Source organism: Stenotrophomonas sp. GQ19 (assembly GCF_059758695.1).
This window is the reverse complement of sequence record NZ_JCAXES010000001.1, coordinates 228,210-458,895: the sequence shown is the minus strand read 5'-3', so window position 1 is coordinate 458,895 and position 230,686 is coordinate 228,210. Positions and strand designations below refer to the sequence as shown.

At 67.5% G+C, this 230,686-nt stretch carries 179 protein-coding genes and 1 pseudogene (2 of these 180 only partly in view); 114 read left to right on the top strand and 66 right to left on the bottom strand.

All coding sequences use genetic code 11. The features are described 5' to 3' along the window. The 5 genes and pseudogenes from AC6CHL_RS01880 to AC6CHL_RS01860 form a co-directional block, all read right to left on the bottom strand. Positions 1 to 1,260: pseudogene (locus tag AC6CHL_RS01880) on the bottom strand (MFS transporter) (its annotated part extends 207 nt beyond the left edge of the window); the annotation flags it as partial. Positions 1,261 to 1,270: 10 nt separating this feature from the next. After that, on the bottom strand, positions 1,271 to 3,931 hold the full coding sequence (locus tag AC6CHL_RS01875) for a glycoside hydrolase family 3 protein (RefSeq protein ID WP_498293494.1): 2,661 nt from the start codon (positions 3,929 to 3,931) through the stop codon (positions 1,271 to 1,273). Between the two features lie 8 nt (positions 3,932 to 3,939). Next, positions 3,940 to 5,631: a glycoside hydrolase family 43 protein gene (locus tag AC6CHL_RS01870; RefSeq protein ID WP_498293043.1), complete on the bottom strand. Its 1,692-nt coding sequence runs from the start codon at positions 5,629 to 5,631 to the stop codon at positions 3,940 to 3,942. Further along, on the bottom strand, positions 5,631 to 7,643 hold the full coding sequence (locus AC6CHL_RS01865) for a sialate O-acetylesterase (RefSeq protein ID WP_498293492.1): 2,013 nt from the start codon (positions 7,641 to 7,643) through the stop codon (positions 5,631 to 5,633). Before AC6CHL_RS01865 ends, AC6CHL_RS01870 begins: the two co-directional genes overlap by 1 nt. Continuing rightward, the gene (locus AC6CHL_RS01860; RefSeq protein ID WP_498293042.1) at positions 7,640 to 9,733 is read right to left on the bottom strand and encodes an alpha-glucuronidase family glycosyl hydrolase; all 2,094 of its coding nucleotides are present in this window, start codon (positions 9,731 to 9,733) and stop codon (positions 7,640 to 7,642) included. The genes AC6CHL_RS01865 and AC6CHL_RS01860 overlap by 4 nt, the downstream gene beginning before the upstream one ends. Before the next feature lie 126 nt (positions 9,734 to 9,859). Here AC6CHL_RS01860 and AC6CHL_RS01855 point away from each other — a divergent pair, with 126 nt between their 5' ends. Then, a complete protein-coding gene (locus tag AC6CHL_RS01855) occupies positions 9,860 to 10,915 on the top strand; it encodes a LacI family DNA-binding transcriptional regulator (protein WP_463602084.1) in 1,056 nt (351 codons plus the stop codon). 17 nt (positions 10,916 to 10,932) lie between these two features. Here the strand turns inward: AC6CHL_RS01855 and AC6CHL_RS01850 are convergent, their stop codons facing one another. The 8 genes from AC6CHL_RS01850 to AC6CHL_RS01815 all read right to left on the bottom strand — a co-directional run bounded on the left by AC6CHL_RS01850 (position 10,933) and on the right by AC6CHL_RS01815 (position 24,412). After that, the gene (locus AC6CHL_RS01850) at positions 10,933 to 13,497 is read right to left on the bottom strand and encodes a glycoside hydrolase family 3 protein (RefSeq protein WP_498293040.1); all 2,565 of its coding nucleotides are present in this window, start codon (positions 13,495 to 13,497) and stop codon (positions 10,933 to 10,935) included. Further along, complete coding sequence (locus AC6CHL_RS01845; protein ID WP_314402063.1) at positions 13,494 to 14,903, bottom strand: sugar porter family MFS transporter; 1,410 nt, start codon at positions 14,901 to 14,903, stop codon at positions 13,494 to 13,496. The genes AC6CHL_RS01850 and AC6CHL_RS01845 overlap by 4 nt, the downstream gene beginning before the upstream one ends. A 47-nt stretch (positions 14,904 to 14,950) precedes the next feature. Continuing rightward, on the bottom strand, positions 14,951 to 16,285 hold the full coding sequence (gene xylA, locus AC6CHL_RS01840; protein ID WP_498293039.1) for a xylose isomerase: 1,335 nt from the start codon (positions 16,283 to 16,285) through the stop codon (positions 14,951 to 14,953). Between the two features lie 46 nt (positions 16,286 to 16,331). Beyond that, a complete protein-coding gene (gene xylB, locus AC6CHL_RS01835) occupies positions 16,332 to 17,825 on the bottom strand; it encodes a xylulokinase (protein ID WP_498293037.1) in 1,494 nt (497 codons plus the stop codon). A 65-nt stretch (positions 17,826 to 17,890) separates the two neighbouring features. After that, entirely contained in the window at positions 17,891 to 19,420 is a 1,530-nt protein-coding gene (locus AC6CHL_RS01830) for a tryptophan halogenase family protein (RefSeq protein WP_498293036.1), read from the bottom strand. Positions 19,421 to 19,433: 13 nt separating this feature from the next. Then, positions 19,434 to 20,435 carry a cupin-like domain-containing protein gene (locus AC6CHL_RS01825; protein WP_498293035.1) on the bottom strand — a complete coding sequence of 334 codons (1,002 nt, stop codon included), beginning with the start codon at positions 20,433 to 20,435 and terminating at the stop codon, positions 19,434 to 19,436. A 21-nt stretch (positions 20,436 to 20,456) separates the two neighbouring features. Continuing rightward, positions 20,457 to 21,215, bottom strand: coding sequence for a SapC family protein (locus tag AC6CHL_RS01820; protein ID WP_498293033.1), 759 nt, complete (start codon positions 21,213 to 21,215; stop codon positions 20,457 to 20,459). Positions 21,216 to 21,280: 65 nt separating this feature from the next. After that, positions 21,281 to 24,412: a TonB-dependent receptor gene (locus tag AC6CHL_RS01815; protein WP_498293032.1), complete on the bottom strand. Its 3,132-nt coding sequence runs from the start codon at positions 24,410 to 24,412 to the stop codon at positions 21,281 to 21,283. Positions 24,413 to 24,708: 296 nt separating this feature from the next. Between AC6CHL_RS01815 and AC6CHL_RS01810 the strand changes: the two genes are divergently transcribed. Continuing rightward, positions 24,709 to 25,857, top strand: coding sequence for a LacI family DNA-binding transcriptional regulator (locus AC6CHL_RS01810; protein ID WP_498293031.1), 1,149 nt, complete (start codon positions 24,709 to 24,711; stop codon positions 25,855 to 25,857). 49 nt (positions 25,858 to 25,906) lie between these two features. Here the strand turns inward: AC6CHL_RS01810 and AC6CHL_RS01805 are convergent, their stop codons facing one another. Both AC6CHL_RS01805 and AC6CHL_RS01800 read right to left on the bottom strand, forming a co-directional pair. Continuing rightward, positions 25,907 to 26,254 carry an RcnB family protein gene (locus AC6CHL_RS01805; RefSeq protein WP_463600970.1) on the bottom strand — a complete coding sequence of 116 codons (348 nt, stop codon included), beginning with the start codon at positions 26,252 to 26,254 and terminating at the stop codon, positions 25,907 to 25,909. 326 nt (positions 26,255 to 26,580) lie between these two features. Then, positions 26,581 to 27,309 carry a hypothetical protein gene (locus AC6CHL_RS01800; protein WP_498293029.1) on the bottom strand — a complete coding sequence of 243 codons (729 nt, stop codon included), beginning with the start codon at positions 27,307 to 27,309 and terminating at the stop codon, positions 26,581 to 26,583. 171 nt (positions 27,310 to 27,480) lie between these two features. Here AC6CHL_RS01800 and AC6CHL_RS01795 point away from each other — a divergent pair, with 171 nt between their 5' ends. Further along, positions 27,481 to 27,759, top strand: a complete 279-nt coding sequence (locus tag AC6CHL_RS01795) for a hypothetical protein (protein ID WP_038688301.1) — start codon at positions 27,481 to 27,483, stop codon at positions 27,757 to 27,759. Between the two features lie 30 nt (positions 27,760 to 27,789). On the opposite strand, the gene AC6CHL_RS01790 is transcribed toward AC6CHL_RS01795, so the two are convergent. The 3 genes from AC6CHL_RS01790 to AC6CHL_RS01780 form a co-directional block, all read right to left on the bottom strand. Next, positions 27,790 to 28,914, bottom strand: coding sequence for a serine hydrolase domain-containing protein (locus AC6CHL_RS01790; RefSeq protein ID WP_498293027.1), 1,125 nt, complete (start codon positions 28,912 to 28,914; stop codon positions 27,790 to 27,792). Between the two features lie 260 nt (positions 28,915 to 29,174). Further along, positions 29,175 to 30,179, bottom strand: coding sequence for an extracellular catalytic domain type 1 short-chain-length polyhydroxyalkanoate depolymerase (locus AC6CHL_RS01785; RefSeq protein WP_498293025.1), 1,005 nt, complete (start codon positions 30,177 to 30,179; stop codon positions 29,175 to 29,177). Between the two features lie 87 nt (positions 30,180 to 30,266). Further along, positions 30,267 to 31,673, bottom strand: a complete 1,407-nt coding sequence (locus AC6CHL_RS01780; protein WP_498293024.1) for a GntP family permease — start codon at positions 31,671 to 31,673, stop codon at positions 30,267 to 30,269. A gap of 157 nt (positions 31,674 to 31,830) precedes the next feature. On the opposite strand from AC6CHL_RS01780, the gene AC6CHL_RS01775 reads away from it, so the two are divergent. The 4 genes from AC6CHL_RS01775 to AC6CHL_RS01760 all read left to right on the top strand — a co-directional run bounded on the left by AC6CHL_RS01775 (position 31,831) and on the right by AC6CHL_RS01760 (position 38,798). Further along, entirely contained in the window at positions 31,831 to 34,029 is a 2,199-nt protein-coding gene (locus tag AC6CHL_RS01775; RefSeq protein ID WP_498293023.1) for a TonB-dependent receptor, read from the top strand. An 11-nt stretch (positions 34,030 to 34,040) separates the two neighbouring features. Beyond that, positions 34,041 to 34,919, top strand: a complete 879-nt coding sequence (locus AC6CHL_RS01770; protein WP_498293021.1) for an alpha/beta fold hydrolase — start codon at positions 34,041 to 34,043, stop codon at positions 34,917 to 34,919. Beyond that, positions 34,916 to 35,401: a MaoC family dehydratase gene (locus AC6CHL_RS01765; RefSeq protein WP_498293020.1), complete on the top strand. Its 486-nt coding sequence runs from the start codon at positions 34,916 to 34,918 to the stop codon at positions 35,399 to 35,401. The genes AC6CHL_RS01770 and AC6CHL_RS01765 overlap by 4 nt, the downstream gene beginning before the upstream one ends. Positions 35,402 to 35,465: 64 nt before the next feature. Continuing rightward, on the top strand, positions 35,466 to 38,798 hold the full coding sequence (locus AC6CHL_RS01760; RefSeq protein WP_498293018.1) for a hybrid sensor histidine kinase/response regulator: 3,333 nt from the start codon (positions 35,466 to 35,468) through the stop codon (positions 38,796 to 38,798). A gap of 7 nt (positions 38,799 to 38,805) precedes the next feature. On the opposite strand, the gene AC6CHL_RS01755 is transcribed toward AC6CHL_RS01760, so the two are convergent. Further along, complete coding sequence (locus AC6CHL_RS01755) at positions 38,806 to 39,480, bottom strand: response regulator transcription factor (RefSeq protein ID WP_498293016.1); 675 nt, start codon at positions 39,478 to 39,480, stop codon at positions 38,806 to 38,808. Positions 39,481 to 39,568: 88 nt separating this feature from the next. Here AC6CHL_RS01755 and AC6CHL_RS01750 point away from each other — a divergent pair, with 88 nt between their 5' ends. The 5 genes from AC6CHL_RS01750 (at position 39,569) to AC6CHL_RS01730 (ending at position 48,718) form a co-directional block, all read left to right on the top strand. Then, a complete protein-coding gene (locus tag AC6CHL_RS01750) occupies positions 39,569 to 41,413 on the top strand; it encodes a 3-hydroxybutyrate oligomer hydrolase family protein (protein ID WP_498293015.1) in 1,845 nt (614 codons plus the stop codon). A gap of 24 nt (positions 41,414 to 41,437) precedes the next feature. Beyond that, positions 41,438 to 43,102, top strand: a complete 1,665-nt coding sequence (locus AC6CHL_RS01745) for a fatty acid--CoA ligase (RefSeq protein WP_498293014.1) — start codon at positions 41,438 to 41,440, stop codon at positions 43,100 to 43,102. A gap of 409 nt (positions 43,103 to 43,511) precedes the next feature. Then, positions 43,512 to 45,098: an SDR family NAD(P)-dependent oxidoreductase gene (locus tag AC6CHL_RS01740; protein WP_498293490.1), complete on the top strand. Its 1,587-nt coding sequence runs from the start codon at positions 43,512 to 43,514 to the stop codon at positions 45,096 to 45,098. A 435-nt stretch (positions 45,099 to 45,533) separates the two neighbouring features. Then, on the top strand, positions 45,534 to 45,740 hold the full coding sequence (locus tag AC6CHL_RS01735) for a DUF6229 family protein (RefSeq protein ID WP_038688320.1): 207 nt from the start codon (positions 45,534 to 45,536) through the stop codon (positions 45,738 to 45,740). A gap of 188 nt (positions 45,741 to 45,928) precedes the next feature. Continuing rightward, positions 45,929 to 48,718 (top strand): type 2 lanthipeptide synthetase LanM family protein, encoded by a 2,790-nt coding sequence (locus AC6CHL_RS01730; RefSeq protein WP_498293013.1) that lies wholly within the window; start codon positions 45,929 to 45,931, stop codon positions 48,716 to 48,718. Positions 48,719 to 48,725: 7 nt separating this feature from the next. On the opposite strand, the gene AC6CHL_RS01725 is transcribed toward AC6CHL_RS01730, so the two are convergent. After that, on the bottom strand, positions 48,726 to 50,084 hold the full coding sequence (locus tag AC6CHL_RS01725; protein ID WP_498293012.1) for an XAC2610-related protein: 1,359 nt from the start codon (positions 50,082 to 50,084) through the stop codon (positions 48,726 to 48,728). 212 nt (positions 50,085 to 50,296) lie between these two features. Between AC6CHL_RS01725 and AC6CHL_RS01720 the strand changes: the two genes are divergently transcribed. Together AC6CHL_RS01720 and AC6CHL_RS01715 are read left to right on the top strand one after the other, a co-directional pair. Continuing rightward, on the top strand, positions 50,297 to 51,520 hold the full coding sequence (locus AC6CHL_RS01720) for an MFS transporter (protein ID WP_498293011.1): 1,224 nt from the start codon (positions 50,297 to 50,299) through the stop codon (positions 51,518 to 51,520). Next, positions 51,517 to 52,170: a YcxB family protein gene (locus AC6CHL_RS01715; RefSeq protein WP_498293010.1), complete on the top strand. Its 654-nt coding sequence runs from the start codon at positions 51,517 to 51,519 to the stop codon at positions 52,168 to 52,170. Before AC6CHL_RS01720 ends, AC6CHL_RS01715 begins: the two co-directional genes overlap by 4 nt. A 34-nt stretch (positions 52,171 to 52,204) precedes the next feature. Here AC6CHL_RS01715 and AC6CHL_RS01710 read toward each other — a convergent pair whose 3' ends face one another. From AC6CHL_RS01710 to AC6CHL_RS01690, 5 genes are all read right to left on the bottom strand, one after another. Next, a complete protein-coding gene (locus AC6CHL_RS01710; protein ID WP_463600957.1) occupies positions 52,205 to 52,534 on the bottom strand; it encodes a thioredoxin family protein in 330 nt (109 codons plus the stop codon). Further along, entirely contained in the window at positions 52,531 to 52,953 is a 423-nt protein-coding gene (locus AC6CHL_RS01705; RefSeq protein ID WP_038692204.1) for a baeRF12 domain-containing protein, read from the bottom strand. The genes AC6CHL_RS01710 and AC6CHL_RS01705 overlap by 4 nt, the downstream gene beginning before the upstream one ends. Positions 52,954 to 53,072: 119 nt before the next feature. Continuing rightward, complete coding sequence (locus AC6CHL_RS01700) at positions 53,073 to 53,702, bottom strand: ATPase (protein WP_038688330.1); 630 nt, start codon at positions 53,700 to 53,702, stop codon at positions 53,073 to 53,075. Positions 53,703 to 53,705: 3 nt separating this feature from the next. Beyond that, positions 53,706 to 54,044 (bottom strand): type II toxin-antitoxin system prevent-host-death family antitoxin, encoded by a 339-nt coding sequence (locus AC6CHL_RS01695; RefSeq protein ID WP_038688332.1) that lies wholly within the window; start codon positions 54,042 to 54,044, stop codon positions 53,706 to 53,708. Between the two features lie 141 nt (positions 54,045 to 54,185). Further along, on the bottom strand, positions 54,186 to 56,537 hold the full coding sequence (locus AC6CHL_RS01690) for a GH92 family glycosyl hydrolase (RefSeq protein ID WP_463600955.1): 2,352 nt from the start codon (positions 56,535 to 56,537) through the stop codon (positions 54,186 to 54,188). Between the two features lie 928 nt (positions 56,538 to 57,465). Between AC6CHL_RS01690 and AC6CHL_RS01685 the strand changes: the two genes are divergently transcribed. Next, complete coding sequence (locus AC6CHL_RS01685; RefSeq protein WP_498293009.1) at positions 57,466 to 59,154, top strand: autotransporter family protein; 1,689 nt, start codon at positions 57,466 to 57,468, stop codon at positions 59,152 to 59,154. A gap of 221 nt (positions 59,155 to 59,375) precedes the next feature. On the opposite strand, the gene proP is transcribed toward AC6CHL_RS01685, so the two are convergent. Beyond that, complete coding sequence (gene proP, locus AC6CHL_RS01680; protein WP_038688338.1) at positions 59,376 to 60,863, bottom strand: glycine betaine/L-proline transporter ProP; 1,488 nt, start codon at positions 60,861 to 60,863, stop codon at positions 59,376 to 59,378. Positions 60,864 to 61,235: 372 nt separating this feature from the next. On the opposite strand from proP, the gene AC6CHL_RS01675 reads away from it, so the two are divergent. From AC6CHL_RS01675 to AC6CHL_RS01665, 3 genes are all read left to right on the top strand, one after another. Beyond that, complete coding sequence (locus tag AC6CHL_RS01675; protein WP_498293007.1) at positions 61,236 to 61,763, top strand: hypothetical protein; 528 nt, start codon at positions 61,236 to 61,238, stop codon at positions 61,761 to 61,763. Positions 61,764 to 61,973: 210 nt separating this feature from the next. After that, a complete protein-coding gene (locus tag AC6CHL_RS01670; protein ID WP_498293005.1) occupies positions 61,974 to 62,402 on the top strand; it encodes a PAS domain-containing protein in 429 nt (142 codons plus the stop codon). Beyond that, positions 62,402 to 63,943, top strand: a complete 1,542-nt coding sequence (locus AC6CHL_RS01665; RefSeq protein ID WP_498293003.1) for a diflavin oxidoreductase — start codon at positions 62,402 to 62,404, stop codon at positions 63,941 to 63,943. The genes AC6CHL_RS01670 and AC6CHL_RS01665 overlap by 1 nt, the downstream gene beginning before the upstream one ends. 48 nt (positions 63,944 to 63,991) lie before the next feature. On the opposite strand, the gene AC6CHL_RS01660 is transcribed toward AC6CHL_RS01665, so the two are convergent. Both AC6CHL_RS01660 and AC6CHL_RS01655 read right to left on the bottom strand, forming a co-directional pair. Further along, positions 63,992 to 64,747, bottom strand: coding sequence for a helix-turn-helix domain-containing protein (locus AC6CHL_RS01660; protein WP_448133638.1), 756 nt, complete (start codon positions 64,745 to 64,747; stop codon positions 63,992 to 63,994). 11 nt (positions 64,748 to 64,758) lie between these two features. Further along, complete coding sequence (locus AC6CHL_RS01655; RefSeq protein WP_498293001.1) at positions 64,759 to 65,679, bottom strand: M14 family metallopeptidase; 921 nt, start codon at positions 65,677 to 65,679, stop codon at positions 64,759 to 64,761. Positions 65,680 to 65,743: 64 nt separating this feature from the next. On the opposite strand from AC6CHL_RS01655, the gene AC6CHL_RS01650 reads away from it, so the two are divergent. Next, on the top strand, positions 65,744 to 66,265 hold the full coding sequence (locus AC6CHL_RS01650; protein WP_483005852.1) for a GNAT family N-acetyltransferase: 522 nt from the start codon (positions 65,744 to 65,746) through the stop codon (positions 66,263 to 66,265). Between the two features lie 388 nt (positions 66,266 to 66,653). On the opposite strand, the gene fusA is transcribed toward AC6CHL_RS01650, so the two are convergent. Next, positions 66,654 to 68,696, bottom strand: coding sequence for an elongation factor G (gene fusA, locus AC6CHL_RS01645; RefSeq protein WP_498292999.1), 2,043 nt, complete (start codon positions 68,694 to 68,696; stop codon positions 66,654 to 66,656). A 431-nt stretch (positions 68,697 to 69,127) separates the two neighbouring features. Then, positions 69,128 to 69,880: a hypothetical protein gene (locus AC6CHL_RS01640; RefSeq protein WP_498292998.1), complete on the bottom strand. Its 753-nt coding sequence runs from the start codon at positions 69,878 to 69,880 to the stop codon at positions 69,128 to 69,130. 258 nt (positions 69,881 to 70,138) lie between these two features. On the opposite strand from AC6CHL_RS01640, the gene AC6CHL_RS01635 reads away from it, so the two are divergent. Then, entirely contained in the window at positions 70,139 to 72,340 is a 2,202-nt protein-coding gene (locus AC6CHL_RS01635; protein WP_498292996.1) for a TonB-dependent siderophore receptor, read from the top strand. Positions 72,341 to 72,795: 455 nt separating this feature from the next. Here the strand turns inward: AC6CHL_RS01635 and AC6CHL_RS01630 are convergent, their stop codons facing one another. From AC6CHL_RS01630 to AC6CHL_RS01600, 7 genes are all read right to left on the bottom strand, one after another. Next, the gene (locus AC6CHL_RS01630) at positions 72,796 to 73,566 is read right to left on the bottom strand and encodes a heme ABC transporter ATP-binding protein (RefSeq protein ID WP_137189473.1); all 771 of its coding nucleotides are present in this window, start codon (positions 73,564 to 73,566) and stop codon (positions 72,796 to 72,798) included. Further along, a complete protein-coding gene (locus tag AC6CHL_RS01625) occupies positions 73,563 to 74,606 on the bottom strand; it encodes a FecCD family ABC transporter permease (protein ID WP_498292995.1) in 1,044 nt (347 codons plus the stop codon). The genes AC6CHL_RS01630 and AC6CHL_RS01625 overlap by 4 nt, the downstream gene beginning before the upstream one ends. Continuing rightward, positions 74,603 to 75,649: a heme/hemin ABC transporter substrate-binding protein gene (locus AC6CHL_RS01620; RefSeq protein ID WP_498292994.1), complete on the bottom strand. Its 1,047-nt coding sequence runs from the start codon at positions 75,647 to 75,649 to the stop codon at positions 74,603 to 74,605. The genes AC6CHL_RS01625 and AC6CHL_RS01620 overlap by 4 nt, the downstream gene beginning before the upstream one ends. 46 nt (positions 75,650 to 75,695) lie before the next feature. Further along, positions 75,696 to 77,072: a YncE family protein gene (locus AC6CHL_RS01615; RefSeq protein WP_498292993.1), complete on the bottom strand. Its 1,377-nt coding sequence runs from the start codon at positions 77,070 to 77,072 to the stop codon at positions 75,696 to 75,698. Positions 77,073 to 77,199: 127 nt separating this feature from the next. Next, on the bottom strand, positions 77,200 to 78,207 hold the full coding sequence (locus tag AC6CHL_RS01610) for an alpha/beta hydrolase (RefSeq protein ID WP_498292992.1): 1,008 nt from the start codon (positions 78,205 to 78,207) through the stop codon (positions 77,200 to 77,202). 187 nt (positions 78,208 to 78,394) lie between these two features. Then, a complete protein-coding gene (locus tag AC6CHL_RS01605; protein WP_038692209.1) occupies positions 78,395 to 78,583 on the bottom strand; it encodes a hypothetical protein in 189 nt (62 codons plus the stop codon). Between the two features lie 274 nt (positions 78,584 to 78,857). Then, positions 78,858 to 79,466 carry a TetR/AcrR family transcriptional regulator gene (locus tag AC6CHL_RS01600; RefSeq protein ID WP_498292990.1) on the bottom strand — a complete coding sequence of 203 codons (609 nt, stop codon included), beginning with the start codon at positions 79,464 to 79,466 and terminating at the stop codon, positions 78,858 to 78,860. A gap of 76 nt (positions 79,467 to 79,542) precedes the next feature. On the opposite strand from AC6CHL_RS01600, the gene AC6CHL_RS01595 reads away from it, so the two are divergent. Next, entirely contained in the window at positions 79,543 to 80,130 is a 588-nt protein-coding gene (locus AC6CHL_RS01595) for an NAD(P)H-dependent oxidoreductase (protein WP_498292988.1), read from the top strand. 39 nt (positions 80,131 to 80,169) lie between these two features. On the opposite strand, the gene AC6CHL_RS01590 is transcribed toward AC6CHL_RS01595, so the two are convergent. Beyond that, positions 80,170 to 81,615 (bottom strand): amidohydrolase family protein, encoded by a 1,446-nt coding sequence (locus AC6CHL_RS01590; protein ID WP_498292987.1) that lies wholly within the window; start codon positions 81,613 to 81,615, stop codon positions 80,170 to 80,172. Between the two features lie 138 nt (positions 81,616 to 81,753). Next, complete coding sequence (locus tag AC6CHL_RS01585) at positions 81,754 to 82,359, bottom strand: glutathione S-transferase family protein (protein ID WP_498292985.1); 606 nt, start codon at positions 82,357 to 82,359, stop codon at positions 81,754 to 81,756. Between the two features lie 121 nt (positions 82,360 to 82,480). Between AC6CHL_RS01585 and AC6CHL_RS01580 the strand changes: the two genes are divergently transcribed. From AC6CHL_RS01580 to AC6CHL_RS01565, 4 genes are all read left to right on the top strand, one after another. Then, positions 82,481 to 83,449 (top strand): helix-turn-helix transcriptional regulator, encoded by a 969-nt coding sequence (locus AC6CHL_RS01580; RefSeq protein ID WP_463600937.1) that lies wholly within the window; start codon positions 82,481 to 82,483, stop codon positions 83,447 to 83,449. 70 nt (positions 83,450 to 83,519) lie between these two features. Further along, a complete protein-coding gene (locus AC6CHL_RS01575) occupies positions 83,520 to 84,401 on the top strand; it encodes a LysR family transcriptional regulator (protein WP_498292983.1) in 882 nt (293 codons plus the stop codon). A 194-nt stretch (positions 84,402 to 84,595) separates the two neighbouring features. Then, complete coding sequence (locus AC6CHL_RS01570; protein WP_498292981.1) at positions 84,596 to 85,222, top strand: response regulator; 627 nt, start codon at positions 84,596 to 84,598, stop codon at positions 85,220 to 85,222. After that, entirely contained in the window at positions 85,219 to 87,513 is a 2,295-nt protein-coding gene (locus tag AC6CHL_RS01565; protein ID WP_498292979.1) for an ATP-binding protein, read from the top strand. The genes AC6CHL_RS01570 and AC6CHL_RS01565 overlap by 4 nt, the downstream gene beginning before the upstream one ends. On the opposite strand, the gene AC6CHL_RS01560 is transcribed toward AC6CHL_RS01565, so the two are convergent. From AC6CHL_RS01560 to AC6CHL_RS01535, 6 genes are all read right to left on the bottom strand, one after another. Further along, complete coding sequence (locus AC6CHL_RS01560; RefSeq protein ID WP_038688374.1) at positions 87,506 to 87,778, bottom strand: hypothetical protein; 273 nt, start codon at positions 87,776 to 87,778, stop codon at positions 87,506 to 87,508. The genes AC6CHL_RS01565 and AC6CHL_RS01560 overlap by 8 nt on opposite strands. An 88-nt stretch (positions 87,779 to 87,866) precedes the next feature. Beyond that, entirely contained in the window at positions 87,867 to 88,265 is a 399-nt protein-coding gene (gene crcB, locus AC6CHL_RS01555) for a fluoride efflux transporter CrcB (protein WP_498292977.1), read from the bottom strand. After that, positions 88,265 to 89,566, bottom strand: a complete 1,302-nt coding sequence (locus tag AC6CHL_RS01550; RefSeq protein WP_244880110.1) for a replication-associated recombination protein A — start codon at positions 89,564 to 89,566, stop codon at positions 88,265 to 88,267. The genes crcB and AC6CHL_RS01550 overlap by 1 nt, the downstream gene beginning before the upstream one ends. A gap of 221 nt (positions 89,567 to 89,787) precedes the next feature. Then, complete coding sequence (gene lolA, locus AC6CHL_RS01545; protein WP_463600935.1) at positions 89,788 to 90,426, bottom strand: outer membrane lipoprotein periplasmic chaperone LolA; 639 nt, start codon at positions 90,424 to 90,426, stop codon at positions 89,788 to 89,790. 115 nt (positions 90,427 to 90,541) lie between these two features. After that, entirely contained in the window at positions 90,542 to 92,497 is a 1,956-nt protein-coding gene (locus AC6CHL_RS01540) for a DUF3857 domain-containing protein (RefSeq protein WP_498292975.1), read from the bottom strand. Positions 92,498 to 92,616: 119 nt separating this feature from the next. After that, positions 92,617 to 94,983, bottom strand: coding sequence for a DNA translocase FtsK (locus tag AC6CHL_RS01535; protein WP_038688381.1), 2,367 nt, complete (start codon positions 94,981 to 94,983; stop codon positions 92,617 to 92,619). A 267-nt stretch (positions 94,984 to 95,250) separates the two neighbouring features. On the opposite strand from AC6CHL_RS01535, the gene trxB reads away from it, so the two are divergent. After that, a complete protein-coding gene (gene trxB / locus AC6CHL_RS01530; protein WP_141058072.1) occupies positions 95,251 to 96,222 on the top strand; it encodes a thioredoxin-disulfide reductase in 972 nt (323 codons plus the stop codon). 108 nt (positions 96,223 to 96,330) lie between these two features. Further along, entirely contained in the window at positions 96,331 to 97,455 is a 1,125-nt protein-coding gene (locus AC6CHL_RS01525) for a GNAT family N-acetyltransferase (RefSeq protein WP_498292972.1), read from the top strand. A 31-nt stretch (positions 97,456 to 97,486) separates the two neighbouring features. Here the strand turns inward: AC6CHL_RS01525 and AC6CHL_RS01520 are convergent, their stop codons facing one another. Continuing rightward, complete coding sequence (locus AC6CHL_RS01520; RefSeq protein WP_498292970.1) at positions 97,487 to 98,752, bottom strand: hypothetical protein; 1,266 nt, start codon at positions 98,750 to 98,752, stop codon at positions 97,487 to 97,489. Between the two features lie 143 nt (positions 98,753 to 98,895). Between AC6CHL_RS01520 and aat the strand changes: the two genes are divergently transcribed. The 3 genes from aat (at position 98,896) to AC6CHL_RS01505 (ending at position 100,701) form a co-directional block, all read left to right on the top strand. Then, positions 98,896 to 99,642 carry a leucyl/phenylalanyl-tRNA--protein transferase gene (gene aat / locus AC6CHL_RS01515; RefSeq protein ID WP_498292968.1) on the top strand — a complete coding sequence of 249 codons (747 nt, stop codon included), beginning with the start codon at positions 98,896 to 98,898 and terminating at the stop codon, positions 99,640 to 99,642. A 247-nt stretch (positions 99,643 to 99,889) separates the two neighbouring features. After that, entirely contained in the window at positions 99,890 to 100,108 is a 219-nt protein-coding gene (gene infA, locus AC6CHL_RS01510) for a translation initiation factor IF-1 (protein WP_005409596.1), read from the top strand. 221 nt (positions 100,109 to 100,329) lie between these two features. After that, on the top strand, positions 100,330 to 100,701 hold the full coding sequence (locus tag AC6CHL_RS01505; RefSeq protein WP_498292960.1) for a hypothetical protein: 372 nt from the start codon (positions 100,330 to 100,332) through the stop codon (positions 100,699 to 100,701). Between the two features lie 81 nt (positions 100,702 to 100,782). Here AC6CHL_RS01505 and clpA read toward each other — a convergent pair whose 3' ends face one another. After that, positions 100,783 to 103,062, bottom strand: a complete 2,280-nt coding sequence (clpA, locus tag AC6CHL_RS01500; protein WP_137189450.1) for an ATP-dependent Clp protease ATP-binding subunit ClpA — start codon at positions 103,060 to 103,062, stop codon at positions 100,783 to 100,785. Positions 103,063 to 103,201: 139 nt separating this feature from the next. Between clpA and AC6CHL_RS01495 the strand changes: the two genes are divergently transcribed. Beyond that, positions 103,202 to 104,023, top strand: a complete 822-nt coding sequence (locus AC6CHL_RS01495; RefSeq protein ID WP_498292958.1) for an APH(6)-I family aminoglycoside O-phosphotransferase — start codon at positions 103,202 to 103,204, stop codon at positions 104,021 to 104,023. Here the strand turns inward: AC6CHL_RS01495 and clpS are convergent. Then, on the bottom strand, positions 104,020 to 104,352 hold the full coding sequence (gene clpS / locus AC6CHL_RS01490) for an ATP-dependent Clp protease adapter ClpS (protein ID WP_038688394.1): 333 nt from the start codon (positions 104,350 to 104,352) through the stop codon (positions 104,020 to 104,022). The two genes, AC6CHL_RS01495 and clpS, sit on opposite strands and share 4 nt — an antisense overlap. An 82-nt stretch (positions 104,353 to 104,434) precedes the next feature. Between clpS and AC6CHL_RS01485 the strand changes: the two genes are divergently transcribed. The 8 genes from AC6CHL_RS01485 (at position 104,435) to AC6CHL_RS01450 (ending at position 110,726) form a co-directional block, all read left to right on the top strand. Next, the gene (locus AC6CHL_RS01485) at positions 104,435 to 104,899 is read left to right on the top strand and encodes a hypothetical protein (protein WP_038688395.1); all 465 of its coding nucleotides are present in this window, start codon (positions 104,435 to 104,437) and stop codon (positions 104,897 to 104,899) included. 1 nt (position 104,900) lies between these two features. Next, a complete protein-coding gene (locus AC6CHL_RS01480; protein WP_038688398.1) occupies positions 104,901 to 105,362 on the top strand; it encodes an NUDIX hydrolase in 462 nt (153 codons plus the stop codon). Further along, on the top strand, positions 105,359 to 106,498 hold the full coding sequence (gene mnmA, locus AC6CHL_RS01475; protein ID WP_498292956.1) for a tRNA 2-thiouridine(34) synthase MnmA: 1,140 nt from the start codon (positions 105,359 to 105,361) through the stop codon (positions 106,496 to 106,498). The genes AC6CHL_RS01480 and mnmA overlap by 4 nt, the downstream gene beginning before the upstream one ends. After that, the gene (gene hflD / locus AC6CHL_RS01470) at positions 106,495 to 107,109 is read left to right on the top strand and encodes a high frequency lysogenization protein HflD (RefSeq protein ID WP_137189445.1); all 615 of its coding nucleotides are present in this window, start codon (positions 106,495 to 106,497) and stop codon (positions 107,107 to 107,109) included. The genes mnmA and hflD overlap by 4 nt, the downstream gene beginning before the upstream one ends. A 211-nt stretch (positions 107,110 to 107,320) precedes the next feature. After that, complete coding sequence (locus AC6CHL_RS01465) at positions 107,321 to 108,511, top strand: methyl-accepting chemotaxis protein (protein ID WP_038688404.1); 1,191 nt, start codon at positions 107,321 to 107,323, stop codon at positions 108,509 to 108,511. A gap of 98 nt (positions 108,512 to 108,609) precedes the next feature. After that, a complete protein-coding gene (locus tag AC6CHL_RS01460; RefSeq protein WP_498292954.1) occupies positions 108,610 to 108,933 on the top strand; it encodes a hypothetical protein in 324 nt (107 codons plus the stop codon). Positions 108,934 to 108,950: 17 nt separating this feature from the next. Next, entirely contained in the window at positions 108,951 to 110,084 is a 1,134-nt protein-coding gene (locus tag AC6CHL_RS01455) for a winged helix-turn-helix domain-containing protein (protein ID WP_498292952.1), read from the top strand. 186 nt (positions 110,085 to 110,270) lie between these two features. Further along, on the top strand, positions 110,271 to 110,726 hold the full coding sequence (locus AC6CHL_RS01450) for a hypothetical protein (protein WP_498292950.1): 456 nt from the start codon (positions 110,271 to 110,273) through the stop codon (positions 110,724 to 110,726). A gap of 853 nt (positions 110,727 to 111,579) precedes the next feature. Here AC6CHL_RS01450 and AC6CHL_RS01445 read toward each other — a convergent pair. Then, a complete protein-coding gene (locus AC6CHL_RS01445) occupies positions 111,580 to 114,372 on the bottom strand; it encodes an EAL domain-containing protein (protein WP_498292948.1) in 2,793 nt (930 codons plus the stop codon). Between the two features lie 153 nt (positions 114,373 to 114,525). Here AC6CHL_RS01445 and AC6CHL_RS01440 point away from each other — a divergent pair, with 153 nt between their 5' ends. Both AC6CHL_RS01440 and AC6CHL_RS01435 read left to right on the top strand, forming a co-directional pair. Beyond that, positions 114,526 to 116,631, top strand: a complete 2,106-nt coding sequence (locus tag AC6CHL_RS01440; protein ID WP_463600921.1) for a sensor histidine kinase — start codon at positions 114,526 to 114,528, stop codon at positions 116,629 to 116,631. Positions 116,632 to 116,633: 2 nt separating this feature from the next. Next, complete coding sequence (locus tag AC6CHL_RS01435; RefSeq protein WP_038688418.1) at positions 116,634 to 118,391, top strand: EAL domain-containing protein; 1,758 nt, start codon at positions 116,634 to 116,636, stop codon at positions 118,389 to 118,391. A gap of 365 nt (positions 118,392 to 118,756) precedes the next feature. Here the strand turns inward: AC6CHL_RS01435 and AC6CHL_RS01430 are convergent, their stop codons facing one another. The 4 genes from AC6CHL_RS01430 to flgA all read right to left on the bottom strand — a co-directional run bounded on the left by AC6CHL_RS01430 (position 118,757) and on the right by flgA (position 121,471). Continuing rightward, the gene (locus tag AC6CHL_RS01430) at positions 118,757 to 119,896 is read right to left on the bottom strand and encodes an ATP-binding protein (protein ID WP_498293488.1); all 1,140 of its coding nucleotides are present in this window, start codon (positions 119,894 to 119,896) and stop codon (positions 118,757 to 118,759) included. 177 nt (positions 119,897 to 120,073) lie between these two features. Continuing rightward, positions 120,074 to 120,406 carry a flagellar protein FlgN gene (locus AC6CHL_RS01425; RefSeq protein ID WP_463272645.1) on the bottom strand — a complete coding sequence of 111 codons (333 nt, stop codon included), beginning with the start codon at positions 120,404 to 120,406 and terminating at the stop codon, positions 120,074 to 120,076. Positions 120,407 to 120,408: 2 nt separating this feature from the next. After that, positions 120,409 to 120,711 (bottom strand): flagellar biosynthesis anti-sigma factor FlgM, encoded by a 303-nt coding sequence (gene flgM / locus AC6CHL_RS01420; RefSeq protein WP_498292946.1) that lies wholly within the window; start codon positions 120,709 to 120,711, stop codon positions 120,409 to 120,411. 109 nt (positions 120,712 to 120,820) lie between these two features. After that, positions 120,821 to 121,471 carry a flagellar basal body P-ring formation chaperone FlgA gene (gene flgA / locus AC6CHL_RS01415; RefSeq protein WP_038688424.1) on the bottom strand — a complete coding sequence of 217 codons (651 nt, stop codon included), beginning with the start codon at positions 121,469 to 121,471 and terminating at the stop codon, positions 120,821 to 120,823. 105 nt (positions 121,472 to 121,576) lie between these two features. On the opposite strand from flgA, the gene AC6CHL_RS01410 reads away from it, so the two are divergent. From AC6CHL_RS01410 to AC6CHL_RS01095, 64 genes are all read left to right on the top strand, one after another. Then, complete coding sequence (locus AC6CHL_RS01410) at positions 121,577 to 122,527, top strand: chemotaxis protein (RefSeq protein WP_137189436.1); 951 nt, start codon at positions 121,577 to 121,579, stop codon at positions 122,525 to 122,527. Between the two features lie 622 nt (positions 122,528 to 123,149). Next, entirely contained in the window at positions 123,150 to 123,545 is a 396-nt protein-coding gene (flgB, locus tag AC6CHL_RS01405; RefSeq protein ID WP_038688427.1) for a flagellar basal body rod protein FlgB, read from the top strand. Positions 123,546 to 123,548: 3 nt separating this feature from the next. Beyond that, positions 123,549 to 123,956, top strand: coding sequence for a flagellar basal body rod protein FlgC (gene flgC / locus AC6CHL_RS01400; protein WP_038688429.1), 408 nt, complete (start codon positions 123,549 to 123,551; stop codon positions 123,954 to 123,956). Positions 123,957 to 123,982: 26 nt separating this feature from the next. Further along, positions 123,983 to 124,666: a flagellar hook assembly protein FlgD gene (locus tag AC6CHL_RS01395; RefSeq protein WP_038688431.1), complete on the top strand. Its 684-nt coding sequence runs from the start codon at positions 123,983 to 123,985 to the stop codon at positions 124,664 to 124,666. Positions 124,667 to 124,698: 32 nt separating this feature from the next. Continuing rightward, positions 124,699 to 125,922: a flagellar hook protein FlgE gene (gene flgE / locus AC6CHL_RS01390; RefSeq protein ID WP_038688432.1), complete on the top strand. Its 1,224-nt coding sequence runs from the start codon at positions 124,699 to 124,701 to the stop codon at positions 125,920 to 125,922. A 32-nt stretch (positions 125,923 to 125,954) separates the two neighbouring features. After that, the gene (locus AC6CHL_RS01385) at positions 125,955 to 126,707 is read left to right on the top strand and encodes a flagellar basal body rod protein FlgF (RefSeq protein WP_038688434.1); all 753 of its coding nucleotides are present in this window, start codon (positions 125,955 to 125,957) and stop codon (positions 126,705 to 126,707) included. A gap of 105 nt (positions 126,708 to 126,812) precedes the next feature. Beyond that, a complete protein-coding gene (gene flgG, locus AC6CHL_RS01380; RefSeq protein ID WP_038688435.1) occupies positions 126,813 to 127,598 on the top strand; it encodes a flagellar basal-body rod protein FlgG in 786 nt (261 codons plus the stop codon). Between the two features lie 23 nt (positions 127,599 to 127,621). Beyond that, positions 127,622 to 128,314, top strand: a complete 693-nt coding sequence (gene flgH / locus AC6CHL_RS01375; protein ID WP_498292943.1) for a flagellar basal body L-ring protein FlgH — start codon at positions 127,622 to 127,624, stop codon at positions 128,312 to 128,314. A 94-nt stretch (positions 128,315 to 128,408) separates the two neighbouring features. Further along, a complete protein-coding gene (locus AC6CHL_RS01370) occupies positions 128,409 to 129,506 on the top strand; it encodes a flagellar basal body P-ring protein FlgI (protein WP_051598989.1) in 1,098 nt (365 codons plus the stop codon). 1 nt (position 129,507) lies between these two features. Then, on the top strand, positions 129,508 to 130,731 hold the full coding sequence (flgJ, locus tag AC6CHL_RS01365) for a flagellar assembly peptidoglycan hydrolase FlgJ (protein WP_038688439.1): 1,224 nt from the start codon (positions 129,508 to 129,510) through the stop codon (positions 130,729 to 130,731). A gap of 8 nt (positions 130,732 to 130,739) precedes the next feature. Further along, on the top strand, positions 130,740 to 132,620 hold the full coding sequence (flgK, locus tag AC6CHL_RS01360) for a flagellar hook-associated protein FlgK (protein ID WP_038688441.1): 1,881 nt from the start codon (positions 130,740 to 130,742) through the stop codon (positions 132,618 to 132,620). Continuing rightward, complete coding sequence (flgL, locus tag AC6CHL_RS01355) at positions 132,617 to 133,819, top strand: flagellar hook-associated protein FlgL (protein WP_369968851.1); 1,203 nt, start codon at positions 132,617 to 132,619, stop codon at positions 133,817 to 133,819. Before flgK ends, flgL begins: the two co-directional genes overlap by 4 nt. 814 nt (positions 133,820 to 134,633) lie before the next feature. Continuing rightward, positions 134,634 to 135,800 (top strand): flagellin, encoded by a 1,167-nt coding sequence (locus tag AC6CHL_RS01350; RefSeq protein ID WP_137189429.1) that lies wholly within the window; start codon positions 134,634 to 134,636, stop codon positions 135,798 to 135,800. 72 nt (positions 135,801 to 135,872) lie between these two features. Next, on the top strand, positions 135,873 to 137,102 hold the full coding sequence (locus tag AC6CHL_RS01345; protein WP_498292940.1) for a flagellin: 1,230 nt from the start codon (positions 135,873 to 135,875) through the stop codon (positions 137,100 to 137,102). A gap of 81 nt (positions 137,103 to 137,183) precedes the next feature. Then, entirely contained in the window at positions 137,184 to 138,428 is a 1,245-nt protein-coding gene (locus tag AC6CHL_RS01340) for a flagellin (RefSeq protein ID WP_320490755.1), read from the top strand. A gap of 93 nt (positions 138,429 to 138,521) precedes the next feature. Continuing rightward, a complete protein-coding gene (locus AC6CHL_RS01335) occupies positions 138,522 to 139,679 on the top strand; it encodes a flagellin (RefSeq protein WP_498292938.1) in 1,158 nt (385 codons plus the stop codon). Positions 139,680 to 140,129: 450 nt separating this feature from the next. Then, entirely contained in the window at positions 140,130 to 141,512 is a 1,383-nt protein-coding gene (gene fliD, locus AC6CHL_RS01330) for a flagellar filament capping protein FliD (protein ID WP_478071631.1), read from the top strand. Between the two features lie 133 nt (positions 141,513 to 141,645). Then, the gene (gene fliS / locus AC6CHL_RS01325; protein WP_038688455.1) at positions 141,646 to 142,062 is read left to right on the top strand and encodes a flagellar export chaperone FliS; all 417 of its coding nucleotides are present in this window, start codon (positions 141,646 to 141,648) and stop codon (positions 142,060 to 142,062) included. Then, positions 142,062 to 142,370, top strand: coding sequence for a hypothetical protein (locus AC6CHL_RS01320; RefSeq protein WP_313244153.1), 309 nt, complete (start codon positions 142,062 to 142,064; stop codon positions 142,368 to 142,370). The genes fliS and AC6CHL_RS01320 overlap by 1 nt, the downstream gene beginning before the upstream one ends. Next, positions 142,367 to 142,957, top strand: coding sequence for a PilZ domain-containing protein (locus tag AC6CHL_RS01315; protein WP_137189423.1), 591 nt, complete (start codon positions 142,367 to 142,369; stop codon positions 142,955 to 142,957). The genes AC6CHL_RS01320 and AC6CHL_RS01315 overlap by 4 nt, the downstream gene beginning before the upstream one ends. Positions 142,958 to 143,075: 118 nt before the next feature. Continuing rightward, on the top strand, positions 143,076 to 143,708 hold the full coding sequence (locus AC6CHL_RS01310; RefSeq protein ID WP_498292935.1) for a response regulator: 633 nt from the start codon (positions 143,076 to 143,078) through the stop codon (positions 143,706 to 143,708). Positions 143,709 to 143,970: 262 nt separating this feature from the next. After that, positions 143,971 to 145,380 carry an RNA polymerase factor sigma-54 gene (rpoN, locus tag AC6CHL_RS01305; protein ID WP_141058094.1) on the top strand — a complete coding sequence of 470 codons (1,410 nt, stop codon included), beginning with the start codon at positions 143,971 to 143,973 and terminating at the stop codon, positions 145,378 to 145,380. A gap of 14 nt (positions 145,381 to 145,394) precedes the next feature. After that, a complete protein-coding gene (locus AC6CHL_RS01300; protein WP_038692225.1) occupies positions 145,395 to 145,772 on the top strand; it encodes a response regulator in 378 nt (125 codons plus the stop codon). After that, positions 145,769 to 147,259, top strand: coding sequence for a sigma-54 dependent transcriptional regulator (locus tag AC6CHL_RS01295; protein WP_141058095.1), 1,491 nt, complete (start codon positions 145,769 to 145,771; stop codon positions 147,257 to 147,259). The genes AC6CHL_RS01300 and AC6CHL_RS01295 overlap by 4 nt, the downstream gene beginning before the upstream one ends. Before the next feature lie 159 nt (positions 147,260 to 147,418). Further along, the gene (locus AC6CHL_RS01290; protein ID WP_498292932.1) at positions 147,419 to 147,841 is read left to right on the top strand and encodes a hypothetical protein; all 423 of its coding nucleotides are present in this window, start codon (positions 147,419 to 147,421) and stop codon (positions 147,839 to 147,841) included. A 352-nt stretch (positions 147,842 to 148,193) separates the two neighbouring features. Next, complete coding sequence (gene fliE / locus AC6CHL_RS01285) at positions 148,194 to 148,556, top strand: flagellar hook-basal body complex protein FliE (RefSeq protein ID WP_498292930.1); 363 nt, start codon at positions 148,194 to 148,196, stop codon at positions 148,554 to 148,556. Positions 148,557 to 148,568: 12 nt separating this feature from the next. Further along, positions 148,569 to 150,212 (top strand): flagellar basal-body MS-ring/collar protein FliF, encoded by a 1,644-nt coding sequence (fliF, locus tag AC6CHL_RS01280; protein WP_498292928.1) that lies wholly within the window; start codon positions 148,569 to 148,571, stop codon positions 150,210 to 150,212. Positions 150,213 to 150,228: 16 nt separating this feature from the next. Then, positions 150,229 to 151,215: a flagellar motor switch protein FliG gene (gene fliG, locus AC6CHL_RS01275; RefSeq protein WP_038692227.1), complete on the top strand. Its 987-nt coding sequence runs from the start codon at positions 150,229 to 150,231 to the stop codon at positions 151,213 to 151,215. Then, complete coding sequence (locus AC6CHL_RS01270) at positions 151,212 to 151,850, top strand: FliH/SctL family protein (protein WP_038688472.1); 639 nt, start codon at positions 151,212 to 151,214, stop codon at positions 151,848 to 151,850. The genes fliG and AC6CHL_RS01270 overlap by 4 nt, the downstream gene beginning before the upstream one ends. Beyond that, entirely contained in the window at positions 151,847 to 153,229 is a 1,383-nt protein-coding gene (locus AC6CHL_RS01265) for a FliI/YscN family ATPase (protein ID WP_038688474.1), read from the top strand. The genes AC6CHL_RS01270 and AC6CHL_RS01265 overlap by 4 nt, the downstream gene beginning before the upstream one ends. A 3-nt stretch (positions 153,230 to 153,232) precedes the next feature. Beyond that, the gene (gene fliJ / locus AC6CHL_RS01260; RefSeq protein WP_038688476.1) at positions 153,233 to 153,691 is read left to right on the top strand and encodes a flagellar export protein FliJ; all 459 of its coding nucleotides are present in this window, start codon (positions 153,233 to 153,235) and stop codon (positions 153,689 to 153,691) included. Then, positions 153,691 to 154,839 (top strand): flagellar hook-length control protein FliK, encoded by a 1,149-nt coding sequence (locus tag AC6CHL_RS01255; RefSeq protein WP_498292926.1) that lies wholly within the window; start codon positions 153,691 to 153,693, stop codon positions 154,837 to 154,839. Before fliJ ends, AC6CHL_RS01255 begins: the two co-directional genes overlap by 1 nt. Before the next feature lie 299 nt (positions 154,840 to 155,138). Further along, positions 155,139 to 155,672, top strand: coding sequence for a flagellar basal body-associated FliL family protein (locus AC6CHL_RS01250; protein WP_181393996.1), 534 nt, complete (start codon positions 155,139 to 155,141; stop codon positions 155,670 to 155,672). A 9-nt stretch (positions 155,673 to 155,681) separates the two neighbouring features. Continuing rightward, positions 155,682 to 156,689 carry a flagellar motor switch protein FliM gene (gene fliM, locus AC6CHL_RS01245; protein ID WP_038688480.1) on the top strand — a complete coding sequence of 336 codons (1,008 nt, stop codon included), beginning with the start codon at positions 155,682 to 155,684 and terminating at the stop codon, positions 156,687 to 156,689. Next, a complete protein-coding gene (gene fliN, locus AC6CHL_RS01240; RefSeq protein WP_038688482.1) occupies positions 156,686 to 157,021 on the top strand; it encodes a flagellar motor switch protein FliN in 336 nt (111 codons plus the stop codon). Before fliM ends, fliN begins: the two co-directional genes overlap by 4 nt. Beyond that, positions 157,021 to 157,437: a flagellar biosynthetic protein FliO gene (gene fliO / locus AC6CHL_RS01235; protein WP_038692232.1), complete on the top strand. Its 417-nt coding sequence runs from the start codon at positions 157,021 to 157,023 to the stop codon at positions 157,435 to 157,437. The genes fliN and fliO overlap by 1 nt, the downstream gene beginning before the upstream one ends. Before the next feature lie 2 nt (positions 157,438 to 157,439). After that, complete coding sequence (fliP, locus tag AC6CHL_RS01230) at positions 157,440 to 158,225, top strand: flagellar type III secretion system pore protein FliP (RefSeq protein ID WP_038688484.1); 786 nt, start codon at positions 157,440 to 157,442, stop codon at positions 158,223 to 158,225. A 1-nt stretch (position 158,226) separates the two neighbouring features. Then, a complete protein-coding gene (locus AC6CHL_RS01225) occupies positions 158,227 to 158,496 on the top strand; it encodes a flagellar biosynthetic protein FliQ (protein ID WP_038688486.1) in 270 nt (89 codons plus the stop codon). 6 nt (positions 158,497 to 158,502) lie between these two features. Next, complete coding sequence (gene fliR / locus AC6CHL_RS01220; protein WP_498292923.1) at positions 158,503 to 159,294, top strand: flagellar biosynthetic protein FliR; 792 nt, start codon at positions 158,503 to 158,505, stop codon at positions 159,292 to 159,294. Between the two features lie 176 nt (positions 159,295 to 159,470). Then, complete coding sequence (locus AC6CHL_RS01215) at positions 159,471 to 161,615, top strand: putative bifunctional diguanylate cyclase/phosphodiesterase (RefSeq protein ID WP_498292921.1); 2,145 nt, start codon at positions 159,471 to 159,473, stop codon at positions 161,613 to 161,615. Between the two features lie 69 nt (positions 161,616 to 161,684). Beyond that, the gene (locus tag AC6CHL_RS01210) at positions 161,685 to 163,517 is read left to right on the top strand and encodes an AAA family ATPase (RefSeq protein WP_498292919.1); all 1,833 of its coding nucleotides are present in this window, start codon (positions 161,685 to 161,687) and stop codon (positions 163,515 to 163,517) included. After that, positions 163,514 to 164,173 carry a 4Fe-4S cluster-binding domain-containing protein gene (locus tag AC6CHL_RS01205; RefSeq protein WP_498292917.1) on the top strand — a complete coding sequence of 220 codons (660 nt, stop codon included), beginning with the start codon at positions 163,514 to 163,516 and terminating at the stop codon, positions 164,171 to 164,173. The genes AC6CHL_RS01210 and AC6CHL_RS01205 overlap by 4 nt, the downstream gene beginning before the upstream one ends. Before the next feature lie 4 nt (positions 164,174 to 164,177). Continuing rightward, a complete protein-coding gene (locus AC6CHL_RS01200; protein ID WP_498292915.1) occupies positions 164,178 to 170,480 on the top strand; it encodes an AAA domain-containing protein in 6,303 nt (2,100 codons plus the stop codon). After that, entirely contained in the window at positions 170,477 to 171,838 is a 1,362-nt protein-coding gene (locus tag AC6CHL_RS01195; RefSeq protein WP_038688497.1) for a hypothetical protein, read from the top strand. Before AC6CHL_RS01200 ends, AC6CHL_RS01195 begins: the two co-directional genes overlap by 4 nt. 55 nt (positions 171,839 to 171,893) lie before the next feature. Beyond that, entirely contained in the window at positions 171,894 to 173,024 is a 1,131-nt protein-coding gene (gene flhB, locus AC6CHL_RS01190; RefSeq protein ID WP_038688499.1) for a flagellar biosynthesis protein FlhB, read from the top strand. Next, complete coding sequence (flhA, locus tag AC6CHL_RS01185) at positions 173,021 to 175,129, top strand: flagellar biosynthesis protein FlhA (protein WP_038688501.1); 2,109 nt, start codon at positions 173,021 to 173,023, stop codon at positions 175,127 to 175,129. The genes flhB and flhA overlap by 4 nt, the downstream gene beginning before the upstream one ends. A gap of 154 nt (positions 175,130 to 175,283) precedes the next feature. Next, a complete protein-coding gene (gene flhF, locus AC6CHL_RS01180; protein WP_498292912.1) occupies positions 175,284 to 177,026 on the top strand; it encodes a flagellar biosynthesis GTPase FlhF in 1,743 nt (580 codons plus the stop codon). Next, positions 177,013 to 177,900: a MinD/ParA family ATP-binding protein gene (locus AC6CHL_RS01175; RefSeq protein WP_038688502.1), complete on the top strand. Its 888-nt coding sequence runs from the start codon at positions 177,013 to 177,015 to the stop codon at positions 177,898 to 177,900. The genes flhF and AC6CHL_RS01175 overlap by 14 nt, the downstream gene beginning before the upstream one ends. Further along, positions 177,897 to 178,643: an RNA polymerase sigma factor FliA gene (locus tag AC6CHL_RS01170; protein ID WP_038688503.1), complete on the top strand. Its 747-nt coding sequence runs from the start codon at positions 177,897 to 177,899 to the stop codon at positions 178,641 to 178,643. Before AC6CHL_RS01175 ends, AC6CHL_RS01170 begins: the two co-directional genes overlap by 4 nt. A gap of 16 nt (positions 178,644 to 178,659) precedes the next feature. Continuing rightward, positions 178,660 to 179,052, top strand: coding sequence for a chemotaxis response regulator CheY (cheY, locus tag AC6CHL_RS01165; RefSeq protein WP_038688505.1), 393 nt, complete (start codon positions 178,660 to 178,662; stop codon positions 179,050 to 179,052). Beyond that, positions 179,052 to 179,666 (top strand): protein phosphatase CheZ, encoded by a 615-nt coding sequence (locus AC6CHL_RS01160; RefSeq protein WP_038688507.1) that lies wholly within the window; start codon positions 179,052 to 179,054, stop codon positions 179,664 to 179,666. The genes cheY and AC6CHL_RS01160 overlap by 1 nt, the downstream gene beginning before the upstream one ends. Before the next feature lie 4 nt (positions 179,667 to 179,670). Beyond that, the gene (locus tag AC6CHL_RS01155) at positions 179,671 to 181,470 is read left to right on the top strand and encodes a chemotaxis protein CheA (protein ID WP_498292909.1); all 1,800 of its coding nucleotides are present in this window, start codon (positions 179,671 to 179,673) and stop codon (positions 181,468 to 181,470) included. Between the two features lie 112 nt (positions 181,471 to 181,582). Next, a complete protein-coding gene (locus AC6CHL_RS01150) occupies positions 181,583 to 182,323 on the top strand; it encodes a flagellar motor protein (protein WP_038688511.1) in 741 nt (246 codons plus the stop codon). Position 182,324: 1 nt separating this feature from the next. Continuing rightward, positions 182,325 to 183,314, top strand: a complete 990-nt coding sequence (gene motD, locus AC6CHL_RS01145; RefSeq protein ID WP_498292907.1) for a flagellar motor protein MotD — start codon at positions 182,325 to 182,327, stop codon at positions 183,312 to 183,314. A 5-nt stretch (positions 183,315 to 183,319) separates the two neighbouring features. After that, positions 183,320 to 184,102 (top strand): ParA family protein, encoded by a 783-nt coding sequence (locus AC6CHL_RS01140; RefSeq protein WP_038688515.1) that lies wholly within the window; start codon positions 183,320 to 183,322, stop codon positions 184,100 to 184,102. Then, complete coding sequence (locus AC6CHL_RS01135) at positions 184,099 to 185,358, top strand: chemotaxis protein CheW (protein ID WP_498292905.1); 1,260 nt, start codon at positions 184,099 to 184,101, stop codon at positions 185,356 to 185,358. Before AC6CHL_RS01140 ends, AC6CHL_RS01135 begins: the two co-directional genes overlap by 4 nt. Before the next feature lie 212 nt (positions 185,359 to 185,570). Beyond that, positions 185,571 to 185,879, top strand: a complete 309-nt coding sequence (locus AC6CHL_RS01130; protein ID WP_038688519.1) for an STAS domain-containing protein — start codon at positions 185,571 to 185,573, stop codon at positions 185,877 to 185,879. Then, complete coding sequence (locus tag AC6CHL_RS01125; protein WP_038688521.1) at positions 185,876 to 186,241, top strand: response regulator; 366 nt, start codon at positions 185,876 to 185,878, stop codon at positions 186,239 to 186,241. Before AC6CHL_RS01130 ends, AC6CHL_RS01125 begins: the two co-directional genes overlap by 4 nt. 57 nt (positions 186,242 to 186,298) lie before the next feature. Continuing rightward, on the top strand, positions 186,299 to 188,275 hold the full coding sequence (locus tag AC6CHL_RS01120) for a chemotaxis protein CheA (RefSeq protein WP_498292902.1): 1,977 nt from the start codon (positions 186,299 to 186,301) through the stop codon (positions 188,273 to 188,275). Between the two features lie 657 nt (positions 188,276 to 188,932). Next, positions 188,933 to 191,173, top strand: a complete 2,241-nt coding sequence (locus AC6CHL_RS01115) for a methyl-accepting chemotaxis protein (protein WP_498292900.1) — start codon at positions 188,933 to 188,935, stop codon at positions 191,171 to 191,173. 176 nt (positions 191,174 to 191,349) lie between these two features. Beyond that, positions 191,350 to 192,129 carry a flagellar brake protein gene (locus tag AC6CHL_RS01110; RefSeq protein WP_038688526.1) on the top strand — a complete coding sequence of 260 codons (780 nt, stop codon included), beginning with the start codon at positions 191,350 to 191,352 and terminating at the stop codon, positions 192,127 to 192,129. Between the two features lie 546 nt (positions 192,130 to 192,675). Further along, positions 192,676 to 193,167, top strand: coding sequence for a chemotaxis protein CheW (locus AC6CHL_RS01105; RefSeq protein ID WP_038688527.1), 492 nt, complete (start codon positions 192,676 to 192,678; stop codon positions 193,165 to 193,167). Positions 193,168 to 193,319: 152 nt separating this feature from the next. Then, positions 193,320 to 193,703 carry a hypothetical protein gene (locus AC6CHL_RS01100; RefSeq protein ID WP_038688529.1) on the top strand — a complete coding sequence of 128 codons (384 nt, stop codon included), beginning with the start codon at positions 193,320 to 193,322 and terminating at the stop codon, positions 193,701 to 193,703. 96 nt (positions 193,704 to 193,799) lie between these two features. Further along, the gene (locus AC6CHL_RS01095) at positions 193,800 to 196,169 is read left to right on the top strand and encodes a methyl-accepting chemotaxis protein (protein WP_498292897.1); all 2,370 of its coding nucleotides are present in this window, start codon (positions 193,800 to 193,802) and stop codon (positions 196,167 to 196,169) included. A 270-nt stretch (positions 196,170 to 196,439) separates the two neighbouring features. Here AC6CHL_RS01095 and AC6CHL_RS01090 read toward each other — a convergent pair whose 3' ends face one another. Both AC6CHL_RS01090 and AC6CHL_RS01085 read right to left on the bottom strand, forming a co-directional pair. Next, a complete protein-coding gene (locus AC6CHL_RS01090) occupies positions 196,440 to 198,062 on the bottom strand; it encodes a hypothetical protein (RefSeq protein WP_498292895.1) in 1,623 nt (540 codons plus the stop codon). Continuing rightward, entirely contained in the window at positions 198,059 to 201,436 is a 3,378-nt protein-coding gene (locus AC6CHL_RS01085) for a phospholipase D-like domain-containing protein (RefSeq protein WP_498292893.1), read from the bottom strand. The genes AC6CHL_RS01090 and AC6CHL_RS01085 overlap by 4 nt, the downstream gene beginning before the upstream one ends. 592 nt (positions 201,437 to 202,028) lie before the next feature. Between AC6CHL_RS01085 and AC6CHL_RS01080 the strand changes: the two genes are divergently transcribed. Genes AC6CHL_RS01080 through AC6CHL_RS01065 form a run of 4 tightly spaced genes read left to right on the top strand, consistent with a single transcriptional unit; the run spans position 202,029 to position 206,877 of the window. Next, entirely contained in the window at positions 202,029 to 204,299 is a 2,271-nt protein-coding gene (locus AC6CHL_RS01080) for a methyl-accepting chemotaxis protein (protein ID WP_498292891.1), read from the top strand. 54 nt (positions 204,300 to 204,353) lie between these two features. Further along, complete coding sequence (locus AC6CHL_RS01075) at positions 204,354 to 205,217, top strand: CheR family methyltransferase (protein ID WP_038688533.1); 864 nt, start codon at positions 204,354 to 204,356, stop codon at positions 205,215 to 205,217. Then, positions 205,214 to 205,810: a chemoreceptor glutamine deamidase CheD gene (gene cheD / locus AC6CHL_RS01070; RefSeq protein ID WP_038688535.1), complete on the top strand. Its 597-nt coding sequence runs from the start codon at positions 205,214 to 205,216 to the stop codon at positions 205,808 to 205,810. The genes AC6CHL_RS01075 and cheD overlap by 4 nt, the downstream gene beginning before the upstream one ends. Next, positions 205,807 to 206,877, top strand: coding sequence for a protein-glutamate methylesterase/protein-glutamine glutaminase (locus AC6CHL_RS01065; RefSeq protein ID WP_038688537.1), 1,071 nt, complete (start codon positions 205,807 to 205,809; stop codon positions 206,875 to 206,877). Before cheD ends, AC6CHL_RS01065 begins: the two co-directional genes overlap by 4 nt. 243 nt (positions 206,878 to 207,120) lie before the next feature. On the opposite strand, the gene acnB is transcribed toward AC6CHL_RS01065, so the two are convergent. The 3 genes from acnB to AC6CHL_RS01050 form a co-directional block, all read right to left on the bottom strand. Next, on the bottom strand, positions 207,121 to 209,706 hold the full coding sequence (gene acnB, locus AC6CHL_RS01060) for a bifunctional aconitate hydratase 2/2-methylisocitrate dehydratase (protein WP_038688539.1): 2,586 nt from the start codon (positions 209,704 to 209,706) through the stop codon (positions 207,121 to 207,123). A 61-nt stretch (positions 209,707 to 209,767) separates the two neighbouring features. Further along, positions 209,768 to 210,166 carry a type II toxin-antitoxin system VapC family toxin gene (locus tag AC6CHL_RS01055; RefSeq protein ID WP_038688541.1) on the bottom strand — a complete coding sequence of 133 codons (399 nt, stop codon included), beginning with the start codon at positions 210,164 to 210,166 and terminating at the stop codon, positions 209,768 to 209,770. A gap of 7 nt (positions 210,167 to 210,173) precedes the next feature. Then, entirely contained in the window at positions 210,174 to 210,398 is a 225-nt protein-coding gene (locus AC6CHL_RS01050; protein WP_038688544.1) for an AbrB/MazE/SpoVT family DNA-binding domain-containing protein, read from the bottom strand. 287 nt (positions 210,399 to 210,685) lie between these two features. On the opposite strand from AC6CHL_RS01050, the gene acnA reads away from it, so the two are divergent. From acnA to rpfF, 3 genes are all read left to right on the top strand, one after another. After that, the gene (gene acnA / locus AC6CHL_RS01045; protein WP_498292887.1) at positions 210,686 to 213,442 is read left to right on the top strand and encodes an aconitate hydratase AcnA; all 2,757 of its coding nucleotides are present in this window, start codon (positions 210,686 to 210,688) and stop codon (positions 213,440 to 213,442) included. A 277-nt stretch (positions 213,443 to 213,719) separates the two neighbouring features. Further along, positions 213,720 to 215,396 (top strand): long-chain fatty acid--CoA ligase, encoded by a 1,677-nt coding sequence (locus tag AC6CHL_RS01040; protein ID WP_478071074.1) that lies wholly within the window; start codon positions 213,720 to 213,722, stop codon positions 215,394 to 215,396. Between the two features lie 738 nt (positions 215,397 to 216,134). Continuing rightward, entirely contained in the window at positions 216,135 to 217,004 is an 870-nt protein-coding gene (gene rpfF, locus AC6CHL_RS01035; RefSeq protein WP_447593418.1) for a diffusible signal factor synthase RpfF, read from the top strand. 12 nt (positions 217,005 to 217,016) lie between these two features. Here the strand turns inward: rpfF and AC6CHL_RS01030 are convergent, their stop codons facing one another. From AC6CHL_RS01030 to prfB, 4 genes are all read right to left on the bottom strand, one after another. Continuing rightward, a complete protein-coding gene (locus AC6CHL_RS01030) occupies positions 217,017 to 219,191 on the bottom strand; it encodes a response regulator (protein WP_498293485.1) in 2,175 nt (724 codons plus the stop codon). Positions 219,192 to 219,735: 544 nt separating this feature from the next. Further along, entirely contained in the window at positions 219,736 to 220,875 is a 1,140-nt protein-coding gene (gene rpfG, locus AC6CHL_RS01025) for a cyclic di-GMP phosphodiesterase response regulator RpfG (protein ID WP_137189399.1), read from the bottom strand. 197 nt (positions 220,876 to 221,072) lie between these two features. Further along, a complete protein-coding gene (lysS, locus tag AC6CHL_RS01020) occupies positions 221,073 to 222,590 on the bottom strand; it encodes a lysine--tRNA ligase (RefSeq protein ID WP_038688552.1) in 1,518 nt (505 codons plus the stop codon). A gap of 126 nt (positions 222,591 to 222,716) precedes the next feature. Further along, a protein-coding gene (gene prfB / locus AC6CHL_RS01015; RefSeq protein ID WP_102100629.1) for a peptide chain release factor 2 occupies positions 222,717 to 223,842 on the bottom strand; the annotation gives its coding sequence in 2 pieces (ribosomal slippage) (positions 222,717 to 223,766 and positions 223,768 to 223,842; 1,125 coding nt in all). Between the two features lie 204 nt (positions 223,843 to 224,046). On the opposite strand from prfB, the gene AC6CHL_RS01010 reads away from it, so the two are divergent. Further along, positions 224,047 to 224,793, top strand: coding sequence for a M48 family metallopeptidase (locus AC6CHL_RS01010; protein WP_038688555.1), 747 nt, complete (start codon positions 224,047 to 224,049; stop codon positions 224,791 to 224,793). Positions 224,794 to 224,851: 58 nt separating this feature from the next. On the opposite strand, the gene AC6CHL_RS01005 is transcribed toward AC6CHL_RS01010, so the two are convergent. Together AC6CHL_RS01005 and AC6CHL_RS01000 are read right to left on the bottom strand one after the other, a co-directional pair. Next, a complete protein-coding gene (locus AC6CHL_RS01005) occupies positions 224,852 to 225,727 on the bottom strand; it encodes a LytTR family DNA-binding domain-containing protein (RefSeq protein ID WP_038688557.1) in 876 nt (291 codons plus the stop codon). 128 nt (positions 225,728 to 225,855) lie between these two features. Further along, complete coding sequence (locus AC6CHL_RS01000) at positions 225,856 to 228,768, bottom strand: DUF2135 domain-containing protein (protein WP_498292885.1); 2,913 nt, start codon at positions 228,766 to 228,768, stop codon at positions 225,856 to 225,858. Between the two features lie 138 nt (positions 228,769 to 228,906). On the opposite strand from AC6CHL_RS01000, the gene AC6CHL_RS00995 reads away from it, so the two are divergent. Beyond that, positions 228,907 to 229,965, top strand: coding sequence for a DUF1176 domain-containing protein (locus AC6CHL_RS00995; protein ID WP_498292883.1), 1,059 nt, complete (start codon positions 228,907 to 228,909; stop codon positions 229,963 to 229,965). Between the two features lie 30 nt (positions 229,966 to 229,995). Here the strand turns inward: AC6CHL_RS00995 and AC6CHL_RS00990 are convergent, their stop codons facing one another. Together AC6CHL_RS00990 and recJ are read right to left on the bottom strand one after the other, a co-directional pair. Next, the gene (locus AC6CHL_RS00990; RefSeq protein ID WP_498292881.1) at positions 229,996 to 230,607 is read right to left on the bottom strand and encodes a hypothetical protein; all 612 of its coding nucleotides are present in this window, start codon (positions 230,605 to 230,607) and stop codon (positions 229,996 to 229,998) included. A 70-nt stretch (positions 230,608 to 230,677) separates the two neighbouring features. Continuing rightward, positions 230,678 to 230,686: the end of a single-stranded-DNA-specific exonuclease RecJ gene (recJ, locus tag AC6CHL_RS00985; RefSeq protein WP_498292879.1), read on the bottom strand. 1,764 nt of this gene lie beyond the right edge of the window; the window shows 9 of its 1,773 coding nt (coding positions 1,765-1,773); the start codon falls outside the window, past its right edge — the gene reads right to left on this strand; the stop codon is at positions 230,678 to 230,680.

Genomic DNA, 230,686 nt, shown 5'->3' with positions numbered 1-230,686 from the left:
GCCGCCGATGCTCAGGCCGATCTTCAGGCCACACAACATGGCCGAAAAGATGATCGCGGTGGCGCGCCGGTGGTTCTTCCATTCGGAGTAATCGGCGACGTCGGCGATCATCGCCCACAGCAACGGGATGGTGATGCCGTAGAAGAACCCGTGCAGCATGAAGGCCGCGAAGCCCACGGCAACCGCCGTGGGCGGAAGGAAGTAGAACGCAAGCAGAAACACGGTGGATACCAGCAGTGCGCCGCCAAAGACACTGCGCTTGCCGAAGCGATCGGCGAGATGGCGGGACACGCCAATGCCCAGGATCATGCAGAGGATGCCGCAGGCGTTGAACAGGCTGAACGCAGAGGTCGCCGGATCCTCCGGCCAGGTGAAGCCGGACAGACCCCATCCATTGAGCGTCGCGTTCAATCCCCCGATGAAGTGGTTGAAGCCAGACGTGTCGAGGAAGCCCGCCAATGCGGCTTCGCTCATGTAGTACTGGAAGTAGTAGATGTACGTGCCGCCCTTGAGGGCCAGGTTGATGAAGACCAGCACAGTGAGGGCCAGCATCACTTTCCACGGCCGGTTGTGCAGCAGGTCGGTCAGATCCTGCAGCACGCCACCCGTCTGTTCCTTGGCAGGCACGATGCGCTCGCGCGTGGTGGCGAAGGTGATCAGGAAGAACAGCGTTCCCACTACCGCGAAGACGGTCATCACCCGCTCGAAGCCCTGCACGCGATCGCCGTCGCCCAGGATCAATACCAGCGGCAACAGCAGCACCTGGATGATGAACTGCGCGATCATCACCGCCACGAAGCGGTAGGCCGACAGGCTGTTGCGCTGGGCCATGCTGCCGGTCAGGACGCCACTGAGCGCGGAATACGGCAGGTTGTTGGCCGCATACACCAGCATCAGCAGGCCATAGGTGGTCAGGGCGTAGACGACCTTGCCGTGCTCACCGAGGTCCGGCGTACTGAACGCCAGCAGCGACAACACGCCGAACGGGATCGCCGTCCACAGGATCCAGGGACGGAACTTTCCCCAGCGGGTGGCGGTGCGGTCGGCCGCGATGCCGATCAGCGGAGTAAACACAAACGCACCCAGCAGACCGATCACGAAAATGATCGTGGCCGCCGTGGCGGGCGGCAACCGGTACACATCGGTATAGAAGAAGGCCAGGTAGGTGATCAGCGTCTGGAAGATCAGGTTGGCCGCAAGGTCGCCCAGGCTGTAGCCCAGCTTCTCCCGGATCGACAGCGTGTGCTCGGGTGTCTCCATGGGGCGCGAATCAGTCACGATTCGCCTCCACGTTGAATCGGGCCTGCACGCGGGCATCGGCGCTTGAGCCGCCTATCCGCACCTCGTACGCCCCGGGCGGCACGACATAGGCGCCGCGCGCTTCGTCGTACCCGCGCAGCGCCTGGTGCGCGTCCAGGTTGAATGCCACGGTGCGCCGCTCGCCCGGGGCCAGGTGAACGCGCTGGAAGCCACGCAGGGTCTGCTGCGCGTCCCCTGCTCCGGCGGCCAGGCGTCGCACATACAGCTGCACCACTTCATCGCCCGCGCGCTTGCCGGTGTTGGTCACGTCCACCTGCACCTTGAGCGTTCCGTTGTCGACAATGCGGGGCGCATCGATGCGGAGCCTGCCGTAGTCGAACCGGGTATAGGACAGCCCGTAGCCGAAGGGATACAGCGGCGTGCCGCGGAAGTAGCGGTAGGTGCGACCTTCCATCGTGTAATCGTCGAACGCCGGCATCGCCTGGTCTGCGGTGTAGAACGTCACCGGCAGCCGACCACCCGGGTTGACGTCGCCGAACAGCGCGTTGCCCACGGCGGTGCCGCCGCGTTGCCCGGGATACCAGCTCATCAGGATGGCGGACAGATTCGCCTGGGCCCATTCCACCGCCAGCGCCGAACCCCCCGTCAGCACCATCACCACCGGTTTGCCGGTGGCATGCAGCGCTTCGAGCAGGGCGCGCTGCGTCGCGGGCAGGCGCAGGTCGGTGCGGTCGCCACCGGCAAAGCCGGGGTAGTTGACCGTCATCTCTTCGCCCTCCACGTCGCCGGTCAGGCCGCCGACGAACACCACCACATCCGCGCTGCGGGCGACATCGAGCGCCTCCTCGAACGGCGGCTTTGCGCCCGGCATGCGCCAGCCCAGGCGTACGCCGGCGTCGCGCTCGGCATCGTAGTACTCCAGCTTCAGGTCGTACGCACGGCCCGCCTGCAGATCCAGCGCCACGCCGTCGCTGCGCAGGCGGTCGCTGTTGGCCCAATGGTCCAGTACCCGCTTGCCGTCCACGTAGAGGCGGAAGCCGTCGTCGGCAGCGGCCTCGATCCGGTAGCGGCCCGACACTGGCGGCAGCAGCTGGCCACTCCAGCGGATGCTGAACCCGTCGCTGGGAATGCCCTGCCCCGGCGCCGCCTCGCCGCGGGCCAACAGATTGTCGGTCGGTGAACCCCGGTCCCAGCGGAAGCCGATCTGTGCATCGGTGCGGACCAGCGCCGGCGTCCCGGAAAGATCGGCCGTGCGGAAGTACTCACCGCGCAGGCCGCGTTCGGGGGAATCGGCCGAGGGGCGCAGGTAGGCCGCTTCAATCAACGGCGTTGCACCGGGATCGTCGCGCCCTTCGACCAGGTCCACGCCGCGCGCGTACTTCACCTCCACGCCCTGGGCCGCATCGCGGATGCCCTGCAGGATCGTCACCGGTGCTGCCGGCGTGCCGAAGTAGTTGCCGAGCAGTGCCATGGTGTCATCGGCAGTGGGACCGACCACGGCAATGCGCTTGAGGCTGCGTGACAGCGGCAGGACGCCATCGTTCTTCAGCAGCACCAGCGATTCCTGGGCGGCCTTCAAGGCCAGCGCATCGTGTGCCGGGGCTTGGTTCACCGACGCGGGAATCCGCGCCCAGCGCACGCGCTCGGGTGGATCGAACATGCCCAGCCGCATCCGCGCGGTAAACAGGCGCGTCACCGCATCGTCGATCTCCGCCTCGCTGATCAGGCCCTGCCGCACGGCCGCCGGCAGCGTCGCGTATTCCTGGCCGCACTCCAGCTCGGTGCCGTTCGTGACCGCCAGCGCCGCCGCAGCCTCGCGAGTGGGCACGATCTTGTGATGCTTCCAGATGTCGACAATGGCCCAGCAATCGGACACCACATAGCCCTTGAAGCCCCAGTCGCGGCGCAGCACGTCGCGCAGCAGGAACTGGCTGGCGCTGGCGGACTCGCCGTAGACCCGGTTGTAGGCGCCCATCACCGCATCTACCTGCCCCTCTTTCACCAGCGCCTCGAACGCCGGCAGGTAGGTGTCATACAGGTCGCGTCTGCTCGGGCGGGCGTCGAAGTGGTGGCGGTCGGCCTCGGGACCACTGTGCACGGCCAGGTGCTTGGCCGTGGCGTCGAGCTTGCGATACACCGGGTCGTCGCCCTGCAGGCCTTGCACGAAGGCGACGCCCATCCGCGCGGTGAGGTACGGGTCCTCACCGTAGGTCTCCTGGCCCCGCCCCCAGCGTGGGTCACGGAAGATGTTGATGTTCGGCGACCAGTAGGTCAGCCCCTGATAGCGGCCATGCGATCCTTCACGGACGAACTGGTGATGCTTGGCGCGCGCTTCGTCGCTGATGGTGGTCGCCACCTGCCCCATCAACGGCACATCGAACGTGGCCGCCAGCCCGATGGCCTGCGGAAACACCGTGGCCTGCCCTGCCCGCGCGACGCCGTGCAGGCCTTCGTTCCACCAATCGTAGGCCGGCACGCCGAGACGCTCGATGGCAGGCGCGGCATTCTGCATCTGCGCCGCCTTCTCTTCCAGGCTCATCTGCGCCACCAGCGCGGCCGCCCGGGTTTCGAAGCTGGCCGAGGTGTCGAGCCAGGGCTGGGGGGCGGCGGCGTAACCGGCGTTCGCCAGGGCAGCGGCGGCGCATAGCGCCAGCGTGCGGACGATGGGCATGCGCGTCATCATTTGCTCCTCAAGGCACGCTCATCGCGCGCGAATGGTCCCAGCAGGGCGCCGACAAAACCGCCGGCACGATCGGTACTCAATACAGTGCCGTCCACGTTGTCGGCGAGCGTCTGCCAGCCACGCCCGTCGGCGGTATCGAACGCGAAAGCATAGTGGCCTGCGTCACCTGCAATCCGCAGGCGCAGTGACGGGGTTGCGTCCAGCTCCCGGCTGGCCAGCGTCCTGGTCGCGCCGCCGCCGTCGCGTGCTTCGAGGAAGACCGCAACACGGTCACCGCCCAGGCTACGGACGCCGAGGAAATACCAGTACGCCTCGCTCTGGAATGCGGCCAGGCCGGCCGCCACCCCTGCCGCCGGGCGCGTCATCGCGGTGCTGGCCTCGAAGCGCAGATGCTGCTGGCGGCGCCCAAGGAAGGCCGGGTTGCGCAGCGTGTCCAGATCCTCCGGCAGCGGATGCACCGCCAAGCTGCCCGGCCGCCCGCGCAGGTCTGCCCAGGCTTGTTTGGGAACGCGCACGCGCAGCCATCCCGTGCCCAGCACCGGGGCATCGAACGCGTCGCGCTCGACGAAGTTGCCGGTGGAAGGCGCCTGCGACGCCTCGCCCTGCATCCACGACGGCGCCTTGACCGCATACGGGATGGCCTGGCCAGCCGGCAGGATCACCGGCCAGCCGTTCCGCCATTCCACCGGAAGCAGATACGTCTCCCTGCCCGTGTTGTAGTGACGTGTGTCGTAATTGCGACTGGCAAGGAACACCGCCCACCAGGAGCCGTCCGGCCCTTCTACCAGATCGGCATGCCCGGCATTGGTGATCGGCAGCGGCCGGTCATCGGGCAGGTCGCGCTGGGTGAGAATCGGATTGTCCGCGTACGGCACGTAGGGTCCCCAGACGTCGCGGCTGCGGAGCACCACCTGGGAATGCTGTGGCCCGGTGCCGCCCTCGGCGTCGGAGAGGTAGTACCAGCCGTCGCGCTTGTACAGGTGTGGCCCTTCGATCCAGATCGGGTTCTTCGCCGGCTCCACGCCGCCGTCGATCAGCACCTTGCGCGGCCCCACCGGCTGGAAGGTGGCCAGGTCGATCTGCTGCATCCATATCGCGCGGTGGCCTTCGTAGCGCTGCGGACCGGGCGGCTCATCATTGTTCAGCAGGTAAACGGTGCCGTCCTCGTCGAAAAACAGCGACGGATCGATGCCGCCGACGCCAGGCAGCCAGTGCGGGTCGGACCACGGGCCGGCAGGGTCCCGCGCGGTGGCGATGAAATTGCCACCGCTGTCCACCGCGGTGGTGACCACATAGAACATGCCGTCGTGGTACGCGATCGCCGGCGCGAAGATGCCGCGCGACACGCTCAGGCCATCGAAATCCAGCTGGCCCGGACGGTCGATCACGTTGCCGATCTGCTTCCAGTGCACCAGGTCGACGCTCTCGAACACCGGAATGCCCGGGAAGTAGGTGAAGCTGGAATTGACCAGGTAGAAGCGCCCGTTCGCGCTGACGATGCTCGGATCTGCATGGAAGCCGGCCAGGATCGGGTTGCGGTAGTGACCGGCTGGCAGGGGCGTTTCAAAGGCCGCGTCGTGACCCGAATACTCGAACCAATCGAAGTACACCGGCGGCGCAGGCGCAGCGCCCAGTGGCGACACCGTCGCCGACAACAGCAGAACGACCGTGGCCATCAGCAGACGCATCAGCGAACCTCCGCAGCGGTAAGAGAAAGCTCGAAGGGCCCAGCCGGCGCACCGCTGCTGTCGCGCAGCGTGCAGACCGGACCGTCGGCCCAGCAATAGCGCACAAGCAACGCAGCACCCCGGTAGTGCCGGCCGCTGGCCGGCTCCAGACAATCCATGCAATCCAACACAACCTCACGCCCCTCCAGCACCGCGTCGGCATAGCCACAGTGCCGTGCGTCGGCGTCACAGAGCTCGAACCCTATGGGGCCGTTCGCACCGGTCGTCACCAAACTGCCGGTGACACCATCAAACACCACCCGCACCTTGCCCTCCGCGAGCGACGCCGTGCGGGCCGTCGGGCCGGCGGGTGCCAGCGTCCGGTCGCCGTACACCACGTGGCGCGCCACCCGAGCCAGGCGCCGGCCCAACTCCTGTTTGTTGGGCGGGTGGATGTCGTACGCGTCGCCGATGTCGATGGCCACAGCAAGCCCGGTGCGCGGGTCTTCGGCCGCGACCCGCCGCTGCGCCTCGCGCACCTGCGCCCAGCCACTGTCCACCGGCGCCACGGGCGGCTGACCGTAGCCGGCCAGCTGCACCACCAGCAGCGGCATCTGCGCGCCGAACTGCCTGCGCCAGTCAGCGCGCAGGCCGCGCAGCCGTGCGGCGTAGGCAGGACCATCACCCGTGTTGGATTCGCCTTGGTACCACAGCATGCCGCGCAGACCATAGGCGCCCAGCGGCGCAATCATGGCGTTGTACACCGTCGACAGGCCGGTGGCGGCGTGCCACGGCGCGGACGGCGGTGCCTGCGCACTCGGCGCGGCACGGTACTGCCAAGGCGCATCCAGGGCGATCCGCGTGCCATCGTCGAGCGCCACGGCGTGGGCGTCCGAAGGGCCTGCCAGGCCACCGTCGCCGTACGTGTCCAGCACATTGATCACCACCGTGTTCGCACCGGCGGTCAGCACACCGGTGGGCAGCGCATACGACCGCGCCTCGCCCGGACCGTACTGGCTGCCCACGGCCACGCCGTTCACCCAGGTCATGTCCGTCTCATCGATGGGGCCCAGCGCAAGTCGTGCACCCTGCGCCGCCTGCGCGGCGGTCAGGGTCACCTGGCTGCGGTACCAGACCATGCCGTTGTAGCTGGACAGTGCCGGCACGCCCCAGCGCTCCCATGCCCCAAGCATGGCCGGCGCCGTTTGCCATCCCGTGGCGTCGGCGTCTGGCTGCCACGGCCGGTCGTCGGCGACAGCCCCCTCGCGCGTTGCCCACCAGTGCTGCCACTGCGTGCCCCAGCGTGCGTTTGCCGCGGCCGGATCGCGGGCATACAGCGCGAGCACGTCGAGCGCCGGGTCCATGCCGCCCTGTGCGCGCAGCGCATCGGCGCTGGTCCAGGCCTCGATCCGCGAGCCGCCCCACGCCGCCTGGATCAGCCCCATCGGAACGTTGACGGTTTTCTGCAGCTCGCGCGCAAAGTAGAAGCAGGCAGCAGAAAAGTCGCGCACCGTCTCCGGTGACGCGGGGTGCCATGCAACCGGCGCGCCGAACTGCTGTTGCGGCACGGTGGCCACCGCCTTGGGCACGGTGAACAGGCGAATCATCGGGTGTGTCGCCGAGGCGATCTCGCTGCCCGCGTCGAGTGCCCGCCACACCGGCAGTTCCATGTTCGACTGTCCGGAACACAACCAGACATCGCCCATCTGCACATCCTGCACCACCTGGCTGGCCTTCCCTGCCCGCACCGACAATACGTACGGACCGCCAGCGGCGAGCGGTGTGAGCCGTGCCTGCCAGCGACCGCTGGCCTCCGCGCGCGTGGTGACGGTTCGCCCTGCCAATGTGACAGACACCGTGGTGCCCGGTGCAGCGTTGCCCCAGACCGGAATCGGCTGGTCGCGCTGCAGCACGGCGTGATCCTGGAACAGCGGATGCAACAGCGTCGTCACCGGTTCCTGCGCCGTTGACGGCATGACGCAGCACGCCAACGCGATTGCCAGCAGCCAACCAATCCACGCCCTATGGCTCATTTCCCATCTCCCGGCGCGGAAGGAAACTGCAGGCGCTGGTACCAGCCCAGCGGGTGTGGCGGGGCGCTCTCGCCGGCAGGCAGGGGCCTGCTGCTCACCGACTGGAAATACGCCACGCTCGCATCCCGCCACCACTGTGCTTCGCGCAGCTGGATACGCAGGAACGCGGTGACCTGTGCATGCCGTTGCGGGTCCACCCTGCCCCCCAGGCTCGCCCAGGTCGCCTGCATGTCCTGGACCTGGCGCACGCCCTGCGAATAGCGCCCGACCAGCTCGTCCCACAACGTCTTGCCCGACGCCATGCGGTGCTCCCACGGCACGTGATGGAACCACAGCAGCAGCGGCTCCGGCACCCGCGCCAGGTCGCCGTACCGCGCGGCCACGTCAGGGGCGTACTGGCCCACCGCGTTGCTGCCACGGGCGGTCCGGTCGAAGCCGATGCCATCGCGGTCGGCGCGGTGGTAGTACACCGACGTCCAGTCCGCGCGCGGGCCGCCGTCCACCCACGGGCCGGGCCCGTAGTGGTGTCCGCGTGCCATCAGGTGGTGCAGGCCCAGCGGGGTCATGTAGTTCACGGCGGCCTCCCGCGAGGCCATCATCATCCCGACAATGGGCTGCACGACCGCGGGGTCTGGCGAGAAGGTCATCGCCGCCCAGTCCGCCGCGATGGCGCGGGCCGACTGCTGCGGATTCCATGCCAGCCTGCCGAAGGCATACCAGTTGGCGGGGTCGAAGTGCGAGCCACTCCAGGTGCGATCCGTGCCGATGTTGGCGACGCCGGCCATGCCGGTCAGCGCCTGCGCCACCGTGGCGCCCGGTCCACGGGTGTGGGACTGCAGCACCTCTTCGTACAGCGGCCCCAGGTACACCAGATGCGTGGCGAAGCCGAGGTATTCCTTGGTGATCTGCACTTCCATCATCAGCGGCGTACGCGGCATGGCCCCGAACAGCGGGTGGAACGGCTCGCGGGGCTGGAAGTCGATGGGCCCGTTCTTCACCTGCAGGATCACGTTCGGGCGGAAGGCGCCGTCCAGCCCCGCGAATTCGGTGTACGCCTGTGTGGCACGGTCGGCAGGAGCATCGTGCGCGTAGACGAACGCCCGCCACATCACCACGCCGCCATGCGGAGCCAGCGCATCGGCCAACAGGTTGGCGCCGTCGGCGTGCGAGCGGCCGTAGTCCTGCGGACCGGGCTGCCCTTCGGAATTGGCCTTCACCAGGAAGCCGCCGAAATCCGGAATGCGCGCGTAAATCTCGTCGGCCTTGTGCTGCCACCAGCGCTGTACGTCCGGATCGCGCGGATCGGCGGTTTTCAGGCCGCCTAGTTCGATGGGCGCGCTGAAACGCACGCTGAGGTACACGCGGATACCGTAGGGCCGGAACATGTCCGCCAGCGTCGCCGCTTTGGCGAGGTAGTCCGGCGCCAGGCTCTGCGCATTGGCGTTCACGTTGTTGAGCACGGTGCCGTTGATACCCACCGAGGCGTTGGCGCGTGCGTAGTCGGTGTAGCGCGGGTCGTGCCACTCCGGCAGCGTCTGCCAGTCCCACAGCGAGCGACCGGCGTAGCCGCGTTCGACATGGCCGTCCAGGTTGTCCCAGTGGTTGAGCACCCGCAGCTGCATCCGTGGCGATTCGCGCACCTCCAGCGCATCCAGTGAGGCGCCGGTCTGCAGCAGTCGCAGCAGATGGAACACGCCGTACAGCACGCCGATGTCCCGGGGCGCGGCCACCAGCAGCACGTTGCGTCCGTCGATGCGGGTCTGCCGGAGCAGATAGCCTTCGTCGCCCAGCGCGTCAATCTCCTGGCGTAGCGGCGCGATCAAGGTCGACGACTGCGGTGTGCCGATGACCAGTGACGCGTCGATGGCAGCCGCGATATGCATCCGCGGCGCGCTGCCTGTCAGGCCGGTGAGGCCACGTTCCAGCTCCTCGCGCGCGGCACGTTGCGTGGGTGTCTGGTCCGGGGCTACCACCTCCGCCAAGCGCGTGTGGTAGTCGGCCGCCAGCGCGGGTTCGAGGGGCGCGTAACGCATCCAGAGCGCGTAGCCATCCTCCGCGTGCACGGTGCCGGTGCACGCCAACAACGCCATCACCGCACCCACCATGCAATGACACCGCTCGACATCCCAGCGGAACCGCAGTGGGGACAGCAAACCTTGTAAGCTCCGGACGTGCCTTCGATGCGCCAGCGTCGCAACGAAAAACGGGAGCGCGTATTGGACAAGCCGAAGAAATCCGTCCGTCGCAAAACCAGTGGCGTGACGATCGACGAGGTGGCAGCCCTGGCCGGGGTGTCGCCGATGACGGTGTCGCGGGCGATCAACCAGGGCAAGGTGCGCGATGACACCCGCGAACGCGTGATGCGCGCGGTGCGCGAACTGGGCTATACGCCCAACCTGGCCGCCAGCACGCTGGCCGCCGCACAGCACACGCGCATTGCGCTGATCTACACCAATCCCAGCGGCGCTTACCTGCGCGAACTGCTGGTCGGCCTGCTGCGTGTGGCGTCCAACGCCGCCATCCAGCTGGTGGTCGACTACTGGGAGGATTTCGAGCCCGCCGCCGAGCGCAAGGCCGCGCGTGCCTTGGCCGGCCGTGTGGATGGCGTCATCCTGCCGCCCCCGCTGTGCGAGTCGCAGCCGGCGGTGACCGAGCTCATCAAGGCCGGCATCCAGGTGGTCGCGATCGCACCGGGCCACCTGGGCAACGGGATCTCCTGCGTGCGCATCGACGACTTCCAGGCCGGCAAGGAACTGGCCGAACACCTGATCCAGCACGGCCACAGCCGCATCGGCTTCATCTGTGGGCGCAAGGACCTCAGTGCCAGTGCACGGCGCTACGACGGCTTTGTGACGGCCTTGCACGCGGCCGGGCTGGAGGTTGATCCCGGCCTGGTGCAGCAGGGCGACTACACCTACCGCTCGGGGCTCGCCGCCGCCGAGAAGCTGCTGGCCCAGCGCCAGCCGCCCACCGCGATCTTCGCCAGCAACGACGATATGGGCGCGGCGGTGATCTCCGTCGCGCACCGGCGCGGCCTGGACGTGCCCCGCGACCTGTCGGTGGTGGGCTTCGATGACACCTCGGCCGCCACCACCGTCTGGCCCGAGCTGACCACCATCCACCAACCCATCGCCGCAATGGCCGACGCTGCCATCGATATTCTGTTGCGCACCATTCGCCGCAAGGGCGAGGACACGCGCGTGTTGACCGACCACGTCATGCCGCACCGGCTGGTGGTGCGCGACTCGGTCGCGCGCCCACCCAAGCGCTGATGTTGCACGACGCATCGTCACGCGCCCGGGCATGCGATGGTGGCCTCCGCCTCGTTCAAGGCACCCAGGGCGACGCGTGACACCGAGAGCGTCATCGCGCCCGCCGTCCCGATGGACCAGGGGCGATCCAGCTTGCCGACATCCGCGCCTGCCGCCGCCAGGCACTTCAAGGGCACGCCCACGCGGGTCCATTGACCCTTGGGCAGCTTGGCCAGCGTCGGTCCAAGCGCAACACGTGCCGAGCAGCCCGGACCGCAGCCTACCGACAACCACGCCTCGCCCTGGGGTGCGGCGTCAACGCGCAACGTGGTCAACAGCATCAGGTCGCCGTTGCTCTCGCGCTGCAGGTCCAGCGCCGTGTGCGACTGCAACGCGGCAATCGCCTCGCCCTTGCCCGTCCACGCAAGCCGACGACCGTCTTCCTGCGCCAGGTGATCCACGCCGGTGACCTGCAGCAGGTCCCCATCAAGGGACTCCGGCACCTTGGTGACGGTCACGCCCTGCCCCGTGCTGCCTTCCAGCCGCAGCGCCATGCCGGCGCCGGCATCACCGCGCGCGAAGAACACGCCGCCCGCGCCTTCATTGCCGGTAACGCCGGACACTTCCGGCAACGCGGCCAGATCGCCGTTATCGGCGTAAGTCAGGCCGAAACCGAAGGCGAACTGCGGGGCGTAGTCCTTCTGCCCCACATTGTTGACGTACTGCGTTGCCGTGCGCGGCCAGCTGAAGCTCAACTTGCCCTTGAAGTCGTGCTGCACATCGCCTCCCGGCCCACGCATCAGCACATCGGCAATGCCGGCGCCTTCCGAGCCGGGCAGCCAGGCCGCCACGAACGCGTCGGCGGCATTGATCTCCCGGTTCACCCACAGCGGGCGCCCGCTCAGGAACACCGCAACCACCGGAATGCCCTCGGCCTTCAGTCGCTTGATCAACGCAAGATCGGTGTCGTCCCCCGGCTTGTAGGCCAGTGTCGGCAGGTCTCCCTGGAACTCTGCATAGGGGTTCTCCCCGAACACCACCACGGCGACGTCCGGCTTGGTCGCATACTTCCCGTCCACCGCCAGCTCCGCCTGACCGCCAGCGGCCTTCGCCTGCTGCGCAATGCCCTCGAAGATGGTGTCTGCATTCGGGAAATCCTTGCGGGTGGTGCCGGTGCCCTGCCAGTTCAGCGTCCATCCGCCCGCCTGCTTGCCGACGTCGTTGGCACCGTCACCGGCGACGAGGATGCGTTGCTTCGGCGACAACGGCAGCACGCCGCCCTGGTTCTTCAGCAACACCAGCGATTCACGCACCGCCTGCCGTGCGACCTCACGATGCGCCGGGGCGCCGATGAGCGCGAACTGCCCACCGACCGCGCGCGACGATGGCGTGCCCGCCTCGAACAGGCCCAGCCGCATCTTGACCCGCAGGATCCGGCGCACCGCATCGTCCAGGCGTTGCGGGGCGATGGTGCCCGCCTTCACTGCGGCCAGCGTGGTGTCATAGAAGCCCTTCCAGCTGTCCGACGCCATGGCCATGTCCAGGCCGGCATTGAGGGTGGCCGGGCAATCGGTGGTGGTGCAGCCCTTGACCTGCCCGTGGCCGTTCCAGTCGCCCACCACGAACCCACCGAAATGCATGCGGCCCTTCAACGCATCGGTCAGGTACGGCTTGTGACCGTGCATCTTTTCACCGTTGACGCTGTTGAAGGACGCCATGACGGTCTGTGCGCCCGCGGCAATCGCCGGTGGATACCCGGCCGCGTGGATACGTACCAGCTCGGCGTCACTGATCCGGGTATCGCCCTGATCCTTGCCATCGGCCGTGCCGCCATCGCCCAGGAAGTGCTTTACCGACGCGATCACATGGCGACCGTCCAGGAAGGCAGGCGTGCCCACCTTGCCCTGCAGGCCCTCGACCATCGCACCGGCATAGCTGGCCACCACGTCGGGTGATTCGGAGTAGCCCTCATAGGTGCGCCCCCAGCGGTCATCCTGCGGGACGGCCACGGTGGGTGCGAACGCCCACTCCATGCCGGTGGCACGGGTCTCCAGCGCGGTGATTTCACCGATCCGGCGCAGCAGTTCCGGATTGCGGGTCGCACCCAGGCCGATGTTGTGCGGGAACAGGGTCGCGCCGATGATGTTGCTCTGCCCGTGCACGGCATCGATGCCGAACAGCACCGGAATCGCCTTGCCGCCCTGCGAAGTGTCCATCGATGCCGCATAGAAGGCGTCGGCCAGCGCCAGCCACTCGGCCGGCGAGGCATCGTAACGGCCGCCCGGGTCGGAGTTGCCGCCGGCCAGGATCGAGCCGAGCCGGTACTTGCGGAGATCATCCGGCGTGATGCTGGCAATATCCCCCTGCACCAGCTGGCCGACCTTTTCCTCTACCGTCATGCTCGCCATCAGGTCGGTGATGCGCTTTTCCAGCGCGGCGTCCTCGGCCAGCGGCCAGGTGACCTCCGGCCACGGATCGGGGGACGCCGTCGCAGACGCGGGCGCCTTGTCATCCTTCCCGCAGGCGGCCAGTACCAGCAGCAGCGCGGTCAGCAGCACGGTCTTCGGGGCGCGTGCAGCGCCTTGATGGGTCATCGCGTTCATCCTTCCATCTGCTCCAGTTCCTTGCCCTTGGTTTCGTGCACGTACCTGAGCACGAAGAAGATCGAGATGACGGCCGCCACCAGGTAGAGGCTGTACGTCGTGGCCAGCCCGGTCCCCGCCAGCAGAATGGGGAAGGTCACCGTGACGGCGAAATTCGCGGTCCACTGCGCCGCCCCCGCCACGGCCAGCCCTGAGCCACGGATCTGGTTGGGGAACATTTCGCCCAGCATCACCCACATCACCGGCCCCCAGGAGATGTTGAAGAACACCACGTAGGCATTGGCCGCCACCAGCGCCAGCGTGCCCATGCCCGGCGGCAGCTGCAGGTGTGTATCGACCAGGGAGCCGCTGGCGAAGGCCACCACCAACAGCGCCAACGACACCGCCATGCCGGCCGAGCCAGCCCAGAGCAACGGCTTGCGCCCGATGCGATCAATCAGCAGCACGGTGACGATGCAGGCGCCGATGCTGAGTGCGCCGGACAACACGTTGATCATCAGCGCGTCGTTCTCGGAGAAGCCGACCGCTTGCCAGAGCACGGCGCCGTAATAGAACACCACGTTGATGCCGACCAGCTGCTGGAAGGTGGCCAGGCCGATGCCGACCCAGACAATCGGGCGGACCCGGCCGGTCGCCTTGCTGAGGAGATCCGACAGCCGCGGGCGATGATGGTCGGTCGACAGCGAGGCGTCGATCTCGGCCAGCTTTGCCTGCGCCTCGGCAGCGCCGAACAGCCGCGTCAGCACCTGCAGCGCCTCGTCCTTGCGGCGCTTCACCGCCAGATAGCGCGGGCTTTCCGGAATGGTCAGCAACAGCGCCAGGAACAGCAGCGACGGCACCGCCTGCATCCAGAACATCCAGCGCCACGCCGCGTACCCGCCCCACAGCGCTTCGGTGGACGCACCCGCCGTGGCCGCCAGCAGGTAGTTGGAGAGGAACGCGACGGTGAGCCCGCTGATGATGGCGATCTGCTGCACCGTGGCCAGGCGGCCGCGGTAACGCGCCGGCGCCACTTCGGCGATGTAGGCCGGCGAGATCACACTCGCCGCGCCCACCGCAAAGCCGCCCATCACCCGCGCGACGATGAACATGGCCGAGGACGACGCCGCACCCGCGCCGATCGCCGACAGCAGGAACAGCACTGCCGAGACGATCAGCACGTTGCGGCGTCCCAGACGATCAGCCAGCCGGCCGGCGCTGAAGGCACCGACCGCGCAGCCCAACAGCATCGATGCGATCTCGAACCCCTGCATCCACTCGCCGGATTTGAAGGTCTGGTGCAGCCCGTCCTGGGTGCCGTTGATCACCCCGCTGTCGAACCCGAACAGGAATCCGCCAATCGTCGCCACCACGCTGATCACTACAATCAGGCGGGTGTTCTCGCCGCCCTTCATTGCCTGGTCCATTACCCTGCCCTTCTCCGGTCCGGTGTCATCAATGCGAGCTGATGCGCTCAGCGCAGCAGGTACTGGTTGATCAGGTTCTCGTAACGCTCCTGCTTGCCGCTGATCTGCGTGGGTTCACCGCCCTTGGCACCCAGTGCGGCCAAGTCGGCAAGGCTGAGCGCGCCGCGTGCGAACTGCTCGCCGGACCCACTGTCGAAGCTGGCATACCGCGCCTTGCGCCACTGCTCAAGGGGCGAATCGTTCAGCAGCGCATGGGCCACTTCCAGCCCGCGGGCGAACGCATCCATGCCGCCGATGTGGGCAATGAACAGGTCCTCCAGATCGGTGGATTCGCGCCGCACCTTGGCATCAAAGTTCAAGCCGCCTTCCAGCCCCCCCTGGCGCAGCACCACCAGCATCGCGCCCACGGTGTCGTACAGGTCGGTCGGGAACTGGTCGGTATCCCAGCCGTTCTGGGCATTGCCGCGGTTGGCGTCGATGCTGCCCAGCAGGCCGTGGTCCGAGGCCACCTGCAGGTCGTGTTCGAAAGTGTGACCGGACAGCGTGGCGTGGTTCGCCTCGATGTTGAGCTTGAAGTCCTTGTCCAGGCCATGCTCCTTCAGGAAGCCGACCACGGTGGCGCTGTCGAAGTCGTACTGGTGCTTCATCGGCTCCATCGGCTTGGGCTCGATCAGGAAGTTGCCCTTCAGGCCGATGCTGCGGCCATAGTCGCGCGCCATGGTGAGGAACCGCGCGAAGTGGTCGACCTCGCGCTTCATCAGCGTGTTGGCCAGGGAGCCGTAGCCTTCGCGGCCGCCCCAGAACACATAGTGCTCGCCACCCAGTTCAACCGTGGCGTCCAGCGCAGCCTTCACCTGTACGGCGGCACGCGCGACCACCGCGAAATCCGGATTCGTGGAGGCACCGTTCATGTAGCGGGGGTGCGAGAACAGGTTGGCCGTGCCCCACAGCAGCTTCATGCCGGTCGCGTCCTGGCGCTCTTTGGCCAGGCGCACCATGTGCTTCAGGTTCTTTTCGTACGCGCCGACATCCTCGGCATCCGGCGCCAGGTCGATATCGTGGAAGCACCAGTACGGCACGCCGAGCTTGGTGAAGAATTCGAACGCCGCGTCCACCTTCGCCTCGGCGGTGCCCATCGGCGTGCCGGTCTCCCACGGGAAGTGGCGCGTGCCCGGGCCGAACGGATCATGGCCGGCGTTGCAGAACGTGTGCCAGTAGCAGGCCGCAAAACGCAGGTGGTCCTGCATGGTTTTGCCGCCGATGACCTTGTTCGCGTCATAGACCTTGAACGCGAGCGGGTTGTCCGAGCCGCGGCCTTCGAAGGGGATGCGGCCGATGCCGGGGAAGTATTCCTTGCCGCCGATGAAGGGCTGATTGCTCATGGTGCGTCTTCCTGTCGTTGTGCGAGGTGTCGCGAAAAAGGGGATATCAGCCGCGATACAACGGCGTGATGGCATCGAGATGGCGCAGAAAACGGGCATACGCCGCGGCGTAGGCGGCCGTACGCGCCGGATCGGGCTGTGCGGACTGCAGCGGGTCGACCGCCACGTGCTGGTCGGCGATATCGGCGATGGACGCAGCGTCACCACGCGCCTGGCCCAAGGCCCACAGCGCCTGCAATGCCGCACCGAACGCCGCGCCTTCGGGCTGGGTCGGTACGTCCACCGGAAGGCCGAATACATCGGCCACCATCTGCCGCCACTGCGCACTGTTGCTGCCGCCACCGGTCAGCACGATGCGGTCGAACCGCATGCCCGCGCGGACAAAGGCGTCGTAGCCATACTTCAGGGTGTACGTTGCCCCTTCCATGGCCGCGCGGTAGAAGTGCGCCGGGGTCATGTTGGTCGTGTCCAGACCCGCCAATACCCCTTTGCCAAGCGGCAGGTCCGGCGTGCGCTCGCCATTGAGGAACGGCAGCATCACCAGGCCGTCGGCCCCGGGCGATGTGGCGCGCAGGTGTCCGTCGCCGTACCGGGTGCTGAAGCTGAAGGCGTCGGCAACCTGTTCGGTCACCACGGTGCAGTTCATCGTGCAGATCAGCGGCAGCCAGCCGCCGGTGGACGAACAGAACGCGGCCCACGCCCCGTCCGGGTCGACCACCGGGGTGTCGGAGTAGGCGAACAGGGTGCCCGAGGTGCCCAGGCTCACCGTCAGGCGGCCCGGTGCGACGCAGCCGGTCCCGATGGCGGCCATCATGTTGTCGCCACCGCCAACGGCCACCTTCACTGTCGCGGGCAGGCCCAGCGCCGCCGCGGTGGACGGATCGATGTCGAACACTTCCTCGGGCGCGGCGATGCGCGGCAGGCACGCGGCCAGGTCGCGGTCCGGATCGGTTGCGCGCAGCAGCTCGGCCGACCAGGTACGGGTCCGCACGTCCAGCCAGCCCGTCCCCGAGGCATCGCCGTACTCGCAGAAGCGCTGGCCGGTCAACACGAAATTGAGGTAGTCGTGCGGCAGCAGGATGCTGGCAAGACGCGCGTAGGCCTCGGGTCGGTGGGCCTTCGTCCACGGCAGTTTGGACGCGGTGTAACCGGTCAGGACAGGGTTGCCCGCCAGTGCGATGGTGCGCGCTGTTCCGCCCACCGCGTCCATGATCTGCACGCACTCCGCCGAGGTGCTGGTGTCGCACCACAGCTTGGCCGGTGCCAGCACCTCCCCTGCCGCGTCGACAGGAACGAACCCGTGCTGTTGGCCCGATACCGCCAGTGCAGCGATGCGGGACCGTATCTTGGGATCAACCGCACGGAAGCAGGCATGCAGTGCGGCGATCCAGTCGGCCGGGCGCTGTTCGCGGCTGCCATCGGCGTCCGACGCCAGGTCCAGGGGCGCGCTGGTGTTGGCAATGAGACGGCGCCCGGCAGGGTCGTAGACCACGACCTTCAGACTTTGCGTACCCGCGTCGATTCCAGCCACCAGATCCATCGTCTTCCGCCTCACCTGTAGTTGAAGGTAGCGCTACCATTTTCCTGCCGCAGCATGCGGCTCTGTTACGCCACGGCGGAGCGCCGTGGCCATACGTCCGCCGCTGCCTTGCAGTAGCGTTCAATGAAGGCCGCCTGCGACGGCATCGTCGCGACCGCCTGCTGCACCGGCTGCCGGATCCGCGCCAACAGCGTCCGCAGGTCTGCGTCGTTGATGGCCGCCGCCAGCGGGTGCGGCGGACCGGGCTGGATCCCCTGCCCCATCAACACGCTGGTCCAGGAATCCACGCGGAACAGCTCACCGGGGTCCTGCCAGGCATGGGCACGTTCGCGCCAGGCGCGCAGCCGGACCGCGAGCGACTCCGGCAGGGCCATCTCGCGGCAGGCCTTCCACATGGGTTCGTCGCGCTGGGTGGCGTGGTAATGCAGGATGATGAAGTCGCGCACATGCTCCATTTCCTGGCGGCTGACATCGTTGTACAGCGCCACCAGCGCCGGGCTGATGCCGTCGATCGGGAACAGCTGGATCAGGCGGACCACGGCACTGATGGTCAGGTGGATGCTGGTCGATTCCAGCGGCTCGATGAAGCCACTGGCAAGCCCGAGCGCCACCACATTCTTGTTCCACGCCTTCAGCCGGCGCCCGCTGCGGAACGGCACCAACCAGGGATCGCGCAGAGGCGGACCGTCAACATCACGCAGCAGCTTGGCCTGCGCCTCGTCATCGGACATGTGCCGGCTGGAGAACACCAGCCCGCATCCAACCCGGTGCTGAAGCGCGATATGCCAGCGCCAGCCGGCCTCGTGTGCAATGGCACGGGTGTACGGGACGGGCGGCGCGACCGCCTCGGTCTGCACCGCAACGGCGCGATCACTGGGCAACCATTCGTTCCAGTCCTCATAGCCGGTATGCAGGGTCTGCTCGGTCAACAGCCCGCGGAACCCGGTGCAGTCGATGAACAGGTCGCCCTCGATGACCTGCCCGTCTTCCAGCACCAAGGCCGCCACGGAGCCGTCGTGGGCATGCTGCCGGACCTCCCGGATCTTTCCCTCCACCCGTCGCAGGCCATGCCCTTCGGCCTTGCGTCGCAGGAACCTGGCATACAGCCCGGCGTCGAAGTGATACGCGTAGTTGAGCGCGGGTTGGGTCTCCAGCGAGAACTGGTCGCCGCGTGAGGCGACGCTCTCCAGGCAGAAGTCGCCCAGGTCCGACGGCATGCCGCGGCGCAGGCTGTCCAGCCAGAAATGGTGGAACGGCGTGGCCCAGGTGCCCTGCCCGATGGTGCCGAACGGGTGGATGAATCGGTCCCCGGGGCGACGCCAGTTCTCGAACGAGATCGAAAGCTTGAACGTGCCGGCGACGGCGCGCAGGAACTCCTGCTCGTCGATCTGCAGAAAGCGGTGGAAGGTACGGATGGGCGGCACCGTCGACTCGCCGACACCCACGGTGCCGATCTGCTCGGACTCCACCAGGGTGATGTCCAGCTGGTCGCGGAACTGGTGGGACAGCGCACAGCCGGCCAACCACCCTGCCGTACCGCCGCCCGCGATGACCACCTTGCGGATGCGCCCGTGTGTTGTGTCCGCCACGTTCAATGCAATGCTCCCATCAGCGGTTGAGTCGAGCCAGCAGTTGGGCGCGCGTGCGCCGTGCCTGTGTCTCGTCGAACGGCGCCAGCTCACCCCGGGCCACGTCCGGCAGGTGCTGACCTGCGCGTTCGCCGGGACCGAAAACGTAGTACGCGAAGATCTCAGACCACGCCTGTTTCTGGCGGGGCGGCAGATCGCGCAGCGCCCACATTGCATGCTGGAGCGCCGGCAGCGGCGAGGAAAGAAAGTGCGGCGAACTGCGCCACCAGTAGTTCACCAGCACGTTGAACGGCATCAGGCTGCGCACGTGGTGCCACCACATGCTCGGAATGAAGATCGCATCGCCGGGCTCCAGCACGGCCGTCTGCGCGCTTGCGAGCGCGTCACGGAACCGGGGATGGCGCGCGAAATCGGGGCGGTCCATATCCACCACGCTGACCACCTGGCCACCCGGCGTGGGCTCCAGCGGCCCCGGGTACAGATTGTCGATCTGCTCCGGCGGAAACAGGGTGAACCGGCGTTGGCCCACTACGCAGCACGCCAGGTTCTCGGGGGTGTCGAAATGGCAGGAAGCGGTCACGCGGTTGCCGATCCAGATGCTGGCCGACGCCTCGATGCCCTGCCCCGCCAAACCGGCGTCGTTGGACTGCGCAAACCCGGGAAGCGCCCGATCGATCAGCAGCGACGCCACGTAATAAGTGGGTGGCGTCGGGTCGTCCAAGGTGTCGGCAATCTCATCGAGCACCTGCGTCAGCAATCCACGCCGGACCTCCACGTTCAACCGGGTGAAATCGGCGTTGTAGAACGGACGTCCTTCGATCTCGGGGCCCCCGAAGGAATACGGAACGGGCACGCCGGCATCAAAGCCGCGCAGATAAGCCATCGCCTCCTGCGTGGAGCGCAGCCCGGCCTGCACCACCCCCCAGTTGCGCGCGATGCCTCGCAGTACCACCGGCACCCCCGCGGCCACCAACGCCTCCATCGGCAGTGCGGCCGGGTCCAGGCCTTCCAGAGTCTGCATGGCGGCGCCGTCCAGCACGGGTCAGTGTCCCCCGGCCGCAACGGCGGCATCGTGCATGCGCAGGCGTCGCTGCTTCTCGGCGATCAGCCGGCGCATGTTATGCAGGGACGCCAGCATCAGATACGCGCCCTCCAGATACCCGGCGCGATTGAGTTCAGCCAGCGCAGGACCGTCCAGCAGGGCCAGGCGGTCACGGTCGATCGCGTGCAGGCCATTGACGCCAATCCGATGCTGCGGATCGATCTGCACGTCCAGGGTAAGGGGTTGAATCAGGCCTTTCGCATCGAACATGGCATACATCTCCGCGCCAAAAGCATGACCATCATGTATGCCACGCAGCACGCCTGCGATATGGTCCAGGTAGGGGGTATTGCCGCCCTGCGGCAGGAACACGGGTTCGCCCTGCTGGGCGTTCACGCGCGGATGATCCAGGTCCACGTGCAGCACCGCGTCCTGGGTGAACGCACCGTCGACCTGGTGCTCCTGGAATCCGATGAGGAACGGCCCCTTGGCCGCCGCCCCGGGCAGATAGGACGCATTCCAGCGACCGTCCTGCAGAAACAGATTCTCGTGCTGCTCGAACCCCAGCAGAACGACCGACTGCCACTGGCCTGTTGCGGCGTCCTTGCGAAGGAAGATGGGGTACTCGCGCTGCAGCTCGGCAAACTCGCTCGGGTAGGCCGGGACCATGCCCACCGCGTCGCCAAATTCGGGCCCGAAGCCGGTCGCCACGCGCAGGTCGCGATGGGCGATGTTGTTGAGCATTTCGTAACGCGGCATGGTGCTGTCCAATCCCCTCAGGAGCCGTGAACAGGTGCCGCTGCGCGTGCAGCGGCACCCACCGTTCAGAACCTGTAACGAACGCCGAGCATGTAACGCGGACTCTGATCTGCGAGCTTCACGATCATCTCCGAGGTGCGTGAACGCCAGCGGACGTCTTCACCGGTCAGATTGATCGCTTCCAGGCCGAACGACCAGTGATCATCCAGGGTGTAGTTCACGCTGAGATCCCACTGTTCGTACGCTTCCACGTAGTACGGATTCCGGCTGGCCCCCTGGTTGGCCAGAATCAGGTACTGGTCACGCCAGTTCCATGCCAAGCGAACCGACCAACCGTACTTTTCGTACATTAGCATCGCATTGGCCGTGTCGCTCAGGCCCGTGAGCGAGAACTGGTCGATGCCCGGGTCGCCCGCATTGTTGTAGCCGACATCGCCGTCGACGATGGTGTAGTTGGCCAGGACGCCAAAGCCGGTGTCGCCGAAGAAGTACTGCCCGCCCAGCTCCCAGCCATGCAGCTTGGCCTTGTTCTGGTTGATGGGGCGGTTGACGTTGAACTGGTACAACGGGTCAGCGCCCGTGCCATACAGATCGTAGGCCGCTTCGGTGGCCAGCACCTGCGCGTCGGTACCGGTGTAGGCGCCCAACCCGGCCGGGTTGTTTCGCAGCAGGGCCAGCGCGGTGAACAGCGCGGTGTCATTGGCCGAGCATGCCGCCGCATTGGCTGCGCCCACCTGGGTGATGCAGGCGCCGCTGTTGAGGAATGCCAGGGCGGCCTGCGCATCCGGACCGGCGGTGGGATCCCGCAGGCCGTACAGGTTCTCCTGCACGATGGTGTTGCCGATGAAATTGTCGACCGACTTGTTCCAGTACGTCACCGACACGTAACTGGCCTCCGCGAAGTACCACTCCAGTGCCAGGTCGAGGTTGTCCGACTCCAGCGGCTTCAGCTGCGGGTTCTGGGCGGTGCCACTGGCCCGCGAGGACGGATCGATCAGCACCGAGCCAAACGGTTGCTGTGCGGTCGGGCCTGCGTAGAGGTTGCCGATCGGCGCACGCGCGATGCTCTTGCCGAACGAGACACGCCCCTTCAGGTCGTCCATGAGGTCGATGCTGAAGTCGAGGTTGGGCAGAATGTAGCTGTAGGTGTTTTTCTCGGTGAAGGGCTGCTGTTCGTCGGACAGGATCACGCGGAAGTCGTTGTTGGACTGCCATTCGATGGCTTCCGGGATGGCGATGACCGACGTGGACACCACATCGGTGGTTTCATAGCGCACGCCCAGACGGGTATTGGTGCGTCGGCCGCCCAGTTCGCCGTCCAACTCGACTTGGAAATAGGCCGATTTGGTCTTCTCCTCCACCAGGTTGTCGGCGGCGCGCTGCGGGCTCACGCCCAGATTGGCGCCATAGTTGTCCGCCGCCCACTGCGCCAGGCGGCCAGCATCGCCGCGCCAGGCCGTGAAGCTGTTGGCGTTGTAGTCGTTGAACAACCCGACGATGTTGACCGGTTGCAGCAGGTCCATCAGCCCGTTTGCAACATCCCCGTCAACGTTGGCCACGCCCCAGTCGCCCAGGGTGTTGTAATTCTCCGCGGCCTGGATGCGGTGGGTGGTCTGCTTGCTCGAATCCACGCCAAACTGGAAGCGCCCCTTGTCGAAGCTCCATTCACCGTCGACGCGACCCTGCTTGATCTCGCTGATCTGGCTCTGCGAATTGATCCGCAGCACCTGCGAACCAATCTCGCCCGGCACGAAGCCCGGGTTGACCACGCCGTTGGTCTTGGCGATGGCATCTGCCGTGCTCGGGTACCAGACCTGGGTGCCCACCGGCAGGCCGTTGTTGAAGTTCATTTCCTGCACCCATGACCCACCGCAGTGCGGTCCGGTGGTGCAGTTGTTGGTGCCGGCGATGCTGCTGAAGATGGAGCCGCCCCCGGTGAGCGGATCGTTCGGCCGACTTTCGTTCTTCGAATTGTGCGCGTCGAAGGTCAGCTTGAACCGGTCGGTGACGTTCCACAGTGCATTGAAGCCGAGCGATCCCAGCTTGTACTTCTGCATGCTGCGCTGCTGTTCAAGCCCGAAATCCTTGGTTCCCGCGATTTCGCGGATATAGATCGGCGTAGCGACCGCACCGCTGGTGTCGAAGGTTACATCGGTGTAGTTGCTGTTCTGCAGCCACATGCCCTGCTCGCCACGATTCTCGGTGATCTCGTTGGTCGAATAGGTGTAGTCCAGGGTCAGGGTCACCGCGTCGGTCGGCGCGAACTGCAGCACCGCCTGCCCATTGATGCGCTCACGCTCGAACTCGGAGAACGCATAGCGAAGGTCGTTCGGGCGACCGTACAGCGCGCCCACCGCCGGTGCATTGACCACGGTCGGGTTGCCCGGCATCGTGCCGGTCCACGGCTGGATGTTCCAGTAGTTGTTGGTGGCCTGCACCGAACCACCCTTGCGCTTCTGGTAGCTGGCACTCAGTCCGACGCCGAAGGTCTTGTCCGGATTGCTGTAGCTGAAAATGCCGGACAGTTCCGGTGTCAGATCGTCAGCGAACGGTTGGCTCTCGTCGTAGACGGCTTTGGCGCCGACACTGGCGACGGTGCCCTCATGGTCGAACGGCCGCGCGGTCAGGATGTTGATGGTGGCGCCAATACCCCCGCTGGGCACGTTGGCCTGGCTGGTCTTGTAGACCTCGATGCCATTGATGGCTTCAGCGGCCAGCTGGGCGAAGTTGAAGGCGCGGGTACCGCCGTCCACGCCGCCGATGGCCACCTGGCCCGACGCGCCGAACGCATCGGCGCCCGGCATCTGGCGGCCGTTGAGGGTCACCATGTTGAACTGGGGACCAAAGCCACGCGCTGTTACCTGCGCGCCCTCACCATCACGGCGTTCGATGGAGATGCCGGTGATACGCTGCAGGGACTCGGCCAGGTTGGTGTCGGGGAACTTGCCGATATCCTCGGCACTGATCGCATCCACCACACCGGCCGAGTCACGCTTGATATCCATCGCCTGGCTGAGGCTGTTGCGGATGCCGGTGACCTGCACGGTGTCCAGCTGTGTCGGGCTGGGCTGGGCCTGCGGCTGGGTAACCGGCGCAGGCGTCGATGCGTCCTGTGCGAATGCGGGATTGATGACCAGGACGCCACCTACAAAGGTGAACATGGCCCTGGATGTGAACTTCGCCAGCGTACGGCTCATGAACGAGCCCTCCGGCCTGCGGTACGACGGATCGAAAACGCGCTCATGACTCTCCCCTCTGACATACGATCGAATGGATGTACCGCCCCTCCAGGGGGCACGTACGGGCGATGCCCGTCTTCCACACCGAACATCGCAGCGCGCTGTGCGCTCGCTGCGACTCAACTCGCTTTCAGACTTGCCAGAACAGCCGCGTGGTAAAGGGGGGGGTACCCGCTGGCCTTACCCCGGCACAGTGGTAGCGCTACCATCACGTCACGGGCGCAGACTAATCACCCGGGATAACGCTTGTCATCATGCAGCGCAGCAAAGGAGCCGAGCCCTTGAAGAACAGCCCCAAAGCGGCCCGTCGGAAAGCGAGCGGCATCACCATCGACGACGTTGCGGCGCATGCCGGGGTGTCGGCCATGACCGTGTCGCGCGTCATCCACGGCCATGCCAGCGTGCGCGACGCCAACCGGGAACGGGTCATGCGCAGCGTGCGCGAACTGGACTACCGGCCCAACCTTGCGGCAAGCGCGCTGGCGGCGGCACAGCACACCTGCATCGCGCTGATCTACACCAATCCCAGTTCCAGCTACCTGCGCGAGTTGCTGGTGGGTGCGCTGCGCGGGTCCACCCGGGCGGCGGCGCAGCTGGTCATCGCCACCTGGGATGAACTGGATACCGAGGCACGCTGCGAAGCGGCACGGCAGCTGGCCAGCAGCGTGGCGGGCGTGATTCTTCCGCCGCCCCTGTGTGAATCGAAAGCGATCGTCGACCAGTTTGTCGGCGCCGGCATCCCGGTGGTCTCCATTGCGTCTAGCCATCTCAACGACAGGATTTCCTGCGTGCGCATCGATGATCGCCAGGCAAGCCACGACATGGTGTCGCATCTGATCGCCCACGGTCATACCCGCATCGGGTACATCAAGGGCGATCCGAACCAGACCGCGAGTGCGCACCGCTGGCAGGGCTACCGGGATGCGCTGGCTGACGCGGGCATCGGCTATGACCCCGCGCTGGTCCAACCCGGCTACTTCACCTACCGCTCCGGACTGGACGCGGCCGAACGGCTGCTGACCCTGCAGCCGCCTCCCAGCGCAATCTTCGCCAGCAACGATGACATGGCATCGGCGGTTGTTTCCGTGGCGCATCGGCGCGGCCTGGAGGTGCCGGGTGATCTGTCGGTGGTGGGCTTCGATGACACCTCCGCCTCGACCATGGTGTGGCCGGAACTGACCACCGTCCATCAGCCGGTGGCCGAGATGGCAGACAGTGCCGTCGACATCCTGTTGCGGGAGATTCGCCGCACGCCGTCCTCGGGACGCGTTACGGTCAACCATGTGCTTGCGCACCAGCTGATTACGCGCGATTCGGTATCGAGGCCTGGGCTGGCCTCAGGACGGCCGCCATCGCCGGAAGCGGCAAGCCGCTTCAGGGACATCGATGAGCAAGGTGGCTGACGCCGCTTGAACCTACAGCCCGAATCCCTGCGGTTCTGTGCAAGGACCGCTAGCGGCGCAGGGCGTCGATGATCACGCCTGTCGCGATCTCTACCAGCAGGTAGTCCGTATCCGACTGCCGAACCCACCGCTGCCCGCGACCGGGATCCCGCAGACGGTACTGCGCGTAGTCGTCCACCCAGTAGCGGCGATCAACCTCCGCCCAAGGCAAGCGGTCACCACGATGCCAAGCCTTCTTCTGCCAACCCGGCGGTGGTGCGTCACGATTGTGGGGGCCGCCTGCATGGGGCGGCGGGCCGTTGCCCCGTGCATGATGCGGAGGATCGGCCCAGACCGGGGCCGCAACCATCGCCACTACCACGCCCAAGGCGATGCCAACCAAACGACCGGCTTTCATGGAGAGCCTCCTGGTCCAGCCGCACTGCGCGGCGTCATGTCCGGAATATAGAGCAGGGCCTGTGAACGAATCGATGCGCCCGGCCGGTGCCAGTTGGGCGCTCCGCCACCCATCACTTCGGGGGCGCTGACGGCGACGGAGAATCCGGCTTCGCTGGCGAGGCCGTGTCGGCCGTTGCGTAGGCGCGCGCCTTCACTCGGAAGGGGGCAATGCATCCGGCGAGGGGGATGCAGATGGAGACAGCGAATGCGACAAACGCCAGTTTTTTCATCGAGGGGGCCATGCTGTGGAGGCTTCTATTTTCTGAGCGCTGGAGTCGGCGCCCGTCATCGTAGGTCAGTAATCGGTTCGGGCTCCTGGATGGAAGCTTCCAACAAGGCAACGTAGGTATCCAAACGTACACGCTGCCCGATCAGCACCCAGCCGAGTAGATACAAGAGCGCCAGACCAAAGATAAGCAGCGCCCCCGTCCAGCCTACATCGAACACAGCTCCCCACTCCCCCCACTTCCAGCCACGGAACTGCAGGTAAAGAGCAAGCAGCAACGGAAACGGCCCAAGACGCTGCAGCCCACCGTACATCAGGCCCATGCTATCAATCATGCTGGTTCGCAGGCTGCTGACATACCGCAGGCGCTGTTGGCGCTGGGCTCTAGGGAAGGCACGAAGATCGGCAATCACTTCTTGCCAATGGGCGAACTCCCCGTCCATTTCCATGGCATGCGACAGCCTGGGCTGGATGTACTGGCGAATTTCCCTACGCGCCGCGAGAATGCCGCCAAGGACGAAACCGGCGCACTCAACGACCAGGCAGGCCATGACTACGATCAGGGCCACATCCCCAGGAAGCCACCGGTCCGGGACAAGGCTGGTCAGCACGCCGATGCCCGCGGCCCCCACACCAACCCGGACAGACCATTTTTCCACCCTGCCCGGTTTGGGATAGATGCTGGTGTCCATCAGCCCCTGCACGCGTCGGTAGAGCCACTGGAAGGTCAGCTCCTCTGTGCTTCGTGGCCGCGGTGCATCCACCTCCGCCTGTACATGCATATCCATTGCTGTCCCTCTGGCACGTCGCCCTTGTACCGATCCAGGCATCCTAGCGTGAAGCACGCGCTTCCGCCCGCCCTGCTCCAGGCGCCCTCCCCGTCCCGAGCCTTCTGACCACGGCACCTTCACCGCGTCGCCCTATGCTGGAACCCCTTCGCGTCCACAAGGTAAAGCGCCATGACCAAACTGCACACGCTGATGATTGCCGGCTGCCTGATGGGTTTCAGCGCCGTGGCATCCGCTGAAACAGTCAACCTGACCAACAGCGCAGACGGCGCCAACCGCGATGCCGGCATCACGGCGGTAAAGAAGAAGCTGCAGGAGGCCTGCACCGAACGCAAGGGCTCGCCCGACGCCGATTCGTTCGAAGTGGTCTTCGAAAAGACCAGCGACAACCCGAATGTGCCCAAGCCTTACTACGTGGACGGCAAAATGAAGTGCGAGCTACCGGGCTGAGGTCAGCCGGCCAAGGCTCGGTCCGGTGCTTCAGGCCGAACCAGCAGCGTTCTCGCGCGCGGCGATTCTCTTGATCAGCGTGTCGATCGCCGCCTCCATGGCGTGCGCCGTATCGTCGCCGCTCTGGTTGGTGATCACGAATATGCCGAGGTCGTACCTGGGCACGATGTAGATGTAGCACTGCGACCGTGGCACGCCCCCATGATGCGCATAGTAGACGCCCTTCAAGGCGTCGCTGCTGACGAGGTTCCAGAAGTAGCCAACGCTGAATTCGGGATCGAATTTGACCAGGGCGCGATGCGATTCCGCCACGACCGGCCCAGCGGCCAGCTGGAACTTGAGGTACTTCACCATCTCGGGAACGGTCGCCTTCACGTTTCCGGAAGCGCCCCAAGGCAACTGCGGCATCGGCGTGGTCGGTATCGGGTTGTCGCTGTGGTACCCAACCGCAAGACGGGGCGCCTCGGCATCGCTCAGCCGGAGCCTGACGCCGGTCATGCCTGCAGAGTCCCCCAGGAAGTCGCGCAACAGCGTTTCGTAATCGCGCTTGTAGACCACTTCCAGGATGTGCGCCACCAGCTCCGTTCCGGCACTTGAGTAGGCGTACTCCTTTCCGGGCATGCCGCCGATCTCGACCGTGTGCAGATCCCTGAAGAAATCCGCCTGGCCGTAGCGCGCGTACACGGCATTGAGTTGGCCGGGCGTACGGTGATCGGTGAAGTCGGCCAGCACCGTATTCGCACGCGCCGGCAGCATGTTCGGCAGACCACTGGTATGTGAGAGCAGGTTGCGAACGCGTATGGGCTCGCCCTTGTACTGCAGGTTCGGGTAGTCCCCTTGGAGGTACTTCCGGATGTCGTCGTCCAGACCCACCTTGTGCTCCAGGACGGCGTTGGCCATCAGGGTGCCGGCCAGGGTCTTGCTCAACGAGCCGATTTCGTAGAGGGTCGCGTCGGTCGGAGGGCCTGGCTTCCCCGCTTCCATGTCGCCGCGGTGCCGGATGAACGCCTGGCCCCGGTACACCACGCCGATCGAGGTCGAGTGCAGCAAGGGTTGCTCGATGAGGGTTGCGGCGACCTCATCGATGTCCGTGGCCAGATCCGTCGCCGGGGCTTTTTCGCCGGCGCATCCGGCGGCCAGAAGCGCAGCGACCACTACGAGGCAACTCAACCAGTGCCTGTGTCGAACAACCATCGAAGTAGCTCGCATGCGTCGGCGCTTGGTGGGGAGGCGGAAAGGGCCCCTACGATAGCGGATACACGGCGCGCACGCCTGTCGCGGGAGGTTGGGCGGCTACCGGCCATTCCGCGGGCGGTAGCGGACCAACGGTCCGCTCTACCATGGTTCGTCCTGCCCCCGGTGGGAGCGGACCAACGGTCCGCTCTACCGTGTCCCCGGCCTTTCATTCCATCGGCTCAGCGCAGCTGATCCTTCAGGAACACCCACGTAATCAACGTGGCATCGGGCCCGTCGGGATCGGTGAACGGCAATCCCGTCTGGCTGCCACTCCACGCATGCCCCATCCCCTGCACCACGTAATGCTGGGCCAGCGTCCTGCCGCCGTAGCTATAGGTGTCAACCCGATATGCGCGCCCACCCGGCACCTGCCCGTTGTAGGTACTGGTCGGCACGTACTTCACCGAGTCGTTGTCCAGGCCATCGTCGGCCAGGTCATTGGTCTGCAGGAACTGGCGCACGGCCTGCTGGCCGTTCACCGGGTTCACCGTGCTGTCGGCGGTGCCATGGAACACCAGCACCGGGATCGGTCGCGGCGTCGGCGAGCCCGAGCACTGCCAGGCCAGCCGGCCGTTGCTGTCCGGCGAATAGATGCTGCCCGCCAAGAGCGCGTAGGCGCTGCCGGACACGGTGGTGGCCCCCTTGTACATGCCGCCGGAATGGATCGCACCGGCGGCGAATACATCCGAATAGCAGGCCAGCATGATCGAGGTCATCGCACCACCGGCCGAAATGCCGGTGACGTAGACCCGGCGCGGATCGACGCTGTAGCTGCCCTTCACCTGGTCCACGATCCCGGCCAGGATCGACGCCTCGCCGCTGCCGCGCGCCTGGTTGATCGGCAGCTGCCAGTTCCAGCAGCGTGCGGGGTTGGCGGTGACGTTCTGCCGGGGATAGACCACCAGGAAGCCTTCCGTATCGGCCACGTCGTTGAAGCCGGAGGCCTCGCCCATCAGGTTCGGCCCGGTCACGCATCCGTGCAGCACCAGCAGCACGGGCAGCGGCTGCGTGGCGTCGTAGCCCGCGGGCACCCACACCTGGTACTCGCGGGCGCCGAAGATGTTGCCGAACAGGCCTACATCCCAATGCCCGGCGGGCCCTGCAGCGAAGGCGCTTGCCGCCGTTACCAGCCAGGTGCACAGCACCAGTACGGCCGCCTTGATCGAATTGATTCCAGAGTTCATTGCCAGATCCTCATGCGTGAGTCGTGGATGAAGTGGTTCCGGGAATCCTCGTGGACCAGCCTTCCAGAGGGTGCTGCGACGCCGCTGTCAAACCCAGCCGGTGGCGTAATAGATGCCGATCACCACGAACACCGCGAGGGTCTTGATGACGGTCACCGCAAAAATGTCCTTGTAGGCCTGGCGATGGGTCAGCCCGGTCACCATCAGCAGCGTGATGACCGCCCCGTTGTGCGGCAGGCTGTCCATGCCACCGGACGCCATCGAGGCGACCCGATGCAGTACCTCCATCGGGATGCCGGCTGCCTGCGCGTTGGCGATGAAGGTCTCCGACATCGCGGCCAGGGCGATGCTCATGCCGCCGGATGCCGAGCCGGTGACGCCGGCCAGGCCGGTTACAGTGACCGCCTCATGCAGCAACGGATCCTTGATGGAGCCCAGCGCGTTGGCCACCACCATGAAACCCGGCAATGCAGCGATCACTGCACCGAAGCCGTACTCCGATGCGGTGTTCATGGCCGCCAGCACCGCACCGCTGATGGCCGCCCGGGTGCCTTCGGCAAACTGGGTGACCACCGGGCGCCAGGCCAGCGCCAGCACCGACAGGATGCCCACCAGCAGCGCCCCCACCACCGCCCAGATCGCCCCGATCTTCGCCACGTCCTGCACGACCGGCGCGGCGTTGCCCATGATCGAAGGCACGAAGCTGTGCTCGCCGCCGCCGTACCAGTGCGGCATGCCCAGGGTAAACAGCTTGTTGGAGACGAACACCAGTACCAGCGGCAGCACGGCAATGCCCGCGTGCGCCAGATGCGTGCCGATGAAGGGCGTCGGCTCGTTCACCAGGGTGGCCGGGTCGCCGTAGCCCTCGCCGTTGCGCTGCGCGACGCGCCGGCGCCACTCCAGGTACGCCATCCCCACCGCAAGCACGAAGATGCTGCCCAGCGTGCCCAGCACGGGCGCCGCCCAGGTATCGGTACCGAAGAACGTGGTCGGAATGATGTTCTGGATCTGCGGCGTGCCGGGCAACGCATCCATGGTGAAGCTGAAACCGCCCACCCCCAGCGTCGCCGGGATCAAGCGCTTGGGGATGTTGCTCTGGCGGAACATTTCGGCCGCGAACGGATAGACCGCAAACACCACCACGAACAGCGACACGCCACCATAGGTCAGCAGGCCCGACACCAGCACGATCGACAGCATCGCCCGCTGTGGGCCGAACAGCCGGATCGCGGCGCCTACGATGGAGCGGGAAAAGCCGGACAGTTCGATCAGCTTGCCGAACACGGCGCCCAGCAGGAACACGGGGAAGTAGAGCTTCAGGAAGCCCACCATCTTGTCCATGAACAAGCCGGTGAACATCGGGGCCACCAGCGAGGGGTCGGTCAGCAGCACGGCGCCAAGGGCGGCGATGGGCGCGAACAGGATCACGCTGTAGCCGCGGTAGGCCACCAGGATCAGGAACCCCAGCGCTGCAAGTACGATCAGTAACGACATACGGCGCTTCCAGGTGAGGACGCGCCCAGTATCCGGATCTGGCGGTCGCTGCCGACTGGACCTAGGTCCACTCGCCGGTGCACCGCAGCGCCGCTAGCCTAGGCTCCATGGGTGGCAATGGGCCATCCGCCACGTAGATGCCTTGGGGGAGGACCGCATGAAACGGAATTGCTTGAGCCTGATGATCGGCGCGCTGTTGGCCTCCGGGCCGGTACTGGCACAGGAGGCGCCACGCGCCGCACCGGCGGCAGGCAAGACCGCTTCGGCCACCAATCTGGACAGCATCACGGTAACCGCGCGCAAGCGTGAGGAAACCCTGCAGGAGGTGCCGGTGGCCGTCACCGCCTTTACCTCCGAGGCGCTGGACAAGATGAATGTCCAGGACATCAGCGACCTGGATGGCCAGGTGCCCAACCTGACCATCTACGCCGCGCGCGGCGCCAGCAGTACGGTCACCGCCTACATCCGCGGCATTGGCCAGTCCGATCCCACCTGGGGCGCGGACCCGGGCGTGGGCATCTACCTCGACGACGTGTACATCGCGCGCCCGCAGGGTGCGCTGCTGGACGTGTTCGACGTATCGCGCATCGAGGTGCTGCGTGGTCCGCAGGGCACGCTGTATGGCAAGAACACCATCGGCGGGGCAATCAAGTACATCTCGCGTGGCCTGCCCACCCAGAACGAAGGCTTCGCCCAGATCACCGTGGGCAACTACGGCCAGCTGGACGCCAAGGCCGCCATCGGCGGTCCGGTGGGCGGCGCCGACAGCGGCCTGCGGGCGCGCGTGGCGGTGGCCAGCATGAACCGCGACGGCTTCGGCGAGAACACGTTCAATGGCCAGCCGGTCAGTGACAAGCAGATCAACGCCGCCCGCCTCAACGTGGGTGCCTACGCGGGTGACGATTTCGACGTGCAGTTCGCCCTGGACTGGATCGACGACCAATCCGGCATGCGCGGGTCGAAGATGTTGGCACCCAACCCGTTCACCCCGGCCTACCCGCCGATGGATGACCGCTACGACATCCGGTCGGGCATGCCCAACCTCAACAGCGTCGAGACCAAGGGCGCGTCGGCAACGGTGAACTGGCGGCCCAACGACGACCTCGCACTGAAGTACGTGGTGGCCAAGCGCGAGTCGGACAGCGATGCCAACATCGACTTCGACAGCACGCCGGTCAAGCTGGCCGATGTGGGCGGGGCCTACACCGACAACCAGGTCAGCAACGAGGTCCAGCTCAACTATGATGCCGGTGGCAAGGTGCGCGGCGTGGTGGGCTTGTACCAGTTCAGCGGTGAAGCCGGGGGCCAGATCCGCAACAACTTCTTCAACCTTCAGTTCGGCGATACCCGCGGCAAGGTGCTGACCGACAGCATCGCGCTGTATGCCGATTGGACCTTCGACCTGACCAGCAAGCTGAAGCTGGACGTCGGCGCCCGCTACACCGACGAGGACAAGCGCGCGATCGTGTTGAACCGCTTCTACGCCGATGCGACCTTCAGCAGGCCGATTGCGGTGGCGGCGGATTTCGACAAGAAGACCAACTTCACGAACGTCTCGCCGAAGGTGTCGCTGGACTACCAGATCACCCCGGACATCATGGTCTACGGATTGGCGACGCGCGGCTTCAAGTCGGGCGGCTACAACATCCGCGCCAACGCCGTGGCCGTGCCGCGCTCGGCCGAGCCGTTCGACGACGAGACCGTCGACAGCATTGAGATCGGCAGCAAGATGGCTTTCCTCGACCAGCGCGTATTCCTGAACCTGTCGGCCTTCCACAACAAGTACAAGGATATCCAGCTGTCGGTGTTCACCGGCATTGATACCAATGGCGACGGCACCAATGATGCCTTCTTCGGCGACTTCACCAATGCCGGCGCCGGCACCATCAACGGGCTGGAAATCGAGTACCAGTACCTGCCCAGCCAGCATTGGCTGATCTCCGGCAACCTGGCCTGGCTGGACGCCAAGTACGATGAATACATGGACCGTGGCGTCAACGTGGCCGACCAGATGAAGTTCACCAACGCACCGGATTTCTCCGGCGCGTTGAACGTGGAGTACCGCACCGATCTGGCCAGCGGCGGCAACCTCTCGGCACGGGTGAGCTACAGCTACCAGAGCGAAGTGTGGCCGACCACCGACCTGAGCCCGGTGATCCGCCAGGACGGCTACGGGCTGGTCAATGCCGGTGTGATCTGGAAGCTGGACGATGCCTGGACCTTCTCGCTGCAGGGCACCAACCTGGCCGACAAGGAATACCGCACCACCGGTTACAACATTCCGGCGGTCGGCACGCTGATAGGCTTCTATGGCCCGCCGCGCCAATATAGCCTCAGCGTTCGTTACGATTTCTAGGAAGCTTGTGCATGACGCCGTCTTACGATGATCTGTACTGGAACAGCAACGACGGGTTGCGCCTGCATGCGCGCGACCATGCACCGGCCGCGGGGCAACCGCCTCGCGGCACGGTGATCTGCATTCCGGGGTTGACCCGCAATGCGGCCGACTTCGATGCCCTTGCACACACGCTGACCGCCGCCGGCTGGCGCGTACTTGCCGTTGACCTGCGCGGGCGGGCACGCTCGGCGCGGGCGCCGGACCCGGCCGGCTACAACCCGCGCGCGTATGCCGACGACATGGTGGCGCTGCTGCAGTCGCAGAACATCGACAAGGCGGTGTTCATCGGCACGTCGCTGGGCGTGCTGGTGACCATTACCCTCGCCTCCCGCGCGCCCGAGCGCATTGCCGCCGCGGTGCTCAACGATGCCGGCCCCAAGGTGCCGCGCGAAGCCCTGGCGCGGATCGGCAAATACGCCGGCAAGCCCGTACCCCCCATGGACCTGGCGCAGGCCACGGCCTATGTGGAATCCATCGGCAAGGCCTCGTTCCCGCGCTTCACTGCCGAGGACTGGCGGGTGATGGCCGCCAACACCTTCCGCCAGCGCGACGATGGGCTGCTGGAACTGGACTACGACCCGGCGGTGATCCGCACCACGCGGCCGTGGGTGCTGTGGCTGCTGCGCCCGGTGCTGTGGCGCGCGGTGCGTGGGCTGACGGCGCGCGTGCCGGTGCTGGTGGTGCGCGGGGCGTTGTCGGACATCCTGCCGGCCGATGTCGCACGCAGGATGGCCGCGACCTCCCCCACTGCCCGTCTGGTCGAGGTGCCCGAGGTGGGGCATGCGCCAACCTTGTCCGAGCCCGAAGCGCGTGAGGCGATCCTGGCCTTGCTGGAACGCGTGCGATGAGCGCCGCATCCTGGATTGATGAACTGCCGGCCACGCTGCAGCCGCTGGGGAAATGGGCCGCAACCGAGCGTTTGGGTGGCAGCACGCGCCTCACGCAATCACGGATCGACGCGTTCGCCGACGCCACCGGTGACCACAACTGGATCCACGTCGATCCGGCCCGCGCACAGGCGGGGTTGCCCGGCGGGCAGACCATCGCCCATGGATTTCTCCTGCTCTCCCTCACCGTCGAAGACGATGTGGCGGCGCTAACCGACTTCCCCGGCATCGCCCACGTACTCAACTACGGTTTGAACAAGGTCCGCTTTCTGGCGCCGGTGCCGAGCGGCTCCGAGGTCCGGGTGCGCTCGCGCCTGCTGGCACTGGAAGCACGCAACCCGGGGCAATGGCTGCTGACCCAGCACAAGGCCGTGGAGGTTGTCCCCGGTGGCGAAGTGGCGCTGGTGGCCGAGCAGCTGTCGCTGATCGTGCTCACCGCCTAGCACTGCCCTACCGCACCGTGCCGGCCTACTGCCCGGCGGCTGCGGTTCTCTCTACACTGGAGCGATGTTGACGCCCACCATCGTCCTGTTCGCCTGCATCGCATGGACCGTGCTGCTGTTTGGCGTTGCCCTGTGGGGGGAGCGTCAGGGGCACCGCCTGTCCAGGCTCTGGCCGGCCATCTACGCGCTGTCGCTCGGCGTGCACTGCACCGCATGGACGTACTACGGCGCCGCCTCGCAGGGCGTGCAATGGGGCTTCCCGATCCCACCGACACTGATCGGCATGGCGCTGATTTTCGCCTTCGGCCTGCCGTTCCTGGCGCGCCTCGGGCGCCTGGCCAAACAGCACAACAGCGCCACCATCGCCGACCTGGTGGTCGCGCGGCTGCGCACCGACCAAGGCCTGGGCGTCACCATCACCCTGGTCGCCTTGTTCGGCATCATTCCGTACATCGCGCTGCAGCTCAAAGCGGTCAGCCAGGGCCTCGGCGCGTTGCTGGGCGATCAGTTCGCGCCCGTCGGGTGGCAGCTGGACATCTCGTTCTGGTTCGCGCTGACCATGGCTGCGTTTACCCTGCTGTTTGGTGCACGCAAGGCATCGGCCACCGAGCACAACCGCGGCATCGTGGTCGCGCTGGGCCTGGAATCGCTGTTGAAGCTGACGGCGCTGCTGGCCATCGGCCTGTATGCCGGGCTGTCGGTGCACCAGGCCGGCACGCCCCTGCTGGAGAAGATGGCGCATCTGCCGCCGCCGGCCGTCATCCCGGATTTCCTGACCATGGTCGCGCTCGGTGCGATGGCCGCGTTCACCCTGCCCCATCAGTTCCATGTGGGCGTGGTCGAACTGCGCCAACCCTCCGACCTGAAAACGGCGCGCTGGCTGTTCCCGCTGTATCTGCTGCTGATCGGCCTGCCGTCGGTGCCGATGGCGCTGTCCGGTGCCGCGCAGCTGCCGGCGTCGATGTCGCCCGACCTGTACGTGCTGGCCCTGCCGCAGGCACGCGGCCACCACGTACTGGCGCTGCTGGCGTACCTGGGCAGCCTGAGCGCGGCCACCGGCATGATGATCCTGTCCGGGCTGACCCTGTCGATCATGCTCGGGAACCACGGCGTGGGGTCGCGCCTGCTGAGCGGCGTCACGGCCTTCAACACCGGCGCCGACCTGCGTCCGCGTGTGCTGGCGTTCCGGCGCGCCGGTATCGTTGCGGTGTTCCTGATGTCATGGCTGTACAGCCGCGCGATGAGCGGCACCGAAGCGCTCAGCGATTTCGGCCTGATGTCGTTCACCGCGCTCTCGCAACTGGCACCGGCCGTCCTGTTGGCGGTGTATCGTCCGCGCACGCCCTCCCCGGCCATCATTGCCGGCATCGTGCTGGGCTCACTGGTCTGGCTGTGGCTGGTGTTGCTGCCGATGGTGATCCCGGCCGCGCCGCCGTCTGCCAGCCCCGAGGGACTGCACTGGCTGGCGATGTTCTCGCTGCGCATGCAGCCGGGGCATATCGCGATCAGCATGGGTGCCAGCCTGGCGGTCAACCTGGCCACGGTTGTGCTGGTGTCGCGCGCCGTGCGCCCCTCGCTGCCACGGCAGCGGGACGCGGTGGCCGCCGCGTCGATGCGCAAGACCGCCGGTCGCTTCCTCGGCCCGGAACGGGCACGGCAGCTGATGGACGGCCACGCCGGGCAGATGCTGGATGACGACCGGGTCACCGCCATTGAGCGTGAGCTCACCGCCGTGGTGGGCGCCGGCATGGCGCGGCTGCTGGTGGAAGCCGCACGCGATGGCGGCGCCGCACCGCTGGACGCGGTCACCCGCGCCGTCGGCGAGGCCACCCAGGTGCTGCGCTTCAACCAGCGCCTGCTGGAAGCGGCCTTGGAGAATATGAGCCAGGGCATCAGCGTGGTCGATGCCCAGCTGCAGCTGGTGGCCTGGAACAGCCGCTATGCCGCGCTGTTCAAGTTCCCCCCGGAACTGCTGCAGGTGGGGCAGCCGGTGGTCAACCTCACGGCGTGGGCGTTGGGACAGCTGAAAATCGGCGACAGCCCCGGCGACACGCGCGACAAGGCGTTGCAGCGCCGTGTTGCCCACATGCGCCGCGCTACCCCGCACCTGTCCGAGCGGATATTCCCGGACAACACCATCGTGGAAATCCGCGGCAACCCGATGCCGGGGGGCGGCTACGTAGCCACCTTCACCGACGTCACCGCCTTCCGCCGCGCCGAGGATGCACTCAAGCGCAGTAACGAAACCCTGGAACGCCGCGTGCAGGACCGCACCGCAAGGCTGGAGCAGGCCGTGCACGAGGCCGAGCGGGCCAACGTGGCCAAGACCCGCTTCCTCACCGCCGTCGGCCACGACCTGATCCAGCCCCTGCACGCGGCGCAGCTGCTCACCGACGCCATGTCGCAGCACATTGAGTCCGAGTTCCTGGACAGCTTCCTGCGCCAGATCCGCGGCGCCCTGGATTCCACCGACGACCTGTTGTCGGGCCTGCTCGATATTTCGCGGCTGGAGGCCGGTGGACTGGTGGCCGATCCGCGCCCGTTCGCGCTGTCCACCGTGCTGGACCCGCTGGCGCAGGAGTTCGCCGTGCTGGCCGCGGCGCGCGGCCTGCAGTTCCGCCATGTCCGCACCCGCGCCTGGGTGCACAGCGACCCGCTGCTGCTGCGCCGCGTGCTGCAGAACTTCCTGGCCAATGCCATCCGCTATACGCGTAACGGCGGCGTGCTGCTGGGCGTGCGTCGCCGGGGCAATACGCTGTCGATCGGGGTGCATGACAGTGGTCCCGGCATCGCCGCGGAACAGCAGGCGGTGGTGTTCGAGGAGTTCCATCGCGGCGACCGCAGCAATGGCCAGGGCCTGGGCCTTGGCCTGACCATCGCCCACCGCATTGCCGACCTGCTGCACGCACCGCTGGAACTGCACAGCGTGCTCGATCGCGGCTCGGCCTTCTCCATCACCGTGGCACAAGCCACTGCGCCCGCGGCGCCGCGGATTGAAGCCACGGCCGGCAACAGCACCATAAAGGGCATCCGCGTGCTGGTGGTCGACAACGATCCGGACGCACTGGAGGCCATGCGGCAGATGCTGCTTGCGTGGGGCTGCGAGGTCGTCGCGGTGCGGGATGCCCGTGACGTGGGTGCAGCCGCCCACGAGGCCGCGCTGTGGCTGTTCGACTACCACCTTGACGAAGGCGATACCGGGGTTGCGCTGTGGACGCGCCTCGCCGCCGTGCATGGGGCGCGGCCAACGGTGATTCTCAGTGCCGATACCGGCAGCGACACCCGCGAAGCGGTGCGCGAGGTGGGGCTATCCCTGTTGAACAAGCCGTTCAAGCCGTTGGCGCTGCGCTGGGCGATCAATCACCTGCTGGCCACCCCGCGCCCGGCCACCGCCTGACGCAGGATCAGGCGTCCTGCGACTCTTCGATCTGCCGCGCGGGATCGGTCAACCCCATCTCGTGCAGCACGCGGATGGCCTGCGCGCGATTGCGTACGCCCAGCCGGCCCATGATGCGGGTCATGTGCGCTTTGACCGTGCGCAGTTGTACGCCCAGGCGGTCGGCGATCTGCTTGTTGAGCAGCCCTTCGGCCACCAGGCTCAGTACGCGGTACTGATGCGCCGACAAGCTGGACAGGCGTGCGGCAAGGTCGGCGTCCTTGCTGAAAGGCGCCACCCGCGCCACCGGCTCGCGCAGCAGCGCCGGAATCCAGCGTTCGCCCTCCAGCACGCTCAGCAGCGCCGACTGCAGGTCGGTCAGCCCCGAACTCTTGGGGAGATAGCCGGCAGCACCCAGGTCGATGGCACGGCGGATCACGTGCGGCTCTTCGTTGGCCGACACGATGATGATCGCCAGCCCGGGCTGCAACGCGCGGATGGTCGCCAGCCCGGCAAGCCCGTGATTGCCGGGCATATGCAGGTCCAGCAGCATCAGGTCGATCTGCTGGCTCTCGATCGCCTCGAGCACGCTGTGCAGCGAATCGGCCTCGCTGATCTGCAGATCGGCGACGGCCTCTTCGGCCGCGCGATGCAGCGCCGCGCGGAACAAGGGGTGATCGTCGGCGATGAGCAGGGTCGGCATGTCCAGCCGAGGTTAGCAAATCGCCCACCGCTCGGCACGGGTACCTAGGTACGCTGGCGCGGGCTGCCGGGCTTGCTAGGGTGGCGCAATGAACATCCATCGCTCCCTTGCTCCGTTGTGCGTCGCGCTGGCCCTGTTGCCGGGCGGTATCTCCGTCGCCGATGCCGCCGCGCCCCGCTCCACTGCCGCAGCCCCCGTGTTCGAGCAGTGGCGGGAAGCCCCGCACCGCGGCCACGATGAACTGCTGACCGCCGGGCTGGGACTGGACGCCCTGCGCGCGACCACCGCGCCAGCGTTCGCCAACCCGGCCCAACCAACAGCAGACGAGGCCCGGCGCCGCGCGATCTGGAGCAGCTGGCGCGGTATCGCCGACCTCACCCCCGGCGGCGGTTTCGGCGATGTCTACGGCCGCCTGCAGGCGGTACCCGGCCGCGAATTCTCCGCCTATGCACGCGTCCCCGGCGCGCGCCACCCGCACCGCGTACTGGTGCAGGTGCCCGACACCTTCGATGCCGCGCGACGCTGCCTGGTGGTCGCCGCCTCGTCGGGCTCGCGCGGCATCTATGGCGCCATCGCCGTGGCCGGCAGCTGGGGGCTGACCCACGGCTGTGCCGTGGCGTACACCGACAAGGGCACCGGCAGCGACTATTACGACCTGGACGCCAAGGTCGGCTTCCAGGCCGATGGCACCCCTGCCTCCCAAGGCGCGCTGGCATTCGCGCCCGTCACGCCAACCGCCGCGCACGGCATCGCCTTCAAGCACGCCCATTCGGGCGACAACCCCGAAGCAGACTGGGGCCAACATCTGCTGCAGGCGCTGCAGTTCGGCCTGCAGGCACTGGATCGCGCCTACCCCGAATCCGCCCCATTCACACCGTCCACTACGCGCACGCTGGGTGTGGGTGTCTCCAACGGCGGAGGCGCAGTGCTGCGTGCCGCGGAGATCGACGGCGACTGGTTCGATGCGATGGTGGCCGGCGAACCCAATGTCTCGGTGGCCGGCGCACCGCCGCTGTACGACTTCGTCACCCAGGCCGCGTTGCTGATGCCCTGCGCGCTGCTGGCGCTGGAGGATCTGCCACAACCGCCGCTGCAGGCACAGGCCGCGGCGGCCGGGAGCCAGCGGTGCGCCCTGCTGAAAACCGCCGGGCAGGTGCAAGGCGATGACACCGCAACACAGGCACGCTCCGCGCGGCAGCAGCTGGCCGACGCCGGCCTGAGCGACGGTGCGCTTCGTGCGGGGGCGTTCTCGACCGGGTTCGATCTGTGGCGTGCCATCGCGGTGACCTATGCGTCGGCCTATGGGCGCTACGGGGCGGACGAGCATCCCTGTGCATACCGCTTCTCGGCCGCGGCCGCTGACGGCACACCCGGCCCGGCCGCAGCCGCGCTGCGTGCCAGCTGGTGGAGTGAAGGCAGCGGCATCCCGCCGGGCAGCGGCGTGGTGCTGGTGGATGGCAATGCGGCGCGCTCGCCAGAGGACCCGCTGCAGGGCATGAACTGCCTGCGGGCGCTTGGCCGAGGCGACAGCGCCGATGCCCGACGGGTACGCACCGGTATCGCCGAGGCTACCGCCAAGGCGCCGCGTCGCGGCCTGCCGATCGTGGTCATTCACGGCATGGACGACGGGCTGGTGCCGATCAGCATGACCAGCGATCGCTACGTGCCCCTCGCACGCAAGGCGGGGGCGCAGATTGCGTACTGGCGCGTGGACAACGCACAGCACTTCGACGCGGTGCTGGCCTTCCCCGACTACCGCAGGCGCTATGTGCCGCTGCTGCCCTATATGTTCGCGGCGATGGACCAGGTGTGGGATCACCTTGAGGACTCTGCCCGCGCCCTGCCGCAGGACACTCGCATCCAGCCCACACCGCGCGCGGAAGCGCCGTTGCGGCGTGAGCAGCTGTCCATTCCCGCCGCGCCCGGCCGCTGACACGCGCCCCACCAGGAACTCCCCATGTCATTTGCCACCGCCGCAGACACGCCCGCCCCCGACGCCCATGCCTACCCGCTGCTGATCAAGCAGCTGCTGCTCACGCCGCTGGCGGTGCGTCCCGAGCAGGAGATCGTCTACGGCGACAACGTGCGCTTCGACTACCGCACACTGCAGGCGCGCATCGGCCAGCTGGCCGGACTGTTGACGTCCCTTGGGGTCAAACACGGCGATACCGTGGCGGTGATGGACTGGGACAGCAACCGCTATCTGGAGAGCTATTTCGCCGTGCCGATGCTCGGTGCGGTGTTGATGATGGTGAACATCCGCCTGGCGCCCGAGCAGATTGCCTACACCCTCAACCACAGCGGTGCGCGCGTGATCCTGGCCAACCGCGCGTTCCTGCCGGTGCTGGACGGCATCAACGACCAGCTGCCGGATGTACGCACGCGGATTCTGCTGGAGGACGAGGCCGATCAGCCGCTGCCGGCGGGTTTCGTGACCGAGTATGAGGCCGGGCTGCGTGCCGCCACGCCGGTCAGCCACTTCCCGGACTTCGACGAGAACACCCGCGCCACGATGTTCTACACCACCGGCACCACCGGCCTGCCCAAAGGGGTGTACTTCAGCCATCGGCAGCTGGTGCTGCACTCGCTGGCGGGGATGGCCGCGCTGGGCAGTGCGGCCAGCCAGGGCCGCCTGCACCGCGACGATGTGTACATGCCGATCACGCCGATGTTCCATGTCCACGCCTGGGGCCTGCCGTACGTGGCCACGCTGATGGGCATCAAGCAGGTCTACCCCGGTCGCTACCTGCCGGGGCAGCTGCTGGCGTTGATCGCCCGCGAGAAGGTGACCTTCTCGCACTGCGTGCCCACCATCCTGCACATGCTGCTGGGCCACCCCAGCGCGGCCGACACCGATCTGAGCGGCTGGAAAGTGGTCATCGGCGGCGCGGCCCTGCCCCGCGCACTGGCGCAGCAGGCGCTGGCCCGTGGCATCGACATCTTCGGCGGCTACGGCATGTCCGAGACCTGCCCCCTGCTTACCCTCGCCCAGATCGATGCCACCGCCCTGGGCGGGTCGGACGAGGCGCTCTCACTGCGCACCAAAGCCGGCATTCCGGTGCCCCTGGTCGACCTGCGCATCGTGGACGAAGACATGCACGATGTCGCCCACGATGGCGTGGCTACCGGCGAAGTGGTGGTGCGCGCGCCCTGGCTTACCCAGGGCTACCTGCACAACCCGGACGCGTCGGCGGCCTTGTGGGCCGGCGGTTACCTGCATACCGGGGACATCGGCAACATCGATGCCGCCGGCTACCTGCGCGTCGCCGATCGCATCAAGGACGTGATCAAGACCGGGGGCGAGTGGATCTCCTCGCTCGCCCTGGAGGACATCATCGCCCTGCATCCGGCGGTCAATGAAGTCGCCGTCATCGGTATCACCGACACGAAATGGGGCGAGCGACCGCTGCCGTTGGTGGTCAGGCATCCCGGCAGCGAGGTGACCGAAGCGGAGATCATTGAACTGGTCGCCGCGCGCAGCCGCTCGGGCGATATCTCCCGCTTCGCGATCCCGGACCGCGTGAGCTTCGTTGATGCGATCGAACGCACCAGCGTGGGCAAGATCAACAAGAAGAAACTGCGCAGCCTGCATGACCTGGGCGCCGCCGCCGACGCGGGATGATGCGGCGCATGCAGGGCAGACGTCAGCTCGGCATGCTGGAAGCAGCGACGCGTCGCATGCGCCTGCTCATGGCCGTGGAGACAGGCGGTGGGCACTGTATCCGGCCACCTTGGCGTGCAGTCCCGAAACGGTAGGCTCAGCCCCCTCGCCGCCGTCGTCACACAGCCACCATGACGCGAAACGGTCTCCACAGCCCCCCTGGCGCGATCCCTGCCGAGGCCGCACCAGCACGCCCCAGGCCCGGCGCCCCGGCCCGATCGACCCCGGCAGCGGCCCCCGAGCGCCCCCTCTGAACCCCTCGTTTGGGCAACCAGACGCAGGATCAGGGACAATGGCGCCCCCAATGCGCGCCCTGCGCGCCCGCCCTGCCGCCCGCACCACGCCAGCCTTCGCGCTATCCGGACCCGATTTGAACACCATCGCCCCACCCCTCGACGCCGACGACCTGCCCCTGACCGACCGCCTGCGCGCCGCGCTGGACCTGCTGGAGGCGATCGAGGCCGACCGCACCGTGCTCGACACGCTGCCCGAAGCCGACCGCGTGCGCCTGCACCAGGTGGTGGCCAAGGTCTACCACCCCGAACCCAAGGCGCGCCGGCAGAAGCTCAAGCAGCAGGCCAAGCAGCGCCACCAGGAAAAAGTGGCCAAGGCCGAGGCGCTGCTGGAGCAGACCGGTATCCGCGCCCTGCGCCGCAAGCCGGTGTTCAGCACGCCCAACTACTTCCCGCCGCACGCCGCCGGGCTGCATGACGCCCACAACGGCGAGAACGCCGCCGAGACGCCGGACCCGGTGCACTCGCCGGAGCTGCGCCATTGCTATGTGTGCAAGCAGAAGTTCACCCAGCTGCATCACTTCTACGACCAGATGTGCCCGGCCTGCGCCGAGCTCAACTTCATCAAGCGTACCGAAACCGCCGACCTGCACGGCCGCGTGGCGCTGCTGACCGGTGGCCGGGTCAAGATCGGCTACCAGGCCGGCCTGAAACTGCTGCGTGCCGGTGCCGAGCTGATTGTCACCACGCGCTTCCCGCGCGATTCGGCCGCCCGTTACGCCGAAGAGCCGGACTTCGCCGAGTGGGGCCACCGCCTGCAGGTCTATGGCCTGGACCTGCGCCACACGCCCAGCGTGGAGGCGTTCTGCAACGAACTGCTGGTCACGCGCACGCGCCTGGACTTCATCATCAACAACGCCTGCCAGACCGTCCGTCGCCCGCCGCAGTTCTATGCGCACATGATGGCCGGCGAAACCGCGGCGCTGCACGAGGTTCCGGAGACGCTGCGCAAGCTGATCGGCGACTACGAAGGCCTGCGCAGCGCCGAGCTGCTGGGCGCAACGTCGACCGCCGCGCTGCCGGTGGTGCAGGACCAGGGCTTCAACGGCGCCAACGGCCTCACCCGCGCCGCCGAGCTGTCGCAGGTGCCGCTGCTGGAGGATGAGCTGGTGGCCCAGCAGCACCTGTTCCCCGATGGCCGCCTGGACCAGGACCTGCAGCAGGTGGACCTGCGCGGGCGCAATTCCTGGCGCATGCTGATGGCCGAAGTGCCCTCGGTGGAACTGCTGGAAACGCAGCTGGTGAATGCCATCGCGCCGTTCATCATCAACGCGCGGTTGAAGCCGCTGATGCTGCGTACGCCGGGCCGCGACAAGCACATCGTCAACGTGTCGGCGATGGAGGGGCAGTTCTACCGCAACTTCAAGACCACCCGGCATCCGCATACCAACATGGCCAAGGCCGCGTTGAACATGATGACGCGCACCTCGGCGGCCGATTACCAGAACGACGGCATCCACATGAACAGCGTGGATACCGGCTGGGTAACCGACGAGGATCCGGCCGACATTGCGGCCAAGAAAGTGCAGGAAGAGCGCTTCCATCCGCCGCTGGACATCGTGGACGGGGCCGCGCGCATCGTGGACCCGATCATCCATGGCATCAACACTGGCGAGCACGTCTGGGGCCAGTTCCTGAAAGACTACGCGCCTACCGATTGGTAATGACGCGTTGAAACTCCCCGCAGCCCGGCATACCGGGTTGCGGGGGCATGCGCACCCGTTCCGGGTTTCTCGTTTCAGCAGTCTGCGTCACCGCAACCAGACCGCCCAGGCGTGTATCTTCCGCCGTCGATTCAATCCCGCAGGGTGATATTCGCCTCGCCCCTCCGTTAACACTTCGATGCTGCAGCACCGCATCGCTGAACGGTCGTAGGTATTTTCCTACACGGTAATGAGCGCAAATACGGAATGGTTCTGAGCACCATTTCTCAGTTTGACCTGACAAACAATTATGTGCACCCTAGAAATGCGGCCTGACCATCGTCACTCCGTATCGCCAGGCGTCCTCGCCTTGCCATGGAATGGCCGTATCCCAGAGGCGCCAGCTTCGTCCTGGCGCCTTGATCGCTTCATTGTTGATCAACAGGAGAAAGCGGAATGGAATTGAATGACAACGTCGTTGCAGGTTGGCTCAATGGCGCAGACAGCGTCGACGGCTGCGAGAATCCGGCGGGTTCGCTCTTCATCTACGGCCAGGACGCAACCGATGCCGCGCTGACCGCAATGGCGCCCACCATGGTGACCGGCGGCACCGGCAACTGCACCACCACCATGTCAGTGATCAACCACTGCATGTGTTGCTGATCTAGCCTGTACCGGCGCGCAGCCGAACGTGCTGCGCGCCGTCTCCAGCAATGCCGCATCCGGACACTATCGCAGGGAAGGCAATGGCGGGCACAACCGTAGTCGATTCGTTTGCTCTTGTTCTCAACCACATCACGGCAGACCAGCGCGACGCGCTGTCCAGGCGGCTGAACAGCCTGGCGCCCGGTTTGAGTACCGCGGAAATCGCGCTGATCAGCGCCCAGGCCCAGGCCGCACTGCTTGAAAACGCCCACCTGAAACTCAACCGGCTGTTGCTGCTGGAGCTGCACGCCGCCGTCCGCAGCGGCGCCATCACCGCCACCGATAACGCGGGGCAGTTCGCGCAGTTCGTGCAGCTTGCCACCCACCCCGATTTCAGCGCCCACCTGGACCAGCGCTACCCCGCCTTGCGCCCAAGGTTCCAGCAGATGCTGGCCGCGCAGTGCACTGCCGTCGAAGAACTGGCCACGCGCATCGTCGCCGACCGCGACGCCTTCCCTGCCCTGCTCGGTCGCCCGGCCGGCCAGCTGCTGTCGGTGTCGCTGGGCAAGGGCGACCTGCATTCGCAGGGGCATACCGTTGCCCGCCTTGCATTCGAAGGCGGCAATCTGATGTACAAGCCGCGCTCGCTGCGCATCGACGCCACGCTGGACGCCTTCCTTGGCGCCGTGTTCGGTGACGTGCCGGACCGGGTGCGGGTGCCACGCGTGATCGATCGGGGCAGCCACGGCTGGGCGGCATTTGCCGCGCACCGCTACTGTGACGGCAACCAGGAGCTGCAGACCTACTACCGCGGGTTGGGCCACTGGCTGGCAGTGCTGCGCCTGATCGGCGGTACCGACATCCATCTGGAAAACCTGATCGCGGTCGGGCCGGTACCGGTGGTGGTCGATGCCGAGAGCGTGTTCGCCCCGGTGATCGAAATCGAAACATCCGGCTACGGGCAGGCGTACGACATCGCCGTAAAGCTGATGATGAATTCGGTCCTGCGCACGGGCATCGTGCCGTTCCGCACCGCAGGCCTGGGCATGGCCGGCGTGGACCTCTCCGCCGCGGGCGCCCTGCCGGGCGAGCAGCCGCGCGTGCGCGTGCCGGTGATTGTCGAGGACCCCGCAGACGGGCCGCGCCTGGGCATGATCGACGCAGACTTCGCCGCGTCACAGAATCATCCATCCCCGCATCCGGACGTGTCGCGCTACTGGGACCAGATCAGCGAAGGCTTCATGCAGGCCAGCCAGCGGCTGCGCGAACTGGACGCGTCGGGGGCACTGATGCCGTTGCTGGCGCCCTTCGAAGGCTGCCAGGTCCGTGACGTGCGCCGCCCCACCATGGCCTATGCCGAAATCGGGCGGATGCTGTGGCACCCGGCGTCCCTGCATGACGAGCCCAAGGCCGTCGCACGCGCGATGGACCTGCTGGTGCGCAATGCGCAGGTGGTGCGCGCGGCGCCATCGGATCCGGCCGCCATCATGGGCGAGATCGACGACCTGCGGCATGGCGACATCCCGATCTTCGCCGCACCGGTTGCGTTGGAGCGGATCAACACCGTGATCGCCAACTGGCGCGACATGCGCATCGACCTGGAAGACGTCACGATCCGCAGCACGCTGGTGGCGACCGATCTGAACCAACATGCCCTGGCCCGGGCAGAGGCGCGCGAAGGCTACTCCTATGCCGCCCGCGATCCCCGTCCGGACAACCTGGACGCGCGCCGGCGTGCACTGGCCGCCGCCGCGGTGGAAAGCCTGCTGCGGTTGTCGGTGCGTGGCGACGATGGGTCGATGACCTGGATCACGCCGGAGATCACGCCCAACGGCTGGACGGTGCAGCCCGTGCGTCCGGACACCTACTTCGGGCTGGGCGGCATTGCCTTCGCGCTGGCCGGTTACTGGCTGGAAGTACAGGCGGGCCGTGCCGATGCGGTTGCCGGCCTGGAGGCGGCTCTGGAGGGAGCGATCCAGGTACTGGCCAGCATGTCGCGGCTGGACCACTCGGAAATGGACGGCGGCTTCGTCGGTGCCGGCTCGCGGATCTGGGCGTTGCTTGCGCTGGCAGACATGCTGGACCGCCCTGCGCTGCTCGACGACGCACGGCACTGCGCGGCGACGCTGGAGCGGCACAGTTTCGATGCGTCACCGAAGTTCGAAATACTGGACGGCGTCAGCGGCGCCATCCTGCCCCTGATCGGCCTGGCCGATGCCACCGGCGAAGCGCGCTGGCTGGCGCTGGCCACGCGTGTGGCGCGCGTCGTACAGGCGGCCGCCATCGTCGACCATGACGGGGCGCGATGGCCCAGCCCGCAGTTCGACGAACCCATCGGCGGCTTCGCCCATGGGGCGATGGGCATCGGCTGGTCGCTGGCGCGCCTGGCCGCAACCGACGCCGGTACCGCCGCCGAGCGCGACGGGTGGCGGCAGCTGGCCGCGGCGGCATTCGCCTTCCAGGAGGCGCTGTTCGAGCCCGCCACCGGGCGCTGGCGCGACATCCACCTGAAGGACGGCCAGAAGAACTTCCCGACCTGGTGCCACGGCAGCGTCGGCATCGGCCTGGCCCATGCCGACCTGTATGCGCGCACCGGCAGCGAGCAGCACCTGCGCGGACTGCGCCGGGCGGTCGCGGATGCATCCGGCAAATGGGGCTTCAGCCACACGCTCTGCCATGGCGACCTGTCCACCCGCGAACTGCTCCTGCGCGCGGCGGAACTGGACCCGGCCTGCCCGTACGATGTCGACGCGGCCGCCATCGAGGTCATCTCCTCCATCGAGGAGCACCACGGCATGGTGGGCGGCTTGACCCGCGCCGCGTTCACGCCGGGCCTGATGATCGGCCTGGCCGGCGCGATCTACGGTTTCTGCCGGATGCATCCGGCGTGCGTGATGCCGTCGCCCTTGTTGCTGGAGCGTGCACCCGGGGTGGTGCAGCGCAACCAGCAGGCCGCGCCATCAACCCGCGAGGCCGTTCCCGAATACGCCGGCTAGGCCGGCGTCACGGCCCGTCGGGCGTCGCGCGGGCCCGCGTGGTGCGGTACTGCATCCGCCCGTTGCGCCAGGTGCCGCGGGTGGTTTCAACATGCTCGCCGTCGGCAGACAGTGACTCTTCCCAACTGCCAACCAGCTGCAGCGTGCCGTCGCGGTAACGATAAGTTTCCGACGCATGCGAACAGCAGCCGCCCCGCGATGCGGAGGTGATGCTGCGATCCTGCGCATTGATCGACAACTGCGGCAGGTCCGACAACGTGGCGTCATGCACGAACGTACCGCTGGCCGGGTCGAACAGGAACACGTTGGTGGTGTTGTTCGGGCCGGCACCGCCAGACAGGCCCGGCGCGAGCAGATCCGGGTGGCCATCGAAGTTCACGTCCACCACCTGCAGCAGCGCATCGGCGTCGCCAACGGGATCGGCCTCGAAATCGCGCAGGACCTGGCGCCGCTGGCCGGTGCGGGCATCCAGCACTTCGATCGCCGTCAGCCTCACGCCGTCTTCGTCACGCTCAACGCCGACGCGGAACGTGGCCTCCGGCGTGGCGGCCGCCTGTGCCACCCAGGTAACGGTGGACACGGCATCGCGGTCGATCCAGCCACGCACCGCGCTGCCGTCCTGGCCGATCTGCTCGACCTGATACCACGCCGGGGTACGCTGCAGCACGGCCAGGTAGCTGCCGGCGGCAATCGTCGCAACGCTGCCCGCGTCGCTGGCCTGCGCGTGCAACGGCAGCGCCCGGTCCACGTGCAGCACATCCACATAGTCCCGCGGCTGCTGAAGCGCGAACCGGTCGCTGTAGTGCACCACCTCGTACTGGTTGATGTGGCGCCCGTAGGCGACCGCCGCACAGACATCGGCAATGGCGCAGGCGCCGGCCTCTTCGGCGGTGGGTGCGCGCTGCGGCGGCACCTGCACCGTGCCCTGCAGCTGCTTGCGGTCGGCCCAACGCACCGAGAATGCAGTGGCGGTCCAGTCCAGTGCCGCTTCCCGGTCGTTGGCGCCGATGTTGGTGCGGCAGTAGGGCTGCGCTTCGGAATGCGCATTCCAATCCGGGAAGGCGTACGCCGGGCACAGCAGGTTGGCGCTGTTGATGTCGTACCGGTAGGCCGCGTCGGTGACGAACACCAGTTTGTTGAGCTGCGCCTGCGGATCGCGCGAGACGAACGCATAGCGCACCCGGGCCGCCGCGGGAACGGCATGTTCGTAGCGCTGCTGGTAGGTTTCTCCCGCCGCAGGGGTCGCCGGGGTGGCCAGCAGGTGCGCGTCGGGCTGCAGCGCGTACAGCCCGGGCTGCAGCAGGTCGGGCGCGGCGAGGGTGCTGCCCGCCACGGCCAGGGCCAGTGCAGGCAAAAGGAACGCCATGGGGAATCTCGTTGGCAGTACAGAAGGCCGGCGCATGCTACCGCGCCGGCGCACGTGCTGCCCATATCACGGCCATTCGCCCGGTCCGGCACAGGACGGCGCCCTGCAACCGGCCTATCCTTGGCTACCCCTCCCCTACGGGCCAGGGACCAGGCGGCGCCCGGGTGCGCGCGCGTGGTGCCGCTGACCGTACTTCGCGTCCGATACCGTCCATGACTTCGCCTTCCCCCACGCAACCTGCGATTCCCGCCGCCGCCAGCGCCACCGCGCCCAACCAGGGCTTTGCGGTCCATATCGTCGGCGCGGCCGCCTTTGCGCACCTGCTCAACGACATGATCCAGGCGGTGCTGCCGGCGGTGTACCCGATGTTCAAGAGCGAGTTCCAGCTCAGCTTCGGGCAGATCGGCGTGATCGCGCTGGTCTACCAGATCACCGCCTCGCTGCTGCAGCCGTGGATCGGGATGTACACCGATAAGCGTCCGCTGCCCTACCTGTTGCCGTGCGGCATGATCGCCACGTGCATCGGCATCGCGATGATGGCCCTGGCCCGCAGTTACCCGATGCTGCTGGTGGCCGCCGCAGTGGTCGGCGTTGGCTCGGCCACCTTCCACCCGGAAGCCTCGCGCGTGGCGCGGATGGCCTCCGGCGGGCGTTTCGGCACCGCACAGTCCACCTTCCAGGTGGGCGGCAACACCGGCTCGGCGATCGGGCCGCTGCTGGCCGCCGCGGTGGTGATTCCGTATGGGCAGCGTTCGATTGCCTGGTTCATGCTGGCCGCCGCGCTGGCCGTTGGCGTGCTGTTCCTGCTCACCGGGTGGACCATCCGCCACGGGCAGGCAAAGATGAGCAGCCTGGCGCGCAACACCGGGGTCGGCCTGGCACGTGGCAAGGTGGTCCAGGCCATCGCGGTGATCGCGGTGTTGATGTTCGCCAAGTTCGTCTACATCGCGTCCTTCACCAACTACTTCACCTTCTACCTGATCGAGCGCTTCCATCTGAGCGTGCAGCAGAGCCAGATGTACCTCTTCATCTTCCTGGCCTCGATCGCGCTGGGCACTTTCATCGGTGGCCCGGTGGGCGACCGGATCGGGCGCAAGGCGGTGATCTGGATTTCCTTCCTGGGCGTGGCCCCGTTCGCGCTTGCCCTGCCCTACGCCAACCTGATGGGTACCGCGGTGCTGGCCGTGGCCATCGGCCTGGTGATGTCCTCGGCATTCGCCGCGCTGGTGGTCTACGCGCAGGAAGCCGTGCCGGGCCGCGTCGGCATGGTGTCGGGCCTGATGTTCGGCCTGATGTTCGGCATCGGCGGCCTCGGCGCCGCCGGGCTGGGCAAACTGGCCGACGTGCATGGCATCGTGTGGATCTACCACTTCACCTCGTACCTGCCGTTGCTGGGCCTGGCCACGGCATTCCTGCCCAGGACCCGCGCCCGGTGAGCGAGGCATGCGGCGAGCTGCGCTACACGATTACCGCCGCGCACACCCGCCACTGGGTGGATGCGGCACTGGAACGCGAGATGCGCCGGGACGACGCGCTGGCCGAGCGGCTCGGCGCAGCCCAGCAGCGTGCGGTCACACCGTTGCTGGTGCTGCTGCCGGTGTGCGGCGCTGCATGGTTGCTGCTCCATCGCGGCGCCACGCCGCAAACGTGGATGACGCTGGCACTGGCGGCGCTGCTGCTGGTGCCCGCCTGGCGATTTGCTCGCCCGTTCGCCGCGCGTCTGCGCAGCACGATGGCGCAACAGCAGACGGCCAGTACGGCAGGCGGGCGCCCGCTCAGCCGCGCCCTCGCCCGGCTCACCCTGGAAACTCGCTTCAAGCGGCTGCAGGGCGACTACCGCGTGCAGTTCGATGCCCAGGGCATGCAGGTGGCGCGGGCAGGACAGCGACCTGCGTTGCTGCGCTGGAGCGACGTTGTGCATGTCCGGGAGACCGATGCGTTCCTGGTCGTGGCCTGCGCCTCACTGCATCGTCGCGGGCAGGCGTACTGGATCCCGAAGCACAGCGATGCGATGGACCCGGAGGTCTACCGCGAGGGCATGCAGGGCTTGCTGGGTCATTGCAGAGCAGCCGCGGCGACGGCCTGACCCACCGAAGGGCCAAGCCACCGCGCCCTGCGCGTCAGGTCGTCGGCGTGGCCGCCGCCAATGCCGCCAGGTCCGCATCCGCACGCGGGCGTACAACCCGCGCCACTTCCTGTCCGTCATGCAGCAGCACCAGCGTCGGCCACAGCCGCACCTGGAAAGAGCGGCCCAGCGGCCGCCCCTTGCCGTCTTCGATCTTGAGGTGGGAGATATTGTCCCTCGCCTCCAGCCAGTCCTTCAAGGGCGCCTGCGCGGCACTGCAGTGCGGGCACCACGGCGCGCCGAATTCCAGCAGTTGCCAGCCGGGCGCCGCATCGACGGCGGCGCGGCTGGGTTCCTGCGCGGCATAGGCGCGCGCGTAGCTCATCGCGGTGACTCAAGCGCCCGCTGGATGTCTTCAAGCGGCGCGTTGGTGAGGTCCTTGGCAATATCGGTCAGCAGGCGGGCCTGGACTTCCTTGTGCAGCTGCGGGCGGATGCGCCCCAGGGTCTGCGGGTCGGCGATCAGCACCAGGTGCGCATAGCGGTTGTTGAGGGCGTCCTCGTTCAACTGTCCGGCAAGCTGCTTGGCGAAGGTGGCTTCGTTCATCTGCGCGATGCTGGTGTCCTGCGGCATTGAACCGGACGGACCCTGCCCCGAGACGCCCTGCGCACTGATGTCCTGCAGCTTCAGCGCGTCCTGCTGCTTGAGCTGCAGCGTATGGCCACTGCCGATGTTGGTGAACACGCGGGCCGAGCCGCCGTCTGCGACGACAATCAAGGTGCCTTCCGGGATCTGCTGCTGCATGGTGAACTCCTGTGGAAAAACGGGTGCCAGTGCACCCAGCTCCACCGTAGGCGGGCAGGTGTAAGGACCGCGCATACGAATGTGTTCGCCATGTGTGCAGCGCACGCTCTGCGCAGTGGTCAGGGCGCGCTGGCGTGCAGCTCCATCGCCCGCATCACGATCGGCTTGGCCCAGTCCGGGGTGTGCAGCAGCTCGGCCACCGACACCGGGTAGTGCAGCCCGCGGCGGTCCCAATGCAGCAGCGGCAGCGGGTTGGCGCAGCCCTGTGCATCCAGCGGAGCGCTGTTGTCGTAGACCTGCAATTCGGCCAGATAGGGCAGCAGCGCCAACAGGTTTTCACGCGATGCGTCGTAGCGGGCGTGAATCTTGTCCTGGGGAATATCGTGCCCCCCCTTGGCGACGCGCGCGGCCACCCGATCGATATGCAGCTGCACGCTGTCCAGGCCGCAGAACCAGATCGCCACGTCGTGGGTTTCGCACGCCTCGCGCAGCAGCCGCGCGATGGTGTTGCCGCCCAGGGTGGTCTCAAAGGCGAAATCGCTGCCCTCGGCCATGGCGCTGCGCAACCGCCGTGCGCCTTCGTGCCAGGCGGCGGAGTTGGCCTCTTCGGCCGCCCACCCCGCCTGGACCAGGGCGCGGGTAAAGGAATCCGGATTGAACCAGGTCAGGCCATCGGCCTCCAGCCAGGTTCCCAGCAGCGAACTCTTGCCGGCGCCATTGACGCCGGCAAGCACCAGTATCCGCCCCATCGGTCAGAGCGACTTGCCGGGGGTGATCCTGCCGCGCCGGATCGGCTGGCCCAGCACCTTGCCCAGCCCGCCGTCGCGGTTGAGGCTGGCCAACTGCACGTCGAACTGCGCGCGCAGCCGTTCCAGCTCGCCGCCGCGCTCGTCGGTGTCGGCCTCGGCGGCCTTGGCCAGCAGTTCCTGGTAGGCCTTGATGTCCACGATCACCGCTTCGGGGTGGTTGTGGTTGGTGATCACCAGGGCCTGCTTTTCGCGCACGGTGCGCATCAGGCTTGGCCAGCCACGGGTCTTTACCGACGATGCAGTGGCCTTTTCAAGGCCGGGCAGGTCCAGGGGCAGGGTCATGGCAGGCTCCAGCGCGGGATATGGCGCCATCATACGCCTTTTGGCCAAATTGGACATAAATCCCATTTTGGCCTATCCCGGGTGCCCCGACAAACCGCGAAAGCCCTTGCCATGCAAGGGCTGCACGGGTTTCCCCAAGGCTCAGCGCGACATCGAGTACGGCGCCTGGGCGCCCTCCCCCGGCCAGGCCTTGTTGGGCTCGGCCTGCAGGGTGAAGCGCAGCTCGCCGCCGGCCAGGATCTCGGCATGGCGCAGGAAGGTGCGCTGCAGGGGCTGCCCGTTGAGGGTAACCGAGCCCACGTACTGGTGGCCCTTGGCCATACCCTCGGTGACGATGCTGAAGCGCTTGCCGTTAGGCAGGTTCAACGTTGCCTTGGGCAGGAACGGGCGGCCGATGATGTACTCGCCACTGCCCGGTGCCACCGGGTAGAAGCCCAGCGCGGTGAACACGTACCAGGCCGACATCTGGCCCAGGTCGTCATTTCCGGCCAGACCATCGGGACGGTCGGCGTACTGGGTGTCCATGATCTGCTTCAGGCGCGCCTGGGTGCGCCACGGCTGGCCGGCATGAGCGTACAGGTAGGCCACGTGGTGGCTGGGTTCGTTGCCGTGCGCATACCAGCCGATCAGGCCGGTGATGTCTTCCATATGCTCGAAGATCGACGGGTCGACCTTGGCCTCGAACACCTGGTCCAGGCGGGCCAGCAGTTTGTCGCTGCCCCCGTGTGCGGCGGCCAGCCCGGCCACGTCCTGCGGCACGTACCAGGAATACTGCCAGGCATTGCCTTCGGTGTAGTCGGTGCCGTACCCGCTGGCCGACGGATCGAACGGGGTGCGGAAGCTGCCGTCACGCTTGCGCGCGCGCATGAAGCCGGTCTCGGCGTCGAACGCGTGGCGCCAGTTGCCGGCGCGGCCATCGAAGGTGGCCTGCACGTCCTTGCGGCCCATGGCCTCGGCCATGCGTGCGATGGTCCAGTCGTCGAAGGCGTACTCCAGCGTCTTGCTGGCCGCCTCGCCCTCTTCGTCGATCGGCACCCAGCCCAGTTCGCGGTACTGCGCGATGCCGTCATACGGGCCGTAGTTGGCGGTGGCCACCATCGCATCCAGCGCCTTGTCGGCATCGAAACCGCGGATGCCCTTGAGGTAGGCATCGGCGATCACCGGCACGGCGTGGTAGCCGATCATGCACCAGGTTTCCTGGCCGTGGAACGCCCACACCGGCAGCATGCCGTACGCACTGTGCTGCTGGTGGGCGATCAGCGAATTGATGAAGTCGCTGTTGCGCTTTTCCGGCTGCACCAGGGTCAGCAACGGATGCAGCGCACGATAGGTGTCCCACAGCGAGAACGTGGAGTAGTTGGTGTAGCCCTCGGCGCGGTGCACGGCATTGTCCGAACCGCGGTACTGGCCATCGGCATCCATGAAGAGGGTTGGGCCCAGCATGCTGTGGTACAGCGCGGTGTAGGCGCTGCGGCGATCATGCTCGGGGGCCTCGATGTCCACGGCGGACAACGCCTGGGTCCACTGCTGCTTCGCCTCGGCGCGCACGCGGTCGAAGTTCTGATCTTTCGCCTCGGCGTCCAGGTTGGCGATCGCGCCCTGCTCGCTCACCGACGAGATGGCCACGGTGACCACCAGCGGCGCATCCAGCGCACCAAAATCGAACGTACCCACCAGTTGCCGCCCTTCGATCTGCGGCCGCTGGGTGGGATCGTTCTGGCCCGGCGGTGGGAAGCCCTTGTAGGCAATGTCGGTTTCAGTGTTGTGCAATGCGTGGCCGGTCAGCGGGCGCGAGAAACGCATCGCGAAATACAGCTGCCGGCCCGGCGCCCAACCGCGGGTTTCGCGGAAGCCGGTGACCGTTCCATCGGGCTGCAGGCGCAGCCGCGACCACAGGATCTTGCCCGGATAGTCATACAGGCTGGTGCGCAGGTCGAGCAGGACCCGCGCCTGCTGGCCACGTGGATACGTGTAGCGGTGCACGCCGGTGCGGGCACTGGCGGTGAGCTCGGCACGCACCTTGTAGTCGTCCAGCGTTACCGCGTAGTAACCCGGCTCGGCCTTCTCGTTGTCGTGGTGGAAGCGCGAGGCATAGCCACTTTTGGGCTTGTCCGGGTCGCCGCGCTCCAGCCCGGGATCGCCGGTGAACGGCATCACCAGCACGTCGCCCAGGTCCGAATGGCCGCTGCCGGAGAAATGGGTATGCGAGAAGCCGACGATGCTGCTGTCGTCATAGCGGTACCCGGCAGCCCAGCCGTAGGCTTTTTCGCGCGGCTGGATGCGGGTGTCCGGACTGAGCTGGACCATGCCGAACGGCACCGTGGCGCCGGGATAGGTATGCCCTTCTCCACCGGTGCCGATGAAGGGGTCGACCGAGGCATAGGCTTTGTCAGCGGCGGTCTTGGCCGGGGCGGCCGCAGCCAGGCCGGAGGCGAACATCGCCGTGGCGGCGACAGCGATCAGGAGACGACGGTCCAACGTGGGCATCGGCATTTGGATCGATTCAGATGGTAGTCAGATCCTAGCACCCCCCTTACGGCACCGCATGCTGCGCTGCGGCTGAATGGCCTCCGAAGCGTCAATCGCCGGCGCTATCGAATGCAACAAATTGCATGGATCGATCTATGGCCGTTCAACAGACTGTCCCCTCCTTACTGCAGTGCACAAGAGAAGAGCCTGTCGATCCACCTCAAGCGAGAGCTGGTCTGCACTCTGCTCTCGCTACTGAGAACTTCCGGAAAAATCACGTCGTTGTCACATCGCCATATCTTTGATCCATGCTAGCGAAGTGAATGCGGTCCTTTTCGGAGTTTTTTTCCCACAGGAGTAATGCATGAAGATCATCGTTCGTCGCACCCTCGCACTCGCCTTGGCAGCCGCACTGTCGCCGATACTGAGCACAAATGCAGGTACGCTGAACCCTGGCGACTCCGCAACCGTGGAGCCTGGCGATCCAGCCGAAGCGTGGACGCTCGATGCTGCGTCGTTGATTCTTCGCCCAGGTGCTGCCTCCCTTGGAATAACAGCGGACAATGCCTCCACGTTGTCACTTGCCGCAGGCTCCATCAACGGAACACTGAACGTCGCCCGATCGAGCGCGACGCTCGACGGAACAACACTAAGTGGCGGAGTGATCGGCCTGCTCGCAACCCGTGGCTCGAACGTCACGATGACAGGCGCCTCCGTCATCGCGGAAGATCTCGGAATTCAATTGTCGAGTGACGCGACGGTCACCCTGGCCAATACGAGGGTATCCAGCACGGCTGGAGGCTCATTCCTTAGCGGTAGCGGGTTGGCCTATGGTGGATCCGCCAGTGCCACGGTATCGCAGGGATCCCGCATTGTCGGCGCCAAATACGGCGCAGGGCTGACCTACGACCCTCGCGGCGGGAACGTATTCAATGGACGCAATCAGCTGATCGTGGACAGTTCCCACATCGAGGGTGGTACTGACGCGGCGGTCTACGTCACCGAGTTCCTGGGCAGTAGTGCCACTCCGTTCGGCACCGATATTGTTTTCCGCAACGGAGCGACCGCCAAGGGTGGCAATGGGGTCCTGCTGGAAACCAATGGCGTAGTAGATGTGAATTTCACCGCCAGCAACAGCACGCTTGTTGGTGATGTCCGGAATGGTCCAGGAGCCATCGCAAATGTGCTGTTGGACAACAACGCCCACCTCTCCGGGACGATGACGAATGTTACCCGTGTCACACTCGACACGGCCACCTGGAACATGACCGGCAATTCCACCGTTGGCCGGCTCGATCTCGGCAGCGGCACGGTATCGCTGGGCAACGGCACAACCTTCAACACCCTCAACGTCGCGGGCAACTTCAGCGGCAACGGCGGCACCCTCGCCTTCAACACCGCATTGGCTGGCGACACCGCGGCCACCGACAAACTGATCATCGGCGGCGACACCAGCGGCAGCGCCAACGTGCGCGTCAACAACGTGGGCGGTGCCGGCGCACAGACCGACAAGGGCATCGAGCTGATCCGGGTGGGCGGAGCCTCCAATGGCCAGTTCAACCTGGCCGGCCGTGCCGTGGGTGGCCAGTACGAGTACTTCCTGTTCAAGGGCACTGGCGCCGATGGCAACTGGTACCTGCGCTCGCAGCTGCCGACCGCACCGGACCCCTGCGATACCGACCCCACCCTGCCCGAGTGCAATCCGGTGAATCCGGAGCCTGTGCTGCGCCCGGAGGGCGGTGCCTACCTGGCCAACCTGCAGGCGGCGCAGGCCATGTTCCGCTTGGGCTATCACGACCGCCATGCCGGCCAGAACAGCGGCCGCGCCTGGGCGCGGGTGGATGGTTCGCGTACCGGCTTTGATGCGGTAAGCCAGCAGCTGGATGTGCAGGGCAACAGCCAGTCGCTCAGCGTCGGTGCCGATGTGTGGCGCAACGATGCGGGCAGCGGCGTGGGCGTGATGCTGTCCAGTGGCAATGCCACCAGCACGTCCACCAATGCACTTACCGGCTACTACGCGCGTGGCAAGGTCAAGGGCGAAGCACTGGGCGTGTATGGCACGTGGCGGGCGGGTAATGCCGTTGATCCCTATGCCGGCTTCTACGTGGATGGTTCGGTGCAACGTGCCCAGTTCCGCAACCGCGTGGAAGGCGTAGGCCTGGACGCGGAGCGCTACGACAGCCGCGGCTGGCAGGGCGCGATTGAAACCGGCTACGCGTTCCGTGTGGGCGGTGCACAGGCCGGCGGGATCTTCCTGGAGCCGCAGCTGCAGGTGGGCTACAACCGTTGGGACGACCTGCGCCACACCGAGGCCAATGGCACGGTAGTGACCACGCAGGATGCCGATGGGCTGTATGGCCGCGTGGGCCTGCGCTTGTCCGGCGTGACCCGCTGGGGCGATGGTGCCGCCGATGTGCAGCCGTATGTCGCCGCCAACTGGCTGCATACCCGCGCCGAGTCCCAGGTGTGGATGGACGACGAGCGCGTGGATGCGCGCATTCCGCGCAGCCGTGCGGAGGTGAGTGCCGGTGCGTCGTTGAAGTTTGCCAACGGGTTCGGAGCGTGGGCCGGGTTGGCCCGGCAGCAGGCCAGTGGGTATCACCAGACCAGTGCGCAGCTGGGGATGAGTTACAGCTGGTGATGGCATGGAGCCGCCCTTGGGCGGCTCCATTTTTTGGGCGTCGCGGTGATCCTGGTGTGCGGGGAGCCGGCCAGCGGCCGGCACTACCGAGACCGCACCGGAGCCGGCCGGCGGCAAGCATTACCGACATCGTGCCGGAGCCGGCCGGCGGCCAGCATTACCGAGATCGTGCCGGAGCCGGCCAGCGGCCGGCATTACCGGGGTCGCACGGGAGCGCCGGGTCAGGCGGGGCGCGCGTCGTCGGGGATGGCCGCCTCGGGCAGCGTTGGCTGGGCGTTGTCGACGGTCATCAGGGCGTCGCTGCGCAGCAGGGCGCGGGCTTCGGCTTCGCTGGCCACCGCCGGCGGTGAGCCGCGCAGCGGCAGGCGCGCGGTTTCGGTGACGAACAGCATGGTGATGATGCCAATGACCGCTGCACCCATCAGGTAGTACGCCGGCACCAGTGGGTCGCCGGTGCGCTCGACCAGCCACGCGGTGACCAGCGGCGTGGTGCCACCGAACAGCGACACCGAGACATTGAAGGCAATCGACAGCGCGCTGTAACGCACCGGGGTGTAGAACAACGCCGGCAGCGTGGAGGGCATCGAACTGGTGAAGCACACCAGGGCCAGGCCCAGCAGCATCAGGCCCAGGAAGATCAGCCAGTCGTTGCCGGTACCGATCAGTTTCAGGCACGGAATGGCCAGCGCGAACAACGCGATGCACGCGCCGATGATCATCGGGCGGCGGCCAAGCTTGTCACTGAACAGGCCGCCGACCACGTTGAGCGGCATCATCACCAGCATCACGATGATGATCAGCAGCAGGCCCTTGCTTTCGGCGTAGCCCATGGTGACGCTGAGGTAGCTGGGCATGTAGGTGAGCAGCATGTAGTCGGTGACGTTGAACACCAGCACCAGGCCCACGCACTTGAGCAGCTGCGGCCAATGCACGCGGAACAGCGCACCCAGGCCGGGGCGCTCGTTGTCGCGCTTGTCGGCCTCTTCGGCATAGGCCCGGAACGCCGGGGTTTCTTCGAGCTTCATGCGCATGTACAGGCCCAGCAGGCCCAGCGGACCGGCCACCAGGAACGGTATGCGCCAGCCCCAGTCCAGCATCTGCGCGCTGCTCAACGCCATATGCAGCGCCGTCACGGTACCCGCGCCGGCAATGTAGCCGCCCAGCGTGCCGAACTCCAGCCAGCTGCCCATCAGGCCGCGGTTGCGGTCGGTGGAATACTCGGCGATGAAGGTGGCCGCGCCGCCATACTCGCCGCCGGTGGAGAAGCCCTGCACCAGCCGCGCCAGCAGCAGCAACGCCGGGGCCCACAGCCCGATGCGCTCATAGGACGGAATCAAGCCGATGCTGAAGGTGCCCAGCGCCATCAGGATCATGGTGAAGGCCAGCACTTTCTGGCGACCGTACTTGTCGCCCAGCGGCCCGAACACCAGGCCGCCCAATGGGCGCACCAGGAAGGCCACGGTGAACGTGGCAAAGGTGGCGATCAGCTGTGCGGTCGGATTGCTGGCGGGAAAGAACACCTGCCCCAAGGTGACCGCGATGTAGCCGTACACACCGAAATCGAACCACTCCATCGCATTGCCGAGGGCGGCGGCGCCCACGGCCTTCTTGAGCATCGGACGATCAACAACGGTCACTTCATCCACCTGGACGTGGCGACGGCGTTTGAACCACCCGAAATGGGCGTGTGCGGCATGCAGGTCCTGCATTCTGCTTTCTCCTGGAAGCATGGCCACCACCACGCCCGAGGTCCCGCGCACGGCACAGGAAAGAACCGCCTTCGAAAGAACGCAGCACGAGGCGCGAAGAAGGGGTGGCAACAGGCGTTCCCGGACGGCCGCGTGGAATTCCACGGCGCTGCAGGAAGGGTGACCGAGAGACGGGCAACGGCCCGAGACAATGATCAAGCGACACATGGTACTACACATCGAAAATGTGATCCTTACCTCATCTTCACGTGAGTACTACGCAACGCTATCGATGGACATGAGGAATCGTGCAGAATCCGTGCGCCGCTGCGGCGTGCTCACACGGAACGTGCGCGCGGCATCCCATCACCAGCACGAAGAGATACCACCCCGATGTCCATCAAGACCACCACCCTGTGCGCCCTGCTCGGCCTGCTCGCACCCACCGCCGCCATGGCCCAGGACAGCGCCACTACGCTGTCCCGCCTGCTGGAATGCAAACTGTCCGCTGACCAGGTGGCCGCCTTCACCGACAGCATCAACGCCGAAGAAGTCACCGACTTCGCCCATGCCGGTTCGGCCGCGTCGGGCGATGCCGCGCTGAGCCTGTGGAAGAGCGACGCGCCCATCACCGCCTGGGGCGAAACGTCCGACCTGGTGCACCTGTCCAGCACCACCGAAATGCTGCTGGCCTTCAAGGTGGCGCCCGGCCAGGAACTGAGCCGCGGCAAGACCATCGTGGACCGCATCGGCGGGATGTCGCCGCGCCCGGACCAGGCGGCCATGGAAGAGACCTACGGCTGGAAAGGCATGGACTACCGCAAGCCGCTGGGCGGCAACCGCACGGCCCGCGTGCTGGTGGACCTGAGCTACTCGCCGGGCTGGGTGACGGTGGGCTGCGCGTACAGCGACATCCTGTAAGTACCCGCTGCGCATGCACGGCGGTGCGGGCGCCGATGCCGCACCGCGTGCGTGCGCGCATGCGACGCAATGTCGCAGCGGCGGCAACGGCGACCTTGACCTTTGTCATGGTGGTGCCTGGGGGCTACGTCGATCCTGTACGGGACACGACGTCAACGCGTTGCCGGTACGCCGGCATCGCACCCACCGCACCGTTCCAAGGAACCCGCCATGTCTTACGCCCCCGACAATGCCCAGCTGTTGAACGCACTGCAGAACGTCATGGTGATCTCCACCACCGACCTGCAGGGCAACATCACCTATGCCAACGACCTGTTCTGCACGCTCACCGGCTTCACCCGCGACGAACTGATTGGCCAGCCGCACAGCATCGTGCGCCACCCGGACGTGCCCAAGGCCGTCTACAAGGACATGTGGGACACGATCAAGGCCGGCAGGAGCTGGACCGGCATCGTGCCGAACCTGGGCAAGGGTGGCGTGCTGTACGTGGTGGACACCACCGTGCAGCCGCTGTTCGACGCTGACGGCGCGATCACCGCCTACATCAGCATCCGCCGCGTGGTGAATGACCTGATGGGCAACTTCGACGCGGTGGAGTTCAGCAAGGAAAAGTTCGACGACTTCTACGCTGCCGCCTGATGGACGTCGCCGCCCCGATCCAACGCGTCCTGGTCGGATACGGCTCCGAATCCGGCAACGCACGCGCCCTGGCCCACCGCCTGGGCGCGTTCCCGGCCCTGCAACGGCATGCGCCGCAGGTGCTGCCCTTCAACGACATCGACGTTGCCTCGCTCGGCGCAGGCGACGTGCTGCTGGCGCTGTCCAGCTCATTCGGTGATGGCGAGCCGCCCGCCAACGGCGAGCGCTTCGCCGAGGCGCTGCGCCAGTGCCCTGCCCTGCCCGGGCTGCGCTACGCCGTGTTCGGGCTGGGCGACACGGGCTACCCGCAGTTCTGCGGTTTCAGCAAGACCCTGGACCGCCTGCTCGGGGCGCGTCAGGCGCGGCCGATCATGCAGCGCGTCGACGCCGATGGCGGCTACGAGCACTTTTTCGAGCAATGGGCCCCGGTACTCGGCGACGTACTGGACGGCAACCCGTCCGCCGGCCGCGACCTTCGCCTGCAGGTGACCGCGTATGCCGAGGACAATGCGTTCGCGGCGCCGATCATCGCGCGGCGCCGCCTCAACGCACGCGATCCGGCGGCATGGCACCTGGAGCTGGACCTGCGCGGCAGCGGCATCGCCTACCGCGCGGGCGACACCCTGCACGTGGTGGCCCCGAACGACCCGGCGCTGCTGCAGGCACTGGCGCGCTGGTATGGCCAGGGCGACGCGGTCGAGCTGCTCCGTCACAAAGAGCTGCGACTGCTGGGCAAGTCCCTGCTCCGCGAGCTGGCGCGACTGACCGGCAGCGAGGTGCTCAAGGACCTGCTCCGCAGCAGCCAGCGCCAGGCGCTGGAGGCCTACCTGCATGGGGCCGACCTGCTGGATGTACTGAACGACCACGCCAGCCCGGACCATGTGCCACTGGAGCGGCTGGTGGCACTGCTGTCGCCGTGCCTGCCGCGCGCCTACTCGATTGCATCGGCTGCCAACAGCACGGCGGTGGCGCTGTGTGTGCGTGAGGTGCGCTACACCCGCACCGGGCGCGAGCGCCGCGGCACCGCCACCGGCTGGCTGCTGGACGGCGACGGCAGCGCCCGCGTGTATTGCCGCTCCAACCCGGGCTTCCACCTGCCCCGCGACCCGGATGCGCCGCTGCTGATGGTCGGCACCGGCACCGGTATCGCGCCGTTGATGGGGCTGTTGCGCGAGCTTGACGCCGCTGGCCAGCAGCGCGAGGTTCACCTGGTGTTCGGCGAAAAGCATCGCGACCACGACTTCCTCTACCAGCAGCAACTGGAGGCGTGGCGCGCCGACGGACGCCTGCAGGGGCTGCACACGGCATTCTCGCGCGACGGCACGGCCAAGTATTACGTGCAGCACGCGCTGGCTGAGCAGCCCGAAACGGTTGGCGACCTGCTGCAGCGTGGCGCGCATGTGTACCTGTGCGGCAACAAGCAGCATCTGGGCGCTGCCGTGCAGGACGCGATCAACACGATCATGCCGGCCCACGAAGGCGGCGGTAGTACATGGGATACGTTGCAGACCGAGGGCCGGCTGCACCGGGAACTGTACTGAGTCCTCTGCCAGGGCGGTGCTGCGCGCCACCTGGCCGAAACCGGTTCGTCAGCCAGTCGCGCCGGTCCCGTCGCTTGCCGCGGCCAGCGCAGCCAGCCGGTCCGGTTGCAGCACCTGCATTTCGCGCTGGTTGACGGCAATCACGCCGTCATCGCTGAGACGGCGCAGCACGCGGCTGGCGGTTTCCGGCGCCATGCGCAGGTAGTTGGCGATCTCCACCCGGCTCATGCTCAGGTTGAAGCGCAGCGGCGAGAAGCCGCGCCGTGCATAGCGCTCGGACAGATCCAGCAGGAACGCGGCCATGCGCTCTTCGGTGCGATGGTTGGCCGCCATCAACGCCACCTTGCCGATCTCGGCGCTGAGCAGGCTGAACAGCTTGGCCTGCAGGCCGGGCATGCGCGTGGCCAGCAGGCTCATGCGCGGGAACGAGAACCGGCACAGGTACACCGTATCCAGCGCAACGGCGTTGCAGGGGTAACGCGCCCCGTGGATCGCGTTGAGCCCGATCACCTCGCCGGGCAGGCTGAAGCCCAGCACCTGCTCGTTGCCCTGGCTGTCGTTGAGGTAGGTCTTGACCATGCCGCCACGCACCGCGGCGATCGAATCGAACGCATCGCCCGCGCGGAAGATATGCTCGCCCGCGCGGAACGGCCCCACGTGGTCCACCAGCACATGCAGCTCGGCCAGCGCGGTCTTGTCGTAGCCCTGCGACATGCACGCATCGGAAAACGCGCAGGTGCTGCAGAAATGCAGCGCATCGCCGTCATCGGCGGCAGCGGGGTTGGGGGTGCCCGGTGACGACATGACGGCGGTGATCAGCGCTGGGCCAGCGCGAAGTCCAGGCCGGCGCACACGGCCGCCACCTGCGCATCGTTGCATTCCTGCGGGTTGGTGCGCGGGCTGTCCGGATACACCTCGGTGGTGGTGGCATAGCGTGCGTTGGTGAAGCCGGCGCAGGCACCGATCGAACGGGATTCGCCCCACACCACCCCGTTGGACTGCAACGGCATGCCGATCAGCTCGCCCTTGGCATCGGCCGGTGCGATATGCGTGACCTTCTCCACCGCGGCCACCAGCGCCCGCTGGAACGCCGGCTGCGGGTCTTCGCTGTTGCCGATCACGTAGAAACCATCGGGAATGATATCCGGCACCAGGTCCTTGCCGTCACGCGCGCAGCGGGCCGGATCAAACTCTTCGAGGTCGCTGTTGGTGGTTTCATGCAGGTCCAGATGCACCAGCAGGCCGTCTGCCCGGGTGCCCACCCAGCGCATCAGCGCGGCGGCCTCTTCGATCTGGCCGCCGTCACGGAAGCTGCGGTTGGGATCGATCGCATCGGGGTTCCAGCGCTGGATGCGCTCATAGCCCCACGGGCTGACGCACGGGGCCACGATCAGGTTGATGCGCCCGGCGTAGGCGTCGGCGTGCTGGTCCAGGAACTGCAGCGCGCCATGCACGCCACTGGTTTCATAGCCGTGCACGCCACCGGTCACCAGCGCGCTCGGCAGCGCCGGGTCCCACGCCTGGTTCACCACCGCAAACAGCGGGTAGTGGTCCGGGGCATAGTCGAGCTGGCCATACTGGACCACCTCGAACCGCTCGCCCAGGCGCTCGAGCGCGGCCACCACGTCTTCGTGGTAGCTGCGCTGGCGCTGCTGGCGGGTCCGCCATTGCGCGCGCTCGGCGTCGCCCCAGGGCTGTCCGGGGGTGCCGATCGGGTAAAAGTGCGCAAGGGTCATCGGAGGCTCCAGAAGTCGGGAAACAGGCCTACGCGAAAACGCGTGGCCCAGCCCGGTAGTGTAAATGCAGAAGGCCTGGGTGGTCCCAGCGGCGTCCGCGCAGGCCAGAATAGGCAAGGTGCCCTTTGCACCGTGTAATCAGCAAGGACGGCAACGCGTGATCGACATCTGCCCCGCGGCACCCCACCACATCGAGGCCCTGGTAGCCCTCGACAGCGTGGCCCAACACGCGCCCGAGCGTGCCGCCCAGATCCAGGCCTGGGTGCAGGCCGGCACCTGCCACGTGCTCCTCGTGGACGGGCGCGCAGCGGCCTACGGCGTCCTGCACCACCAGTTCTTCAACTGCGGATTCATCGAGATGCTGATGGTCGGGCCCGGGTATCGGCGCCAGGGCCTGGCCCGCCAGCTGATCGAGCACCTCCGCGCGCAGTGCGCGCGCCCCAAACTCTTCACCTCGACCAACCGCTCCAACACCGCAATGCACGCGCTGCTGCTGCAGGCCGGATTCCAGCGCAGCGGGTACATCGACAACCTGGATGAAGGAGATCCCGAATGGGTGTTCTTCTGCCGCGTGAGCGGCGGCTGATGTTGGCCCCAAGTGCCACGGCAACGTTGTGGTAATGCGTCTGGCTTTCACCGTGGCCACCGCCCACCCCGACCTTGCTGCAGGATAGGCAACGACGCCGCGCTTTTTGACGGTGGTCGGTGGGTCGGGCGCTGGGTCCCCATGCCCTTGGAGGCGAAATAAAGGGGGAGGTGGCGGCCGCAGGCCGACGCCGGAGGACATTCGCCGGAAAGGGCATGGGGGCCCAGCGCCCGGCCCGTCGACGTCCGCGTTTGGAAAGCGTCAAGGCACGCTTCTGCTTGCCCCGCAGATCGGCGAAGAACCAAAAAAAGGGGGCCGGTTGCCCGGCCCCCGCATGCACCGACCACCGGTCGGTGCCTACCGGCGTGTGTCGGTGCCCACCGGCGTGTCATGCGGCCTGCACTTCCTCGTAGCCGTTGAAGCGCATGTCACTGGACGCACGGCCCTGGGTGAGCGAGCGCAACGCCGTGGTGTAACCGGCCAGCCGCGCGAGCGGCGCATAACCCAACACCTCCACCTGCGCACCGTGGTCCTCGATCGACGCCACCCGCCCTTGCCGACGGTTGAGGTCGCCCACCACATCGCCCACGTTGCCCGATGGCGCATGGATCGCCACCTCCATCACCGGCTCCAGCAGGCGCGTGCCTGCCGTCGCCAGCGCCGCCTTCACCGCCTCGCTGCCGGCGCGATGGAACGCCATCTCCGACGAGTCCTTGGCATGGGTCTGGCCGTCGGTCAGGGTCACCTCGATCCCGACCACCGGATGCCCGCGCGGGCCTTCTTCCAGCGCCGCACGCACGCCCTTCTCCACCGCCGCCACGAACGCCTTCGGGATCACCCCGCCCACGGTACGGTCGACAAAGCGCACCGCATCGTCGCCGGTGGGCGCCACCTCGATCAGCACCCGGGCGAACTGGCCCTGGCCGCCGGTCTGCTTGGCCACCTTGCCTTCCACGCCCTGCACCGCGCGCGCCGGCGTTTCCTGGTACGCCACGCGTGGCTCGCCCACCCGCACCGGCACATTCCACTCGCTGCGCAGGCGTTCGACCATCACCTCCAGGTGCAGCTCGCCCATGCCCCAGATCAGGGTCTCCCCGGTCACCGCATCGGTCGCGACGCGGAACGAGGGATCTTCCTGGGCCAGGCTCGACAGCGCCTGGCTCATCCGGATCAGGTCGGACGCCTTGTCGGCGTTCAACCGCCAGGCCAGCACCGCGTGCTGGGCATGGATGGTGTCCAGCAGCAGCGGCGCGGACGGCGCACTGAGCGTTTCACCGCTCACCGCATCCTTCCAGCCGATCACCGCCACGATCTCACCGGCCACCGCCTCGGTGATGTCGTGGGTGTGGTCGGCCTGTACCCGCACCAGCCGGCTGATGCGCCGGCCCTGTGCGTGCTGCGAACTGGCCACCTGGTCGCCCACCTTCAACGTGCCCGAGTACAGCCGCACGAAACTCAACGCGGCATGGCTCTGGTGGGTGATCTTGAACAGCAAGCCCGCCAGCGGTCCCTTCGGGTCCGGCGGCAGCAGCACCTCGTCGTCGCCACGGGTGGCAACGACCGCAGGGCGGTCCAATGGCGAGGGCAGGAAATCCACGATCGCATCCAGCAACGTGTCGATGCCCTTGCTCTTGAACGCAGCACCGGCCAGCACCGGCACGCCCGCACCGGCCAGGGTGGCCCGGCGCAGCGCAGCGCGCAGTTGTGCGTCGTCCACCGCTGTACCGGCCAGCCACGCATCGGCCAGCACCTCGTCATGGTCGGCCACGGCTTCGATCAGGCGCAGGCGATGGGGCTGCCAGTGCGCCTGCTGGTCCGCGTTCCAGTCCTGGCGGGTCGGGTTGCCAGCGTCGTCCCACTCCACGATCTGGCGGCCGACGAGATCGACCCAGCCGTGGAATTGGCTTTCTTCGCCCAACGGCCAGCCGAGCGCCCAGGGCCGTGCCTGCAGCTTGTCCTGCAACTGGCCCAGCACGCGCTCGAACGAGGCGCCCACGCGGTCCATCTTGTTGACATAAGCGATCAGCGGCACGCCGTGCCGGCGCGCCTGGTGCCACACCGTTTCGGATTGCGGCTGCACGCCATCGACCGCGGAGAACACCGCCACCGCGCCGTCCAGCACGCGCAGCGAACGCTCCACTTCGATCGCGAAATCGATGTGCCCGGGGGTGTCGATCAGGGTCAGGCGGTGGTCGTCGCCACCGCGGGGCGCCCAGTGCGCCTGCACGGCCGCTGCACCGATGGTGATGCCACGTTCGCGCTCGATCGCCGAAAAATCGGTGGTGGCCGCGCCGTCATGCACTTCGCCGACGCGACGGATCTCGCCGGTTTTCCACAGCAGGCGTTCGGTGAGCGTGGTCTTGCCGGCGTCGATGTGGGCAATGATGCCCAGGTTGCGCCAGTGGGAAAGAAGGTGGGTATGCGTGTTCATGGTCAATGCTCGTGTCGCCAACATCGGGGAGCCGCACGCCGCCGTTGGCTAACGGGCGTGCGGCCAGGTTTGGGGCTCGGCGATCTGGTGCATGGCACGTTCTCCTTTGCGGTGTTCTGGAGCGGGGAAGGAACTGGAATGCGGAAACGAAAAGAGCGCCCGGTGGGGCGCTCTGTCTGGGTCGTTCAGGGGGATCGGGTATCGATCAGCCGCCGGATGAGCCGCAGGGCAGACGCGCCCGTTCCACGCTTGCGCGGGTCTGGGTAAAAAACGTCAGGAGCGGTTGCGAACGCATCGGGGTGTCCCGGAAGGAATGGCGCCATTGTAGACCCGTGCTGGCGGGCGGCAAGGGCTTTTACGCAACACCGGCAGAACACTGCCATCCATCCAGCGATGGATCGACCATCAACAGAACAATGACGCCGGGGGCCTCAGTCCTTGCAGCCCGCCGCCGCCCGGGCCTCGCCCACAGTTGCGGCGTGCCCTTCGCCCGAGGACACCCAACCGGTGAGGGAGAACGCCGGATCGATGCGGGCCGCCTTCGGCTGCGTACCGATCAGCACCTCCATCCAGCTGCCCACGGCCGGCAGCTCGGCCATCCGCGCGTCACGGTCGGCATCGGTGCTGAAACTGGCGTCAGGTCCGGAACGCGGCGTGGATTCTTCCGTGGCGATCTTGCGCGCACGCACCCGCAACGCACCGTCGGGCATGCGCTGGGTGGTCACCTCGGCGCGCTCCACGCCATAGGCCCAGTTGGATTCGGCGCTGCGCGTGGTTTCGCTGCCGTCGTCGGCCACCTCCACGTTCTCACCGGTCCATTGCATCACCTGCACCACCCCGCCCACGCTGCCCATCATGGCCGCGTACACCAGCATCTGCCGCTGTTCCAGCGGCAGCGTGGCCACCTCCGGCTTGTCGGCGGGCACCTTGATGTAGCCCACCTTGCGGCACAGCATCATCACCCCACCGTCGGCCCAGGTGGTCAGCTGGTCGCCGTCGGCGAAATGCTGCGTCTGCATGCGGGAGATCTCCGCGCCCTTGCCTGGCAGCTGCTGCACATCGATGCTGGCCGCGTCCGAGGCGGCCTTGTTCAGCGACACGGTACTCAACGTGGCGGCCGTGGCGGTGCCGGAGAGCGCAAGGAGCGCAGTGGCGAGTGCGATGCGTGTGGGGGTGTGGGTCATGCGATCAGTCCTTTGCGGAAGCGCGCCGATGGACATCGACGTCGAACAGGGTCGCGCATGATACGTGGGCGGGTCGGCCCCGTGGCCCGCTGCGACCGGATGTCGCAACGGCCGATATGCGAATGGGTTGCAATTGCATCCGTACGCCAACCAGTTAAAATGGCGTGCAGATTCCCGTTGCCTGGCGTGGAATCGACGTCCGCAGCATTGCGCATCGCCACCGGCCAGGCAGTCGCCCCCTCCGTCCCGAGCCGCGCCATGCATTCTTCTTCCCCCCTCCCCTACAGGCTGCGCCGCACCCTGTTGTCCGTGGCCTGCACGCTGGCCGCCATCACGCTGGCCTACGACGCAACCGCGCAGCAGGCCACCGCGCTGGATGCGGTCCAAGTCAACGCCTACCGCACCGCCAACAGCACCAGCGGGGCCACCAAGACCAGCACCAGCATCGCTGAAACGCCGCAGTCGGTGTCGGTGATCGAGCGCGCGGAGCTGGACGCGCGCGGCGTGCAGTCGCTCAACGATGCGATGCGCTACGTGGCCGGCGTCAGCCTGGAAAGCAGCGGCATCGACAACCGCGTGGACGACTTCCGCATCCGCGGCTTCGATGCCGGCAGCTGGGCCAACAATGTCACCCTGGACGGCATGCGTGCACCGCAGGGCAGCCAGTGGAACCGCAGCATGTTCGACAGCTGGAACCTGGACCGCGTGGAAGTGCTCAAGGGGCCGTCGGCCGTGATGTACGGCCAGGTGGCGCCCGGCGGCATGGTCAATCAGGTCAGCAAGACCCCTACCCCCGACCAGCAGCAGCAACTGCGCCTGGGCGTGGACGCCAACGGCCAGTACAACGCCGCCTTCGACGTGGGCACCGGCAGCGCGGACAACGCCCATCTGGTGCGGCTGGTCGGGCTGTACCGCGATGGCGCCACCCAGATCCAGCACACCGAACAGAAGCACTGGTTCCTGGCGCCCAGCTACACCTGGCAGATCGCCGACCGCACCCGTCTGACCCTGCTGGGCATGTACCAGAAGGACGACGGCGGCTCCACCTACCAGTTCCTGCCCGCCGCCGGCACGCTCAACCCCACCGCCTACGGCCACATGAAGAACAGCACCTTCATCGGCGAGCCCGGCTGGAACACGTTCAACCGCACCGTGTGGACCGCCGGCTGGCTGTTCGAGCACCAGTTCAACGACCACCTCACGCTGACCCAGAGCGCGCGCCGCACCCACGTGGATTCGCTGTACCGCGGCGTGGTGACCTTCGGCGCGCTCAACGCCGATGGCCGCACCCAGAACCGTCGCGGCGTGATGGGTACCGGTGATTCGGATGGCGACACCTTCGACACCCGCCTGCAGGCCCGCTTCACCACCGGTGCGGTCGACCACACGGTGCTGCTGGGCTGGGACTGGCAACGTGCCGACTGGGACGGCGTGCGCAGCGCGATGAGCAGCCCGCGCCCGATCGACATCTTCAACCCGGTGTATTCCAACTACGTGCCCACGGTGAGCACCGAAACGCCCACCGCCGGCGTCAACCGGCAGAGCGGCGTGTACCTGCAGGACCAGCTGGCGCTGGGCAACTGGCGCCTGACCCTGGGCGGCCGCTACGACTGGACCAAGGACGACAGCAGCAGCGCCAACCGCAACATCAGCACGGGCATTTCCACGCCCGGTGGTCGCAACGTGATCAAGAGCGAGGCGTTCACCGGCCGCGCCGGCGTGCTGTATGTGTTCGAGAACGGCCTGACCCCGTATGTGAGCTATGCCGAGTCGTTCCAGCCCTCGACCAAGTCGCCGCTGGACAGCTTCACCCAGGCCACCTTCGAGCCGGTCACCGGCGCGCAGTGGGAGGCCGGCCTGAAGTACCAGCCGGCCAGCGTGGATGGGCTGGTGACGCTGGCGGTGTATGACCTGCGCCAGCAGAACATGATCGTCGACGATCCGATCGCCAGCCACCGCACCTGCGGCGCCACCGGCACCGCCACCTGCTCGATCCAGGGCGACGAAGGCCGCGTGCGCGGCATCGAACTGGAAGGCAGGATCACCCCGTTCGAGGGCTTCAGCCTGATCGGCGCGGCGTCGCGGATGGATTCGGAGATGACCCGTTCGGCACCGTACAAGGGCAAGGAGCTGGCGATGGTGCCCGACTACAGCGCCTCGTTCTGGGCCGACTACACCTTCCAGGGCGGCGCATTGCAGGGTCTGAGCCTCGCAGCGGGGGCGCGCTACAACGGGGTGAGTTACGGTGACAGCGCCAATCTGTACCGTATCCCGTCGTACACGCTGTTCGACGCGGCGATCCGCTACGACGTGGGCCAGATCGGCAGCACCACGGTGCGGCTCGCGCTCAATGCCAGCAACCTCGCCGACAAGCGCTTCGTGTCCACCTGCACCGGCGTGTCGTCGTGCTACTACGGCAGCGGCCGCACGGTGACGGCGACTGCGACGTTGGGGTGGTGATACACGGTAGAGCCGACCGTTGGTCGGCTGCAGGGAATCGCGCCGTCGGTAGAGCCGACCGTTGGTCGGCTGCTCGTGATCCGGGATTGCCTGGAGCCGGCCAGCGGCCGGCACTACCGGTGCGCGGTCTTTCGTGCCGACCAACGGTCGGCACCTCCGGCAATGGCCGCACGACGACGGACACTGCGACGATGGGCTCGTAACACACGGTAGAGCCGACCGTTGGTCGGCTGCTCGTGATCCGGGATTGCCTGGAGCCGGCCAGCGGCCGGCACTACCGGTGCGCGGTCTTTCGTGCCGACCAACGGTTGGCACCTACCGATCAGACGCACGGTTGGCACCTACCGATCAGACGCACGGTCGGCACCTACCGATCAGACGCACGGTCGGCACCCACCGATCAAGTGAACCTCGGCACCCGCCGATCGGAGGGCGCCGCCACGGACCGCCGCGCGTCAGTCCGCGTCGGCCACAACCACCAGCGGCACGCCGCGCTGCGGGTGCTGCAGGACGATCACCGGTTGCTGGTACACGCGGCCCAGATGGGCTTCGGTAAGCACTTCCGCGGGCGTGCCGTCGGCCGCCACCCTGCCCTGTTCCAGCAGCACGATGCGGTCGGCGTAGCCTGCCGCAAGATTCAGGTCGTGCAGCACCACGATCACGCAGGCACCGGCGTCGGCCAGCGCGCGCACGCTGCGCAGGGTGCGCTCCTGGTGGCGCAGATCCAGCGCCGCGGTTGGCTCATCCAGCAGCAGCAAGGTGGTCTGCTGGGCCAGCACCCGGGCAAACGTGGTGCGGGCCGATTCGCCGCCGGACAGCTGCTGTACCTCGCGCAGGCGCAGCGCCTGCAGTTCGGCAGCGTCGATGGCCGCTTCCACCTGCGCATCGTCCGCCACCGGATCCGGCGGATGTGGCAACCGCCCCATCGCCACTACTTCCTCCACGCTGAAGGCGAACCGCACCCCGTGTTCCTGCGGCATCACCGCGCGCTCGCGCGCCAGCGGCCCGGCCTTGTAGTCGGCCAGCGGCCTGCCCTGCAGCAGCACCTCGCCCGCATCGGCCTGCAGGTCGCCTGCGGCCACCGCCAGCAGGGTCGACTTGCCCGCACCGTTCGGCCCGACCAGCGCCGTCACCGTGCCGGGCACGAAATCCAGCGCGATCCCATGCAGGATCTCGCGCTGCTGGCGGCGCACGATCACCCCGCGCAGGCGCAACAGTGCGCTCATGGGGTGTCCTTGCGACGCTGTTGCAGCACCAGCCACAGGAAGAACGGCGCGCCCAGCGCGGCCGAGAACAGGCCCAGCGGAATCTCCGCCGGCGGGTCCAGTGTGCGTGCGGCCGTATCGGCCACCACGATCAACAGCGCGCCCAGCACGCCCGACACCGGCAGCAACCAGCGGTGGCCCGGGCCAACCAGCATGCGCGCCACGTGCGGCACCACCAGACCCACGAACGCCACCGAACCGGCAAACGCCACAGCGGCCCCCACCAGCAGCGCACTGAAGGCCACCAGGCGACGCCGCGTACGGGCCACGTCCAGGCCCAGATGCTGGGCCTGGCGTTCGCCCAGCGCCAGCATGTCCAGCGGCGTGGACAGACGCTGCAGCGCGAACACACCGATGGCGAACAACGGCAGCACCGCCACCACGTCGCTCCAACTGGCCCGCGCCAGCGAGCCCATCTGCCAGAACACCAGCGACTGCAACTCGCTTTCGCTGGCGATGTAGGTCAGGAAACCGATCAGCGCCGAGCAGAACGCCGCCATCGCGATGCCCACCAGCAACAGCGTCGCGTTGCCGCTGCCCTTGCCTGGCCGCGCCAGCAGGTAGGTCAGGCTGATCGCCACGGCGCCGCCGACAAACGCGGCCACCGGCACGATCCAGCCGGCCGCACCGGCCGCGCCCAGCACGATGGCCGCCACCGCACCCAGCGCCGCCCCCTGGCTGACGCCCACGATGCCCGGGTCGGCCAGCGGATTGCCGAACAATCCCTGCAGGCTCGCACCGGCCATCGCCAGCGCAGCGCCGACCATCGCCCCCAGCAGCGCGCGCGGGATGCGCAGCTGCCAGACCACGGCCTGGTCACGGCTGCTCACGGCCTGCGGGTCCACCAGCCCCAGCTTCACCCCGAGCGCCTGCAGCACCTCCAGCGGTGGCAGCCGCAAGGGCCCCACCGCGAACGAGGCCAGCACCGCCAGCACCAGCACCACGGCGGCCAACACCAACATGCCGCGCCCGCGTCGGCGGCGCCGATCGGCCGGACTCATGCCTTGGGCAGCGCCGCCAGCGCCTTGGCCAACGCCAGTGCGCCCACGCCCGAACCGACGCTGGCGTACTTGAGCTGTACGTCGGGCATCACCCAGACCCGGTTGGCCTGTCCGGCCGGGGTCTGCTTCAGGGTCGGGTAGGCCTTCCACAGGCCGTCGGCGCCGCCGAACAGGGCCAGGTCGTGCTCGGTGACCAGGATCACCTCCGGTGCCGCGGCCACCACGCCTTCATTGCTCAGCGCCGAGTAGTTGGCTACGCCCGCTTCGGTGCCGATGTTGAGCCCACCGGCCAGCGCGATCAGCTTGGCCGATGCACTGTCGGTACCGGCCACGGTCGGCGCGCCGCCGGCACCGGTGGCCGACACGTGGATCACGCGCGGTTTGCGCCCACTGGCGGTGCCGATCGCCGCGGCCTCGTCCAGCTGCTGCTGCACCTGGGTGGCCAGCGTCTGACCGGCATCGGCCAGGCCCAGCGCCGCAGCGATCTTGCGCACCTTGTCCGGTGCCGGCTGCAGGTCGTCCACCACCACCGCCGGCTCGCCCACCGCGCGCAGCTTCTGCGCCAGATCGGTATGGCGGCGCAGGCTGTTGCCCAGAAACAGCGAACCCTGCAGGCTGAGCACGCCCTCCACACCGGTGGTGCGGTTGAACAGGAACTGGTGCGGCGCGGCGCGACCGGACGCGGTGGTGGTGTTCTTCGGCGCGGCAAACACCTGCTTGCCCAGGCCCAGCGCATCGATCACCGCAATCACGTCGTCGCCGCCGACGATGATCCGGCTGGTGTCGTCCACCTCGACCTCGGCACCGTCATCGGACCGCACCTTGGCCGGCAGCACGGCAGCCTGGCCCACCAGGCCCGGCAGTGCCCCGCCATCGAGCCGCGTCCAGCCGGCGGGCAATGCGCCGTCGGCTGGCGTGTCGGTGGCCGACGCGGTGGTTGCCGCGGGCGCATCGGCGGCAGGCGGGGTGGCCGGGCCACTGCAGGCGGCCAGTGCCACGGCCATGGTGAGCGGCAACAGCCGCAGGGACGTACTGGATTTCATCATGACTCCTTCGACAGGGCGGCCGATGACCGCCCTGCCCGTTGACTCAACGCTGGCGCAGCGCGATGCGGGTGATGCGGTCGCCCTTGGCATCGTCGGTGCCGCGCGACTTGTTCACCGCGAACACGTTGCCCTTGCCGTCGGCACGAACGTGGTTGGGGAAGGTACCGCCGTCCAGGTTGCCGACCACCTTGCCACTGCGGTCCACCACGGTCACGGTGCCGGCACCGCGGTTGGTCACGTAGGCCAGGCCGGCCTTCGGATCGAAGGCAACGTTCAGCGCGCCGGCACCCACCGCGACATCGTGCAGCACCTTGCCACTGGCGACATCCACGATCAGCAGGTTGTCGGTGCCCTGCGAGGCCACGTACAGCCGGTTCTGCTGCGCGTCGTAGGCCACGCCGGAGGCGCTGATCGAGTTGCCCAGGTCGATCACCTTGTCGACCTTGCCGCTGGCCACGTCGATCACTGCTGCTTCGGGCGTGCCGATGCTGACGGTGAACAGCTTGCCACTGGCTTCATCCAGCACCAGGCTCATCGGAACGAACTTCTCATCGTCCACGCCCGACGCCAGGGTGATCGGCTCCAGCGCCTTGAAGGTCTTGGCATCGAACACCGACAGATGGTCCTCACCGGTTGCCGACGCGAACACCTTGCCATGCTTGGCATCCACCACCACGTCGCGCGCATGCGGCACCGTGCCGACCGGGAACTGGTGCACCAGCGACAGATCGGACTGGCGGTAGACCGCAATGCTGTCCTGGCGGGTGTTGGTCACCCACACGGTGCCGTTGGCATCGTCCACGCCCACGCCGTACACGGCAAACACGCTGCCGCCCTTGGCGTCGGGCACCTGGGCCGGGGTGATCGCCTTGACCACCTTGAGCGTCTTCGGGTCCACCTTCAGCAGCTGCGACTGGGTCACCGGCGGGCGGCCCACCGCCGAAGTCACGAAGACCGCGTTGCTGGCCGCGCTGTAGGCCGACTGGTACAAGCCCTGCACCAGCTTGTTGGACTGGGTGGTGAACTGGTCCTGCCCGGACAGCGGCAGCTGCGGCGACACGCGCAGCTTGAGCACGGCCGCGGCGGCCGGCTGGCTGGCGCGCACCACCACCGGGTGGGTACCCGGCACCGCATCGGCGGGAATCTGCAACTGGGTCTTGAAGTTGCCTTCGGCATCCACGGTCAGCGGCTGCCCGTTGAGCACGGTATCGCCACGCAGCAGGCTGACCTGCTGGCCCGGCACGAAGCCGCGACCGATCACTTCGGCGCTGCTGCCCGGCACGACGTTCTCACCACGCGAGACAACTTCGCCCTTGAACACGCTGGCGGGCTGGTCGAACACGGGCTGCGCGTTGCCGACAACAGCCAGCAGCAGGCCGGCGGCCAGGGTGGTGAGACGGAGGGAAGAACGGAATGACATGACAGGCTCCTTGCACGGGGTACCGCGCAGCGCGCGGGGGTTCATTGGTTGCCTGGGCCGGTGCAGAGGCGCACGGAAAGCCTGGGTAGCGGGGGTGCACGGCCAGGCCGTGCGGAGAATGGGGGTCTCAGGGCTGCGCGGGCGCTTCCCGGCTGCGGTCGCCCACGCCATACAGCGCGCTCAAGGCAGCCTGCAACGACGCGGCCAACATCGGGCCGTGGCCCAGTCCATCGAATTCGCGGTAATGCACGTCCAGCCCCGGCACCTTGGACAGGCGTTGGGACAACTGCATGGCCGCATCCGGCGTAGCGCCGCCGATGCGGCGCAGGTGCGCCACCACGCGCGGGTTGCTCATGTCGCGCTTGCCGCGATCACCGACGCGCTCGGCGCCGCCGAGCATCACCCACACCGTGGCGGGCTGGCCATGCTGGTTTTCCAGGAACTGGCGCTCCATGTCACCCAGCGGCGCCCCCTGGCTCCACCACAACGAGGGGCTGGCGGCCAGGTAGTACTGGAACGCCGCCGGCCGGGTGTAGAGCGTACTCAGCACGAACAGGCCGCCCAGCGAGTGGCCCCACAGCGCCTGCTGCTGGCGGTCGATGGTGGCGCGCTTCTCCACTTCCGGTTTGATCCGCCGTTCGATCAGGTCCTGGAATGCAAACGCACCGCCGCCTACCACGGTCGGCTGCCCACCTTCATCGTCGGCGCGGTCGATCCAGGCGGTGTAGTCGGTGGTGCGCGCGGGCGAATCGATGCGCAGGTCGTTGTCGTAACCGATGAACACCAGCACCGGCGCGGCCTTGCGCGCGGCCAGCTCGGCAAGCAGCGGCTGGTCCATCACCATGGCGGCGGCGTTGCCGTCGAGCATGTACAGCACCGGCGCGGGCGCCTTGCCGCCGCGCAACGGAATACCCACGTTGACCTGCCAGCGGCGCTGTCCGTCCGGACTGTCCAGACGGAAGCGCTCGAAGCGATAGCTCTCGGCCTTCTGTTCGAAGATGGTGTTGCTCACGCGCTGCTGCGGATTGCGCTGCTGTGCCGATGCGCTTGGCAGGGTGCAGGCCAGGCTCAGCATCAGACCGGCTACGGGCAGCAAGGCATATACACGGCGGCGGGCTGCAAAGGACAACGTCATGGGCACTGGTGGACGGCAGCACGGAGCCACGCCGCCCTCTTCACATGGAGACAACGCAGTGTATCCTAAATGCGAATGCTTATCACATAGATCGGTGTAACAGCGTGTATCCGCGCGCCGGCTGCCACACAAGCAAAGGCCCGACCAAGCGGCCGGGCCCCTGCACAGTGTTCAACCGGCAGCCGACTTATTCTTCTTCGTCCTGCCCGCCCTGCTGACCGGCGCGCTCGCGCTTCTGGTCCTGATCCTGGTCCTGCTGTTGCTGCTGGCCCTGGCGCTGCGGATCGCGCTGCTGCTGTTGCTGGCCCTGCTGGCCCGGCTGGTTCTTGTCCTGCTGATTCTGTTGGTTCTGCTGCGGGTTCTGGTTGGTACCCATCTGTGCATCTCCGGTGTTCGGCAACGAAATGATGCCGGTGACTGCACCGTAGGCGTGCACGGGTTAGCAGCGCGTGCGAAGTTGACCGCCGCGCGTAGACGCCGCCCGCATATCACTAAACAATTCATGACGCCGCCTGCGACTGACATCGCAGTGACACAGCAGACAGGGAACTACGCGCGCGTTTTCGGGGTCGCGACTGCGCCCCGTGGCATATGCAGACTTGCATTCTTCTTAAGCAGCGGACGCTGCCACGCCCTGTCGCGACCTGTGCTCAGGCGCGCGTCACCATCGACACAATCGTCTCGGCCAACTCACGCTGCGCCTGCGCCGCAGTGATGTCACCGTTGACCGCGGCATACGACAACCCTTCCGCCGCGCCCAGCATTCCCCACAGCCCTACCGACGGCAGCGACTGGTTGCGCGCGAACGGCGCCAGCAGCGCGCGGCACTGCTCGATGAACACCGTCTCGTACTCGCGTTTGACGCGCGCCAGCTCCGGCGAGCCGGCCAGCGCCGCCACCACACCGGGAATTTCGCGCCCCTGGGTCTGCACGCACGCCACGTAGGCCTGCGCAATCACGTCGGCTTTTTCCTGCAGGGTCGGGCCGGCGGCGGCCAGTGCCGTCTGCAGCACCACGTCCTGGCGCTGGTCGAAATCGCGGTACAGGGCAGCCAGCAATCCGGCGCGGGTGCCGAAATGGTCGTACACCACCGGCTTGGTCACGCCGGACCGCTCGGCCAGCCGCCCCAGTGTCAGGGCATCGGTGCCCTCCTCGCGCACCAGTCGCCACGCCTCGGTCAGCAGTTGCTGCTGGCGGTCGGGGCGGCTCAGCCGGCGACGGGGCGCGGCATCCGGAGGTTCAGGCAGGCGGCTTGACATGGCTATATACCAATCGTAACTTACTGGACGTAACTTACCAAAAGTATACACCCTCCCCCGTCACCTGGATTCCCCCATGCACACCCTGATCGTCACGTCGCATCCCAATCCGGATTCCCTCACCCACGCCGTGGCCGCTCGCATCCGCGACGGGATCACCAGCGCCCACCCCACCGCGACTGTCGAAATGGCCCACCTGGCCAGCGAAGGCTTCGACCCGCGCTTCACCCAGGCCGACCTGGATGGCCACCAGCGGCGGCAGCCGTTCCCGGACGACGTGCTGGCCGAGCAGGCGCGGCTGGACCGTGCCGACACGTTGGTGCTGGTGTTTCCGGTGTACTGGTGGGCCATGCCCGCCCAGCTCAAGGGCTGGATCGACCGGGTCTTTTCCAACGGCTGGGCCTACGACGACAGCAGCGGCCGCGTGGAGAAGAAGCTGTCGCGCCTGCAGGTGCATCTGGTTGGCCTGGGCGGTGCGGACCAGCGCACCTGGACCAAGCGCGGCTACGAGACCGCCATGAAGACCCAGATCGACACCGGCATCTTCGACTACTGCGGCGCACCGGTGGTGTCGTCCACGTTGCTGCTGGAAGTGGACACCACCGCGCCGGACGCGCATCTGGAGGCCAGCGCAGCCCTGGGCCGCGCCATCGCAGCGCGGTGATGCGATACGCCCTGGCAGGTCACTGCCGGGGCGATGCACTCACTTCGCCGCGCTCTGCCACGCCGCCACCTTGGCCCGGGCCTGTTCCAGCAACCCATCCAGTGCCTTGCGATCGTACAGCTGGCCACGCAGCAACACGGTGTCGATGCGGCGGGTGGCATTGATGTCCTGCAGCGGGTTGGCGTCCAGCAGCACCATGTCGGCGGCCTTGCCCACCGCGATGCCGCCATAGCGATCCAGCATCCCGAACCACGACGGCCCTGCCCGCGTTGCCGCCGACAGTGCCTGCGCAGGGGTCAGGCCTTCCTTGACGAACAAACTCAGTTCGTCGTGCAGGCCGATGCCGGGATAGTTGAACGAGTTGAGGAAGCCGGCATCGGTGCCAGCCATGATCGTGACCCCGGCCTGCTGCAGCATCGGCAGCACCCCGGCCACCTGGTGGTACTCGCGATGGCGCGCCTCGATCTGCACCGGCGTCGCCTTGGCGGCACGCTCGACGCGCCAGGCATAAGTCGCCTGCAGCTTGGGGCCGATGTAGGCCAGGTACGGATCGTTGGCATGGTCATCCTGGTCGAGGAAATCCAGGATGCGTCCGCCGTTGAGGGTGGGCGTGACGTACACGCCCTTGGCCGCGAACCCACGGTAGGCCGCCATCGCCGTGTCCCGGTCGAAGCCGGCGTCCAGCTGCCGGTTGGCTTCGGCGCGATCGATGCGCTTGTCCGCGAAGGCCGCCGCGATCGCCGCTTCGTTCTTGACCCCGGCCTTGTAGGCATAGTCCAGGTGTTCGATGGAACTGATACCGGCGTCCACCGCCTGCTGCACGGTCAGCGCCATCGGAATATGGCCGGAGGCACGCAGCCCGTTGGCACGCGCACCGCGCACCGCTGCCAGGAACAGGTCCGGGGTCAACGTGCTGTCGGTGATCTTGACGAAGTCGACCTTGTCTTCCTTCAACCGCACGAAGGCCGCATCCAGATCGGCCTGGTTGCCGACCTCGATCGTACCCTTCCAGACCGGCTTCACCCCTTCGATCTTGGCGCCGGAGGTGAACAGTTGCGGCCCCATCAGGCTGCCGTCATGGATCTGCCCGCGCCACTGCAGTACCTGCGTGGGCAGGTCGCCGGAGGCGTCCCGGATGGTGGTGATGCCATGGGCGATATACAGCGGCAACAGCGCCTTGTTCTCTTCGATCAGCTCCGGGCCGCCGCCGAAATGCACGTGCATGTCCCACAGCCCGGGAATCAGGTACCGGCCCTTGGCATCCACCTGGCGCGGCGCGCGCCACTGCCGTGCAATCGCCTTGTCCGCACCGACGGCGACGATGTCAGCGCCGCGCACCACCACGCTCTGATTGGCCTGCGTACTGGCATGCTCCACGTCGACCACCGTGGCCTGGCGGATGATCAGATCGGCCTGCTCGGCGGAGAACGCCGGCGCAGCCAGCATCAACAGGGTCGGAAGCACGGCACACAGCGAAGGTTTCATGGACGGGGCACGATCAGGGAAGACCGGGCCACCATACGGCGCTGGCGTCGGCATGCACCAGTTAAATCTCGGCATGGCCAACATGCAGCAATCAAATGCACTGCCCGGCAGCATGCGCGCCGGGCAGTGCCGGCACCCTTAGACCTCGCCCTGCATCGCCGGGCGCGCCTGCAGCCGCCCCAGCCACTGCTTCACCTGCGGATGCGCCTCGACGTCGGCCCCGAAGTAGACGCCATAGCCCACCACCGACCCCACCACCAGATCGACCAGCGAGTACGCCTCGCCCAGCATCCAGGGACGCTCCGCCAGCCGCGCCTCCAACAGGTCCAGCAGCTCGTTGACGCCCGCCAGAGCGGCAGCGGCCTGCTCGTGGCTGCGCAACGCCTCGTCGCGGGTGGCCAGCCACAGCCGGTTCAACAACGCGGCATAGGTCACGTAGGCCCAGGTGGTCCACGACAGCGCCTGCAGGCGTTCGGGCGTGCCGTCCTGCGGCCACAGCCCCTGCGCCACGCCATGCTGCGCACCCAGCCACTGCAGGATGGCCAGCCCTTCGAACAGCGGCGTTCCATCGACCACCAGGCACGGCACCTTGCCATTGGGATTGATCGCCAGGTACTGCGCCGTACGCTGCTCGCCGGTGCGGATATCGATCTTGACACGGTCGTGGGGCACGGCCAGTTCGGCCAAGGCGCAGGCAACCGGGGTGGCGCTGGACATGGGGTGCCAATAGAAGACGAGGGACATGCGGAACTCCGTGTAGTTGGACTGGGAGGGAGGGTGCCGCCGCCGGGGCCTTGCACCACACCCACAGGCTAGCCACCATTGCGGACACCTTCTGTCCGCGACCGTCGCGCACACTGCCGCCATGCTCACCGCCTCGACCCGCCTGCTCAGCCTGCTGTCCCTGCTGCAATCGCGGCCACACTGGGCCGGCACCGCCTTGGCCGAGCGCACCGGCGTGCATCCGCGCACGCTGCGCCGCGATATCGACCGCCTGCGCCAGCTGGGCTACCCGATCCAGGCCAGCAGCGGCGTGGCCGGCGGGTACGCATTCCGGGCCGGACGCGCCCTGCCTCCATTGCTGCTGGACGACGACGAAGCCCTGGCCACGGCCGTGGCCCTGCGCACCGCCGTGACCGGCACCGTCAGCGGCATCGAGCAGACCGCGATCACTGCCCTGGTCAAACTGGAACAGGTCATGCCACCCCGCCTGCGCCGGCGGCTGGACGCGCTGGGCTCGGCGATCCTGCCGCTGGGGCCGTCCGGCCCGGTGGTGGATGCCGGGCTGCTGGCCGTGCTGGCGGGCGCCTGCCGCGACCAGCTACAGCTGCATCTGGCCTACGCCGACCGCAACGACCAGGCCAGCCAGCGCCGCGTGGAACCGCACGGCGTGGTGCATACCGATCGGCGCTGGTATCTGGTGGCCTGGTGCACCACCCGGCAAGACTGGCGCACCTTCCGCATCGACCGCATCACCGCCGCACCGGTGGTCGGCGCGCACTTCAGCCCGCGTGCGGGCCCGGGCGATGGCGACCTGCGCACCTGGGTGGCCCAGTCGCTGTCACTTGCCCAATCCAGTGAGCCGGCGCGGATCATCCTGCACGCGCCCTTGGCGGCCATGCGGCGACAGATCCCCGACACGGCCGGGCAACTGGAACACGTCGACGCGCACCGCTGCCTGCTGCGCTGTAGTGCCAACCCGGCGGGCGCCATCGTGTACTGGTTGATGGCCCTGGACCTGGAATTCGAGGTGCTGGGTCCGCCGGAACTGCAGGACAAGCTGCGCGACGCCGGGCAACGGGTAGCACGCAGCCTGGCACGCACGGGCAGCTGAGCCGCGCCGGGTTTGCCGCCCCCACGACGGCATGCTAGAACTCCACCCCCTGCCAGATGTGGATGGCACCGTGGCTTCCCCCGCAAGACCCCACCGCAGCCTGTTCGACCTGGACCTGCTGCGCGCCATTGTCACCGTCGCCGACTGCGGCAGCTTCACCACGGCCGCCGCGCGCCTGCATTCCAGCCAGTCCACGATCAGCCAGAAGATCCGCCGCCTGGAAGACATGGCCGGGCATCCGCTGCTGGTCCGCGGCAACCGCGAAGTACACCCCACCGATGCCGGGCAGACGCTGCTCGGTATCGCGCGGCAGATGCTGGCCCTCAATGAGCAGATGCTGGAGGCGCTGGCCGGGGCCACCGTGGCGATCACCGTGCGCCTTGGCGTGCCGGAGGACTTCGTCAATGCACGTACCACGCGCCTGCTGGCCAGCTTCAACCGCCGCCACCCGCAGGTGAAGCTCGAGGTCACCAGCGGCCTGAGCCGCGACCTGGCCAGTGGTTACGACCATGGCGAACTGGATCTGGTGCTGGTCAAACAACGCCGCAACAGCCGGCAGGCGGTGGCGTGCTGGCCCGAGCCGATGCGCTGGATCGACAGCGCCCGCGCGCCCTGCATTGGCCTGGACCCGATCCCGCTGGTGACCTTTCCGCCGCTCGGGCTGTACCGCGACGACCTGATCGCCGCCGTCGAGGCCATGGGCCGACGCTGGCGCATCAGCTTCACCAGCTCCAGCCTCAGCGGCATCCAGGGCGCGGTGGCCGATGGCATGGGCATCAGCCTGCTGCCCGCGCGCGCCACCACCGGCGACCATCGCGTGCTCACCCGGCGCCAGGGTCTGCCGCCGGTTGAAAGCATGGAGATCGCGCTGCTGCATCGGCCCAACGCCGATCCACTGGTGGCCGAGCTGGCCGCCCGCTTCGCACGACTGCTCGACCGCGAGCGTCGCTGAGCACACCGCAGGCAGCGCGGGGCGAACACCCGCAGGGCGACGGCGATCCGCCTGGATAGTGACGGCGCTCGCGAACTGGACATAGGAATCGTCGCAAATGCGCAATGAAGCGGTATTGCCGCACAGCCAAGCGAGGAGAATTCCTAAACACTCTCCGTCGCGTGCTTTCCTTTGTCCAACAGCAAACAGATCCCATGAGCGGACAGGCCACCCCCTGCACCTTGAAGATCGCCCTGCTCGACGACCACGATGTTGTCCGGCACGGCAGCTTCGTCCACCTTTCCTCCGACCCCCGCTTCGACGTCGTCGGCAGCCACGCACATAGCAACGACCTGATCGCCACCCTGGGGCGCATGCCGGTGGACGTGGCGGTAGTCGACTACACACTGGCCAGCGATGACCTGGCCGGCAAGGACCTGGTGGCATTGCTCCGGGAACGCTTCCCCGCCGTCCGCCTGCTGCTGTTCACCGCACATGCCAGCCGCGTGCTGCTGTCGGCGGTGCTGCGCGTTGGCGCGGCCGGCATGGTGACCAAGACCGAGCGCCTGGATGCCCTGTCCGATGCCGTCGCGCAGGTGGCCAAGGGCGGCTGCAGGGTGCCGGCCGAATTCGGCCAGGCACTTCCCGATGCCACCCTGTCACGCAGCGAGCGCGACGTACTGCGCTTGTGCCTGTCCGGCCTGACCGTGAGCGAGATCGCCCTGCACCGCCATCGCAGCATCAAGACCATCAGCACCCAGAAGCACGCGGCGTTCCGCAAGCTGGGCCTGCGCAGCGATCGCGACCTGTTCACCCTGCGCCCGCAGCTGGCCCCGCTATGAACGGCCGCTGGCACTGCCTGCTGGTGATCGCGCTGCTGGCCGCACCGCTGACCGCCACCGCCACCGCCACCGCCGCGCCACGCACGGTGCGGGTGGCACTTGACCCAGGCCAGTACCGCACGCTCTCGCGCGAAGCCATGCCCACCCGCCACGCCAGCCTGGCGCACGGCTACGCCGCATTGGTCACGGCGCAGACGGGGCTGCGCTTCGACGAGCACATGCAGCCCTCCAGCTGGGCAGCCGTGCAGGCATTGTGCGAAGACCGCGCCGACCTGATGCTGATGGTCGGGCCGCCCGAGCAGCCGCCGTGTGCACTGGCCACCTCGCCCGCCTACTACCGCGGCGAGGCGCTGCTGGCCAGCCGGCACGCACAGCGGGCGCAGGTGGTACTGGGCGACGGCGCGCCCCATCGCATCGCGGTGGTCCGGGGCAGCCGCTATGTCACCTGGCTGAGCCGGCACTATCCGCAACTGCAGGTGATCGCGGTGGCCGACCTGCCGGATGCCCTGTCGGCGGTGGAAACCGGTGTTACCGACGCCGCGCTCGGGCTGGACGTACTGATGCGGCCGCTGGTCCGCCGGGAATTCGACAGCCTGCTGCTGCACAGCGCCCCGGACGACCTGCCCGCCTCGATCCACCTGGTGGCGCGCCGCGCCGATCACGGAATGATCGATGAGATCGATGCGGCAATGCAGGCGATCACCCCGCAGCAGCATGCCCAGGTGCTGCAGCGCCTGGCCCGCACCACCTACCTCAGCATTCCGCCGCTGGGCATCTTGATCCGGCACTACCAGTGGCAGGTGCTGGCGGCCGGCGCGCTGATGTCGCTGCTGTTGGTGGCCGCCTTCTGGCTGCTGCGCACCCAGCAGTCCGCGCAGCGCAACGAGCGCCGGCAGGCGCGCTTCATCGGGGTGATGAGCCACGAGGTGCGCAACGCTGCACAGGCGCTGGTGGCGTCGGTGGACCTGCTGAGCCAGTCCGGCCTGGATCCGGGCCAGCGCCAACTGGTCAACGCGGCGCGCACCGCCGGCACCGGCCTGCGCCACCTGCTGGGCCATGCACTGGACTACTCGCGGATGGCCGCCGGGCAGTTCCGGCCGGCGCCGGACTGGCATGACGTCCAACAACTGGCCAACGACTGCGTCGCCGCCGTACGCCCCAGCGTCCACGCCAAGGGGCTGCAGCTGGACCTGGCGCTGAACCCGGATCCACTGCCTCTGCTGTGGATCGATGCCGCCGCACTCCGCCAGATCCTCAACAACCTGCTGGGCAATGCGTTGAAGTTCACCGCACAGGGCCGCATTGACGTCGCCCTGTCGGTGCAGCGGCGCGCCGGCGGCACCGAGCTGCAGCTGACCATCAGCGACACCGGCATCGGCATTCCCGCCGAACGCCAGGCCAGCGTGTTCAAGCCATTTGCGCAGGCTCATGCGGACCACGCGCCCGACGCCGGCGGCGCAGGGCTGGGGCTGTCGATCTGTCGGGACCTGGTGAACGCACTGCAGGGCCGGATCGCACTGCACAGCGCACCCGGCCAGGGCAGTCGATTCGACGTCTGTCTTCCCACCTCGGCCCCGCCTCCGGTGCCGGCTGCGCCTGCCGCCCCGTTGGCAGGCTGCACCCTGCTGCTGGTCGAAGACCACCCGCTGACCCGGACGTTCGTTGCACGACAGCTCAGCGCGCTGGGCGCCACCGTCCAGACATGCGCCGATGCTGCAAGCGCCCTGCGCGCGCAGCGTGCCGCACCGAGCATGGTGGTATTGATCGACTGCGACCTGAAGGACATGAGCGGCTACCAGCTGGCGACCCTGCTGCGCGACGCCGAGGCGCTGCAGCCCGGCCCGCCGGCGCGCCTGCTGGCATTCTCAGGGTCCAGCTCACCCGCGCATGTCCAGCGATGCCGTGCCAGCGGCATGGACGCGGTGCTGTACAAGCCGCTGGACCCGGCGCAGCTGCTGGCAGTGCTGGATGTGGAGGTGACGCCGGGGTCAAACGGCAGCCAGGCCGTGGACAACAATGACCCGATGTGGGCGCCGTACGTGCACGCACTGCAGGAGGAATTGTTGGCGCTGCAGCAGGCCCGCGACCAGCGACAGGTCGCCGCCCTGCGCCGGCATGCGCATCGGCTGACCGGGGTGCTGCGCATGCTGGGACGTGAGGCGCTGGCCGATACCGCTGCGGACCTGCACGAGGCGCCACTGGAAACGCCCACCGACTGGCTCGACGCTGATCGGCTGCTTGCCCATCTGCGTGCACACGCCGGTGCGCTGCCGCGTTCGCGCGTTACTTGAGCTGCAGCGGATACCGCTGCCACAGCACGTGCACCAGAAACCCGGTCAATTCCGGATCTTTGCTGCTGATCGCCGCGCGGATCTTGTCCAGCAGCACCATGTCGCTGCAGCTGCGCACATCGGCGTGATCGGCCTGACCGGCGCGACGCGCACGGTAGCGTGCCGCGCGCTGTGCATCGGTCATCGCATAGCCGAACGTGGGCGGACGGCCGCGCTTGCGCGGCAGCATCAGCTCCAGGGTGCCGGGGTCTTGTTCATCGCGCATGACGGACGAAGATGCAAACGGGGGCGCGCACGATATCGTGAGACATCACTTTAATCCAGCCTTTTGCGCGGCTTTCTGCGTTTTGCCTTCAGCGCGCCGCTTCGGCAAGGCGCGCACCCAGCCACACCAGCACCATCCCGCCCATCAAGGTGACGCCCAGATACAGCGGCACCATCGCGCCGCGCCCGCCGCGCGCAAACACAAGAGTTTCCATCATCAAGGCCGAGAACGTGGTGAGCCCGCCCAGCAGCCCCACGATCAGGAACGCGCGCCAATAGGCTGCCTGGCTGCCGCGAGTCTGCAGCCACATCATCAGGTAGCCGGCGGCGAACGCGCCGACCAGGTTGGCGGTCAATGTTCCCCACGGAAACCCGTGCCCGAACTGGCGCAGCATGGCGTCGCCGATCATGAAGCGCAGCGCCGCGCCCAGCGCTCCCCCGGCCATCACCAGCCCCAACTGCTGCCACCAGAGGGTAAGGCCGTCCATCACTGCCCGCCCTTGTCGGCGCGCGCCTGCTCGCGCGCGGCACGCAGCCGGTCCAGCTTTTCCTTCAGCTTGATTTCCAGTCCGCGCGCGACCGGCTGGTAATACACGCGCTCACCCAGTGCATCCGGGAACCCGGTCTGGTCCAGCGCGATGCCGCCTTCCACGTCGTGGTCGTACTGGTACGCCGCGCCGTAGCCGAGGTTCTTCATCAGCTTGGTCGGCGCGTTGCGCAGGTGCAGGGGCACCTCTTCGGTGCCGCTGTCGCGGACGTCGGCCTTGGCCTGGTTGAAGGCGGCATAGCCGGCGTTGGACTTGGCGGTGCTGGCCAGGTACAGCACCAGCTGGGCGAAGGCCAGTTCACCTTCGGGGCTGCCCAGTCGTTCGTAGATGTCCCAGGCTTCCAGTGCCATCGACTGCGCGCGCGGGTCGGCCAGGCCGATATCCTCGATCGCCATGCGGGTCAGGCGCCTGGCCAGGTAGGACGGGTCGCAGCCACCGTCCAGCATGCGCGTCAGCCAGTACAGCGCGGCGTCGGGGTTGGAGCTGCGCACGGACTTGTGCAGCGCCGAGATCTGGTCGTAGAACTGCTCGCCGCCCTTGTCGAACCGCCGCGTGCGGTCGGCCAGCACCTGCTGCAGCATCTCCGGGCTGATCCTGCCGCCGTCACCGCCAGCCAGTTCCGCGGCAATTTCGAGCAGGGTCAGTGCGCGGCGCACGTCGCCATCGGCGGCGGTGGCGATTTCCAGCAGCGACTCGGCCGCCACCTGCACCGGCTCGGCCGCCAGCCCGCGCTCGGCATCGTCCAGCGCGCGCTCCAGCGCCTCCACGATATCGGCCGGCGACACCGCTTCAAGCACATGCACACGGCAACGCGACAGCAGCGCCGAGTTCAGCTCGAACGACGGGTTTTCGGTGGTGGCGCCAACGAACACGATGGTGCCGCGCTCGATATGCGGCAGGAACGCATCCTGCTGGGCCTTGTTGAAGCGGTGCACCTCGTCCACGAACAGCACCGTGCGGCGCCCCTCGGCGAACCGCTGCGCCGCTTCGGCCAGCACCTGACGCACGTCGGGCAGCCCGGACAGCACGGCCGAGATGGCGCGGAATTCGGCATCGGCGTAATGCGCCAGCAGCAGCGCCAGGGTGGTTTTGCCGCAGCCCGGCGGCCCCCACAGGATCATCGAGTGCACATGCCCGGACTCGACCGCGCGGCGCAATGCACTACCGGGCGCGAGCAGGCGCTTCTGCCCCACCATCTCGTCCAGCGTCTGCGGGCGCATCCGCTCGGCGAGCGGACGCATGTTGTCCCGATCCACGGTCAGCAGATCGGGCCCATTGAATGTCGTTCGATTTCTGGCCACGCGCCTATTCTACCGTGGCCGGCCATGCATCGACCCGCCCGTAGCGCCGGGCTCTGCCCGGCTGCCTTTCGCGCGTACCTGCCAAGCCGGGCAGAGCCCGGCTCTACGTCGCTGCCTTTCGCGCGTACCTGCCAAGCGGAGCGGCCGGGCAGAGCCCGGCTCTACTGGCCGATGACGTCGGTGCCCTTGGGCGGCGCGAAGCTGAAGGTGCCCGCGGCGAAGCCCGGGTTGCGCTTCCAGCCGGTGAAGGTGATCACGGTGCGCTGGCCAACGGCGTCCACCACTTCCATGCGGGCCAGGCCCTGCGCGTTGAAGCCCAGGGCGGCGTACTGGAAGGCGGTGTCGGTTTCACGCTTGGGGCTCAGCGCGAGCCACTGCAGGCCGTCGCGGGTGGCCGCCTCTTCACTGACGTCGTACTGCTTGTCCAGCAATGCCGGGTTGATCAGCGCGGTCAGCGGACTGTTCTGCTCTTCGGCGCCCTGTGCACGCACGGTGGCCTGCTCCAGGTCCGGCTCGTACACCCACACCTTTTTGCCGTCGGCCACGATCAGCTGTTCGTGCGGCTTGATGTACTCCCAGCGGAACAGGCGCGGCGCCGACAGCGCGACCCGGCCGCTGGTGTTTTCCTTGACCTTGCCCTTGCTGTCGAACACCTGCTGGCTGAACTGCCCGTCCAGGCCCTTCAGGCCCTGGGTGAAGCGGTTGAGCTCATCACGGGCACCGGCCCAGGCAGACGCTGAGCCCACACTGGCCATGACCAGGGTGGCGGCAACCAGGTAGCGACGGAAAGTGGTGTGCATGCGAGGTATCCGAACAGATGGGAAGGATGGAGTGCAGTGTGCCCAGCCAAACCTGAATGGGCGATCAGGCATAGTATGCGCCGCGCAGCTGCGCCCGCCTACCGGTGGCGCAGGGTCAGGGACTGACCTGGACCGTCTTCAGGTCGCCATACACCACCTGGCCGCGGAACCCGCGCCGGACCTGCTGGTAGAGCGCGCGGAAGGCCGGGTAATCCTGCGCTTCGCACAGCGCCTGCGGCCCGCGTACTGCCCGCTGGTGCAGACGATGGTGGGCGGTGATGACCTGGCCGTCGCGGGTCCAGTCCAGCCGGTACTCACCGGCGGCATTGCGGAACTGCTGGCTGCGGGGGATGGCCACGATCGGCACGCCGGCCGGGAACTGCAGCCGGTAGGTTTCCTCGCGCAGGCTGTCGGTGCAGTAGAACGGGGTGTCGTTGGTCGGTGCCGAGGTGGTGGTGTAGATGTCGCGGAACGATTCGCCCCCGGGCGCATCCGGCAGCGGCATGCCACCGACCGCACCGAAATCCACGTAGTCACTGGCATGGAAGTCGTAGCGGTAGTTGAACGGCCGGGTCAGATCCTGCGGATCCCCCAGCAGGGTCAACGTGCCGCTGCCGTCGAACCCGGACGAGGCCATGATCGACTCCTCCACCCGGGCGCGGTTCTGTGCGTTGAGGCGGGCAAAGGAACCGCGCATGCCGATCTCGCTGATTTCGCTGGGCTGCTGCACGGTCTGCCCGCTCAGGTTGCCGGCCGCATCGAAGCGGAAGCCCACCTCCAGCCCGTTGCCGTTGCGCGATGCATCGTTTTCCGGCGTGCGCGCCACGGTGGCCTGGCGGGTCAGCAGTACCGGCGCGCCAAGGTCGCCATCGGGCAACTGGCCAAAGCGGGCATAGGCGCTGGTGGAATCCAGGTACAGATCGAATTCGGGGATGTAGGTGATGGCGTGATTGAAACGCCCCAGCAGCGGGATCGCCGGCAGGGTCGGTCCGCCGCCGGCGCCGATCAGCACCGGCGTGCTCTGGATGCCGCGCGCTGCCAGCAGGGCTTCCAGGATCACCACGTGGTCCTTGCAGTCGCCGTAGTGGTTGTCGAGGATGCTCTGCGCCGGGTTCGGCTCCAGCCCGCCGTTGCCCAGATACACCGCCACGTAGCGGATGTTCTGCGACACCCAGCGATACAGCGCGGCGGCCTGCTCCCGACGGTCGGCGATGCCGGCGGTGAGCTGGTCGGCCAGCGCCTGGATGCCGGGCGTCACCTTCGCCGCCTCGCCGCCCTTGAGCTGGTAGGCACGGGCCACCTGGGCCCAGTCGCGGTAGGTGCTGGCCATGATGGTCGGGCTGAACTCCCAGGCGGCCGCCGACCAGTTCTGCGCCTGCATCGGCGTGGGCCGCTGGTACTGCCACTCCCAGTGCGCCTGCCCGTCACGGATGATGGGGGTGTCACTGCCCTGCACGCCGCGTTGCTGCACGAACATCGGCATGGCGGCAGGCGCCGACAGCGTGACCCGTGCGTCGTCGTACTGGGTGAACACGCTGAAGGTTTCCCACAGACCGAAATAGCCCGGGAAGTACGGCGTGTTCTGCGTCCGCCGGGTCTGGTACACCACCCGCGTGCCGGGGGCCAGGTTCGGAAACACCACCACCCGCACCTTGCGGTCGGCATACATGGCCGCAGCCGCGCTGGAGTAGCTTTCCTGGGTATAGATGCGATCGGCCGGCACGTCGCGGCGCTGGCCGTCGGCGGTCAGCGTATAGGCCGCCAGCACGTCCAGCGTCTCCATCTTTTCGCTGTAGCTCAGGCGCACCTGGCTGAACTGCTCGACGGCCGCCTTGGTCTTGAGCAGGATCTCGTACTCTTCGGTCTGCACGTTGCCCGCATCGGGGCGCACGGCATAGTCGGCGCGATAGCGCACGAAACTGAAGTTGTTGCTGGCCTGCGCGTCGGCGCCCTGCTCCACTGGCGCCGCTGCAGCCGGGGACGCGGCCGGGACTGCCGGCGTCACACCGGCATGCGCGGCGGTCGCCATCAGCGCCAGCCCGCCCACCACCCACCAGACCATCGGCTTCATTGCGCTTCCTTGGGACGAGGGTACCGGTGACTGAGCCGGCGGTGACGCAGCTGGGCAGAGCGCGGGGATGGAACAGCCGGACGGCGCCCGCGGATGGAGCAGCCGGGCAGCGCCCGGCTCTACTTGGGGGGTGGCGGCGCGAGCACGCTGCGGTCGCCGTTGTGTTCGGGCGGACTGACCACACCGGCCATTTCCATCGCTTCGATGAGGCGCGCGGCGCGGTTGTAGCCAATCTTGAGCCGGCGCTGCACGCCGGAGATCGAGGCGCGGCGGGTTTCGGTGACGATGCGCAGCGCTTCGTCATACAGCGGGTCGGACTCATCGCCGGCACTGCTGCTGGCTTCGGGCAGGCCGCCGGCCCCCACCACCACGCCGTCGCCCATCATCTGCACTTCGTCCAGCACGCCGCTGATGTAGTCGGCCGGCCCGCTGGCCTTGAGGTGCTCGACCACGCGGTGCACTTCCTCGTCGGACACGAACGCGCCGTGCACACGATCCGGCAGCGCGGTGCCGGGCGGCAGGTACAGCATGTCGCCGTGGCCCAGCAGCGTTTCGGCGCCGGACTGGTCCAGGATGGTGCGCGAATCGATCTTGGAACTGACCTGGAAGCCGATGCGGGTGGGAATGTTGGCCTTGATCAGGCCGGTGATCACGTCCACCGACGGGCGCTGGGTGGCCAGGATCAGGTGGATGCCGGCTGCACGGGCCTTCTGCGCCAGACGTGCGATCAGTTCTTCGACCTTCTTGCCGACGATCATCATCATGTCGGCGAATTCGTCGATGAAGATCACGATGAACGGCAGCGTCTCCAGCGGGCGCGGGGCTTCGCCCAGCTCCGGGTTCGGCTTGAACAGCGGGTCCATCATCGGCTGCCCGGCGTCCTCGGCGTCCTTGACCTTCTTGTTGAAGCCGGCCAGGTTGCGCACGCCCACCGCGCTCATCAACTTGTAGCGCCGCTCCATTTCGGCCACGCACCAGCGCAGGCCGTTGGCGGCTTCCTTCATGTCGGTCACCACCGGCGCCAACAGGTGCGGGATGCCCTGGTAGACGCTCAGCTCGAGCATCTTCGGGTCGATCATCAGCATCCGCAGGTCTTTCGGCGAGGCCTTGTACAGCAGGCTCAGCACCATGGCGTTGACCGCCACCGACTTGCCCGAACCGGTGGTACCGGCCACCAGCAGGTGCGGCATGCGCGCCAGGTCGGCCACGGTCGGGCGCCCGGCGATGTCCTTGCCCAGCGCCAGGGTCAGCGGGCTGGCCGACTTGTCGTACTCCTTGGAGCGCAGGAGTTCGGACAGGTAGATCATTTCGCGGGTGACGTTGGGGATCTCCAGGCCGACCACCGACTTGCCGGGGATCACATCGACCACGCGCACGGATTTGACCGACAGGCCGCGGGCGATGTCCTTGTCCAGCGAGCTGATCTGGCTGACCTTGATCCCCGGTGCCGGCTCGATCTCGAAGCGGGTGATCACCGGGCCGGGGTACGCGCCCACCACCTGCGCTTCGATGCGGAAGTCCTTGAGCTTGAACTCGATCTGCCGCGACAGGGTCTCAAGGGTGTCTTCGTCGTAGCCCTTGGGTTGCGGCTTGGGATCATCCAGCAGCGCCAGCGGCGGCAGGTCCGAGCCATCACCGTTGACGCCGCGGAACATCGGAATCTGGGTCTCGCGCTTGGCACGATCACTCTTTTCCAGCACCGGCTCAGGGCGCGGCTCGATCTTGACCGGCTCGCGCTTGGCCCGCACCTCGGCATCGACCTTGCGCACTTCCTGGCGCTCTTCGCGCATGGCGCGGGTCTGCTGCCACTCGGTGGCCTGCTCTTTCTTCTTGTTGAACAGCGGCGGCAGCGCCAGCACCCAACGCCCGATCTTCTCCATCACCACGAACCAGGAGATGCCGGTGGCCAGGGTGATCGACGCCAGCAGCAGCACCAGCACGAACAGGTTCGCGCCCAGCGCACCGAAACCGGCACTGAGCGAATTGCCGACCAGCCGCCCCAGGATGCCGCCGGCATGGGCCACGTCACCGGTGAACAGGCGCACATGCAGGAAACCGGTGCCGGCAATCAGGAAACCGACCAGGCCGACCAGGCGCAGCGCCGGGTCCAGGTCATGCTCGCCCTTGCTCTCGCGCTTGAGGCCGAACATCGCGATCCAGGCCAGCGCGCCGAGCACGATCGGCAGCACGAAGGCGATGTAGCCGAACAACTGCAGCAGCACATCGGCGATCCAGGCGCCCACGCGACCGCCCATGTTGTGCACCGGGGCCACCACGCTGCCGGTATGCGACCAGCCCGGATCGGCGGCCGAATAGGTGAACAGACTGGCCACCAGGTACAGCAGCGCCGGGGCGATCGCGATCAGCCCGAGGTCGCGCCACAGCCGTTGGCGACGCGGATTGTCGGCAGGCGCGGGCGCGGCTGCCGCTTTGCGCGACGGTTTGCTGTCAGGAGACTTGGATCGTTCCGGGAGCTGCTTCGCCACCTTAGACCACACCTTGGGAATGCACTGTTAGTGCTTGATAATAAACGACTGGCAGGCACCCCGGTAGGTCTGGACCGCTGGTGGGCATGCCCGCCCGGCCCGGCCCGTGTCAAAACTCCGGCACGGGGCCCGCCACACGCCCTGCAGGTTCCACCGTTCCACCGTTCACCTTGAATCGCCCTGCCCCTGCCGCCACTCTATGACCTGTCCCGGACGTCCCGCAATGCACCGCCGGCGCCCCATCCCGTCACCTTTACGCGAGTCTACATGAGCAATTCCACGCCCTCCCGCCACCAGAAGCTCGTCATCCTCGGCTCCGGCCCGGCCGGCTGGACCGCCGCCGTCTACGCCGCCCGCGCCAACCTCAAGCCAGTGGTCATCACCGGCCTGCAGCAGGGTGGCCAGCTGATGACCACCACCGAAGTGGACAACTGGCCGGGCGATGCACATGGCCTGATGGGTCCGGACCTGATGGCGCGCATGCAGGCCCATGCCGAGCGCTTCGAGACCGAGGTGATCTTCGACCACATCCACACCGCCGACCTGGCCCAGCGTCCGTTCAGGCTGATCGGCGACAGCGCCGAGTACACCTGCGACGCGCTGATCATTGCCACCGGCGCCACCGCCAAGTACCTGGGCATTCCGACCGAAGAGGAATTCAAGGGCCGCGGCGTCTCCGCCTGCGCCACCTGCGACGGCTTCTTCTATCGTGACCAGGACGTGGTCGTGGTGGGCGGCGGCAACACCGCCGTGGAAGAGGCCCTGTACCTGTCCAACATCGCCCGCAAGGTCTACCTGGTCCACCGCCGCGACACCCTCAAGGCGGAGAAGATCATGCAGGACAAGCTGTTTGCCAAGGTGGCCGCCGGCAAGATCGAGACCGTGTGGCACCACCAGGTGGACGAAGTGCTGGGCAACGAGGCCGGCGTCACCGGCGTGCGCGTCAAGTCGACCCTGGACGGCAGCACCCGCGACATCGAGGCGCACGGCTTCTTCGTGGCCATTGGTCACCACCCCAACACCAGCCTGTTCGACGGCCAGCTGACCATGAACAACGGCTACCTGGACATCCGTTCGGGCCTGGGCGGCAACGCCACCCAGACCTCGGTGGAGGGCGTGTTCGCCGCCGGCGACGTGGCCGACCAGCACTACCGCCAGGCGATCACCTCGGCCGGTTTCGGCTGCATGGCCGCGCTGGACGCCGAGCGGTATCTGGATGCAAAGGGCATGGCCAGCTGATTCCGGCCCCAACCGCTTGAAAGGAAAAGGCCGGCGCGAAAGCGTCGGCCTTTTTCGTGGCGCGCCGTCGCGCACCCGCATCCCGTCGCTCTGCCCTATCCTTCCCACATGCCCGATACACGCTTCCTGCATCGCCTGTCCGATGTCCCCGCCACCGCCTGGGATGCCCTCCATGACGGCAGCAATCCGTTTGTCAGCCACGCGTTCCTGGCCGGCCTGGAAGACCATGGCTGCCTGCGCCCGGAATGGGGTTGGCGACCCCGCCACTTCACGCTGTGGGAGGGCGACACGCTGGTCGCCGCCATCCCGGGCTGCCTGAAGGACAACTCGCATGGCGAGTTCGTGTTCGACCACGCCTGGGCCAACGCGTATGCGCGCCATGGCCTGGACTACTTCCCGAAGTGGCTGGGGGCGGTGCCGTACTCGCCGGTGACCGGGCCGCGCCTGCTCGCGCGTGGCGATGCCGACCGCGCAGTGCTCGCCGAGCGGCTACGCACTGAAGTGGCGCGCATGGGCTGGTCGTCGGCACACATCAATTTCCATCCGGCCGAAGAGGATGCCGCGTTCGGACCGGGCTGGATGCTGCGCGAGGACATCCAGTTCCAATGGCACAACACCGGCCAGTGGCGTGAGTTCGGCGCATTCCTTGCGGCGATGAACCACAAGCACCGCAAGAACATCCGCCAAGAGCGCGCCAAGCTGGCCCGCACCGGCGTGAGCTACCGGGTCGTGCATGGCGATGAGGCCAGCGAAGAGGACCTGCTGGCGATGCACGGGTTCTACCTGCAGACCTTTGCCGAGTACGGGAACGCACCGGCGCTCACCTTGCCGTTCCTGCGCCACCTGGCTGCCCGGATGCCGCGCCAGCTGGTGATCTTCCTGGCCCTGATCGACGACGCGCCCGTGGCCGGCGCGCTCTGCCTGCGCGGCACCACGACGCTGTACGGACGTTACTGGGGCGGGGCCACCCTGCCCGGCCTGCATTTTGAAACCTGCTACTACCAGGGCATCGAGTACTGCCTGCGCGAAGGCCTGGCGCATTTCGAACCCGGCGCGCAGGGCGAGCACAAGCTGGCGCGCGGCTTCCTGCCGCAGACGGTACGCAGCCGGCACTGGGTGGCCGAGCCCGCCTTTGCCGAAGCGCTGGCCGACTGGTGCGAGCACGAGCGCGACGAGGTGGCACGCTATGCGCATACGCTCGCCGGACACAGTCCGTTCCGGCAGGACCCCTGAGACCCGCCGGGCGGACGCCGGGAGTTGTGCCTCAGGTGCATTGCCACAGGTGCGCACTGACCGCGCACCCATCGCACCAGTATGTGTAGAGCATGCCCCCGCTGCCCCACAGCAGGATGCCGCCGTCGACCGTGGGCAGAACGGAGTCGAGCTGCATCACCACTGGCATGGCCGCACCACAGTCGGGGCACGAGGGGTACTGCGCGGACTGCACCCAGCTCGGCGCACCGCCCACTCGCGAAAGGTTTTCGTCACCGTTGGACACCCCCCAATCCTGTTCCCGCCAGCGTTGCCCGGGCAGCGACACCAGCTCAACGTCCGCCTCCATCAGCACCCCGCCCCCCTCGACATCCGCAGCAGGCACATCGCGGCACTGGCTCGGGTGCGCCTGCGGAAGTCCCTCGGCGGCATGCCGGTAGAAGAGCGGCCCGATGCCGCTCCAGCCGCAGCAGTCCAGGCACAGGCCCAGCGTAAGCACGCCCTCGGCCGTGGCGCCCACGTGCCGCGCGTCCAGCGATAGCAACCGCTGCAACGGCGCGTGACACACGCCGCAGCGAGCCTGCAGATGCCCACCCATGTGGGCGTGGCCGCGTGATTCGCCCTGGTTCCAGGTGGCATGCAGCCGCCAGAGGCGCCGACGCCACGGCGCTGCATCCGCGCTCTGGGCCGCCCGCTGTGCGGGCGCGAAACGCAGGTGCAGCGGTTGGTCGGTGTGCAGTTGCGCGCCGGTGGTCCGATCGATTCCCGCCTCGTGCGCCCACGCGTCCGCCGCCTGCCCCGTCGCCCGCGCCAGATAGGACAGCGCCCGGTCCTGCACGGTTGCGCGCCCGTTTTTGACCAGCGCCAGGGCCCGGTCGACGTCGTCCCGCCCTTCCGCCGCCTCCAGCGCAACCGCCCAACGCGCAGCCACGTCCGCCGGCAGCCCGCGCCATGGGTAGGTCGCCGCACATCCCTGCTGCCCGGCCACCGCAAGCAGAGCCTCCCAGTCGTCGATCAGCACATCGCAGGCCTGGTACAGCGCGTAGCCCACGATCTGGCGCGCCTGTCGGTGGGCCGGGTCGCCCAGGAGTGTTCGCCATGCGGCGTCGGCCACCGCGATCAGCCGATCGTCCGTCAACAAGCCCAGCGCACGGTCCAGGAATGTTGCCGGCGTGCAATCGCGCCGCATGGACTGCATCAACAGCGTCTCGAGGGCGGCGGGATCCTGCTCGGCCAGGTCCAGCATCGGGCTGACGCTGTCGACGCGATGACCATCGCGCGCATGCCGGGACAGGATGCTGTCAATCAGGGGATTCATGCAGTGGGCAACACGCTGGACGGGGCGCAAAGTCTGAGCCGGTCGCGCGCGTTTGGGAAATGCAGCGCCGCTCACGCCAGCCTGGACGCCAGCGGCGTGAGCATGACGCCCGGGGTCGCGTGGCCACCGCTTACACTTCCCACATGACCCGCTCGCATCCCTGGCGCCTGGCCGACGCGCACAACGCTCCCTTCCCTCCTGCCGAGACCGCGTTGCGCGAACCGGATGGTTTGTTGGCCGTCGGTGGCGACCTGACGCCGGTGCGGCTGCTCAATGCCTATGCCGGCGGCGTGTTCCCGTGGTTTTCCGACGGGCAGCCACTACTGTGGTGGTCGCCGGACCCGCGCATGGTGTTCCGCACCGACGGCGTGCACCTGTCGTCGCGGTTCCGCCGCAGCCTGCGTGCCAGCCCGTGGGTGGTACGTGCCGACACGTGCTTTGCCGAGGTGATCGCCGCCTGCGCGGGCAGTTTCCGCCCGGGCCAGGACGGGACGTGGATCACCGATGGGATGCGCGACGCGTATGTGGCCCTGCACCGAATGGGGCACGCGCATTCGGTGGAAGTGTTCGATGGCGAGCGGTTGGTGGGCGGCATCTACGGCGTGGCGATCGGGCAGATGTTCTTCGGGGAGAGCATGTTCAGCGCCGCCAGTGGTGGCTCCAAAGTGGCGTTGGCCGCATTGGCCCACCGTTTGGCACAGTGGGGCTGGCCACTGATCGATGCCCAGGTGGAGAACGATCATCTGCTGAGCATGGGCGCCGAACACTGGCCGCGTGAGCGCTTTCTGGCGCTGGTGCGGGAGCAGGTGCGGATGGATGCGGCGGTGGGGAGCTGGACGACGGCGTTTGGTGAGATGGCGGCGGCGGTGCTGGCAAGCCAGGAATCCTGAGGAGCCGGCCAGCGGCCGGAAGTACCTGGCGCGGTCGAGAACAGGAGGAGCCGGCCAGCGGCCGGCACTACCGGTGATCGCTCGGGATCGCGGGGAGCCGGCGAGCGGCCGGAAGTGCCGGGTGCGCGGCGGGTGAATCGCTGGTAAATCGGGCCGCTTAACGCAAACTTTGCATGAACGGGCGAACGCGCGTAAAATGCCCGCTCTTAAGGCCAGCTCGGCCGTTTACAGAACTGCACAGGACTACATGTCGAAAGACGACTCCATCGAGTTCGAAGGCACCGTCAGCGAGACGCTGCCGAACACCACTTTCCGCGTACGACTGGAAAATGGGCATGAAATCATCGCCCACATCTCCGGCCGCATGCGCAAGAACTACATCCGCATCCTGACGGGCGACCGTGTCAAGGTCGAAATGACGCCCTACGACCTGACCAAGGGTCGTATCACGTACCGCATGAAGTAAGCGGTTCGGGGCGGCTTCCCAACAGAAGCCCCGCCAGAAGGCCAGCCAGGAGCTGGCCTTTTTGCGTGGCCGCGATAAAGCGGCCACCCCCCTGCCAAGCGACACCCTGACCCTGTGCACCCTGACATCGGTAAGGCTGCCTTGACGCAGATTCGCACTGGCGCGGCACCCGACACTCTGGTTGCCGATCCAATCCGGATCGCCATCCCCCGGCCCCTGCCATGAAGACCCTGTCCCTGCTCAGCCTGCTGGCCTGCACCTGTCTTGCCACTGCGACCCAGGCCGCCGAACCGGCGCCCGCCGCCGACACCGCATGCATCACGCTGTCGGCCGACCAGCAGATCGTGCGCGCCGGCGCCGACCGCGACATCCTGCTGCGCAACGCCGACCAGCACTACGTCGTGCGCTTCAAGGACAGCTGCACCAGCGCCGCACAGACCTCGGACCTGCGCTTTGTCACCCCCGAGCGTGATGGGCAGCTGTGCGGCGGCGGCGTCAGCAGCCTGCGCACCAAAACGCAGAAGTGCACCGTGAGTGAGGTGGAGCCGATCACGCCGCAGCAGTTCGGTGCGCGGGCGCGCGCGCGGCGCTGAGCACTGGATCGGCGGACATGAAAAAGCCCCTTGCGGGGCCTTTTCATGTACCGGCTGCACGTCACGACCAACGGTCGTGTTTTACACTGTTGCCGGCAGCAGGCGCTCCGGTTCGGCCTGCGTTTCCACGAACAGCTCGTCGTCGCGCACGTCGATGCTGACCCGGCCACCGTTGACCAGCTTGCCGAACAACAGTTCGTCGGCCAGCGGACGCTTCACCTTGTCCTGGATCACGCGCGCCATCGGGCGGGCGCCCATCAGCGGGTCGAAACCATGGCGGGCCAGCCAGTCGCGCGCGGTGGGCGTGGCCGACAGGCTGACGTGCTTCTCCTGCAGCAGCATCTCCAGCTCGATCAGGAACTTGTCGACCACGCGCAGGATGTGCTCGAAGCCCAGCGGCTGGAACTGCACCACCGCATCGAGGCGGTTGCGGAATTCCGGCGTGAAGCTCTTGCGCAGGATTTCCATCGCGTCGGTGGCGTGATCCTGGCGGGTGAAGCCGATCGAACGCCGCGAGGCCTGGGCCGCGCCGGCGTTGGTGGTCATCACCAGCACCACGTTCTTGAAGTTGGCTTCGCGCCCGTTGGTGTCGGTGAGCACGCCACGGTCCATGACCTGCAGCAGGATGTTGAAGATGTCCGGATGGGCTTTTTCCACCTCGTCCAGCAGCAGCACGCAGTGCGGGGTCTTGACGATCTTCTCGGTGAGCAGGCCGCCCTGGTCGAAGCCGACATAGCCCGGGGGCGCACCGATCAGGCGACTGATCGAATGCGGCTCCATGTACTCGCTCATGTCGAAGCGGACCAGCTCGATGCCCAACTGCAGCGCAAGCTGCTTGGTCACCTCGGTCTTGCCCACACCGGTGGGGCCGGCGAACAGGAAGTTGCCGATCGGCTTCTCCGGGTTGGCCAGGCCCGAACGGGCCAGCTTGATCGCCGACGACAGCGTCTCGATGGCCGGATCCTGGCCAAAGATCACCATCTTCAGGTTGCGCTCCAGGTGCTGCAGCACGTCCTTGTCGGTGGCACTGACCTGCTTGGCCGGAATGCGCGCCATCTTGGCCACGATCGTTTCGATTTCCTCGATGTCGATCAGCTCCTTGCGCTCGCCCTCGGGTAGCAGGCGCTGGCGGGCGCCGGCTTCGTCGATCACGTCGATCGCCTTGTCCGGCAGCAAACGGTCACCGATGTGCTTGACCGACAGGTCCACCGCGGCCTGCAGCGCATCGTCGGCATAGGTCACGCCGTGGTGCGCTTCGTAACGCGGCTTGAGGCCCTGCAGGATCTCGTAGGTTTCGCCCACGGTCGGCTCGACGATGTCGATCTTCTGGAAGCGCCGCGCCAGCGCGCGATCCTTCTCGAAGATGCCGCGGTATTCCTGGAAGGTGGTCGAGCCGATGCAGCGCAGCTCGCCCGACGCCAGGGCCGGCTTGATCAGGTTGGAGGCATCCATGGTGCCGCCCGACGCCGACCCGGCACCGATGATGGTGTGGATCTCATCGATGAACAGCACCGCATTGGGCATCTTCTTCAGCGCGGTCAGCACACCCTTGAGGCGCTTTTCGAAGTCGCCCCGGTACTTGGTGCCGGCCACCAGTGCGCCCAGGTCGAGCGAGTAGATGATCGCATCGGCCAGCACGTCGGGCACCGAACCTTCGACGATGCGCTTGGCCAGGCCTTCGGCGATGGCGGTCTTGCCCACGCCGGCCTCGCCCACGTAGAGCGGGTTGTTCTTGCGGCGGCGGCACAGCACCTGGATGGTGCGCTCGATTTCATCGCGACGGCCCACCAGCGGGTCGATCCGGCCGTTGCGGGCGGCCTCGTTGAGGTTGCTGGCAAACTCGGCCAGCGCATCGCCCTTGCCTTCGCCCTCGCCGCCCTCGGCGCGGCCTTCACCATCGGCCGCTGGCGGCACTTCGCCGTCTTCGCCCAGCTTGGCGATGCCATGGGACAGGTAATTGACGATATCCAGCCGGGTCACGTCCTGCTGGTTGAGGTAATAGACCGCGTGGGAATCCTTTTCGCCGAAGATGGCCACCAGCACGTTGGCGCCGGTCACTTCCTTCTTGCCCGAGGACTGCACGTGGTACACGGCCCGCTGCAGCACACGCTGGAAGCCAAGCGTGGGCTGGGTGTCGCGGCCATCATCTTCGGCCAGGCGCGAGACCGAGGCCTCGATGGCCTGCTCCAGCTCCTGGCGCAGGCGCTCGGCGTCGGCCCCGCATGCCTTCAGCACGGCTTGGGCGGACGGGTTGTCGAGCAGTGCCAGCAGCAGGTGTTCCACCGTCATGAATTCATGCCGGGCCTCACGGGCGCGCTTGTAGCACTGACCGATGGTGTGTTCGAGGTCTTTACTGAACATGTTCTACTCCGGCGGCAGGTGGGAACAATATGCGGCCTAGCTGCGCAATTTCCATCACCCTAGCGGATTGGTGCGTTCAGACAGCGTTAGCGGTCCAACCCCACCCGGTTTCCCCAAGGTGCTTCCCAGCAACTCCATGATGCCTGAACTCCAGCTCACGAAATGGCAGCTTGTCCGTGATGGCGACGTCATCACCACCCCGCACGCCCGCCTGTGGCCGGTCCGCCTCCCCGACGGTTCCGCGGCCATGTTGAAGGTGAGCACGGAGACCGAGGAGCGCAACGGCCACCGGCTGCTGCGCTGGTGGGACGGCGACGGCGCGGTGCGGCTGCTGGCCCATGACCACGAGGCAGTGCTGCTGGAGCGCGCCCAACCGGGCGAATCGCTGCGGCCGATGTCCATCGCCGGCCAGGATGCGCAGGCCACCGCGCTGCTGTGCACGGCTGCCGAACGCCTGCACCGCCCGCGCGGCGCGGCGCCGGAGGGGCTGGTGCCACTGCAGGACTGGTTCCGGGCGCTGCTGCAGCCCGGCGTGGCGCTGTCGCCATTGCTGGAACAGTGCAGATCACTGGCAACGGCAGTGCTGGCCACGCAGATCGAGGTGCGCCCACTGCATGGCGACCTGCACCATGACAATGTGCTCGACGGCGGCGCGCGCGGCTGGCTCGCCATCGACCCCAAGCGCCTGCTTGGCGACCGCGCCGTTGACTACACCGTGCTGTTCTGCAACCCGGATCTGTGCGGGCCGGGCATCCATGTGGCCATCCACCCGGACATCTTTGACCGCCGCGTGGACCAGGTCAGCGCGCTGGCCGGACTGGAGCGCACGCGCCTGCTGCGCTGGATCGCGGCCAGCGCCGGGCTGTCGGCGGTGTGGTTCCTCGAGGATGGCAGCGCCGCCGACGTCGACCTGGCGGTAGCGGCCATGGCCCTGCGTCAGTTGGCACGCACCGGCGGCTAGCCGCTGGTCTTTTCCATCGTGCACAGCAGCGGGTGCTGGTTCATGCGCGAGAATTCGTTGACCTGGGCCACCTTGGACTCGGCAACCTCACGGGTGAACACCCCGCACACGCCGCGACCGCGGGTGTGGACGTGGAGCATCACCTGGGTGGCCTTGTCCAGGTCCATGGCAAAGAAGCTCTGCAGGACGGTCACCACGAAATCCATCGGGGTGTAGTCATCGTTCAGCAGCATCACCTGGTAAAACGGCGGCGGTGCCACCTCCGGCCGGGCCGGTTCCAGCATGACGCCGTGATCGTGGTGGGGTTCTTGGTTGGGCTCGCGGGGCATCCGCACATTATAGCGGGATTGGACGCCGCCTCTGTCGCCCTTCACAATCTGCATATCCACCCCACACTTTCACAGGGATTTCATGAAAAGGATCGTCACCGCGCTGTTGCTGACCGCCACGATGTTCGGCGCCCACGCAGCCGAACCCGACAAGGCCGTCGGCCGTGTGCTCAAGCAGCTGGACTACCCCTACGAGATCGACGAGGACGGCGACTACAAGCTGGTCTTCGATGCCGGCGAGGACCGTACCCAGCTGGTGTTCGTGCGTTCGTCGGTGGAAGAGTTCGGCAGCCACAAGATCCGCGAAATCTGGTCGCCCGGCTACAACTCCCCCGGCAAGCAGTTCCCGGCCGCGGTGGCCAACCGCCTGCTGGAAGACTCGCAGGACGCCAAGATGGGCGCCTGGGTGAAGCAGGACCAGCTGGCCATGTTCGTGGTCAAGGTGGACGCCAATGCCAGTTCGGCCGCGCTGAGCGATGCCATCGATGCGGCCATGCGCACCGCCGATGCCATGGAAAACGAGCTGACCGAGACGGACGAATACTGAGGTGAATGCCGTGCAGGACCCGCGCTGGACGCCCCATGTCACCGTCGCCACCGTTGTGGTGCGTGACGGGCGCCTGTTGCTGGTGGAAGAGCGTATCGACGGCCGTGACGTGCTCAACCAGCCGGCCGGGCACCTGGAGGCGGGCGAAAGCCTGGCCGCCGCGGCGGTGCGCGAGACCCTGGAAGAAACCGGCTGGACGGTGCGCCTGAGCGCCTTCATCGGCGTCTACCAGTGGACCGCGCCCGACGGCACCGCCTTCCTGCGCTTCGCCTTCGCTGCCGCGCCGGTCGAGCACGATCCGGCCCGGCCGCTGGACACGGGCATCCTGCGCGCGCTGTGGCTGACCCCGGCCGAGCTGCAGGCCAGTGCGGCACGCCTGCGCAGCCCGTTGGTCTGGGAGGTCGTGGCCGACTACCTGGGCGGCCATCGCCATCCCCTGTCGCTCCTGAAGGAAACCGCATGAGCACGCCCCGGGTGATGGTCGGCGTGTCCGGCGGCGTGGACTCCTCGGTGGCGGCCTGGCGGCTGGTCCAGCAGGGCGAGCCGGTGGCCGGGCTGTTCATGCAGAACTGGGCAGACGACGGCAGCGGCGACTGCCGGGCCGAGGACGACCGCCGCGACGCGGTGGCCGTGTGCGGCCTACTGGGCATCCCGTTCCACTTCCGCGATTTCTCCTCCGAATACTGGCAGGGCGTCTTCGCGCACTTCCTGGCCGAATACGCCGCCGGCCGCACCCCCAATCCGGACGTGCTGTGCAACCGGGAAGTGAAGTTCAAGCATTTCCTGGACGCGGCCCGCGAACTGGGTGCCGAACGCATCGCCACCGGCCACTACGCCCGCGTGGCGCAGGTGGGTGGGCGCTGGGCGCTGCTGCGCGGCGCCGACCGCAGCAAGGACCAGAGTTACTTCCTGCACCAGCTGGGCCAGGAACAACTGGCGGCCACCCTGTTCCCGATCGGCGACCTGCAGAAGAACGACCTGCGCCGGATCGCCCGCGACGCGCGACTGCCCACCCACGCCAAGAAGGATTCCACCGGGATCTGCTTCATCGGCGAGCGCGACTTCCGCGAGTTCCTGGGCCGCTACCTGCCGGCCAGGACCGGCGAGATCCGCGACCCGGACGGCGCCCTGATCGCCGAACACCCCGGCGTGTTCTATTTCACCCTGGGCCAGCGCGAGGGCCTGAACATCGGCGGCGTGCGTGGCCGCCCGGCCGCGCCCTGGTATGTGGTGGGCAAGGACGTGGCCAGCAACGTGCTCTATGTGGACCAGGACCGTGACAGCCCCTGGCTGCTCTCGACCCGGCTGCATTCCGAGGCCGCCCACTGGATCGCCGGCGCCCCACCCGCCCGCCGTTTCGACTGCACCGCGCAGACCCGCTACCGCCAGCCCGATGAACCCTGCACGGTGACCGTGCGCGACGATGGCACCCTGGAGGTGCTGTTTGCGCGCCCGCAGCGCGCCGTCACCCCCGGTCAATCGCTGGTGTTGTATGACGATGAGGTCTGCCTGGGTGGCGCGGTGATCGCCGCCACCGACGCGCCGCTGGAACAGCGGCTGCGGACTGCCCCTTCCCCCTTTGAGGTATCTGCTGCATGAGTTTTTCCGTCGACGACCGCGTTCTTGCACTGGCCGGCATCGCCCAGGCCCTGCAGCAGGTGCGCCGCATCGCCGAAACCGGCCACTCCGAAGCGGCCGTGGTGCGCACCGCTGTAGACAGCGTGTTCCGCATCGATGCCGAGACCCCGCAGGCCATCTACGGCAGCCCGGCCAACGTGGCCCCGGGGCTGCGCCTGCTGCACAACTATTTCCGCAACCAGGGCCAGGACGACGCCCTGCCCCGGCTGGCGCTGGCCGTGCTGCAGCTGGAGCGCCGGTTCGTGCGTGAGCATGCGGTGGTGGACAAGGTGAGCCAGGGCATCGAGCGCGCCCAGCGCCAGGCCACCGAGCTGGGCGACAGCGCCCACCCGGACGTGCTGGCCGCCCTGGGCGGGCTGTACGCGGACACCATCAGCAATCTGAAGCCGCGGGTGATGGTCCAGGGCAACCCGCACTACCTGGGCCAGGCCGGGGTGGTGGCCGAGATCCGCGCCCTGCTGCTGGCGGCGGTGCGGTCGGCGGTGCTGTGGCGCCAGACCGGCGGTCAGTACTGGGACTTCCTGTTCTCGCGCAAGGCGATGATCGAAGCGGTGGACCGCCAGCTGCGCTGACCCCGCGTGCAGCCACCCGTGGGGTGGCTCTACCGTTGATGGATGCGGGTAGAGCCACCCCATGGGTGGCTGGGTTGCGCGGTCGGGGATCCCGCAGCCACCCATGGGGTGGCGCTACCGCGGGGAGGCTTTTCGATGGAATGTGCAGTGCAGCACTAAAGCAAATGGGGGTACGGCCGATACCTCAACCGTGCACTTCCCGAGAACGTCCATGTACTCACGCATCTTCATCCGTCTGGCCGCCCCCCTGGTCCTGACCCTGCTTCTTCCTTTCGCCATCGGTTTCGAATGGCCCGCCGCGCTGCGCTGGGCCATCCTGACCACGATGACGCTCAGCTGGCTGGGCTTTGCCTGGTGGACCGCCCGGGCCCAGACCCAGCGATCCCCCGAGCACGCCCGCATCCTGCGTGAGCAGGACCAGCTGCTCACCGAGCTGCGCAGCTTCGTTGCCAACGAAGTCGACGGCTCCCGCGGCGAAGTCGAACGCGCCCGTGATCTGATCCGCCACGCGGTCAGCGGCCTGGGTGGCAGCTTCGACGCCATGAACCGCAAGTCGCGCCAGCAAAGCCAGGCATTGGCCCGCATCGTCGACCGTGCCGGTGAAGACGGCGGCGCCGGTGTCGACGTCGCCCGCTTCGCCCAGCATGCCAGCCACCGCATGGAACAGCTGGTGGAAGCCCTGGAGCAGGTGAGCGGCCAGAGCAGCAACACCGTGCAGCACATCGACCAGATGGCGCAGCACCTGGATGGCATCTTCGCCCTGCTGGAAGACGTCAAGTCGATTGCCGACCAGACCAACCTGCTGGCGCTGAACGCGGCCATCGAAGCGGCCCGTGCCGGTGAGGCCGGTCGCGGCTTCGCGGTGGTCGCCGACGAGGTGCGCAACCTCTCCGAGCGCTCCACCACGTTCAACGAGCAGATCCGCAAGTTGGCGCACAGCTCCAAGGACGCCATCGCCAAGGTCCGCGAGACGGTCTCGCACATGGCCTCTCGCGACATGGACCGCTCCCGCGAAGCGCGTCACGAAGCAGCGCAGATGCTGGACAACGTGGCCCAGATCAACGCCTCGCTCGGCGACGGCATGCGCGAGATCTCCGAGTGTGGCCGTGCCATCGACAGCAGCGTGGCCGAAGCGGTCCGCGCCCTGCAGTTTGAGGACATTGCCACCCAGGCGCTGGGCGGCGTGCATACCCACCTGGACCGCCTGACCGCCATCAACCGCGAAGCGGTGGCCCTGCAGGAACTGCTGCACCGCAATGGCGGCGTGTTCGACGAAGAAGTCGTCAGCGCCCTGCAGCGCACCGGCAGCCGCCTGCGTGAAATGCGCAGCGAGTGGGAACGCCCGCCGCACAAGGCCGTTGCCCAGCAGAGCATGGCCGCTGGCGCGGTCGAGCTGTTCTGACCAAGATGTTCGGTGCCGGCAGCGGCACCCACAACGGCCCCGGTTTTCCCGGGGCCGTTGTGCTTGCAAGATCCGTCCTGGCTGCAGATGATCGACCCATGCTGTTGACGAACACCCCCCATGCCGTGCCCTCCTCTTCCGCCCCCCTGCCCGAGGCAGTGGCTGCGCCGGAGGAACGCATCCTCCCGCCCTCGCCTGTTCGCACACCCGAGCCGTTGCGTGGCCGCGCATTGCTGGCCCAGCTTGAGCAGCTGGCGCAGCGGGAACTGGCGCAGTTGGCGGCACAGGGCGGGCTTGCCGGATCGTCAGGCGCCGCTGCCGTGGACCCGGCATTGATCGGCCTGGCCTGGGACCTGGGGCTGAGTGGCGATGCCGTAGCGACCGCTTCCCCGGACCCGATGCATCCCCCGCACCGTCCATGACATCCGGCTTGAGGCGCGTGGCACTGCATGCGCAGGGGCTGGCGTCACGGGCGCCGTTCGGCGAAGGCCCGGCGGGCACCCACCGCGCCATCGCTCACCTGGGCTATGTGCAGATCGATACGCTGTCGGTGGTGGAGCGCGCGCATCACCACGTGCTGTGGAATCGGGTGCCCGATTACGACCCGGCGCACTTGAACCGCCTGGTCGGCGAGCGGCAGATTTTCGAGTACTGGTATCACGCGGCGGCCTATCTTCCGATGTGCGATTACCGCTATGCGCTGCGCCGGATGCACGCGATACGGACGGGAGAAAGCCGCTACTTCCGCGGCGGCGACCCGCGGCTGATGCAGCAGATCCTGGCGCGGATCCGCGCCGATGGCCCGATGCGGATGCGCCACCTGGACCCGGGCACCAAGGAAGCCGGCAGCTGGTGGAACCAGGGGCCCGGCCGGCGCGCCTTCGAGACGCTGTTCATGCGCGGCGACCTGATGGTGTGCGAGCGCAATGGCATGGAGAAATCCTACGACCTGGCCGAGCGCTGCCTGCCCGACGATGTGGACCTGCGTGTTCCCACGCTGGGTGAGTACGCGACCTATCTGTTCGAGACCACGCGACGGTCACACGGCGTGTTCACCCTGAAACAGCTGCTGCACCTGCAGGCCGGAAAGGACCTGCGCGATGCGATGCGCGCGGTGGTCGACGAACGGGTCGATGCGGGTCAGGTGAGCATGTGCAAGGGCGACGATGGGGTGACCGCCTACGTCGATGTGGCCGCGCTGGACCATCCGATGCGGCTGCGTCGCGAGGTGAAGATCCTGTCCCCGTTCGACAACCTCGTCATCCACCGTGACCGCCTGAGCGCCCTGTTCGCCTTCGACTACCGGGTCGAGTGCTATGTGCCGGCGAGCAAGCGCGTGCATGGCTACTTCTGCCTGCCCGTGCTGTACGGGGACCAGGTGGTGGGCCGGGTGGACTGCAAGGCGCACCGTAGCGAGCAGCGGCTGGAGGTGATACGCCTGCACCTGGAGCGCGACGATCTGGATCGCGATCACTTCCTGCCGGCACTGCGCAAGGCGCTGCACCGGTTCGCGGTGTTCAATCGATGTCCGGAGCTGGACGCACGCGCCATGGATGGGATGGCCCTGCGGTAGCGGTTGCCTGCCTGCCGACGGCCGATAGTTGTGGCATCGGGTGTTGGCCGGCGACGCTTGGGCGCCCTGCCCCGTCATTGTTTGAGGCGCCACAGTCTATCGGCCGTCGGTCCGGATGCGCCACGGGCGGGCTATCCTGTGTTGCTGCGCCGGCCTGCAAGGGTGCCGGCATCCACAAGGAACAGCATGGCCGAACTGACAGATTTCCATCTTTTCTGGGGCGAAGCGATGGCGGCGGCGGAGCGGCATGCCGCCTCGATGGAAGCCGATGGCGCCGAAGATTTCGCCCGGCAGCTCTATCGCGAGTACCTGGAACAGGGCGCACCCAAGGCGCGCAAGAAATGGCTGGCCACCCGGCTGGCAAACGCCTTTCCCTGCATGGATGCCAAACCGAAGTGGGTGGGTGAGCCGGCCTGGTTGTACCACCAGGGGCAACCGATGGTGTTCCTGCACCAGTTCCAGGTCAGCATTGCCGCGCAACACCTGATCGGCCACATGTCATTGGGCGAAACGCTCTACATGTTCGGAGGGCGACACCGGTTGGGCCCTAGCCCCGACGATGGCTGGACCGACATCTACCGCATGTCCGTGCAGACCTACGAAGGCGACACGGTGGGGGAGATTCCGGGCCCGCAGGGGTAAGCGCACCCACGCGATCCGCGGTAGAGCCGACCGTTGGTCGGCTCTACCGGGAGCAGCCGACCAACGGTCGGCTCTACCCGCCAAATGTGCGTGACCAACGGAACGCCACGCATGTTGAGGGATTGCGTGCGATCAGATCGCGCGGACGCGGGCGCGGAGGCGGCCCCTGGGTGCCAGCAACCCCACGGAACCCCACAAACGTAGAGCCGACCGTTGGTCGGCTGCACCGGGAGCAGCCGACCAATGGTCGGCTCTACCCGCCAGGGGTGTGCGGTCAACGGACCCCTGCGAACGTTGAGGGATCGCGCGCGATTAGAGCGCGTGGGTCGGGAGCATGGCCGCGGTCCCGGGGACACCACGCACACGGAACCCCACAAACGTAGAGCCGACCGTTGGTCGGCTGCACCGGAAGCAGCCGACCAACGGTCGGCTCTACCCGCCAGGGGTGTGCGGCCAACGGAACCTTGCGAACGTTGAGGGATCGCGCGCGATCAGAGCGCGTGGGTCGGGGTCATGGCTGCGGCCGCGGGGGTGACACCACACGCGCGAATCCCCACATACGTAGAGCCGACCGTTGGTCGGCTGCACCGGGAGCAGCCGACCAACGGTCGGCTCTACCCGCCAGGGGTGTGTGACCAACGGAACGACGCGCATGGTGAGGGATCGCGTGCGATCAGATCGCGTGGGCGGGGACGCAACGGGGGCCCCTGGGTGCCGGCAACCCCACGGAACCCCACAAACGTAGAGCCGACCGTTGGTCGGCTGTACCGGGAGCAGCCGACCAACGGTCGGCTCTACCCGCCAAAGGTGCGCGACCAACGGAACGCCGCGCATGGTGAGGGATCGCGCGCGATCAGATCGCGTGGCTCAGCGCGACCACCGCCTCGCGCGGCGCGATGCGGGTGCCGCCGGTCTTCAGCCATTGCGCCAGGTCACGCGGGGTGAGCGGGCGCGAATACAGATAACCCTGGATCTCGTCGCAGCCCTGGCGGCGCAGCATGGCTTCTTCCTGCTCGGTTTCCACCCCCTCGGCGACGACCTTCATGCCCAGCGCATGGCCCAGGTGGACGATGGCCTGGGTGACTTCGGCCGTGCCGGTGTCGTGCAGCATCCCCTGCACGAAACTGCGGTCGATCTTCAGGCGGCCCACCGGGAAGCGGTTGAGGTAATGCAGGTTGGAGAAACCGGTGCCGAAGTCGTCCACCGCCAGCGGCACGCCGTGGCGTTCGAGCACGTCGAAGCAGTGGCGCAGTACATCCGTATCCCGGATCAGCGCAGACTCGGTCAACTCCAGTTCCAGCCGCTGCGGCGGCCAGCCATGGGCATGGCAGATGTCGATCACGCGCTCGGCGAAGCCGCGGTCGCGCAGTTGAACCGCCGAGACGTTGACCGCCACGCGGTCGAACGCCAGGCCGGCGGCATCCCAGGCAGCGGCCTGGCGGCAGGCCTCGGCCAGCACCCAGTCGCCGATGCGGACGATCTCACCGCATTTCTCGGCGATCGGAATGAACTCGGCCGGGCTGCAGTAGCCAATACCGGGGCGATGCCAGCGCAGCAGGGCTTCGATCGCCGGTGGTTGATCGTTCTCGGCGTGCAGCAGCGGCTGGTAGGCCAGGGTGAACTCTTCGCGCTCGATCGCGCCCAGCAGCGCATGCTCGATCTCCAGCTTGCGCTGGATCTTGGCCAGCGCGTCCTGGCTGTAATACTGGTAGGTGTTGCGCCCCGCTTCCTTGGCGGCGTACATCGCCGCGTCGGCCGCGCGCAGCAGCGATTCAAAGTCGTGGTGGCTCTGGTCGAGCATGGCGATGCCCACGCTGGCGCCCACCTTCAGCGTGGTCTCGCCGCGCTGCAGCGGCTCAGCCAGCGAGGCGATCAGCTTGCGGGCCACGTGGCCGGCGTCCTCGGGGTCGGCCAGGTCACGCAGCACCACGATGAACTCGTCGCCGCTGAAACGGCCGAACAGGTCGGCGTTGCGCAGGTTCTGGTGCAGGCGGCTGGCCGCTGCCTTCAGCAGCGCATCGCCGGTGGCGTGGCCGAAAGTGTCGTTGATGGTCTTGAAGCCATCCAGGTCGATGAACAGCATGGCCAGCGGCGCGCCACGGTCGCGCGCTTCTTCGATGGCATCGGCGGTCTGTTCGCGCAGCAGCATGCGGTTGGGCAGGCCGGTCAGCAGGTCGTAGTGGGCCAGCAGTTCGATGCGCTCGTTCGCTTCGCGTTCGCGGGTGATGTCACGGAACAGCACCACGAAGCGGGTCGGCAGGCCATCGCGGCGGTCCAGTTCAATCAGCACCTGCACCCAGATACGCAGCCCGGACTGGCGGTAGAAGCACAGATCCAGCTGCTCGGGCAGGCCGCCGTCGGCGATGCGCTCCAGCGCCGCCTCGAAGGCATCGCGCGAATCCTGGGTGTACAGGGCCAGCGCCTGGTCCAGGCTGATCGGCTCCTTGCGCAGGCCGTGGATGCGGTAGCACTCCTCGGTCCACTGCATGTGGCGGGTGGTTACTTCGATTTCGCAGCCACCGATGCGGCCCAGCGCCGACACGCGGTTGAGCAGTTCGGTGCGCCACCGGATCAGCGCGTCGGTCTGGTGCTGTTCGGTGATGTTCTGGACCTGGCCCAGCAGGCGCTGGATGCGCCCGTCTGCGCCGAGCAGCGGCTGCATCCACAGCCGCAGGTGCAACGCACCTTCGCGCTCGCGCGGCAGTTCCAGCTCCAGCGTGGTCGGCTTGCCATCGCGCAGCATGCGCCGCCAGGCGTGGCGCAGCAGGCTGCGCGAGCGCGGTTCAAGCTGGCGCAACCAACGCCGGCGACCGCTCAGCGGATCTTCGCCCACGCCCAGCAGGGCGCGGAACTCCGGCGACCACCAGAACTGGCGCTGGGCCGGGTCCCACGACCAGCTGCCCATGCTGGCGATGCGCTGGGCTTCGCGCAGGTGCACCTGCTGCTCCAGCAGCTGCGCCTCCAACTGCTTCTGGGCCTGGATGTCGGTGTGCGTGCCCACCATGCGCAGCGGTTGGCCGTCGGCGGTACGCGCCACCACCCGACCACGATCGAGCACCCAGCGCCAGTCACCGTCGGGATGACGCAACCGGTACTGGGCGGTGTACACCTCGCCGTCGCCGCGCAGGTGGGCGTCCAGGGCGGCGCGCACGGCCACCTGATCGTCCGGATGGACCGGAGCGAGCAATGCCGCGGTGACATCGCCCCGGGTGACTTCTTCGGCCGGTACCGGCTGGTCGTCCCAGCGCCGTGACCGGATCACCGCGTCGCTGGGCAGGTCCCAGTCCCACAGGCCATGGCCGGCGTGGTCCAGGGCCAGCTCCCAGCGGCTGCCGGCATAGCTGGCCACCGGCTCGGGCACGCTCAGCGTGAAGGCCAGCAGGTTGCCGTCCGGGTCGTGCACGGCCCGCATCCAGCCATCCAGGCGACCGCGCGGCCCGCCGGGCAGCTGGCAGGGCACCAGGCCTCCATCAGCCGCCAGCAGGCGCAGGTCTTCAAGCAGCTCGCCATAGGCCGCCACGGTTGCCGGCAGCCCAAGCTCGCGCGCGACCGGGTTGGCCGCCAGCGGCCGCCCGGCCCGGTCGAGGATGACCAAGGCCGACGCCAATGGGTGCTGCAGCAGACTCGCGATAATCCCTTGGTCCACGCGGTAAGACTCCGATAACGCACCCGACGACCGGGAACGCAATCGTTAGCGGCGGATTTCGCCAATTATTGAGCGGTGCGCGGCGTGCACCCCCAAATGGCATGACACCCACTAAGATGCAGTTCGCCCGCCCCGAAGGTCCCCGACCCGTCCATGCCTGTCGCCCCCTCCGGCCTGCCCCACCCCACCGCCCCCGAACGCCCGCTCGCCCAGGCCCTGCGCCGCGACCGCTGGCGGGTGGTGGCCGGTTACCTGGTGCTGGCGCTGGTGTGGATCCTGTGCAGCGATGCCGCGGTGCAGGTGATGGCCGGCGACATGGCCACTGCGGCGCGGTGGCAGACCGCCAAAGGCACCTTCTTCGTGGTGGCCAGCGCCGGGCTGATCTACCTGCTGCTGCGTCCGCTGGCCCAGCACGTGCTGCACGCCCATTCGCGGCTGGAGAGCTCCGAAGCCCGCCACCGGCAGATGTTCCAGGACAACCCCGGGCCGATCCTGGTGTACGACCTGGAATCCCTGGCGATCCTGGATGTGAACCCGGCCGCCAGCAGCCTGTTCGGCTGGGACCGCGAGGCGTTCATGGCCATGCCGATCAGCGCGCTGTGGCCCCCCGGCGACGAGCCCCAGCTGGCCGCCAAGCTGGCGGAGATCCGCGCCGAGCCCGGCGAGCTGTGTGTATTGACCGCCGACCTGCAGTTGCGTGACGGCAGCCGCCGGCGCATGGAAATGCGCAGCAACGCCATCAATTACGGTGGGCGCCCTGCCCGGCTGCTGATCGCCATCGACCGCACCAGCGAAACCCAGGCCCTGCGCCGCCGTGACATGGCCCTGGCGCGGGTTGAGGAAGCGCACGAAATGGCCCGCATCGGCGCGTGGGAAGTGGACCCGGCCACCGGGCTGGGCCGCTATTCCAACCAGGTCTATCACCTGCTGGGCCGCCGTCCGCCGGAAGCGCGCCGCTGGCATCGCTTCGAGGAACTGCTGGTGCCGGCCGACCCGGCCACGGCTGCACTGAGTGAGCAGCTGCTGCAGGACATGACCGGCGAGCAGGTGCAGATCGACGTGCTGCTGCCGCTGCTGGCGATGGACGGACGTGCGCTGATGGTGCACCTGCGCGCCGAAAGCGGGCACGACGATGCCGGCCGGCCCCGCGTGCTGGGCACCTTGCAGGACGTCACCGAGCGCGAGCAGTCGCGCCGCCTGCTGCGTGAGCGTGAAGAGCAGTTCCGCGAGCTGGTGCGGGTGCTGCCCGATGGCGTGGTGATCCTGTCCGACGAATACGTGCTGTATGCCAACGCCTGCGCGGCGGCGCAGTTCGGCTATGGCCAGCACACGCTGCTCGGCGAGCCGCTGTCGGCGCTGGTGGACGCCGGTGATCTGGCGCGGGTGCGGGCGCAGCTGTTCGCGCCGATCCCGCTGCCGAGCACCGGCGCCGGTGAAGTGATTGGCATGCGCCGGCTGGACCGGCAGCGCTTCCAGGCCGGGCTGGCCGTGGGTGACGTGCGCTATGGCGGACGCAACTGCAAGCTGTTGATCGTGCGGGACCTGAGCGAACCCGAACGGATCCGCGAAGCCCTTGAAACCAGCAACCGCGAATTGCAGGCGATGGCCGGGCGGTTGTTCTCGCTGCAGGAAGATGAGCGCCGCGCGATCTCGCGCGACCTGCATGATGACATCGGCCAGGCGATCACCGCGATGAAGCTGTCGGCGTACGCCGCACAGGACGAGGCCGATGACGCGCGCCGCGGCGAAGACCTGGAACAGATCATCCAGCTGGCCGATGCCACCGTGGGCAAGCTGCGCGACATTTCCACGCTGTTGCGCCCGCCACAGCTGGACGCGCTGGGGCTGGAAGCCGCGCTGCGCTGGCAGGCCGGCATGTTGTTCCGCTCGGCGGCCATCGAACTGCTGGCCGACATCCAGGCGCTGCCGCGACGCCCGCAGGGCGATATCGAGCAGGCCTGTTTCCGCATCGCCCAGGAAAGCCTGACCAACGTGCTGCGCCACGCGCGCGCCAGCCAGGTGAGCCTGCAGCTGCATGACGTGGGCGACAGCGGCCTGCACCTGCAGGTGCGCGACGATGGCGAGGGCTTCGACCCGGAAGGCCCGCGCGGGCTGGGGCTGATCGTGATGCGCGAACGCGCGCAGAGCGTGGGCGGCACCCTGCGCATCGAGTCGGCGCATGGCGCCGGCACCCTGATCGACCTGTACCTGCCGTATCGCAGCAGCGCTGCGGCCACTCCCGATACTCTGGAACACTGAACATGTGGAACCCTTCCCTGCCCCTGGTCAGCATCGAGGACGCACCACCGCGCCTGGGTGCGGGCAATCCCGAGCTGCAGGCGATGGTCACCGAGGCCGCCTCCGGTGGCACCCCGCTGATGCTGATGCACGTGGACATCGACCATTTCGCGTCGGTCAACGAGAACATGAGTGCCGAAGTCGGTGACCAGGCGCTGGTGCTGGTGGCCCAACGCCTGCAGCACCACCTGCGCGGCCGCGGCAAGCTGTGGCGGCATGGCAGCGACGAGTTCCTGATCGCGGTGCCGCGCAGTGCCGGCGTTCCGTTGCCGGAAGACCTGGCCGAGGAAATCCGGCAGCAGCTGGAACTGCCGTTGTCGGTGCTGCCGTACACGCTGTTCATGACCGGCAAACTGGGCGTGAGCCTGTGCCCGGAGCATGCCACCGGCACCTCGCGCCTGCTTGACCACGCCGAGGACGCCCTGCACCAGGCCGCCCGCGAAGGCGGCAATGCGGTCCGCATCCATGCCGTGGACACGCCCTCCAGTGCGCACAGCGAGAGCATCATTGCGCGCCAGATCGTCGACGCCATTCCCAATGGCGAGTTGAAGCTGCGCTACCAACCGCTGGTAAGTGCGCGCGATGGCCACGTGGTGGGCATGGAGGCGTTGCTGCGCTGGCAGTCGCCCACGCTGGGCATGCTGGTGCCGGAGCGCTTCATGCGCACCGCCGAGCGGCTGGGCATCATCGTGCAGATCGGCACGTGGGTGCTGGAAGGCGCGCTGAAGCAGGCCAAGCTGTGGCGCGACCAGGGCTTCGACGATTTCACCATCGCCGTCAACGTGTCCACGCTGCAGCTGCTGCGCCCGAACTTCTTCGCCGAAGTGATGTCGGTGCTGCAGGCCGCCGGCGTGCCGGCGCAGATGCTGACCTTGGAGATCAACGAAAGCGCGCTGACCAACAACGTCAATTTCGTGCATGAAACCCTGGTCAACCTGCGCAACGAAGGGATCAGCCTGAGCCTGGACAACTTCGGCACCGGCGATTCCAGCCTGAGCGCCCTGGTGCGCTACCCGGTGGACAAGCTGAAGATCGACCGCAGCTTCATCAAGAGCGCGCCGGCCGGCAACCGCGAGGCGGCGATCGCGCGCGCCATCATCGCCATGGGCCACCAGCTGGGCATGACGGTGATTGCCAACGGCGTGGAATCGCAGGCGCAACTGGGCTTCCTGCGGCGCAACGACTGCGACGTATTCCAGGGCTACCTGTTCGGCGAGCCGATGTCCGCCGATGCGGCCGGCATGACCCTGCGCCGCCGCTACCTGCGCCCGGAAGCCTTCGCCGAGACCCGCCCCGATCGCACGCTGCTGCTGCTGGACGACGAGGAGAACGTGCTGCGCTCGCTGGTGCGGCTGTTCCGTCGCGATGGCTATCGGATCCTGGCGGCTGGCAACGTGCGCGATGCGTTCGACCTGCTGGCGATCAACGATGTGCAGGTGATCCTGTCCGATCAGCGCATGAGCGACATGAGCGGCACCGAGTTCCTGGGCCGGGTGAAAATGCTGTACCCGGACACGATCCGGCTGGTGCTGTCGGGCTACACCGACTTGAACACGGTGACCGACGCGATCAACCGCGGCGCGATCTACCGGTTCCTGACCAAGCCGTGGAACGACGACGAGCTGCGCAAGCACATCCACCAGGCGTTCCGCACGCACGAGGAACAGCGCCGGGCCAATACGGCGCCGCCGGTGGCGCTGCCGGCGGTGGACGAGGACTGAGGGCGCCATTGATCGGGGGGGATGACGACGGAGGACCGCCAACCATCGCGCCGGATGACGACCGAGGACGCCCCTCATCGAGGTAGAGCCGACCGTTGGTCGGCTGCTTTAGGACGCCCCCGCGCGATGCAGCCGACCAACGGTCGGCTCTACCCCCGGTGGGGTGCGACGGCAGCCGACCAACGGTCGGCTCTACCTCCGGTGGGTGCGTCGGCAGCCGACCAACGGTCGGCTCTACCTCCGGTGGGGTGCGTCGGCAGCCGACCAACGGTCGGCTCTACCCGGCGGGGTGCGTCGGTGGCCGATCAACGGTCGGCTCGTGCGTCGGTAGCCGGGCAGAGCCCGGCTCTACGTGGCGGGATGCGTCAGCGCGGCTGTTTGATCGGCAGGACCAGGCGGAACCTGGAGCCTACGCCCGGGGTGCTGTCCAGGTCGATGCGGCCGTGGTGCTTGTTGACGATGCTGTAGGAGATCGACAGGCCCAGGCCGGTGCCGCTGCCCACCGGCTTGGTGGTGAAGAACGGGTCGAAGATGCGCTGGCGCAGGTCCGGCGAGATGCCGCCGCCGGTGTCTTCGAACTCCACCCACACGTGGTCGCCGTCCACGCCGGTGCGCACCGTAATCGTGCCGCGATCGGCGATCGCATGGCCGGCGTTGAGCAGCAGGTTCATGTACACCTGGTTGAGCTCGGACGGCAGGCATTCCACCAGCGGCAACTGGCCGAATTCGCGCTGCAGGGTCACCTTGTACTTGAGCTCGTTCCAGATGATGTTGATGGTGGACTCAAGCCCGGCATGCAGGTCGACCAGCTTCCACGATTCGTCGCGGCCGGAATACGAGAAGTCCTTCAGGTCGCGCACGATCCGGGTGACCCGCTCGATGCCCTCGCGCGACTCGGCCATCAGCTGCGGCAGGTCGCGGCTGATGAAGTCGATGTCGAAGCGGGTGCGGATATCGTCGATCTCCGGGATCAGCGCCTTCGGGTCCGGCGCGCGCAGGGCGCGCTCGTACGCTTCGATCACGGTGAACAGGCTGCGCAGGTACTCCTGCAGGCTGCCCAGGTTGGAGTGCACGTAACCGATCGGGTTGTTGATCTCGTGCGCCACGCCGGCGGCCAGCTGGCCGATGGAGGCCATCTTCTCCGACTGCAGCAGTTTTTCCTGGGTGCCGTTGAGGCGCAGGTACGCCTGGCGCAGCTCGGCATGGCGCTGCTGCAGTTCGCGCTCGTAGTCTTCCTGGCCTTCGATGCGGCGGAACAGCGCCAGGTAGTGGCGCTGGCCCGCGTCTTCGTGATGGTAGACGTGGGCGATGACCATGCGCTCGCCGACCGGCAGGCTGCCGTTCCAGTAGCCGTGCTGGCGGGCGTGCTCCAGCGCGTCCGGCGGCAGCAACTGGCGCAGCCATTGCGCCGCGCCCAGGCCGGCGGCGTCTTCGGCGTGGCCGAGCATTTCGCTGACCGCGGCATTGGCCAGGGCCACGCTGCCATCCTCACGGAACAACAGCATGCCTTCGTTGACCCGCTCGAACAGGGCAAGCAGGACCGGCTGCGGCGGCAGCGGTGCGGTGACAAGATTGGAAGAAGCGGTCACGGTCACATCGGGCAGTCTAAACAGGCGCCCAATATACGCGTTGACCCGCGTGACGACAGCCCGTGCACGCGCAGCGGCCCGCGAGGGGCCGGATCAGGCGACGGCCAGCGGCCGCCGCGTATGCAGAATGTTGGCCTGGCCCTTGGCGTCATACGCCGAGGACGCTTCGCTGCGGCCCAACTGGCGCAACGCCCAGTTGACCTCGCGGCGACGGCGCGAGAGCAATACGCCGTTGGCGCGGTTGCGCTCGGCCAGCTCCTGCAGGCGTTCGCCCTGCCCGACCGGCAGCGTGGCCTCGAGCGCACGCAGCGCGTCGAGCTTGGCCCCGGTGGCGCGGATCAACGCCTGCACGTCATGCTCCACCAATGCCTGGCGTTCGACGTCCAAGGCATCGCTGAGGCGCTGCAATGGCTCGCTCATCGCCAGGTTCATCCCTGCAGCTGCTGGTCCAGCTCGAGCATGCGCGAGGCAATCGCATCGGGGTTGATCTTGTAGGTGCCGTTCTGCAGCGACTCGCGCACGGCCTGCACGCGGCCGGCATCGATGGCCGGGGCGGTGCTCAGCTCGCGCTGCATGGCCTGCAGGCTGGTGGCCTCGCCGGTCAGGCGCAGGCTGTCGACAGCCTCGACCGGACGGGTCGGGCCATCGGTGCTGGCTGCCGGCTTGCTGCCAAGCGCGACGCTGCGCAGATGGGCGGTGGCCTGCAGGTTGCCGTCGATTTTCTGGCTCATGAAGTTGTCCTGGGAATGCGGTTCACAAGGGATAACGGCATGGGGACCGCCATCTTTAGGGGGTTCTGCGGTTTTTTTGACGATTTCCGCCGCAGGTTCAGCAATGTGCTCAGCGCGTCACAAAAACGTCGCCGTTGGTGGCCACCGTACCCTGCACGACCTTGCGTGAGGACAGATTCTCCACTGAAACACGTTCATTTTCACCGGCATCGGCCAAGGCCTTGCCGGCCACGCGGACTTCCACCCCGCCAAAGCGCGAGACCAGCGCCACGCTGTCGCCCCGACGCACCAGGCGCTGGGCAACCAGGTCGTTGGCGGCGAGCAGGCTGCCAGCACTCAAGGTGCGCCGGGCAACCCGCCCGACCGCGGCGGCCGGATCGGCCAGCGCCGCCCCGGCAATCCGGGCCACGTCACGCTGGGCAGTCGTGATATCGGCCAGGGCGATGGTTTCTCCAGCGGCGATGCCACGGTTGAGAATGAGCACGGTCTGGTTGCGGCGGATCTTGACCGGCACGAACAGCCGCCAGCCGCCGGCATCGGGGCAACTCACTTCTACTGTAGTAGTGCCGGTGGGCTGGGCGCGCAGGCCCTGCCCGCAGATGGGCAGGCGCAACGCCGAATCGAGGGTGGTGTCGCCTTCGCTGCCGGCCGGCAGGGTCGACAGCGCGGCGGCCCGGATGCTGTCCACCGGCTGCCAGGCACCGGCGGCAGACGCAGGCGCGCCGGCAAGGGCAAGCAGGGCAAGGATGATCCAACGCATGGCGACTCCAGGGGCAAGGCACATGGGCAGCGTCCTGCAAGCGGCGTGCCGGACGCGGGCGTGCCGGGCCCTCAAGTCGACCGCGCTGGCGCCGATACCCCTTCCATGTCACATGACCTGCTCAACCGCATCGACCAGCGTACGCGCCTGGCCGGCCACAATCGTCTGGCCCTGCTGCTGTTCCGGCTCGGCGGACGCCAGCTTTTTGGCGTGAATGTGTTCAAGGTGCAGGAAGTCCTGCGCCGTCCGGACCTGTTCCAGGTACCCGGGCTGCCCAGCCAGTTTGCCGGCGTGGCCGATGTACGCGGCCGCTCGGTACCGGTGCTGGACCTGGGCCTGGCCATCGGCCATCCCGAACGGGAACCGGACGCGGACAAGGCCCCGGGCTACCTGGTGGTGACCGAGTTCAACCGGTCGATCCAGGGCTTCCTGGTCAGCGGGGTGGAACGGATCGTCAACATCGCGGTGGAAGACATCCACCCGCCGCCGGAACTGGGCGCCGAGTCGAGCTATCTGACCGCGGTCACGCGGTTCCAGGGCGAGCTGATCCAGGTGATCGACGTGGAAAGCGTGCTCGCCGACATCGCCCAGGTGCGCGGCGAGGCGGTGCTGGACCCGTCGTTGGCCCAGTCGCTGCCCTCCGACGGCCCGCAGCTGCAGGTGCTGGTGGTGGACGATTCGCGGGTGGCGCGCCAGCAGATCCGCAGCGTGCTGGACCAGCTGGGGGTGGGCGCGACGCTGCTCTCCGATGGCAAGCAGGCGCTGGACCACCTGATCCAGATCCACGCCTCGGGCGAGAACCCGGCCGATCGCTATGCGATGGTGATCTCGGACATCGAGATGCCGGCGATGGACGGCTACACGCTGACGACGGAAATCCGTCGCCACCCCGGCCTGGCCGGGTTGTACGTGCTGCTGCATACCTCGCTGTCGGGCGTTTTCAACAACGCGATGGTCGAGCGGGTGGGCGCCAACGCGTTCGTGGCCAAGTATTCCCCGCACGAACTGGCCGATTTCGTGCTGGATCGTTTGCGGAAGGTGGCGATGGCGGCTTGATTGCGGGGCGGTTGGTTCGCTGAGGCCGGGTCGGGATGGGTGGGGCCGCGGGGCACGCTGCAAGTACGTCCCTGTAAGCTCCGTCGCCGCATCCATGCGGCTCAGGGCCCCGCAACCCCACCCACCCCGCCCCCTGACAGTGGGTCGGCGCCCGCTTATCTATTGGGGCTGAGGTGAAGCAGCCGAGCAACGCTCGGCTCTACCTTGGCGCCCCTTCCATTCCGTTCGCCGGTACAACGCGGCATCGTTTCATCATCACGCCCAGCCCCTGCTGGGCTTTTTTGTGGGCGTCAGGGTGCCGCAGCCGGGCAGAGCCCGGCTCTACGCGCCTGCGCAGCAGGCGTTGCCGGCCAGCGGCCGGCACTACCCCTCCTCCCGAAGCCGGCTGTGGCATTTCCGTCCGACGATGCAGACCTGTCCGGGCGAGAGGCGGTAGACGCTGCCGGGACCGTTGGGCGCCATGGATGGCGCCCACGAGCCTCCAGGGACGGATTTACGGCGTGTCCCGGCAGGGTCTACCGCCTCTCGCCCCGCGCAGGAATGACTAGCGCCGCATCCGTCACCGCCCACCCACTGGCACAGCCCTTGCACCGCTCCCCCCATCGTCCCGTGGGAGCGCGCCATGCCCAATCTGATTTCCGACTATCTGGGGGTCCATGCCCAGGCCATGCCGTTGCGCGAGCAGCGGATGAAGCTCATCGCCAGCAACCTGAGCAATGCCGACACCCCCGGGTACAAGGCCCAGGACCTCGACTTTGATGCCGCCCTGCGCAATGCCCAGGGCCTGGACAGCAACGGCCTCATGAAAACCACCAACGAACAGCACTACGCCATCGGCGGCGGCCTCAACCCCTTCCAGATTGCCAAGGAAGGCGTCCAGCCCAGCATCGACGGCAACACAGTCGACCCCGATGCCGAACGGGCCGCCTATGGCCGCGCCGCGCTGGAATACCGCGCCTCGCTCAGCTTCGTCGAATCCAAGGTGCGCTCCATGCTCACCGCCATCACAGGCCAATAAGCCATGAGCAACCTCCCCATTTTCGACATCGCCGGCTCGGCCCTCCAGGCCCAGTCCGTGCGCATGAGCACCATCGCCTCCAACCTCTCCAACGCCGACACCGTGACCGGCTCGGCCGAGACCGTCTACAAGCCGCTCGAACCCATCTTCCAGTCGGTCACCAGCCGCACCGACCCCAACATCACCACCGTCCAGGTCAAGGAAATCAGCCAGAGCGACGCCGCGCCCATCAAGCGCTACGAGCCTGGCCACCCCCTCGCCGACGGCGATGGCTACATCTACCAGCCCGACGTCGATCCGGTCGCGCAGATGGTCAACCTCATCTCCACCTCGCGCAATTACCAGGCGGGCGTGGAAATGCTGACCACCGCCAAGGAACTGGCGCTGGCCACCTTGACCATGGGTCGCTGACCCTTCATTCCACAGGACATACCGTCATGAGCAGCACCAGCGGCGTCGGCCAGGGCAGCGATATCTATTCCGCGCTAGGCCTCAACGCACCCAACAGCGACACCAGCAAGAAGAAAAGCACCCTGGACCAGGCCGACTTCCTGCGCCTGATGACCGAGCAGCTGCAGCACCAGGACCCGCTCAAGCCGATGGACAACACCCAGATGGTGGCGCAGATGGCGCAGCTGTCGCAGGTGCAGGGCATCACCGACCTCAACACCACCGTGAAGGGCTTCCAGGACCAGATGTCCGGGGACCAGATCCTGCGCGGTGCCGCCCTGGTCGGCCACGACGTGCTGATTCCCTCCACCAAGTGGTCGCTGGAAACCGAAGGGGCCACCAACGGCATGGTCGCCGCGCCCGGCGCCGGCTTCGTCAACGTGGACATCACCGATGCCAACGGGGTCAAGGTCAACACGCTCAGCGTGGAAGCCAAGGCCGCCGGCGAAGTCACCTTCGAATGGGACGGCAAGGACGCCAACGGCAACCGCATGCCGGCCGGCAGCTACACCCTCGCGGCCACCTTCACCGACAGCGCCGGCGCCAAGACCAAGGCCAACACCTACGTCGAAGCCCCGGTGGAAAGCGTCACCGTCGGCTCCGATGGGCTGTACCTCAACCTCAAGGGCCTGGGCACGGCCCCGATCGACTACGTGCTCCGCATCAGCTGAGCCGCCCCACCCCGCATACCAGGAGCAATCCCATGGGCTTCAATGTCTCGTTGTCCGGCATCAACGCTGCCAATGCCGATCTGAACGTCACCGCGAACAACATCGCCAACGTCAACACCACCGGCTTCAAGCAGTCGCGCGCCGAGTTCGCCGACCTGTTCTCGGCCACCAGCTACGGCCTGTCCAAGAATGCCATCGGCCAGGGCGTGCGCCTGACCAACGTGGCCCAGCAGTTCTCGCAGGGCAACAACGAACAGACCGGGCGCAGCCTGGACATGGCCATTTCCGGTGAGGGCTTCTTCACCATGTCCATGAACGGCGCCCGCGTGTACTCGCGCGCCGGCAACTTCCAGACCGACCAGGCCGGCTACGTGACCAACCCGCAGGGCGCGCGCCTGCAGGTGTTCGCCCCGAACGCCGACGGCACCAGCTTCGATGCCGGCCGCCTGGTCGACCTGCAGCTGCTCACCACCGACAGCCCGCCCAAGCAGACCAGCAAGGTCAACGTCAGCTTCACCCTGCCCGCCGACGCCAAGGTGCCGACGGTCAACCCGTTCAGCCCGACCGACTCCAACAGCTACAGCCAGTCCACCGGCGGCATCACCGTGTACGACTCGCTGGGCGTGAGCCACACCCAGACCTCGTACTTCGTCAAGACCGCCAACCCCAACGAATGGCAGGTCTACAACTATGTGGACGGGCAGGCTGCGGGCGCCCCCACTGCGCTGACCTTCAACAACGCCGGCGCGCTGACCTCCCCGGCCAACGGCCAGATCACCCTGACCCCGTTCACCCCGAGCACCGGTGCCGGCCAGCTGGCGCTGACCCTGGACATCTCCGGCTCCACCCAGTACGGCGAGAAGTTCGCGCTGCGCAACACCCAGCAGGATGGCTACGCGGCCGGCAAGCTCAACGAGATCACCGTGTCCGAAGACGGCGTGGTCTACGCGCGTTACTCCAACGGCGATGACAAGGCACTGGGCCAGGTGGCACTGACCACCTTCAACAACACCCAGGGGCTGGAAGCCAAGGGCAACAACCTGTGGGTGGAAACCTTCAGCTCGGGCACCCCGCGCACCGGCTCGCCGGACAGCTCCAACCTGGGCAAGGTCCAGGCCGGTTCGCTGGAAGCCTCCACGGTCGACCTGACCGAGCAGCTGGTCAACATGATCACGGCCCAGCGCAACTTCCAGGCCAATTCGCAGATGGTCTCGACCATGGACCAGATCACCCAGACCATCATCAACATCCGTTGATGAGCCACTGACCGCATCACGGGAACAAGACGATGGACAAGGCGCTCTACGTAGCGATGACCGGTGCACGCGCGTCGCTGCAGGCACAGGGCACGCTCTCGCACAACCTGGCCAACACCGATACCCCTGGCTTCAAGGAAGCCCTCGCCAACACCGAGGCCTTCCCGATCAAGGGCACCGGCTATGCCTCGCGCGTGGACGCCCTGCACGTCGACGCCGGCTTCAACCGGCGCATGGGCGCGCAGCAGATCACCGGCAACCCGCTGGACCTGTCGCTGCAGTCAGGCAACTGGCTGGCGGTGCAGGCCCCGGCCGGTGGCGGTGAAGCCTACACCCGCGGTGCGGCGCTCTCGATCACGCCCAATGGCCAGCTGGTGACCGCCGGCGGCCACCCGGTGCTGGACGAGAACGGCGCGCCGATCGCCATTCCGCCGCACCAGGCGATGGACATCGGCAACGACGGCACGATCTCGATCATTCCGCTCGGCGAAGGCCCGCAGACCATGGCCAACATCGGCCGGGTCCGCGTGGTCGCCGCCGCCGACGAACGGCTGGAGCGTGGCCTGGACGGGCTGATGCGCAACACCGACCCGCAGCAGCCGTTCGTGCAGGCCCAGGGCAAGTCGCTGGAAAGCGGCCAGCTGGAAGGCAGCAACGTCGATGCCGCCGGTGCGCTGGTGCAGATGATCCAGCTGCAGCGCCAGTACGAAATGCAGGTGAAGGTGATCAAGCACGGCGACGACAACGCCCGCAGCGCCAACAGCCTGCTGCGCCTGGGTGGCTGATCGCCCCGGTGACGGCTTTCCGGCGCGGTTCTGGCACGCGCCATGCATTCGCTCCTGTAACGGCCGCCCCATGCGGCCACCCGCAACAGACAAAGGAACATCGCCATGAACCAGGCATTGTGGATCGCCAAGACCGGACTGGATGCGCAGCAGACGCGCATGTCGGTGGTTTCCAACAACCTCGCCAACACCAACACCACCGGTTTCAAGCAGGACCGTGCCAGTTTCGAAGACCTGCTGTACCAGCAGGTGCGGCAGCCCGGTGGCGCGTCCTCGGCGCAGACCCAGCTGCCCACCGGCCTGCAGCTGGGCACCGGCGTGCGCGTGGTGGCCACCTCGAAGAACTTCGAGCAGGGCAGCCAGCAGCAGACCGGTCGCGCACTGGACGTGATGGTCAACGGCCGCGGCTTCTTCGAAGTGCAGATGCCCGACGGTTCCTCGGCCTACACCCGTGACGGCTCGTTCCAGCGCAACCAGCAGGGCGAACTGGTCACCAACAGCGGCTACCCGGTGCAGCCGGGCATCCAGATTCCCGAAGGCGCGCAGTCGCTCACGATCGGCACCGACGGCACCATCAGCGTGAAGATGGCCGACGACGCCGCCTCGGTGGAGATCGGCGCGCTGACCCTGACCGACTTCGTCAACCCGGCCGGCCTGCAGGCACGCGGTGAAAACCTGTTCCTGGAAACCACCGCCTCGGGCCCGGCACAGAACGGCAACCCCGGCCTGAACGGCCTGGGCGGCGTGGTGCAGGGCGCGCTGGAAGGCAGCAACGTCAACGTGGTCGAAGAGCTGGTGTCGATGATCGAAACCCAGCGCGCCTACGAAATGAACGCCAAGGCGATCTCCACCACCGACGCGATGCTCGGTTACCTCAACCAGAACGTCTGATCGGCCGAACCGGAAGAACTGCCATGTTGCCCCTGCGCCCTACCCTTCGCCTGTTGCTTGCCAGCTCCGTGGTCGCCCTGCTCGGCGGCTGCGTCATCGCCGGCGATGTCCGGCCCTACCCGGCGATGGCGCCGATCACCCCGATCGTGGCGCCCAGCGCGCAGGCTACCGCCGGTGCGATCTACGCCGCCGGCCCCGGCCTGCAGCTGTACTCGGACCGCCGCGCGCGTGATGTCGGCGACCTGCTGACTATCACCCTGACCGAAAGCACCACCGCGCAGACCACCGCCAACACCACCACAGCCAAGGAATCGGAGCTGAGCATCGGCACCCCGACCCTGTTCGGCGCACCGGTGACGCTGGGCGGCAAGGACATCCTGGCCGCCAGTGCCGCCGGTTCGCGCGACTTCACCGGCAAGGGCACCAGCGCGCAGAGCAACCGCCTGCAGGGCAGCGTGACCGTCACGGTGGTGCAGCGCCTGCCCAACGGCAACCTGGTGGTCCAGGGCGCCAAGAACCTGCGCTTGAACCAGGGCGACGAGCTGGTGCAGGTACAGGGCATCGTGCGCGCCGCGGACATCTTCCCCGACAACACCATTCCGTCCAGCCGCGTTGCCGATGCCCGCATCGTCTACGGCGGCCGCGGCCCGGTTGCCCAGTCCAATGCAATGGGCTGGCTGAGCCGCTTCTTCAACTCGGCGTTGACGCCGCTCTGAGCCTGACATGACCTCCTTCTTCTCCCTGTTCGGGCAGCGACGCATGGCGTCGCTCTACGCGGCAAAGCAGCGACGCGCGGCATCGCTCTACCCGATGCGCGCGGTGCTGGCGCTGCTGGCCGTGTTCGCGGTGGTTGCCCCGGCGTCTGCCGAGCGCATCAAGGACCTGGCCCAGGTGGGCGGCGTGCGTACCAACGCGCTGGTGGGCTATGGCCTGGTGGTTGGCCTGGACGGCAGCGGCGACCGCACCAGCCAGGCGCCCTTCACCGTGCAGAGCCTGAAGAACCTGCTGGGCGAGCTGGGCGTCAATGTGCCGGCGAACGTCAACCCGCAGCTGAAGAATGTGGCGGCCGTGGCCATCCATGCCGAGCTGCCGCCGTTCGCCAAGCCGGGCCAGCCGATCGACATCACCGTGTCGTCGATCGGCAACGCGGTGTCGCTGCGCGGCGGCTCGCTGCTGATGGCGCCGCTGCGCGGTGCCGACGGCCAGGTCTATGCGATCGCCCAGGGCAACCTGGTGGTTGGCGGGTTCGGTGCGCAGGGCAAGGACGGGTCGCGGGTGTCGGTGAACGTGCCCAGCGTTGGCCGCATTCCCAACGGCGCCACCGTCGAGCGCGCCCTGCCGGACGTGTTCAACGGCGGCGGCGACATCACCCTGAACCTGCACAAGAATGACTTCACCACGGTGTCGCGCATGGTCGCCGCGCTCAACAACGCCTTTGGTGATGGCGCGGCGCGCGCGATCGACGGCGTGACGGTGTCGGTGCAGTCGCCCAGCGACCCGGGCGCGCGCATCGGTCTGCTGGCCCGCATCGAGAACCTGGAACTCACCCCCGGCAGTGCGCCGGCCAAGGTGGTGGTCAACGCGCGGACCGGCACGGTGGTGATCGGCTCGCAGGTGCGGGTGGGCGCGGCGGCCATTTCGCATGGCTCGCTGACCGTGACCATCAACGAGAACACCAACGTCAGCCAGCCCAACGCGTTCGGCAATGGCCAGACCGTGGCCACGCCGCAGTCCACCATCACCGCCACCAACGATGGCAGCCGCATGTTCAAGTTCACCGGCGGCACCACGCTGGACGAGATCGTGCACGCGGTCAACGCGGTGGGCGCGGCCCCCGGCGACCTGATCGCCATCCTGGAAGCCCTCAAGCAGGCCGGCGCGCTGAGCGCCGAACTCGAGGTGATCTGACATGCGCATCAATCCCGCACTGGAACTCAATCCGGCCCAGGCCAACAGCCCGGCCAAGGTCGACAAGGTGGCGCGCCAGCTGGAAGGCCAGTTCGCGCAGATGCTGGTCAAGAGCATGCGCGATGCCAGCTTCGGCGATTCGCTGTTCCCCGCCGAAAACACCATGTTCCGCGAGATGTACGACAAGAAGATCGCCGAGGCGATGACCCGCGGCCGCGGCCTGGGACTGTCGGCGATGATCACCCGCCAGCTCGGCGGCGCGGAGGCCGACGCGGCCAAGCCGACCGACACCGCATTGAACCCGGCGGCGGCGCTGCGAGCCTACCGGCTCAATGCGCCTGCCGCCACGCCGATGGCGCTGCCGACTGGCACCGCCCCGGCCAGCGCGCCGAGCGAAGTGGACCTGCTGCAGCAGCTGCGTGGCGCCGATCCGTCGGCGGTGCTGCAGCCGATGGAGCGCGCCCTGGACCTGATCGCCGGCCGCGAAAGCAGCCAGATGCACGAGGCGATCGGGCGCAGCGATCCGTATGCCACGCCGCCGGGCGTGAGCGAGCCCACCCAGGAAAACTGGGCGGCGCTGGCCAACGACCGCTGGAGCGGGGTCAACGACACCGCGCGCGGGCCGGGCGCGGTCGATACCTTGGCGGCCAACACCGCCGCCGCGAAGCTTGGCCCGCACACGCCGGAAGGCTTCGTGGCCAGCATCTGGGGCCACGCGCAGCAGGCCGCGCGCGAACTGGGCGTGGACGCCAAGGCGCTGGTCGCCCAGGCCGCGCTGGAAACCGGCTGGGGTCGCAAGCTGGTGCAGCGCAACGGCGGCGGCAGCTCGCACAACCTGTTCGGAATCAAGGCCACCGGTTGGAGCGGCGAACGCGCCAGCAGCGGCACGCATGAATATGTGGACGGCGTGCGCCGCAACGAAACCGCCAGCTTCCGTGCCTACACCTCGGTGGGTGACAGCTTTGCCGACTACGTGAAACTGCTCAAGAACAGCCCGCGTTATCAAAACGCGCTGCAGGCCGGTGGCGATGTCCGCGGCTTTGCCCAGGGCCTGCAGAAGGCCGGCTACGCCACCGATCCCAGCTACGCGGCCAAGATCGCCGCGATTGCCGGCGGCCCGACCATCGAGCGCGCCATCGCCGCCGTGGGCGACGCCAGCCAGCAGCTGGGCCGCACCTTTGCCAGCACCGCCAGCCCGACCGGGCTGGGTGTCATCCGTCGTTGAGGTAACCCATGTCCAGCGTACTTTCCACCGGCACCAGCGCCCTGCTCGCTTTCCAGCGGGCGTTGGCGACCACCAGCCATAACGTCGCCAACATCAACACGCCCGGCTACAGCCGGCAGAAGGTCGACTTCGCCACCGCCAACCCGCAGAACTTCGGTTATGGCGACGTGGGCAATGGCACGCGCATCAGCGACATCCGCCGCGTGGCCGACCAGCTGGCGATCTCGCGGCTGCTCGATGGCAGCGGCGAACTGGCGCGGCTGAAGCAGCTGTCCAGCATGGCCGACCGGGTCGATGCGATGTTCTCCGATACCGCCACCAACGTGTCCGGGGTCTGGTCCAGCTTCTTCGACACCGTCAGCGGCCTGTCCTCCAACGCCTCCGGCACCGCCGACCGCCAGAACATGCTGGACGGGGGCAAGACCCTGGCCAGCCGCTTCCAGCAGCTCAACGGCCAGCTCAATACGCTCAACGGCGAGGTCAACAACGGCCTGATCGCTGGCGCCAGCGAGATCAACCGGCTGGCCAAGGAAATCGCGCAGCTCAACGGCGCCATCGGCGGCAACGCGGCCAATGCGGCGCCGGACCTGCTGGACCGTCGCGACCAGCTGATCGCCAATCTGGTCGGCTACACCGGCGGCAATGCGGTGATGCAGGACGGCGGCATCATGAACGTCTACACGGCCGGTGGCCAGGCGCTGGTGGTGGGCACCACCGCGTCCAAGGTCACCACCGTATCCGACCCGTACATGCCCGAGCGCCTGCAGCTGGCGCTGGAAAGTGCCGGCCAGAAGATCACCCTGGAATCGAAGACGCTCGGCGGCCAGATCGGCGGCCTGCTGGAATTCCGCGACACCGTCCTGACCCCCACCCAGGCCGAACTGGGCAAGCTGGCGATCGGCATGGCCAGCAGCTTCAACGACGTGCACCGCCAGGGTGCGGACCTGTACGGCAACCTGGGCGGCGACTTCTTCAACATCGGCGCGCCGCGCATCACCGGCCATGCCGGCAATGCCGGTACCGCCAGCATGACCGCCAGCTTCGGCGACCTGTCCAAGCTGGACGGGCAGAACGTGGTGCTGAAGTTCGACGGTACCCAGTGGCAGGCCAGCCGTGCCGACACCGGCGTGGCGATCGCCATGACCGGTACCGGCACCGCCACCGACCCGCTGGTGCTCAATGGCGTGGAGCTGGTGATGACCGGCACCCCGGCGGTGAACGACCGCATGCTGCTGCAGCCCACCGCCGGCGTGGCCGGCACGATGTCGGTGGCCATCACCGACACCTCGCGCATTGCCGCGGCCGCCCCGATCAAGGGCACCGCCGCCCTGTCCAATAGCGGCACCGGCAAACTGACCGGGGTCAAGGTGACCGACCACGGCAACGCCGCGCTGCGCAACCCGGCCGCGATCGTGTTCACCAGCGGCACCCAGTACACGCTGGATGGCGCCGGCCCGTTCACCTACACGGCTGGCCAGACCATCAGCGCCAACGGCTGGAGCTTCGTGCTCGATGGCGCGCCCAAGACCGGCGACACCTTCAACATCGGGCCGACCCCGGCCGGCTCGTCGGACAACAGCAACGCGCTGCTGCTGGCGAAGGTGGAACAGGCCAAGGCCTTCAACGACGGCACCGTTACCCTGAGCGGCGCCCTCGGCGGGCTGACCACGCAGGTGGGTGCGGCCGCACGCTCGGCCGATTACTCACTGCAGGCCCAGCAGGTCATCACCGACCAGGCGCAGTCCGCGCGCGATTCGATTTCCGGGGTCAACCTCGATGAGGAGGCCGCCGACATGCTGCGGCTGCAACAGGCCTACCAGGCCGCCTCGCAGCTGATCTCCACCGCCGACACCATGTTCCAGACCATCCTCGGAGCCGTAGGCCGATGAACAATCGTATCTCCACCGGCATGATGTTCAGCCAGTCGGTCTCGTTGATGATGGCCAAGCAGGCCAAGATGAGCCACCTGGAACAGCAGATCGCCACCGGCCGCCGCCTGGTGACCGCCAAGGACGACCCGGTCGCCTCCGGCGCCGCCGTGGGCCTGGACCGCACGCTGGCCTCGCTGGACCGCATGCAACTCAACGCCGGCAACGTGCAGAACCGGCTGGGCCTGCAGGAAAACGCACTGGCCCAGGTCGGTGACATGATGGGCCGCATCACCGAACTGACCATCTACGCCAATAATCCGGCGCTGGCCTCCTCCGACAAGCAGTCGATGGTCACCGAGATCGAAGCGATCCGCAGCAACCTGCTGGCCCTGGCCAACAGCACCGACGGCACCGGCCGCTACCTGTTCGGCGGCACCGCCGACGGCAGCCCGCCCTTCAGCCAGGTCGACGGCAAGGTGGTCTACAACGGCGACCAGAACCAGCGCCAGGTGGAAGTGGGCCCGGACACCTACGTGCTCGACGCCCTGCCCGGCAGCGAGATCTTCCTGCGCATTGGCACCGGCGACGGCCACGTGGATGGTGCGGCGGCCACCGGCAACACCGGCACCGGCGTGCTCACCAACGTCACCCGCGACGGCAGCAACAGCTGGGACGGCAAGGCCTTCAGTGTCCGCTTCACCGCCGCCGACCAGTACGAGCTGCTCGACGACACCGGCACGGTGGTGTCCACCGGCACCATGAAGGCCGGCGACGACCTGGTGCTCAATGGCGTGCGCCTGCACGTGGATGGCAAGCCGGCCGCCGGCGACACCTTCAACGTAAGCCCCGCCACCAGCCGCGACATCTTCAGCACCCTGGACAGCCTGATCGGCTCGTTGAAAATGGACACCGGCAGCGCCAGCCAGTCCGCCGCCCAGCAGAACCTCCTGCAAAGCGGCCTGCGCGACGTCGCCCGTGCCTCCGAACGCATGATCGACTCCCGCGCCGCCGGCGGTGCCCAGCTCAAGGCGCTGGACAATGCCGCGGACATGCGCGAATCCAACACCGTCACCCTCAAGGGCACGCTGTCGCAGATGCGCGACCTGGACTACGCCGACGCCATCAGCCAGTACCAGCTGGAAAGCACCGCCCTGCAGGCCGCGCAGACCCTGTTCTCGCAGATGCAGCAGATGTCGTTGTTCAACACGCTGCGCTGACAGCGCGTTACGAAACAGCGGGAAGGCCTGAAGGCCGCGATGCGAACAGCATCGCGGCCTTTTTTGTTGTGCGTCGTCAAGCGCGCCCGCGCGCAGCCGACGCCTGGCGGGATTCCGCGCGCGTGATAGCACGCGAGCGTTCTTCGACGCGCAGCATGCGTTCGTCGCGCCGATGCAGGGTATCGGCAGTCGTTTGGGAACCGACCCTACCGGCGTCATGCCGCGTCGGTGTTTGTGGTGCGTGGGCGCCTTGACCGTGTCGAAGCGGCAGCCGGTGCCCTGCTCTACCGCCCCTGCTCTACCGCCTCTTCCTTGGGCACCGACCTACTCAGGAAGGCCCGGCCCGGGTGGGTTGGCGGGACCGTTGGGCGCCATGGATGGCGCTCACGAGCCCCCATGGATGGGTTTACGGCGTGTCCCGCCAACCCACCCGGGCCGGGCCTCCCAGGACGTGGCCGATGCGGCGCCTGGCTTTGGCTGTGGCTGTGGATGCAAGCCGGGCAGAGCCCGGCTCTACGTGGGGCTGTGGGTACAAGCCGGGCAGAGCCCGGCTCTACGGCGCGAGCCCGGCCGCGCCCGGCGTTACGCGTGAAAACCCCTTCAATTTCCGCCTCCCGCGCCGTTAACCCTTCTATCGGGGAGCACAGCCAAGGCCCCGGACGGCACCAGCAGCAACCCCAGCGAGATTTCCGCCTAAAGGTTGTTGACAAAGCGCCGTTATTGATTTGGCAACAGCGAAGCACACAGCCAAACAAAAAAAAACGGCGGCGCTTCGTTCCATTCACCACCGGGATTCCAATAAGGGAGACGACCCATGGCACAGGTAATCAACACCAATACGATGTCGCTCAACGCTCAGCGCAACCTGAGCACCAGCGGCAGCTCGCTCGCTACCACCATCCAGCGCCTCTCGTCTGGTCTGCGCATCAACAGCGCGAAAGACGACGCCGCCGGCCTGGCCATCAGCGAGCGCTTCGGCACCCAGATCCGCGGCACCGACGTCGCCATCCGCAATGCCAACGACGGCATCTCGCTGGCCCAGGTCGCCGAAGGCTCCCTGAGCGAAATCGGCAACAACCTGCAGCGCGTCCGCGAACTGGCCGTCCAGGCCTCCAACGCCACCAACTCCGCCAGCGACCGCAAGGCCCTCCAGGCCGAAGTCACCCAGCTCGTCAGCGAAATCGACCGCGTCGCCAAACAGTCCGACTTCAACGGCACCAAGCTCCTCGACGGCAGCTTCACCAGCCAGCTGTTCCAGGTCGGCGCCAACGCCGGCCAGGCCATTGCCATCAACAACGTCGTCGACGCCAAGGCCAGCTCGCTGGGCAACGCCAAGTTCGCCGCCCCCGTGGACAGCACCGCCGACGTCGCCACCATCACCGACCTGGCCGGCGTCACCATCAACGGCGCCGCCATCGGCACCATCACCGGCAAGACCACCGCCGAGTTTGCCGCCTCCGCCGCGGCCCAGATCAACAGCAAGATCGGCGAAGCCGGTGTCTATGCCGAAGTGGTCACCACCGCCGGCACCCCCGACACCCACCGCCTGAAGCTGACCTCGGTCCAGGCCGACCGCGACCTGGTCATCGACGGCGCCGCCCAGCTCGGCCTGGCCGACTCCACCGCCGCCGCGCCCAGCTCGGTTGCCGCCACCGCCACCTCCAGCTTCGTGCAGGACCTGGACGTCTCGTCCTACGTCGGCGCACAGAAGGCACTGGAAATTGTCGACAAGGCCCTGGAATCGGTCAACAGCGTCCGCGCCGACCTCGGTGCCATCCAGAACCGCTTCACTTCCGTCGTCGCAAACCTGCAGACCTCCTCGGAAAACCTGTCCGCCTCGCGCAGCCGCATCCGCGATACCGACTTCGCCAAGGAAACCGCAGAGCTGACCCGCACCCAGATCCTGCAGCAGGCCGGTACGGCCATGCTGGCCCAGGCCAACCAGGTGCCGCAGAACGTGCTCAGCCTGTTGCAGCGCTGACATGAGCCGCTCCTGAAGCACGTCATGAGCGTCTAACCCAAATCACGTGCAACCGCTCAAGGACCTCTTCCCATGGCACAAGTCATCAATACCAACACGATGTCGTTGAATGCTCAGCGTAACCTGAGCACCAGCGGCAGCTCCCTGGCCACCACCATCCAGCGCCTGTCGTCGGGTTCGCGCATCAACAGCGCCAAGGACGACGCGGCTGGCCTGGCGATCTCCGAGCGCTTCGGCACCCAGATCCGCGGCACCGACGTGGCCATCCGCAATGCCAACGACGGCATCTCGCTGGCCCAGGTCGCCGAAGGTTCGCTGACTGAAATCGGCAACAACCTGCAGCGCGTCCGTGAACTGGCCGTGCAGGCGTCCAACGCCACCAACTCGGCCAGCGACCGCAAGGCCCTGCAGGCCGAAGTGACCCAGCTGGTCAGCGAAATCGACCGCGTGGCCAAGCAGTCCGACTTCAACGGCACCAAGCTGCTGGACGGCTCGTTCTCCAGCCAGCTGTTCCAGGTCGGCGCCAACGCCGGCCAGGCCATCGCCATCGACAAGGTGGTGGACGCCAAGGCCGACGCGCTGGGCAACGCCGTGTTTGACAGCAACTCAATCACCGTTGCTGCCGGCGGTTCGGTTGCGGCTGACAAGGGCAAAACCATTTCCTTCGACGGCCTGAAGATCGGCGGCGGCGGCATGGCGGCGGCGATCACCATCGACAAGGTTGAAATCACCTCCACCGGCGTCGCTGCCGACGACCAGAAGGCGCTGGTGCAGGCGGTGGCCACTGCCGTCAACGCCAAGATCGGCGAAACCGGCGTCTACGCCGAAGTCGATGGCGCCGCGGGCAAGATCAACCTGACCTCGGTAAAGGAAAGCGTCAACAAGGATGGGGACTTTACCGCCATGACCGTGACCGCAGGCACGAGCGCAGGCGTCACTGGCTTCAACTCGGGCGTGCCGACTCCGACCCCGGCTGCACCGACCGGCAAGCTGCTCAAGGACGTCAACATCGACAGCGTGAAGGGTGCACAGCAGGCCCTGGAGATCGTCGACAAGGCGCTGGGTTCGATCAACAGCACCCGTGCCGACCTGGGCGCCGTGCAGAACCGCTTCACCTCGGTCGTTGCCAACCTGCAGACCTCCACGGAGAACCTGTCGGCCTCGCGTAGCCGCATCCGCGATACCGACTTCGCCAAGGAAACCGCAGAGCTGACCCGCACCCAGATCCTGCAGCAGGCCGGTACGGCCATGCTGGCCCAGGCCAACCAGGTGCCGCAGAACGTGCTCAGCCTGCTGCGCTGATCCAGCCGCTCCACAACGGCGCCGGGCTGACCGGCGCCGTGTCCACCGCCTCACGTTTCACCCAAGCCTGAAGGAATCCCCATGGCACAAGTCATCAACACCAACACGATGTCGTTGAATGCTCAGCGTAACCTGAGCACCAGCGGCAGCTCGCTGGCCACCACCATCCAGCGCCTGTCGTCCGGTTCGCGCATCAACAGCGCCAAGGACGACGCGGCTGGTCTGGCCATCTCCGAGCGTTTCGGCACCCAGATCCGCGGTACCGACGTGGCCATCCGCAATGCCAACGACGGCATCTCGCTGGCCCAGGTCGCCGAAGGCTCGCTGACCGAAATCGGCAACAACCTGCAGCGCGTCCGCGAACTGTCGGTGCAGGCGTCCAACGCCACCAACTCAGCTAGCGACCGCAAGGCCCTGCAGGCCGAAGTCACCCAGCTGGTCAGCGAAATCGACCGCGTGGCCAAGCAGTCCGACTTCAACGGCACCAAGCTGCTGGACGGCTCGTTCTCCAGCCAGCTGTTCCAGGTCGGCGCCAACGCCGGCCAGGCCATTGCGATCGACAAGGTCGTAGACGCCAAGGCCAGCTCGCTGGGCAATACCACGTTCGCCAATGCCTACAAGGGTACCGCCCTCGATGCCGCCGGCACCGCGGGTGTCAACGAAGACCTGGCCACGGCCGATACGGTGTTCACCGGCCTTCAGGTATCGATCACCCCGAAGGACGGCACTGCCGCCGCCATCAATATCGGCGATATCTCGGTAAAGGCCGGTGAGTCGATCTCCAAGGCTACCGCCGCCGCGGTCAACGCCAAGCTGGGCGAAACCGGCGTGATGGCCAGCGTTGACAGCTCGGGTGTGATCAGCCTCAGCTCGGTCAAGAATGGCCAGACCTTCGAACTGGCTGCTGGTGGTCCGGCTACGGCAGGCGCAACCGCCGTGGCTGCTGACTTTGGCAACATCGGCCTGGAAGAGAGCAGCACCGATGGCGGCACCATGACCGGTGCAACCGCCAGCGTGCTGTCCTCGGTAGACATCTCCACCGTCGAAGGTGCACAGAAGGCGCTGGAGATCGTGGACAGCTCGCTGAGCGCGATCAACAACACCCGTGCTGACCTGGGCGCCATCCAAAACCGCTTCACCTCGGTTGTGGCCAACCTGCAGACCTCCACGGAGAACCTGTCGGCCTCGCGTAGCCGCATCCGCGATACCGACTTCGCCAAGGAAACCGCAGAGCTGACCCGCACCCAGATCCTGCAGCAGGCCGGTACGGCCATGCTGGCCCAGGCCAACCAGGTGCCACAGAACGTGCTCAGCCTGCTGCGCTGATCCACGCCTGCAGTGTCGGCGCCGGCGTAACCGGCGCCGACACCGACACCGACACCGACGTCCAACGCTCCACCCACGCCTGAAGGAACTTCCATGGCACAAGTCATCAACACCAACACGATGTCGTTGAATGCTCAGCGTAACCTGAGCACCAGCGGCAGCTCGCTGGCCACCACCATCCAGCGCCTGTCGTCCGGTTCGCGCATCAACAGCGCCAAGGACGACGCGGCTGGTCTGGCCATCTCCGAGCGTTTCGGCACCCAGATCCGCGGCACCGACGTCGCCATCCGCAATGCCAACGACGGCATCTCGCTGGCCCAGGTCGCCGAAGGTTCGCTGACCGAAATCGGCAACAACCTGCAACGCGTCCGCGAACTGGCCGTGCAGTCATCCAACGCCACCAACTCGGCCAGTGACCGCAAGGCCCTGCAGGCCGAAGTGACCCAGCTGGTCAGCGAAATCGACCGCGTCGCCAAGCAGTCCGACTTCAACGGCACCAAGCTGCTGGACGGTTCGTTCTCCAGCCAGCTGTTCCAGGTCGGCGCCAACGCCGGCCAGGCGATCGCCATCGACAAGATCGTCGATGCCACGACCGCCAAGCTGGGTACGTCGACCTTCGCTACCGGCAAGGTGGCTGATGCGACGGCCGCCCTGACCGCCGATGCCACCCTGACCGGCACCATCAAGGTCGGTTCGGCCACCGTCACGCTGGACAAGATCGAACTGAAGAGCGGCGCCACCGTTGCCGATCAGAACAAGGCTGCCGTCACCGCCATCAACTCCAAGCTCGGCGAAACCGGCGTGCTGGCAGAGCTGGATGACACCGGCAAGATCGTGGTCACCCAGGTCAAGGACGGCGTCGCAATGACCGCCGCCGACATCACCCTGACCGGTGCTGCTGGTTTTGCGCACACTGCCGACCCTGCGGTTACCACCGCCAACGTCGCCAATGTGGACGTCTCCACTGTCACCGGTGCGCAGAAGGCACTGTCGCTGGTCGACAACGCGCTGAGCTCGATCAACAACACCCGCGCAGACCTGGGCGCCGTGCAGAACCGCTTCACCTCGGTCGTTGCCAACCTGCAGACCTCCACGGAGAACCTGTCGGCCTCGCGTAGCCGCATCCGCGATACCGACTTCGCCAAGGAAACCGCAGAGCTGACCCGCACCCAGATCCTGCAGCAGGCCGGTACGGCCATGCTGGCCCAGGCCAACCAGGTGCCGCAGAACGTGCTCAGCCTGCTGCGCTGATCCACGCGTCCACGCCGCCGGCAACCGCCGGCGGCGCGGGCAAACCCCGAAACATCCGTTCAAACGTCACGCAGGAACGGGCCATGGCCATGGGCCGGACTCTCTCTCCCGGCAGCCACATCCCCGTGGCCATGGCCCGCCCCTGCGGCAGAACCGTTATCAGCGCTGTTAGTTTGACTGAACATCCCGGGTGGCTTCGTCTCCCCCCGCTTTTTCAGTAGCCTGAGCCCTCCTCTACATTGGAGGAGGGTTTTTTACAGACCCCCGGCCGGACCGTACTGCGTCCCGCCCGGATACCCCTGCAAAGCGCGTGCCATTCTTCCGCGCCGAGCCAGTGGCACAACTCCTGCATCAACGTGGTTCTAAAGACCCGGCGGCTACGGCCGCTACATTCGTTGACAGCACGGCCACGCGGCACCCCCGCGACGGCTCACAGACAGGAGAAACAACGTGGCTGACTTTGGTTATGGTGGCATCGGTTCCGGACTGGATATTTCCGGCATGGTGGCCAGCCTGGTCGCGGCCGACCGCAAGCCGGCGGACAACGCACTCAACCTGCAGCAGTCCAAGGCCAAGATGCAGCTGTCGGCGGTGGGCACGGTCAAGTCCGCGTTCGACCTGCTGACCACCTCGCTCAAGGCGCTCAAGGCCTCCACCGCGTTCGATGCCCGCCTGGTCAGTGCGACCAAGAGCGGCACCGACGACATCCTGACGGTCACCAGCACCAACGCCGCGGCGACCGGCAGCCACGAGATCGACGTCACCCAGCTGGCCACGGCCAACAAATGGATCGCCGACACGTCGGTGTCCAAGACCAAGACCTTCGGCGCCGGAACCCTGACGCTGGACGTCGGCGTGGGCGACAAGAAGAAGACACTGGAAATCCAGGTCGAAGCCGATGACACCCTCTCTTCGATCCGCACCAAGATCGAGAAGGCCGGCCGCAGCCTGGGCGTGCAGTCCACCCTGATCGCCTCGGGCGACAACCAGTTCCTGTCGATCTCGCAGGAAAAGGCCGGCACAGCCAACGCCATCAAGCTCAGCGCGGGGGCCGGCAATGCCGACCTGACCGCCCTGGCGGCCAGCATGTCCGAGCGCACCCCGGCGGCCGATGCCAAGCTGACCATCGATGGCGTGGAAGTGGTGGCCAGCGAGAACACCGTCACCGACGTGGTTCCCGGCCTGACCCTGAACCTGAAGAAGACCGGCAAGAGTACGGTGACGGTCAGCACCGACGTGGCCGCCGCACGCAAGGTCATGCAGGACTTCGTGACCGCCTACAACGGCGCCATCAGCGCCATCAACACGGCCACCAAGTACGACATCGAGAACAAGGAGCCGTCGTCGCTGACCGGCGATGCGCAGATGCGCGGCGCGTCCAGCCAGCTGCGCGCGATGATGGGCGGCGTGCTCAAGGACCTGGCCGCAGCCGGCCTGGACCCCAAGACGCTGGGGCTGCAGACCCGCGCCTACCCCAATGCCGATGGCAGCCTGGTGCTGGATGCCACCAAGTTCGAAGCGGCCCTGGTCAACCAGGCCGGCGCGGTGCGCCAGGCCCTGACCGGCGATGACGGCGCGGCCGCCAAGCTGTTCAACATGGTGGATGGCTACACCAGCACCACCGTGGGCAAGGAAGGCGCGTTCGTTTCGCGCACCAAGAGCATCAATGCCACCCTCACCGACATCGACAAGCGCCGCAAGGCCCTGGACGTGCGCATGGCCGGTGTCGAAGAGCGCTACAAGAAGCAGTTCCTGGCCCTGGATACGTTGATGGGCAAGCTCAGCCAGACCACCTCCTCGCTGAGCGCGCAGCTCAGCCAGCTGGCCGGTTGATCCCTACGGCAGCGTGCTCAAGTTAATCGCGCACGCTGCCGATACAGGTACCGACGCAGTACCAACGCAGGCTCCACCCCCGGTGCCGCAGACCTCGCGAGGCACGCGGCCCCGCACGAAGGAGACATGATTGATGTACGGTTCGAACCGTCAATTCACCGAGCAGTACCGGCAGGTCGGCGTACAGAGCGCGATCACCGATGCCGATCCGCACAAGCTGGTCGCCCTGCTCCTGGCCGGCGCGCTGGAACGCGTACGGCTGGCCCAGGCCTGCCTGGAAGGCGGCGACCAGGCCCGCAAGGGCAAGGCGATCGGCGAAGTCTGCGCGATCGTGGGCCACCTCAACGGCTCGCTCGACCACGAGGCCGGCGGCGAGATCGCCGGCAACCTGTCGGCGCTGTATGACTATGTGATGCAGCGGCTGACCGAAGCCAACCTGCACAACGACCCCGAAGCCCTGCGCGAATCGCTGGAGCTGCTGGGCGAAATCGACGCCGCCTGGAACGCGATTCCGCGCGACCAGCGCGTGCCAGCCCAGGCCGCGCTGTAATGGCCACTACCCTGCTCACCCTGGCCGACCTCAACACCGAGCTGGACACGCTGGAAACCGCGCTGCTGGCCGATGACCACGAGCGTGCCAGCGACTGCCTGGATACGCTGCACGTCAACCAGGCACGGTTCCTGGCCCAGCCCGGTGCCCTCGATGATGTGCCCGGCCTGAGCGCCCTGGAAGGCCGCCAGCAGCGGATCATGGTGATGATGATGAGCCAGCGCGACGAAGCCGGCCGCCACCTGCGCCACGGCGCCAACGCCAACCGGGCGGCGCACGCCTATCTCACCGCGGAGTCGCTGGCATGAACGACGCGCGCCCCGCGGCCATCCATCATCCGGCCGAAAGCGAGCTGTTCGATGAAACGTTGAGCTGCGAGGTGGCGCTGCCGGCCGAGTTCCGCCTGGGCAGTGCGGTGATACGCCCCGGCACGGCCGAAACCCTGCTGCGCAGCGTGGCCCTGGTGGAAGATGCACGCAGCGACGACGGCCACGACGACCGCGGCGAGTCCAGCGCGCAGATGCAGCGGCTGGAGGCCAAGCTGGACCTGACCATGGTGCTGCTGGGCCGGCTGGTGCGGCAAAGCGCCCAGGACCTGGACCTGCGCCCGCTGCGCTGGTCGCGCCGGGGCATCCGCCTGGAACAGGGTGCGCGCAGCGGCGCGGCCGCCGGCAGCCTGGGCGTGATCCGGCTGCAGCCCTGCGACTGGCTGCCCGACCATATCGACCTGCCGGTCGCCGTGCTGGCCGAAGCGGCCACCGGCGCCGGCGCGCACTTCCTCTGGCTGCGCTTCGAGCCGATGAGCGATGCGCTGGAAATGGCGCTGGAACGCCACCTGTTCCGCCTGCACCGGCGCCAGATCGCCCAGGCGCGCCTGGCCGATCGCCGCCCGTAACCGGGGCTCAAGGGTGCCGGCCGGCGGCCGGCACGGCACACCGTGACGCGTTCGGCTTGGCGGTAGGCCGCCACTCCGTTAAGGTGGCCGTCTTCTTCACATCCCCCCAAGCCTGCCTGTGCGCGTTCTCATCGTCGACGATCACACCCTGGTCCGCGCCGGCCTCAGCCGCCTGCTCCAGGGCTTTGCCAATGTCGAGGTGGTCGCCGATGCCAGCAATGCCGAACAGGCGCTGCAGATGGCCATTCAGCACAACCCCGATGTCATCCTGATGGACCTGTCGCTGCCGGGCCGTACCGGCCTGGAAGCCCTGAGCGACATCCTGCTGCGCGCCCCCGGCACCCGGGTGGTGATGATGACCATGCACGACGACGCGGTGCACGTGCGCGATGCGCTGGACCGTGGCGCGGTCGGCTTCGTGGTCAAGGACGCGGCCCCGCAGGAGCTGGAACTGGCGCTGCTCGCCGCCCATGCCGGCCAGGTGTTCCTGAGCCCGCAGATCTCAGCCAAGATGCTGGCGCCCATGCTGGGCAAAGAAAAGCCGGTGGGGGTGGCCGCGTTGTCGCCCCGCCAGCGCGAGATCCTGCGCCAGATCGGCCGCGGCGAAAGCAACAAGGAAATCGCCGCCGACCTCGGCATCAGCGTCAAGACGGTGGAAACCCACCGCGCGCGCATGATGGAGTCGCTGGGCTGCCGCCGCGCCAATGATCTGCTGCTGCTCGCCGCGCGCCACCAGCACGAACTGGAATGAACCGCGTCGGTTCTCCGGCAGCCTGAAGCCTTCAGGCGGGGCGGCGACGGGATTTTGAACGGCGCCGGGTCATCCGGGCGACCAGATATAGGGGTTCCAGCCGCAGGCGGCGTCAATTTTCCGCGCTTGTGTAGGGATTTTCCTGACTCACTGTCAGGAACCTGACGACAGCACTAGGGAACCCCCTGATTACGGTGTCGGGATAACACAAGCAAGATGTGTTCCATAACGCGCCGGGGAGTCGGTGCGATGGGGAACACACATGAAGCCGACGATGTCGACCCAGCTGGGTCAGCAGCTCCACCTCACGCCGCAACTGCTGCAGTCGATCCGACTGCTGCAGCTGGACGGCATGCAGCTGGAGCTGGAAATCCGCCGCGCCCTGGAGACCAATCCGCTGCTGGAGATCGAAGAGGCGCCCGAAGCGCCCGCGGCCGACACCAGCGACACCACCACCGTGCAGGAAGTGGCCGCGTTCGACGAGCTGCCCGAAAGTGCGATGTGGGATGTGCCCGGTGCCAGCTGGCAGGACGGCGACGATGACCGCATGCAGCGGATTGCCGCCGACGAATCCAGCGACCCGCACCTGCGCGCCCTGCAGCGCCTGACCCTGGAGCTGGACGCACGCGAACTGGCCGTCGCCAGCTTCTGGCTGGAGCACTGCGACGACGCCGGTTACCTGGACGCGCCGCTGGCCCAGCTGCAGCTGCTGGCCAGCGCCCATCACGACGTGGACGCCGCCGGCGTCGAAGCGGTCCGCCAGCAGATCCTGCACGGCGACCCGGCCGGCCTGGCCGCCTGCGACCTGCATGAATGCCTGAGCGTGCAGCTGCGCGCCCTGCCCGGCCGCGTCCCGGCCCGCCACCTGGCCCAGCGCGTGCTCGACGACGGGCTGGAAAGCCTGGCCGCGCACGACTACATCGCCCTGGCCCGCCAGCTCGATGCCGAAGTGGCCGACATCCATGAAGCCGTTCGGCTGATCCTGTCGCTGCAGCCGCGCCCGGGCGACAGCCTGCGCCCGGACGACAACGGCGTGGTCATCCCCGACGTCATCGCCTGGCACGCCGACAACCAGTGGCGCGTGGCGTTGAACCCGGCCACCAGTCGTCGCCTGAGCATCAACCCCAGCTACGAGCACGCGCTGGCCGATGCCGGCGAGGCGGCCCAGCCGCTGCGCGACATGCTGCAGGAAGCGCGCTGGCTCACCCGCGGCCTGTCGATGCGCTATGACACCCTGCTGCGCACCACCCGGGTGATCATCGAGCGCCAGGCCGGCTTCCTTACCCGCGGTGAAGAGGCCATGGCGCCGCTCACCCTGAAAGAAGTGGCCGATGCGATCGGCATGCACGAATCGACCGTGTCGCGCATCACCACCGGCAAGTACCTGCAGACGCCGCGCGGCACCCTGGAGCTGAAGCACTTCTTCGCCGTGCGCCTGGAAGGCGCCAGCGTCTCCGGCCAGGCCGTCAAGGCGATGGTGCGCCGCCTGATCGACGCCGAACCGGCCGGCCGCCCGCTGGCCGATGAGGCCATCGCCGGCCTGCTGTCGCGCCAGGGGGTGAACATCGCCCGCCGTACCGTTGCAAAATACCGCGAACAACTGGACATCGCCCCGGCGCGTGAACGCCGCCGGATCAATGCCAGGACCCCGCAACTGGCCCGGGTGGGCTGAAGGAAATGGAAGACATGAACAAGCTCACCGTCCTGCTGGTCGACGACCACGAGGGCTTCATCAACGCCGCCATGCGCCACTTCCGCAAGGTCGACTGGCTGGACGTGATCGGCAGCGCCGCCAACGGCCTGGAAGCCATCGAACGCTCGGAAACGCTGCGCCCGCAAGTGGTGCTGATGGACCTGGCGATGCCCGAAATGGGCGGCCTGCAGGCCACCCGCCTGATCAAGTCGCAGGACGACGCCCCGTACATCGTCATCGCCAGCCACTTCGACGACGTCGAGCACCGCGAGCACGCCCTGCGTGCCGGCGCGGACAACTTCGTCAGCAAGCTGTCCTACATCCAGGAGGTCATGCCGATCCTGGAAGGTCTGAAGGGGAATGGATCATGAGTGAGTCGCGCATCCTGGTACTGGACAGCGACGCGGTGCGTGCCGAGCGCACCGTCGCCCTGCTCGAATTCATGGACTTCAACCCGCGCTGGGTGGCCGACGCGGCCGATTTCGACATCACCCGCCAGCGCTCCACCGACTGGATGGCCGTGATCATCGGCGGCCTGGAAGCCGGCGCGCGCAGCGATGCGCTGTTTGCCTGGGCCGGCCAGGGCGCCCTGCCGCCGCCGGTGATGCTGATCGACGGCGACGCCCCGCGCTTCGCCCAGCAGCATGGCCTGCATGAAGCCAACGTGTGGCCGCTGGAAGCGCCGCTGCGCCACGCGCAGATGGAAGCGCTGCTGCGCCGCGCCAGCCTGAAGCGGCTGGACGCCGAGCACCAGGCCGGTGCCGTGCAGGAACAGGGGCCCACCGGCGAAGGGGCGGCGGTAAGCGCCCTGCGCCAGATGATCGAACAGGTGGCCGCGTTCGACACCACCGTGCTGGTGCTGGGCGAATCGGGCACCGGCAAGGAAGTGGTGTCGCGCTCGATCCACCAGCGCTCGCCGCGCCGTGATGGCCCGTTCGTGGCGATCAACTGCGGGGCGATCCCGGCCGAGCTGCTGGAGAGCGAGTTGTTCGGTCACGAAAAGGGCGCCTTCACCGGTGCGCTGAGCGCCCGCAAGGGCCGCTTCGAGATGGCCGAGGGCGGCACCCTGCTGCTGGATGAAATCGGCGACATGAGCCTGCCGATGCAGGTCAAGCTGCTGCGCGTGCTGCAGGAGCGCAGCTTCGAGCGCGTGGGTGGCAACCAGACGATCCGCTGCAACGTGCGCGTGATTGCCGCTACCCACCGCGACCTGGAATCGCGCATTGCCGACGGCAAGTTCCGCGAAGATCTGTTCTACCGGCTCAACGTGTTCCCGATCGACGTGCCGGCGCTGCGCGAGCGCAGCGAAGACCTGCCGGCGCTGGTGACCACCATTGCCGCGCAGCTGGCGCGCACCGGTCGCGGCGAAGTGCGCTTCAGCGCCGAAGCCCTGCAGGCGCTGGCCAGCTACGAGTGGCCCGGCAACGTGCGCGAACTGACCAACCTGGTCGAGCGCCTTGCCGTGCTGCACCCCGGCGGCACCGTGCGCGTGCAGGATTTGCCGGCGCGCTATCGCGGTGATTTCAGCGCCAGCGTACCGGCGCCCGTGGTGGCCCCGGCGCCGGTGGCCGACGAGCGTCTGGACCTGCGCAGCTTTTCCTTCCACGTACCGACGCCGGGCAATGGTGCCGCCGCGGACGCGGGCCCGGCCGCCCGCGCCCCGGCCCTGCCCGACGCCGGCCTGGACCTGCGCAACCACATGGCCAACATCGAGTTGAACCTGATCAACGAAGCACTGGAACGCACCCAGGGCGTAGTCGCCCACGCCGCCCAGCTGCTTGGCCTGCGCCGCACCACGCTGGTGGAAAAGCTGCGCAAGTACGGGATCGAGCGCGACCAGGCCGAACTGGCCGGCTGAGCCGACCGCACGTTGGAATGACGCAGAAGCCCGGGCCTGTCCCGGGCTTTGTCGTTGTGGCGTTCGCGGCAACGGCCGGCAGACAGATTGCAACGTTTCCTACAGACACGCGCCATGCACTGACTAGCATCAAAGGCACATCCCCGTGGAGGTCTTCCGATGCGCCTGTTCCCCGTGCTGCTCTTCCTGGCCCTGCTGCCCACCACCTCCCTGGCCACCCCGGCCTGCACCTTGCCGGCCACGCTCGACGCGCGACAGTTCATCAATATCAGCGATCCGCTCTATCGCCCCGACAACCCCAACGCCGGGCGGATGGTGCAGGTGAATTTCGCGGCCAACCAATACGTGCTCGACATCCTTGGCACCCCGGTGCGCGTGCAGGGTAGCTACCGCTACCAGCGCCATGCCCCGCACCTCGGTGAAATCCGGATGCGCGAAGCCTTCCCGGGCGGCACCGCCGCCTACACCCTGCTGCTCACCTGCCTGACCGACAGCGAGGGCATGTTCGTCTTTACCCAGCACACCGGCCCGATCGCCCCGGCCCGCCGCCAGAACAGCGGCCGCTGGACGCTGACGCCCTAGAAGAGCAGCCACAGAAGAGCAGCCACAGAAGAGCAGCCACCCAAGGGGTGGCTCTACCCCCGATACCGTCCCATGGGTGGCCGCACAGCCGGCACACCGCCTGGTAGAGCCACCCCATGGGTGGCTGCACGACACCCCGCCGGTTTTCCGACGCCGGCGCCCCGACACGCGCGCCGCGTCAAAGCGCCGCAGCAACATTCCGTCGCGCAACGCGACCGGCCGCCCCACCCGCCCTCGCCGCGTGAAGGCGCAAGCCCTTGTGCCACCAACAAAACTGAACCGGTAAACGGTTTCGGCACGCCACTTGCAACGTATTCACCCGAAACCCCATCCCAGCTTCGGAACGTTCCAGATGTCGCACTCCGTCACCTCCGTCCTTTCCCAGATCCGCTCCTTCCAGACCCAGATGGGGCAGTCCGCCGTCAGCCCGCTGACGGAGGCGCCGAAGAGCAATGCCATCCAGGGCCTTGTCTCCCCCCAGGAAGTGCAGGGTCCGAGCTTCACCGAAACCCTGCGCGGCGCCATTGCCGGCGTCAACGATGCCCAGCAGAAGTCCGGCGCATTGGCCAAGGCCTTCGAACTGGGTGAACCCGGTGCCGACCTTGCCAAGGTAATGGTCGCCTCGCAGCAGTCCCAGATCGCCTTCCGCGCCACCGTGGAAGTCCGTAACCGTCTCGTCCAGGCTTACCAGGACGTGATGAACATGCCGCTGTAAGGATAGAAACGCATGGCCCTGTCGCTCTCCAAAGAATCGCTGAACACCGAAAAGGCTGGGCAGTGGTTCGACCGGCTGCAAAGCCTGCAGATCACCCGTCGGCTCGGACTGATGGCGATGATCGCCGTGGCCGTGGCGGCAGGTCTGTTCGTGTTCTTCTGGTCGCAGAAGCCGGGCATGGTGCCGCTGTACACCGGCCTGGACCAGAAGGCCACCGCCGAAGCCACCGACCTGCTGCGCACCGCGCAGATTCCGTTCGAACTGGACCCGGCCACCGGTGGCATCACCGTGCCGGAAAAGAACCTGCACGACGCCCGCCTGAAGCTGGCCGGCTCGGGCCTGACCGACAGCGGCCGGCTCGGCTTCGAGCTGATGGAGCGTGATCCGGGCTTCGGCGTCAGCCAGTTCATGGAAAACGCCCGCTACCAGCATTCGCTGGAAACCGAGCTGTCGCGCACCATCAACACGCTGCGCCCGGTGCGCGATTCGCGCGTGCACCTGGCCATTCCCAAGCCCAGTGCCTTCACCCGCCAGCGTGACGTGGCCAGTGCCTCGGTGGTGCTGGAACTGCGCGGTGGCCAGCAGCTGGAACGCGGCCAGATCGATGCCATCGTGCACATGGTGGCCGCCAGCATTCCCGACCTGGCTCCCGAGCGCGTGACCGTGGTGGACCAGAGCGGGCGCATGCTGAGCGTGTCCGATCCCAACAGCGATGCGGCGATGAACGCCGCGCAGTTCGAACAGGTGCGCCGCCAGGAAACTTCGTTCAACCAGCGCATCCGCGAACTGCTGGAACCGATGACCGGCCCGGGCCGGGTCAATCCGGAAACCAGCGTGGACATGGACTTCTCGGTCATCGAGGAAGCCCGTGAGCTGTACAACGGCGAGCCGCAGAAGCTGCGCAGCGAACAGATGAGCGAGAACAGCAGCAACGTGCCCGGCCCGCAGGGCGTGCCCGGTGCGGCCAGCAACACCCCGCCCGGCCCGGCCGCCGCGCCGGCCACCGCCGCCGCCCCGACCGAAACCTCGAAAAACGCCACCCGCAACTACGAGCTGGACCGCACCCTGCAGCACACCCGCCAGCCGGCGGGCCGCATCAAGCGGGTGTCGGTGGCGGTGCTGGTGGACAACGTGCCGCGTGCCGGCGCCAACGGCAAGACCACCGAGCAGGCGCTGTCGGCGGCCGAACTCACCCGCGTCGAAGCCCTGGTCAAGCAGGCGGTCGGCTTCGATGCCGAACGTGGCGATACGGTGTCGGTGATGAATGCCCCGTTCGTGCGTGAAGTCACCCCGGTCGAAGGGCCCAAGTGGTGGGAGCTGCCGCAGGTGCAGGACGCATTGCGTCTGCTGCTCGGCGCGATCGTGGTGCTGGCCCTGGTGTTCGGTGTGCTGCGCCCGGCGCTGCGCTCGATCACCGGCCAGACCAAGAAAGACAGCGATGAGGCACTGGAACCGCACAGTGCCGATGTACAGCTGGTCGACGATGGCGAAGGCCTGCCCACGCTGGGCAGCGAACGCCTGAACGCGGCCGGACATGAAACCCTGGCACTGCCGGTGGACTCCTACGAGGAACGACTGCGCATGGCGCGTGAAGCTGTAAAGACCGATTCCAAGCGCGTGGCCCAGGTGGTCAAGGGCTGGGTGGCCAATGACTGACGCCACCACTGCGCCGCTGAGCGGCGTACAACGCGCCGCCGTGCTGCTGCTGTCGCTGGGTGAACTGGACGCGGCTGAAGTGCTGCGCCACATGGAGCCCAAGGAGGTGCAGAAGATCGGCATCGCCATGGCCACCATGACCGACATCACCCGTGCCCAGGTGGAAGGGGTGATGGACCAGTTCAGTTCCGAACTGGGCTCCAAGACCTCGCTGGGCGTGGGCTCGGACGACTACATCCGCAACATGCTGGTGCAGGCGCTGGGCAGCGAGAAGGCCGGCAACCTGATCGACCGCATCCTGCTCGGCCGCAACACCACCGGCCTGGACGCGCTGAAGTGGATGGACCCGCGTGCGGTGGCCGACCTGGTCCGCAACGAGCATCCGCAGATCATCGCCATCGTGATGGCCCACCTGGAAACCGACCAGGCCGCCGACGCGCTCAAGCTGCTGCCCGAACGTACCCGGGTGGACGTGCTGCTGCGCATCGCCACCCTGGACGGCATTCCGCCAAACGCGCTGAACGAGCTCAACGAAATCATGGAGCGCCAGTTCGCCGGCAACCAGAACCTGAAGTCGTCCAACATCGGCGGCGTGCAGTGCGCGGCCAACATCCTGAACTTCATGGACAGCGGCCAGGACCAGGCGATCCTGGGCGAGATCGCCCGCATCGACGCCCCGCTGAGCGGGCGCATCCAGGACCTGATGTTCGTGTTCGACGACCTGGTGGACCTGGACGACCGCGAACTGCAGCTGGTGCTGCGCGAAGTCAGCGGCGAGCGCCTGGGCCTGGCCCTGCGCGGCGCCGACATCAAGGTGCGCGACAAGATCACCCGCAACATGTCCCAGCGCGCCGCCGAGATCCTGCTCGAAGACATGGAAGCACGCGGTCCGGTGCGCCTGTCCGACGTGGAAGTGGCGCAGCGCGAGATCCTGGCCATCGTCAAGCGCATGGCCGATGAAGGCACCGTCACCATTGGCGGCAACGCGGAGGCGATGCTGTGAACAACGCCGTGCGCTGGCTTGCCCCGGACCTGCTGGCGGTGCCCGAACCGGCACCGGTGGAGGAGAGTTTCGAGCTCACCGAACCGGATCCGGAGCACGAACCGGAACCGCTGCTGCAGCTGCCCACGCTGGAGGAAATCCAGCAGATCCAGGACGCCGCCGAAAAAGACGGCTTCGACCGCGGCCATGCCGACGGCCAGGCCCAGGGCCAGGCTGAGGTGCGCCGTCTGGTCGCGCAGATCGAAGGCATCCTGGACAACTTCAGCCGGCCGCTGGTGCGGCTGGAGAATGAAGTGGTGGCCGCGCTGGGCGAACTGGCCGTCCGTATCGCCGGCACCCTGGTCGGCCGTGCCTACCAGGCCGACCCGGCGCTGCTCGCGCAGCTGGTGGGCGAGGCCGTCGACGCGGTCGGCGGTGCCAACCGCGAGGTTGAAGTGCGCCTGCACCCTGACGACATCGCCGCGCTCACCCCGCTGCTGCAGCTGTCACCCACCCAGCGCCTCACCCCCGACGTCAGCCTGAGCCGCGGCGACCTGCGCGTGCACGCCGAAGCGGTGCGCATCGACGGCACCCTGGAAGCCCGCCTGCGTGGCGCGCTGGATGCGGTGCTGCGCAAATCCGGAGCCAGTGCATGAACACCGAACCCCTGCCCGTCCCGGCCGCCGAGTGGGCGCCCGCGCGCAACCTGCGCCTGGCCGCGCGCCTGGACAGCATCCAGCCCGACGGCAACCACGGCCGCGGCCTGATCCGCGAAGGCGTGCTGCGCCGTGCGGTCGGGCTTACATTGGAAGCGGTCGGCTGCGAATCGCCGATGGGCGCCAGCTGCAAGGTGGAAGTCGCCGACGGCGGCTGGGTGGATGCCGAAGTGGTCGGCTTTGCCGGCGAGCGCACCTACCTGATGCCCAGCGCAGAACTGCATGGCCTGCTGCCCAACGCGCGGGTGGTGCCGGTCCTGGGCCGCGGCGGCGTGGAAGTGGGCGAAGGCCTGCTCGGCCGGGTCATCGACAGCGATGGCGTGCCGCTGGACGGCAAAGGCCCGATCCGCGCCGAAGGCACCGTGAGCATGGCCGGGGTGTCGATCAACCCGCTTGCCCGCGAGCCGATCACCCAGCCGCTGGACGTGGGCGTGCGCGCGATCAACGCGCTGCTGCCGATCGGCCGTGGCCAGCGTGTCGGCCTGTTTGCCGGTTCGGGCGTGGGTAAATCCACCCTGCTCGGCATGATGACCCGCTACACCGCCGCCGACGTGATCGTGGTGGGCCTGATCGGTGAACGTGGCCGCGAAGTGCGCGATTTCGTTGAAAGCACCCTCGGCGAAGAAGGCCTGCGCCGCGCCGTGGTAGTGGCCAGCCCGGCCGACCGCCCGCCGCTGGCGCGCCTGCACGGCGCCTACCGCGCCACCGCCATTGCCGAATGGTTCCGCGACCAGGGCCTGAACGTACTGCTGCTGATGGACTCGCTGACCCGCTTCGCGCAGGCCCAGCGTGAGATCGGCCTGTCGGTGGGCGAGCCGCCCACTACCCGCGGCTACCCGCCGTCGGTGTTTGCCAAGCTGCCGGCCCTGGTGGAACGCGCCGGCAACGGCGCCAAGGGCCGGGGTTCGATCACCGCCTTTTACACCGTGCTGACCGAAGGCGACGATCCGCAGGATCCGATCGCCGACGCCGCCCGCGCGATTCTCGACGGCCATATCCTGCTGTCGCGCCGGGTGGCCGACAGCGGCCTGTACCCGGCCATCGACGTGGAATCGTCGGTCAGCCGCGTGGTCACAGAAATTGCCGACGAACCCTGGCGCCTGCGCATCCGCAAGCTCAAGCGCCTGGTCTCGGCGTACTCGTCCAACCGCGACCTGATCGCGATCGGCGCCTACCAGCGCGGTAACGATCCGGCCACCGACGAAGCGCTGGAGCGCTGGTCGGACATCGCCGAATTCCTCGGCCAGGACGTCGGCAAGGCCGCCGACCTGCCGCACAGCCAGGCCGCACTCAAGCGCCTGGTGGAACCTGAGAGCTAAGCCATGATCCAGTCCAAGCGTTTCGATCCCCTGCTCAAGCGGGCCCAGGACCACGAAGACGAGGTTGCCCGTGACCTGGCCGAACGCCAGCGCACGCTCGACACTCATCTGTCGCGCCTGGACGAGCTGCGCCGTTACGCCGACGAGTACGCCAACGCGCAGATGGCGGCCACCAGCCCGGCCCAGCTGCTCAACCGGCGCGCGTTCCTGGACCGCCTCGACAGTGCCGTGGCGCAGCAGCGCCAGACCGTGGACCACAACCGGGAAAAGGTCGAAGCCGAACGCGCCCGCCTGATCCTGGCCAGCCGCGACAAGGCGGTACTGGAACAGCTGGCCGCCAGCTACCGCGCACAGGAGAAGGTGGTCACCGACCGCCGCGACCAGCGCGAGATGGACGACCTCGGCGCACGCCGCAGCCGCCAGGCGCAGCGCGAAGACACCGACACTGGAGGTACGCCGTGATGCCCCCCGCACTTCAGGGCACTGCGTCCACGGGCGCTGCCAAGGCCACCGGTACATCCCCGCGCAGCGACGCGTCGTCCGGCGATACCCGCCGGGACTTTGACGCCCTGCTCAACGGCGACGGCGCCAGCACCGCCAAGGCACCCACGCGCCCCGCCGGCAAGGCCGGCAACGCGGGCACTGCCGACGGGTCGGCCAAACCCGGCACCGAACCGAACACCCCCGCCACTGCCGATGCGCCCAAGCGCCCGGGCAGCGACGCGTCCACCGAGGCCACGGCCGACGCAGGCACTACCGAAGGCACCGCCGCCGCCAAACCGGCGGCCCAGGACAGCGCGGACGACACCGAGCCCGCGCCGTGGCCACCGCTCGGCCTGGCCGGGCTGGCCCTGGCCGGCACCCCGCCGCACCTGCCGCCCGCGCTGCAACCGGCCGCCCCTGCGGCGACCGATGCCGACCCGCTGCTGGCCACTGCCGCCCCGCTGCCCGCCCCGGCGCTGCCGTTGGCGGCCGCCGCGGCAGGTGCCGCTACCGCCAGCGAACCGGCCGCCGCGTTGGTGTTGCCCGCCGATGCCACGGTGGCCGACGACCCGGCACTGCTCAAGGCCGTGACCGACGCCCTGGCCGGCGCCGACAGTGGTGATGCCCCGGCCACCCCACTGCTGCACGCGCTGCACGCGGCCGAGCTGAAGACCAGTGCCGTCACGGCGGCATTCACCGGCAGCCCGACCGCCACCCCGGACGTGGGCGCCGATGACTTCGGCGATGCCATGAGCGCCCGCATCGGCTGGTTGGCCGACCAGAAGATCGGCCATGCAGTGATCCGGGTAACCCCGCATGACCTGGGCCAGATCGAAGTGCGCCTGCAGATTGACGGCGACAAGGTGCACGCCAGCTTCAGCAGCGCCCATGCCGAGGTCCGCCACGCGCTGGAAACCAGCCTGCCCCGCCTGCGCGAGATGCTCGGCGAGCAGGGCTTCCAGCTCGGCAACGCCGATGTGGGCCAGCAGCACACCGCGCAGGGCGGCCAGGACGGCAACGGGCAGCCCGGCGCGACCGGCGGCGACGGCGAACCGACGCTGGCCGACATCACCGTTTCGCCGGCACAGTTGATGCGCCAGCGCGGGTTGGTTGACGCGTACGCGTAGGCAGCCCCTGTAAATGCCGGCCACGGGCCGGTTTACGCACTGCACGCAGGGGGCTTTCCTCCTCGTCAAACACTCCACGCACCCGGTAGTGCCGGCCGCTGGCCGGCTCCTCAGGAAATCACGGGTATACGTGGAGCCGGCCAGCGGCCGGCACTACCTGGGGATCACGGGTATGCGTGGAGCCGGCCAGCGGCCGTCACCGCGCGCCAGCGCGTTGCCGCCCGCCCCCGCCAGAAACCCGACGCCGGTCTGCCCCGGCATTCAGGCACGGCCTTTGCATGTAGCCAGGAAGCAATCCAATGGAGCTTCCCCTCGTGGCCGCAGCCGCCGACAAAACCAAGAAATCCGCCGACAAGGACAAGGCTGCCAAGCCGCGTAGTCCGTTGTTGATCACCGCCCTGGTGGCCGTGCTCGCCGCTGGCGCCGCCGGTGGCGGTGCGTGGTACTTCGCCACGTCGTCCCAGCACGACAGCAAGGCAGCCAAGCCGGCCGCCAGCAAGGCCATGCCCGCACCGGCGCAGTACTTCGGGCTGGAGCCGCCGTTCGTGGTCAACCTCAACAGCAGCTTCGACGGCCCGCGCTACCTGCAGGTGGAAGTCCAGCTGATGACCCGCGACCCGGCCGCGCTGGAGGCGATCAAGCTGCACGCCCCGGCCATCCGCGCCAAGCTGCTGATGCTGTTCTCGCAGGTCGAGCCCACCCAGATCGCCGACCGCGCCGGCAAGGAACGCCTGCAGGCCGACTCGCTGGCCGAAGTGCAGAAGCTGCTCAAGGCCGAAACCGGCTCCAAGGGCGCCGACGAACTGCTGTTCACCAGCTTCGTCACCCAGTAAGGGCACACCATGAATGACCTGCTTTCCCAGGACGAGATCGATGCGCTGTTGCACGGCGTGGATTCGGGTGCGGTCGAAACCGATGTGGACGCGGCAACGCCCGGCGAAGCCCGCAGCTACGACTTTGCCAGCCAGGACCGCATCATCCGTGGGCGCATGCCGACCCTGGAGATGGTCAACGAGCGCTTCGCGCGCCTGTGGCGGATCGGCTTGTTCAACCTGATCCGTCGCTCGGCCGAGCTGTCGGTGCGCGGCATCGAGCTGATCAAGTTCAACGACTACATGCACTCGCTGTACGTGCCCACCAACCTCAACCTGATCCGCTTCAAGCCGCTGCGCGGTACCGGGCTGATCGTGTTCGAGCCGACGCTGGTGTTCGCGATCGTGGACAACTTCTTCGGCGGTGACGGGCGCTACCCCACCCGCATCGAAGGCCGCGAGTTCACCGCCACCGAAATGCGCGTGATCCACCTGCTGCTCAAGCAGACCTTCGCCGACCTGCAGGAAGCGTGGGCCCCGGTGATGGACGTGGAGCTGGAGTACATCAACTCCGAGATCAACCCGCACTTCGCCAACATCGTGACCCCGCGCGAGTACGTGGTGGTCTGCCGCCTGCACGTCGAACTCGATGGCGGTGGCGGTGACATCCACGTCACCCTGCCCTACTCGATGCTCGAACCGATCCGCGAACTGCTCGATGCCGGCATCCAGAGCGACCGCAACGACCGCGATGCCAGCTGGGGCGTGATGCTGCGCGAACAGCTCAACATCGCCGAAGTGACCCTGTCCAGCGTACTGGCCAGCAAGCGCATGACGCTGCGCGAACTGACCGGGCTGAAGGTCGGCGACATCCTGCCGATCGACCTGCAGCCGCAGGTGCCGGTGTGCGTGGAGAACATTCCGGTGTTCACCGGCGAGTTCGGCGTCGCCAATGGCAGCAACGCAGTGAAGATCATCGCCACCCATCCCCCGGGCACCCGCCCACGCGTTCCCGTTATCCAGGAAGACCCGCAATGAACGATATCGAAACCAACGAACCGGCACCGGCACAGTTCACCACGCTGCAGTCCGATGACAGCCTGGGGCCCGAACTGAACCTGGATGTCATCCTCGATGTGCCGGTGACGCTGTCGCTGGAAGTGGGCCGCGCGCGCCTGCCGATCCGCAACCTGCTGCAGCTCAACCAGGGCTCGGTGGTGGAACTGGAACGCGGTGCCGGCGAATCGCTGGACGTGTTCGTCAACGGCACGCTGATCGCGCATGGCGAAGTGGTGGTCATCAACGATCGTTTCGGCGTGCGCCTGACCGACGTGGTCAGCCCCAGCGAACGGATCCGGAGACTGCGTTGATCGCATCGCTGCTCATCGCCGCCGGTACCCCGGCGGCCAAGGTCGGCCAGCACGCGGCCGCCGCACCGAGCATGTTCGGTGCGGTGCTGGCGCTGCTGGCGGTGCTGGCGCTGATCATCGGCCTGGGCTGGCTGCTCAAGCGCATGCCCGGCAGCGGCTTCCGCCCGGCCGAAGGCATGCGCGTGGTGGCCAGCCTCAACGTGGGCGCCAAGGAGCGCGTGGTGGTGGTGGAGGTCAACGGTGAGCAGCTGCTGCTGGGCGTCACCGCCGGCGGCATCAACACCCTGCACCACCTGCCCGAACCGCTGCCGACGCCGGCCCCGGCGCGCCTGCCGGACCTGAAGAACCTCCCGACGCTCAAGAACCTCCCGAATTTCGCCCAGCTGCTGCAACAGCGGCTGCGCAAGGAACCCTGATCATGCGTGGCCCGAACGCCTCCTGGACCCGTTACCTGCCGTTGCTGCTGCTCCTGCTGTTGTGTGCGCTGCCGGCGCTGGCGATGGCCGCCCCCGGCCTGCCTGGCACCCCGGCGCTGCCGGACGTGAATGTCGGCAAGATCGGCGGCCAGCCGGTCAGCCTGCCGCTGCAGACCCTGCTGCTGATGACCGCGATCACCCTGATCCCGTCGATGCTGCTGGTGCTGACCGCCTTCACCCGCATCATCATCGTGCTGGGCCTGCTGCGCCAGGCGCTGGGCACCGGCCAGACCCCGTCCAACCAGGTGCTGCTGGGCCTTGCCCTGTTCCTCACCGCGATGGTGATGCTGCCGGTGTGGCAGAAGGCCTGGGGCAGCGGCATGGCGCCCTACCTCAACGGCGAGATCGACTTCCAGACCGCCTGGACGCTCACCACCCAGCCGCTGCGCGCCTTCATGCTGGCGCAGATCCGCGAAACCGACCTGATGACCTTCGCCGGCATGGCCGGGCACGGCACCTATTCCGGTCCGGATGCGATTCCGTTCCCGGTGCTGGTGGCCTCGTTCGTCACCAGCGAACTGAAGACCGCCTTCGAAATCGGCTTCCTGATCTTCATCCCGTTCGTGATCATCGACCTGGTCGTGGCCAGCGTGCTGATGTCGATGGGCATGATGATGCTGTCGCCGATGCTGGTGTCGGCACCGTTCAAGATCCTGCTGTTCGTGCTGGTCGACGGCTGGGTCCTGGTGGTCGGCACCCTGGCCGCCAGCTTCAACGCGGTGCAGTGACATGACGCCCGAACTTGCGTTGACCGAACTGCGTGGCGGCCTGATCGTGGTGCTGTGGGTGGCCGGCCCGCTGCTGCTCACCGTGCTGATCGTCGGCGTGGTGGTGGGCGTGGTGCAGGCCGCCACCCAGCTCAACGAGCCCACCATCGCCTTCGTGGCCAAGGCCGCGGCGCTCACCGCGGTGCTGTTCGCGCTGGGCAGCCTGCTGATCGGCCAGCTGGTGGAGTACACCACGCTGCTGTTCCAGCGCATCCCGCACCTGATCGGGTAGCAGGCCATGGATTCCGCCACCCAGATGGCTGCCGACGGCCTGCAGGCCTTCGGCATGATCGGCACCATCCTGTGGACCATGCTGCGCATCGGCGCCATGCTGATGGCGATGCCCTTGATCGGCACCCGCGCGGTGCCGTCGCGGGTGCGGGTGGTGCTGGCCGGTGCGCTGGCCGTGGCGCTGTCGCCGCTGCTGCCGCCGGTGCCCCAGTGGACCGGGTTCGACGCCGCCACTGTGTTGAGCATCGCCCGCGAGCTGGCTATCGGCGTCTCGATCGGCTTCCTGCTGCGGCTGGTGTTCGAAGCCGGCGCCATGGCTGGCGAGCTGGTCGCCCAAGGCACGGGCCTGGCCTTTGCACAGATGAGCGACCCGCTGCGCGGCGGCAGTTCCGGCGTCATCGGCCAGTGGTTCTACCTGCTGTTCGGCCTGCTGTTCTTCAGCACCAACGGCCACCTGGCCTTGATCTCGCTGCTGATGGACAGCTACAAGGCGGTCCCGATCGGCGCCGCGCTGCCCAACATCGACACCTTCCTCAGCGCCGCACCCACCTTTGCCCTGCAGGTGTTCCACGGTGCGCTCGGTCTGGCGCTGCCGCTCACCGTGGCGATGCTGGCGATCAACCTGGCCTTCGGCGTGCTGGCCCGTGCCGCGCCCGCGTTGAATCCCATCCAGCTGGGCCTGCCGGTGGCGCTGCTGCTGGGCCTGTTCCTGCTGACCGTCCTGGCCGGCGAAATGGGGCCGCCCGTGCAACGCCTGTTCGATGCCGCCTTCCAGGCCGCCGATGGCGTGACCCGCTGATTCACCCCGCCCTCACGAAAAAGTGTGCGCGGACACTTGCTATCCCCCCCATCGTTGGCGGTAGGCTGTAGTCACCGCCCGCAGTCCGGGGCCGGGAGCCGCACACGCCGGGGAAAGGCACGTGCGGCCTGCATGCCCAACGCCATTGCAGATGCGCGGACCAAGGAGAGTCATCGATGCTCGACGGCAGCTACACACCGTGGTTGGTCGTGGTTTCGCTGCTGGTCGCCATGCTCGCGTCGTTCACCGCGCTGGACATGGCCAATCGGATCACCACCGCGCCCAGCGCGCGGTTGAGCACCTTGTGGCTGTTCGGCGGTGGCTGCGCGATGGGGCTGGGCATCTGGTCGATGCACTTCATCGGCATGCTCGCCTTCCGCCTGCCCATTCCATTGGGCTACGACCTGGGCTGGACCGCGGTGTCGCTGCTGGCAGCGATGGCCTCCTCGATCTTCGCTTTGTGGCTGGTGTCGCGCCCCACCCTGCCGCACTCGCGGCTGGCGCTGGGCGCCCTGCTGATGGGCAGCGGCATCGCCTCGATGCACTACCTGGGCATGGCGGCGATGCGCATGCAGCCCGGCATCGATTACCACCCCGGCTGGGTCACCGCGTCGCTGCTGATCGCACTGGCGGCCTCGTGGACCGCGCTGTTCGTTGCCTTCCGGCTGCGCCACAGCCAGCGCCGCATGCGCCACCGGCTGATGCCGGCCGTGCTGCTGGGCAGCGCCATCGTCGGCATGCACTACACCGGCATGGCCGCCGCACGCTTCCCGGCCGACAGCATCTGCGGCGCGGCCGCCGGCGATGGCCTGCAGGCGCAGTGGCTGGCCGCACTGGTGCTGGTGCTCACCACGGCGATCCTGGCCGTGGTGCTGATCGTGTCCTGGCTGGACCAGCGCATGCAGGCGCAGCTGCTGCGGCTGCGCAACGACACGCTGCGCAGTTCTCTGGACGTCGCCCAGGCCGAACTCACCCAGGCCGCCCTGCATGATCCCCTGACCCGCCTGCCGAACCGGCTGCTGCTGCAACAACGCATCGAGCAGGCCCTGGCCGAGGCCGAGCAGCGCGGCAGCCGCTTCGCGGTGATGTTCATGGACCTGGACGGGTTCAAGCAGGTCAACGACGCCTACGGCCACCAGACCGGCGACGCGCTGCTGGTGGCCGTGGCCGAGCGCACCCGCCAGCTGCTGCGCCCTTCGGACGTGCTGGCACGGCTGGGCGGCGACGAATTCGTGCTGGTGGTGCGGATCGACAACGACGAGGACATCGCCACGCTGGCCAGCCGCATCCTGCAGGCGGTCGGCGGCGGCCCGCTGCTGCCCGACCACGAACTGCAGGTCACCGCCAGCATCGGCATCGCGATCTGCCCGGACCACGCCGCCAGCGAGCGCCAGTTGATGGGCTTTGCCGACGCAGCGATGTACCAGGCCAAGGAAGCCGGCCGCAACGCCTATGCGGTGTTCTCCGACTGGATGAACGACAGCGCCGAGCAGCAGTTCCAGCTGCTGGCCGACCTGCGCCGGGCGATCGGCACCGACCAGCTGTTCCTGCACTACCAGCCCAAGATCCGGGTGGCCGGCCAGGGCGTCAGTGGCGCCGAGGCCTTGATCCGCTGGCGCCACCCGCAGCAGGGCCTGATTCCGCCGGACCGGTTCATCCGGCTGGCCGAGCGCAGCGGCGTCATCAACGAGATCGGGCGCTGGGCGCTGGGCGAGGCCTGCCGCCAGCTGCGCCAGTGGCAAGACGCCGGTCACGAAAGCTGGACGGTGTCGGTGAACCTGTCGCCGATCCAGTTCAGCTCGCCGCACCTGCTGGAGGAGGTGCGCGACGCGCTTCGTACCCATCGGCTGGAGCCGCGGCGGCTGGTGCTGGAGATCACCGAAAGCACCGTCATGCGCGACACCGAGGCCAGCCTCACCCTGTTGCAGGGCATGGCCAGCCTGGGCGTGGGCATTTCCATCGACGACTTCGGCACCGGCTATTCGAGCCTGTTGTATCTCAAGCGCCTGCCCGCCACCGAGATCAAGATCGACCACGCCTTCGTGCGCGACCTGGAGACCAGCTCGGAAGACGTGGTGATCGTCTCGGCGATCGTCGCGCTGGGCCACGCGCTGGACATGGACATCGTGGCCGAAGGCGTGGAAACCACCGGCCAGCGTGCGTACCTGGAGCGGCTGGGCTGCGACTACCTGCAGGGCTACCTGCTGGGGCGCCCGGTGGACCCGGAACGCTTCATGCAGCTGCACGACCACCCGCGTCCACGGGTGGAGATGGCCGCCGGATGGAAGGCGCAGGCACGGCCGGGCGCGGCGGCGGGCTAGCGGCACGCGCTGGAAATTGACGGCTGCGCGCAATACCCTGCCCGTACCATGGGAACAGCAGGCAGCAGGATGTCAGGGAAGAATGTGTTTGAAGGTCCGCGCTGGCAGCGCGATCTTGTTCGTTTCCTTCCCTTGAAGAGCCAGTTCGTGCTCTCCGGGAACATCCGCGACCTGCAGGCAGCCGAAGTGGCGCCGGGCACGGTAACCGCGCAGAGCTTCAACCAGACCCTGTGCAACACCCTGCTCGATCAAGGCTACGCGCAGGTGCTGGGCTGGGACCCGTTGGCCGGTTTCCGCGCCCTGGAACGCCCCGGCACCGATCCCGCCAGCGGCATCGCCCTGCTGCAATCGCTGGGACTGACCCCGGTGGACGGGGCCGCGCCTGCCGGTATCGACCTGCTCAGTGCCACGCTCCAACGGCTGGTCGTCCGCCAGGGCGAGCCGGTGGCATTGATCATCGATTTCGCCTCGCGCCTGGCGGTGCGCAGCGACGCCCTCAGCGCGGCCGAACACCAGCTGTTCACCCAAGCCCTGGTGCTCTCCCACCAGGCACGCAGCCGACCGGGCGGCGTGCAGCGCAAGCCGTTCTTCAACACGGTGCTCTGGGTGGTGGAGAAGGAAGGTGACCTGCCCGACTGGCTGCTGGTCGGCAACCCGCGCATCCGCCACGTTCCGGTGGCCAAGCCGGACCAGCTCACCCGGCGCGCACTGGCCCCGGCCCTGCTCAAGGGACTGGCCGGTGCCCAGGACGCCAGCGCCGAGGCTACCGCGCAGGCGGTGGACGCCTTCGTGCAGAGCACCGAGGGGCTGCTGTTGCTGGACCTCAGTGCCATCGCCCAGCTGGCCCGGGTCGAAGGCGTGGCCGTGGACCAGATCGGCGACGCCGTGCGCCGCTACAAGGTCGGCGTCACCGAAGACCCCTGGCTGCGCATCGACCGGCAGCGCATCCGCCTGGGCGATGCGTTGGTCCACCAGCGGGTCAAGGGCCAGCACCATGCGGTGACCCACATGCTGGACATCGTCAAGCGCGCCATGACCGGCGTGGGTGCAAGCCGCAAGGGCAACCGGCCGCGCGGCGTGGCATTCCTGGCCGGCCCGACCGGCGTGGGCAAGACCGAGCTGGCCAAAACCGTCACCAGCCTGCTGTTCGGCGACGAAAGCGCCTACATCCGGTTCGACATGTCCGAGTTCAGCGCCGAGCATGCCGACCAGCGGCTGATCGGCGCCCCGCCCGGCTACGTCGGCTACGACGTGGGCGGCGAACTGACCAACGCCATCCGCGAGAAACCGTTCAGCGTGGTCCTGTTCGATGAGATCGAGAAGGCCCATCCGCGCATCCTCGACAAGTTCCTGCAGATCCTCGACGACGGCGTACTCACCTCCGGGCGTGGCGACCGCGTGTATTTCTCCGAAGCGCTGATCGTGTTCACCTCCAACCTGGGCATCTACCGCCAGGGCGAGCATGGCGAGCGCGTGGCGAACGTGTTGCCCGGCGAGCCCTTCGAGCAGGTGCAGAGCAAGGTGCACGACGAAATCGACCGGCACTTCAAGCTGGTCCTGAACCGGCCGGAGATCCTCAACCGGATCGGCGAGAACATCATCGTGTTCGATTTCATCCGCGAGGAGGTCGCCGTGCAGATCTTCGACCAGATGGTCGACGCAACCCTGGCCGACCTGCAGGCCCAGCAGTTGCACGTGACCCTGGCCGCGCCGGCCCGCGATGCGTTGCGGTCGCTCTGCCTGAAGGACCTGTCCAACGGCGGGCGCGGCATCCGCAACCAGCTCGAGGCGCACCTGCTCAACCCGCTGGCGCGTGCCCTGTTCGACCAGGACGCGCAGCCCGGCCAGCAGTTCACCATCGTTGCGCTGGATGCCAACGTCCTCGACCTGGCGCGCGGTTGAACCGTCCACTGCAGCTGTCACGCGTGCATTTCCCGGTGACCACGCTGGGGCCGGGGCAGCGCCTGGGCATCTGGTTCCAGGGCTGCAGCATCCGCTGCAGCGGCTGCATTTCGGCCGACACCTGGGGGCCGGGGCGCACGGTCGTCGACGTGGCCACGCTGCTCGAGCAGGTGGCGCCGTGGCTGCACCAAGCCGACGGCATCACGATTTCCGGCGGCGAGCCGTTCGACCAGTTCGACGCGCTGCTGCAGATGCTGGTGGGGCTGCGCCAACGCACCGCCGCGGACATCCTGGTGTACAGCGGGCACCCGCTGGAAACGCTGCAGCCCATGCTCGACCAGGCGCGCGACCTGATCGACGCGGTGATCAGCGACCCCTACCTTGAACATGCAGCCCAGTCGCTGGCGCTGCGTGGCAGCGACAACCAGCGCCTCACCCTGCTCACCGCGCTCGGTCGGTCGCGCCTGGCCGGCCTGGAGCGCACCAGCACACCGGCCGACAAGGCACTTGACCTGATGTTCGACGCCACCGGCACCGTCTGGATGGCCGGCATCCCCCGCCGCGGCGACCTGCTGCGCCTGCGCGAGCTGCTGCGCGCGCAGGGCCACCAGGTGCAGACCAGCGCACACACTTCATCGCGTCGTCCAGCCGAGTAAGTCCATGATTCGTTTTTGCCCCAATTGCCACACCGAACGCGCGTTGGCCGAGATGTTCTGCGAAGGCCTTGTTGACGCGCACGCGTGCGGCTGGGATCTGGCCGGCGAGCCGATCCACCCCGCTGGCTGGCGGCCGCAGAGCGTGGTCACCCAGGCAGCGGTGCAGGCCTCGACGGTCGGCGCCGCCGCAGCGGACGTGGTCTGCGACAACGGCCACCCGATGACGCCCGGCGACCTGATGTGCCTGCACTGTGGCGCCAGCGCAGCGGACGCGACGACGGCGGCAGAGCTGCCGCCCCCGGCCGCCGACAGCAGCGAAACGGTCATCGATGGCTGGCGCCTGCTGCGCCAGATCAGCAGCACCGACGGCGTGCGTGACCGCTACCAGGCCGAACACACCGCCACGGCGGTGCAGGCCGTGCTCACCCTGTACCGCCCCGGTGCCGAACCCGACCCGGCCATCTACGATGTGATCCGTCGCCTGCCCCGCGCGCACGTGCCGGAGATCATCGCCACCGGGCGCTGGGATGACCGCGCCTTTGAAGTCGTGGAAATGCTCACCGGTGGCACCCTGGCCGAGCTGGGCAGCGTGATCGGCGACCGCGAGGCGGTCCGCCATATCGTCAGCGAACTGGGGCAGGCGCTGCATGCGTTCAACGAAGCCGGGCTGCGCCACCGCGACCTGCGCCCGGCCAGCCTGCTGGTACGGGCCCGCACGCCGCTGGATCTGGTGATCAGCGGGTTCGGTTCGGCGCGGTTGTCCGAGTTCGACCTGGACATCGTCTCGCCCCTGGAGATCAGCCGCTACATGGCGCCCGAGGCGATCGCCGGTGGCGTGGCGGCGGCGTCGGACTGGTGGAGCCTGGGCATGATCCTGCTCGAACAGCTTACCGACGGCGCCTGCTTCGACGGCATCCATCCCAACGCGTTCCTGATCCACGTGCTGGCCAATGGTGTTCCGATCCCGGATACGCTGGACCCGGAGCTGGCGCTGCTGCTGCGTGGGCTGCTGGCCCGCGACCGTCACCAGCGCTGGCAATGGCCGCAGGTGGCCGACTGGCTGGCCGGCATTGCCGTACCGGCGCCGCCGGCGGCGCAACACGCGCAGGATGAGGGCGACGGCGCCAGCCTGCCGCTGGGCACGCGCCGCTACCATCGCCCCGCGGTGTTCGCGCTGGCCGCCGCCCAGGCCGACGGCTGGGACCAGGCCCTGGACCATCTGCTGCGCGGGGGGATCGTCACCTGGGCCGAGCAGGTCGGCCTGCCCGCCACCCGCATCGCCGGGCTGCGCCAGATCGCGCGCCACGAAGGCATCGAGGACGATTTCCGGCTGATGCTGGCGTTGAAGGTGCTCAACCCGGAAATGCCGTTGATCCATCGTGGCGACATCGTCACGCCAGGCTGGTTGCTTGAGCACCCGCTGGAGGGCTACCGGCTGGTCAGCGGGTCGGTGCCGGACCTGCTGGAACACCTGCAGACCGACAACTGGCTGTGCAGGCTCAAGCGGCGCGAGGAAAGCGTGCGCCAGCGCGCGCTGCACCAGCACATCGCCCTGGTCGAGGAATCCCTGCGCGTCTACCTGCTGTCCACCTCGCGGGCCAAGCTCGCCTCGCAATGGCAGGAACGCCAGCGCCTGCTGCCCGACACCGCGCATCCCGGGCTGCTGTCGCTGGCCGAGCGCAGGGTGGTGGCCGAAGAAGACCTGATCGTGTTGCTGAGCGCGGAAATCGGCCAGTTCCGCAGCGCCGAGGCCATCCTCGCCGAGGCCGCCACGCTGGCCGCCAGCGCCGGTCTCGAGGCCTTCGACAACGACGCAGCCGCGGCCCTGCTGCTGCACCCGCGTACCGAGCTGTATCGCAGCGTGGACGCGCGCATCCTGGGCTTCGCCCGTTCCGGCCTGCCCGTGGTGGATGGCTGGGCCGAACAGTTCCGGCTGGAGCGGCGCATGCCGCTGGCGCGCGCCCTGGTGGTGCTGGCCGTGCCCGCCAGCCGCTGGCTGCAGCCCCAGAAGCAGCAGTACGTCTCGCAGATCCTGGACTTCTTCGAAAAGAAGGTCGTCACCGCTGTGATGCGCGGGCCGCTGGTGCGCATGAGCATCGGCAAGACCACCGCACGCGTGGACATGCACGAAGTAGACAGCACCCGGCGCCCCGCCGCCGCACTGCTCGATCACCTGTTGCAGCGCAACGCGCGCGCCGTCCAGCTGGACCCCGAATCGTTCCAGCGCACCCCGCAGCTGGAACCCCGCCTGATGGCCCTGGCACGGCAGAGCGCGCTGTACAAGCGCGACACCGGCATCGACGGGCTGTATCTGGGCTTTCCGTTCCTGCTCAGCCGCGATCCGCGCGGCACGTCGCGCACCCGGATCATTCCGCTGCTGCTGTGGCCGGTCACGCTGCTGCTGGAACCGGGCACGCGCGGCCAGGTCGGGCTGGCCTTCGATGGCGAACGCGAGGAAGTGCGGCTCAACCCTGCCCTTGAAAGCGTGCTGGGCACCGAAACCTGCAAGCGCTGGCGCAGCACCGCCGACGAACTGCTGGGGCGCTCGGCGATCCGGGCCGCCGATGTGATGGATGCCTTCGGGATGCTGGCCACGATCCGCTCGCGCAGCCTGGTGGGCCTGCCCCCCAGCAGCGTGGAGGTGGCCCCTTACCAGGACGAACTGGACTGCGCCGCAGTGCTTTTCCATGTCACGTTCATGGGCCAGGCCATCGGCGAAGACCTGCGCCAGCTCAAGGTTCTGTCGCCGTCCGGCACCGGTCTTGAAACCGCGTTGCGGCTGGCACCGCCGACCGACGCCGACAGCCCCCCGCCGCCTGCCGCGCCAGAGCTGCAGCGCTACTTCACCGTGGCCAGCGATCCCTCGCAGGAAGCGGCGGTGCTGCAGGCACGGCAGGGGCCGGGCCTGTTGATCGAAGGCCCACCCGGCACTGGCAAGAGCCAGACCATCGTCAACATGGTGGCCGACGCGATCGGCCGGCAACGCAGCCTGCTGATCGTCTGCCAGAAGCACGCTGCGTTGGAAGTGGTGCACAAGCGCCTGGTCGCCGAAGGGCTGGGCCAGCGCGTGGTCATGCTCAACGACGTCAACCGCGACCGCGAACCGGTCATCCGCAGCATCCGCGAGCAGCTCGACGCCCTGTTCACCGCCGGCGCCACGCAATCGGCCTGGCAGCAGCAGCGCCAGCAGGTAGCCGCGCGGATCGAGGCGCTGGAAGGCGAACTGGACCGCCACCAGCACAGCCTGCACCAGATCGACGACGCCACCGGGCTGAGCTACCGGCGCCTGCTCGGCGAACTGATCGCGCTGGACACCGGCACGCCCCCGCTGGTTCTGCCGGCCCTGCGCCAACGGCTGCTGGCACTGGACCTGCCCACCCTGGTGCAGCGCGAGGAAGCGTGTGCGCCGTTGATCCGGTTGTGGCTGCCGGCGCGTTACGAAGGCAGCCCGCTGGTGCAGTTGCGTCCCTTCGCGGCCGACGCGGACACCCTCGCCGCGTTCGTTGCCGCCCTGCAGGCGTTCACTGCGGCCGAACAGCACCGGCAGGCGATCCTGCTGGCACACCCGGCCAGCTTCGAGCTGGACGATCCCGCTCCGCACCAGGCGTGGAAGTCGGCGCACGTGGCGACCCTGCTCGGCCTGGACGACGCACAACGGATCCGGCTGGCGCGCTGGCTGCCGCTGTTCCGCACCGCACGCGCGGGCCAGCCAAGCCAGGGCGACATCGCGCTGGACCGGCTGCACCAGATCGAGCACGCCGTGGCGGCGCTCGACCTCGACGCCTTCTCCAGCACGCTGTCGCCGGCCCTCACCGGCGTCGACGAGCGCACGCTGGCGCAGCTGCAGCGCGACGCCGCGCGCGTCCTGGGCGCACGCGGCCTGCTGGCCCGCCTCAACCCGCTGCACCTGCTGCGCCGGCGACGGGTGAACCGTGTCCTGCAGGAGCAGTCCCACGCGATGGGCGAAGCAGGCGCCGCAGCACTGCTGGCCGCCGCGACGCTGGAAGCACGCTTGCGCCCGCTGCGCAGCGAACTGGCCGGCCTGCACCAGCAGCTGGCGCTGGACCCGGTGGGCCAACAGACCGGCATGGCGCTGGGCCCGATGGCACGCGCCAGCGGGCGCCAACTGCTGGACGTACAGGCACTGGCCCAGGCGCTGGCGCAGTCGCCACGCCCCCAGCAGGCCGATGACGCTGCCCTGGCGGGCGACCGCGCGCACCTGGAGGCACTGCTGCAGGACCTGGATGCCTCGCTGGCGCGGCATGCCGCCCGCCATGCCAGCGCGCAGCAGCTCGGCTTGCTGGCCGACTGGCTGGAGCAGACGCTGACCGACGCATTGGCCGCGGCCATCGCCCACAACCAGAGCAATGCCCAGGTGCTGCAGCACCTGCAGGATGCCCTGCCCCATCTGGCCGCCTACCAGGCCTTCCGCGGGCGCGCCGGGCAGCTGTCGGCCGCAGACCTGGACCTGCTGGCACTGCTGCGCCAGCTGCAACCGCAGCTGGATGCCCTTCCCAGCGACGCGCTGGAGCCGGCCGTGCGCCGCCTGCTGCATCGCGAAGCACGGCTGGGCTGGAAGCACCGCATGGAGCAGGCGATCCCGGCGCTGCAGTTCGGCCAGGATGAAACCCAGGCCAAGGTCGCCAGCCTGGCCGCTGCCGACCAGCAGATGCGCCGGCTCAACCGTCAGATGCTGGGCACCCACATCGACCTGCAGCAGTTGGGCAACCGCAAGCAGTGGGAAGACGTGACCCGGCTGACCGGGCGCCGTTCGCGCCGCCTGCGCGAGTTCATCGAGCTGGGCAGCGAACTGGGCCTGATGCACCTGCGCCCGATCTGGCTGATGAACCCGGACGTGGCCAGCCGCGTGCTGCCACTGCAGGCCGGGCTGTTCGACACGGTGATCTACGACGAAGCCTCGCAGATGCCGGTCGAGTTCGCCCTGCCCACGCTGTTCCGTGGCCGGGTCACGGTCGTCAGCGGGGATGAGAAGCAGATGCCGCCCACTGCCTTCTTCTCCAGCCGGGTGGAAAGCGATGAAGCCGAGGTCTTCGATGGCGACGAGCCCGATGCCGAGGTCGATGCCGAGCAGCGCGACGCCTTCGAGGAAACCTGGAACCGGCGCGAGATCAAGGATTGCCCGGACCTGCTGCAGCTGGCCCGCAATGCCCTGCCCAGCACCACGCTGCAGATCCACTACCGCTCGGCATACCGCGAACTGATCGGCTTCTCCAACGCAGCCTTCTACGGCAACCGGCTCAACGTGCCGGTGCGCCATCCGCGCAGCAGCATCGCGCGGATCAAGCCACTGGAACTGATCCAGGTCGACGGTGTGTACCAGCACCAGAGCAACCCTGCCGAAGCGGCACGGGTGGTGGAGTACCTCGCCCAGTTGTGGCAGCACCCCTATGCCGCCCGCCCCTCGGTGGGCGTGGTCACCTTCAACCGCAAGCAGGCCGAGCTGATCGAAGAGCACCTGGAGCAGCGCGCCGGGCAGGATGCCGCCTTCCGTGCCGCGTTCGCCGAGGAACGCGAGCGCAGCGAAGACGGCGAGGACATGGCGGTCTTCGTCAAGAACGTGGAAAACGTGCAGGGTGACGAGCGCGACATCATCGTGTTCTCCTCCACCTTCGGCCGCAACGCGCAGGGCACCTTCCGGCGCAACTTCGGCGTACTCGGCCAGACCGGCGGCGAGCGCCGCCTCAACGTGGCCGTCACCCGCGCCCGGCAACGGGTGGTGATGATCACCTCGATGCCGATCGCCGACATCTCCGACCTGTTCAACACCCAGCGCGCCCCGGCCAGCCCGCGTGACTACCTGCAGGGGTACCTGGAGTACGCCCGCGCCCTGTGTGCCGGCGAGTTCGACGGCAGCGCGCGGCTGCTGGATCGCCTGCAGACCGATCGCAGCGTGGCCAACCGCACCCACGCGGCGCCCGCCGACGGCTTCACGCAGATCGTTGGCGCCTACCTGCAGTCGCTGGGATGGGACGCCGCGGCCGCCAGTGAAGGTGACGCATTCGGGCTGGACTTCGCCATCGAACATCCCGACACCGGCAACTTCGCCATCGGCATCGAGTGCGACGCGCCCAGCCACCCGCTGCTGGCGCATGCCCGCGCCCGTGAAATCTGGCGGCCCTCGGTCCTGCGCCGCGCCATCGGCGGCATCCACCGGGTGTCCTCGCATGCCTGGTACCACGACGGCGAGGCCGAACGGGCACGGCTGCGGCTGGCCATCGACGCGGCCATGGCCCCCGCCCCGGTGCCGCCCCCGCCTGTCCCCGCACAACCGGAAACCCTGCCATGAGTGGTCCCAAAGTCGTCCGCATCGTGACTGCCGAAGAACTGCTGGCCCTGCGTGAAGCGATGCTGCACCGGCTGGACCAGGCGGTGGCGCGCTGGCAGGCCCAGTGTGAGCGCGTGGGCGAGAGCGACGCATCGGCGGTGGCCGCGGTAATGGCACGCCGCCAGGCGCTGCAGGCGCTGTTGGCGGACAGCGACAACACGCGGTATGCGCTGCTGATCGAGGCCGAAACGGCCTTCCTGCAGGCCGACACCCGCGACCGCGAGGCGCGCGCCATCGACCGCGCTGCCGCAGGCCGCCAGCAGCAGCGGCGGCTGCGCGACAACGCCGCCGCCGTGCTCAACACCCTGCAGGACCGATCCGTTGATGCAGACGCCGGCCTGCTGCAGTCGCTGCAGGCACTGGCCGACGGTCACCCCGGTACTGACGCGGAGGCGGTGCTGGCCCGTGCCTTCGCGCTCCTGTCGCCGCCGGACGCGCAGGCAACGCTGAGTGATGACCAGCGCGCGTTGGCCGCCGCATTGCAGACCGCCACGCCCACCCCCACGCTGGCCGACTGGGCCGCCCGGCAGCCCGCCGACCCCGAGCGCGAGGCGCGCCTGCTGCGCGTGGACCGCCATATCGCCGAACTGCAGTTGCTGCAGGGCGCGGCAGTCGCTGCACCCTACCTGGAGGCGCTGCACAAGGCCGAGCAGGAAACCGCCCCGCAACGGCGCAACCTTCTGCTGGACAGCCTGGTACTGGACCTGGCCGCCGCCTCGGCCGCGTTCGCCCAGCGCCGCACGCAGCTGGAACAGCTGCAGGATGTGGCCAGCAGGCTGGCTGCCGTGGACCCTACCGAGCATGCGCCGTTGCTGACCCGGGTGGCCGCCTGCAGTACCGACACCGCGCTGCCGCTGCTGACCGAGCTCACCCTGCAGTGCGACACCGCCCTTGCCAGCCACCAGCAGGCGCTGGCGGCAGTTTCCCGGCGCCAGGCCGTGCTCGACGGGCTGGCCAGCCTCGGCTACGAGGTGCGCGAAGGCATGGCCACCGCATGGCAGGACACTGGCGCGGTCGTTCTAAAGAAAGCTGCCACCCCTGGCTATGGCGTTGAGGTGGGCGGCCGTGCAGACGGCGGGCGCCTGCAGGTCCGGGCCGTGGCCCTGGCGACCGACCGCGACCGCGCTCGCGACCGCGACATCGAAACCCTGTGGTGCGGTGAGTTCGGCCGGCTGCAGGCGCTGCTGCACGGGCAAGGTACCGCGCTGGTGATCGAACGGGCCCTGGGCGTGGGTGAGGTGCCCTTGAAGGAGACCATCGCCACCGCGACGCAGTCCGACCAGGTGCAGGTCTCGCGCGCACGCAGCGGCCCGGCCTGACGTCACGGAACGGTTCTTGCACGACCCCGGGTAATCCCCCCGTGTCGTGCAGCCCATGTCCGAGAACGAACAAGCCGGCGAAAAGACCGAGCAACCTACCGAAAAACGCCTGCGCGATGCCCGCGAGCAGGGCAACATCCCGCGCTCGCGGGAGTTGGCCACCGCCGCGGTGTTCGGTGCCGGCGTGCTGGCGCTGATGGCCTATTCGGGCAGCATCAGCAGCAGTGCCAAGGCCTGGATGAAGACGGCGCTGAGCCCGGAACCGGGCCTGCGCATGCACCCGCAGGCCCTGTTCGGCCACTTCGGCGAGCTGCTGCTGCAGCTGCTGTGGGCGATGTGGCCGTTGGTGCTGATCTGCCTGCTGGCCAGCTTCCTCGGCCCGGTGGTGATGGGCGGGCTGCGCTGGTCGAACAAGTCGCTGATGCCCGATTTCAAGCGGCTCAGCCCGATGGCCGGCATGAAGCGCCTGTACGGCCCGGAGGCAATCGCCGAGTTCACCAAGTCGCTGTTGCGCATCGCCTTCGTCGGCACCGCCGCCGGGCTGGTGGTCTGGCACGGCGTGCGGCCGCTGCGCGACCTGCTCAACCAGCCGCTGGAAACAGCCATGGTGCACGGCCTGGGCTTCACCTTGAAGCTGATGCTGGCCACCGGCGGGGCGATGATGCTGCTGGCCGCCTTCGATGCGCCCTACCAGCGCTGGAACTGGATGCGCAAGCTGAAGATGACCCGCGAAGAGCTGCGCCGGGAAATGAAGGAAAGCGAAGGCAGCCCGGAAGTGAAGGGCCGCATCCGCCAGCTGCAGCAGCAGCTGTCCAACCGCCGGATGATGGAAGCGGTGCCCACCGCCGACGTGGTGGTGGTCAACCCCACCCACTACGCGGTGGCCCTGAAATACGAAGGCGGCAAGATGGGCGCCCCCACCGTGGTGGCCCTGGGCGTGGATGAAACCGCCCTGCGCATCCGTGAAGTGGCCGACGGCAACAAGGTCGCCATCGTCTCTGCCCCGCCTTTGGCACGCGCCTTGTATCGGGAAGGTCAACTTGGAAAGGAAATTCCCGTGAGACTGTATTCGGCCGTAGCCCAGGTCCTGTCCTACGTTTACCAGCTGCGCACCTGGCGCGGCGGTCCGATGCCGGCCGCCCCGAGCATCAACGTGGATGAATTCGGCACGGGAGGCCGCGCATGAGCGCCCAGCCCGTCGGTGCCGGCATGAACGCCCGCAAGGTCCTGGACATGATCCGCAACGGCCTGGGCGCGCCGTTGATCGTGCTGGCGCTGCTGGCCATGGTGGTGATGCCCCTGGCCGCGCCGGTGCTGGATGCCCTGTTCACCTTCAACATCGCCATCTCGCTGATGGTGCTGCTGGCGGTGGTGTACGTGAAGCGTCCGCTGGACTTCACCATCTTCCCGATCGTGCTGCTGATCACCACCATGCTGCGGTTGGCGCTGAACGTGGCCTCCACCCGCGTGATCCTGCTCAACGGCCAGAACGGCCACGAGGCGGCGGGCAAGGTGATCGCCGCGTTCGGTGAGTTCGTGATCGGCGGCAACTACGCGGTCGGCATCGTGGTCTTCGCCATCCTGACCATCATCAACTTCGTGGTGATCACCAAGGGTGCCGGGCGCGTGTCCGAAGTGACCGCCCGCTTCATCCTGGACGCGATGCCCGGCAAGCAGATGGCCATCGATGCCGACCTCAACGCCGGTTTGCTGACGCGCGAGGAGGCCAAGGCCCGCCGCGAGGAAGTGCGTGAGGAAGCCGACTTCTACGGCGCGATGGACGGTGCCAGCAAGTTCATCCGCGGCGACGCGATCGCCGGCATCCTGATCCTGTTCATCAACCTGCTCGGCGGCCTGGCCGTCGGCGTGCTCCAGCACGGCATGCCGTTCGGCGACGCCGCCGCCACCTACACCCTGCTGTCCATCGGTGACGGCCTGGTGGCCCAGCTGCCGGCGCTGCTGGTGTCCTCGGCGGTGGCCATGCTGGTCACCCGCGCCTCGCGCTCGCAGGACATGGCCCAGGCCATGATGGGCCAGGTGTTCGGCCAGTACCGCGCGCTCACCATCGCCGCGGCCATCATGGGCGTGGTCGGGCTGGTGCCCGGCATGCCCAACGTCGCCTTCTTGACGCTGGCCGCCATCCTCGGCTTCGTGGCCTGGAAGGCCTGGAAGAAGAGCACGGCCGCCGCGCGTGCCGCCGAGACGCCGGCCGCCAGCCGCGGCGAGACCCTCGGCCTGCCCGGTGCCACGCCCTCGCCCACCGCCGAACTGACCTGGGACGAACTGCGCCCGGTCGACCCGCTGGGCCTGGAAGTGGGCTACCGGCTGATCCCGCTGGTGGACAAGAACCAGGGCGGCGAACTGATGGCGCGGATCAAGGGGGTGCGGCGCAAGCTCACCCACGACATCGGCTTCCTGATTCCGTCGGTGCACATCCGCGACAACCTGGAACTGCCGGCCACCGCCTACCGCCTGCTGATTCACGGCGTGCCGGTGGCCACCGCTGAAATCCACCCCGACCGCGAACTGGCGCTGGACCCGGGCAGCGCGCTCGGTGCGCTGGAGGGCATCGCCGGCAAGGACCCCGCGTTCGGCCTGGATGCCACCTGGATCCAACCGCACCAGCGTGCCCACGCCGAAACCATGGGCTACACCGTGGTCGATCCGGCCACCGTGGTGGCCACCCACCTGTCGCACCTGATCCGCGAACACGCGCCCGAACTGCTCGGCCACGAGGAAGTGCAGCAGCTGCTGGCCAACCTGGCCAAGAGCGCGCCCAAGCTGGTGGAAGACCTCACCCCGAAGTCGCTGCCGTTGTCGGCGGTGGTGCGGGTCCTGCAGAACCTGCTGATCGAACGCATTCCGATCCGCCAGCTGCGCAAGATCGTCGAATCGCTGGTGGAGAACGCGCCCATCAGCCAGGACCCGGCCACGCTGACCGCTGCGGTGCGCAACGCACTGGGCCGTTTCATCGTGCAGGAGATCGCCGGCATGTCGGCCGAGCTGCCGGTGTTCACCCTCAACCCGCAATTGGAACGTGTCTTGCAGGAGTCCACACAGGGCAACGGCGCCGCACTGGAACCCGGACTCGCTGAGCGACTGCACCAAAGTCTGGCCGAATGTGTCAGCAAGCAGGAAGCGAAGAATGAGCCGGCGGTCGTGTTGGTACCCGGCCCGGTGCGTGCCGCGCTGGCACGGCTGGTGCGCCACAGCGTCCCCTCGCTGTCGGTGCTGGCCTACAGCGAGGTACCCGAGGACAAACGACTGAAGCTGGTCGGCACGATCAGCTGACGTCGGAACCCCGACGGACATGTGCCAGAAAACAGACACACCCCCATTTCGATATCAACGCAGCAGGACATAAAGGGAAACCCGGACCGTGCAGACCACCGACAACCAGCGCTTCCCTTCCACCACCCCGCCGCCCCAGTCCCGGTACCACAGCATGAAAATCAAACGCTTCGTCGCTCCCGATATGCGCTCGGCCATGAACCTGGTGCGCAAGGAACATGGTCCTGATGCGGTGATCCTGTCGAACCGGCGGATCGAGGAAGGCGTCGAGATCGTGGCCGCGGCGAATTACGACGAAGGTGCGGTGCAGCGTGCGCTGGAAGCAGCGCGCAAGGACGTGGCCCCGGCCCCGGCGCCGCGACCGCGCAATGCCGCCGATGCGGTGATCGCCGCGGTGACCCGTCGCAAGCCGACCGTGGTTGCCGCCGAACCGGTGGCCGCCACCACCTCTGCGGTGGCCGCGCTGGCCCGTGCCGCGGTGGGTGCCACCGGCCGTACCCTGGACACCGCCAACGAGATCGTGCCGCCGCCGGGCAGCAGCGGTTTCGCGGCCACCCTGGCCCGCGCCGCCACCGCCCCGGCGGCCGGCATGAGCGCGCTGCCGGAACAGATCTTCGCCCCGTTCAACGTCGAGCAGGCCGCCGCCGCGTCGCCGGCACCGGCACAGTTCGAGCCGGCTGGCGCCGAACCGGCCGTCGCCACCGTCGCCCCGCCGATCAACCGCGCCCGCTTCATCATCGACCCGCCGCTGGACGACGAACCGCACTTCCAGATGCATGTGCCGACTGCCGCCGTGGCGATGCCGCCGCTGCCGGTCAGCGTCACCGTGCCGCCGGCCCTGCCGGTCGCCGAGGCCGTCGCCACCGCCGTGCCGCAGGCGCTGGCCGCCGTCGCCGAAACCCGCGTCGAAAACCCGGCGCCGGTGGCCGTCACGGAACCGGCGCAGGCCCAGCCGCAGCCCGCCGCCGAACTGGTGGTGGTGCAGCGCGATGACGAAGAGATCCGCCAGCTGCGCCATGAAGTGGCCGGCATGCGCCACGTCATCGAACGCGAAATGCACCGCTTCACCGACGAGCGCCTGCGGGGGTCGCCGGTACGCGCCGCCGCGCTGGACCTGATGGACGAATACGGCTTCGACGCCGGCATCAGCCGCGACGTGGCCATGCAGATCCCGCTGGACACCGAAGCCCACCGTGGCCGCGGGCTGATGCTGGGCCTGCTGTCGCGCAAGCTGCCGATCGCCCCGGTTGACCCGCTCGAGTCCGGCGGCGTGATCGCCCTGGTCGGCCCGACCGGTGCCGGCAAGACCACCACCATCGCCAAGCTGGCCTCGCGCTTCGCCGAGAAGCATGCCGCCCGCGACGTGGCCCTGGTCACCACCGATACCGGCCGCATCGGCGCCCGCGAGCAGCTGTACGGCTTCGGCCGCCAGCTCGGCATCGCGGTGCACGAAGCCAACAGCGGCAGCGACCTGAACCAGCTCCTTGAGCGCCTGCAGGACTACAAGCTGGTGCTGATCGACACCGCCGGGCTGGGCCCGCGCGACCGTGCCCTTGCCGCCCAGCTGCAGTGGCTGCGCGCCGCCGAGCAGATCCGCACCCTGCTGGTGCTGCCGGCCAACACCAGTTTCGGCGACATGGACGAGGTGGTCCGCCGCTTCAGTGCCGCCAACCCGCAGGGCGTGGTGCTGAGCAAGCTGGACGAAACCGGCCGCTTCGGCACCGCCCTGTCGGTGGCCGTGGACCACCGCCTGCCGATCACCTGGGTCACCGATGGCCAGGACGTTCCCGAAGACCTGCACCGGGCCAGTGCCGCCAATCTTGTACTTCGCCTTGAAGATTTGCGCCGCGCGGCCGATATGCCCTGCAACCCGGAGTTGAACCATGCCGTCGCGTGAGTACGCCAAGCTGACCAAGACCTTCCCGTTGTCTGCCACCCGCAGCCAGCCGCTGGGCCCTGTGCGCACCATCGCCGTCACCGGCGGCAAGGGCGGCGTGGGCAAAACCAACGTGTCGGCCAACCTGGCCGTGGCGCTCGCCGACATGGGCAAGCGCACGCTGCTGCTGGACGCCGACCTGGGCCTGGCCAACATCGATGTGATCCTGGGCCTGCAGCCCAAGCTGACCCTGGCCGACCTGGTCGCCGGGCGCTGCACCCTGGATGAAGTGATCATGGAAGGCCCCGGTGGCGTGCTGGTGGTCCCGGCCGCATCGGGTCGCCGGCACATGGCCGAACTGCAGCCGGCCGAGCACGTGGGCCTGGTCAACGTGTTCTCCGAACTGGAGCGCGAGCTGGACTTCATGGTGGTGGACACCGCCGCCGGCATCACCGACGGCGTGCTGACCTTCTGCCAGGCCGCCCAGGACACCGTGGTGGTGGTCTGCGACGAGCCGGCCTCGATCACCGACGCCTATGCCCTGATCAAGGTGCTCTCGCGGGAACGCGGCGTGGACCGCATCCAGGTGGTGGCCAACATGGTGCGCGACCCCAACGAGGGCCGCGTGCTGTACGAAAAGCTGACCCGGGTCTGCGAGAAGTTCCTGGCCGATGTGTCGCTGAACTACCTCGGCTGCGTGCCGCAGGATGACTGGCTGCGCCTGTCGGTGCAGCGCCAGCAGCCGGTGGTCAAGGCCTACCCGTCCAGCCCGGCCGCCCAGGCGATCACCGAAATCGCCCGCCGCACCGCCCGCTGGCAGGCCCCGACCGAGCCGCGTGGTGGGGTCGAATTCTTCCTGGAACGCATCCTCAAGCAACGCGGGGTGACCGCATGAAAGGCGCCGCACAATACAAAGAGGTGCAACGCACCGCCGCCAACGAATGCATTGCCCAGCATTCGGACCTGGTGCGCCGCATCGCCCACCACCTGGCCGCGCGCCTGCCGGCCAGCGTGGAAGTGGATGACCTGATCCAGGCCGGCATGATGGGCCTGATCGAAGCCTCGCGCAGCTACGACGCCGACCAGGGCGCCTCGTTCGAAACCTATGCCTCGATCCGCATCCGCGGCTCGATGATCGACGAGATCCGCCGGGGCGACTGGGTACCGCGTTCGGTGCACCGCCGCGCCCGCGACGCCGCGTCCACCATCCGCCGCCTGGAGCAGAGCACCGGCCGTGCCGCCAGCGCCACCGAAGTGGCCGCCGCCATGGACATGCCGCTGCCGGACTACCTGCGCCTGATGGAAGACGCCGCACGCGGCCAGGTGCTGAGCCTGGAATCGCGGATCGAGGACCAGGGCGAGCTGGACACCGTCGCCCAGGGTGGCCCGACCCCGCAGCAGGTGCTGGAGCGTGGCGAATTCGGCCGCGAACTGGGCAATGCGATCGGCCTGCTGCCCGAACGCGAACAGCTGGTGCTGTCGCTGTACTACGAGCAGGAACTGAACCTGAAAGAGATCGGCGCCGTGCTGGGCGTCAGCGAGTCACGCGTGTGCCAGATCCACGGCCAGGCCGTGCTGCGCCTGCGGGGCCGATTGAAGATCTTCGAGGCGGCCGACGCCGGCCTCGCGAACACTTGATACCGAGGAAAGTGCTTTGAACAAGAACATGCGTATCCTGATCGTCGACGATTTCTCGACCATGCGTCGTATCGTCAAGAACCTGCTGGGCGATCTGGGCTTCACCAATACGGCCGAAGCCGAGGACGGGCATGCCGCGCTGTCGCTGCTGCAGAGCCAGCCGTTCGATTTCGTGGTCACCGACTGGAACATGCCGGTGATGACCGGCATCGACCTGCTCAAGGCGATCCGCGCCGACGCCAAGCTGAAGACCCTGCCGGTGCTGATGGTGACCGCCGAAGCCAAGCGCGAACAGATCATCGAAGCGGCCCAGTGCGGCGTCAACGGCTACATCATCAAGCCGTTCACCGCGCAGACCCTGGAAGAAAAGCTCGGCAAGATCTTCGAACGCCTGGCAGCGAGCGCCTGATGGAAACCCTTCGCGACAAATCCGCGCTGGTCCAGCGCCTGCAGGACGCCCTGGCTGCGCTGGAAAGCGGCGATGAAGCCGGCTGGCGCCGGGAAATCGACGCGCTGGCTGCCTTGCGTACCCAGCCGATGATGGCCGGCCTGAACCGGCTCGCCCGCGAACTTGGCCAGGCCCTGGGCGAACTGCCCAGCCTGCCCAGCGAAGCCGGCGAGCTGGACGATGCCTGCGCGCGCCTGGACCACGTGGTGACGATGACCGAACAGGCCACCCACCGCACCCTGGACCTGGCCGAGGAATGCCGGGCGCTGACCGAACAGCTGCGTGCCAACGGCCTCACCGCCGACCAGGACCAGCAGCTGGACCGGATCCGCCACAACCTCACCGAGATCGCCCTTACCCAGAGCTACCAGGACCTCACCGGGCAGATCATCCGCCGCGTGGTGGGGATCGTGCGTCGCGTGCATGAAGGGTTTGGCGCACTCGGCCTGCCGCCGCAGGACGACACCGCGCACAAGCGTGACAACGGCCTGGCCGGCCCGGCCGTGAGTGGCCTGGACCGTCACCAGGTTTCACAGGTGGATGCTGACGACCTGCTTTCGGATTTGGGGCTGTAACACCATGAGCGCTGTTCCAGACGATATTGCCGCCGATTTCATCCTCGAGGCCCAGGAAATCCTGGACCGCCTTGGCGAACAGCTGGTGTCGCTGGAGCAGTCGCCCCAGGACAGTGACCAGCTCAATGCGGTGTTCCGTGGCTTCCACACGCTCAAGGGCGGTGCCGGCTTCCTCGGCATCCAGGCCATGGTCGAGTTGTGCCATGCCGCCGAGGAAACCCTGGGCATGGCCCGCTCCGGCAAGGCCACCCTGCAGGCCCACCACTTCGACGCCGCCCAGCAATCGCTGGATTACCTGCAGTCGATGCTGGATTCGGTCTCGGCCGGTACCGAGCCGGGCTACGCGCCGCCGGAACTGATCGCACAGTTCGACGTCAACGGCCCGGCCACCCCGGCCGCTGCCGTTACGCCGGCCACCGGCGAACTGATCAGCGAAGACGAGTTCGAAGCACTGCTCGACACCCTGCACGGCGGCGCCGCCCCGGCAGCGGTGGCCAGGAAGGCAGACGACGGCCTGATCGGCGAAGACGAATTTGAAGCCCTGCTCGACCAGCTGCACGGCGGCGCCGTGCCCGGCGCCAAGCCCGCAGTCGCGGCCGCCCCGCCACCGCGCGCACCGGCCGCACCGCCGGCCAAGCCGGCTGCCAACAAGCCGGTGGCCGAGGCCGAGCACACGGTGCGCGTGGACACCAAGCGCCTGGACGCCATCGTCAACCTGATCGGCGAACTGGTGCTGTCACGCAACCGCCTCAAGACGCTGCGTGCGCGCCTGCACGACGAAGAACTCGACCGCGCCGTCTCCACCCTGGACATCGCCACCGCGCGCCTGCAGTCGGCGGTGATGCGCACCCGCATGCAGCCGGTGGGCAAGGTGTTCTCGCGCTTCCCCAAGGTCGCCCGCGACGTGGCGCGCAACCTGAAGAAGGAAGTGGAACTGGAGCTGGTCGGCGCTGAAACCGAGCTCGACCGCAACCTGGTCGAGGCCCTGGCCGACCCGCTGGTGCACCTGGTGCGCAACGCCATCGACCACGGCGTGGAAACCCCCGACCTGCGTGAAGCCCAGGGCAAGCCGCGCAGCGGCCACGTGCGGCTGTCGGCGCAGCAGGAAGGCGACTACGTCAGCATTGAAGTGCAGGACGACGGCGCCGGCATCGATCCCGAACGGCTGCGCCAGAAGGCGCGCGAAAAGGGCCTGATCGATCCGGAAGCGGCGGCCCGCCTGACCAGCGAGGAATGCCTGCACCTGGTGTTCCTGCCGGGCTTCTCGACCAAGCAGGAAGTCACCGACATTTCCGGCCGTGGCGTCGGCATGGACGTGGTGCAGTCGCGCATCCGCGAGCTCAGCGGCCAGATCCAGATCCAGTCCGAGCTGGGCCGTGGCAGCCGCTTCATGATCCGCGTCCCGCTCACCCTGGCGATCCTGCCCACCCTGCTGGTGCAGGCCGGCGAAGACGTCTATGCCCTGCCCCTGGCCCGCGTGATGGAAGTGCTGCACGCGCCAAACACCTCGCTGGGCTGGTTCGACGGCCGCGCCGTGCTCGACCGCAAGTCGCACACGCTGCCGCTGGTGGACCTGCGCCATTGGCTGGCCGTCGCACCGGCCGCCTCGTCGCTGCTCACCATCGTGGTGCTGCAGGCCGGCGAAGCCCGCTTCGGGCTGGTGGTGGACCAGGTGCGGGGCCGCGAGGAAGTGGTGATCAAACCCCTGCCCAAGGCACTGCGCGGCCTGCGCGGCTACGCCGGTGCCACCCTGATCGGCGACGGCCGCATGTCGCTGATCCTGGACGTGGACGGCCTCCGCTAACCGCTTTGTAGAGCCGGGCTCTGCCCGGCTGCTTCCTCCAAAACTGTGACCGCCGCCCCACCGGATTCCTTCGGCATCTCAAGTCCCATTCACATACGCCGATAACGGACCCATGGACAGACTCAGCCTCATCGGACTTTTCCTCGCCCTGGCCTCACTGGTCGGCGGCAGCATCCTCAAGGGAGCCGGCCTGGCGTCACTGTGGTCGCCGGCCGCCTTCGTGATCGTGATCGTCGGCACCATCGCCTCCATCCTGCTGCACACCTCGCCGGCGGTGTTCAAGCACGCCTTCAAGATTGTGCGCTGGGTCATCCTGCCGCCCAGCAGCGACCGCCACGAGCTGATCAAGCAGATCGTGGAATGGAGCAACATCGCCCGCCGCCAGGGCCTGCTCGGCCTGGAAGCCCAGGTGGACGCACAGAACGACCCGTTCCTGCGCAAGGGCCTGCAACTGCTGGTGGATGGCGTGGAGCCGGAAACCATCCGCCACATGATGGAAATCGAACTGAGCAGTCAGGAGCACCAGGACCTGGCCGCGTCCAAGGTGTTCGAGGGCATGGGCATCTACGCCCCCACCCTGGGCATCATCGGCGCGGTGCTGGGCCTGATCGCGGTGATGAAGAACCTGGCCGACCCGAGCAAGCTCGGCCACGGCATCGCCGCGGCGTTCACCGCCACCATCTACGGCATCGCCTCGGCCAACCTGCTGTTCCTGCCGGTGTCGGCCAAGCTGAAGAGCGTGATCCACCACAACAGCCGCGACCGCGAAATGATCATCGAAGGCCTGATCTCGATCGCGCAGGGCGAAAACCCGCGCAACATCGAAACCAACCTCTCCGGGTTCCTGCACTGACATGGCCCGTCGCAAGCATCACGAAGAGCATGCCAACCATGAGGCCTGGGCCATTCCCTATGCCGACCTCATGACGCTGCTGCTCGCCTTCTTCGTGGTGATGTACGCCATCTCCTCGCTCAACGAAGGCAAGTACCGGGTGATGGCCGATGCGCTGACCACCGCCTTTGGCGGCGCGCCGCGCACCATCAACCCGGTGCAGGTGGGCAACCAGCAGGTGCAGGGCGGCGGCTGGGACAGCCCGTCGGTGATCAAGGCCGGCAACCGCGTCGGCCCGGCCGCGCCGGCCCCGTCCAACGACCCCACCCTGCTGCCGGCGATGGCCTCGCAGATGCGCATGCCGGTCTCGGTGCGCAACCAGGAACAGCTGCAACGCGCCGAGCGCCAGCTCAACACCATCGCCGACCGCCTCACCGCCACGCTGGCGCCGCTGATCGAGCGCGGCATGATCACCGTGCGTCGTACCGAGCTGTGGATCGAGGTGGAGATCAACAGTGACATCCTGTTCCCCACCGGCTCGGCCACGCTGGACGTGCACGCACGCGACACCCTGTCCAAGCTGGCCCAGGTGCTGCGCGAGGCGCCCAACGGCGTCCGCGTGGAAGGCCACACCGACAACATTCCGATCGCCACGCCGTTGTTCCCCTCCAACTGGGAACTCTCGGCCGGGCGCGCGGCCAGCGTGGTCCACCTGTTCGCCGACCAGGGCCTGCAGCCGTCGCGGCTGGCGATGGTCGGCTACGGTCAGTTCCGCCCGCGCGAAGACAATGCCAGCGCCGAAGGGCGCAACCGCAACCGGCGCGTGATGGTGATCATCCTGGCCGACACCGCCCAGGGCGTGGATCCGATCGGGCCGCAGTTGACCGCCGAATCGGACCCGGCCACGCCCGGCAAGACCCCCTCCGTAACCCCCATCGCACCGGTGCAGTTGCCACCGGTGCCGGCCGGCAGCCGTGTGGGCGCCGCCGTCTCCCCTGCAATGAAGGAGTGAACCGAATGCGCATCTGGGCAATCGCCAATCAGAAGGGCGGCGTGGGCAAGACCACCACGAGCCTGGCCCTGGGCCGTGGCCTGGCCACCCTGGGCCACCGTGTGCTGCTGATCGATCTTGATCCGCATTCGTCGCTGACCCGCGCCTTCGGCGTGCCGCTGGACCCGCCGCCGCAGGGCGTGCTGGAACTGTTCGGCGCGCCGCCGGCCGAGCTGTCCTCGCTCAGCCGCCACAGCGATATTCCCGGCCTGGATTACGTGTGCGCGCAGGCCGCGCTGGCCACCCTGGAACGGCGAAGCGCCAACCAGCCCGGGCTCGGCCTGGCCCTGCAGAACGCCTTTGCCCGCCACCAGGGCCAGCACGACTACATCCTGCTGGACTGCGCGCCCACGCTGGGCCTGCTGATGATCAATGCGTTGGCCGCCGCCGACCGCCTGATCATTCCGACCCAGGCCGAACCGCTGGCCCTGCACGGCCTGGACGGCATGGTGCGGACCGGCGAGATGGTCGAACGCTCGCGCCGTCGCCCGCTGCCGATGTCGATCCTGCCGACCCTGTTCGACCGCCGCACCCGCGCCGGCAACGAAACCGTCAAGCTGATGCAGGACACGCACGGCCACCGCGTCTGGGAAGACGCGATTCCGGTCGACACCCGCATCTGCAATGCCGCCAGCCTGACCATTCCGGCGCAGTCCGACGACTACCCCGGCCGTGGCCTGGCGGCGTACCGCCGTGCTCTGGAATGGATCATGGCCGACGACGCACTGCAGATGGAGCGCGCGGCATGAACACCGCCGGCGTGCTCGACGACTACCTGGAACAATTGCTGGGCGATGCCGTGCCGGCGGCACCGGTGCAGGCCGACGTATCGACCCTGCCGACCGCCGCGGTGGCCGCGCAGGACGACGCCGAAGCCGATGGCGTGGCCCGTGCGATCAGCGCCGAGTTCGCCCGCCACGCGCTGGCCGATGCCGGCACCGATCCGGACAACGACGCACCCGCACCCGCACCCTCAGCGCAGTTCGACACCCCCACCGCCCCGGGCGCGCCGGCCAACCTGGCCCTGCTCGACGAGCTGATGAACGATCCCGCGCTCGGCCCTCCGGTCGAAACTCTCGCGACCGTGCACGACACCCCGACTTCGCCCGGCGCGCCCGCCAACCTCGCCCTGCTCGACGAGCTGATGAACGACCCCGCGCTCGGCCCACCGGTCGACACCCTCGCGACCGTCCACGACACCCCGACCTCGCCCGGCGCGCCGGCCAACCTGGCCCTGCTCGACGAGCTGATGAACGACCCCGCGCTCGGCCCGCCGGTCGCGGCGCTCCCCGCTGCGACTGCCGGCGCGGACGCGGCCAGGCCCAGCTGGGACGACCTTCCCGACGATGTGCTGCACGACAATGCGCCGGCCGTCGCAGCCCCGGTCGCCCCTGCTCGCCCTGTTCCCGCCCCCGCCCCGACACCCACCGCCCGCGCCATGCCCCCCCCGATGCCGATGAGTGCCCCCAGCGCCCGCAGTGCCGCCCCGGCACCGGCGCACACCCGGCCGGGCAGCTGGCAGGAACTGCAGGCCCAGGCGCGCAATCCGGCCTCCAGCCCGCGCGAGAACCGTCGGGCCAGCGAGCGCACCTCGCGCTGGCTGCGCCTGCGTTGCGGCGCCCAGGCCTACGCACTGGAACTGCTCAAGGTGCAGGAAGTGGTGCTGCCGGTGCCGCTGCTGCCATTGCGCGGTACCGCCGACGCCATGCTCGGCATCATGAACCTGCGCGGCCAGGTGGTACCGGTGATGGACCTGGGCATCCACCTGGGCGCCGGCCCGGCCCAGGAAGACGCCAACACCCGCATCGTGGTGCTCGAGGAAGATGGTGAAACCATGGGCCTGCGCGTGTCGGCCGTGGAAGACGTGGCCAATCTCACCGACTCGCAGATCGAGCCGCCCGATACCGCCCGCATCTGCCAGATTTCCAACGACCTGTTCCGCGGCGTGGCCCGCATCAGCGCCCAGCCGATGATCCTGCTGGACGCCACGCAACTGCTGAACTGAGCGGTAGAGCCACCCCCTGGGTGGCTGCCGTCCGGCCCGACGCCGTGACGGCCTGGCAAACGCTTTTTGCCATGCCGTTGCCTGGCAGCCACCCATGGGGTGGCTCTACCCGCCACGCCACCCGACAGAACGATGAAGATCCCCCGGCGCGCCCCTAAAGCTTTGTGGGTTTGGGCCGTTATCTCTCTCGGAACCGTTTGTCCGGAGCAAACATGAGCACTGTTGCCCTGGGTGGTGATCTCGGAATCGAGACCAGCACCGAGCTGAAAACCCGCCTGGCCCCGTTGGTGGACCAGGCCGGCGACCTGACGCTGGATGCCAGCCAGGTAAGCCGTATCCACACCGCAGCAATGCAGGTCCTGTGCGCATTCGTCGACGCCCGCCGCCAGGCAGGCCACCCGACCGGATTCGACGGTTGCACTGCCACCTTCCGTGATGCCGCGCGACTGCTCGGCCTCACCCAGGCCCTCGGCCTGGACGCAACCCATGACAACCTGAAATCTGTGGAGAACGCTGCATGAGCGCACGAATCTTGGTGGTGGACGACTCGGCGTCGATGCGCCAGATGGTCTCTTTCGCCCTCACCTCGGCCGGCTTCTCGGTCGAAGAGGCCGAAGATGGTGCCGTCGCACTGGGCCGGGCCAAGGGCCAGCGCTTCAACGCGGTGGTGACCGACGTCAACATGCCCAACATGGACGGCATCTCGCTGATCCGCGAGCTGCGCCAGCTGCCCGACTACAAGTTCACCCCGATGTTGATGCTGACCACCGAATCGGCCGCCGACAAGAAGTCCGAAGGCAAGGCCGCCGGTGCCACCGGCTGGCTGGTCAAGCCGTTCAATCCCGAACAGCTGGTCGCCACCGTGCAGAAAGTGCTGGGCTGATCCCAGCACGCCCCACCGCACCACCCTCCCTCCCTTCGCAACCGGACCCCACGCACCATGAGCATGGATCTGCAACGTTTCCACGCCACGTTCTTTGAAGAAAGCCGCGAGGGGCTGGATGCAATGGAGGCTGGCCTGCTGGCGCTTGAATCGGGCCAGCAGGACCCGGAAATCATCAATTCGGTGTTCCGCGCCGCGCATTCCATCAAGGGCGGCGCCGGCACCTTCGGCTTCGACGCGATCGCCGCGTTGACCCACGTGCTGGAAACCCTGCTGGACGAACTGCGTGCCGGCAAGCGCGCCCTGGAAGCCACCGCGGTGGACGCCATGTTGTCCTCGGTGGACGTGCTGCGCGCCCTGCTGCGCGAAGCCGAGCACGGCCAGCCGGCGGACCCGCAGGCTGTGGCGGCGATCAAGGCACGCCTGGAAGCGGTACTGTCCGGCCAGGCGGCGGCCGCCGCACCGGTCGCGGCGGCCAAGGTGGATGACACCCCCGAAGCGTGGCAGATCGGCTTCGTGCCCTCGCCGTCGCTGTTCATGAGTGGCAACGACCCGCTGCGCATCATCCGCGAACTGGAACACCTGGGCTCGCTGCAGGTGGCCGCGCGGCTGGACCGCCTGCCCGGCTTCGACCAGCTCGACCCGCTTGAAGCTCACCTGGCGTGGGACCTGGGCCTGGTCGGCAAGGTGCCGCGCAGCAAGATCGAAGACACCTTCGCCTGGGTGGTGGACGACTGCGAACTGGACATCCGTCCGGCCGCACCGCCCAGCCTGGCCACCAGCGCACCCGCGGCTCCTGCGGCTGCCCCGGCACCGGCGGCAGCCACGCCGACCGCCGCCGCACCTGCCGCTGCCGCACATGAAGCAGAAACCTCGATCCGCGTCGCCGTGGAAAAGGTCGATGCCCTGATCAACCTGGTCGGCGAACTGGTCATCACCCAGGCCATGCTCAAGCAGGTCTCGCACGCACTGGACCCGGTGCATGCCGAACAGCTGTTCGCCGGCCTGGACCTGCTCGAACGCAACACCCGCGACCTGCAGGAAGCGGTCATCGGCGTGCGCATGCTGCCGGTGGATGCGGTGTTCCGCCGCTTCCCGCGCCTGGTCCGCGACCTGTCCTCGCGGTTGGGCAAGCACGTGCGCCTGCGCACCATCGGCGAAGGCACCGAGCTGGACAAGGGCCTGATCGAGAAGATCGCCGATCCGCTCGTGCACCTGGTCCGCAACTCCATCGACCACGGCCTGGAAATGCCCGACGTCCGCCGCGACGCCGGCAAGGACGAGACCGGCACGATCACCCTGGCGGCCTCGCACCAGGGCGGCCACATCGTGATCGAAGTCAGCGACGACGGCCGCGGCCTGAACCGCGACAAGATCCTGTCCAAGGCCCTCGAGCGCGGCTTGAGCGTGCCCGACAACCCCACCGACGCGCAGGTCTGGGACCTGATCTTCCAGCCGGGCTTCTCCACCGCCGACGCGGTCACCGACCTGTCCGGGCGTGGCGTGGGCATGGACGTGGTCCGCCGCAACATCCAGGCGCTGGGTGGCGAAGTGCAGCTGGAAAGCAAGGCCGGCAATGGCACCCGCGTGCTGATCCGGCTGCCGCTGACCCTGGCCATCCTCGACGGCATGACCGTGGCGGTGGCCGGTGAAACGGTGATCCTGCCGCTGGCCTACGTGCTTGAAGCCCTGCAGCCGCAGCCCGAAGACGTACGCACCATGGCCGGCGAAGGCCGCGTGCTGCGCGTCCGTGGCGAGTACCTGCCGATCCTCTCGCTCAGCGAGTACTACGGGTTCGGCGGGCGCACCAAGGACGACTCACTGGTGGTGGTGGTCGAAGGCGATGGCCAGAAGATCGCGCTGGAAGTGGACGAACTGATCGGCCAGCAGCAGGTGGTGGTCAAGAACATCGAGAACAACTACCGCCGCATCAGTGGCGTGTCCGGTGCCACCATCCTGGGCGATGGCCGGGTGTCGCTGATCGTGGATATCGGTGGCCTGGTGCGGTCGCTGCGGATGCCACAAGCCGCTTAAATCTCCGCATTCGCGAAGATTTCCCCAGGGTTTGCTGCGCAAACCCTGGGCCCCGGCTTACCAGCACCCAACACCCCCCGCCGTCGGCGCGCCCCCGCTACTAGCGGGGGCTCCTCGTTTGGGGGCCCGCGGCCTCCGTCTGCATCCCGGTAGTGCCGGCCGCTGGCCGGCTCCTCGCGTTGTCGGCTGGGGTCCATGGGGTTGCCGGCCAGCGGCCGGCACTACCGATTGCTGCGGGTTTCCTGGTTGCCGGCCAGCGGCCGGCACTACCGGGTGCTGGGGGTTTCCTGGTTGCCGGCCAGCGGCCGGCACTACCGGGTGATTTGTCTCCGGCCGGGACTGTGCATTTTGCGCCCCTTTTTGAAACTGTGATGTTGATCGGCGGCGATACGTTGGCGTACTGAGCCGCCTCCTCGAGCCGCGAATCGAAAGCCTTGCGGTTGCTTGCTTATGCAACCAATGCGGGTTTGTGAGGCGCGGCTGCATGCCGCGAAAAAATGTGACATCGAACACTCAAGTTGCGGCGTTGCGTCGCCGCTATTTCGGGAGAGCGTTGACTTCTTCGTCACGCGCCCCTCGCCCCATCCCGCATTCGCCACGACCTCACGCCCAGCGCCCCCACGGCTGCGCGCCACTGCCCTGCCCGGAGTTCCTGCCATGAAGTGGTTCCACGATCTGCCCATCGCCCGCAAACTGGCCGTGGGCTTCACCCTCACCACCCTGATGACCGTCATCCTCGGTGCCTTCGCGCTGGTTCGCCTCAATGGCGCCAACGCCGAACTGGGCGCGATGGCCAGCAACGATATTCCGTCGGTGCAGCATCTGGGCGAAGTGCGCTCGCAACTGGGTGAATTCCGCACCTACGAAATGGCGCAGGTGAGCATGTTCGACCAGCCGGAAAAGGTGGCCGACTACAACAAGCGCATGGAGACCACCGCCAAGGTGGTCCGCGACGAACTGGCTGCCTACGCGGCACTGCCGGCCGGTGAGCGCGAGCGTGCCCTGTTCGCCAAGGTGTCCGCCGACACCGATGCCTACTTCGCCGCCAACGTCGAACTGCGCGCCGCCGTCGCCGCCGGTGATGGGGCGCTGGCCCGCCAGGTGTCCGACGAGAAGTCGCGCCCGGCCCGTCGCCAGCTGTTCGACGACCTCAAGGCACTGGGTGCCTTCAGCAACGGCCTGATGGCAAGCAAGATCGCCGCGGCCAACGCCACCCACCGCACCAGCGTGATCGCCATCATCAGCTGCATGGTGCTGCTGTCGCTGGTGGCCGCCGCCCTGGCCTTCATGATCTCGCGCATCATCACCCGCCCGCTGGGCCAGGCCGTGCATGCCATCAAGTCGGTGGCCCGGGGCGACCTGAGCGTCACCACGCGCGCCACCAGCGCCGACGAGGCCGGGCAGATGCTGGCCGCCACCGGCGAAATGACCAGCATGCTGCGCCGCTATTCCGAAGAAACCCGGCAGATGGCCGCGATGCATGCCGGCCCGGATATCTCGCACCGCATGCCCACCGACTTCCCGGGCGTGTACGGTGAGCTGGCCGTGGGCACCAACACGGTGGTGTTCGACCACCTGGATGCGATCAAGGACGCCATCGCCGTGCTGAACCAGTACGCCGCCGGTGACCTGTCGCCCAATGCCCGCCGCCTGCCCGGCAGCCGCGCGATCCTGCACGAATCGATGGACGCCGCCAAGGCCAGCCTGCTGGCCATCAACACCCAGATCCAGTCGCTGGCCCAGGCCGCCGCGGCCGGTGATTTCACCCAGCGTGGCGATGCGCTGCGCTTCGATCACGATTTCCGGGTGATGATCGAGCACCTCAACACGATGATGGAAGTGGCCGACGGCAACCTGTCGCAGCTGTCGCACCTGCTGCAGTCGATCGCCAACGGCGACCTGACCGCCCGCATGCAGGGCCAGTTCCACGGCGTGTTCGCCAGCATGCGCGACGACGCCAACACCACCGTCGCCCAGCTGACCCAGATCGTGGGCCGCATCCAGCACGCGTCGTCCAGCATCAGCACCGCCGCCGGCGAAATCGCCTCGGGCAACAACGACCTGTCGCGCCGTACCGAGCAGCAGGCCGCCAACCTGGAAGAAACCGCGGCCTCGATGGAGGAACTGACCTCCACCGTGCGTCAGAACGCCGAACACGCCCGCCAGGCCAACCAGCTGGCGATCGGCGCGCACGGTGTGGCCAGCCAGGGCGGCGACGTGGTCGGCCGCGTGGTCAGCACCATGCATGAGATCGACGCCTCCTCGCGCCGCATCGCCGACATCATCACCGTGATCGACGGCATTGCGTTCCAGACCAACATCCTGGCGCTGAACGCGGCGGTGGAAGCGGCGCGTGCGGGCGAACAGGGCCGCGGCTTTGCCGTGGTGGCCTCCGAAGTGCGCACCCTGGCCCAGCGCTCGGCCAGTGCAGCCAAGGAAATCAAGGGCCTGATCGACGAGTCGGTGGGCAAGGTTGCCGAAGGCTCGGCGCTGGTCAACCAGGCCGGCGAGACCATGGGTGAAATCGTGGCGTCGGTGCAGCGCGTGACCGACATCATGGCCGAGATTTCCGCCGCCTCGCAGGAGCAGTCGGCGGGCATCGAGCAGGTCAACCAGACCATCACCCAGATGGACGAAACGACCCAGCAGAACGCCGCGCTGGTGGAAGAAGCCACCGCCGCCGCCCGTTCGATGGAAGAGCAGGCCGGCCACCTGACCGACGCCGTGGCACTGTTCAAGCTGGACGGCCAGGCGGCCCCGGTGGCGAGCGTGTCGGCGGCGAGCAGCCGTGCCCCGGCCGTTGCGGCACCGCGTGCGCGTGCAGCAGCAGCGCCGGTGCGGCGTGCTGCGGTGCGCGAACCGGTGCTGGCCAATGAAGGGGACTGGCAGGAGTTCTGATCCGCCCTGCCCTGTGATGCGTGTCCACGGCACCCCGCTTCGGCGGGGTGTCGTGCGTTTGGGGCGACCGAGCGGATCTACACGGATTGGCCCTACATTAATGTGAACCGCTGCCGATAAACGGACAGAGCCCTGGTAAAACCGCCGGCGGCGCCCACTCTATTCAGCACGCATCCATGTCCGAAGGCAGCTTTGAGGCACACGACGACGACCACGCCGCGCACGACGACGGCGCGGACGATCGTTACCTGGTCCGCAATCCCCGGCAGATCCGTCAACTGCTGCAGGCATTGATCGATCAGCGCTCGTTGATCAACGCGCATCTGGGCGGGCGGGACCAGTCGTTCCCGACGGCGATCCTGGAGCTGGACGAAGACGAGGACATGCTGCTGCTGGACGGCAGTCCGTCCGAGCCGGCGAACCGGGCGGCGGAAGAGGCCGGGCACCTGTTGTGCTTCGCGCAGCTGGACAAGGTGATGGTCCGTTTCCGGCTGGACCATCTGGAGCGCGTGGGCAGTACGCACCATGTGGCGTTCCGGGTGGCGTTCCCGAGCGAGCTGGTGCATCTGCAGCGTCGGGAGCTGTACCGTCTGGAGACGCCGATCACGGATTCTCCGCAGTTGCTGTTCCCGATCAACGAGGATCGCAGCGAGGCGTTGAGTCTGCGGGTGGTGGACATCAGTGGCGGCGGGCTGGCGGTGACGGTGCCGGTAGACTGCAATGTGTTCGCGCTGCAGAAGCGGTATGACGCACGGCTGGACATGCCGGAGGGCGGGCCGCTGCAGATCGCGTTGATCGTGTGCAATCAGTTGGCGGTGAAGCTGCCGAACGGGGTGGAGATGAAGCGCGTGGGGATGCGTTTCGATTCGCTGCCACGCGGGGGCGACAGTGCGATCCAGCGCTACATTTTCCGCATCGACCGCCAGCGCAGCGCCCGCAAAAATGGGGAAATTTAGGCGGGCTGCTTTTTATTGGAGCAACGTCAACTTCAACTGCAACTGCGGCGGTTCGGTCTGTTGGAGTGGGTCGGTACGGGTGGGTTGGCGGGACACGCCGTGAATCCATCCTTGGAGGCTCGTGGGCGCCATCCATGGCGCCCAACGGTCCCGCCAACCCACCCGTGCCGCCCCAGCGCAGATGGCTTTCGCCGTGTTGAGATCAAGAGCACGCAGCGCCTGAGAGGGTGAGGTGTAGGTGCCGAGCAACGCTCGGCACTACCCCTCCTCACCACTGGCGGCTTTATCCAACCGATCACGGAACCTGTGGGGCGGGCGGTGCCAGGCCCTGCCGGGACCGTTGGGCGCCATGGATGGCGCTCACGAGCCTACACGGACGTACTTGCGGCGTGTCCCGGCAGGGCCTGGCACCGCCCGCCGCGCATCAGCAGTGAATAGCTGTCCGCCGCAACAGACCACCTCCTCTAAAGTCGCCCGACTCCAGGCCGATATTGAGCGTGACGCCCGGTTTTTCCTTACCGCCACGCCCGACCCAGGATTCCTTCCATGAACGACAGCAACCCCAACGCCGCCAGCAGCGGTGGCGAGTATCTCAGCTTCACCCTCGGCGCCGAGCACTACGGCGTGGACATCCTCAAGGTCCAGGAAATCCGTGGCTACGACTCGGTTACCCGCGTGCCCGATGCCCCCGATTACATCAAGGGTGTCATCAACCTGCGCGGCACCATCGTCCCGGTCATCGACCTGCGCCTCAAGCTGCGCCTGGAAAAGGCCACGTATGACGCCTTCACCGTCATGATCGTGCTCAACGTCGAAGACCGCGTCGTCGGCATCGTCGTCGACAGCGTCTCCGACGTCATCCCGCTCAACGCCGACCAGATCCGCCCCACCCCCGAGTTTGGCGCCGCCGTCGATACCCGCTTCATCTCCGGCATCGGCACCCAGGACGATCGCATGCTGATCCTGCTGGATATCGAAACCCTGCTCGACAGCGCCGACATGGGCCAGCCGGCCCAGGTCGAAGACGCCGCCGCCTGATCGTGCCCCACCCATCCCGGTCGATTCGACCGGGTTGTGAAAAAAGTTCTTCAGTTCCCTGCGCGACGGCCGATAGCTGCTTCAGGACCCGGCTGTGTAGGGCTGCCCAAGGCCGGGCCAACTCGTCCAATTTCCCCCGGAGATTCTTCCCGATGAAGTCCCTGCTTGCGCTGTTCTCGGTTGCCGTCCTCGCCTCCTCTGCCTCGTCCGCCTTCGCCCAGTCGGCCGAGATGATCCCGCCGGAAATGGCGCCGCGCTCGGTCGGCAAGGACGGCATGGTCTGCGGCAAGGTCGAAAAGGCCCGCTACGCCGAAGGCTCCGAAGGCCAGCCGACCTTCCTGTACATGGGCGGCGCGTTCCCGCGCCACACCTTCTCGGCCCGCATCGCCGGCGCCAACCGCGGCAAGTTCAGCTTCCCGCTGGAAAGCCTGGAAGGCAAGACCGTGTGCGTGATCGGCAAGATCGCCCGTGACGCATCGCGTGCTGAAATCGAAGTCAGCTCGCCGGCCGGCCTCAAGCTCGCCAACATCAAGTAATCCGCCGTACGCCATGCCACGCCGGCACTGGCCGGCGTGGTCGCTGCAACCGGGCACGACGCCCGGACGCGTTTGCCACTGGAGATCGCACCGCCCATGCCCTGGATCAACAACCTCAAACTGATGCCGAAGTTGATGCTGACTTTCGGTGTCCTCCTGCTGGTGATGCTGCTGCAGGGCATCGTGGCGTATCGCGGGCTTTACTCGCTCAACAACGTCACCACCGAACTGGCTGGCCACCGGATGGAGAGCATCCGCACCGCCGGTGAAATCCGCGGCATGGTCGGCGAATACCGCAACTCGGCCTACCAGGGCCTGATCCGCGCCAGCGACGACGTCAAGGCCGACGCCAAGAAGCGCGCCGCCGAACTGCGCGGCAAGATCGACCTGTCCATCAAGAAATACCCCGAATTGATCGACAATCCCCAGCAGAAGAAGCTGTTTGACACCTTCGCCAAGGATTGGAAAGACTCGCTGGCCTCCTACGATGCCGTCACCGAGATGCTGGAACTGGATCTCCCCGATGACGCCGTGGACACCTTCGTCGGCGAAACCCGCACCAAGCACCTGAAAGCCTCCTCGGCGCTGGAAGCCCTGATCGCCGAAGACAACCGCCTTGCCCGCGCCTCGCGCGATGAGGCCGAATCGACCTATGCCGCCTCGGCCACCCTGACCATCATCGCCCTGCTCGGCGGTGCCGCACTTGGTCTGGTGCTGGTGTACCTGTTTGCCCGCTCGCTGGTTGGCAGCATGCGCGGCGCCGTGTCGGTCGCCAATGACGTGGCTGGCGGCAAGCTTGACGGCCATATCGACGTCACCCGCAAGGATGAAGTCGGCGACCTGATGCAGGCCATGCAGCGCATGCAGCGCGACCTGCGCGAGCGCACCGAAACCGACCAGGCCATCGCCCGCGAGAACCTGCGCATCCGCACCGCGCTGGATTACAGCTCCACCGGCGTGTACCTGACCGACAACCAGCTCAACATCGTGTACGCCAACCGCGCACTCGAGCAGAGCCTGTCCCAGTACCAGGAGGAGCTGCGCAAGCACCTGCCCGATTTCGATGCCAATACCTCGCTGGTGGGCCGCCCGCTGACCGTGCTCGAGCACCGCGGCGAGATGGATGCCACCCTGCTGAACAACCTCAAGGCCAACGGCGTGGCCCGTCGCGCCATGCAGTTCGGCGATGCGCAGTTCGCCCAGGTGGTCTCCACCATCCGCAACGAAGAAGGCGAGAGCGTCGGCCACGTGGTCGAGTGGCGCGACCGTACGCCGGAAGCGCTGGTCGAAGCCGAAGTGGCCCGCGTGATTGCCCAGGCCGCCGCCGGCGACCTGTCCGGCCGCATCCGCGCCGACGGCAAGGAAGGCTTCTTCCTGCAGCTGGCCCAGCAGATCAACGGCCTGCTGGACGCCAACGCGGCCAGCATCGAGCAGATCTCCGGCCTGCTCACCGCGCTGTCGCAGGGTGATCTCACGGTGCGCATGCACGGTGATTTCCAGGGCGTGTTCGCCACCATGCGCGACGACGCCAATGCCACCGCCGAACAGCTCAGCGGCATCGTCACCAAGATCAAGCACTCCAGCCAGGCCATCAGCTCGGCGGCCAGCGAGATCGCCACGGGCAACAGCGACCTGTCGCGCCGCACCGAACAGCAGGCGGCCAACCTGGAAGAAACCGCGGCCTCGATGGAGGAACTCACCTCCACCGTGCGCCAGAACGCCGAGCATGCCCGCCAGGCCAACCAGCTGGCCATCGGCGCGCACAGCGTGGCCAGCCAGGGCGGTGATGTGGTCGGCCAGGTGGTGACCACCATGAGCGCGATCCAGACCTCGTCCAAGAAGATCGCCGAGATCATCTCGGTCATCGACGGCATCGCCTTCCAGACCAACATCCTGGCGCTGAACGCGGCCGTGGAAGCGGCGCGTGCCGGCGAACAGGGCCGCGGCTTTGCCGTGGTCGCCTCCGAAGTGCGCACCCTGGCCCAGCGTTCGGCCGGTGCGGCCAAGGAGATCAAGGGCCTCATCGACGACTCGGTCGGCAAGGTCAACGACGGCTCGGCGCTGGTGCACAAGGCCGGCGCGACCATGGGCGAGATCGTCGCCTCGGTGCAGCGCGTGACCGACATCATGGCCGAGATTTCCGCCGCCTCGCAGGAACAGTCGGCCGGCATCGAGCAGGTCAACCAGACTGTGGTGCAGATGGACGAAACCACCCAGCAGAACGCCGCGCTGGTGGAAGAAGCCACCGCCGCCGCCCGCTCGATGGAAGAACAGGCCGGCCACCTCAGCGACGCGGTATCGATCTTCAAGCTCGACGCGCATGACGTGGTGCTGCCGCCGGCAGCCGTGGCCACCCCGGCCCCGCGTGCCGCACGCCCGGTTGCCGCCGCCCCGGCCCCGGTCCGCCGCGCAGCAGCCCGCCCGGTCGCCACCGAACTGGCCGACGGCGACTGGCAGGAGTTCTAAGCGCGCCAGCAGCCTGCAATCCCGCATGACAGAAGGCCCCGATACCCATCGGGGCCTTTTTGTTGGCAAGGCGCATGCCCCCGCGAGCACCAGTAGAGCCGACCGTTGGTCGGCTGCGCACCGTCCATCACCGCCTGCAGCCGATCAACGGTCGGCGCTACCCTCCGGCACCGCGCGCAGCAGACCCACGGTCAGCTCTACCGGCGGGCACGCGGGCGGCCATCCATGGAGTGCCTGTACCGCAACCTGGATGCGCCCAGCTACCTGCCCTCACTGCTTTTGGCCATAGCTGAGCTTCTCCACGTCGTATCCATACGTCGTCGCCATGTATTCCTTGATAGGCCAAAGCCCTTCGATGAGCATCTTTCCATCCGGCGTGCCACATTGGTTGGCAACTTTGGTCATGCCATACATCAATGCTTCCTCCTCGCCGCGCTTCGGTGCAGGGTCTGGCGTCCACCAGGGGAAGTGCCGTAACGGCCTGTTGCTGGGCACGTCCTGTTCCCAGCAGACGAAGACAAGGCTCTCCTTGCCTCGCGTGTTGTAGTCATAGACGCGGTAGCTGGCATAGCCGCTGGTGGTCGGGGTGACCTTGAGCACACCGGATTCGGCGTGAGCCCTGAGGTCTTCCTTGTAGGCATCAGGCGACGCTGACCCGAAGTGGATCACCCGGGTGAGCTTGCCGTTGCCGCTGTAGAACTCCTGTCGGCTCAGATCGAGTGCGCGCCATTGCCGCTGCCGCGGCGTACGGGCGCCTGCATCGAACATTTCATAGATGACCATGCCGCTGCGGTGGGAGTACATTTTGATGCGCGGGTAGCGCTCGAGATTGGCGAACTTGTTGTCCATTGCTGAAAGTGGAACCGCCTGGTCAGGGAAGCTGTATCTGAGCTTTGCCCCGCCACTCGTTGAGCGCTCCGCGTACAGCGGCTGCGCGTCGTCCATGAAGAGATCCATTTGTGTGGTATATAAACTCGTCACCGAATTCAACGCACTGAATCTGAAGGAAGCCGTTGTCGCCTCCTTTTCTTCTGTGCCGTGCAAGAACCGCACCGTGCCACTACCACCTCCGTGACCAGGTGTAGACACACTGCTCTTATCTCGCGCACCTCTCTCGTTATAACTAACTGCTGCGCGCAGAGTGCCGTCGGAATTGTACTTGTACTCTCGATATGACACGTCACCACGAGCCAGTTCATCACAAGAGAAGTCCGGCAACGTGGCTGCAATCTCATGCTCTGGCCTCGCGGCCGCCACCACCTTTCCGTCGCGATAGTTGAAGCAGTTGCGAACCCGCCGCGCTGCCACCTTGATCGGATACTTGTTGAGTGCATCCACTTCCGGAGACCTGTACGTGGCCACCTCCACAATATTGTTGTGTTTGTCATAGAAGTAGCCGCGCGCACCACTCATGAAATAATATGGCAGCAACGGGGCCAGCACAGGATTGCGCTCCTGCGCAGGCGTTGGCTTATAAGCAACAACCCCGACTTTTCCGTGGCTATCCGTACGCAACCTGATCCTGGGCTCTTGGGCGCCTTTGCTTGTTGGCTCGATCGACCTGCTCTCCCAGGTTTCTACGCGACATATGCGCTGACCGCCGCGCCCATCCGGCTCGATGAATATTACCCTGCCACCCCATTGATCAAACTTGCCATGCGGCACATCCTTGACCTCCGGCGTCACACCCGGAAGCGTGACGGTGCCGTCCCGGTGTACGCCCGGATTGGAAACAAACACGTTGGAGGACAGCGAGTTACCGAAGCGCAGCACCACACCAGCAGTTGGCGAGGCGAGCGGGTCTCTGCGGTCCGTGCAGGCAGTTGCTGCACTCGCGACGCCAAGACCGCACATGATCAGCGCCAGAGAGATGGGGGGTCGTTCAAAGATCATGCTCGCTCCGTAGGGGTCTTCACGCCCGAATGTTCAAACGCCTGTATACGCCCCGCCTTCCGACCGGCTTGCGGGGGAACCGCGGCAATAAGCTCAACCGGCATGGCCGGCGCAGGGTCATCCATTCCATGCCCCCAATCAAGCGGCATCGTTACCCAGAAGCCACTGACTGGGCTGCCATCGTAACCACCCCTCAGGCGAGCAATTGCCTTTGCTACCGCGTGGCGGCCAACGGTGCGTGTTACCCACCCCTGCACGACGCTGGCAACCTCCATGTAAGCTGGCTGCAGGTCAGGCGGCTGTGCGTGCAGATAGCGCATCACTGCCTGCTTGCTCTCATCCCACTCCTTTGACGGAAACCCTGCAAGGGGAGAATCATAGCGAGGCATCCAGTTGCAGGGGACATTGGTAAATACTTCTTCATAAGCCGATGCGTTATCGTCCGCAAGTTTTCGAATGTACCTGATGGCATCGAGCGACACCGGACGCTGCAGAGTCAGGCCATCATGAGTCTGCCTCGTTATCGGAGGATGGCGGTCATCGTCTTCTGCAATAGCATTCGTATAACCTTTGTCCTTATGACCTCGTCCCTCGACATCCTCAACCTCAATCGACATCCCCAGGAACTTCTGCCAAAGCCGTATCCGCAGATCCCGCGCAAACTTCCGCGTCACCACCTTCACGCCATTACCAAGATCCTGCACCGACGTATCAGTATCCACGATCACCGCCGCAAGCTCGGTATCGCCATCGCCCTGCAGGCTGCGGTCGTTGCAGTTGGCGCTGCCGATGATGGCCACCGCGTCATCCACGACCAGTAGCTTGGAGTGCACATAGCACTGCTCGGTCACCACATACAGCGGCGGACTCGCCGCACTGGCACCTGCGGTACGCGGGCCTTCTGTGTACTTGTCGTGATTGACGTCCTTCAACACACCATAGCTGCGCAGGTTGAGTACGGTCAGATAGTCCTTCCATGTGCCCGCAGCAACTTCGGTGCCGAGATCTTTCTCGCTGACGCTTACATCCCGGATACCCAGTCGCTTGGCCACCAGGGCCCGGCAGATGCGGCGAATCAGGCTGTGGTTTCCGCGCAACAGGCTCTGCTGCAGCCAGTAGTGCTGCTTGACCACAGCGCCATCTTTCAGACTGCCTTCCGGATGCACCGGCAAGGTCATGTAGACATGGAAACCCATGCCGCTGCGAATCGCCTTGGCAATGCGGGTGGCGATCACCTCCACCAAGGTGTTCTTGGCGGCCGAGGGCACGCCGGGCTTGAACGCGAGCGTGTCTGCAACCGGCGTACCCGGCAGCACCGCATCCAGCGGGCCGCCGGCGATGCCCAGCCCCCGCGTGGTGCGACGGGCAGTCTTTTCTTCTTCCTCGGTCGACGGACCGCGCCGACTGTTACGGATGCTTCTGTCCAATGCCCGCCCCGGCTCGGCATCGGAGAAGCCGCAGTCTGAAATCAGGAACTGGGTCTCGATATACACAAAGGCCTTGGCAGAGGCGATGCAGTTGAGCATTGCGTCCTGGATGGAGCGCATGGGCTGGTCGCGCTCCCAGTAGGACGCAAGGTCACTGCCATCAACAAGGTCCAGGCCGTACTTCCGGCACGCCCTGCGCTCCATATCGTGCAGTGCCGTGCCGGACGATCGCACGATCTGTACGCTGATGCCGCCTGCAGTGCCGGGGGCACACAGATCGCCGAACAGGGCGTGCGTGCCTCCCATGGCCCGCACCCAGTCATCTGCCAGCGCGGTCAATTCCAGGCCACGCCCGATGGAGTGCTGGCGCGGCATCTGCTGGCCGTACTCCGCGGCCAGATCGATACCGGCATTGATACCCCCAACGGCCAGTTTGCCGGGCATGGCCGCTCCGCGCTGGTTCTGCCACACCATGGCATTCCAGCGATGCATGAAATTCCGGCAGATGTCGAATACTGCCGGGCCCTCGATACATGCATGCACGTCCTGCCAGGGCATCCGCGGCTGGCGACCGCTGTCGAGCAGGGTCCGGGATTCATCGACGCCCTCGGCAATCCACGTTTGGAATGCCGCCCACTTCTCCCGGGCGCTATCGAGCTTTTCAAACACTTCAGCCTTGCCTTTTTCGATATCCACCAACACCTGGGACGCATCGGTGGAATAGTCGTTCAACCGCCCCCTCACCTCCAGATATCGGCGGTGATAGCGCTCAAGTGCGGCGCCTTTCTCGGTCAGCCAGCGGTCCACATCCCTGGCAACGATATCGGTGAACGCATCCAACGTGCCCCAAGCGGCATCACGCGCCCCTTCAAGGTCACCCTTGGCGGCTTCGTCCAGCGTGCGGTTACCGGCAGCAGTCACTTCCCGGTACTTGTGCCGGGCCTGTTCCAGGTCGATGTTGATCCCCTCCAGCAGACTGCGCATGGTGCGCACCACCGTAATGAACTCCTTGACACCGTTCATGTCGATCATTTCCTGCAGTGCCGAAATGATCGCATCGCTCAGCATCTGTTCGCCCATCGCTTCGGCCCGGGTGCTGATCGCGGTCTTGTCCGCATAATCCAGCATTTCGGCCAGTGCGGCGCCGGCCATCCATTGGGCCTTCAGACGATACACAGCAATGGTCATTCCCGGCAGGTAGGCGAGCGCGAAACCTGGATGTATCCGACCCTTGGCGTCGGGGCCGACGTCCGGTACGTCAACCGTGAGGTCCAGCTCATCGCCGGTCATGCCCCTGGGCTTCAACAGGCAGTTGTTGTAATGGTCATTGAGGACGTGCAGCACGGGATCGCAGACCACATCGAAGTTGCCGTCATCCCACCGCCCGTGGGCAATGTCCAGGCCGCCGACGAAGCCACATTTCCCATCCACCACCAGCATTTTCTGGTGGTGCGAAAAGCCGATGTTGAAATTGTCGCGACGGCCGGTTGCCGGATTATGCAGCCCGACCTGGATCTTCCCCGGCGTATTTTCATCGCGCATCTTGTACAGCGCTTCGCGCGCCTCATTTTCATGCGTATACGCCGCCGCCTCGATGCTGTCATACAGCAGTATCCGCACATCCACGCCGCGCGCGTTGATCGCGTCAAACAGCAGTTCGCTCAAGCGCCCTCCATGCGAGCCATTACCGCGCCCGGTCAACTCCGTATCGAAGTTCAGCTGCCAGTCGGCAATGAAGATGAATTTCTGCGCGCCACGGATCGCGTCGGCCATCGCATGCATCGCCGAGCAGCCGTCGGTGAATGAGCGCACCGCGTTCCCGTGCCGTACCGGGGCGAACTGCCGGTCCGGCGGTGCGTAGTAGTCACCGCTGGAGGTGCCTACCTGCCCCGGCTGACAGGTGAGTGCATTGCGCGCCACTGTACTGGTGTTGGTGCCGTCGGCCATCGTAGCCATCCATGTGCTGCCATCGCGCTGCGTGATCCATCCGGCGTTGGCGGAGCGTCCTGGCTAACGCCTCCCCGGCAGTGCCCAGGCACTGTCCGACGATCTTCCCGACCACGCAGCTGCAATTGCGAGAGTGTGTGGGCGTGGAGAGTAGGACCAGATTCCAGCGATAAACACTCGGAAAATCCTGTGCATTCGGTAGGAAAACACCGATATTTCATGTGTTTGGTCCGATGCGACATTGATACGTCGCATTCGACTCTGCATTGGACAACCAAACCGATCGACCAACGCCATGTGCGGTACATTTTTCTCACCCCCCAGGCGCGTCGACAGGTCGAATCCGACACAGTGCGGCGTCGCGCGCGCCGAACGCGCCCTTCGGCCCACCGCCGATGGCCTGTCCCGGAAGCACCCCGGCGGCGGCCCCGGTATTCGGGTCTGCGCTCTTGCCCCGAGATCGAGTGACGCCTCCTCCAGGGCAATCGCCACCCCAACCTGAATACGCTCAGCCACCCACCCTCAATAGCCGCTGCCTTTGGCCGATAACAGCATTGCCGCGACACGTTCGTCGACCAAAGATGCCCTGCCCATGAATCTGATCAGCCGCTGGAACCAGTACTTCTCCAACCTGTCCGTCAGGCGCAAGCTCAACCTGCTCACCGCGTTGATCGCCGTCGGCGTCATCGCCCTGGCCGTGATCGCCGCGCGCATGCAGTACCTGGACCTCACCGATACCCGCAAGGACAGCCTGAAGATCCAGGTCGAACTCACCTACGGCATCCTGGACCACTACCATCGCCTGGCCGAAACCGGCGAGCTGACCGAACCGGCGGCCAAGGCTGCCGCACTGGAAGCGCTCGCACGCATGCGCGCCGACAGCGACGCCTACTACTACAGCGTCTACGACACCCAGTACCGCGTGCTCATGCATCCGTTCCGCAAGGACCTGATCGGCAAGGACATGCAGGCGTTCCGCTCCGAGGACGGCGTGCAGCTGTTCCACGACCTGGTGCAGGTCGCCCGCCAGGGTGGCGGCGTGGTCTCCTACAGGTGGGCCAAGGCCGGTGCCGAAGGCCTGTACGACAAGTCGTCCTACGCTGGCCTGTACAAGCCATGGCAGTGGGTCATCAGCAGCGGCGTGTACATGGAAGACGTGCAGCGCCAGGCGCTGGTGTTCACCGCCATCATGACCGCCAGCGGCGGCGCCATGGTCCTGATCGTGCTGGCCCTCAGCTGGCTGATCGGCAACCGCATCACCCTGCCGCTGCGCCAGGCCACCCAGGTCGCCGAGAGCATCGCTGCCGGCAAGCTCGACAGCCGCATCGGCGCCCAGGCCCACGACGAGCCGGGCCGCCTGCTGGAAAGCATGGCGCGCATGCAACAGCAGTTGCACGCGGTGATCAGCGGCCAGCGCGACATGGCCAGCCGCCACGACGCCGGCCAGACCAGCTTCCGCATGGACGAAAGCGCCTTCCCCGGCGAGTACGGGCTGATGGTGCACGAAACCAACACCCTGGTCGGCGCGCACGTGCAGACCATGCAGAACGTCCTGCAGGTGGTGCAGCGCTACGCGGTGGGCGACCTGTCCGCCGAGATCGCGCGCTACCCCGGCGAGAAGGCGGCCATCACCGATACCGTCGATTCGGTCAAGCAGAACCTGGCCAGCATCAATGCCGAGATCAAGCGCCTGGGCGCGGCGGCGGCGGCCGGTGACTTCAGCCAGCGCGGCGACACCGCCCGCTTCGACCACGACTTCCGCCTGATGATCGCCAACCTCAACGCGATGATGCAGGTCAGCGACGACAACCTGGGCAAGCTCTCGCAGCTGCTCTCGGGCATCGCCGAAGGCGACCTCACCGTGCGCATGCACGGCGACTTCCAGGGCGTGTTCGCCAGCATGCGCGACGATGCCAACGCCACCGTGTCCCAGCTGACCCAGATCGTCGGGCAGATCCAGACCGCGGCAGGCAGCATCAACCAGGCGGCCGGCGAGATCGCCAGCGGCAACAGTGACCTGTCGCGCCGCACCGAACAGCAGGCCGCCAACCTGGAAGAAACCGCAGCCTCGATGGAGGAGCTGACCTCCACCGTGCGCCAGAATGCCGAGCATGCCCGCCAGGCCAACCAGCTGGCCATCGGCGCGCACGGCGTGGCCAGCCAGGGTGGCGAGGTGGTCGGCCAGGTGGTCACCACGATGAGCGCGATCGAAGCCAGCTCCAAGCGCATCGCCGAGATCATCTCGGTCATCGACGGCATCGCCTTCCAGACCAACATCCTGGCACTGAACGCGGCCGTGGAAGCCGCGCGTGCCGGCGAACAGGGCCGCGGCTTCGCCGTGGTCGCCTCCGAAGTGCGCACCCTGGCCCAGCGTTCGGCCGGTGCGGCCAAGGAGATCAAGGGCCTGATCGACGACTCGGTGGCCAGCGTGGCCGACGGCTCGGCGCTGGTGCGCAAGGCCGGCACCACCATGGGCGAGATCGTCGCCTCGGTGCAGCGCGTGACCGACATCATGGCCGAGATCTCCGCGGCCTCGCAGGAACAGTCGGCCGGCATCGACCAGGTCAACCAGACCGTGGTGCAGATGGACGAGACCACCCAGCAGAACGCCGCACTGGTCGAGGAAGCCACCGCCGCAGCGCGCGCGATGGAAGAACAGGCCGGCCAGCTGTCCGACGCCGTGGCCATCTTCCGCCTGGACAACCACGTGGCCGCCGCCGTCAGCGCGGTCACCGCGCGCGTGGTGGTGCCCGCCCCGGCACGGCCTGCGGCCCGTTCGGCCGCGCCCAGCCCGGTACGTGCCGCGCCCGCCCCGCGCGCGCCACGCACCACGCCGGACGACGGCAACTGGCAAGAGTTCTGAGCCTTCGCGGTGGCCACCCGGCCGCCGCCTCCCCACCCTCCTTCGAGTCCGCCCGTGTCCACGCCTTCTGCCCCTGCCACCACCGCCCAGAACGGCCGCGAATTCGAGTTCGCCGATCGTGATTTCCGCCGCGTCTGCGACCTGATCTACCAGCGTGTCGGCATCTCGCTGGCACCGGCCAAGCGCGACATGGTCTACGGCCGCCTGTCGCGGCGCCTGCGGGCGCTGGGCCTGCGCAACTTCCACGACTACCTGGATCAGCTCGAACGCGACGGTGGCGACGAATGGCAGGCGTTCACCAACGCACTGACCACCAACCTCACCGCGTTCTTCCGCGAACCGCACCACTTCGAAAAGCTCGACACCGAACTGCGCGCGCGGTCCGGCCACGGCACCCTGCAGCTGTGGTCGTGCGCGGCCTCCACCGGCGAGGAGCCTTACTCCATGGCCATCACCGCCTGCGAAGCCTTCGGCACGCTCAAGCCGCCGGTACGGATCCTCGCCACCGACGTGGACACCCAGGTCCTGGCCACCGCCAGCCGCGGTGTGTACGCCATCGACCGGGTGTCCGGACTCGACCCGGCGATCAAGAAGCGCTATTTCCAGCGCGGCAGCGGTCCCAACGAAGGCAGCTGCCGGGTCAACCCGGCCCTGCGCGACCTGATCGACTTCCGCCCGCTCAACCTGCTCAGCAGCCGCTACGACGTCGGCGGCCCGTTCGATGCGTTGTTCTGCCGCAACGTGATGATCTATTTCGACAAGCCCACCCAGCGCGGCATCCTGTCGCGGCTGATCCAGCACATGGGCGATGACGGCCTGCTCTACACCGGCCACTCGGAGAACTACCTGCACGCCGCCGACCTGATCCAGCCGTGCGGGCGCACGCTGTACAAACGCGCCCCCGGAGCCCCGGTATGAACGCCGTGATCCGCAATGACGATGTGATGCGCTACTTCGACAGCCGCTTCAAGGTAACGGCCGCCAAGTTGTTGCCCACCCAGTACCTGGTGGTGGACGACGACACCGCGCTGACCACCACGCTAGGTTCGTGCGTGGCCGCCTGCCTGCGCGACCCGGTGCTGAAGATCGGCGGCATGAACCACTTCCTGCTGCCCGAAGGCAACGTCGGCGACGGCGCGCCCGCCCGCTATGGCAGCTATGCCATGGAACTGCTGATCAACGACCTGCTCAAGCGCGGCGCGCACCGCAAGCGCCTGGAAGCCAAGGTGTTCGGCGGTGCCAACGTGTTGAAGGGCTTCACCAGCAACCCGGTGGGCACCCGCAACGCCGAGTTCGTGCGCCAGTACCTGCAGGCAGAGCACATCCCGGTGCTGGCCGAGGACCTGTGCGGCATCCATCCGCGCAAGGTGTGGTTCTTCGCCGATACTGGTCGCGTCGTCGTGCAGCGCCTGCCGCATGCGCATGAAGCCGAAGTGGCCGCCACCGAATCGGCCGTGCGCGCCCGCCTGTCCAAGGCCCCGGTCACCGGTGGCGTGGAGCTGTTCGAATGACCCAGACCGGCCCCTGTCGCGTGCTGATCGTCGACGACTCCGCCGTGGTACGGCAGATGCTCAGCGAAATCCTCGCCAGCGACCGCGATATCGAGGTGGTCGGCACCGCCGCCGACCCGTTGCTGGCCCGCGAGAAGATCAAGCGCCTGGCCCCGGACGTGATTACCCTGGACGTCGAAATGCCGCGCATGGACGGCCTGGCGTTCCTGGAAAACCTGATGCGGCTGCACCCGTTGCCGGTGGTGATGATCTCCTCGCTGACCGAACGTGGCGCCGACACCACCCTGCAGGCGCTGGCGCTGGGCGCGGTGGATTTCGTGTCCAAGCCGAAATTCGACGTCGCCCGCGGGCTGCAGGCGTATGCCGAAGAGATCATCGGCAAGGTCAAGATGGCCGCGCGCTCCCGCGTGCGTACCCTCGCCCGCCCCAGCGCTCCGCGCATCACCCTGGACGCGGTGGCCCCGGCCGCCACGCCGCGCGCGATCCAGTTCCGCACCACCGACCGCCTGATCGCCATCGGCGCCTCGGCCGGCGGCACCGAAGCCCTGCGCGTGGTGCTGGAAGGCATGCCGGCCGACGCGCCGGCGGTGGTGATGACCCAGCACTTGCCCGCTACTTTCAGTACCCCGTTCGCCGAACGCCTGGACCGCCATTCGGCGATGTCCGTGCGCGAAGCCAGCGACGGTGAAGCGGTACTGCCTGGCCACGCCTACCTCCCGCCCGGCGGCAAGCACCTGCGGATCATCCGCGACGGTGCGCGCTGGCGCTGCCGCGTCGACGACGGCCCGGCCGTGAACCGGCACAAGCCGGCAGTGGACGTGCTGTTCCGTTCGGTGGCCGAAAGCGCCGGCGCCAACGCGATCGGCGCGATCCTCACCGGCATGGGCGACGACGGCGCGCGCGGCCTGCTGGAACTGCGCAACGCCGGCGCCCCCACCCTGGTGCAGGACGAAGCCACCAGCGTGGTCTGGGGCATGCCCGGCGCGGCCTACAAGCTCGGTGCCACTGAAGAAATGGTCCCGCTGGAACGCATCGCCGAACGACTGATGGCCATGGCGCGCGCATAACGCATGCCCGGCGGCTCACCGCCAGCCACGTAGCGCCGGGCTCTGCCCGGCCGTCCGAATCACGTAGAGCCGGGCTCTGCCCGGCTGGGGCGGTCCGCGCGAACGGCAGCCGGGCAGCGCCCGGCGCTACGGAATCTACGCATTACAACGAAAAACCCCCGGCTTTCACCGGGGGTTTTTTGTTTTCAGCCCATCGACCAACGGTCGATGGCTACCGGTTGCCGGCCATCGGCCGGCAACGCATCAGGCAGCAACCGTCTTGGCCACGTCCTGGTAGTCCTCGATCTGGTCGAAGTTCATGTAGCGGTAGATGTCCTTGCTGCTGGCATCCAGCACGCCGATGTCGGCCATGTACTCTTCCTTGGTCGGGATGCGACCCAGACGCGAGCAGATCGCGGCCAGTTCGGCCGAACCCAGGTACACGTTGGAGTTGCGGCCCAGACGGTTCGGGAAGTTGCGGGTCGAGGTCGAGAAGACGGTCGCGCCCTCACGCACCTGTGCCTGGTTGCCCATGCACAGCGAGCAGCCCGGCATTTCCATGCGTGCGCCGGCGGTGCCGAAGGTGCCGTAATGGCCTTCCTTGGTCAGCTCCGAGGCATCCATCTTGGTCGGCGGGGCCACCCACAGCTTGGTCGGGATGTCGCGCTTGCCTTCCAGCAGCTTGGCCGCCGCACGGAAGTGACCGATGTTGGTCATGCACGAACCGATGAAGACTTCATCGATGGCCGCGCCGGCCACGTCCGACAGCGTCTTGACGTCGTCCGGATCGTTCGGGCAGGCCACGATCGGCTCGTGGATGTCGGCCAGGTCGATCTCGATGACGGCGGCGTACTCGGCGTCGGCGTCCGGAGCCAGCAGCTCCGGGTTGGCCAGCCAGGCTTCCATCTTCTCGATGCGGCGCGCCAGCGAACGGGCGTCCTGGTAACCCTCGGCGATCATCCACTTCAGCAGCGTGATGTTGCTGGTGAGGTACTCGATGATCGGCTCCTTGTTCAGGTGCACCGAGCAACCGGCGGCCGAACGTTCGGCCGAGGCATCGGACAGTTCGAACGCCTGCTCGACCTTCAGCTCCGGCAGACCTTCGATTTCCAGGATGCGACCGGAGAAGATGTTCTTCTTGCCGGCCTTGGCCACGGTCAGCAGACCGGACTTGATCGCGTACAGCGGAATCGCGTTGACCAGGTCACGCAGGGTCACGCCCGGCTGCATGGTGCCCTTGAAGCGCACCAGCACCGATTCGGGCATGTCCAGCGGCATCACGCCGGTGGCGGCCGCGAAGGCGACCAGGCCCGAGCCGGCCGGGAACGAAATGCCCACCGGGAAACGGGTGTGCGAATCGCCGCCGGTGCCGACGGTGTCGGGCAGCAGCATGCGGTTGAGCCAGCTGTGGATCACGCCGTCGCCCGGACGCAGCGAGATGCCGCCACGGGTGGAGATGAACTCCGGCAGGGTGTGGTGGGTCTTGACGTCCACCGGCTTCGGGTACGCCGCGGTGTGGCAGAACGACTGCATCACCAGGTCGGCCGAGAAGCCCAGGCAGGCCAGGTCCTTCAGCTCGTCACGGGTCATCGGGCCGGTGGTGTCCTGCGAGCCCACCGAGGTCATCTTCGGTTCGCAGTAGGTGCCCGGGCGCATGCCCTGGCCTTCCGGCAGGCCACAGGCGCGGCCGACCATCTTCTGCGCCAGCGAGAAGCCCTTGCCGGTATCCGGCGGGTCCATCGGCAGGCGGAACAGATCGGTCGGGGCCAGGCCCAGCGCTTCACGCGCCTTGGCGGTCAGGCCGCGGCCAATGATCAGCGGAATGCGGCCACCGGCGCGCACCTCGTCGAACAGCACGTCGGACTTGACCTTGAACTCGGCGATCACCGCACCGTCCTTCAGGGCCTTGCCGTCGTACGGGCGCAGCTCGATCACATCGCCCATGTTCATCTGCGACACGTCGAGTTCGATCGGCAGCGCGCCGGCATCTTCCATGGTGTTGTAGAAGATCGGGGCGATCTTGGAACCCAGGCACACGCCGCCGAAGCGCTTGTTCGGGATGAACGGAATATCTTCACCGGTGAACCACAGCACCGAGTTGGTGGCCGACTTGCGGCTCGAACCGGTACCGACCACGTCGCCCACGTAGGCCACCAGGTGGCCCTTGTCCTTCAGCGATTCCAGGAACTTGACCGGGCCGCGCTTGCCGTCTTCTTCCGGCTCGATGCCATCGCGCTTGTTCTTCAGCATCGCCAGGGCGTGCAGCGGGATGTCCGGGCGGGTGGTGGCGTCCGGGGCCGGCGACAGGTCGTCGGTGTTGGTTTCGCCGGTCACCTTGAGCACGGTGATGGTCAGGCTTTCGGGCACCTGCGGACGGCTGGTGAACCATTCGGCATCGGCCCAGCTCTGCAGCACGCCCTGGGCGTTGGCATTGCCGGCCTTGGCCTTTTCCTGCACGTCGTGGAAGGCGTCGAAGACCAGCAGGGTCTTCTTCAGCGCGTCGGCGGCGATGGCGCCGACCACGGCGTCATCCAGCAGCTGCACCAGCGGGGCGACGTTGTAACCGCCGAGCATGGTGCCCAGCAGTTCGGTGGCGCGCTCGCGGCTGATCAGCGCATTGACTTCGCTGCCCAGGGCAATCGCGGCCAGGTACGAGGCCTTGACCTTGGCGGCGTCATCGACGCCGGCCGGCACGCGGTGGGTCAGCAGTTCCAGCAGGAACTCGGCTTCGCCGGCGGGCGGGTTCTTCAGCAGTTCGATGACGTCGGCCGTCTGCTGGGCGTTCAGCGGCAGCGGCGGGATGCCAAGCGCGGCGCGCTCGGCTACGTGGTGGCGGTAGGCTTCCAACATGACAACTCCCGGGATTTCTTTGAAAAGACTGCGATTGAATACAGCGGTGGAATAAGTGGGCTCAAGCGTGCGGCACGATCAGCTTCAGGCCCTTGAAGTAGTCGCGGTAAAACGTATCGTTCCAGGTGATCAGGCCATCGCACTGCAGCAGCGCGTGCGACCCGACCATGAAATCGTCCAGCCCGCGCCTGCTGGTGCCGCGCTGGCGGTGGCGGCGGTGCATCTCGCCGGCGCGCAATGCGGACTTGGCCTCCAGCGGGCTGAAATGGATACCCATTTCTTCCAGCGCGCCCTGCACCTCGGCGCCGCCGCGCAGCGAGGCGCAGATCTCAGCCAGGGTTACGCCGCAGATCACCACGCGCCCTCCGACCAGGCTTTGGCGCAGGCAGGCTTCCACGGCGTCGGCCTGGGGGCCGTTGCTGAGCAGCTCGATCAGGACCGGCGAATCGACGGCAATCATGCGCGGCTCACTCGGCGTCGCGGACCGCGTCGACGGCGGCCTGGGCCGAATCGAAGCCATCCAGGGCGAACTTGCCGCGGGCGCGCGAAATCGCGTCGTCCACGCTCTTGCGCAGGATGATCCGGCTGCCGTCCAGTTCCACTTTCAGCTGGGTGCCCTTGGTCAGGCCGAGCGCATCGCGGACCGCCTTGGGCAAGGTGATCTGTCCGCGTTCTGCAACGGTGGCTTCCATCGGTAGGCCCTCCAAAGTATGCACAAATTATACATACTTCCGGGGGCATACTTCCACCCGAGGACGCGCCACGCCCCATCCCGGCCTTGCCGGCCAAAGGATACGCAGGTCCCCATGACATCAGCGATACATATCTCTATGTACCCTGAGACCCGATGCCGCAGGCCGAAGGCCGGCTGAATCGTTCATACTTGGAACGGTCACCGGGCCTATGGGCCAACGGCGAACGCAAGCAGGCCTGCCTCGGGCGGGCCAACGCAAGCCATCCGCAAGAGGAGTCACCCCGCATGAGCGATTCGTTCTCCACCCGCAGCCAGCTGGACGTCGGCGGCACGACCTACGACTACTTCAGCCTGCCCAAGCTCGGACAGCAGTTCGACATCTCCCGCCTGCCCTACTCCATGAAGATCCTGCTGGAGAATCTGCTCCGGCACGAGGATGGTGGCGCCACGGTCGGTCGCGACCACATCGAGGCAGTGGCCCGCTGGAACCCGACCGCCGAGCCGGACATCGAAATCGCCTTCATGCCCGCACGCGTGGTGCTGCAGGATTTCACCGGCGTGCCCTGCGTGGTCGACCTGGCCGCGATGCGCGATGCGGTGGTCAAGCTGGGCGGCCGCCCGGAACAGATCAATCCGCAGATCCCCTCGGAACTGGTCATCGACCATTCGGTGCAGGTGGACGTGTTCGGCACGCCCGACGCGCTGGACCTCAACGGCAAGATCGAATTCCAGCGCAACATGGAACGCTACGGCTTCCTGCGCTGGGGCCAGAAGGCGTTCGACAACTTCAAGGTGGTGCCGCCCAACACCGGCATCGTCCACCAGGTGAACCTGGAGAATCTGGCCCGCGTGGTGATGACCGCCGACAAGGACGGCACGCCGGTGGCCTACCCCGACACCGTGTTCGGCACCGACAGCCATACCACCATGATCAATGGCATCGGCGTGCTCGGCTGGGGCGTGGGCGGCATCGAAGCCGAGGCGGCCATGCTCGGCCAGCCGTCCTCGATGCTGATCCCGCAGGTGGTGGGTTTCAAGCTCACCGGCAAGCTGCCCGAGGGCGCCACCGCCACCGACCTGGTGCTTACTGTCACCCAGCAGCTGCGCAAGCACGGCGTGGTTGGCAAGTTCGTCGAGTTCTTCGGCGAAGGCCTGCAGCACCTGCCGCTGGCCGACCGCGCCACGATCGGCAACATGGCCCCGGAATACGGCGCCACCTGCGGCATCTTCCCGATCGACGAGGAATCGCTGAACTACCTGCGCCTGTCCGGCCGCAGTGAAGAACAGATCGCCCTGGTCGAGGCCTACGCCAAGGCGCAGGGCCTGTGGCACGACGCGCAGACCGCGCACGCCAGCTACAGCGCCACGCTGGAACTGGACATGGGCACGGTCAAGCCGTCGCTGGCCGGCCCGAAGCGGCCGCAGGACCGCGTGCTGCTCGAAGACGTCAAGCAGAACTACCGCGACAGCCTGGTGGGGCTGACCACCAACCGCGACAAGCGCAACGATGACGTGTCCAAGTTCGTCAACGAAGGCGGCGGCGCAGCGGTCGGCAACGAACAGCTGGCCAAGGGCTACAGCGATGTGGAACTGGATGGCACGCGTTTCCGCCTGAAGGACGGCGCGGTGGTGATCGCCGCGATCACCTCGTGCACCAACACCTCCAATCCGGCGGTGATGATCGGTGCGGGCCTGCTCGCACGCAACGCGGCCGCCAAGGGCCTGGACCGCAAGCCGTGGGTGAAGACCTCGCTTGGCCCAGGCTCGCGCGTGGTCACCGATTACCTTGAAAAGGCCGGCGTGCTTACCGAGCTGGAGAAGATCGGCTTCTACGTGGTCGGCTATGGCTGCACCACCTGCATCGGCAATTCGGGCCCGCTGCCGGCCGAAGTGAGCGCCGGCATCGCCGCTGGCGACCTGGTAGTGACCTCGGTGTTGTCGGGCAACCGCAACTTCGAAGGCCGCGTACACCCGGAAGTCAAAATGAACTACCTGGCCAGCCCGCCGCTGGTGGTGGCCTATGCGATTGCCGGTACCACCGACATCGACCTCACCACCGAGCCGCTGGGCAATGACCGCGACGGCAACCCGGTGTACCTGCGCGACATCTGGCCGAGCAACAAGGAAATCGGCGATGTGATCGCCGCAACCATCGGGCCGGAGATGTTCAAGCAGAACTACGCCGATGTGTTCAAGGGCGACACCCGCTGGAACACCATCGCTTCGCCGGACGGCGACCTGTACGCATGGGACGGCGCATCGACCTACATCAAGAACCCGCCCTACTTCGACGGCATGACCATGCAGGTCGGCCACGTCGACGACGTGCACGGCGCGCGGGTGATGGGCCTGTTCGGGGATTCGATCACCACCGACCACATCTCCCCGGCCGGCAACATCAAGAAGGACTCGCCGGCAGGCCGCTTCCTGCAGGAGCGCGGCGTGCAGCCGGCCGACTTCAACAGCTACGGCAGCCGCCGCGGCAACGATGACGTCATGGTCCGCGGTACGTTCGCCAACATCCGCATCAAGAACCTGATGTTCGGCGGCGAGGAAGGCGGCAACACGCTGTACTTCCCCGCAGGCGGTGGCGAGCCGCAGAAGCTGGCTATCTACGACGCGGCCATGAAGTACAAGGCCGACGGCGTGCCGCTGGTGGTGTTCGCCGGCAAGGAATACGGCACCGGCTCGTCGCGTGACTGGGCGGCCAAGGGCACCAACCTGCTGGGCGTCAAGGCCGTGATCACCGAGAGCTTCGAGCGTATCCACCGCTCCAACCTGGTGGGCATGGGCGTGCTGCCGCTGCAGTTCAAGGCCGGCGAGAACGCGCAGAGCCTGGGCCTGGACGGCTCGGAGACCATCGACATCACCGGCTTGAACGATGGCGCCAGCAAGACGGCCACCGTAACAGCCACCAAGTCCGATGGCACCCGCAAGACCTTCGAGGTGCACGTGATGCTGCTCACGCCGAAGGAAGTGGAGTACTTCAAGCACGGCGGCCTGCTGCAGTACGTACTGCGCCAGCTGGCTGCCAAGGGCTGACCCCACCGGTAGGCCCCGACCGTTGGTCGGGGCTGCCATGAAAGCGCCACGACCAACGGTCGTGGCCCACCAGGGTCTTGGCCCACCGGGCTCGTGGTCCAGCGCGGTCGCGACCCACCGGGGCCAACGGGCCATGCGGTCGTCACCCCCGCGGCAGATCGCCGCCTCTTCACGCCCTCTTCGCCTTTTCCATCCGGCCCGGTATGCTGCCCGGACGTGAACTGGCGGATACTCAGGGCCAGCACACACTTTCATCAACGATTCCTGGAGGGGGAATATGAGTCTGGAACGTCCCTGGCTGCAGAGCTATCCCAACGGCGTACCCGCCGAGATCGACGTCAACGAGTTCGCTTCGGTCTCTGCCGTGTTCGATACCTCGGTGGCCAAGTACCGCGACCGTCCCGCCTACTCCAGTTTCGGCAAGCAGCTCACCTATGGTGAAACCGACGCGCTGGTCGAGCAGTTCGCTGCCTACCTGCTCGGCGAGCTGCAGCTGAAAAAGGGCGATCGCGTCGCCCTGATGATGCCCAACTGCCTGCAGTACCCGGTGGCCACCTTCGGCGTGCTGCGCGCCGGCCTCACCGTGGTCAACGTCAACCCGCTGTACACCGCGCGCGAGCTCAAGCACCAGCTGGTGGATTCCGGCGCTGCGGTGCTGGTGGTGGTCGACAACTTCGGCGACACCGTCCAGCAGGTCCTTGCCGACACCCCGATCAAGCAGGTCATCACCACCGGCCTGGGCGACATGCTCGGTGCCAAGGGCCTGCTGGTGAACTTCGTGTTGAAGTACATCAAGAAGATGGTGCCCAACTACAGCATCCGCGGCGCGGTGCGCTTCAACCAGGCACTCAAGCTGGGCAGCCGCCACACCCTGCCCAAGGTCGAGATCGACCATGAGGATGTGGCCTTCCTGCAGTACACCGGCGGCACCACGGGCGTGGCCAAGGGCGCCATGCTCACCAACCGCAACCTGATCGCCAACATGCAGCAGGCCTCGGCGTGGCTGTCCACGTCGGGCATCGAGCCGGGCAAGGAAGTGATCATCACGGCGCTGCCGCTGTATCACATCTTCGCGTTGACGGCGAACGGCCTGGTCTTCATGAAGTTCGGTGGCTGCAACCACCTGATCACCAACCCGCGCGACATGAAGGGCTTCGTCAAGGAGCTCAAGGCCACCCGCTTCACCGCCATCACCGGCGTCAACACGCTGTTCAACGGCCTGCTCAACACGCCCGGTTTCGACGAGATCGACTTCTCCACCGTGAAGTTCACCCTGGGCGGCGGCATGGCCGTGCAGCGCGCGGTCGCCGAGCGCTGGAAGAAGGCCACGGGCGTGACCCTGGTCGAGGCCTATGGCCTGACCGAAACCTCGCCGGCCGCCTGCATCAACCCGCTCAACCTGGCCGAGTACAACGGCGCGATCGGCCTGCCGATCCCGTCCACCGATGCGTGCGTCAAGGATGACAACGGCAAGACACTGACCCCGGGCGAAGTGGGCGAGCTGTGCATCAAGGGCCCCCAGGTGATGAAGGGCTACTGGCAGCGGCCGGAAGAAACCGCCCAGGCCATCGACGCCGACGGCTGGCTGCACACCGGTGACATGGCGCGGATGGACGAGCACGGCTTCTTCTACATCGTCGACCGCAAGAAGGACATGATCCTGGTGTCCGGCTTCAACGTGTACCCCAACGAGGTCGAAGACGTCATCGCGATGATGCCGGGCGTGCTCGAAGTGGCCGCAGTCGGCGTGCCCGACGAGAAGTCCGGCGAAGTGGTCAAGGTGGTCATCGTCAAGAAGGACCCGAACCTGACCGCCGAGATGGTCAAGGAACACGCCCGGGCCAACCTGACCGGGTACAAGCACCCCCGGATCGTGGAATTCCGCAAGGAACTGCCGAAGACCAACGTCGGCAAGATCCTGCGCCGCGAACTGCGCGATACGCCTGCCCCGTAAGGATGTGCGGACAGCGATGACGAACAGGACCCCTGCCGGAAACGGCGGGGGTTTTTGATTGGCGCGCCTGTGGTCGAAAGGACGGCATGCCGCCGTCAATGGCAGTGGTACTGGTAGGGGCGGTTCCCAAACGACTGCCGATGCAGCAGATCGTCGCGGCGAATGCATGCCCGTTGCCGAAGAACGCATCCGCGTCGCATCCTTGCAAAGCGGCGGCTCCGGCCAACGTCATGCCCACCATCGGCCGGGACACACTGCGTGCGGTCGTCTGGGGAGCGACCCTACCAGCGACCCCGTCAGGCCGCCAGGATGGCCGGAGTGGTAGCGTCGGTTCCCAAACGACTGCCGATGCCGCAAATCGTCGCGGCGAACGCATGACCGCTGCCGAAGTGCGCCATGGCCCCCCCGGGCCACATCGGCGCGCCCTCCCCGGCCACCGGTACCGGTACGCAGCCCCCACCCTCCATATTCATCACATTCCGAAACGTAGCGCCAGGCCCTGTGCCAGCCCCTGCGCGCCGCAGGATGCCCCGCCCCGCAGGGGTTTGCCGGCCTCGCCTTGCCAAGGCGGGCCGTGCCGGGTGCTGCCCGGGACGGCGCGGCGGCCGGGCGGTACCAGCCCCGCTTGCAGGCGGTTCACACCCCGCGCATAGAATCACTCGCCGCCGCACGTTCTGCTCGCCCCCTTCATTCTCCGTCCGCAATGCGGTCGGCCGGACGGTCTTACGGAGAACTCCCATGTCTGCAGTCCATCCCTTTGCCCCCCGCCCGCAGCTGCACCCGACCCTGCGCATCACCGAAGAAGCGCACCGTGACGTGTACTGGATCCACATGCACGCCAACCTGGTCGACCAGCCCGGTCGCCCCTGCTTCGCCTCGCGGCTGGTGGACGATATCGTGGGCTACCAGCGCGAGCTCGGCGAACGCCTGAGCATCTCCCATGCCTTGTCCCCGCACGTGGTGCTGGCGTCGGACAGCGACGTGTTCAACCTGGGCGGCGACCTGGAACTGTTCTGCCGCCTGATCCGCGAGGGCGACCGCCCGCGCCTGCTCGACTACGCCCAGCGCTGCGTGCGCGGGGTGCATGCGTTCCACGCCGGCCTGGGCGTGCGCGCGCACAGCATCGCGCTGGTGCAGGGCAACGCGCTTGGCGGTGGCTTCGAGGCGGCCCTGAGCTGCCACACCATCGTGGCCGAGGAAGGCGTGCTGATGGGCCTGCCCGAGGTGCTGTTCGACCTGTTCCCGGGCATGGGCGCCTACTCCTTCATGTGCCAGCGGATCAGCCCGCGCCTGGCCGAGAAGATCATGCTGGACGGCAACCTCTACACCGCCCGCCAACTGCACGAGATGGGCCTGGTGGACGTGGTGGTGCCGGTGGGTGAAGGCGTCGCCGCGGTCGAGCGGGTGATCAAGGACAGCAAGCGCATTCCGCACGCCTGGGCGGCCATGCGCGAAGTGTCGGAAGTGTCCAGCATGGTGCCGCTGCACGAAATGATGCGGATCACCGAGATCTGGGTGGACACGGCCATGCAGCTGGGCGAAAAGTCGCTGCGTACGATGGACCGGCTGGTGCGGGCACAGGGACGGCGCAACGGTGATGCCGGCTGAGCCTGGCCATGTTCAGGAGGGCGTGCACTCGTCGCCATCGGACTGCGGCAGGGCGACAGCCCGGGCGTCGAGTGCCTTCCTTCCCTGTCGCAACGCATTGCCCAGGGCGGCCGCGCGCGGGGTCCATTCGGCCTTGAGCTGCCAGTCGGGCATGCGCATCAGCTCACCCCCGGCATTGGCCACCTGGACCAGGCCGAGGTTGCTGGCCACCCCACGCAGCGCGTGGGCGTGTTCGCGCAGCTGATCCCAGGCCTGCTGTTCACCGCTGGTGTGGATACGGGCCATGCAACCGTCGACATCGCTCAGGCACTGGGCGATGAACTGCTTTTCAAACCCCTCCCCCATGCCCAGCGCGGCCAGCTCGTCGAGCACCGCCGGATCCAGCGCGCCGGCCACCACCGGCGCGGCGGGCACCGCCTGGATACCCGGCTCGGGCCGCGTGTTGGCGGCGATGTCGGCCAGGATGTCGAGCAACCGCGTGGCCACCACCGGCTTGGCCAGGAACGCGCGCGCACCGGCCTGTTCGCAGCGCAGGATCGAATCGGGGGTGACATCGGCACTGAGCACCATCACCGGGATGTAGGGCATGCCACTGGCCTGCATCACCCGCAGCTGCTTGAGCAGGTCCAGCCCGCTCATGCCCGGCATGTGCAGGTCGACGATGGCGGTGTCGAAGTCGGACTGCTCCAGCATGTCCAGCACCTGCTCGCCGCCATTGACGCAGACCACCTTGTGGCCGGCCTTCTCCAGCAGGCGCTGCAGCACCATGCGGTTGGCCGCATGGTCGTCGGCCACCAGCACGCGCAGGCTGCGCACCCGGGCGCGGTGGCGCAAGAACGGATTGGAGAAGGCGATGACGTTGCCATTCTCGGTGGTGTCGCCGGCCAGTACCGGGGTCATCGCCACGTCCAGCGCGATTTCCACCCAGAACACGCTGCCACGCGGACTGTTGGGGGTATAGCCGATGCGGCCGCCCATCGATTCCACCAGCCCCTTGGCAATGGAGGTGCCCAGACCGGTGCCCTCGTGGCGGCGGGCCAGGCCCACGTCGGCCTGCTCGAAGGCATCGAACAGGCGCTCGCGCAGCGCGGCCGGCACGCCGATACCGCTGTCGAGAATCTCAAAGCGCAGCATCACCCGCTCGCCGACCTGCCCGTCCAGCAGCGACACCCGCAACGCCACGAAGCCGTCATCGGTGAACTTGACCGCGTTGCCCATCAGGTTGAGCAGGATCTGCTGCAGGTGGCCGGCATCGCCGTACAGCCGCGGCGGCACGTGTTCGTCCACCACCACGCGGTACTCCAGCGCCTTGGTGCGCGCCTGCGGGGTCAGGATCAGGTTGATCGCCTGCAGCACGTCGGCCAGGGCGAATTCGTGGCGCTCCACGCGGACCTTGCCGGCCTCGATGGCCGAGATGTCCAGCACCTCCTCCACCAGCGCCAGCAGGCTGCGCGCCGAGGCCTGGATGGTGTTGAGGCACTCGCGCTGCTCCTCGTCCAGGCGGGTGGTGGCCAGCACCTCGGTCATGCCCGCCAAGCCGTTCAGCGGGGTGCGGAATTCATGGCTCATGTTGGCCAGGAAGCGGCTCTTGGCCTCGTTGGCCTGGCGCGCCTCGGCCACCGCGCGGGTCAGTGCGTGCAGCAGCGAGTCGAAGTACAGCGGGATGGCCGCCAGCCCCAGCAGCAGCCCCCACGCCAGGTAGCTGTGCTGCTGCCAGTACGGCGCCAGCATGATCGTGCACAGGAACGCCACGCAGCCCATGGCCGTGGCCACGCGCAGGTAGGTGCTGCCATAGCGCATGCCGTTGCCGATGGTGACCCACAGGCACACCGCGTACAGCGGCGCGGCCGGCTCGCCCTGGATGGTCATGATCAGCCCCATGCAGGAATAGTCGGTGAGCATGCCGATCACCCGCCGCACGTGCGATACGCCCGGCTGCAGCAGGATGGCCGCCAGCAGCCCGGCCGATACCGTCAGCTCGAAGGCCAGGATCAGCCAGGTGGCCAGCAGCGTATCGCCATGATTCTCCAGGTACCGCCAGCCCAGGTAGATGATGAACAGCGAGGTGATGGCGATGCGGATCAGGTTCTGCGCGTGCTCGCTGTCGGGGCGGCCGGACAGGCGCTGCTTGAACCGGGCCAGCAGGTGCTGCTTGCCGGCGGGGCCGGTGCGGGGAGAGTCGTTCATGGGGGGCACTCGCATGCGTCGGCGCAGCAGGGTCGAGCAGCACATCGGCACCACTGCCAGCCCCAACCAAAGGAAGAAAGCCAGCCTGGCGTTGTCCATCCAGTACGGGGTCAGCAACACGGTGGTACCAAAGCCGAGCATGGCCAGCGCGATGGCAGCGGCGAGGTAACGGTTGCCGTAGCGCAGCCCATTGCCCACCGTCACCCACATCACCACCGCATACACCCAGGCCAGCGGCTCGCCCATCTGGATCATGCCCAGCGCGATCAACCCGTAGTCGGCCAGCATGCCGACCACCCGCCGCAGGTGCGACCGCTGCGGCCGCCACAGCAGCCAGCCCAGCAACAGCAGCGACACGCCCAGCCCGGTCAGCGCCGTGGCCAGCACGCCGTGGTACTGGTCCAGCAGGTGGTTGCGCGCCCCCGCCAGCAGCACATACAGCAGGATCAGCGAAATCAGGGCGATCCGCACGACCACCTGCCCGTGCTCGGTATCCGGACGTTGCGCCAACCGGCGCTTCAGCCACGGGTACAGGGGCTGCATCTCACATTCCCGGGCGGGTCGAGGCGGTCGAGTGCTGGGCGCAGATCTCTTCCAGCTGCTCGCGGCCCTTCATCAGCGCGTCCACGCAGCGCGGGTCGAACAGGCGGCCGCGCTGCGCGTACAGGTAGGCCATGGTGGCTTCCATGGTCCACGCTTCCTTGTACGGGCGGGGCGAGATCAGCGCGTCGAACACATCGGCCACCGCCACGATCCGCGCTTCCAGCGGGATCGCATCGCCGATCAGGCCGTCGGGGTAGCCGCTGCCGTCATAACGCTCATGGTGGCGCAGCGCGATCAACGCGCCCACCTGGATGAAGCGGTTCTGGCTGCCGCTGAGCAGCTCGTAGCCGATCCGCGGGTGCCGGCGCATGATCGCCAGCTCTTCTTCGTTGAGCTTGCCCTGCTTGAGCAGCACTGCATCGGGAATGGCGATCTTGCCCATGTCGTGCAGCGGCGCGGCCATTTCGATCAGCTTGCACTCTTCCTCGGGCAGGCCGAGTTGTTCGGCGATCAACCCGGCCACGTGCGCCATGCGCTCGAGGTAGGCGCTGGTGCCGGCATCACGGAACTCGATCGCACGCGCCAACCGCGACAGGGTTTCGCGTTCGCGCTCTTCCACTTCGTGCATGCTGGCCAGCAGGCGCTGCTCCAGCGACAGCGCACGCTGTTTGACGTTTTCCGATTGCTGGCGCAGCTGCAGCAGGTTGTAGCAGCGCGCGCGCAGTTCGCGCGGGCGGATGGGCTTGACCAGGAAATCGATCACACCCGCTTCCAGCGCGGCCTGGCGGATCGGCTCGTCGCCGACCACGGTGATCAGGATCACCGGGATGTCGCGGTGCTTGGGCAACCGGCGGAACCGGCGGGCGAATTCCAGCCCGTCCATTTCCGGCATGCGGTAGTCGAGCAGCAACAGGTCGACCGGGTGCGACTCGCACCAGGCCAGCGCGGTGAGCGGGTCACCGAAGTCGTGCACGCTCAGTTCCGGCGCGATGTCCTCGATGACATGACGCAGCATGGTGCGCGCGGACGTCTGATCGTCAACGATGACAATATTCAAGGCTGCTTCCGCCGTCTTCCTGGACCACACTGGAACATGCTGCGGAAAGGATATTCCGCCACTCTGCACACTGGCACCTTGCATGGATCCGCCTCCCGTCGCGATCGCCCGGTTCATGATCGTAGCCGCAGTGTGATGCGGGCGTCACGCCCGCCTTCGGCTCGATCCCTGCCTGGCCATCACGCAGAACTGTCGCAATGACCACGCAGAAAAGATACGCGCGCGGCCACGACAGCGGAACCCCGCCCGGGATGCCCGTGTCGGGCACCCGGACGTACGTCTCAGTTTTCCGGACGCATGTAGGGGAACAGCAGTACATCACGAATCGAACTGCTGCCGGTCAGCAGCATCACCAGGCGGTCGATGCCGATGCCCAGGCCGCCAGTCGGCGCCATACCGTACTCCAGCGCACGGATGTAATCGGCGTCGTAGTGCATGGCCTCGTCGTCGCCGCCTTCCTTGGCCGTCACCTGGGCCTGGAACCGGGCCGCCTGGTCTTCCGGGTCGTTCAACTCGGAGAAGCCATTGGCCAGCTCCTTGCCGTTGATGAACAGCTCGAAGCGGTCGGTGTAGCCCGGCTGGTCATCGTTGGCACGGGCCAGCGGGGACACCTCGACCGGGTGGTCGGTGATGAAGGTCGGCTGCACCAGGGTGTGCTCGACGGTGGCCTCGAAGATCTCCAGCAGCAGCTTGCCCCAGCCGTAGGACGGCTTGATGCGGATCTTCAGGCGCTCGCAGTGGGCGGCCAGCGCGTCGCGGTCGGTGCAGTCGGCGGCGCTGATCTCCGGGTTGTGGTGGCGCACGGCCTCGTCCATGCGCCAGCGGCGGAACGCCGGGGCCAGGTCGATGGTGGCACCGTCCCACTCCACCGTGGTGGTGCCCAGCACCTTGCTGGCCACGTCACGGATCACGCCTTCGGTCAGGTCCATCACTTCGGTGTACGTGGCGTAGGCCTCGTACAGCTCCATCATGGTGAATTCCGGGTTGTGGCGGGTGCTCACGCCTTCATTGCGGAAGTTGCGGTTGATCTCGTACACGCGCTCCAGCCCACCCACGACCAGGCGCTTGAGGTACAGCTCCGGGGCCACGCGCAGGTACAGGTCCAGGTCCAGCGCGTTGTGGTGGGTGGTGAACGGCTTGGCCGTGGCGCCGCCGGGGATGTAATGCATCATCGGCGTTTCGACTTCCAGGAAGTCGCGGCTGTCCAGCCAGGCGCGCATGGCGCGGATGATCCGCGAGCGCTTGATGAACACCTCGCGCGACTCCGGGGTCACGATCAGGTCGACGTAGCGCTGGCGGTAGCGCTGCTCCACGTCGGCCAGGCCGTGCCACTTGTCCGGCAGCGGGCGCAGCGACTTGGTCAGCAGGCGGATGCTGGTGGCCTTGACCGACAGCTCGCCGGTCTTGGTGCGGGTGAGCCCGCCTTCCACGCCGATGATGTCGCCCACGTCCCAGCCCTTGAACGCCGTGTAGGCATCGCCCAGGGTGCTGCCCTGCAGGAACAGCTGGATGCGGCCGGACTCGTCCTGGATCTGGGCGAAGCTGGCCTTGCCCATGACGCGCTTGGCCATGAGGCGGCCGGCCATCTTCACCTGGCGGTCGGTGGCTTCCAGCGCTTCAGCGGTCCACTGCTCGGCGTCGGCGAACTCGGCCTGCAGGGTGCCGGCGAACTGTTCGCGGCGGAAATCGTTCGGGTAGGCGATGCCCTGCCCGCGCAGGGCGGTCAGTTTCGCGCGGCGCTCGGCGATGAGGCTGTTCTCGTCGACGGGGGGCTGCGGCGCGGCGGTCTGATCGTTCATGGCGTGGGTCTATGTATGTCGGGGGGAGGTACGGTCCCCGCCATCATGCCGATGGTCGGGGCGGATTGCGAAACCGGGCGCGGCCCGGGCACACCGGATCGGGGCCGCGCGCGGCGGCCCCGACGGTCAGGCGTCGGTGCGTTTGGCACCCACGGCCAGGCCGGACTTCAGGCTGGCTTCGACGAATTCGTCGAGGTCGCCGTCCAGCACCTTCTGCGTGTCCGAACGCTCGATGCCGGTGCGCAGGTCCTTGATACGGCTCTGGTCGAGCACGTAGTTGCGGATCTGGCTGCCCCAGCCGATGTCGGACTTGGTGGCTTCCACGGCGTCACGCTCGGCGTTGCGCTTCTGGATTTCCAGCTCGTACAGCTTGGCGGCCAGCATCTTCATCGCGTTGTCGCGGTTCTGGTGCTGGCTGCGGCCGGTCTGGCAGGCCACGACCGTGTTGGTCGGAATGTGCGTGATGCGCACCGCCGATTCGGTCTTGTTGACGTGCTGACCACCGGCACCGGAGGACCGGTACACGTCGGTGCGCAGGTCGGCCGGGTTGATGTCGATCTCGATGTTGTCATCGACTTCCGGCGACACGAACACCGAGGTGAAGCTGGTGTGGCGGCGGTTGTCCGAATCGAACGGCGACTTGCGCACCAGGCGGTGCACGCCGGTTTCGGTCTTCAACCAGCCGTAGGCGTAATCGCCTTCGACGCGCAGCGTGGCCGACTTGATGCCGGCGACGTCGCCACCGGACACTTCCATCAGCTCGGTCTTCCAGCCGCGCGATTCGCACCAGCGCAGGTACATGCGCAGCAGGATCTCGGCCCAGTCCTGGGCTTCGGTACCACCGGCGCCGGCCTGGATGTCGACGAACGCCGCGGCGTTGTCCATCTGGCCGGAGAACATGCGCTGGAATTCCAGCTGTTCAACGTGCTTCTGGTACTTGTCCAGGTCGGCGACCACGGCCAGGGCGGTATCTTCGTCCTGTTCGCTGTCGGCCAGTTCCAGCAGTTCGCCGGACTCGGACAGGCCATCCAGGATCGTGGCGATGCCGCCCACGGTCTTTTCAAGGTTGGCGCGTTCGCGGCCCAGGTTCTGGGCGTATTCGGCGTTGTTCCAGATATCCGGGTTTTCCAGTTCCCGGGTTACTTCTTCCAGACGCTCTTTCTTGGCGTCGTAGTCAAAGATACCCCCTGAGCGACAGCACGCGATCGGTCAGATCGGTGATGCGCTGGCGGACAGGATTGAGCTCGATCATGTCGGCAATTAGTGCGTGCGAAAAGACTGTCCATCATAGCCTATCCGGGGCTTTGAGGCCGCAACGGCCGGCGGCAGTGGCGCCCGGGCGGCCCGCGTCAGCGATGGGTGAACACGCCGGGCGGGCCAGAGGGTAGACTCCTGCCGCGCCCGCTGGCCCCCGCCAGCGGTCGCCCCCAATACCACCTACATGGAGTTTTACCCGATGAGGAAGTCATCCTCCGCTGTTCTGCTGGCCCTGGCCTGCTTCGCCGCTGGCAACGCCTCGGCCATCGACCTGAAGTCGCTGGCCGGCACCGGCATGAAGGCCGGCCAGGCCCTGACCCTGTCCGATGCCGACGTGGCCAAGGCCGCCGACCAGGCCTGCGCCTACATGGACAAGGACAACAAGATCGCCCCGGCCAACAGCCCGTATGCCCAGCGCCTGGCCAAGATCACCCAGGGCCTGGCCAACGAAGACGGCCTGAACCTCAACTTCAAGGTCTACCTGACCGAAGACGTCAACGCCTGGGCCATGGCCAACGGCTGCGTGCGCGTGTACTCGGGCCTGATGGACATGGCCTCCGACGATGAAGTGCGTGGTGTGATCGGCCACGAAATCGGCCACGTGAAGCTGGGCCACAGCAAGACCAAGATGCGCACCGCCATGCTGACTTCGGCCGGTCGCGACACCCTGGCCGCCTCCGGCAACGCCAACGTCGCCGACCTGACCCAGGGCCAGCTGGGCGAGTTGGCCGAAGGCTTCGTCAACGCCCAGTTCTCGCAGAAGGAAGAGAGCGCGGCCGACGAGTACGGCTACCGCTTCATGAAGCGCCACAGCTACGACCCGGCCGCGCTGGCCAGCATGTTCCGCAAGCTGTCCAGCGAAGGTGGCCTGATGTCCTCGCACCCGGGCTCGGAAGCGCGCGCCGGTCGCATCGACGCGATGATCAAGAAAGACGGCAAGCGCTGAACTGCCTGACGGCATCCCGGGCATCCGGGGTGCCACGCCGGCTGGCGGCGCTCTGCCGTCAGCCGGTGGCCTGCGCCGCCAATGCCTGGCGGAACGACGGCAGCTGCCGGCGGCTGCACGGCACCCGCCCGCCATCGTCCATGTGCAGCAGCGCCTCACCGCCGTCCAGGGGCTCGATCGAGACCAGCCGGCGCACGTTGACCACCCAGCTGCGGTGGGCACGCACGAAGATCGCCGGATCCAGCCGCTCCTCCAGCGCCGCCATGGTGCTGCGCAACGGATAGTCATGCCCGCGCACGCGCAGGTTGACGTAGTTGCCGGCGGCCTGCGCGTATTCGATATCGGCGGTGGCCACCAGGAAATCGCGGCCGAGCTTGCGCACCAGGAAGCGTTCGGGACGTGCCACATCGGCGGGCTCCGCCGTGGGCGCGTCATCGGGCGCTGCCAGCAGATGCGCCTCGCCCTGCCGTCGCCGGCCGAACCAGCTGAAGAAGTGCTCGATCGCCACGAAACTGAAGAACGCGCGGACGTCCTTGAGGTACTCGTACACCAGCCGCGTCGGCCAGGGTGAGCCGTCTTCGTAGTGCTGGCCCAGCGCCGCATAGGACACATGACGGAGGGCCATCATCCCCACCACATGCACCAGCGACCACGCCACGCTGGCCAGCAGGTACGCCGGCAGCCGTCGCTTCCAGGTGTCGGCATGCAGCGGCCAGCGCTGGCAACCCCACCACAGCAACGGCAGGGTCAGCAGGATCACGACCACACTGCTGAGCTCCCAGATCATCGGTTCCCACAGTGCCAGGCCATCGCCACGGCGCTGGGCGTCCATCACCTCGACGAAGGCATTGGCGACCGCAGTCGTGAGCAGGATGGCCGACCAGACCAGGAAGCGGGTGGCGGGACGCCAGCGCACCGGCGCGGCGGGGGCCATGACAGGGTCCATGCAGAAAGGCCGGAAAAGAGGGGCAGGCCCTGGATTGTAGCCGCCCGCCCCAGTGCAGACAGGGCGACGTCATCTGCGTCACCCTGCCCTGCTCCCTGTCGAACCGCGGTGGCGTGCTAGCGCACCTCGAACTCGCCCACCAGCACCGTCTCGGCTTTGTCCTTCAGCCGCATCGTGACCTGCTGGTCGCGCTGCTTGCCGGTGCCCCAGTGCGTGCTCAGGCGCAGGCTCAGGGTGGTGGCGCCGGTGACCAGCTGCTCGCGGCTGCCGAAGAAGTTCGCCTCCACTTTGTACTTGCCGGGCTTGGCATCGCGCAGCGAGAACTGCTCGGGCCCGTAGCCGCCGGTGAAGTCCTGCGACATCTGCCCGCCCTGGTAGGTGAGCCGGTTGCCGTAGTAGGCGCGCTCGCCGTTGGGGTCGGTCACCCACAGGTCCATGTCGCTGTTGTCGCTGTCCCAGCTGAGCACCACCCGCAGGTCCAGCGGCAGCGCCCGGCGCAGCCGCGGATCGACGGCACGGGCATCCACGCGTTCGCGTGCGGCCAGGGTGTTGAGTTCGTCCAGCGCGATCAGCGAGATGCCGTCGAAACGACTGTCCCAGGGCCGCACCACCACCTCGTTGAGCGCGTCCAGCGCCGGCTGGTACTGGCCGCTGGCCTCCAGCGCCAGGCCCAGGTCGCGGAAGCTCTGCGGCTCTTCCTCGCCCAGCCGCAGCACCTGGCGGAACACCGGCACCGCCAGGTCCGGCGCATTGGCCTGCATCAGGCGGTAGCCGAGCACGCGCAGCACGTGCCGGTTTTCCAGCTGCATCTCGGCCAGGTTGGACAACACGCGCAGGCCCAGCTCGCGCTGGCCGGCGGCCAGCAGCAGGTCGGCCACGTCCAGGTAAAACGCGCTGCTGTCACTGTGCTGCTCGCGTTCGGCCAGGTACAGCGCGTACAGCTGTGCGGGTGCGGCACCGCGCAGGCGTCGGGCATAGGCCGAATCGGGTTCCCACGCAGCCAGCGTGACCGCGATGGCGCCGCTGTTGCTGCTGCGGCTGCGCTTGCTGCCGGTGACGGCGACAGCCTCCACGTCGCCACGCGGCGCAGCGGCCAAGGCCATCGGCGCCGGCGGTGCGGGCGGCGAAGGCGGGGTGACCACGTCATTGGCGCGCGCCTCCATGTAGACCTGCGCATCCGCAGCGGCAACCGCCATGGGCGCGGCCTTGGTCAGCACCGGTTGGGTCGCGGGCGCGCCCTTGGGCCAGCGCGTGTTCCACCAGCGCTCGCGTTCGGCGAACTGCAGCGCGATCTGGTCCAGGCGCTGCGCACGCGCCTGCTTTTCGTCGCCGATGCGCACGGCATGCAGGCGGTCGTAGTCGGCGCGCAGCGGTGCCGGGGCGCGGATGCCATAGCGCAGGTAGTCGTCCAGGGTCTCCAGCACCAGCAGCGAGGTGTCCGCACCGACCATCCCGAACTGCTGCGACAGCGTGCCGATCCGCGCGCCATTGCCCACCGGGTCGGCAGCGTAACCGGCCAGCGTGGCGCTGGCCCAGGCCTGCGCCACCAGCCCCCCGTCCAGTGCGCGGGCACCGGCCAGCGTGATCCGCTGGGTGTGGTCACGGCCATCGGCCAGGCGCACCTGCACCTCCACCACGCCATCATCGCGCTGCACCCGGCCGGACACCCGCAGCCAGCCCTGGCTGGCCGCGCTTGCGTCGGCCACCAGCTGGTCCACGCCGGTGCCGCGCAACGCCACGACCTGCGCCGGTTGCTGCAGCAGCAAGGGCAGCACCGCCTCGACCTCGGCCACACTGGACAGCACCAATGCCTGCCCATGGTGGGCCCCGGTCCATGCACGCAGGCGGGCACCATCGGTGCGCGAGCCCGCGCTGCTCAGCGCGTACAGGCGCTGCCCTGCTGCCAGTGTCGGCGGCGCAGGGGTGCCGTAGTTGGACAGGCCATCGCTGACCAGCAGGTACTCGCCGATGTCGGCGCGCGGGGTCCACGCGCCAAGCGCACTGGCGCCATCCAGCGGCAGGCCGGTCAGGTAGGTCCGCAACGTGCTCCAGTCGCCGCCGTGGATACGGAAGCGGCGCGTCGGTTCGGCGCGGTCGCGCAGTACGGTCAGCTCTACCTCGCCCGTGCCCATCGCACCGAAGTAACGGTCCAGCACCGCGAACTCCGCGGCCCGGTCACGCTGGCGCGCCGAACCGGATGCGTCCCACAACAGTCCCACGCGCGTGGGCAGCACCCGCGGCGTGGCCTGTGCCGGCACCGGCACCTGCGCCAGCAGATAGCGCTGTCCCTCGTGCAGGCCGGTCACCACGTCCGGCTGCCGGACCTGCGGCAGACGCCACAGCACCTGGGCAGGCAATGCATCGCCGCGCCCCTGCCACTGCGCGACGTACGCGCCCTGCTCGGCGCTGAATTTCCAGGGCGACGGCTGGATCGTTGTCGGGGCACCGGTGCCCCGGGCTTCCATGCGCAGCACCACCTCGTCGGCGCCCCGCGCGAACTGCAGCGGCACGGCCCAGCGCAACCCCTTTGCATCCACGGGCAGGGTGTCACGGAAGGTGAGCACGATGCGACGGCTGCCGTGGGCCGGGATCGGGTACACCCGCAGGCGGAACTGGTTGCCCGCGGTCTGCTCCAGCAGGCCCGGGTCGACCCGGCGCCGCTCGATCGCCTCGAATACCTGGCGGCCCTGCGCCTTGGGCACCGGCACCGCGTCGCGCAGCACGCCGTCGATGTCCAGCGCGAACCCGGCCACCTGCTGGCCGTCGGCGAGTGGGAACTCGAGCTGGCCTTCCAGCACGCGGCGGTTGGGGTTGAAGAAGGTCATCTCGATGCGGGTCTCGCCCAGGCCGGCCACCACGCGGCTGTCCAGGCGCACCTGGCGCAGCTGCACGGGCACCTCGGCCCCGGCCACCTGCAGCACCGGCGTCACCGGTGGCGGACGCGGCACGGTGCGTGCTTGTGCCAGACCTGCCTGCGTGCCCAGCAGCAGCATGCCCAGCATGCCGATCCCACGAAGTGTGCGTTGCATGTGACGCTCCTTATCCGATGACAGCAGGTTGAACGGATCATGCCGGCAAACGGGGTTGAGCCGATGCAAGGCTTGGCGTGCCCGGCGCAGTGGGCCAAGATGCCGCTCCCCCATTGCGTCATTACAAGGACGTCCCGCATGCGCCTGCCTGCCCTGCTCCCCCTGCTGTTGCTCGCCCCGTTGCTGCCGGCCCACGCCGCGCCCGCCGCCGTCAGTGGCGTGAGCTTCACCCACAACGACTGGACGCTGGCCTGCGACAACACCCGCACCTGCCGCGCGGCCGGTTACCAGAACGACGCGGACGGCGGCAATGCGCCGGTGTCTATCCTGCTGACCCGGCTGGCGGGCCCCGACCAGCCGGTCAAGGCCGAGGTGATGCTCGGGCAAATGGACGGACCAGCACTGCCCAAGCAGCTGTCACTGCAGATCAACGACACCAAGCTGGGCGCGCTGGCCTACAAGGCCGCAGACGGCACCGCCGTGCTCTCGCCGGCGCAGGTGAAGGCACTGCTGTCCACCCTGACCGGCACCAGCCGGATCGTGCTGACCGGCAACGACGGCAAGCGCTGGACGGTGTCCGATCGCGGCGCCTCGGCGGTGCTGTTGAAGATGGATGAATTCCAGGGCCGGCTGGGCACGCCGGGCGCGCTGGCCCGCAAGGGCACCAAGGCGGAAAGCACGGTGCTGCCGGCCGTGCCGATGCCGGTGGTGAAGCTGGCCAAGGTAGTGCCCACCCGCCCCGCCGATGAAGCACTGGGCGAATCGAAGGCACTGCGCGCGGCGCTGGCCGCGGCAACCTCCGCCGACGACTGCGAGGCCCTGCACCCGGGCGACAGCGTGATCTCCAATGAGGGCCCGCAGGAGATCACCGTGCAGCGCCTGAGTGCGGACAAGCTGCTGGTCTCGCAGGCCTGCTGGCGCGCGGCCTACAACACCGGTGACGGCTACTGGGTGGTCAACGACCGTGCCCCGTACCAGCCGCGGCTGGTGACCACCTCCGGCGCAGGCGATGACGTGCGCACCATCGTCGAATCGCACAGGGGCCGCGGTCTGGGCGACTGCTTCTACACCACCAGCTGGGGCTGGACCGGCACCCAGTTCGTGAAGACCGACGTGTCCAGCACCGGGCTGTGCCGGTTGGTCTCGGCCGGCGGCGCCTGGGAAATGCCGACGCTGGTGAGCACGGTGCAGGAGTAACCCCGCACACGCGGCGGTGGACGGCGACGCTCAGGCGTCGTCGTCTTCCCAGCCATCGAACGGAAACAGCATCGGCAACAGGGTTCCCATCACCCCCATGCTCTGCATCACCGCATGGTCGGCGGTGTACGGGCGCGACCAGGTGGCATGCCGGGCGTGCACCGGCCGGTCGGGCGCATGGGCCAGGTGATCGACATAGGCGGCGAGCAGGTGCTGCGCAGCCTGCTGACGTTCGCTGTCGGTCCGGGCGCTGCGCAATGCAGCATGCAGGGGGCGCAGCGGGGCGGGATCGGGCAGCTGGCAGGTGAACGCCAGCGCGCCGGTCTGGTCGTCTGCATCCCGGTAATCGTCCGGATCGGCCGATGGCGCGTAGGCCGTGGCGACGCAGCGGGTCCTGGCCAGGCGCGCCATTACGGCGGCAACCGCGTCGTCGACCGTGACCGCGCCGGCCGGCGCGTCGCCCTCGCCCGCCACGCGCGCGGTCAACTCCAGCCCCAGCAACCACGCCACACTCTGGCGTGAGCCCTCCAGGTCCGGGAACTCGAAGCCTTCGCGGGTCGACAGTTCGGTGCGTGCAGCCTCATCGGCCTGCAGCACGACGCGGCTCTGCAGGTCGAAGCGTTCGATGGGCGATGGGCGCATATGGGCGTCTGTGGTAAAGGGGAGTCCGGTCAGCAGCAGGCAGGCCGACAAGAGCAGGCAACGGTGCGGTTCAAGCATC

Bases quoted from the DNA above. Each gene is read 5' to 3' on its own strand.
- AC6CHL_RS01875 (WP_498293494.1), bottom strand. From the start codon at position 3,931: ATGCCCATCGTCCGCACGCTGGCGCTATGCGCCGCCGCTGCCCTGGCG.
- AC6CHL_RS01870 (WP_498293043.1), bottom strand. From the start codon at position 5,631: ATGCGTCTGCTGATGGCCACGGTCGTTCTGCTGTTGTCGGCGACGGTG.
- AC6CHL_RS01865 (WP_498293492.1), bottom strand. From the start codon at position 7,643: ATGAGCCATAGGGCGTGGATTGGTTGGCTGCTGGCAATCGCGTTGGCG.
- AC6CHL_RS01860 (WP_498293042.1), bottom strand. From the start codon at position 9,733: ATGGCGTTGTTGGCGTGCACCGGCACCGTGCACGCGGAGGATGGCTAC.
- AC6CHL_RS01850 (WP_498293040.1), bottom strand. From the start codon at position 13,497: ATGAACGCGATGACCCATCAAGGCGCTGCACGCGCCCCGAAGACCGTG.
- AC6CHL_RS01845 (WP_314402063.1), bottom strand. From the start codon at position 14,903: ATGGACCAGGCAATGAAGGGCGGCGAGAACACCCGCCTGATTGTAGTG.
- xylA (WP_498293039.1), bottom strand. From the start codon at position 16,285: ATGAGCAATCAGCCCTTCATCGGCGGCAAGGAATACTTCCCCGGCATC.
- xylB (WP_498293037.1), bottom strand. From the start codon at position 17,825: ATGGATCTGGTGGCTGGAATCGACGCGGGTACGCAAAGTCTGAAGGTC.
- AC6CHL_RS01825 (WP_498293035.1), bottom strand. From the start codon at position 20,435: ATGCAGACTCTGGAAGGCCTGGACCCGGCCGCACTGCCGATGGAGGCG.
- AC6CHL_RS01820 (WP_498293033.1), bottom strand. From the start codon at position 21,215: ATGCCGCGTTACGAAATGCTCAACAACATCGCCCATCGCGACCTGCGC.
- AC6CHL_RS01815 (WP_498293032.1), bottom strand. From the start codon at position 24,412: ATGAGCCGTACGCTGGCGAAGTTCACATCCAGGGCCATGTTCACCTTT.
- AC6CHL_RS01810 (WP_498293031.1), top strand. From the start codon at position 24,709: ATGCAGCGCAGCAAAGGAGCCGAGCCCTTGAAGAACAGCCCCAAAGCG.
- AC6CHL_RS01805 (WP_463600970.1), bottom strand. From the start codon at position 26,254: ATGAAAGCCGGTCGTTTGGTTGGCATCGCCTTGGGCGTGGTAGTGGCG.
- AC6CHL_RS01800 (WP_498293029.1), bottom strand. From the start codon at position 27,309: ATGGATATGCATGTACAGGCGGAGGTGGATGCACCGCGGCCACGAAGC.
- AC6CHL_RS01795 (WP_038688301.1), top strand. From the start codon at position 27,481: ATGACCAAACTGCACACGCTGATGATTGCCGGCTGCCTGATGGGTTTC.
- AC6CHL_RS01785 (WP_498293025.1), bottom strand. From the start codon at position 30,179: ATGAACTCTGGAATCAATTCGATCAAGGCGGCCGTACTGGTGCTGTGC.
- AC6CHL_RS01780 (WP_498293024.1), bottom strand. From the start codon at position 31,673: ATGTCGTTACTGATCGTACTTGCAGCGCTGGGGTTCCTGATCCTGGTG.
- AC6CHL_RS01775 (WP_498293023.1), top strand. From the start codon at position 31,831: ATGAAACGGAATTGCTTGAGCCTGATGATCGGCGCGCTGTTGGCCTCC.
- AC6CHL_RS01770 (WP_498293021.1), top strand. From the start codon at position 34,041: ATGACGCCGTCTTACGATGATCTGTACTGGAACAGCAACGACGGGTTG.
- AC6CHL_RS01765 (WP_498293020.1), top strand. From the start codon at position 34,916: ATGAGCGCCGCATCCTGGATTGATGAACTGCCGGCCACGCTGCAGCCG.
- AC6CHL_RS01760 (WP_498293018.1), top strand. From the start codon at position 35,466: ATGTTGACGCCCACCATCGTCCTGTTCGCCTGCATCGCATGGACCGTG.
- AC6CHL_RS01755 (WP_498293016.1), bottom strand. From the start codon at position 39,480: ATGCCGACCCTGCTCATCGCCGACGATCACCCCTTGTTCCGCGCGGCG.
- AC6CHL_RS01750 (WP_498293015.1), top strand. From the start codon at position 39,569: ATGAACATCCATCGCTCCCTTGCTCCGTTGTGCGTCGCGCTGGCCCTG.
- AC6CHL_RS01745 (WP_498293014.1), top strand. From the start codon at position 41,438: ATGTCATTTGCCACCGCCGCAGACACGCCCGCCCCCGACGCCCATGCC.
- AC6CHL_RS01735 (WP_038688320.1), top strand. From the start codon at position 45,534: ATGGAATTGAATGACAACGTCGTTGCAGGTTGGCTCAATGGCGCAGAC.
- AC6CHL_RS01725 (WP_498293012.1), bottom strand. From the start codon at position 50,084: ATGGCGTTCCTTTTGCCTGCACTGGCCCTGGCCGTGGCGGGCAGCACC.
- AC6CHL_RS01720 (WP_498293011.1), top strand. From the start codon at position 50,297: ATGACTTCGCCTTCCCCCACGCAACCTGCGATTCCCGCCGCCGCCAGC.
- AC6CHL_RS01710 (WP_463600957.1), bottom strand. From the start codon at position 52,534: ATGAGCTACGCGCGCGCCTATGCCGCGCAGGAACCCAGCCGCGCCGCC.
- AC6CHL_RS01705 (WP_038692204.1), bottom strand. From the start codon at position 52,953: ATGCAGCAGCAGATCCCGGAAGGCACCTTGATTGTCGTCGCAGACGGC.
- AC6CHL_RS01700 (WP_038688330.1), bottom strand. From the start codon at position 53,702: ATGGGGCGGATACTGGTGCTTGCCGGCGTCAATGGCGCCGGCAAGAGT.
- AC6CHL_RS01695 (WP_038688332.1), bottom strand. From the start codon at position 54,044: ATGACCCTGCCCCTGGACCTGCCCGGCCTTGAAAAGGCCACTGCATCG.
- AC6CHL_RS01690 (WP_463600955.1), bottom strand. From the start codon at position 56,537: ATGCCGATGCCCACGTTGGACCGTCGTCTCCTGATCGCTGTCGCCGCC.
- proP (WP_038688338.1), bottom strand. From the start codon at position 60,863: ATGCAGGACCTGCATGCCGCACACGCCCATTTCGGGTGGTTCAAACGC.
- AC6CHL_RS01675 (WP_498293007.1), top strand. From the start codon at position 61,236: ATGTCCATCAAGACCACCACCCTGTGCGCCCTGCTCGGCCTGCTCGCA.
- AC6CHL_RS01670 (WP_498293005.1), top strand. From the start codon at position 61,974: ATGTCTTACGCCCCCGACAATGCCCAGCTGTTGAACGCACTGCAGAAC.
- AC6CHL_RS01665 (WP_498293003.1), top strand. From the start codon at position 62,402: ATGGACGTCGCCGCCCCGATCCAACGCGTCCTGGTCGGATACGGCTCC.
- AC6CHL_RS01660 (WP_448133638.1), bottom strand. From the start codon at position 64,747: ATGTCGTCACCGGGCACCCCCAACCCCGCTGCCGCCGATGACGGCGAT.
- AC6CHL_RS01655 (WP_498293001.1), bottom strand. From the start codon at position 65,679: ATGACCCTTGCGCACTTTTACCCGATCGGCACCCCCGGACAGCCCTGG.
- AC6CHL_RS01650 (WP_483005852.1), top strand. From the start codon at position 65,744: ATGCAGAAGGCCTGGGTGGTCCCAGCGGCGTCCGCGCAGGCCAGAATA.
- fusA (WP_498292999.1), bottom strand. From the start codon at position 68,696: ATGAACACGCATACCCACCTTCTTTCCCACTGGCGCAACCTGGGCATC.
- AC6CHL_RS01640 (WP_498292998.1), bottom strand. From the start codon at position 69,880: ATGACCCACACCCCCACACGCATCGCACTCGCCACTGCGCTCCTTGCG.
- AC6CHL_RS01635 (WP_498292996.1), top strand. From the start codon at position 70,139: ATGCATTCTTCTTCCCCCCTCCCCTACAGGCTGCGCCGCACCCTGTTG.
- AC6CHL_RS01630 (WP_137189473.1), bottom strand. From the start codon at position 73,566: ATGAGCGCACTGTTGCGCCTGCGCGGGGTGATCGTGCGCCGCCAGCAG.
- AC6CHL_RS01625 (WP_498292995.1), bottom strand. From the start codon at position 74,606: ATGAGTCCGGCCGATCGGCGCCGCCGACGCGGGCGCGGCATGTTGGTG.
- AC6CHL_RS01620 (WP_498292994.1), bottom strand. From the start codon at position 75,649: ATGAAATCCAGTACGTCCCTGCGGCTGTTGCCGCTCACCATGGCCGTG.
- AC6CHL_RS01615 (WP_498292993.1), bottom strand. From the start codon at position 77,072: ATGTCATTCCGTTCTTCCCTCCGTCTCACCACCCTGGCCGCCGGCCTG.
- AC6CHL_RS01610 (WP_498292992.1), bottom strand. From the start codon at position 78,207: ATGACGTTGTCCTTTGCAGCCCGCCGCCGTGTATATGCCTTGCTGCCC.
- AC6CHL_RS01605 (WP_038692209.1), bottom strand. From the start codon at position 78,583: ATGGGTACCAACCAGAACCCGCAGCAGAACCAACAGAATCAGCAGGAC.
- AC6CHL_RS01600 (WP_498292990.1), bottom strand. From the start codon at position 79,466: ATGTCAAGCCGCCTGCCTGAACCTCCGGATGCCGCGCCCCGTCGCCGG.
- AC6CHL_RS01595 (WP_498292988.1), top strand. From the start codon at position 79,543: ATGCACACCCTGATCGTCACGTCGCATCCCAATCCGGATTCCCTCACC.
- AC6CHL_RS01590 (WP_498292987.1), bottom strand. From the start codon at position 81,615: ATGAAACCTTCGCTGTGTGCCGTGCTTCCGACCCTGTTGATGCTGGCT.
- AC6CHL_RS01585 (WP_498292985.1), bottom strand. From the start codon at position 82,359: ATGTCCCTCGTCTTCTATTGGCACCCCATGTCCAGCGCCACCCCGGTT.
- AC6CHL_RS01580 (WP_463600937.1), top strand. From the start codon at position 82,481: ATGCTCACCGCCTCGACCCGCCTGCTCAGCCTGCTGTCCCTGCTGCAA.
- AC6CHL_RS01570 (WP_498292981.1), top strand. From the start codon at position 84,596: ATGAGCGGACAGGCCACCCCCTGCACCTTGAAGATCGCCCTGCTCGAC.
- AC6CHL_RS01565 (WP_498292979.1), top strand. From the start codon at position 85,219: ATGAACGGCCGCTGGCACTGCCTGCTGGTGATCGCGCTGCTGGCCGCA.
- AC6CHL_RS01560 (WP_038688374.1), bottom strand. From the start codon at position 87,778: ATGCGCGATGAACAAGACCCCGGCACCCTGGAGCTGATGCTGCCGCGC.
- crcB (WP_498292977.1), bottom strand. From the start codon at position 88,265: ATGGACGGCCTTACCCTCTGGTGGCAGCAGTTGGGGCTGGTGATGGCC.
- AC6CHL_RS01550 (WP_244880110.1), bottom strand. From the start codon at position 89,566: ATGCGTCCGCTCGCCGAGCGGATGCGCCCGCAGACGCTGGACGAGATG.
- lolA (WP_463600935.1), bottom strand. From the start codon at position 90,426: ATGCACACCACTTTCCGTCGCTACCTGGTTGCCGCCACCCTGGTCATG.
- AC6CHL_RS01540 (WP_498292975.1), bottom strand. From the start codon at position 92,497: ATGAAGCCGATGGTCTGGTGGGTGGTGGGCGGGCTGGCGCTGATGGCG.
- trxB (WP_141058072.1), top strand. From the start codon at position 95,251: ATGAGCAATTCCACGCCCTCCCGCCACCAGAAGCTCGTCATCCTCGGC.
- AC6CHL_RS01525 (WP_498292972.1), top strand. From the start codon at position 96,331: ATGCCCGATACACGCTTCCTGCATCGCCTGTCCGATGTCCCCGCCACC.
- AC6CHL_RS01520 (WP_498292970.1), bottom strand. From the start codon at position 98,752: ATGAATCCCCTGATTGACAGCATCCTGTCCCGGCATGCGCGCGATGGT.
- aat (WP_498292968.1), top strand. From the start codon at position 98,896: ATGACCCGCTCGCATCCCTGGCGCCTGGCCGACGCGCACAACGCTCCC.
- infA (WP_005409596.1), top strand. From the start codon at position 99,890: ATGTCGAAAGACGACTCCATCGAGTTCGAAGGCACCGTCAGCGAGACG.
- AC6CHL_RS01505 (WP_498292960.1), top strand. From the start codon at position 100,330: ATGAAGACCCTGTCCCTGCTCAGCCTGCTGGCCTGCACCTGTCTTGCC.
- clpA (WP_137189450.1), bottom strand. From the start codon at position 103,062: ATGTTCAGTAAAGACCTCGAACACACCATCGGTCAGTGCTACAAGCGC.
- AC6CHL_RS01495 (WP_498292958.1), top strand. From the start codon at position 103,202: ATGCCTGAACTCCAGCTCACGAAATGGCAGCTTGTCCGTGATGGCGAC.
- clpS (WP_038688394.1), bottom strand. From the start codon at position 104,352: ATGCCCCGCGAGCCCAACCAAGAACCCCACCACGATCACGGCGTCATG.
- AC6CHL_RS01485 (WP_038688395.1), top strand. From the start codon at position 104,435: ATGAAAAGGATCGTCACCGCGCTGTTGCTGACCGCCACGATGTTCGGC.
- mnmA (WP_498292956.1), top strand. From the start codon at position 105,359: ATGAGCACGCCCCGGGTGATGGTCGGCGTGTCCGGCGGCGTGGACTCC.
- hflD (WP_137189445.1), top strand. From the start codon at position 106,495: ATGAGTTTTTCCGTCGACGACCGCGTTCTTGCACTGGCCGGCATCGCC.
- AC6CHL_RS01465 (WP_038688404.1), top strand. From the start codon at position 107,321: ATGTACTCACGCATCTTCATCCGTCTGGCCGCCCCCCTGGTCCTGACC.
- AC6CHL_RS01460 (WP_498292954.1), top strand. From the start codon at position 108,610: ATGCTGTTGACGAACACCCCCCATGCCGTGCCCTCCTCTTCCGCCCCC.
- AC6CHL_RS01450 (WP_498292950.1), top strand. From the start codon at position 110,271: ATGGCCGAACTGACAGATTTCCATCTTTTCTGGGGCGAAGCGATGGCG.
- AC6CHL_RS01440 (WP_463600921.1), top strand. From the start codon at position 114,526: ATGCCTGTCGCCCCCTCCGGCCTGCCCCACCCCACCGCCCCCGAACGC.
- AC6CHL_RS01435 (WP_038688418.1), top strand. From the start codon at position 116,634: ATGTGGAACCCTTCCCTGCCCCTGGTCAGCATCGAGGACGCACCACCG.
- AC6CHL_RS01430 (WP_498293488.1), bottom strand. From the start codon at position 119,896: ATGCTGTTGTTCCGTGAGGATGGCAGCGTGGCCCTGGCCAATGCCGCG.
- flgM (WP_498292946.1), bottom strand. From the start codon at position 120,711: ATGAGCCAGAAAATCGACGGCAACCTGCAGGCCACCGCCCATCTGCGC.
- flgA (WP_038688424.1), bottom strand. From the start codon at position 121,471: ATGCGTTGGATCATCCTTGCCCTGCTTGCCCTTGCCGGCGCGCCTGCG.
- AC6CHL_RS01410 (WP_137189436.1), top strand. From the start codon at position 121,577: ATGTCACATGACCTGCTCAACCGCATCGACCAGCGTACGCGCCTGGCC.
- flgB (WP_038688427.1), top strand. From the start codon at position 123,150: ATGCCCAATCTGATTTCCGACTATCTGGGGGTCCATGCCCAGGCCATG.
- flgC (WP_038688429.1), top strand. From the start codon at position 123,549: ATGAGCAACCTCCCCATTTTCGACATCGCCGGCTCGGCCCTCCAGGCC.
- AC6CHL_RS01395 (WP_038688431.1), top strand. From the start codon at position 123,983: ATGAGCAGCACCAGCGGCGTCGGCCAGGGCAGCGATATCTATTCCGCG.
- flgE (WP_038688432.1), top strand. From the start codon at position 124,699: ATGGGCTTCAATGTCTCGTTGTCCGGCATCAACGCTGCCAATGCCGAT.
- AC6CHL_RS01385 (WP_038688434.1), top strand. From the start codon at position 125,955: ATGGACAAGGCGCTCTACGTAGCGATGACCGGTGCACGCGCGTCGCTG.
- flgG (WP_038688435.1), top strand. From the start codon at position 126,813: ATGAACCAGGCATTGTGGATCGCCAAGACCGGACTGGATGCGCAGCAG.
- flgH (WP_498292943.1), top strand. From the start codon at position 127,622: ATGTTGCCCCTGCGCCCTACCCTTCGCCTGTTGCTTGCCAGCTCCGTG.
- AC6CHL_RS01370 (WP_051598989.1), top strand. From the start codon at position 128,409: ATGCGCGCGGTGCTGGCGCTGCTGGCCGTGTTCGCGGTGGTTGCCCCG.
- flgJ (WP_038688439.1), top strand. From the start codon at position 129,508: ATGCGCATCAATCCCGCACTGGAACTCAATCCGGCCCAGGCCAACAGC.
- flgK (WP_038688441.1), top strand. From the start codon at position 130,740: ATGTCCAGCGTACTTTCCACCGGCACCAGCGCCCTGCTCGCTTTCCAG.
- flgL (WP_369968851.1), top strand. From the start codon at position 132,617: ATGAACAATCGTATCTCCACCGGCATGATGTTCAGCCAGTCGGTCTCG.
- AC6CHL_RS01350 (WP_137189429.1), top strand. From the start codon at position 134,634: ATGGCACAGGTAATCAACACCAATACGATGTCGCTCAACGCTCAGCGC.
- AC6CHL_RS01345 (WP_498292940.1), top strand. From the start codon at position 135,873: ATGGCACAAGTCATCAATACCAACACGATGTCGTTGAATGCTCAGCGT.
- AC6CHL_RS01340 (WP_320490755.1), top strand. From the start codon at position 137,184: ATGGCACAAGTCATCAACACCAACACGATGTCGTTGAATGCTCAGCGT.
- AC6CHL_RS01335 (WP_498292938.1), top strand. From the start codon at position 138,522: ATGGCACAAGTCATCAACACCAACACGATGTCGTTGAATGCTCAGCGT.
- fliS (WP_038688455.1), top strand. From the start codon at position 141,646: ATGTACGGTTCGAACCGTCAATTCACCGAGCAGTACCGGCAGGTCGGC.
- AC6CHL_RS01320 (WP_313244153.1), top strand. From the start codon at position 142,062: ATGGCCACTACCCTGCTCACCCTGGCCGACCTCAACACCGAGCTGGAC.
- AC6CHL_RS01315 (WP_137189423.1), top strand. From the start codon at position 142,367: ATGAACGACGCGCGCCCCGCGGCCATCCATCATCCGGCCGAAAGCGAG.
- rpoN (WP_141058094.1), top strand. From the start codon at position 143,971: ATGAAGCCGACGATGTCGACCCAGCTGGGTCAGCAGCTCCACCTCACG.
- AC6CHL_RS01300 (WP_038692225.1), top strand. From the start codon at position 145,395: ATGAACAAGCTCACCGTCCTGCTGGTCGACGACCACGAGGGCTTCATC.
- AC6CHL_RS01295 (WP_141058095.1), top strand. From the start codon at position 145,769: ATGAGTGAGTCGCGCATCCTGGTACTGGACAGCGACGCGGTGCGTGCC.
- AC6CHL_RS01290 (WP_498292932.1), top strand. From the start codon at position 147,419: ATGCGCCTGTTCCCCGTGCTGCTCTTCCTGGCCCTGCTGCCCACCACC.
- fliE (WP_498292930.1), top strand. From the start codon at position 148,194: ATGTCGCACTCCGTCACCTCCGTCCTTTCCCAGATCCGCTCCTTCCAG.
- fliF (WP_498292928.1), top strand. From the start codon at position 148,569: ATGGCCCTGTCGCTCTCCAAAGAATCGCTGAACACCGAAAAGGCTGGG.
- AC6CHL_RS01265 (WP_038688474.1), top strand. From the start codon at position 151,847: ATGAACACCGAACCCCTGCCCGTCCCGGCCGCCGAGTGGGCGCCCGCG.
- fliJ (WP_038688476.1), top strand. From the start codon at position 153,233: ATGATCCAGTCCAAGCGTTTCGATCCCCTGCTCAAGCGGGCCCAGGAC.
- AC6CHL_RS01255 (WP_498292926.1), top strand. From the start codon at position 153,691: ATGCCCCCCGCACTTCAGGGCACTGCGTCCACGGGCGCTGCCAAGGCC.
- AC6CHL_RS01250 (WP_181393996.1), top strand. From the start codon at position 155,139: ATGGAGCTTCCCCTCGTGGCCGCAGCCGCCGACAAAACCAAGAAATCC.
- fliM (WP_038688480.1), top strand. From the start codon at position 155,682: ATGAATGACCTGCTTTCCCAGGACGAGATCGATGCGCTGTTGCACGGC.
- fliN (WP_038688482.1), top strand. From the start codon at position 156,686: ATGAACGATATCGAAACCAACGAACCGGCACCGGCACAGTTCACCACG.
- fliP (WP_038688484.1), top strand. From the start codon at position 157,440: ATGCGTGGCCCGAACGCCTCCTGGACCCGTTACCTGCCGTTGCTGCTG.
- AC6CHL_RS01225 (WP_038688486.1), top strand. From the start codon at position 158,227: ATGACGCCCGAACTTGCGTTGACCGAACTGCGTGGCGGCCTGATCGTG.
- fliR (WP_498292923.1), top strand. From the start codon at position 158,503: ATGGATTCCGCCACCCAGATGGCTGCCGACGGCCTGCAGGCCTTCGGC.
- AC6CHL_RS01215 (WP_498292921.1), top strand. From the start codon at position 159,471: ATGCTCGACGGCAGCTACACACCGTGGTTGGTCGTGGTTTCGCTGCTG.
- AC6CHL_RS01210 (WP_498292919.1), top strand. From the start codon at position 161,685: ATGTCAGGGAAGAATGTGTTTGAAGGTCCGCGCTGGCAGCGCGATCTT.
- AC6CHL_RS01200 (WP_498292915.1), top strand. From the start codon at position 164,178: ATGATTCGTTTTTGCCCCAATTGCCACACCGAACGCGCGTTGGCCGAG.
- AC6CHL_RS01195 (WP_038688497.1), top strand. From the start codon at position 170,477: ATGAGTGGTCCCAAAGTCGTCCGCATCGTGACTGCCGAAGAACTGCTG.
- flhB (WP_038688499.1), top strand. From the start codon at position 171,894: ATGTCCGAGAACGAACAAGCCGGCGAAAAGACCGAGCAACCTACCGAA.
- flhA (WP_038688501.1), top strand. From the start codon at position 173,021: ATGAGCGCCCAGCCCGTCGGTGCCGGCATGAACGCCCGCAAGGTCCTG.
- flhF (WP_498292912.1), top strand. From the start codon at position 175,284: ATGAAAATCAAACGCTTCGTCGCTCCCGATATGCGCTCGGCCATGAAC.
- AC6CHL_RS01175 (WP_038688502.1), top strand. From the start codon at position 177,013: ATGCCGTCGCGTGAGTACGCCAAGCTGACCAAGACCTTCCCGTTGTCT.
- AC6CHL_RS01170 (WP_038688503.1), top strand. From the start codon at position 177,897: ATGAAAGGCGCCGCACAATACAAAGAGGTGCAACGCACCGCCGCCAAC.
- AC6CHL_RS01160 (WP_038688507.1), top strand. From the start codon at position 179,052: ATGGAAACCCTTCGCGACAAATCCGCGCTGGTCCAGCGCCTGCAGGAC.
- AC6CHL_RS01155 (WP_498292909.1), top strand. From the start codon at position 179,671: ATGAGCGCTGTTCCAGACGATATTGCCGCCGATTTCATCCTCGAGGCC.
- AC6CHL_RS01150 (WP_038688511.1), top strand. From the start codon at position 181,583: ATGGACAGACTCAGCCTCATCGGACTTTTCCTCGCCCTGGCCTCACTG.
- motD (WP_498292907.1), top strand. From the start codon at position 182,325: ATGGCCCGTCGCAAGCATCACGAAGAGCATGCCAACCATGAGGCCTGG.
- AC6CHL_RS01140 (WP_038688515.1), top strand. From the start codon at position 183,320: ATGCGCATCTGGGCAATCGCCAATCAGAAGGGCGGCGTGGGCAAGACC.
- AC6CHL_RS01135 (WP_498292905.1), top strand. From the start codon at position 184,099: ATGAACACCGCCGGCGTGCTCGACGACTACCTGGAACAATTGCTGGGC.
- AC6CHL_RS01130 (WP_038688519.1), top strand. From the start codon at position 185,571: ATGAGCACTGTTGCCCTGGGTGGTGATCTCGGAATCGAGACCAGCACC.
- AC6CHL_RS01125 (WP_038688521.1), top strand. From the start codon at position 185,876: ATGAGCGCACGAATCTTGGTGGTGGACGACTCGGCGTCGATGCGCCAG.
- AC6CHL_RS01120 (WP_498292902.1), top strand. From the start codon at position 186,299: ATGAGCATGGATCTGCAACGTTTCCACGCCACGTTCTTTGAAGAAAGC.
- AC6CHL_RS01115 (WP_498292900.1), top strand. From the start codon at position 188,933: ATGAAGTGGTTCCACGATCTGCCCATCGCCCGCAAACTGGCCGTGGGC.
- AC6CHL_RS01110 (WP_038688526.1), top strand. From the start codon at position 191,350: ATGTCCGAAGGCAGCTTTGAGGCACACGACGACGACCACGCCGCGCAC.
- AC6CHL_RS01105 (WP_038688527.1), top strand. From the start codon at position 192,676: ATGAACGACAGCAACCCCAACGCCGCCAGCAGCGGTGGCGAGTATCTC.
- AC6CHL_RS01100 (WP_038688529.1), top strand. From the start codon at position 193,320: ATGAAGTCCCTGCTTGCGCTGTTCTCGGTTGCCGTCCTCGCCTCCTCT.
- AC6CHL_RS01095 (WP_498292897.1), top strand. From the start codon at position 193,800: ATGCCCTGGATCAACAACCTCAAACTGATGCCGAAGTTGATGCTGACT.
- AC6CHL_RS01090 (WP_498292895.1), bottom strand. From the start codon at position 198,062: ATGATCTTTGAACGACCCCCCATCTCTCTGGCGCTGATCATGTGCGGT.
- AC6CHL_RS01085 (WP_498292893.1), bottom strand. From the start codon at position 201,436: ATGGCCGACGGCACCAACACCAGTACAGTGGCGCGCAATGCACTCACC.
- AC6CHL_RS01080 (WP_498292891.1), top strand. From the start codon at position 202,029: ATGAATCTGATCAGCCGCTGGAACCAGTACTTCTCCAACCTGTCCGTC.
- cheD (WP_038688535.1), top strand. From the start codon at position 205,214: ATGAACGCCGTGATCCGCAATGACGATGTGATGCGCTACTTCGACAGC.
- AC6CHL_RS01065 (WP_038688537.1), top strand. From the start codon at position 205,807: ATGACCCAGACCGGCCCCTGTCGCGTGCTGATCGTCGACGACTCCGCC.
- acnB (WP_038688539.1), bottom strand. From the start codon at position 209,706: ATGTTGGAAGCCTACCGCCACCACGTAGCCGAGCGCGCCGCGCTTGGC.
- AC6CHL_RS01055 (WP_038688541.1), bottom strand. From the start codon at position 210,166: ATGATTGCCGTCGATTCGCCGGTCCTGATCGAGCTGCTCAGCAACGGC.
- AC6CHL_RS01050 (WP_038688544.1), bottom strand. From the start codon at position 210,398: ATGGAAGCCACCGTTGCAGAACGCGGACAGATCACCTTGCCCAAGGCG.
- acnA (WP_498292887.1), top strand. From the start codon at position 210,686: ATGAGCGATTCGTTCTCCACCCGCAGCCAGCTGGACGTCGGCGGCACG.
- AC6CHL_RS01040 (WP_478071074.1), top strand. From the start codon at position 213,720: ATGAGTCTGGAACGTCCCTGGCTGCAGAGCTATCCCAACGGCGTACCC.
- rpfF (WP_447593418.1), top strand. From the start codon at position 216,135: ATGTCTGCAGTCCATCCCTTTGCCCCCCGCCCGCAGCTGCACCCGACC.
- AC6CHL_RS01030 (WP_498293485.1), bottom strand. From the start codon at position 219,191: ATGAACGACTCTCCCCGCACCGGCCCCGCCGGCAAGCAGCACCTGCTG.
- rpfG (WP_137189399.1), bottom strand. From the start codon at position 220,875: ATGCAAGGTGCCAGTGTGCAGAGTGGCGGAATATCCTTTCCGCAGCAT.
- lysS (WP_038688552.1), bottom strand. From the start codon at position 222,590: ATGAACGATCAGACCGCCGCGCCGCAGCCCCCCGTCGACGAGAACAGC.
- AC6CHL_RS01010 (WP_038688555.1), top strand. From the start codon at position 224,047: ATGAGGAAGTCATCCTCCGCTGTTCTGCTGGCCCTGGCCTGCTTCGCC.
- AC6CHL_RS01005 (WP_038688557.1), bottom strand. From the start codon at position 225,727: ATGGCCCCCGCCGCGCCGGTGCGCTGGCGTCCCGCCACCCGCTTCCTG.
- AC6CHL_RS01000 (WP_498292885.1), bottom strand. From the start codon at position 228,768: ATGCAACGCACACTTCGTGGGATCGGCATGCTGGGCATGCTGCTGCTG.
- AC6CHL_RS00995 (WP_498292883.1), top strand. From the start codon at position 228,907: ATGCGCCTGCCTGCCCTGCTCCCCCTGCTGTTGCTCGCCCCGTTGCTG.
- AC6CHL_RS00990 (WP_498292881.1), bottom strand. From the start codon at position 230,607: ATGCGCCCATCGCCCATCGAACGCTTCGACCTGCAGAGCCGCGTCGTG.